Below are 230,686 nucleotides of genomic sequence, written 5' to 3'. Positions count from 1 at the left end.
ACAACGGCTCAGAAGAAGAGTCGGTTGAATTTACATCGAGTGGATTCTATTACGTGAGAAACGGCAAAACGTATCTTTCCTATCACGAAGAGCATGATTTGGGCAAGATTAAAACGGTCGTCAAGATCACAGAAAAAGAGATTCTCGTGATGAGATCGGGCGCCATCCAAATGAAACAGCGGTTCATTCCGGGGGCATCGACACTCACTCAATATAAACTGCCGTTCGGACAAATGGAGCTCCGTACGGAAACGAAAAACATACAAGCTGATGTCGGCGGTTCGGAAGGCTCCGTCAAAATGACATATAACATGACTGTAGGCGAAAACCAAGAACATGTACATAACATGACGATCCAATATAAGGAGGAAACAAAGGCATGAATATTGCGGAACAGATGAAGGACGTGCTGAAGGAAGAAATCAAAGCGGCCGTTCTGAAAGCGGGCCTGGCGGACGAAAGCCAGATTCCAAGCGTACTGTTAGAAACGCCGAAAGAAAAAACACACGGTGATTATTCCACAAATATGGCGATGCAGCTGGCGAGAATCGCAAAAAAAGCGCCGCGCCAAATCGCTGAGGAGATCGTGGCGTCATTCGATAAAGGCAAAGCTTCCATTGAAAAGATGGATATTGCGGGACCCGGCTTTATCAACTTTTACATGAACAACAGCTACTTAACAAAACTGATTCCGTCCGTGCTTGAAGCGGGTGAACATTACGGAGAGACAAACATCGGACAAGGCGAAAAGATTCAGGTCGAATTCGTATCGGCCAACCCGACGGGAGATCTTCACTTAGGCCATGCGCGCGGCGCGGCGGTAGGTGACGCGCTGTGCAGCGTGCTTTCTAAAGCGGGCTATGATGTGAGCCGCGAATACTATATTAATGATGCGGGCAATCAGATTAACAACCTGGCGCTTTCCGTTGAAGTCCGTTATTTTGAAGCGCTCGGTCTCGAGAAACCGATGCCGGAAGACGGCTACCGTGGCGAGGATATTATCGCCATCGGGAAAAAGCTTGCCGAAGATTTCGGCGACCGTTTCGTACATGAAGAGGAGAGCGAACGTCAGGCGTTTTTCCGTGAATACGGCTTAAAGTACGAGCTTGATAAACTTCGCTCCGATCTGGAAAATTTCCGCGTGCCTTTTGACGTATGGTATTCTGAAACGTCACTGTACGAAAACGGAAAAATTGATCAGGCGCTCGAGGCGCTTCGCGAAAAGGGCCATGTATACGAAGAGGACGGCGCGACATGGTTCCGCTCCACAACGTTCGGCGACGATAAAGACCGTGTGCTGATCAAAAAAGACGGCTCATACACTTATTTGCTGCCGGATATCGCATACCATAAAGACAAACTTGACCGCGGATTCGACAAGCTCATCAATGTATGGGGCGCGGATCACCACGGGTATATTCCGCGTATGAAAGCGGCAATTGAAGCGCTCGGTTACAAGAAAGGCACATTGGAAGTTGAGATCATTCAGCTCGTTCATTTATACAAAAACGGCGAAAAAATGAAGATGAGCAAACGTACGGGGAAAGCCGTAACGATGCGCGACCTGATTGAAGAGGTCGGCCTTGACGCGGTTCGTTATTTCTTCGCGATGCGCAGTGCTGATACGCACATGGATTTTGACTTGGATCTTGCCGTATCTACATCTAACGAAAACCCTGTGTATTATGCGCAATACGCACATGCACGTATTTGCAGCATGCTTCGCCAAGGGGAGGAGCAGGGACTTAAACCGGCGGCAGATCTTGATTTCAGCCATATTCAATCAGAAAAAGAATATGACCTGCTGAAAACGATCGGCGGCTTCCCTGAGGCAGTGGCAGAAGCGGCGGAAAAACGCATTCCTCACCGTGTCACAAACTATATTTATGATCTGGCTTCCGCTCTGCACAGCTTCTACAATGCGGAGAAAGTCATCGATCCGGAAAATAAAGAGAAGAGCCGCGCGCGTCTCGCTTTAATGAAGGCGACGCAAATTACGCTGAACAATGCGCTTCAGCTGATCGGAGTATCCGCTCCGGAAAAAATGTAATGATGATCAAAGGACAAAGTCTTCGGGCTTTGTTCTTTTTTTGTATATAAAGCGTGTGATGTAATTCACAATCCCGCACACTGAGTTTTTGTATGATAAGACTGATATTGAATCAGTGAAAGGGGCAAGCCGAATGATCAATCGTCAACATATTCAATTATCGTTGCAGTCATTAAGCTTAGTGGCAGGGTTTATGGTGTGGGTGCTGATTTCATCGCTCATTTCTCAAATGACATCAGATATTCATTTAAGCAAAGGCGAAATTTCATTGGTGACGGCGATTCCCGTTATTCTCGGATCGCTTCTCCGTATTCCTTTAGGATATTTAACGAACAGGTATGGCGCGCGGCTGATGTTTATGATCAGCTTCATCCTGCTTTTGTTTCCTGTATTTTGGATCAGTATCGCGGATTCTTTATTTGATTTAATCGCGGGCGGCTTTTTCTTAGGGATCGGGGGAGCGGTATTCTCCATCGGAGTGACGTCCCTCCCGAAATATTATCCGAAAGAAAAGCACGGTGTCGTCAATGGGATTTACGGTGCCGGAAACATCGGGACCGCCGTTACTACCTTTGCGGCGCCGGTTATCGCTCAAGCCGCGGGATGGAAAGCAACCGTGCAGATGTATCTTGTTTTGCTGGCTGTTTTCGCATTACTGCACGTTTTGTTCGGCGACCGGCATGAGAAGAAAGTCAAAGTTTCCATAAAGACACAAATGAAAGCCGTTTACCGAAATCATGTGCTGTGGATGTTGAGCCTGTTTTATTTTATTACGTTCGGCGCCTTTGTCGCCTTTACCATCTATCTTCCGAATTTTTTGGTTGAGCATTTTGGGCTGAGCCCTGCGGACGCCGGTCTGCGGACGGCCGGCTTTATTGCGGTCTCTACGCTGCTCAGGCCTGTGGGAGGGTTTCTTGCAGATAAACTGAGCCCGCTCCGCATTCTGATGTTCGTTTTCGCAGGGCTTACGCTGTCAGGGGTCATGCTGTCATTCTCTCCGACGATCGGCCTTTATGCGTTTGGATCGCTGACGGTGGCAGTCTGCTCAGGGATTGGAAACGGGACGGTATTTAAACTGGTGCCTTTCTATTTTTCGAAGCAAGCGGGGATTGCCAACGGTATTGTTTCAGCTATGGGCGGACTGGGCGGTTTTTTCCCTCCGCTGATTCTGGCAAGTGTATTTCAGGCAACAGGCCAATACGCGATCGGGTTTATGGCGCTTTCAGAGGTCGCGTTAGCCAGCTTTGTTCTTGTGATCTGGATGTATTGGCAGGAAAGAATGAAAACACATACGGAGAGAAACAGTCAGAGCCTCAATTCATAATGATCCATTCACAAGATTGTTAGTTTTTTCTGGGTGAGTGCAAATCAAGTCACGTTACAATATACATACGCAACGTGACTTTCTTCGAGGTGAGCTCATGAATATTCTCTCTGTCCGAAAATCTGATAAAGAACTTCTTTCCCGCGAACTGCATGAATTGCTGGAATCGATCAGTACGAAAAGGAAAATGAAAAAACACACTTATTTGTTTCAAGAAGGAATGGATGCAAAAGAGCTTTATCTGATTCAATCAGGACTCATTGAAATCGGCAAGCTGACGTCTGACGGAAAAGACCTGACGCTTAGAATCTGCCAAAAAAACGATATTGTCGGGGAATTGACGCTATTCACAGATGAGCCGAGATATATGCTCAGTGCGAAAGTGTTAGAGGATGGCGAGGTGCTCGTCATTAATAAAAACAAGCTGGAAAAGGAATTGATCCAAAACGGTGTTTTGACGTTTGAATTTATGAAATGGATGAGCACCCATCTTCGAAAAATCCAGTCCAAGATCAGGGACCTGCTTCTTCACGGCAAAAAGGGGGCGCTCTATTCCACCCTTATCCGCTTATCAAACAGCTACGGGGTGGAACGAAGTGACGGGATTCTGATTAACATTGTGCTGACAAATCAGGATTTGGCTAAGTTTTGCGCGGCGGCAAGGGAGAGCGTCAACCGCATGCTGGGAGACCTCCGCAAACAAGGGGTTATTTCGATAGACGAAACCGGAAAAATTATTTTGCACAAGCGGGACTATTTACGATGCGAGATCGAGTGTGAAAATTGCCCGCTGGAGATTTGCAATATTGACTGAAAAAACAAGGGCAGCCGGTGTCCTTGTTTTTCAGCTTGTGATACATATACACATGACGGCGAAAAAGAAGCCGGCATTTACGATTTCCAGAATGCCGATCGTTTTCACCGGCCAGTCTCTTCCATGAAAAAACCAGGCCCGCAGACTGCTTGGGATAAAAGCGAGAAACGCCCAGCCTGCCCCGAGAAGAGCCGATAAAAAGGGGAGCAAGAGGTGATATCCCCATGACCAGTATGCAAAGGTTCTGTTTTTTCTCTCCCGTATGACCGACTTCACATAAAAAGAACTCCCGACAAAAAATAAAGCGGATTGCAAGAAAATAAACCAAGCCCAGCCGTCAAGGGTTCCCGTTCCCAACCAGCAGCTCACAAGCCCGCCTGAACAAAAGAACAGAACACCCGCAATATCATTCGTGAGCGCCCGTTCGTTTTTTCGGCGGGCATAATGCGTATGTATGAGAAACAGCGGCAATAAAAAAACGCCGATCCAGACGAGCTGCGGCTTATGAAAGACAGAAATGATCAAAAAGCAGCAGGCCGGAAAACCGTAATACCATATCCACTTTTGATAAGGCTGAAGCTGTTTCTTTTTCAAAGCGAGCGAAACGGGATAAACCGCTAAGTATAGGAAAAGCCAGCCCAGAAAGAGCGGAATATGCCAGAAAACCGGGCCTCCCTTGACCATGCCGAGTAAAAATGGAATCAGCAGCATCGCCCATGCGCCGTGCTGCTTCGGAATCATCGCCTTCATCGAAACCCTCCTTTTTATTTCATTATAAGTGCAAATACTTTCCTGATAAGTGACTTTTATCATACAAGCTGTGAAATACATCACTGCCGCGCGGGCTCAATCGGGCTACACTAAAGCTATCCTTAGCACAGGAGGCTTCCCTATGAATCAGTGTGACTATTTATTGTTTCTGAAACAACTTCCTATGTTTAATGAAGTGCCTCTGTCCATTGTCGAAACCTTGCTGAAAAACGGGACGTTTATCCGCGGCTCATCTGACCGGTCTCCATCCTTTCTTCATTCACAATCCGTTTATATTGTATTAAAAGGCAATATCCGTTTTACGGACAGCAGGCTCCCTGAAGGGTCGCAAACCGTTGCGCTGTGGGAAAAAGGCGATGTGTTTCCGATTGATGAAAAAGGCGGGCTCTATTTATCGCCTTTTATCTCAGTCAATGCCTCACCGGATATTCTGGTACTTCATATTCCATATTCCATATTTAAGCAAATGATGTCTTACCATCCGCGGCTGCAAATGAACTTTTTGGCGATGCTTCAGCAAAATGTCTTCTGTTCCTATCAGTTGTTTTTGCGGTATCTGCATACATCACGGGATGAAAACGCCGAACCCGGTTCTTAAACAGAACCGGTTTTTTTGATGACGCGGGCGTCCCCATATCGTTTGAAAATCCTTCCTGCTGCTCTGTGTGAACGTTTTGTGAAAAAAGCAGAGTGTGTGACATAGTTCACAAGTTGATGCGCCGTCTCTGTTTATAGTGTACATAGCATCACCTGACTCGGAAGGAGTGAACGATCATGAAGAAAAAGAAAATGAGTCCGTTGCTCAGGAGATTAAACTATTTTTCTCCTATCGAACATCATTCAAATCATCATAGCCAAACGACAAGCGAAGATCGTGATTGGGAGAATGTATACAGAAACAGATGGCAGTACGACAAAGTCGTTCGCTCCACCCACGGCGTCAACTGCACGGGTTCTTGCAGCTGGAATATTTATGTGAAAAACGGAATTGTCACGTGGGAAGGACAAAACTTGAATTATCCATCAACAGGCCCTGATATGCCTGATTTCGAACCGAGAGGCTGTCCGCGGGGGGCCAGTTTTTCTTGGTACATCTACAGCCCGCTCCGTGTGAAATATCCATATGTGCGCGGTGTGCTGATCAATTTGTGGCGGGAAGCATTGCAGGCGCATCAAAATCCGCTGGATGCCTGGAAATCGATCGTTGAAAACCCTGAAAAAGCGAAGTCCTATAAACAGGCAAGAGGGAAAGGCGGTTTTGTCCGCGCGGAATGGCCGGAGGTGCTGAAGCTGATTTCAGCCTCTCTGCTGTATACGGTGATGAAATACGGGCCTGACCGGAATGTCGGTTTTTCCCCGATCCCGGCGATGTCCATGATCAGCCATGCGTCAGGCTCGCGATTCATGTCGTTAATCGGCGGCCCAATGCTCAGTTTTTATGACTGGTATGCGGATCTTCCGCCGGCGTCCCCGCAAATTTGGGGCGACCAGACGGACGTTCCGGAAAGCAGTGATTGGTACAATTCCGGCTATATTATCACATGGGGCTCCAACGTTCCGTTAACGAGAACGCCTGACGCGCATTTTTTGGCGGAGGCCCGCTATAAAGGCGCTAAGGTCATTTCGATCAGTCCCGATTTTGCGGAATCCTCAAAGTTTGCGGATGACTGGCTGAGCATCCGGCAGGGGACTGACGGGGCGCTTGCGATGGCGATGGGGCACGTCATTTTGCAGGAATTTTACGTGAACCAAGAAACTGAACGTTTTATTGAGTACGCGAAGCAATACACCGATTTTCCATTCTTCGTCACTCTGTCAAAAGAGAACGGCGTGTATACAGCCGGGCGGTTTCTGCATGCGAAAGACATCGGGCGGCAGACAAAAAATGATCAGTGGAAGCCGGCGGTCTGGAATGAACAGACAGGTGCGTTTGCCATACCGCAAGGCACAATGGGCTCCCGCTGGGACGGGCAGCAGAAATGGAATCTGCATATGATCGACGAAGACACCGGGGAACCGATTGAGCCGCGTCTCTCCGTGCTCGGAATAGAGGACGAAATCGGCTCAGTGCGCATTCCATATTTTTCAAATGACGGAAACAAAGTGCTCGAGCGGAATCTTCCTATTAAAAAAATGAACCTGAACGGTGAAGAGACGTACGTCACGACCGTGTTTGACTTGATACTGGCTAACTACGGCGTAAATCGGGGCATCGGCGAACAACAAGCTGTCTCCTATGATGATCCTGAGCCGTTTACGCCTGCCTGGCAGGAACAAATGACAGGAATCAAAAAAGAAGCTGTCGTTAAGATTGCCAGGGAGTTTGCCCAAAATGCGATCGATACAGACGGCAGATCCATGATTATCGTAGGGGCGGGGATCAACCACTGGTTCAACTCCGACACGATTTACCGTGCGGTGTTAAATCTTGTTTTACTCGTAGGCGCCCAAGGCGTAAACGGCGGAGGCTGGGCCCATTACGTGGGGCAGGAAAAGCTCCGTCCGGCTGAAGGGTGGCAGACGATTGCAACCGCAAAGGACTGGGAAGGCGTGCCTAAACTGCAAAACGGCACCTCATTTTTCTACTTTGCGACAGATCAGTGGCGTTATGAGGACCAGCCGATCAGTGACTTGGCTTCACCGATCGCCGCGTCATCCCGCTACAAGCATCACGCCGATTACAATGTGCTGGCGGCGCGATTAGGGTGGCTTCCGTCTTACCCGACATTCAATCAAAACGGCATTGATCTGTACAAAGAAGCTGAGAAAGCGGGGGCGGCGACACCTGAAGACGTAGGTGCGTACGTGGCCTCACGGCTTCAAGAGAAAAAACTGAAATTCGCGATTGAAGACCCAGACAATGAAGTGAATTTCCCAAGGAATCTCTTCGTATGGCGGGCAAATCTGATCTCAAGCTCAGGGAAAGGGCATGAATATTTTCTCAAGCATCTGCTGGGGACGACAAACGGTTTGATGAATGACGACAGCGACAGCATCCGCCCTGAAGAAATCAAATGGCGGGAGCAGGCGCCGGAAGGCAAGCTCGACTTGTTAATCAATCTCGACTTTCGAATGGCGGGTACGGCGCTGTATTCCGATATCGTGCTGCCGGCGGCGACATGGTATGAAAAACACGATCTCAGCAGCACGGATATGCACCCGTTCATTCATCCTTTCGCTCCGGCCATCTCGGCGCCGTGGGAATCGAGGTCAGACTGGGATATTTTTAAGGCACTGTCAAAAGCCGTTTCCGATCTGGCGGAAGAAGTCGAGATGGAGCCGGTGAAAGAAGTGGTTGCGACGCCGCTCCTCCATGACACCATGCAGGAATTGGCCCAGCCATTCGGCAAAATCAATGACTGGAGCAAGGGCGAATGTGAAGCCATTCCGGGAAAAACGATGCCGAACATCCAAGTCGTTGAACGGGATTACAAACACATTTTTCATAAAATGACCGCACTCGGTCCTAACGCTGCTTTAAAGCCGAGCGGAACAAAAGGGATGAGCTGGTCAATAGCCGATGAATATGAATCACTCAAAAAGAGACTGGGAGAAATCACCTCAGACAGCGTGGCAAAGGGATGCCCGAATATAAGTGAAGCGAAGCAGGCGGCGGAAGCGATTTTAACCCTGTCGTCCACCTCAAATGGAAAAGTCGCCGTGAAAGCATGGGAATCGCTTGAACACATCACAAACCTGAAGCTGAAAGACCTGGCGGAAGAGCGCGAGGAAGAATGCTTTACGTTCGAGCAAATTACAGCCCAGCCGAAAACGGTCATCACCTCTCCGGCCTTTACCGGTTCAGAAAAAGGAGGGCGCAGGTATTCGCCGTTTACGACGAATGTGGAAAAATTAATTCCGTGGCGGACGCTGACCGGCAGACAATCCTATTATGTCGATCATGAACTGATGATGGAATTCGGTGAAACGATGGCGACATTTAAACCGATCCTTCAGCATCGTCCGTTCCTAAGCAAACGGCCTGATCAAGAGGGCAAAGAAATCGTCCTTAATTATTTGACGCCGCATAATAAATGGTCCGTCCACAGCATGTATTTTGATTCTCTGCCGATGCTGACGCTGTTCCGCGGCGGGCCGACCGTGTGGATGAATAAAGATGACGCAGAGGACACGGATATCAAAGACAACGATTGGATTGAATGCTTCAACCGAAACGGCGTTGTCGTCGCGAGAGCGGTTTTGTCTCATCGGATTCCTAAAGGAATGGCGTTTATGCACCATGCCCAGGACCGCCACATCAACGTGCCCGGCACAAAGCTGACGAATAACCGCGGAGGCACCCATAACAGCCCGACAAGGATTCACGTCAAGCCGACACAGATGATCGGGGGCTACGCCCAGCTCAGCTACGGCTTTAACTATTACGGCCCAACGGGGAATCAGCGCGACCTGAATGTCGTCATCCGCAAGCTGAAGGAGGTCGATTGGCTTGAAGATTAAAGCGCAAATCGGTATGGTCATGAACTTGGATAAATGCATCGGCTGCCACACGTGCAGCGTCACCTGTAAAAACACGTGGACAAACCGTACCGGTGCGGAATATATGTACTTCAATAATGTAGAAACAAAGCCGGGCATCGGCTACCCGAAGCAATGGGAGGACCAGGACAAATATAAAGGCGGCTGGACATTGAAAAAAGGAAAGCTCGAGCTGAAATCCGGCCCGAAAACAAACCGGCTTGCAGGCCTTTTCTATAACCCGAACCAGCCGTCGATTGATGATTACTATGAACCTTGGAACTATGATTATGAAACATTAACAAACAGCCCGCAGAAAAAACACCAGCCGGTGGCGCGCCCGAAATCGTCCTTAACGGGGGATTTCATGAATATCGAATGGGGCCCGAACTGGGAGGATGATCTCGCGGGCGGGCATATTACGGGTCTTGAAGATCCAAACGTGCAAAAGATGGAGGAATCGATCAAAACAGAATTCGATGAGGTCTTTATGATGTATCTGCCGCGTATTTGCGAGCACTGCATCAACCCGGCGTGCGTGTCATCCTGTCCGTCCGGCGCCATGTACAAACGCGAGGAGGACGGCATTGTGCTTGTGGATCAAAACGCATGCCGTTCATGGAGATATTGCGTCTCATCCTGTCCTTATAAAAAAGTCTATTTTAACTGGCAAACGAATAAAGCGGAAAAATGCACACTCTGCTTTCCACGCTTGGAGGCGGGGCTGCCGACTATTTGCTCTGAAACGTGTGTCGGCAGAATCCGCTATCTCGGCGTCATGCTGTATGACGCGGACAAAGTGGAGGAAGCGGCCTCTGTTGAAAATGAAAAGGATCTCTACCATTCCCAACTGGACGTTTTTCTTGATCCGAATGATCCTGAGATTGCCAAATTGGCAAAAGAACAAGGCATCCCGGCTGAATGGATAGAGGCCGCGCAGCAATCGCCGATCTATAAAATGATCATTGACTGGAAGATTGCGCTGCCGCTTCATCCTGAGTACCGCACACTGCCAATGGTGTGGTACATTCCGCCGCTCAGCCCGATTATGAATCTCTTTGAAGGAAAAGGCAGTCGGCAAACGGCGGAAGATATTTTTCCGGCTATCGACCAAATGAGAATTCCGATTGACTATTTGGCGCAGCTATTAACGGCGGGGGATACGGATCATATTCGGTCCACGTTAAAGAAAATGTCTGTCATGCGCCAGTATATGAGGGCGGTGCAGACGAATAAATCCATCGACCCGGCATTGATCTCCAGTGTCGGTTTAACAGAACAGCAAATTGAAGACATGTATCGGCTGCTGGCGATCGCCAAATATGATGACCGCTTTGTGATCCCGAGCAGCCATCGAGAAGAAGTGTCAGATTTATATGCTGAACAAGGGAGCTGCGGCTTATCATTTTCAGGCGGCCCCGGCTCCTGTTTCTAACTTTTGATAAATGAGGTGTAACAAGATGAACACCACAGACCGGCAAATGACGTTCTCCGCTCTTTCCACTCTTCTCTCTTATCCGGATGAAGAGTGGAGAGCCGAGATTCCCGATTGGAAGGCTCTTATCCATGACATCACCAATCAGCAAATCCGTGAGAAATTGCTGCACTTTTTAGAGGCGGCAGCCGGCTTTTCTCCGCAAGCGCTGATTGAACACTATGTGTATACGTTCGATTTCGGGAAAAAAACGAATATGTACGTCACCTACTTTAACTCAGGCGAGCAGAGAGAGCGCGGCATCGAATTGCTGCATTTAAAAAACACATACGAGCAATCCGGTTTCCTGCCGACAGAGAAAGAGCTGCCTGATTATCTGCCGCTGATGCTGGAATTTGCTGCGGCTGCAGAAATTGAAGCAGCGAGAAGCGTGTTTGAGAAATATCTGTCCAATGTGAGGGAGCTGGCATCCCGTCTCGAAAAAAATGACAGTATATACGCTGAACTGCTGCACGTGCTGCTGGCCGCGCTTGAAAACATCGGTGTACGTGAAAGCATTGAAGAAGGGGCTGTTCAGGCATGAGCGGGCAGATCCTCTGGGGTATTATGCCATACATTGTATTGACAATCTTTATCGGCGGCCATATTTACCGCTATCAGCATGACCAATTTGGCTGGACGGCGAAATCAAGCGAGCTGTTAGAAAAGAAAAAACTCGCCGCGGGCAGCACACTTTTTCACTGGGGACTGCTGTGCGTTGTCGGCGGGCATGTCATGGGGATTCTGATCCCGGAAGGCGTGTATGCTTCCCTTGGCATTTCAGAGCATATGTATCACAAAATGGCGATTGGCGCTGGCTTGCCGGCGGGCATTGCGGCATGTACCGGACTTGTCATCCTGACGTACAGAAGGCTGTTTGACAAAAGGATCCGCAAAACCAGCTCGCCATCCGATATCCTTACGCTTCTCCTGCTGCTGTTTATGATGCTGTCAGGCGTTGCGGCCACGTTTCTCAACATTGATTCGAAAGGATTTGATTACCGGACCACAGTCGGGCCGTGGTTCAGGGAAATCGTTTTGTTCAGGCCTGACGCCTCTTTGATGGAGAGTGTCCCGCTATGGTTTAAGTGTCATATCATCATAGGGTACGTCGTTTTTATCCTCTGGCCGTTTACAAGATTGGTTCACGTGTTCAGCCTGCCCCTCAAGTATTTAACCCGCAGCTATGTTGTCTATCGGAAACGCACGTAAAAATCCCCCCTGGAAGAGGGGGATTTTTTATGGTGAAAAAATAAAAACATAAGATATTTTCTGCCAAGGTAATGGCTGGGCGGCGGGGATTCCTGTTATGTTTTATTTGGAAATAACATCAACAAAAGGAGAGTGAAGAATGAAGCGGATTTTCCTCATTTTAGCCGCCTGTCTGATGACAAGCGCCGGCGTCCTGACACTCAGACATTCTCATGTATTAACCGGCGGTACAGCGGGACTGTCACTAAGCCTGTCATACGTGTTTCATTCCTCGTTTGCGATGATCTTCTTTCTGATCAATATCCCGTTTTATATATTTTCTCTCATCAGAATGGGAATCAAATTCACTCTATCCACCGTTTTTGCAGTCACAGCGCTGACTCTGTTTACCGGCGCGGATCACTGGCTGCCGCCGGTTTCTGTTTCACCGCTTGCCGGGGCGATTTGCGGCGGGGCGCTGATCGGGTTCGGCCTGTCGCTCATGTTTTATCATCAGGCATCGCTCGGCGGCGCCAATATCCTCGCTTTATTTCTGCAAAAGCGCTGCGGATGGAATCCGGGTGCCGTTAATTTTCTCTTCGATTTTGGCGTCGTGCTGGCCGGCATTTTTTCCGTCGGGTTGCTGAAAGGGCTCTTCTCCTTAGTGTCGATAGCGGTCACCGGTCTGATCATCGGCATCTTCAAAAATAAAATCAAAGGCAGCTGCTCGCTCAATCCGGCATTGCTTCAAAACATCACACCCGGCCAATCACAGGAAGCGTCATCATAAGCCTTTCCGCTCGTGCGGAGAGGCTTTTTCATATGTTTACAAGCCGGAAAACAGAGGGTATACAGAGATATCGGATCAGATGGGAGAGAGTCGGGATGCTGAAAAGGAGACTGGAATTTTGCTTTTTATATATGATGCTTATCGGAGCATATGTCATATGGTTTTTTCCGGTTTCCAGGCTTGAGTTTTACGGAGGGGTGCTTTGCTATGCAAGCATTATTTTGTTCAGCATCTATTCGTTAATTCTTGAAAACCGCACCTCGCAGCACACGCTGTTATGGATTCATATTCTTGTGTTTTTTCCGATCGCCGGGTACTTATTTTACCTTTTTTCCGGCCAGCTTTATGAAAAAGGCAAGCTGTTCAGGTCGAAACGGACATACAACCGGGAAAAGCTGAGAACGATATTTGATATGGAACAAACTCCCGATCTGACCGGGCTGAAAGGAAATCAGAAGCGTTTCTTTCAATATTCAATCAAAGCGTCCCATATGAATATCAATACAAAAAGCAGGCTGAAGGTGCTCAAAAACGGGGAAGAAACATTTCCGGAGCTGTTTGAGGCGCTCCGGGAGGCTGCGTCATTTATACATATTGAGTATTACATGTTCAAATCAGACATGCTCGGGCACAAGATGATGGACATTATGATGGAAAAAGCGCGTCAAGGCGTGGAAGTGCGGTTTTTGTTCGACGCGGCCGGCAGCCTGAAGCTGGCCGGAAAAGATATTAAAAAACTGAAACGCGCGGGCGTGAACATCGTCCCGTTTCTGCCGCTGAAATACGGTTTTTTCAACCAAAAATTCAATTTCAGGAATCACCGCAAGATCGTCATCGTTGACGGGAAAGTCGGTTTTGTCGGCGGGCTGAATGTCGGCAAGGAGTATATCGGCAAAGACCAAGATGTCGGCTTTTGGCGGGACACCCATATGAAAGTCGAAGGAGAAATCGTTCAGACGCTCCACAGCATTTTTATGCTTGATTGGGAATACGTTTCAGATGAGGTGCTGATTGATCAGAAAGCATATACCCGCCCGGTTGCGGCAGAAAGCGGCGGCGTCTATCAAGTCGTTCCGACAGGCCCCGATATGAAGGAGCGGATGAGCGATCTGTATTATGCCATGATAGCGGCGGCCGAATCGTCTGTATGGATCGCGACGCCTTATTTCGTGCCGAATGAGCCGATCCGCACAGCGCTAAAGGAGGCTGCTGCCAGGGGCGTCCGGGTGCGTGTCATGGTGCCGGAAACCAATGACGGATTTTTAACCCAGTACGCGACGAGATCGTATTTCCCCGAGCTTCTTCGCGAAGGAATCGAAGTCTATTCCTATCAAAAAGGCTTTATGCATCAAAAGGTGCTCATCACTGACGGAAACCTCGCCTCTGTCGGGACGGCGAACATGGACATGAGAAGCTTTCAGCTGAACTTTGAAGTCAATGTCTTTTTTACAGATCAAGAGGCGGTCAAAGATCTTGAAGCGCATTATCTGGAGGATATGAAGGAGTCTGAAAAAATCAGCCCCGTCCGGTTCTATAAGCGCACATTATGGGAAAGAACGAAGGAATCCTTCGCTCGGTTATTTTCCGGCGTTTTATAAAAAACGCTTTTAAAACTCCTTGTGTATAGTATAATTGAGAAATATTATCATTAGGAACGAGGCACAAGGAGGACGGAATCGTGCTGCGACAATTTTTTTCTTATTATAAACCGTACAAGAAGCTGTTTTTTCTCGACTTCTTTTCTGCCATCGCCGGCGGATTGATGGAGCTGAGTTTTCCTCTGATTGTCAATTACTTTATCGATACATTGCTCCCGGGGCGGGATTGGAGTCTGATTATTTTGACTTCTGCGGCTTTATTCGGGGTCTACGCCCTCAGCTCGGCGCTTCAGTATGTTGTGACGTATTGGGGCCATATGCTCGGCATTAACATTGAAACCGATATGCGGAAAAAGCTTTTTGACCATCTGCAAAAGCTTTCGTTCAAATTTTACGATAACAACAAAACGGGCAGTTTAATGTCCAAGCTCACCAATGATTTGATGTATATCGGAGAAACCGCCCACCACGGGCCTGAAGACCTGTTTATCGCGATCATGACGATTTTGGGCGCGTTCGGTGTGATGCTGTTCATTAACTGGCAGCTCGCGCTGTTGACCTTTATCATTATGCCGGTCGTCATTTGGCTTGCTTTGTATTTTAATAAAAAAATGACCTCTGCGTTTACAAAACTGAACAAAGACGTCGGAGACTTCAGCGCGAGGGTTGAAAACAATATCGGCGGCATCCGTCTTGTTCAGGCTTTCAGCAATGAAGCGTTTGAAACGCAGCGGTTTGATGTGAACAATAAGCGTTTCCGCAAAACAAAGCTGACGTCTTATAAAATCATGGCGAAAAACGGCTCGATCAGTTACATGCTGACAAGATTCGTCACGCTGTTCGTCCTGTTGTGCGGGACATGGTTCGTGATCCGCGGATCGCTATCTTACGGGGAATTTGTCGCTTTTGTGCTGCTGACGAACGTTCTGTTCCGTCCGATTGATAAAATCAACGCGATTATTGAGATGTATCCGAGAGGCATTGCCGGTTTTAAAAGCTTTATGGAGATACTGGAAACGGAGCCTGATATCAAGGACGCCCCGAACGCGAGACATGTGTCCGGTTTAAAAGGGAATATCCGCTATGATCGTGTGTCATTCGGTTACGAAGAAAACAGTCCGGTTCTGTCGGGAATCAATTTGTCCATTCATGCCGGGGAGACAGTCGCATTCGTCGGGCCTTCGGGAGCGGGAAAATCAACGCTGACAAGTCTGCTGCCGCGCTTTTATGAGCCATCTGAAGGCGTGATTTCCATCGACGGCATCGATATTAAGGACATGACGCTGTCATCATTGCGCGGACAAATCGGCGTCGTCCAGCAGGATGTCTTTCTGTTTTCCGGCACATTGCGGGAAAACATTGCTTACGGGCGGCTCGATGCGTCTGAGGAAGAAATCTGGCAGGCCGTCCGCCAGGCGCATTTAGAGGATTTGGTAAACGGGTATCCCGACGGTTTAAACACGGTAATCGGCGAGCGCGGCGTGAAACTGTCAGGCGGGCAGAAGCAGCGGCTTTCCATCGCCAGAATGTTTTTGAAAAACCCGTCGATCTTAATTTTAGACGAGGCTACATCAGCCCTCGATACAGAAACGGAAGCCGCCATTCAAAAATCGCTGCAAGAGCTGTCTGAAGGACGCACAACGCTTGTGATCGCCCATCGGCTGGCTACGATTAAGGATGCGGACCGGATCGTCGTCGTCACGAAAGAAGGCATTGCTGAACAAGGTCATCATAAGGAACTGCTGGAATCCGGCGGCATGTATCAGAGACTCCATCAGGCGCAATTCGGCGAGCTGATACATCAATAAAAGAAAAAGGATAGACAAAAGGGGCCGGGCAGCCTCCTGTCTATCCTTTTTTTATGTAGTCCGTATTTAATGGGCTTCTTTTTGCGCAGGTTCGATGATATGTTTGAAACGGTCAACAAGCTGCACCGCTTTCTTTCCTTCCACTACAATTAAGTATTCTTGTTCTTTATGGGCCATTCTGAACGTTTCCAGCTCAATGATATCTTTGATTTTGCACATCGTTTTTTTAGAGTAGATATACAGCTCGTGGCCTCCCGTGTGGCAAAGCTGATAAAGCTGAAGCATGTTTCGTAAAGTGAACTTCTTAGCGGCTATTTTCAAAGATGTAATGTTTTTCATATGTTTTCTCCTCCGTCTGATGGTCTGTTATTTCGGAAATTCCCCATATAAACGGGTGATAAACCTGGTTATGCCTTCCACTTCAGCACTCCGCCCGCCAGGCGTTTGACTCCGCGGATGGCGCTTAATTCTTCGACGAGCCGGAGCAGCGCCCGGTCTTTCTCTTTCGCCTCAATCATAAAGTCGATGTCCGTATCCCATTGTCTGAACCGCTCCAGCACCGGCAGAATAAAATTCGCATCCACATAGTCCGCATGACTGCGTACGGCTGATTCCGATTTTGGCGAGGAGAGATGGACCTTCGGCTTTAAGCCGATCCGCTGCCATGTTTTGATCATCCGCGGAAGAATGTCATCTAAATCAGCGTCATCGGTCGGATTGGCGTAAAAATGGTGATAATCAAACACAAACGGAATGCCTTCTTGCTCACAAACACTGAGTGTTTCCTCGGACGTATACGTTTTATCATCGTTTTCCAAAGTCATCCGCTGTTTGATGACATCGGGAAGTTCTTTCAGATTCACTCGGAAACGGCCAAGCGCGCTTTGTTTGTCACCGTAAGCGCCTCCGACATGGATGTTGATGACGGAACGGTCCGCGATGCCCATTGCGTCCAGCATGTCATAGTGATAGGCCATATCCTTGACCGCATTTGCGGTAATCTCCTGTTTCGGGCTTGTAAAAAGCGTGAATTGGTTCGGATGAAAGCTCGTTCTGAGATCATATTTTCTGACCAGCCCGCCGATCTCACGGAACTCCTGGCGAAACGGCGTAACAAAATCCCACAGCACATCCGGATGGGTGGCGAGCGGCACAATCGAGCTTGAGAACCTGTACAGCGGAATGCCGTGGCTGATCACATAGTGGATGGTGCGCAGTGTATTGGTGAGATTTGCTTTCGTCACAGAAAGCAGGGCGTCTTTCCGCTCACTGCGGGAAAGCTTGGTATAGCGCGCATATGTTAACGTTTTGGCGGGGGACGCGTTCCAAAGGCACATGGCGTTTGCGACGAATCCGAATCTGAACAGCATATGGTTTCTCCTTTATAAAAAGTAAGATATGGCCTTTCCCAGCCATTCTGCAGGAAGCTGTCTGACGGAGCGCTGTTTCACTTTTTCTAATGTGAGAAGCTCGGATTTTTCGATGTCCTGCTTTATGGTTGAAAGCACTTCCTTTGTAAAGGCTTCATCATGAATGATGACATTCACCTCTTCATTCCAGAACAGGCTCCGTTTATCAAAATTCGGCGTGCCGATAATGCTGATGCGGTCATCTATAATGAAGGCTTTGACATGATAAAAGCCTTGATAATACCGATAGATGAGGCAGCCGGCCTTCAGAAGCTCGGGATAATAAGTAAAAGCTGTTTCCCGAACGAGCGGGTGGTCTGACTTCATCGGCACGATCAAGATGACTTTGACGCCTTTTCGGCAGGCTGAAATAAGCGCTTCCTGAAGCTTTTTGCTCGGTACATAATAAGGCGTGCCGATAATGATTTTTTTCTCCGCCTTACGGATGCAGTTTTCATAATGCGATTCAAGCGAAAACCCGTCAGATGCATATGTCCTATGTGAGATATTCCCTTCGGATAATGCCGGATAAACCCCGGGTGATCCGGGTGTTTTTCCGGTGTTTCGTTTCAGGTCGCTTACAAAAAGAGTCTGAAGATCCGCCGTGCCTTCGCCGGTCATCCGCAGGTGATAATCCTCCCAGTTTCCGAACTTCGCTTTTTTGCCGAGGTACTCTTCAGCGATATTAAAACCGCCGACATAGCCGATTTTGCCGTCAATGACGGTCACTTTCCGGTGATTCCGTTTTTGCAGCCTGAAAAATAGAAACGGAAATGCCGGTTTATTTAGAAAATGAACGTGAACGCCGGCTTTTTTCATCGTTTGAATAGAAGGCTTTTTCACTGGGCGGCTGCCCGCCCAATCGAGCAGCAGATATACGGAGACGCCGGCCTGGGCCTTTTCTTTCAATAAATGAAACATCTCATGGCTGACTTGGTCGTTCTTCATAATAAAAAACATCATATGAATAGAGGAGACGGCTTGGCGGATATCAGCCGTCATCTGCCGCACAAGCTCGCTGCCGCAGTGAATGAGTGTGATATCACTCTTTTTCGGGTCAAAAACGGGCTCATACGCCTGTTTTTTGTACGCCGCCCGGCCAAGCAGCATATCAAGCAGCATAAGTGCGATCAATATGATAAAAATGACAAGCAACACAAAAATGACCTTCATACCGACGCTCCTTTCCGAAGTATTCGTAGTGTGCCCTGAGAATGTGAATTTAATTATTGACTGAACACTCATTCATTATTTATGATAAAGTAAAGATATGACAATGAAGAGGGGTATCAGAACAAAGGGGGAGACAAGATGAACGCATTTCTCATGGTAAACGCGCTGCTGTTTTCAGCTGTAACCGCTTACGCCGTTTATTTATTCGTTTACCTGATCAGAACGAGGATCGCTTATATTAAGCTCGGCCAAAGGGAAGAATTTGATAAACGCCTGAAAGAACGTCTTCAGAAGATATGGGTGAATGTGTTCGGACAGAAAAAACTGCTGAAAGATAAAAAGAGCGGAATCATCCACGTTCTGTTTTTTTACGGTTTTATACTCGTTCAGTTCGGCGCAATTGATTTTATTCTGAAAGGGCTGCTTCCTGACCGGCATCTGCCGTTCGGTCCGCTTTATCCGGCGTTTACCTTTTTTCAGGAAATCGTCACGTTTCTGATTTTAATCGCCGTAGTCTGGGCGTTTTACCGGCGCTACATTGAAAAACTCGTCAGACTGAAACGCGGGTTTAAAGCGGGGCTTGTCCTGCTGTTTATCGGCGGACTGATGGTGACGGTGCTTCTCGGGAACGCCATGAACCTTTTATGGCACGATCATTCTCTGTCTTGGACGGAACCGATCGCTTCCTCCATTGCGTTTGTGCTCGGCGGTCTTTCAGCGCCGGCGGCCGCCGCCGTGTTTTATGTTTCATGGTGGCTTCATCTGTTGTTTTTGCTCAGCTTTTTAGTGTACGTGCCGCAATCAAAGCATGCGCACTTAATTGCGGGTCCGGCGAATGTGTTCCTCAGCAGGATGGATTCAAAAGGAAAGCTGGAAAAAATCGATTTCACCGATGAGACGAAAGAAAGCTACGGCGTCGGAAAGATTGAAGACTTCCGCCGCTCTCAGCTTGTCGATCTTTACGCCTGCGTCGAATGCGGCCGCTGTACAAATATGTGTCCGGCCTCCGGTACGGGCAAGATGCTCTCGCCGATGGACCTCATTTTAAAGCTCAGAGACCATTTGACGGAAAAAGGCGCTGCCGTGACGTCAAAATCTCCGTGGGTGCCCGCGCCCGTTTTTCAGCACACGAAAGCGAATCAGCTCGCCGCGGCTTCCTCAGGGGGAGGATCGCGTGAAGCGGCCGCAGCCATTGATTACAACCCGAGCTTAATCGGCGAGGTCATCACGGAAGAGGAGATTTGGGCGTGCACCACTTGCCGCAACTGTGAAGATCAATGTCCGGTCATGAATGAACACGTTGATAAAATTATCGATCTGCGCCGCTATCTTGTGCTTACGGAAGGGAAGATGGACAGCGACGCGCAGCGGGCCATGACAAGCATTGAAAGACAGGGAAACCCGTGGGGCTTAAACCGGAAAGAGCGGGAGAACTGGCGGGAGCAGGCCGATACAGAGATTCCGACAGTGAAAGAAATGAAAAAGCAAGACAAAGAGTTCGACTATTTGTTTTGGGTCGGCTCAATGGGTTCCTACGACAACAGGAGCCAAAAGATTGCCGTCTCATTTGCAAAGCTGCTTAATGAAGCGGGTGTATCCTTTGCGATTCTCGGCAATAAGGAAAAAAACTCAGGCGATACGCCGCGCCGTTTGGGCAACGAGTTTCTGTTCCAAGAGCTGGCGGAACACAACATCGGCGAATTTGAAAAACACGGAATCAAAAAAATCGTCACGATTGATCCGCACGCCTATAATATGTTCAAAAATGAATATCCTGATTTCGGATTCCGGGCCGAAGTCTATCATCATACTGAATTATTAGCCGAGCTTGTGTCACAGGGGAAACTAAAACCGCTTCACCCGGTGAATGAAACGATTACCTTCCATGACTCGTGCTATTTAGGAAGGTACAATGAAGTGTATGAGCCGCCGAGAGCGATCTTAAAAGCCATTCCGGGCGTTCAATTGAAGGAAATGGAGCGCAGCCGCGAAAACGGGATGTGCTGCGGCGCCGGGGGAGGGCTCATGTGGATGGAAGAAGAAACGGGAGCGAGAATCAACACGGCCCGGACTGAGCAGGCGCTTTCTGTCAGTCCGACGGTCATCAGCTCCGGATGTCCTTACTGTCTGACTATGCTCGGTGATGGTACGAAAGCGAAAGAAGCCGAAGACGCGATCGGCACTTATGATGTCAGTGAATTGCTCGCCATGTCTGTATTCGGCGCTGAAAAACAAGAGTCTTTATAGAAAGAAGCGGGCCGCCGGCGCATATGCCGGCGGCTTTGTTTTCGCACATCAGCCGATTTATGAAGGGACGGCTCTAAAATTTCTTAAATTACGCTGTTAAGGGTAGCATATTCTGTTTTAATTTGTTTATAATGAGAGGTATGGTTTATGAACAAAACAATACAAATTCGTTCTTATTATAGGATAGAAACAGATACATATAAGTAATAGAAAGGGAGTGTCCGACCTTGAGTATCAAACAATATTCTCAGGAACAGCTGAAGCAGATGGCTTTAGTTGAAATCGCTCACGAAATTTTCTCAGAACATAAAAAACCGGTTCCGTTCCAGGAGCTGCTGAATGAAATGATCTCCTTGCTCGGTGTTACGAAAGAGGAACTGGGCGACCGTATCGCCCAATTTTATACAGACCTGAACATTGACGGCCGCTTTATTGCGCTGTCAGACCAGACATGGGGGCTTCGCAGCTGGTATCCGTACGATCAGCTGGACGAAGAAACACAGCCGACTGTAAAAGCGAAAAAGAAAAAAGCGAAAAAAGTCGTTGAGGAAGATCTCGACCTTGATGAATTCGAGGAAGTTGACGAAGATGACATCGATCTCGATGAAATGGAAGAAGATATTGACCTTGAAGCAGACAGCTTTGACGACGAAGATGTCGATGAAGAAGATGACGACGAGCTTGAGATCGAAGACGAGATGATTGAAGAAGATGAGGAAGATTATGATGATGAGGAAGAGGATCGCAAAGACTGATTTTATATCAGCAAAACGATCTTGACTTTCATTGTCGAACTATGTAGTATGTATTTTGGGCTCTTCAAAAAGAAGAGAATTCATAAGAGTGCTACGCTCCCTTTCAAGAAATTGAAAGGGAGCTTTCTTATTTTCATCTCCCAAATTCTTTTACACATCATTTGTTTTTAGTGAAATGATTTTCTATAAAACGGCACATTTTAAGGAATGTAGCGCAGACCGAAGAGAGGAGCAAACGAAATGACGAAATATATTTTTGTGACCGGGGGAGTTGTATCATCACTCGGAAAAGGAATTGTGGCTGCATCACTTGGCCGCCTTTTGAAAAACAGAGGCATGAGCGTCACTATCCAAAAATTTGACCCTTATATCAACGTTGACCCGGGAACGATGAGCCCGTACCAGCACGGTGAGGTATTCGTTACCGATGACGGCGCTGAGACTGACCTTGACTTAGGGCATTATGAGCGTTTCATTGACATTAATCTGAACAGATTCAGCAACGTGACGACCGGTAAAATCTATTCTGCCGTATTGAAAAAAGAGCGCCGCGGGGACTACCTCGGCGGAACGGTTCAGGTCATTCCGCACATCACAAATGAACTGAAAGACCGCGTGTACCGTGCAGGCAAAGAAACAAACGCAGATGTAGTCATTACTGAGATCGGCGGAACAGTGGGAGACATCGAATCCCTTCCGTTCCTTGAAGCCATCCGTCAAATGAAAAGCGACATCGGCCATGAAAACGTGATGTACATTCACTGTACGCTTGTTCCGTACATCAAAGCGGCGGGCGAGCTGAAAACAAAACCGACGCAGCACAGCGTAAAAGAGCTGAGAAGCCTCGGTATTCAGCCTAATATCATCGTCGTGCGCACGGAAATGCCGATTTCTCAAGATATGAAAGATAAAATCGCGCTCTTCTGCGATATTGACACGAAAGCGGTCATCGAGTGCGAAGATGCGGACAACCTTTACTCCATCCCGCTTAACCTTCAGGAGCAGGGACTCGATAAGCTTGTCTGCGATCATATGAAATTAGAATGCAAAGACCCGGATATGACGGAATGGAAAGACCTTGTCACGAAAGTGAAAAACTTGTCTAAAACCATTACAATCAGCCTCGTCGGTAAATACGTCGAGCTTCAGGACGCTTACATTTCAGTCGTTGAATCACTGCGCCACGCCGGCTATGCGTTTGACGCTGATGTGAAGATCAAATGGATTAACGCCGAAGAAGTGACAGAAAGCAATATTCAAGAGCTGACTAGCGGCACAGACGGAATCATCGTGCCCGGCGGTTTCGGAGACCGCGGCGTAGAAGGGAAAATCATCGCCGCCAAGTATGCGCGTGAGAATAAAATTCCGTTCTTCGGCATCTGCCTCGGTATGCAGATTGCATCCATTGAATATGCGCGAAACGTATTAGGTCTGGAAGGGGCTCATTCTGCGGAGATCGATCCGTCCACTCCTTATCCGATCATCGACCTTCTGCCAGAACAAAAAGATGTCGAGGATCTTGGAGGAACGCTTCGTCTCGGACTGTACCCTTGTAAGCTTCAGGAAGACACGAAAGCCTTCGAAGCGTATGCGGATGAAGTGGTATACGAACGCCACCGCCACCGTTATGAATTCAACAACGAATACAGACAGCAAATGGAAGAGAACGGTTTTGTGTTCTCAGGCACAAGCCCTGACGGCCGTCTTGTGGAAATCATCGAGCTGAAAGACCATCCTTGGTATGTCGCTTGCCAGTTCCACCCTGAGTTCAAATCAAGACCGACAAGACCTCAGCCTTTATTCAAAGACTTTATCGGCGCTTCCGTACAAGCTGCAGAACAGAAGTAATAAAAAAAGACTTGCCTCCTTTAAAAGCGGCAAGTCTTTTTTCTGCATCAGGTATATTCCTGCATCATTTCCTTTAATGTAAAGGACAGTGCGTGATAGACATACAGGCCTGTCATTAATGAAGGAAAGCCGTATCTTGTCCCGTCTTCATCAGGCAGAAGCGGCATTTTTAATTTGCTGTCAATATGAACATCACAAAATTCCTCAATCCCGGTTTGATCTTTGATGACAGGAGATACGCCAACGAGGCCGATCCCTTTTTCATAAAGCTTTTGAGCCAGCGCCTGTTCTTCAGCCGTGCCCGGACCTGAACAAAACATCAGCACCCTGTCGCTTTCTGTAATCGAATCAGCTGTATCCGGAAACGCTTTGACGGAAGGCATCGGTTCTGAGCCGAGTTCCGCCTCGCACAAAATGCCCTGCATCTCATTTGCGCCGTATAAATAAATGGTATGACCGCTGACGGCTGCCTGCGCCAGCAGGCGCGCGCCGTCTTCTATTGCTTCGGATTCCTTATCCTGAATGCGGGAAAAAATGCCTGCAAGCTGCGTCGTAAATATCTTTAACATGAGTGAAACCTCCTTTACACATACAAGAACAGTATACAACAAAAGAGAAAATGCTCAGAAAATGTCGGAAAGTAGACTATTATAATTAAAGGAAATGTGAAAATCAAACAGAATACATAAACAACTGCTTCCTTTTGACGAAAATGATAATATTGGGGTGTAAAATGATGAATGAAAAGATTTTAATCGTAGATGACCAATACGGTATACGCATATTGCTCAATGAAGTGTTTCATAAAGAAGGGTACCAGACGTTTCAGGCCGCCAACGGCATACAGGCGCTGGACATCGTAACGAAAGAACGGCCCGATCTCGTGCTTTTAGATATGAAAATCCCCGGCATGGACGGAATCGAAATTCTCAAGCGCATGAAGATGATTGACGAATCCATCCGCGTCATTATCATGACCGCTTACGGAGAACTCGATATGATTAAGGAATCAAAAGAGCTCGGAGCGCTGACCCATTTTGCGAAACCTTTTGACATTGATGAGATCAGAGACGCGGTGAAAAAATATTTACCTCTAAAATCGAATTAATAAAATTAGAAACAATTATGTCATTGTGTTGCCGATTTGTCGAAAAGTTGGTATCCTAGAGATGGAGAAAAAGCGATCTGTTGTTTTACATATGACAGGTTTTTATGGTCATGCTATAGGTGGAAAGCTTTTTTCGAGAAGAAGCAAATCAGGCTACATAAGGAGGACTTTCGACATGCCTTTAGTTTCAATGACGGAAATGTTGAATACAGCTAAAGAAAAAGGATATGCTGTTGGACAATTTAACTTAAATAACCTTGAGTTCACTCAAGCTATTTTACAAGCAGCAGAAGAGGAAAAATCCCCGGTTATTCTTGGTGTTTCAGAAGGCGCGGGACGCTACATGGGCGGCTTCAAAACAGTGGTTGCCATGGTTAAAGCTCTTATGGAAGAATACAAAGTGACAGTTCCTGTCGCCATTCATTTAGACCACGGTTCAAGCTTTGAATCTTGTGCGAAAGCGATTCATGCAGGTTTCACTTCTGTAATGATCGACGCATCTCACCACCCGTTTGAGGAAAACGTAGCAACTACAGCTAAAGTGGTTGAGCTTGCTCATTTCCACGGCGTTTCAGTTGAAGCTGAGCTTGGAACTGTAGGCGGACAGGAAGATGACGTGATCGCTGAAGGCGTAATCTATGCTGACCCTAAAGAGTGTCAAGAACTTGTAGAGCGCACTGGCATCGACTGCCTTGCACCTGCACTGGGTTCTGTTCACGGCCCTTACAAAGGCGAACCGAACCTCGGTTTCAAAGAAATGGAAGATATCGGCAAATCAACCGGCCTTCCGTTAGTACTTCACGGCGGTACAGGAATTCCGACTGCCGACATTAAAAAATCAATCTCACTTGGTACGGCTAAAATCAACGTAAACACTGAAAACCAAATTTCTTCTGCAAAAGCTGTCCGCGAAACATTGGCAGCTAAGCCGAACGAATACGATCCTCGTAAATATCTTGGACCTGCTCGTGAAGCGATCAAAGAAACGGTTATCGGCAAAATGCGTGAGTTCGGTTCTTCAAACCAAGCTTAATCCAATGTAACATCCATAAACCGCCTGACAGCATTGACAGGCGGTTTTATGTCTTACCTTTAGAAAGCGCAATCATGTTTTACAGTTCTGAAAATTTATTACTGGGGAGGCTTTCCTTATGTTATTTTTCATTGATACAGCAAACATTGACGAGATTAAAGAAGCTTATGAACTTGGCGTTCTTGCCGGAGTTACGACAAACCCTAGTTTAGTGGCGAAAGAAGCTGACGTGTCTTTCCATGACAGACTTCGTGAGATTACGGAAGTCGTGAGCGGATCAGTAAGCGCGGAAGTCATTTCCCTGAATGCTGAAGAAATGATTGAAGAAGGTAAAGAACTTGCGAAAATCGCACCGAATATCACGGTGAAAATCCCGATGACGTCTGAAGGGTTAAAAGCCGTAAAAGCGCTGAGCGACCTGAACATTAAAACAAACGTAACGCTCATTTTCAGCGCCAACCAAGCGCTTTTGGCGGCAAGAGCCGGGGCGACTTATGTATCTCCGTTCTTAGGCCGTCTGGATGACATCGGCCATAACGGTCTTGAACTGATTTCAGAAATCAGACAGATTTTTGACATTCATGACATTGATACACAAATCATCGCAGCTTCCATCCGTCATGCACAGCACGTGACTGAAGCCGCTTTACGCGGTGCGCATATCGGTACGATGCCGCTGAAAGTCATTCACCAGCTGACGAAACATCCGTTAACGGATAAAGGCATCGAGCAATTCTTGGCAGACTGGAATAAATAAGGGTGAAAGGGCGGCAAACCGGTTGCATCCGTTTGCCGCACCCTTATGTTTTCCTGTTTGGCAGCGGGCCTTCAGTATCAAAGTGAAGAGTGTGTTTCCCCCGGAATGTGAACCCGGCGGGCCTCTGTGCATCCTGTGTTAAAAATGCCCCGCAAAGCTTCGCTATTTTCTTCCTGTTATTTTATAATGTCCTTGTATTCTTTCTCTTCGAATTGGCTACATTTTGGACAAGAGCTTTATTTGCAGAGACAGAATAAAATGCCATTTTATTTACGCTCCGCAGCTATCTTCTTATGGAAGGAGACTATCATGGAAAAGTTGAATATTGCCGGCGGCGATCCGTTAAACGGAACCGTACATATCAGCGGTGCGAAAAACAGCGCCGTCGCATTGATACCCGCAACCATTCTGGCAAATTCCGAAGTAACGATCGAAGGGCTTCCGGAGATCTCAGATATTGAAACGCTGCGTGACCTGCTGAAAGAAATCGGCGGAAACGTCCATTTTGAAAAAGGAGAAATGGTCGTCGACCCTTCCCCGATGATCAGCATGCCGCTTCCCAACGGCAAAGTGAAAAAACTCCGCGCTTCCTATTACTTAATGGGCGCGATGCTGGGCCGCTTCAAACAGGCGGTCATCGGACTGCCGGGCGGATGCCATCTCGGGCCGCGGCCGATTGACCAGCACATCAAAGGATTTGAAGCGCTTGGGGCGGAAGTCACCAATGAACAAGGCGCGATTTATCTGCGCGCCGAAAGGCTGAGAGGCGCACGGATTTATTTAGATGTCGTCAGCGTCGGAGCGACGATCAATATCATGCTTGCCGCTGTACTGGCTGAAGGTAAAACCGTGATAGAAAACGCCGCCAAGGAACCTGAGATTATTGATGTGGCCACATTGCTCACCAGCATGGGCGCAAAGATCAAAGGCGCGGGAACCAATGTAATCAGAATCGACGGCGTAAAAGAGCTGCACGGATGCAGGCATACGATCATTCCGGACAGAATTGAGGCGGGCACCTTTATGATCGCCGGCGCCGCGATGGGGAAAGAAGTCATTATTGATAATGTCATACCGACTCACCTGGAGTCTTTAACGGCGAAGCTCAGGGAAATGGGTTTTCACATTGAGACGAGTGACGATCAGCTTCTTATGCTCGGCGGGCAGAAGCAGATAAAACCGGTCGACGTAAAAACGCTTGTTTACCCGGGATTCCCGACTGATCTTCAGCAGCCGATGACATCTCTGTTAACGAGAGCCAGCGGCACAAGCGTCGTAACCGACACCATCTACTCGGCCCGATTTAAACATATAGATGAGCTGAGACGGATGGGGGCCAACATGAAAGTGGAAGGCAGGTCGGCCATTATCACCGGTCCGGCCGAGCTTCAGGGCGCAAAAGTAAAGGCGAGCGATCTGCGTGCAGGCGCTTGTCTGGTCGTCGCCGGGCTCATGGCTGACGGCGTAACCGAAATCACCGGTCTTGAGCATTTAGACCGCGGCTACAGCAATCTTGAGAAAAAACTCGAAGGCCTGGGCGCCACAATCTGGCGGCAAAGGCTGACGGACGAAGAGATAGAACAGCTCCAAAATTCATAGAAATGCGGACTTTTGAGAGGAGATCGTGTTGAAATGGAAAGAAGCTTATCGATGGAATTGGTTCGAGTCACTGAAGCGGCGGCTTTAGCATCTGCCAGATGGATGGGCCGCGGGAAAAAAGATGAAGCTGATGATGCGGCGACAAGCGCAATGCGTGACGTGTTTGACACGGTGCCGATGAAAGGCACGGTCGTGATCGGGGAAGGCGAGATGGATGAAGCGCCGATGCTTTACATCGGCGAAAAGCTCGGAAACGGATACGGCCCGCGCGTCGATGTCGCCGTCGATCCTCTTGAAGGCACAAACATCGTAGCGAGCGGCGGCTGGAATGCGCTGACGGTGATCGCGGTCGCCGACCATGGAACACTGCTGAACGCCCCGGATATGTATATGGAAAAAATCGCGGTCGGTCCCGAAGCGGTAGGCTGCATCGATATCGAAGCGCCTGTCATTGATAACTTAAAAGCCGTTGCGAAAGCGAAAAACAAAGACATTGAAGATGTCGTGGCAACCATTTTAAATCGTGACAGACATGAAAAAATCATCTCTGAATTGCGTGAGGCGGGCGCCAGAATCAAACTGATCAACGACGGTGATGTCGCGGGCGCCATCAATACGGCCTTTGACCATACGGGAGTAGACATTCTCTTCGGTTCAGGCGGGGCTCCTGAAGGCGTGCTGTCTGCCGTTGCGTTAAAAGCGCTCGGCGGCGAAATCATAGGCAGGCTTCTGCCGCAAAGTGCGGAAGAGCAGGCCCGCTGTGAGCGAATGGGCCTTGATGTATCCAAAGTGCTCCGGATGGAGGACCTTGTGAGAGGGGATGACGCCATTTTTGCCGCAACGGGCGTCACGGACGGAGAGCTGCTGAAAGGCGTTCAGTTCAAAGGCTCCGTCGGCACGACTGAAAGTCTGGTCATCCGGGCGAAATCAGGAACGGTCCGATTCGTTGACGGAAGACACAGTCTGAAGAAAAAACCAAATCTTGTGATCCGGCCATAAATAGAGAAAAGCGGGACGGAAAGTCCCGCTTTTCTTTTGCAATAAAGAGTCAACCCTATCATTTATATGTCAAAGCATTATTTAAGTTGAATAATTTTTTGAAATGAGGTAAAAATAAAGAGTGCTGCGATTTTTCTGTGTCATTCCTTCTTTTGAGTACTGGGAAATTTTCAAATTCTACCGCATACAGACGATATAAATATTGATCTTCTCAAGTTTTTGTCCTCGCTTCCTTCAAAACTCATTAAGACATTCCTTTTTTAAAAAAGCGCCGATCATGGGTGGAAGTGTTACCGATAGAAGTTCCTGAACGTTTTATAAAAGAATGTGCTTTGGCGGAATCATGCGAAGCAGCCGATTTGAATGAAAACAGCAATACATTGACTATGAAAAGCGTGGTGTTTTTATGAAAGACGTATCTATTTCCTCTTTGGAAAATATGAAATTAAAAGAACTATATGAACTGGCCAGACATTATAAAATCTCCTACTACAGCAAACTGACTAAAAAAGAATTAATCTTTGCCATTCTGAAAGCCAACGCCGAGCAGGAGGATCTTCTGTTTATGGAAGGCGTGCTCGAAATCATCCAATCGGAAGGATTCGGCTTCCTCAGACCGATTAATTACTCGCCGAGCTCAGAAGACATCTACATTTCTGCTTCCCAGATCCGCCGCTTTGATTTAAGAAACGGTGACAAAGTATCCGGCAAGGTGCGGCCGCCGAAAGAAAACGAACGCTATTACGGACTTTTGCACGTTGAAGCGGTAAATGGAGATGATCCGGAATCTGCGAAAGAGCGCGTTCATTTTCCCGCGCTGACTCCGCTTTATCCGGACCGCCAAATGGTGCTTGAGACGAAACCGAATTATCTCTCAACAAGAATTCTCGATATGATGGCTCCCGTCGGTTTCGGCCAGCGCGGTCTGATCGTGGCGCCGCCGAAAGCCGGTAAAACCATGCTGTTGAAAGAAATCGCTAACAGCATTACGACAAATCAGCCTGACGCTGAATTGATCGTTCTCTTAATTGATGAAAGACCGGAAGAAGTAACGGATATTGAACGTTCCGTAGCGGGCGATGTCGTCAGCTCGACGTTCGATGAAGTGCCGGAAAATCACATTAAGGTAGCGGAGCTTGTGCTTGAACGGGCGATGCGTCTCGTTGAACACAAAAAAGACGTTATCATTCTGATGGACAGCATTACCCGCCTGGCACGGGCCTACAACCTCGTTATCCCGCCAAGCGGACGTACGCTTTCCGGCGGGATTGACCCGGCTGCGTTCCATCGTCCGAAGCGCTTTTTCGGTGCCGCGCGAAACATTGAAGAGGGCGGCAGCCTGACCATTTTGGCGACGGCGCTCGTAGACACGGGCTCCCGGATGGATGACGTCATCTATGAAGAGTTTAAAGGAACGGGCAACATGGAGCTTCACCTTGACCGTTCTCTTGCGGAAAGACGGATTTTCCCGGCGATCGATATCCGCCGCTCCGGCACACGGAAGGAAGAGCTGCTCGTGCCGAAAGAGCATCTTGACCGTCTATGGGCGATCCGCAAATCGATGTCTGATTCTCCGGACTTCGCAGAGAAGTTTATGAGAAAAATGAAAAAAACAAAAACGAATCAAGAATTCTTCGATCTGATCAACCAAGAATGGAAGCAGGCAAACCTTTCATCATCAGCCCGCCGCTGATAAAAAATGTATTTGCAAATGCAGTAAATGACTGATATAATTCTCTCATATGCGTTCCGGATTACTCCGGAATAATAACTCTGTTTCCACACGGGATTCAGGGCGGAAGGAGATGGATACAATGAAAGCAGGAATTCATCCTAATTTCAAAAAAGCAACAGTTAAATGCGCTTGCGGAAATGAATTTGAAACAGGCTCAGTAAAAGAAGAGGTACGCGTTGAGATTTGCTCTGAATGCCACCCATTCTACACTGGACGTCAAAAATTCGCTTCTGCTGATGGTCGTGTTGATCGCTTTAACAAAAAATACGGTCTTAAGTAATAATAGATTTTACAGGCAGGCAAGAATTGCTTCTTGCCTGTTTTTTATGTCCATAAACAGGAAAAAAAGGGGAGCGGATAGCCTATGTACATAATGAAGCAAAGCGGATGGCTTGAGCTGATATGCGGCAGCATGTTCTCTGGGAAATCAGAAGAGCTGATCCGCAGAGTGAAAAGAGCGACATATGCGAAGCAGGAGGTTAAGGTATTCAAACCTGCCATTGATAATCGCTACAGCGAGGAGGCCGTCGTTTCTCACAACGGCACATCCATGACAAGCCACGTCATCTCGTCTTCGGCTGAAATATGGGATCATATCAGTGAAAGCACGGACGTCATCGCGGTAGATGAAGTGCAGTTTTTCGGCGAATCGATCATCGGCGACTTATCCTCGCTTGCGGATAAAGGCTATCGTGTCATCGCGGCCGGACTTGATATGGATTTCCGGGGAGAGCCGTTCGGCGTGGTGCCGAATCTGATGGCGGTTGCCGAATCGGTGACGAAGCTGCAGGCGGTCTGCTCCGTTTGCGGGTCGCCGGCAAGCCGTACGCAGCGTTTGATTGACGGGAAGCCCGCTTCCTATGATGATCCGGTCATTTTAGTCGGCGCATCGGAGTCATACGAAGCGAGATGCAGACATCATCACGAAGTGCCGAAAAAACAGTCTGATAAATAACCCTTTTCATGAAAACATCGGTAAAAAATCCGGTGTTTTTTTGACGTTTTTTCAAAAATTGTAGTTAAATAACTTAAAAAAGAGTATGAAAAAATTAAGTAATTTTCATCTCTTGAATTTTCATTTTTACAGGCATAAAATGACTAAGTAATGTAAATAGTTATGAGACATTGTTCGAATAATTGTCAAAAAAAGATATAGCAGATCGCGATCACACTAGCCAAAACGGGTAATTACTTAACTTTGTTAACTATTTGAAGAAAGAAGGAGATTTTCTTGAATAATATTAAAGTAACGAAGGAAGGCAACTTAGAAACTACTTTAAGAGGAAAAGAAGTTCTATCTATCCCTACTTTAAATAAAGGTGTTGCGTTTTCAGCAGAAGAAAGAAAAAGCCTTGGATTAGACGGGCTGCTTCCTCCGACAATTCTGTCTCTTGATGAGCAGGCAAAACGCGCATACGAGCAGTTTCAAGCTCAGCCGGACCGCCTTCGCCAAAACGTATATTTGAATGATTTGCAAAACCGTAACGAAGTTCTTTTCTTTAAATTGCTTCAAAACCATCTTCGTGAAATGCTGCCGGTTGTTTACACACCGACTGTCGGTGAAGCGATTCAAGAATACAGTCATGAGTACAGAAGACCTCAAGGAATTTACCTTTCTATCGACAACGTGGAAGGAATTGAAGAGGCATTTGAAAACCTTCATGCCACTGCCGGAGATATTGATCTGATCGTTGCGACAGACTCAGAAAGCATCCTCGGAATCGGTGACTGGGGTGTAGGCGGTATCAACATCGCCATCGGTAAATTAGCGGTATACACAGCTGCTGCCGGTATTGACCCAAGCCGCGTCATTCCTGTCGTTCTTGACGTCGGTACGAACAATGAAAAACTTCTGAACGATCCTTTATACATCGGTAACCGCCATGAACGTATCCAAGGCGAACGTTACGAAGCTTTCGTTGACGCTTATGTAAAAGCTGCGCTTAAATATTTCCCTAAAGCTCTTCTTCACTGGGAAGACCTTGGAAACAAAAACGCGCGCAATATCATGAAGAAATACAACCATGAAATTCTTACATTCAACGATGACATTCAAGGAACAGGTGCGATTACGCTTGCAGGTGTGCTTGCGGCTATGAAGAAAACAGGCGCGTCTATTAAAGACCAGCGTGTGGTTGTCTTCGGTGCGGGATCTGCCGGAATCGGAATCGCTGACCAAATCCGCGACACTATGGTGCTTGCCGGTCTTTCTGAAGAAGAAGCCAACAAAGCGTTCTACACAATGGACTACAGAGGCTTGTTAATTGAAGGTATGGAAAACATTCTTGATTTCCAAGAGCCGTACCTGCGCACAGCTGAAGAAATTAAAGATTGGAAACGCGATGAAAATGGACAAATTCCTTTCATTGAAGTGATCCGTCAAGCGAAACCGACAATCTTAATCGGTACATCAGGCCAAAGCGGCGCGTTCAGTGAAGAAATCGTCAAAGAAATGGCAAAACACGTTGAGCGTCCGGTCATCATGCCGATGTCTAACCCGACACCGCTTGCTGAAGCCGTTCCTAGCGATCTTTTCAAATGGACTGACGGCAAAGTACTTGTGGCGACAGGAAGCCCGTTTGACAATGTAGAGTACAATGGCGTTTCACATGAAATCGGACAATCTAACAACGCATTCGCGTTCCCTGGACTTGGTCTCGGTTCAATCGTTGTAGAAGCGAAAGTGATTACTCCTGCAATGTTTGCGGCAACTGCTGACGCAATCGCAGAAAGCGTTGATTTTGAAACACCGGGTGCAGGCCTTCTGCCGAGCATGAGCGACTTACAAGAAGTTTCAATTAAAGTTGCGATCGCCGTAGCGGAAACTGCCATTAAAGAAGGCGTGGCAAACCGCATTCCTGAGAATGTAGAACAAGCCGTTCTTGATGCAATGTGGAAACCGCAATATAAGCAAGTTGTCGCTAAATAATTTTTACGATTAATTTTACAGTCCGAGGGAAAGCTTTTATGTAAAGGCTAAAGTATACGGACATTAAGGATTTGGAGGAGAACATTTTGAGCTTCTTAGATATTTTAATCCTCCTGGCGCCGATCTTTTTCGTGATCGTGCTGGGATGGTTCGCAGGTCGCTTCGGAAGTTATGACGCGAAGTCAGCAAAAGGGGTAAGCACCTTAGTTACGAAGTACGCGCTTCCGGCGCATTTTATCGCAAGTATTTTAACCACTTCAAGAAGTGCGTTTTTATCACAGGTTCCTTTGATGGTCGCTTTGATCATTGGGATTGTCGGATTCTTTATCGTCATTCTGTTGGTTTGCAAATTTATCTTCAAGTATGATTTAACGAATTCATCTGTATTTTCTTTAAACTCTGCACAGCCGACATTTGCTTTTATGGGTATTCCCGTACTAGGAAGCTTATTCGGAGCAAGCGAAGTAGCGATTCCTATCGCCGTTACGGGTATCGTGGTTAACGCCATCCTTGACCCGCTTGCGATCATTATCGCTACTGTCGGTGAGTCATCTAAGAAAAAAGACACTGAAAACGAGAACTTCTGGAAAATGACTGGTAAGTCTATTCTTCACGGTCTTTCCGAACCGCTTGCGGCTGCACCGCTTATCAGTATCATTCTGGTACTCTGCGGTGTAACACTCCCTGGCTTGGGAGAAAAAATGCTTGATCAGCTCGGAAGCACAACATCAGGTGTTGCGCTCTTCGCCGTCGGTGTAACTGTCGGTATCCGCAACATTAAGCTCAGTCTGCCGGCTTTCGGTATCGCTTTGTTAAAAGTTGCCGTTCAGCCTGCGCTGATGTACTTGATCGCTCTTGCAGTCGGACTTCCGGCTGACCAGATCACTAAAGCGGTATTGCTCGTTGCATTCCCTGGATCTGCGGTAGCGGCGATGATTGCCACACGTTTCGAAAAACAAGAGGAAGAAACTGCGTCCGCGTTCGTGATCAGTGCGATTTTATCTCTAATCTCACTGCCGATCATCATTGCGCTGACTGCATAATGAAAAGCTCCCTGTTTCAGGGAGCTTTTTTAGTTAGAATTGAAATTTAAAAGGCGAAAATCTCGTTTTTTTTCTGGGTTTCTTATGTTCTGAAGAAGCGGCTGTTTCTGAGAGGGGAGCTGTCTGGGCAAGTTCCTGGATGCGGGAGGCCAATGTCTGCAATTCGGAATTGAGGTCGTCAATTTCCCGTCTGTGCTGAAGAAGCTGATAAGACACCCCTTCATCCGCCTTTTGTTTCAGCTGGCGTTCAAGCTCCTCTATCCTTGAAAGCATATGGTTCTCACCTTGTTTCTCTTTCGTGAGAATGTCCAGTTTGCGCTCCAGCTCTGCCAATCTTTGTTCAGCGCCGCCATTGATTTTCGGACGCTGCAAAATGAAGCCCGTCCGTTTTTTCGGCTGCCGGGGCACTTGAACATCCAGAAGGGCAGTGCCTTCAGAAATTTGCCGTTTGACCGATTTCAGCACATCAAGATCCTCAGGTGTAAAGGAATAATGTCCGAGCTCATTCCGTTCAGCCGGAAGATTCAGCTGCTTGACCCACCTTTGCACCGTTTTTGCGGAGACGCCGAGCTCTTTCGCGGCCATGTTTGTATTCATGATCCCATACCTCCTTTTTGCTAGGTATTCGACCATGAGGCGGCGTTCCCTTCATGTTAGACAAAACAAGAAGGAATTCGCCAAAGAAAGCGGCATTTCTTCAAAAAACGTTACGCTTCATACAATTCAAGCGGAAGCTTGTCGGGATCGAAGAAGAAGGTAAACCGTTTCCCCGTCAGCGGATCGGTTCTGATCGGTTCTGTGCCGACGCCCTTTTCCTTTAACTCCCTGACGGCTGCTTCAAGATCGTTTACGGTGAAGGCGAGATGCCGGAGACCCGCGGCTTCCGGTCTGGTCGGCCGTTCGGGCGCATCGGGAAAGGAAAACAATTCAATCGCGTACGCGCCGTCCAGCGCAAGATCAAGTTTATAAGATCCGCGATCCTTTCGGTATGTTTCTTTTATAATGCCGAAACCGAGAATCTCGGTGTAAAAAGCTTTCGACTTTTCATAATCAGAGCATATGATTGCTATATGGTGGATGGATTTCAGCATATCCGCCCCTCCTTTTTTGCTTCAGTATAACAGAGGCGAATTGCTTTTGACTGGCGATAAGCCCTATACTATAATGAGAATGTTACGCACAGGAAAACAGAGGTGAAGACCGTGTTAGACCGTTTACAGTCAATTGAACAACGATACGAAAAATTAAATGAGCTTTTAAGTGATCCGGAAGTGGTCAACGATCCGAAAAAGCTTAGAGAATATTCGAAAGAGCAATCTGATATACAAGAAACCGTTGAAGTCTATAGACAATACAGAGACGCATCAGAACAGCTTGCCGATGCGAAAGCGATGCTTGAGGAAAAGCTTGATGCCGATATGAGAGAAATGGTGAAGGAAGAAATCTCCGAACTGCAGGGAGAGACGGAAACCTTATCAGAGCGTTTGAAAGTGCTCCTCATCCCGAAAGACCCGAACGATGACAAAAACGTAATCATGGAGATCCGCGGAGCAGCGGGAGGAGAAGAAGCCGCGCTGTTTGCGGGAAATCTCTACAGAATGTACTCCCGTTACGCCGAAATCCAAGGTTGGAAGACTGAAGTCATGGAAGCAAACGTGACCGGAACGGGCGGTTACAAAGAAATCATCTTTATGATTACGGGAAAAGGCGCATACTCCAAGCTGAAGTATGAAAATGGCGCGCACCGCGTACAGCGTGTTCCGGAAACGGAATCAGGCGGCCGTATTCATACATCCACGGCGACGGTGGCGTGTCTTCCTGAAGCGGAAGAAGTAGAAGTGGACATCCACGAAAAAGACATCCGCGTCGATACATTTGCATCAAGCGGACCGGGCGGACAAAGCGTAAACACGACGATGTCGGCCGTACGCCTGACGCATTTACCGACCGGTGTCGTCGTATCCTGTCAGGATGAAAAATCTCAGATTAAAAACAAAGAAAAAGCGATGAAGGTGCTCCGCGCCAGAATCTATGACAAATTCCAGCAGGAAGCTCAGGTTGAATATGATCAGACCCGCAAATCAGCCGTCGGTTCAGGCGACCGTTCCGAGCGTATCCGCACATACAATTTCCCGCAAAACCGTGTGACGGATCACCGCATCGGCCTGACGATTCAAAAGCTGGATCAAATCCTGGAAGGCAAGCTTGATGAAGTGGTTGAAGCGTTAATCGTAGAAGACCAGTCAAGCAAGCTCCAGCAGGCGGAAAATTAAGATGAAGACCGTTTTTGAAGCCCTAAGCTGGGCTTCTTCTTATTTAACCGAAGCGGGAAGAGAAAAAAACGCGGCCGAGCTGCTGCTGTTAAATGATACCGGAATGGATCGGAGCAAACTTCTCGCAAGTCTGCAGGAGACCGTCGGCGAGGACGAGCTTTATCGATTCAGACGGCACGTGGAGATGCATAAAGAAGGTATTCCGATTCAATATATTATCGGGAAAGAACAGTTTTACGGCAGGGAATTTTTTGTGAATGACGATGTTCTCATTCCGCGTCCGGAAACGGAAGAAGTCGTCTTTCATCTGCTGGACAGACAGAAGCGGGCATTTTCCGAGGCAGAACGCCTGAACGTCATTGATATCGGTACGGGGAGCGGAGCCATTGCGGTGACGCTCGCCCTTGAATGCGGACATTTTTCAGTATCGGCTTCGGATATTTCAAAAGAAGCGCTGCAGGTGGCGGAAAGAAATGCGCAAAACCTCGGAGCGGACGTGTGCTTTTTGCAGGGAGATCTGTTAACTCCTTTTATTTCATCAGGAAAAAAAGCGGATATTATTGTTTCCAATCCGCCGTATATTTCTGAAGAAGAAATGGCGGATTTGTCGGATATCGTCCGTTTCCATGAGCCGCTTCATGCTCTTACGGACGGCGGTGACGGTTTGAAATTCTACAAGCGGTTTATGGAGGAGCTGCCTCTTGTCATGAAAGATAAAGCGCTTGTCGTCTTTGAAATCGGATATAATCAGGGAAAAGCCGTGAAAGACCTGTTCCGTCATTCCTTTCCGAATGCGGAAGTGGAAGTCGTACAGGACATCAACGGAAAAGACAGAACAGTATCCGCAGTCATCACATCATGAAAAAAGCCCGCCGGTGACGCACACGGCGGGCTTTTGTTACAATGGAAAGAAAATGAAAGGGGCATCCGCCTTGAAAAAAGCGTTCGCCTTCGGATGTGTACTCGCCGCCGCAGCTTATGCGGCGGGGTTTGTTCTGCCGTTTGGCGTTGACATCATTTTCGGCGCCGTTACGGCTGTTCTTATCGTCACAGCGATCATCGTTTCCGGGTTGGCCGTAAGCGGAGCGGAGCAGCGGGCCAATTATCATTCTGAAACAGAAGAAGGACGGCACGCCCGTTTAAAGATGGCCGCCGTTTTCTTTTGCGCCGCTCTCCCTTCAGCCGGCTGTCTGCTGATTACGCTTCTGTAGCCGGATTTTGTCTTTGCAGCAATACGGAATCCCATACCCAATAGACGACGGCTGTTAAAACCGCAAAGATATAAAAGGCTGAATTAGAAAACAGAGATTGGCCTGACGGCTGCAAAAGACCGAAGATGATCCCGTTTGCAATGAATGACACCCCTAAATAATAAAGAAAATACAGCGGATGAAATCTCTTCGGCTTTTTATTCAGAAAGTATTGAAGCGGCAGCGCAAAAATCAAATAAGGAAACAAAAAATAAAACGCCATCGAAATGAAAGCCGCGATAATGAATTGATGAACATACAAAATAGAATAAATGACAGACATACATGCCGCCGACAGCAGCACGGTGTAATTATATTTCATCTGAAAACCTCCTATCAAAATAATATCGTACCATATTTTGAATCTGTCAATGCAGATTATCAGCTTGCTAGATTTTTTTCTTCCCGCCGGTTTAAACCTTTTCCGTCATGTCCATAATGGGACTAGATAAAAAAAGCACGGAGAGGAACGGTGGGGACCGATGAAACAGACAATGATGATCTGCATATATATTTTTCTTTTATTATCAGGAGCGCTTGCGGGTTTGACAAAAGAAGAAACGGCGCGGGCATCAGCCGATGAGCCCGTCGTCATACCGGATGAAGCGATCCGGCTCAGAATTTTGGCCAACAGTGATAACGATGAGGATCAAAAGCTCAAGCGCCAGATCAGAGATGCTGTAAACAAGCAAATCACGGACTGGGTGAAAGATATCACTTCCATTGAAGAAGCGCGGCGGCTCATTCGTTCGAAGCTTCCTGAAATTAAAGAAATCGCCAAACAAACGATGAAAGAAAAGGGTGCGCATCAATCCGTTTCAGTTCAATTCAATAAAATCTCGTTTCCGACAAAGCTGTACGGCAATATGGTCTATCCGGCCGGAAAATATGAAGCGATTTTAATTACACTCGGCAATGGCGAGGGCGCCAACTGGTGGTGCGTCTTGTTTCCGCCGCTGTGCTTCCTTGATTTCTCAAACGGCGAAGCGGTGAAAGATCAGGAAGACGGCGGACAGAAGCAGGAAGAAACGCAGAAACAGACTAAAAAAGTGCTGGATGACGTAAAAGCAAAGGCCGATAAAGCGAAGAAAGAAAAGAAAGATGACGATGATACGGAAGTGAAGTTTTTCCTCGTCGATTGGATTTCAGATCTATTTTCCTGAAGCAAAAGGCATAAATCCGGATTCGATTCATAGATTGGAAGAAAGAGTTGATCGAAACGGAGGGAAATATATGTTTTATCAGCTGAGAGTGGCAAGAGATCAAGATACGGAGGCGCTGGAGGCCTTTTTGAAAAAGGCTGATACGGCACATGCGGAAATCGATCAGCAGATCAGCCGTTTTATCGTGCTGGAAGACAGTGAAAAAAAGATTGCCGCCTGTCTCGGGATCGAAAAATTCAGCGGCGGAAAAGGGCTTCTCCGTTCACTCGTCATGTCGGACAGGCTGAATCAAAGCCATATCGTTACACTGTTTCAAAGTATGGATGTGCTGTGCAAAAAACATGAGATTCAAGATGTCTACTTAGTCGCCAATCAGCCCTCATCTGCTGAGTTTCTGAATCTGATGGGATTTGAAGCGTGCGCCGATGCGCCTGATGAACTGTATACGTCCGAACATTTCCGCAACTCGTTATGCACAGAAGGTTCGTTTTTAATGGTGAAAACCTCTGCCTGATCTAACTTATACACAAGGTTATCCACTTATTAAAAAGTGTTGTCCACAGTTTGTGGATAACACTTGTTTTATTAAAGGACATCTTTTATACTTTCAAAAGGAATACACGAGAGAAAATAAAGTTTTACCGCTTTAAAATAAGGAGTTTGGTTATACATGAAAACAAGAAGATGGTTTGTGGATTGTTCCGCAGAATTATCCACAACCGATCCCCAGATTACACAAGCCGCGGAATTGCTCCGGCAGAATGAGGTTGTGGCTTTTCCGACAGAAACCGTTTACGGACTGGGCGCTAACGCTGAAAATACGGAAGCCGTAACGAAAATATATGAGGCGAAAGGAAGGCCGAGCGATAATCCGCTGATTGTGCATATATCCCACATCAGCCAGCTTGATCGTTTTATCAGCCATATTCCTGAGACGGCGAAAAAGCTTATGGAGCTATTCTGGCCGGGGGCGCTGACCCTTGTCCTGCCGTGTAAGCCCGGTGTGCTGTCACCCCGTGTCACCGCGGGACTTGAGACGGTAGCTGTCAGAATGCCTGATCATCCGGTAGCATTAGCCCTCATCAGCTCGGCCGGACTGCCGATCGCAGCGCCGAGCGCCAATTTATCAGGAAAACCGAGCCCGACGAAGGCCGAGCATGTAGCTCATGATTTAAACGGCCGCATTGCCGGTATTGTGGACGGCGGCGCGACGGGAATCGGAGTGGAATCAACCGTTCTGTCCTGTACGGGGAAACAGCCCGTGCTGCTTCGTCCGGGCGGCGTGACAAAAGAGCAGATTGAATCCGCCGCCGGTCCGGTTCTTGTGGATAAAGGGCTGACCGAAGAAGATGAGGTTCCTATTTCTCCGGGTATGAAATATACACATTACGCGCCTTCTGCGCCGATGGCTATTGCCGACGGCGGCGCCCGGAGAATTCAAGAACTGGCAGACACATATAAAAGCCGGGGGAAACGAATCGGCATTCTGACAACAGAAGAGAACGCCGATAGTTACCAGGCTGATTATATCAAGGTCTGCGGCAGACGCGCCGACCTTGAAACAGTGGCGTCCGCCTTATACGATGCGCTCCGCAGCTTTGATGAAGCGGAAGTGGACATGATTATTTCTGAGTCCTTTCCGGATACCGGAGTGGGGCTCGCCATTATGAACAGGCTGATGAAAGCCGCAGGCGGCACCGTTATCCATTAACTTGTTCTACCCCTTATCGGACATGCATAAGCTAAACAAGCGGGCACGTCCAAGGGGGTTTTTATTTCATGTCGAATCTATTCATCGGGGAACTTGTCTCCTTAAGCATCATGGCATTTGCTTTGGGGACGGATGCCTTTTCCGTCGGGCTCGGGATGGGAATGATTCAGCTGAAGAAAAAACAGATTTTTCATATAGGGGTTGTCATCGGGCTGTTTCATGTCATGATGCCGCTTACGGGAATGGCGGCCGGGCATCTGCTGTCCGGTTTTCTGGGGATGCTCGCCGTTTACATCGGCGGATCTCTTCTTTTCATTTTAGGGGTGCAGATGATCATTGCCGCGTTTAAACAATCAGACGGGCCGCTCATATCTCCGGCAGGCTCGGGACTGTTGCTGTTTGCGATCGGTGTCAGTCTGGACAGCTTTTCTGTCGGGCTCAGTCTCGGGATGAACGGCTCCAATCCGTTTCTGGCCGTTACGCTGTTCGGGGTTTTCAGCACCGTTTTAACATGGGCGGGCCTTTTGGCTGGAAGAAAGGTGCAGTCGTGGCTCGGCTCCTACAGCGAAGCGCTCGGCGGAGCCATTTTGATCGGATTCGGACTGAAACTGCTTTTACCGATATAAGATATGTAAAAAAAGAAACGAAGATGCCGTTTCTTTTTTCTTCATTTATAATAGGCAGTAAGAGGTGACGGACATGAAAATAATCTTTGTATGTACAGGCAATACGTGCCGCAGTCCTATGGCTGAGGCTCTTTTTAAATCCATTGCAGAAACGAAAGGGCTGGACGTCAGCGTAAGCTCGGCCGGCGTATTCGCGTCTCCGCACGGAAAAGCGTCGGCCCATGCCGTAGAAGCGCTGTTTGAAAAACGGATCGCTCTCAATCACAGTTCATCTCCCTTATCGGAAGAACATATCGAGACGGCTGATCTGGTGCTGGCGATGACTGAACAGCACAAACAGCTGATTGAAGGCCGATATCAAAACAGTCAGGGCAAAGTCTTTACCATTAAAGAATACGTAACGGGGGAAAGCGGCGATATCTCTGATCCGTTCGGCGGTCCGCTTGATGTTTATAAACAGACGCGGGACGAACTGGAGGAGCTGCTGACCCTTTTGGCTGATCAATTGCTTGACGGAAAAAGCAAGTAATCTGTCAGAAAATCTGCAAACAGGTCATTTGCAAAACGAATGTGAAAGAGTAGAATGAAATCAACGGATTTCGTAATAAAAAGGACAAGCACACTGGGCTGTCTTCGCCCAGCCATACCTAGGAGGTAAATGAATGAAAGTAGCTATTGCGTCAGATCACGGCGGCGTCCATATCCGCGAAGAAATAAAAAGTCTTTTGGATGAATTGCAGATTGAATACATTGATATGGGCTGTGAATGCGGCGCCGGCTCTGTCGATTATTCAGACTACGCTTTTCCGGTAGCGGAAAAAGTGGTGAACGGCGAAGCTGACAGGGGAATTTTAATTTGCGGCACAGGCATCGGCATGAGCATCTCCGCAAATAAGGTAAAGGGCATACGCTGTGCGCTTGCCCATGACACCTTCAGCGCAAAAGCGACGCGTGAACACAATGACACGAATGTTCTTGCGATGGGCGAACGCGTCATCGGCCCGGGGCTGGCGCGCGAAATCGCAAAAGTCTGGCTGACGACTGAATTTACGGGCGGCCGCCACGAACGGCGGATCGGCAAAATCGCAGATTACGAAGAAAAAAATCTGTAAGAGGTGCTGGACAATGGAAGAGATGAAGCAAAAATGGACGGACATGCTGACTGAGTTTCAAGAGCAGGCAGGACTGACGGACGGCAGTCTGCTGGTGATCGGGTGCAGTACAAGTGAAGCCGCCGGAAGCCGGATCGGCACCGCCGGAAGCGGGGATTGGGCTGAATTGATATACGGCGGACTTAACCGGTTTAAGGAAAAAACGGGTGTGCATCTTGCTTTTCAATGCTGCGAGCATTTAAACAGGGCGCTTGTCATTGAAGCGGAAACGGCCGAGCGGTTCAGGCTCCCCATTGTTTCAGCCGTCCCCGTCCCGAAAGCGGGCGGAGCGATGGCCTCTTATGCATACCGGCAGATGCGTTCTCCCGTGCTCGCCGAATCGATTCAGGCTGACGCCGGGATTGACATCGGCGATACGTTCATCGGTATGCATCTGAAACCCGTTGCCGTCCCTGTCCGGATATCAAGCCGTGAGCTTGGAGAAGCACATGTGACGATGGCCCGGACAAGACCGAAGCTGATAGGCGGAATTCGCGCCGTTTATGAATGCGAATGATGAAAACACTTTTCCTATATAATGTTCGTGTTTTCTAATTAAATTTTGTGATTTTTTTAAATAAGCTGTTACATTCACCTGAAAAACCATGTACAATAAGGGTGGTAAAAATAAAGAACAGGAAACGGATAGGAGAGGATCTCGCTGATGAAACATTTACCTGTACAAGACAAACAAGTGTTTAACGCCATCAAAGATGAGCGTAAGCGTCAACAGACTAAGATCGAATTAATTGCTTCTGAAAACTTCGTGACGGAAGCGGTAATGGAAGCACAAGGCTCTGTTTTAACAAACAAATATGCTGAAGGCTACCCCGGCAAACGCTACTACGGCGGCTGTGAGCATGTTGATGTCGTCGAGGACATCGCCCGCGACCGCGCGAAAGAGATTTTCGGAGCTGAGCATGTAAACGTTCAGCCGCACTCAGGCGCCCAGGCGAACATGGCTGTTTACTTCACGATTTTAGAGCACGGCGACACGGTGCTCGGGATGAACCTCTCCCACGGCGGCCACTTAACACACGGAAGCCCGGTTAATTTCAGCGGCGTTCAATACAACTTTGTAGAATACGGTGTCGATAAAGACACGCAATATATAGATTATGAAGATGTGCGTGAAAAAGCGCTGGCGCATAAGCCGAAACTCATCGTTGCCGGAGCGAGCGCGTACCCCCGCACGATCGACTTTAAAAAATTCCGTGAAATCGCTGATGAAGTCGGCGCTTACTTCATGGTCGACATGGCGCATATCGCGGGTCTTGTCGCAGCCGGTCTTCATCCGAATCCGGTTCCTTACGCTGACTTTGTAACGACCACGACTCACAAAACACTTCGCGGACCCCGCGGAGGAATGATCCTTTGCCGTGAAGAGTTCGGCAAAAAGATTGATAAATCCATTTTCCCGGGAATCCAAGGCGGACCGCTTATGCATGTCATCGCGGCCAAAGCCGTTTCTTTCGGAGAAGTGCTTGAAGATGAGTTCAAAACATATGCGCAAAACGTCATCTCGAACGCGAAGCGCCTGGCTGAGTCTCTGAACAAAGAGGGCATTCAGCTCGTATCAGGCGGAACGGATAACCACCTTGTGCTTGTTGACCTCCGTTCTCTCGGTCTGACCGGAAAAGTCGCTGAACACGTTCTTGATGAAATCGGCATTACATCTAATAAAAACGCGATCCCTTACGATCCGGAAAAACCGTTCGTCACAAGCGGAATCCGTCTCGGTACGGCAGCTGTGACAAGCCGCGGCTTTGACGGTGACGCGCTTGAAGAAGTCGGCGCCATCATCGGCCTCGCGCTGAAAAATCATGAAGACGAAGCAAAACTTGAAGAAGCGAGACAGCGCGTATCTGCCTTGACTGAAAAGTTTCCTTTATATAAAGAACTGGACTATTAATAAGGAAGAAACCCGCCGGAACCTTAATCCGGCGGGTTTTTTTATGATTTTCTTGAAACTGTTTGTCTTTTTCTGTAGAATCAATAGAAGTGTGAAAAAGTCACTCGGACAACAAAAAAGGAGCTGAACACAGTATGGGAAAGGTTTACGTATTTGATCATCCTTTAATCCAGCATAAGCTGACATATATTCGGAATGAAAATACAGGCACAAAGGATTTCAGAGACCTTGTGGACGAAGTCGCATCACTGATGGCGTTTGAAATTACACGTGATCTTCCTCTTAAAGAAGTGGAAGTGAAAACACCTGTTCAAACAGCGACATCCAAAGTGATTTCAGGGAAGAAACTCGGTATCGTGCCGATCCTGAGAGCGGGTCTCGGAATGGTTGACGGCATGCTGAAATTAATCCCGGCCGCTAAAGTGGGACATGTCGGATTATACCGTGATCCGGAAACCTTAAAACCGGTGGAATACTATGTCAAGCTTCCTTCTGATGTAGAAGAACGCGAATTTATTGTCGTGGATCCGATGCTTGCTACGGGAGGCTCTGCGGTGGAAGCGATAAACAGCCTGAAAAAGCGCGGCGCGAGAAACATTCGTTTTATGTGTCTTGTAGCGGCTCCGGAAGGCGTGGAAGAGCTGATGAAACATCATTCTGACGTTGATATTTATATCGCCGCCCTTGATGAAAAACTGAATGAAAAAGGCTATATCGTTCCGGGCCTCGGTGACGCGGGTGACAGACTTTACGGAACCAAATAAATCGGAAAACCTCATTCAGGGGTTTTCTTTTTTTTATCCAGATATTTGCTGAATGGGCAGAGTTCATACATTTATAGGTGAATTTGTGAACATTCTGTGTATGCTTCCGGTATAAAAAGTTTTTTAACTTTAAACAGATTGACACATGTTAGGGGCTATTGTATGCTAAACGAGGGTATTATGAGAAGGTTTTCATTCCTTTCATTTCTAGTATCCATCCTCATTTTAAATCCTCCAAAAAACCCGTTATATGAGGATTTATCTAAGCGAATGAAACAGCATCCCGTGGCATCAGGAGGATGAGTGGTTTTTTCGAACAGGCCGTTTTGCGGACAAAAAAGGCCTTCTGCAAAGGGTTAACCGCATGTTTTGCCGTATCCAGGAATTATATTACATTTTCATCAGGAGACAGATAGTTGATGGACGATCCCAATCTTACATTCAGCAGACAACGAAGATATGTATTTGTGATCTTAGCAATCTATTTGCTGGGATATGGTCTTACGGCGTATAAAACTGTTTTTTTAGGCCTCTTTTTGGGAACTGTTTTCAGTTTGTTTAATTTGTGGCTCTTGACCAGAAGAATGAATGCTTTTGACAAGGCCGTGGCGAAAGGAAAGTCCATACGATCACTCGGGAGCGCAGCGCGTTGGTGCAATGCGATACTTGCGATGGCTGTCGCCTTTAAATATCCCGATAAAGTCAGTGTGGCAAGTGTGATTATTGGATTAATGACAATTTATCCCGTCATTATGATAGATTCCATTATTCAGCTCAAACGTTCATCAATGGAAGAGAGGTGAAAACCCATTGAATCACGATTACAGAACTATTGATTTGTTTGGTCTTACTTTTAATCTGACAAACATTCTGATGATTACTGTGGCAAGTGTGATTGTGCTGCTGATTGCGATTCTCACTACGAGAACGCTGTCTATCCGTCCGGGAAAAGCCCAGAACTTCATGGAATGGATTGTTGATTTTGTCCGCAATATTATAGGCAGTACAATGGATTTAAAAACAGGGGCTAACTTCTTGGCGCTTGGTGTAACCTTGCTGATGTACATATTTGTATCAAATATGCTGGGGCTGCCGTTTTCTGTAACGGTCGGACACGAGCTTTGGTGGAAATCACCGACGGCCGATCCGGCTATTACTCTGACTCTAGCCGTTATGGTTGTGTCGTTAACGCACTATTACGGCGTGAAGATGAAAGGTTTGAAGGAATACTCTAAGGATTACCTCAGACCGGTTCCGCTTATGTTCCCGATGAAGATCATTGAGGAGTTTGCGAATACGCTGACACTCGGACTTCGTCTTTACGGTAACATTTTCGCCGGGGAAATTCTTCTTGGCCTGCTTGCGAATCTGGCGACGAATTTCTACTCAAACAGCTTCTTTCTCGGTTTGGTCGGCACAGTCGGAGCCATTCTTCCGATGCTTGCATGGCAGGCATTCAGCTTGTTCATCGGTACCATCCAGGCATTTATCTTTACGATGCTGACGATGGTGTACATGTCACACAAAATCAGTCATGATCATTAAAATCATATATCCATTCGGATAACATTTTAAAGGAGGAACTTTTTCATGAATTTAATAGCAGCTGCAATTGCAATCGGTTTAGGTGCACTTGGTGCAGGTATTGGTAACGGTCTGATCGTTTCACGTACGGTAGAGGGAATCGCCCGTCAGCCGGAAGCAGGAAAAGAACTTAGAACTCTTATGTTCATGGGTATCGCATTGGTTGAGGCCCTTCCGATTATCGCTGTCGTTATCGCGTTCTTAGCGTTCTTTGGCTAAGCAAAAAAGCCTTATATGAACTAAAAATGGCGAAGATCACTCTAAGAGAACCTTCGCCATTGCTTTATGTCTGATAAGCAGGCCGTCCCGAAACGGCTTTTTATCAGCAGAGAAAACCTGCAGAAGGGAGTTGCCGTAGTAGATGTCTCAATTACCTCTTGAATTAGGACTGTCGTTTAACGGCGGAGATATCCTATTCCAATTGTTAGCTATGTTAGTTTTATTAGCGCTTCTCAAGAAATTCGCTCTTGGACCGCTATTAAATATAATGAAACAGCGTGAAGATCATATCGCCGGCGAAATTACGTCCGCTGAAGAAAGAAATAAAGAAGCGCAGAAGCTGATTGAAGAGCAGCGCGTTCTTTTAAAAGAAGCGAAACAGGAATCACAATCACTCATTGAAAATGCGAAAAAACTGGGTGAAAAGCAGAAGGAAGACATTATCCAGGCTGCACGCGCCGAGTCTGAAAGATTGAAAGAAGCGGCGAGAACCGAAATTGTCAAAGAAAAAGAACAAGCGGTTTCCGCACTTCGCGAGCAAGTCGCATCACTTTCTGTCTTAATCGCATCGAAAGTGATTGAAAAAGAGCTTGATGAACAAGCCCAGGAACAACTGATTCAGGACTATCTTAAAGAGGTAGGAGAAAGCCGATGAGTGGATCTGCTGTCTCTAAACGATACGCGTCAGCGCTTTTCGACATTGCCGTTGAGACTTCTCAAATCAATGAAATCGAAGAAGAGCTTACCGTACTAAAAGAAGTGTTCCGGAACGAAGCCGGATTACAGGAAGTGTTAAGCCATCCGAAGGTATCGGCCGCTAAGAAAAAAGAGCTGATTCAGCAATCGTTCGGCGCACTGTCTGAGTCTGTGCTGCATACGATTTTTCTTCTGATTGACCGCCGCCGGTCTTCGATTGTGCCTGATCTCACAGACGAGTTTATCAAACTTGCCAATCAGGCCCGTCAGACAGAGGACGCGGTTGTTTATTCAGTAAAACCGCTGTCAGAAGCGGAAATGTTATCATTGTCTCAAGTGTTTGCAAAAAAAGCCGGAATCGCTTCGCTCAGAATCAGAAATGAAGTGCAGACGGATTTAATAGGCGGCATTAAAGTCCGCATTGGAAACCGGATTTATGACGGAAGCGTGAGCGGAAAGCTTGAGCGCATGGAACGTCAACTTGCCGGAGGAAATCGATAGAAGGGGTGAAACCTAAGTGAGCATCAAAGCTGAAGAGATTAGCACGCTGATAAAGCAGCAAATTCAAAATTACCAATCTGAAATTGAAGTTCATGACGTAGGTACAGTCATCCAAGTCGGAGACGGTATTGCGCGTGTGCACGGCCTTGACAATTGTATGGCCGGTGAACTTGTTGAGTTTTCAAACGGCGTTTTGGGTATGGCTCAAAACCTTGAAGAATCCAACGTAGGTATCGTTATCTTAGGACCTTACAGAGATATCCGTGAAGGTGATGAGGTCAAAAGAACAGGCCGTATCATGGAAGTTCCTGTAGGTGAAGAATTAATCGGACGTATCGTCAACCCGCTCGGACAGCCGGTAGACGGACTGGGTCCGATTCTGACAAGCAAAACACGTCCGATCGAAAGCCCGGCTCCGGGCGTAATGGACCGTAAATCAGTACATGAGCCGCTGCAAACGGGTATCAAAGCGATCGACGCGTTAATTCCGATCGGCCGCGGACAGCGTGAGCTGATTATCGGGGACCGTCAGACAGGTAAAACATCTGTTGCGATTGATACAATCTTAAACCAAAAAGATCAAGACATGATCTGTGTGTACGTAGCGATCGGTCAAAAAGAATCTACAGTGCGCGGCGTAGTGGAAACACTTCGTAAGCATGGCGCGCTTGATTACACGATTGTCGTGACAGCGTCCGCTTCACAGCCGGCTCCGCTTCTGTACCTTGCACCGTATGCAGGGGTGACAATGGGTGAAGAATTCATGTACAACGGCAAGCACGTTCTCGTCGTATATGATGATTTATCTAAACAAGCGGCCGCTTACCGTGAGCTGTCATTGCTTCTTCGCCGTCCGCCGGGCCGTGAAGCATTCCCTGGGGATGTATTCTATCTTCACTCCCGTCTGCTTGAGCGCGCAGCCAAACTGAGTGACGCAAAAGGCGCAGGATCAATTACGGCGCTGCCGTTCGTCGAAACACAAGCAGGAGATATCTCCGCTTATATCCCGACAAACGTCATTTCCATTACTGACGGACAGATTTTCCTTCAATCCGACCTATTCTTCTCAGGCGTGCGTCCTGCGATCAATGCCGGATTATCCGTATCCCGTGTCGGCGGATCAGCCCAAATCAAAGCGATGAAAAAGGTAGCGGGAACATTGCGTCTTGACCTGGCTTCATACCGTGAACTTGAAGCGTTCGCCCAATTCGGATCTGATCTTGACCAGGCGACTCAGGCGAAACTGAACCGCGGTGCGCGTACAGTTGAAGTGCTGAAGCAAGACTTGAATAAACCGCTTCCGGTTGAAAAACAGGTAGCCATTCTTTATGCGCTGACAAAAGGATATCTTGATGATATTCCGGTTGCGGATATCAGACGTTTTGAAGAAGAGTACTACATGTACCTTGATCAAAACCATAAAGATCTGCTTGACGGCATTGCGAAAACAGGAAACCTTCCTGCTGATGAAGACTTCAAAGCTGCAATCGAAGGCTTCAAACGCACATTTGCACCAAGCAACTAACCCTTAGAAGATGAGAGAAAAAGGTTCTCTTTTTCTCTCTTTTTACGCAAATGAAGAATAAAGGTGGTGAAATCTTTGGCCTCATTACGCGATATTAAGTCAAGGATCACGTCAACGAAAAAAACAAGCCAGATTACAAAAGCCATGCAGATGGTATCCGCTGCGAAGCTGAACCGTGCGGAAACCAACGCGAAGTCATTTGCTCCGTATATGGATAAGATCCAGGAGGTTGTGTTTAACGTCGGAAAAGGCGCGAAAAACGCGAAACACCCGATGCTTGTCTCAAGAGAAGTGAAAAAGACGGCGTATCTCGTCATTACGTCTGACCGCGGGCTTGCGGGTGCGTTTAACAGTTCGGTTTTGCGAAACGCTTACCGCACCATTCAAGAACGCCATCAGTCTAAAGATGAATACACGGTGATTGCAATCGGCAGAGTCGGCCGCGATTTCTTCAAAAAACGGGAAATGCCGATTTTGTCTGAGTTAGTGGGGCTTGGCGACGAGGTCACTTTTGCTCAGATTAAAGATTTGACCCGTCAGACGGTTCAAATGTTTATCGACGGCGCTTTTGATGAACTGCATTTGGTGTATAACCATTTCGTCAGTGCGATTTCACAGGAAGTGACGGAGAAAAAAGTGTTGCCTTTAACGGATTTCGGAACGAGCGGCGGGAAGCGCACGGCTTCTTACGAGTTCGAACCGGATGAAGAAGAGGTGCTCGAAGTGCTGCTTCCTCAATATGCGGAAAGCTTAATTTACGGCGCGCTTCTTGACAGTAAAGCAAGTGAACACGCTGCGAGAATGACAGCAATGAAAAATGCGACGGATAATGCGAAAGAACTCATTGATTCACTTTCGCTTTCATATAACCGCGCGCGTCAAGCGGCGATTACACAAGAAATTACCGAAATTGTCGGCGGTGCAGCCGCTTTAGAATAGAAAGATTTTGTCAGGAGGGATAGCGATGAAGAAAGGACGCGTAAGTCAGGTGCTTGGACCGGTTGTCGACGTACGTTTCGAGGACGGCCACTTGCCTGCGATTTATAATGCGATTAAAGTTTCACAGCCAGCTACAGGCGAAAATGAAGTAGGCATCGACCTAACGCTAGAGGTTGCTCTTCATTTAGGCGATGATACAGTCCGTACAATTGCCATGGCATCTACGGACGGAATTCAGCGCGGAATGGAAGCTGTTGATACAGGTGCGCCGATTTCCGTTCCTGTCGGTGATGTGACTCTCGGACGCGTATTTAACGTACTGGGAGATAAAATTGATTTAAATGAACCGCTGCCTGCGGATGCTCAAAAGGACCCGATCCACAGATCAGCTCCTTCATTCGATGAGCTTTCAACTGAGGTTGAAATTCTTGAAACGGGAATTAAGGTTGTTGACCTGCTCGCTCCTTACATCAAGGGCGGTAAAATCGGATTGTTCGGCGGCGCCGGCGTAGGTAAAACCGTATTAATCCAGGAATTAATCAACAATATCGCGCAAGAGCACGGCGGTATTTCCGTATTCGCCGGTGTAGGAGAGCGTACTCGTGAAGGGAACGACCTTTTCTACGAAATGAGCGATTCAGGCGTTATTAAGAAAACAGCCATGGTCTTCGGACAAATGAACGAGCCGCCGGGCGCACGTATGCGTGTAGCACTGACGGGTCTTACAATGGCTGAGCATTTCCGTGATAAACAAGGACAGGACGTACTGTTCTTTATCGATAACATTTTCCGTTTCACACAAGCGGGTTCAGAGGTTTCTGCGCTTCTCGGCCGTATGCCTTCTGCGGTTGGTTATCAGCCGACGCTTGCGACAGAAATGGGTCAGCTTCAAGAGCGTATTACGTCTACAAACGTTGGTTCAGTTACATCTATCCAGGCGATCTACGTGCCTGCCGATGACTACACTGACCCGGCTCCGGCGACAACGTTCGCTCACTTGGATGCGACGACTAACCTTGAGCGTAAATTAACTGAAATGGGTATCTACCCTGCGGTTGATCCGCTGGCTTCCACTTCCCGCGCGCTTGCTCCGGAAATTGTCGGAGAAGAGCATTATGCGGTGGCGCGTGAAGTCCAGTCAACGCTTCAGCGTTACAAAGAACTTCAGGATATTATCGCGATTCTCGGTATGGACGAATTAGGTGAAGAAGACAAGCTTGTCGTTCACCGCGCACGCCGTATCCAGTTCTTCCTTTCTCAAAACTTCCACGTAGCTGAGCAGTTTACGGGACAAAAGGGTTCTTACGTGCCTGTTAAAGAAACGGTACGAGGCTTTAAAGAAATCCTTTCCGGTAAATATGACCATCTTCCGGAAGATGCATTCCGTCTTGTGGGACGCATTGAAGAAGTCATTGAGAATGCAAAAGAGATGGGTGTAGAAGTTTAATCTGGTCCTAGGAGGGTAAAAGCATGAAGACCGTTAAAGTCAATATCGTTACTCCCGACGGCCCAGTATATGATGCTGATATTGAAATGGTAAGTGTAAGAGCCGAGAGCGGTGATCTCGGTATCTTGCCTGGCCATATTCCGACCGTGGCTCCGCTTAAAATCGGCGCTGTCCGCCTTAAAAAAGACGGGCAGACCGAATTGGCGGCTGTCAGCGGCGGATTTTTAGAAGTCCGTCCTGATCAGGTCACTATCCTTGCACAAGCCGCTGAAACAGCGGAAAGCATTGATAAAGAGCGCGCCCTTGCTGCGAAAAAGCGGGCGGAAGACCGTTTGAACAAACGATCAGATGATACTGACATTCGTCGGGCTGAGCTTGCGTTACAGCGGGCTGTAAACAGATTGGATGTTGCAGGAAACTAAAAAAGAATCCTTCTCGGCTGTCTGAGAAGGATTCTTTTTCTATATTAACGCATAAGAGATTCATAGACGCCGATAAGCGGATGATCCTCTTCTTTTTGCAGATATAAATGTTCGCAGCAGTTGTCGGTGTGCCACGTTTTGTTTCCTCTCCGTACACCCGTCGTATAGGCGCCGTCCGTATACGGATAAGGTTTGACGACCCATTCGGCATCGTCATGGTGTCGGATGGCGCAATCGATGACATACACGCTGAGCATTTTCTCAAATTCGTCAATCGGCAGGTTCCAATCCGCCAAAAGCAGCTCTTTTATGCTGCGGAAGTAAAGAGCTTCCACTTCCAGCAGGCTGCCGCGTGAATAATCAAGAGAAATGTTGAAAAACTGACATAATTCTTTCAGTTCCTCTGTTTGAGACTGTCTATAATCATAGTAGAATGCTATCGCTTCCCACTCGTGGTCAAATACGGGAAGTGTTTCTCCATACTGCTTTTCCGGATGAAAAAAGGAATGATTCATATTCCCATCTCCTTTCCAAAAAAGTATATCATGCCGGAGAACGGACATTTAAGCGGGGATTGCCCCTAATTTTGGATAAAAATTCTGATGTAAAAATGATCATCTTTCTCTCTTCTTCTTATATAATAAGAGAGGATATGAGGGGCGGAAAAAATGAAAGGAGATGGGATTTGTGAATGTATTGGGGCAGCAGGCCGCAATCAGCATCCTGGTTCACCTGGTATGCATTGCGGTGACATGGTGGGCGCTTCAGGCCGTCAACTTTGATCCGCTGATCCGAAAAGGAAAAATAGTGCAGGCGAGGCTGCTGATCATTCTTCTTACCATTGCGATCGGTACGGCAGTCGCTGACTTCTTTTTAGATTATCTTACCTATTCGAAACAGCTTCCATACTTATTTTAAGATGTTTCGTCTGTTGAAATGAAGGGAATCGCTGGGTGAGCAACCAATTTTTCTTCACCCGCTTGGCGAGTTTTGACGAAGTTTTCCATGTATCGCTTTCCCCGGCTCCGGCAAAAATGGGAGTAAGGGGGAGAGATCGGTATGAAGAAAAAAAGAGCAGGCCGCATCATCTTATTTTTTGTTTTTTTAAGCGCCTTAATAGCGGTATTTCATTCCATTCATGCAAGTGAGCTGTCTCCGCTTGCCCAGATTGCCGAAGGAATGGAGCGGCAGCATGTCACTGTAGATGAATGGACGCTTCATGCGAAAGAAAATCTGAACCTGTCACTGAGTGAATTTGATGACAAGGTAAAAGAACTGAAGACGCAGTATCCGCAATATCACTGGAAAACCGCGCGGGAAGATAAAATCGTAAAGGCCGTCGGCACGTATTCTGACAAAAAAAATCACACAACTTTTAAACTGCAGCTCGTCACTACCCTCAAAAACCAGAACCCAACTTCGTATTTATTATATGAGCAAATGAGCCCGGAGCAACCGGAAAACTGGAATGATACATATGAACAGTTTGAACGGCAGGCACATGACATATTTCAAAATAAAGTATTTATTTTTACTTGTCTAAAGGGTCATTTAAATGATAATATGAGTATTGTTTTGCAAAAAAAAGCAGAACAGCTCATGAAAGAATTTGAAGCAAGTCCAGTTGAACATGTAGTTGAGCCTCATTTCGTTTCTGTTTCTGCATTTACATATAAGTGGACAGATTACATCATGACATCGAAACATAAGATGAATGTGCAAGTTGCGCTTAGAAGTGCGGGAATGGGCGAAAAACATACCGTTACGGTTGGCACACCAATCGTGACGACTGAATATTAATATAGAGAATATAGGGACGCGGAGGGGAATACCTTGGAAAAAATCATCGTCCGCGGCGGTCAGAAGTTAAACGGCACAGTGAAAGTTGAAGGAGCAAAAAATGCCGTTTTACCAGTTATCGCTGCATCTTTATTAGCAAGTGAAGAAAAAAGCGTAATATGTGATGTACCTACGCTCTCCGATGTATATACAATCAACGAAGTGTTGCGTCATTTAGGAGCAGATGTGCATTTTGAGAATAATGAAGTTACCGTAAACGCTTCTTACGCTTTAGAAACAGAAGCACCTTTTGAATATGTGCGTAAAATGCGCGCGTCAGTGCTTGTTATGGGCCCTCTGTTAGCCCGTACCGGTCATTCAAGAGTAGCGCTTCCGGGCGGCTGCGCAATCGGCTCAAGACCGATTGATCAGCATTTAAAAGGCTTTGAAGCAATGGGTGCAAAAATCAAAGTAGGCAACGGCTTTATTGAAGCAGAAGTGGAAGGCCGTCTGCAGGGCGCAAAAATCTATTTAGATTTCCCAAGTGTGGGTGCGACAGAAAACTTGATTATGGCAGCTGCTTTAGCTGAAGGAACAACAACGCTTGAAAACGTGGCAAAAGAGCCTGAAATCGTTGACTTAGCGAACTATATCAATGCGATGGGCGGAAAAATCCGTGGAGCCGGCACAGGCACCATTAAAATTGAAGGTGTCGAGAAGCTTCACGGCGTAAGACACAACATCATTCCTGACCGTATTGAAGCGGGTACTTTCATGGTGGCTGCGGCTATCACGGAAGGAAATGTATTAGTCAAAGGTGCGGTTCCAGAGCATCTTACGTCTTTAATTGCGAAGATGGAAGAAATGGGAGTCAAAATTACGGATGAAGGAGAAGGCCTTCGTGTCATCGGTCCTGCCCAGCTGAAGCCGATCGACATTAAAACGATGCCTCACCCAGGATTCCCGACTGATATGCAGTCGCAAATGATGGCGCTGCTTCTCCGTGCGAGCGGAACAAGCATGATTACTGAAACTGTGTTTGAAAACCGTTTTATGCATGCTGAAGAATTCCGCCGGATGAATGGCGACATTAAAATTGAAGGACGTTCTGTGATCATTAACGGTCCTGTACAGCTGCAAGGCGCAGAAGTTGCCGCTACGGACCTGCGTGCGGGCGCGGCGCTGATTCTTGCGGGATTAGTGGCTGAAGGTCATACACGCGTCACGGAACTGAAGCACTTGGATCGCGGTTATGTGAATTTCCATCAAAAACTTGCGGCTCTCGGAGCTGACATCGAGCGTGTCGTTGATGAAACGGCCGCTGAACAAGAAAGCAAAGAAGTCGTAACTGACCTAAACGCATAATGGCTGTAAAAACAGTATGTCAATCTGGCATACTGTTTTTTTATGGTTTATCATCATTATTATGCTCTGATTTCCAAAAAAGAATACGTTTTTCGCGTGAAAAATGGAATAAAGATTCTGTCCAAAAGGAAGTCATATTAGCTTGTCCCTGCCCATAAGATGAAGTAGAGTCGAATCCCAAGCAGGAGGCAGCTGATATATGAAACCGATTGTATTTCTACTATCCGGGCTGTGTATACTTATTCTTCTAGTCCCCACCATTCTCGTCCTTCCGTTTCAGGCAGAAAAAGGCGCAGCCGTAAACAGAGAGCCCGGACACAAAACAGCACACACCACACGAGAAACAAAAGGAGCAGAAACATTGAAAGAATCACCTGTATCCATTCCGGTTTATCGGACATCCAATCATTCTGTAGAAAACATTCCGCTTGAAGAGTACGTGGTCGGTGTCGTGGCTTCCGAAATGCCCGCAAACTTTAAACCGGAGGCCTTAAAAGCCCAGGCGCTCGCCGCCCGGACATTCATCGTCAGACTGATGGTCGCTGACTCAGCCGTTCAGGCGCCGAAAGGATCACTGGTGGATGATACGCAAATGTTCCAAGTCTATCAAAGCAAAAGCCAGCTGAAAAAAGAATGGGGTTCTAAGTACGCACACAACCTCAAGAAAATCACAAACGCGGTCGCCGGCACGCAAGGAAAGATTTTAACGTACGACAACAAGCCGATTGAGGCATCTTTCTTCTCTACGAGCAACGGGTATACGGAGAATGCGGAAGCCTATTGGACAAGCGCCATTCCTTATTTAAAAAGCGTGAAAAGTCCGTGGGATAAGCAATCGCCGAAATATCTCGCCACCCAGACCTTCAGTGTGCCGGAGTTTCAGCAAAAGCTCGGCGTACAGCTCTCGGGACAAAACACAGTGGGACAGATTACAGCCAGAACGCCGGGCCATCAAGTGGCGACGGCCGTCATAAACGGCAAAAAGCTGAAGGGAAGAGACATCCGGGAAAAACTCGGACTCCGTTCTGCCGACTTTGAATGGAAACGAAACGGCGGCAGCATCACCATTACGACAAAAGGATTCGGCCACGGCGTCGGCATGAGCCAGTACGGGGCCAATTACATGGCGCAGCAGGGAAAATCAGTGGCGGACATCGTCAAGCATTATTATCAGGGAGTGGACATTTCCGAAGCAGATTCATTTTTAAACAAATATATGGCGAAAAAATAGACGCTTTCATGAGCGTCTGTTTTTTTGAAAACTATTCCATAAACGGTAAAGCAACCAACAGACTCATATAACGAAAGCCTAAAGGCTGACAAATGTCGATTGAAGGCTGAGCGCCGGGTGTAAATCACTGATAAAAATGCCGCTTCTATGTGAATATACGCAAAAATAATGAGGAACGCCGTCCTATTTATTTCCCTTTTCATCTCATTTACGATAAATATTGTTCGGCGTTGAACGTAAATCTATTGAAAAGGGGAAAAAGCAATGAAAAAAACATTTTCACTCATACTCATGCTCGGATTGATGCTGACTGCTGCATCTCCTGCTTTTGCTGCCGAGAATGCAAACGAGAAGACTCTTTCATTTAAAAACAATACCGCCATTTTACTTGATGCGAGCGGCAGTATGGCAAAACGGATTGACGGTGTTTCTAAATACAACATGGCAAAAGAAGAAATTGTCCGTTTTGCGGATCAAATTAAATCTAAATCACAGGTCAGAATGACGGTTTTCGGTTCGGAAGGCAATAATAAAAACTCCGGAAAGGTTCAATCTTGTGAATCCATTCGCGGTGTGTACGGATTCCAAAGGTTTGACAGACAGAGCTTCCTTAACTCTCTTAACGGAATCGGGCCTACGGGCTGGACACCGATTGCAAAAGCATTAGAGGATGCGAAGGCTTCCTTTACCGGTTTGCACAAACTTGGCAGTAAATCCGTTTTCCTGTTGACGGACGGCGAGGAGACATGCGGAGGAGATCCTGTTAAGACAGCGAAAGAACTCCGCAAACAGCATATTAAAGTCAACGTGATCGGCTTTGACTTTAAGGAAGGCTTCAACGGCCAGCTTCACGAGATTGCCAAAGCGGGCGGAGGAAAATATTACGAAGCTCACAGCCAAAAGGATATGAACCGCATCTTTACAATGGCAGCGAGTTCATTAGCGGAATAAGAAAAGGTGCCGTTTATCGGCCCTTTTTTTTATTTTTATTTAACAAAAATTTCAAGAAAAGATGAAGAGAAAACTGTAAAAAGAATCAGATTCCGGACTTATATTACAAAAAGGGCGAAAAAGGCATTAAATCTGTCATCATTTATCCAATCTTTTTAGGATGATGCGCATAATTCTGCTCATTTTTAACGGCGTACCGCCGCTTATACAAAAGGAATCCCGCCCTATATCTTTTTGCATACTCGTCATCTAGCATAGAGAAGAGCCGGGGGCCCATCGGCCAAAAACAAACGGAGAGGAATGAAGGAAATGAAAAAAATGTTCACTGCGGGGATTGTCGGACTTTTGACGCTTTCACTCGGATCACCTGTTTTTGCAGCTGAGAAAAAGCACGAAGAAACAAACGTTGCCGTGCTGTTTGATGCAAGCGGAAGCATGATACAAAAAACAGGGGGAGAGCGTAAAATAGATGTTGCGAAAGAGTCTGTCACTTCTTTTGCGGAAGTTCTTCCTGAAGACACGAATCTGATGCTTCGGGTATTCGGACATAAGGGGAATAATAAAAACTCAGGCAAAGCCGTATCATGTAATGCGACAGAAACGTTATACGGCCTTCAGCCGTACGCCGTGACTCCATTTGAGCAATCACTCAGCAAGATTAAACCGACCGGCTGGACACCGATTGCGAAAGCGCTTTCTGATACGCGTGAAGAATTTGAGCGGGCCGGCGCCGCGGGGAAAAACGTCTTATATCTGATCACAGACGGTGAAGAAACATGCGGCGGTAATCCTCAGGCCGAAATTCAAAAGCTCCGTAAAGCGAACGTCAACACGATCGTCAATATCATCGGCTTCAACTTCGGCATGAAAGGAAGCGAAAGCCTTGAAAAAGCGGCGGAAGCGGGAGGCGGCACATATGTCTCAGCTGACAGCGCGGACGAGTTCAAACAGGCTTGGGAAGACGCTGCAAAGGATTTAGCAAAAGAATAGGTTAAAAAAGGACGCCCGCGCGGCGTCTTTTTTGTTTAGAAAACAAAAACCGCGGGAATGATACGGATAAAAGGAGATGAACGCTGTTGTTAAAAGGAGCAGGCATTATATTAGTGCTGGCGGCAGTCGTTTTTGTTCTGATGGGAATTTTTCTGAAGCTTGCCGCCTTCATATTCGTCAGTATATTGGCCATTATAGCCGCAGTTATTTTATTCACCATTCTGAGCAGACATCATCGCAATGAAACATAGAGTCCTAAAAGGGCTCTTTTTTTAAACCGCAAATTCGACAAAATACAGGGATTGTGGAAGAATAAAAGAGAAGGATACTGCGGAGGGGAAAACAGTGGATGAAAAAACAACAGCGGTAAGAGACATATACCGCTATGAAAAAGGGGTATTAACAAAGACGGCAGATCGGATGGTTTCAGAGTATCCGCTGACTGTCATGGTGAACGGGCAGGAATTTGTTACGCTCGTCTGCACGCCTGACCATTTAGAGGAACTCGTCATCGGATTTCTCGCATCAGAAGGCGTCATTCGTTTTGAAAAAGAGATCAAAAGCTTTACTATAGATGAAAGTCTCGGATTTGCATATGTGGAACTGACGAATCCCGGAGTGCTTGAGCAAAAAGACTATACGAAGAGGGTCATCGGTTCATGCTGCGGGAAAGGCCGCCATTTTTACTTTCAGCAGGATGTGAAAACGGCCAAAACCGCCGTCAGCCGTATCACCATAACTCCTGAGACGTGCCTTCGCCTGATGAAGGAGATGCAAAGCGGGAGCGGCACCTTCCGGGAAACGGGCGGCGTCCATAATGCAGCGCTGTGCGATACGGAAAAGCTGCTCTTCATGAGGACGGACATCGGGCGCCACAACGCGCTGGATAAGCTGTACGGCTGCTGTTTGAAAAACGGAATGCCGGTCCGTGACAAGCTGATCGTCTTCAGCGGCCGGATTTCCTCAGAGGTTTTATTAAAAGCCGCAAAAATCGGCGTGTCGATTGTCATTTCAAAATCGGCCCCGACGGAGCTCGCGCTGCAAATGGCGGAAGAGCTGAACATAACCGCGATAGGTTTTGTCAGAAACGGATCATTTAACGTATACACACATCCTGAACGGGTTGAACAATAGAAAGGGGTCTTGGGCTTATGAATACAGAAACGCGCCGGGTGACAGACAAAAGGGAAAGGCCGCTCAGGGATCTTCGTATCTCTGTAACCGACCGCTGCAACTTCAGATGCACGTACTGTATGCCAGCCGAATTATTCGGACCGGATTATCCATTTTTACAAAAGACGGAATTGCTCTCCTTCGAGGAGCTTGAGCGGCTTGCGAAGCTGTTTGTCGGCCGCTTCGGCGTTGAAAAAATCAGGCTGACGGGCGGAGAGCCGCTCATGAGAAAAGATATGCCTGAATTGATCAAAAAACTTGCGCGCATCCCCGGACTTAAAGATATCGCGATGACGACAAACGGCTCTCTGCTTCCCGTGTATGCGGAAAAACTGAAGCAGGCGGGGCTGCATCGCGTGACAGTCAGCCTCGATTCTTTAGAGGATGAGCGGTTTAAGGCCATTAACGGCCGCGGGGTTTCGGTGAACAAGGTGCTTGAGGGCATTGAGGCGGCAAAATCGGCCGGACTCGGTGTGAAAATCAACATGGTTGTTCAAAAGGGCGTCAATGAAAAAGATATCCTGCCGATGGCCCGCTATTTTAAAGAAAAGGGTCATATTCTCCGGTTTATTGAATTTATGGATGTCGGCAATACGAATCAATGGAATAAAAAAGACGTGATCACGAAGGCCGAGATTATTGATCTGATCAACCAGCACATGCCGACGGAGCCGATAGAAGCAAATTATAAAGGAGAGGTCGCTTCCAGGTTCCGCTATCTTGACGGTTCCGGCGAAATCGGCGTAATTTCCTCCGTATCGGATGCATTCTGCGCCTCCTGCAACAGAGCGCGCCTGTCGGCGAGAGGCGAGCTGTTTACGTGCCTGTTTGCGTCAAGCGGCTATGATGTTCGGAAACTCGTGCGCGGCGGTCTGACCGATGACGAATTGACGGAATCCATCGCTTCTGTCTGGAGAAATCGCACGGATCAGTATTCAATTGACCGCGCGCTTTCTAAAACGGATGGGAAAAAGAAAGTGGAAATGTCTTATATAGGCGGATGAAGAAAAGCTTGCCCGGACCAGGGCAGGCTTTTTTATTCACATTATGAGAGCGGTCTGTTCAAAAAATACCGGTGACAGCCGAAATATATGATAGGAATTTTGATGCAGGACAATCAAGTTATGCAATTCCAAAGCCATACAATATGTTAAAATATAACCAATAGAAATTAGAAAAGGTTGTGAAAGGGGCATGACCGCATACGAGATTCCGTCATCTCAAGTTGGAGTTAAGATCAACAAATGGTACAAGCACATTTTAGCGTTTCAAGCGGCTGATGCCATAAAGCTGAAAGAGGAAATTGATGAGGATATACAACGTATGGAGGAAGACCAGCTGCTGCTGTTATATTATCAGCTGATCAGCTACCGCCATCATATTATGCTTGATTACGTCAAGCCGGAATGCACCGAACAATCACAGATTCAGTACAGCGAGCTGCAAAAGACGATCGAAAGCACGGACAGCATATCGGGACTGTCTGAGTATTATTTCCATTTGTTCAGAGGGATGTATGAATTCGATCACAATAACTATGTTGCGGCTATTTCTTTTTACCGGAAAGCGGAAAAACTCCTTTCATTTGTCGAGGATGATATAGAGAGGGCGGAATTCCATTTCAAGATGTCTGAAGTGTTTTATGTCATGAAGCAGACTCATTTTTCCATGAATCACGGGATTCAGGCGCTGGATACGTATATGAAACACGATTTCTACAGAGTGCGGAGAATTCAATGCCATTTCGTCATCTCAGGAAACTACATCGACTGCAAAAACTACGACAAAGCGCTTGAGCATTTAGACGAAGCCCTCCGCCTTTCTTTGCTTGAAGGACAGCCCCGCCTGATCGGGTCTTCGCTTTACAATCTGGGGAATTGTTATTCTGAAAAGCGCGATCTGGATGAAGCGGCCCGGTACTTTAGAAAAGCGGTTCCCGTTTTTGAAGAGCATCAGCTTGAACAGCTTCCGAAGGCGCTGTTCAGCTTAACGCACACCCTTTTCAGGCTGCATGATGACCAAGCGGCCTTTACCTATTATGAAAGAGGGGTCATGATCGCGAAAGATCGGGGCGACCGATTCAGTTTAGAGAAGTATAAGTTTTTACAAGCGCTTTATTTGGAGTCACTCAATATGGATTTAATCCATGAAGTGTTTGACTATATGAATGAAAAATCGCTGTATGTGTATATTGAAGATTTCGCCTTGGAGGCCGCCGTTTACACAAGCGGACATGGGCAATATAAAGAAGCGGCGTATTTTTATGAAAAAGCGATTCGCATGAGAGAAAACATTCAAAAAGAACAGTGTTTATACGATATATAATTTTCTTAACCATCTGATCAGCAGATGGTTATTTTTTTATGCACATCATAACGTTTGACCATAGAAAAAAACGGAAAAATCGCAAAAGAGAGAAAAAAGTACAAGGGGAAGGAGGGATTTGTTGTTCGGATTCAATGATATGATAAAGTTTTTCGTATCATTTCTCATCATTCTGCCGATGGTGTCTGTCATCCATGTGTCGGGACACAGCTTTATGGCCATGCTGTTCGGGGGCAAGGCATCATTGGATATCGGAATGGGGAAACGTCTTTTAAAAGTAGGGCCGATTCAGGTTCGGCGTATCTACTTCATAGATTCTTTCTGCAAGTTCGGCGAATTGCGGATAGATAACCGCCTGACGAGCGCGCTCGTCTATTCCGGAGGCTGTCTGTTTAATCTCGCTTCTATCTTTTTAATAAATCTGCTGATCATAAAAGATGTCCTTGAGCCAAACTTATTTTTTTACCAATTTGTCTATTTTTCAACTTATTATGTTTTCTTTGCCCTTCTGCCGGTGCAATACGGGGATAATAAGCTGTCAGACGGATTGGCTGTTTACAAAGTGCTCCGCTACGGGGAACGCTGTGAAATCAATAATTGAGAGTTGAAATGTTTGCGTTCAGGCTGAAAGGGAAGAAAACAAGTACACAGAACAAAAAAGGAGCTGAAGAGATCATGAGTGAAGATAACGGTTTAAAAGACAAAGTAAAAGGCGGCATGAACAAAATGAAAGGGGAAGCAAAGGACAAAGCAGGCGACATGGCAGACAAGTCCGACTTAAAAGCGGAAGGTAAAAAAGACAAAGCGAAAGGCAGCCTGCAAAAGGGTGTCGGTAAAACGAAAGATAAACTCAGTGATGATTAATTTGATAGTGAAACACAGCAAAAGCCCAAAATATTTTGGGCTTTTTGTTATGAGAAATGACAAAAATTCCAGTTCATTTGGTTAATATTCACTAAATTTTTAAATATTCTATAAATTCACCGGTAATTTCTTTATAATATTCACATAGAATGTAACCTTTCTTCACATTTAATTAAACGTTTGTTGAAGAAAAAAATCAGAAATCGGTAATTTCTGCAAAAGGAATCGGGCCGTTCACCGTCGAATAACTTTTATCACTTAACATTTCATGAGGTGAAGGGGGTGACGGCCGCCTGCATCGTTTCGGTATGACCATCGGATTGTGTTTGACTATCACTAAGGGGGAATACAGATGAAACTGACACCGGTTGAACAAGAAAAATTGCTTATTTTTACGGCGGGAGAGCTCGCTAAGCAGCGGAAGGCGCGCGGCGTTCTGCTGAATTATCCCGAAGCCGCCGCATATTTGACCTGTTATCTGATGGAAGGCGCGAGAGACGGAAAAAGCGTTGCTGAGCTGATGGAATCCGGCCGCAATGTATTGACGGAAAAAGACGTTATGGAAGGCGTTGCGGAAATGCTGGACAGCATTCAGGTGGAAGCGACGTTCCCGGACGGGGTTAAGCTTGTCACCGTTCATCAGCCGATCAAAGCGGAGGTGAAGTCATGAAGCCGGGAGCGATTCAAGTCGCAAAGGGGACCATCACCATTAACGAAGGCCGGAAGACGCTGGAGGTGTCAGTCACCAATAACGGAACGCGGTCAGTGCAGGTAGGATCGCATTTTCATTTTGCCGAAGCCAACGGCGCCCTTTCCTTCAATCGGGACAAAGCAATCGGCATGCGCCTTGATATCCCGTCAGGCACATCTGTCCGTTTTGAACCGGGAGAAGAGAAAACCGTCACGCTCGTGGAAATCGGAGGGCGAAAAACGGTCAGAGGTCTCAACGGCATGGCCGATACGTATATGGATGAGCGGGGAAAAGAGAAGACTCTGTCAAATCTTAAAAAAGCCGGATGGATGGAGGAGGCGATCCGATGAAAATGTCACGTGAGCAATACGCAGAACTGTTCGGACCGACAACGGGAGACAAAGTCAGACTCGGAGATACGGATTTATGGATTGAAGTCGAAAAAGATTTCACGAATTACGGTGAAGAAATGATTTTCGGCGGAGGGAAAACAATCCGGGACGGCATGGGGCAGAACGGGCGTATCACCGGGAAAGACGGAGCGCTTGATCTGGTTATTACAAACGCCGTCATCCTGGATTATACCGGAATCGTCAAGGCGGATATCGGGGTGAAGGACGGCCGGATTGTCGGCGTCGGGAAAAGCGGCAACCCGGATATTATGGATGGGGTGGACCCGCACATGATTATCGGTGCCGGAACAGAAGTCATTTCCGGCGAAGGGAAAATCATAACGGCCGGCGGGGTGGATACGCATATCCACTTTATCTGCCCGCAGCAGATGGAAGTCGCGCTTTCTTCAGGCGTGACCACGCTTCTCGGCGGCGGAACGGGTCCTGCGACGGGAAGTAAAGCGACGACTTGTACATCCGGTGCATGGTACATGTCGAGAATGCTGGAAGCGGCCGAGGAGTTTCCGATCAACGTCGGTTTCTTAGGAAAAGGGAATGCATCCGATAAAGCGCCGCTGATCGAGCAGGTGGAAGCAGGCGCGATCGGCCTGAAGCTGCATGAAGATTGGGGAACAACGCCAAGCGCCATTAAAGCTTGCATGGAAGTCGCGGATGAGGCGGACATTCAGGTGGCGATCCACACAGACACGATTAATGAAGCGGGCTTTTTAGAAAATACGCTTGATGCGATCGGCGATCGGGTTATCCATACATATCACATAGAGGGAGCCGGCGGAGGCCACGCACCGGATATTATGAAACTCGCATCTTACGCCAATATCCTGCCGTCCTCTACGACGCCGACGATTCCGTATACCGTCAACACGATGGATGAGCATCTTGATATGATGATGGTCTGCCATCATTTAGATTCAAAAGTGCCTGAAGACGTGGCATTCAGTCATTCACGCATCAGAGCGGCCACCATTGCGGCGGAGGATATTCTGCACGATATCGGCGCGATCAGCATGACGTCATCTGACTCGCAGGCGATGGGCAGGGTGGGAGAAGTGATTATCCGGACATGGCAGGTTGCCGATAAAATGAAAAAGCAGCGCGGCGCTCTATCAGGAGAAAACGGCAATGACAATGTGCGCGCCAAACGCTATATCGCCAAATACACGATCAACCCGGCCGTCACTCACGGCCTGAGCCATGAAGTCGGTTCCGTTGAAAAAGGAAAGCTCGCCGACCTCGTACTATGGGACCCGGTTTTCTTCGGCGTCAAACCTGAACTTGTGCTCAAAGGCGGCATGATCGCCCGCGCCCAAATGGGAGATCCGAATGCTTCCATTCCGACGCCTGAGCCCGTGTTTATGCGGCAGATGTACGCATCATACGGTAAAGCAAACCGAAATACCTCTATTACATTTATGTCCCAGGCCGGTATCGCAAACGGTGTGCCGGAAAAGCTCGGCCTTGAAAAAATGATTTCTCCCGTACGGAATATCCGTAAGCTGAGTAAGCTCGACATGAAGCTGAATGACGCGATGCCGAATATACAAGTCGATCCGAAAACCTATCAGGTGTTCGCCGACGGAGAAGAGCTGGCATGCCAGCCCGTCAGCTATGTTCCGCTCGGACAGCGTTATTTTTTATTTTAATCCCTCTCCGGCCGGTTTCCCGCCGGCCTGTTTACACCTCTATTGCCAACTTGATTTCATCCTGCCGCCCGTTTTAGTGTATATTAGTAGTTGACAAACAAATGAAATGTAACCATTGTGGTTACAACGGTGGTGAAAAACATGATTAACAGCCGTCTTGCTGTGGCCATTCACATTCTATCGCTGATCTCAACGGATGAACGGGCGTCATCGGACATGATTGCGGGCAGCGTAAACACCAATCCCGTCGTGGTGCGGAGAACGATCAGCCAGCTGAAAAAAGCGGGTATTCTGACATCCCGGGCGGGTGTTCCGGGAGCCAGCCTGAAAAAAGATCCGTCGGAGATCACCCTCTTAGAGGTTTACAGGGCTGTGCAGAATAAGGAAGAGCTTTTTGCGGTTCACGACAATCCGAACCCCGACTGTCCGGTCGGCAAAAATATGCAGCGCGCGCTTGATGAGACGTTCGGAAGCGTACAGCGGGCAATGGAGAATGAACTTGCGAGCAAGTCCCTTTATGATGTAATGAATCATCTCTTTTGTTAAAAAGAGATGGTTCATCCCGCTATCGGTGTAACAAAAATGGTTACAAGGGGGAGGCGGTTACCGGGATATTTTTATTTTGCTTAAGGCTTATGTGAAGGTGTCAGCTGTGAGCAAGTTAAACAAAAAATGATATCCTGCCTCCAGCAATGCTAAAACCGTTCGCCTCTTAATAATCATTATAAAATGTCTCAAGGAACGATCAGCAGCCCGTTAGCTGCCCCTAATTAAAGATGAGCTGTTACCACACTGTTACATTAGAACTTCCGCTGCTTTTATATCCTTCTGTCGCTAAGACTTGGTAAGCCCAATTACTGCCCAGATTCATTCCATGGCTCTTCCATGCGTTAACATGATTGCTGAAAGTGATTGCAGCGTTGCTTCCGGTTGGTCTCTTCGACTGGCGAACACTCCAGTACTGCGTAAACGTAGTGTTATCGCCATCAATGGAAGGTGCGTTATAACGTGTCGTTGTATATATGTCATATGTACCTCCATCACTCTTTACAGTACCTTTATACGTTCCGGTAGGTCTGTAAGTACCCCATGAATCCACCACATAATATTCGATGAGAGGTGCTCTCGTCCAGCCATATAAAGTCAAATATCCATTGCCATTCGGCGCCCAGACTCCGGCATTATAGTTTATTGTTCTAAATGGCGAGCCTGTAGTCCAGCCTTTACCAACAACGAAATTTCCGGTATTAGACCAATTAACACTGTAATTCCCGCCAGATCCATTGACTGCGTTGACTGTTCCGCCCCCATCAGTCCAATTTTGCCAGTAATCTGTGCCAGCTGCAGAGGCGGTTGCCGAAAACATGCTGATACTTATGAAAGCTGCCGTTAATCCAACTAAGAATTTCTTTTTAAACTTAAACATATGTTACCTCCTATACTATTTTTTCTGACTTTGACATGAGGCAGCACTCGTAAATATTTAACGAACGCCAACGCTTTTGATCGTTCCTTTCAATATAATAGCATGAATACATGAGTGAATATTAAGAACAATTGTAATTTAATTACAAAGACCCAAAAAATGTATTATAAGCGGTCTTGTTCCGCCATGGCTTTTATCCTTATTTTGCAGAATCACAATTCTTGCTTCTAAACCTGATCAGGAACAGTCGAACAATTGAGTGATTTCAGTTGAAACTCTGAGGAAAAGTTTTATTTGAAAAAACTTTTTTGAGCTGAAGCCGGAATGTCCGAAAAAATATCTGCAGACAGCGTTATTGGAAAATCCAAAGCAGAAAAACTTTACCGTTACCGAAGAAGCGGAATAAGAAAAAATCCCGGGCGGATGCGCCGGGATTTTCTTTTTAATATGTATTGGCATCAATATTATTAAACGCGTCGTCCACGATGCCGAGCGTCATGAGGATAACGAAAAGAACGATGCCGAGAACGGACAAGCCGACCGTCACAATCAGGTAGATCCCCTGCATTTTCACGAACTTTGCATAATTCTCCAGCATATGTTCCTCTGTCAGTTCATTGAACTGCTCCGCCATCTGTCCCGCTTCATTTGCCGAGCGCATCAGAAAAATGCCGGCAATGATCTGCAAAACGCCGGGAATGGCTCCGATTAAAAAGAAAAACGCGCCCGAAAGCGCCGCAAACGCGCCTATAATAATAAATAAAATACCTGTCGCTTTTCCCCACTTCGAAATAGAAATAAGCGAACGATTCACTGATTCAGGTTTCAAACTATGGCACTCCTTTACAAAAAAATACTCACTTTTCATTTATACACTATTCGGTCATTCTTTTGAATATAAAATGTGTTTTTTCGTGCCGTGTCCGTTTTTATATCAGAAAATTCCCGAGAAACACCCCGGGAATTACAAAATCGGCGACAGAAGTCTTGAAATCGATTCTTTAATGCGGATCCGCAGCGAACGCTCCTGATATTCTTCATACGTATATTTTCTGGAGACGAGCAGATCTTCTTTAAATGAAGAAATGAGTTTTTTCGCGATGGTGACGTCATAAATAAAGGCGTTGACTTCAAAATTAAGTCTGAAGCTTCTGACGTCGATATTCGCCGTACCGACGGAAGCCGTCTCATCATCGACGACAATCGTTTTTGCATGAATAAAGCCGTTATCGTAAATGTAGACTGAGGCTCCGGCTTTTAAAAGATCGCCGATGTAAGATAAAGTCGCCCAGTAAACGAAAGCGTGATCCGGCTTGTTCGGAATCATGATTTTGACGTCGATGCCTGACAGACAGGCGATCCTGAGGGCATCTAAAAGACTTGAGTCAGGAATAAAGTAAGGCGTCTGAATCAGGATCGACCGTTTGGCCGTTGAGATCATCTTGATATAGCCGTTTTTAATTTGTTCCCATTCTGAGTCCGGTCCGCTCGTGACAATTTGCATCCCGACATTGCCCTTCGGCTCGCATTCCGGAAAATGATTCGGAACGTATGTGAGCGTATGATGATGGGAGGCTTGGTTCCAATCGAGGATAAACCGTGTCTGAATGGCGTGTACCGCCGTGCCTTGAAGCCTGAGGTGCGTATCGCGCCAGTAGCCGAATTTCGGATTCAGGCCGAGATATTCATCTCCGACGTTAAAGCCGCCGACATAGCCGGTTTCGCCGTCAATGATGACGAGCTTGCGGTGATTCCGATAATTGAGCCGCAAATTAATCGGACGAAGCCTGGAAGGAAAAAAGACTTCCACATGGCCGCCGGCGTCCCGCAGCGGTTTGAAGAATTTTTTTCTGAGTGATCTTGAACCGAGTTCATCATATAACACTCTGACTTTTACGCCTTCCCGTGCTTTTTTCACTAAGGCATCGCGCAATTTTTTTCCCAGTTCATCACCTTTATAAATATAGTATTGAAGGTGAATGTGATCTTTTGCGTTGGAAATGTCCTTCATTAAGCGTTTGAACTTATCGCGCCCGTCCGTCAAAATCTCCACCGAATTATCCTCTGTAAAGACTGCGTGGTTGTTCATGACAAGCATATAGATGAGGTCTTTATTATCCACAGTCGCTCTGTTGTTAAATTGGAATTGCCTCGACTTCAGATCTTTCAGCTGAGACTTCAGCAGCTTTTCAATCCCGATTTTTTTACGGTCCTCCCATTGGAACAGATGCTTGCGTCTCAGGTTATGGCCGAATAACAGGTATAAAATAAACCCTAAAATGGGAATAAAAAAAAGAACCAAAAGCCAAGCCCATGAAGCGCTGGCATCGCGTCTTTCTTTGAAAATCATGATGACGGCCAAAAGTATATTTAAAACGAAAAAAAATCCGAATAAAATAAATGAAATGCTCACTTTGCAACCCCGCTATATCATATTTATCAAGACTGTGCCCATTAGTATTCCGACAAGTGCAGCAATCTGATTCCCATTTCAAATTATAACATTGACATTTTGAAAGAATAAAGAGCCGGAATCAAAGATGAATGCAGTTTTCTTTCAAAGAAAGTTCCGGGTGCGGTAAAATATGCATATATGAAAAAGAAGACAAAAATGACAGCAAAGGGGAGAGGGCATGAAGCTGGAGCATGCGGAACAATTGCCGGGATTCATAAAAAAAGAAATTCAGAAAATACAAATCGCCATTGCGCCGCTGATGAAAAAAAGCATCATTTACCGTTTTCTTGCTTTCCCGCTCGCCGCTTTTAGTCTGTTTCATCTGGCATCGCTTTTGATTCAGGCCCCTTCCGGGAGAGGAGCTCTCGTGTCGGCCGGCATTTTTGCCCTCCTGGCGGCCTTGGGTCTTGCATTGTTTAAGGAAGCCGGCTATCAGCGGAAACAGGTGCAAAAAACGATCCGCCTTTATATGCTGAACAGAATCAGAAAAAGCGATATTCTGTCCGAAGAACGGAAAAGCGCCTATACCCGGCTGATTGCCGAGGAGCCGTCTGCGATGAAGAGCTTTATTGAATTTTTAACGGAAGAAGACCGGAAAAAAGAAATGCTTTATTAAAAAAGAGCTGACGCGCGATCAGCTCTTTTTGTCATTCAAACACCGGGTCGTTCTCATAGTAATATGAATCAGGCGTGTCATACGTATCAGTGCTGTGATAAGCGATAATTCCGATGACAGCGAAGATGACGACTAAAATAAAAGCGAGAATGCCCAATACCACACTGGAAGCCGCGTAAAAAAACTGCATTTTGATAAATGACGCGTAATGTGCAAGCATATTTTCTTCTAGTCCTTCCTGAAGGGCGGCCGCCGCTTTTGCCGAGCGCATCAGCATGACGCCGGAAATGATGAGCAGAACCCCCGGAATGGCTCCGAGCAGCGTCACAATGGCTGACAGAGCGGAAAGAGAGCCCGTGATGATCAGAAACACGGCAGTGATCTTTCCCCATTTGGCGATGTCGGCAAGGGAACGGGCTTTTTTATTGAGCGGCTGGTTTTCGTCTTTGTCTTTATCTATGGTGATCATGACAGTTCTCTCCCTAAAATGTTCAAGTCATATCGTTTTCCGTCCATTTCGGCGATACCCGGGAATACGCCCCATTCGGTAAAACCGAATTTTTCAAACAGCTTAATGCTCGGCACATTATGTCCGAAGATAAAAGCCATCAGGCTGCGGATGCCGATTGCCGGAGCGAGTGCCAGGGCTTCTTTCAGCAGAAAGCTTCCTGCTCCTTTGCCGCGGCAATCCTGATGCAGATAGATGCTGATCTCCGCCGTTTTGTCATAGGCCGGACGGCCGTAAAACGTTTCAAAGCTGATCCAGGCCGCCACTTTGCCGGTTTCATCTTCCGCGACCATCAGCGGGCGCCGGTCCGTGTGCCGCAGAAACCAATCCATCCGGTCTGCGGGCGTTACTTCTTCCGTATCAGCCGTTACCATTCGTGAGGCAATCGTCGAGTTGTAAATGGCCACCACCGCATCTAAATCCTCCAATACGGCTTTGCGCAGGGTCAAATTCATATTCCGGGATCTCCCTTCACATTTCATTACATAAATAAGTGCAATCTGCACATACTATTTCCAAAAAAGTTTTTTATGGATGTGTATATATTTTCAGAAAAGTGTTCAGAATGTTGCTGAGGTGATGAACAAATGAGAGAGGAAGAAAAGAAAACTTCTCAAGTCAAAAAACTTCAGCGGTTTTTTCGCAAACGCTGGATATTCCCTGCAATCTACTTAGTCAGTGCGGCCGTCATTTTAACAGCTGTCCTTTGGTATCAATCCGTTTCGAATGATGTGAAGGACAATCTGACGAACAACGGCGGAAACTCCGCGTATGACAGCGGCAAAGACGATGCCGTCGAAGTAGGCAAGTCAATGGAAAACGTCGCAATGCCGGCTGCTCATTCTGAAAATGTTTCTGTTGTGAAAAAGTTTTATGAAACTGATGCCGCAAAAAAAGAGAAAGAAGCAGCACTTGTTAACTATAATAACACGTACAGCCTCAGTAAAGGAATTGACTTAGCTGAGAAAGACGGAAAATCATTTGATGTTTCTGCTTCTCTGAGCGGTACGGTTGTTAAAGCTGCTAAAGACCCGGTACTGGGGTATGTGGTTGAAATTGAACACTCAGACGGCCTGTCTACTGTCTATCAGTCTTTATCTGAAGTCAGCGTGGATCAGGGCGACAAAGTAAAGCAGAACCAGGTCATCGGTAAATCCGGAAAAAACCTTTACAGTGAAGAAAGCGGAAATCACGTGCACTTTGAAATCCGCAAGGACGGCGTAGCGATGAACCCGCTCAATTTTATGGACAAGCCGGTAACATCTATTGAAAAAGCGGCGGCTGAAGAGAAAAACGCTTTGACAGAAGAAACGGAAGGGTCAATTCAGCAGTCTTCCGAGAAAAAAGATGTGACGCCTAAAAAAGAAACCGAAGAAAAACCGGGTGACAAAGAGGACGGCACAAAAGACAAGACAGATGGTAAAGATGACGGCTCAATGAAAGATTCGGGCAAGTAATCTTGATCCCAAAGCGCCTATCAGCTCTGATAGGCGCTTTTCATATTGCCGCATGTGCCTTTATACTAGTAGAAAACGAAGGAGATGCTGAATGAATAAATGTCTGGCGGCCGGGTGGCTCGTCTTTGTTTTCGTTTCTGCTTTGACTGAAAGCTTTCACGATATGGTTGTGTCGCAGACGGTGTCCTTCCGTTTCACGCCCCATCCGGATGTGTCCGGTTTCTTAGTGTTCGATATGGCGGAGCTCGCAATACCGGAAGCGGCGATTCAAAAGCTCGGGCACGCGTTTTCATTTTTTGTGCTCGCCTATTTGTTTTTCAGAGAGAGCAGGCGCATGAAGAGGGCGGTGCTGTATGCATTGGCCGCCGCTTTCCTGACAGAAATCGTCCAGCTCTTTTTCGGCAGAAACGGATGCCTCCGCGATGTGCTGATTGACAGTCTCGGCATTGCCGCATTCTGTGCTTTACAAAGGAAAAAGCATACAGCCAAACATACAAAAACCGGCAGTCTGTGACAGACGCCGGCTTTTTTTATATATTATGGTTTGTCGATTTGTTTTTATGAACGATACTTTCATAGATTCGCACGATCAGATCGACAATCGGACGAAGCACATTTGAAAATCTGAACAGCAGGAATCCGACAATGAGGGAAACGATAATGCTTCCGAGCACATCGATCGGATAGTGGTGGCCGACCCAAATTCTTGAGAAGCCGGTCAAAAGGCCGAAAATCACAAGCGGCCAGCCGAGTTTTTTGTTGCGGAACAGAATCGCAATTGAAATCGCCAAAGCGCCTGTCGTATGGTCACTCGGAAATGAAGCATCCGCGGCATGAGGGATCAGCGTATGAACCGTATGCTCGACAAAGGGGCGCGGCTCGATATAGACCTTCGTGATGAGGTAGTTGACGATAAGCGCCGCAACACCCGTGAAGCCCGCGTACAGGGCGTTTTGTCTGCCTTTTGTGCTTCCGAACAGCCACATGGCAAGCAGGAAAAGGGCGTAGGCGTAAATGGCGTATTCCGTAATAAATACCATGATAGAGTCGAGAATGGCACTATGGTGCGACAAACCATTGATCGCTTTAAATAGTTCGTAATTCACAAATATCACCTTTTATCTTTATTTTATATGAACAGTGTAATGCTTTTTTCTATGAGACACAATTGGTATTAAAAATAATCATAAAAAAGTAAACAGAATGAAACGTGACTGTATTACTGTGCGTCAAGTATGCGGGAAAAGAATAGCCGAAGGAGTTTTGTCCGTTGCTGAAACGTTTGAAAAACGCCGATCTGCCGCTTGTGTTTGTCATTATGCTGCTTTGCGGATTCGGCTTGTTAATGGTGTACAGCGCCAGTGATGTGATGGGGTCTCAGCGGTACGGAGATCCATCCTATTTCTTCCATAAACAAAGTACCTCTTTACTGATCGGATTATGCTTATTTCTATTTGCCGCCTGTCTGCCGTATAAGCGGTATGCGCGGCTTGTACCGCTGTTTGTGGTCGGTTCGCTGGTATTGCTGCTGCTCGTATTGATACCGGGAATCGGGCTGGAGCGGAATTTTTCCCGCAGGTGGCTGGGAGCGGGCCCGCTTGTTGTACAGCCGTCTGAATTGGCGAAGATCGCCATGATTTTGTATTTCGCTTCGATTTATACGAAAAAGCAGCCGTACATTCATCAATTTGTGAAAGGGGTTCTGCCGCCTTTAGTGATTTTGGGGACCGCTTTTCTGCTGACATTGGCGGAGCCTGATTTAGGGACGGCTTCCTTAATCCTGGCGGCGTGCGGGTCGATTTTATTATGTGCCGGCTTGAAAAAGCGCCATCTGTTCGTGCTCGGCGCGACGGCGGTGTCCGGGGTTGTTTATCTCGCATTTTCCGCTTCCTATCGTGTGAAGCGCCTCGTTTCCTTTACCAATCCGTTTGGTGACGCGAACGGGGACGGCTATCAGCTGATTCAATCCTATTTTGCTATTTCCGGAGGCGGGTTTTTCGGAAGAGGGCTTGGAAACAGTGTTGAAAAAATGAACTATCTGCCTGAGGCGCATACCGATTTCATTATGGCCGTAATCAGCGAAGAGCTGGGGATATTCGGTGTTCTGATCGTTTTGGGATTATATTTTGCGTTAATGCTTCTCGGCGTAAAAACGGCCGTGCGGGCTGATGACCCGTTCGGGAAGCTTCTTGCCATCGGAATTACGTTTCAATTAATGTTTCAGGTTGTATTGAATTTGGGAGCGATGAGCGGACTCCTCCCGGTTACCGGTGTGCCGCTTCCGTTTATCAGCTACGGCGGTTCTTCATTGATTATGACGCTGTTTTTGTGCGGCATACTGGTCAATATCAGTACATATGCGAAAAAACAACCCGTACGGCATAAGCGGCCTGTCCCGCATGAAAAAAAGGTTTCTTCTTTTTAATGGAGTCCGAAAAAAAAAACGCCCGGGATATGCTGTCTCCGGGCGTTCTGTCTGTTTATAAAGCTTCTGGTCCTTCTTCTCCGGTGCGGATATTAATCGTGTTTCCGATTTCATAGACGAATATTTTTCCGTCTCCGGGCTCTCCCGTTTTCAGCACTTTTTTCGCCGTTTCCACCACTTGATCAACGGGGACCTTGCTGACAACGATTTCCACTTTCAGCCGTTCATATACATTGCTTTCAATTTTGACTCCGCGGTATAGTTCGGTGTGGGCTTTTTGAAGGCCGCAGCCGTGTACGTTGGAGAAGGTCAGCGATGTGACTCCGATTTTACCGAGTTCCTGTTTCAATGTTTCAAACTTAGCGGGACGCGTAACGATTTCTACCTTGAACATTTGACCGCTCATCTAAGCCACTCCTCACTTTATAAGTCCTGATATGCTTTTTCCCCGTGCATCGTTAAATCAAGCCCGAGTGACTCTTCTTCTTCACTGGCGCGCAGGGGAATGAACAGACCTACAATTTTAATGATAACGAAAGTGACAATAAATACAAATACATAGGTCGCCGCAATGGCCGCAATCTGCTTCCAGAGCAGTCCCGGATCGCCGTAAAACAGCCCGTTTGCCCCGCCGTCATTGACGGAAGTGGTGGCGAATAAACCGGTCGCGATGCCGCCCCATGTCCCCCCGATTCCATGCAGGCCGAAAGCGTCAAGCGCATCATCATAACCGAAAGTCTTTTTGAGCCAATAAACGCCCCAAAAGCAGACAAGCCCGCCGATGAAACCGATTACGATGGAAGAGAACGGCGTAACGAACCCGGCAGCCGGCGTAATGGCGACAAGCCCGGCGATAGCGCCTGATACAGCACCCAGCATGGTCGGTTTTTTGTTCAGCATCCATTCGATTAAAATCCAGCCGATAATTCCGGCTGCAGCCGCGGTGTTTGTGTTAATGAAAGCAAACATCGCGATACTGTCAAGCGTCAGGGCGCTGCCGACATTGAAGCCGAACCATCCGAACCAGATGAGCGCTCCGCCCAAGAACGTGTAAATTAAGTTGTGAGGGGAAGCCGCCGTGCCGTCTTTGCGTTTCCCGAGCACAATCGCCAGCACAAGCCCGGCGACCCCGGAAGAAATGTGGACGACGTTTCCGCCTGCGAAGTCAAGAGCGCCCATTTGGCCGATCCAGCCGCCGCCCCATACCCAGTGCGCAACGGGGGTATATACGAGGGAAGCCCACAAAAAGGAAAATACAAGAAAAGCACTGAATCTCATGCGTTCAGCAAATGCTCCGGAAATAATGGCCGTCGTCAGTACGGCAAACGTCATTTGGAACATCATGAACAAGGAATGCGGGATCGTATCACTGTAACTTCCGGGTTCAAAGCCGACCCCCTTCAGCCCCGCCCATTCAATCCCGCCAAGCCATGTATTGCCGGGGGCAAAAGCGAGTGAATATCCGTACAAAACCCAAACGACGGATACGATGGCGAGAGAAGAAAAACTATGCATCGCCGTGCTGAGCACGTTTTTGCTTTTTACCATTCCGCCGTAAAACAAAGCCAGCCCGGGGGTCATCAGCCACACGAGTAAAGCGCAAAAGAACATAAATACTGTATCGCCCATCTGCATGTTGTATTCCTCCGTCTCATTCAGAATGTAATTGTGATTAATTCATTATTATAGAGAAAAAAGAACGATAAAACATTTTCATGTAAGGTTATCTAACATGGTTTTTTGCGTTCATAATGTTGCTTTTTCAAATGGGTGTCGTGCGACTTTATATCCATAAAAATAGCGCCGGAGCACGGCGGAAGAAATCCTGTCCGGGAAAGAGTAAAATAAACGGGGTGAGAAACACTAACTGCATCAGGAGGAATCATTATGACAACATCATTAAATCTGCAATTTGAAAAAACGGCTTTGGTTCTTATTGATTTACAAAAAGGCATTGTGCCGATTGATAAAAGCGGTACCGTTGTGCCGAACGCGAAAAAATTAATTGATGTGTTCCGGGAAAAAGGCGGATTTATCAGCTTTGTGAACGTGGATTTTCATGACGGAGCGGATGCGCTGAAGCCGCTGACGGATGAAGAGGCGGCGGGCCATTCGGCTCCGCCGGCGGATTGGGCTGAATTTGTGCCTGACATCGGAGTGAAAGAAAACGATTATACGGTAACAAAACGGCAGTGGGGCGCGTTTTTCGGCACGGACCTGGATCTTCAGCTCAGAAGACGGGGAATCGACACGATCGTGTTATGCGGGATTGCGACAAACATCGGTGTGGAAAGCACGGCGCGGGAAGCTTTTCAGCTCGGGTATCAGCAAGTTTTCGTAACTGACGCGATGGCGACATTCAGCGATGAACAGCACGAAGCGACACTCAAGTTTATCTTCCCGAAAATCGGCAGAAGCCGGACGACGGAAGAATTTATCGCACAGACAAAATGACAATCTCCAAAAAAAGCCGCGTCCTGTTCTTGACGGCCGTGGCTTCGGGGACGATGCTGAACCCATTGAACTCGTCGATGATTTCTCTTGCGCTTCACAGTATTCAGCATGAATTTCACCTGTCGTTTACAACGGTGTCCTGGCTGATATCGTCCTTTTATCTTGCCAGCGCGGTGGCGCAGCCTGTTACCGGGAAGCTCGGTGATATGCTCGGCAGGAAGAAGCTGTTTTTGATCGGGCTTCTGCTTGTTGCCGTCTCGGCGGTCGGCGCGCCGTTTGCGCCGACTTTTATGACTTTGCTGATCATGCGGCTTTTTCAATCGATTGGAAGCAGCGCGATATATCCGTCCGGCGTCGGATTGATCCGTTCAAATATACAGGAGAAGCAGGCTTCGGCGCTGGCCGTCCTGTCAATCTTTGCATCAGCCATGACGGCGCTCGGTCCGACTCTCGGCGGTTTTCTGATCGTTTGGGGAGGGTGGCCGGCAATCTTTTTCGTCAATCTGCCGTTTATCATTCTCAGCTTTTTTCTCGGAATGTATATGTTTCCGAAAGATGAAAAACGCGAGATCGGCGGCTTGAAAGGCGTGCTTCGCCAGCTTGATACGATCGGGATACTTCTGTTTGCCGGGGCGATTATCCTTCTCCTGTCGTTTTTATTGTCCTTCAGTACGAAGCCTCACTATACAGAAGGCGTATTCGGGCTTTTGTTTGTCGGGCTGTTTATCTGGCGCGAGCTGAAAACAGAGAAGCCGTTTATTGATGTCAGGCTGTTTAAAACGCATCGGAAACTATCGTCGGTGTATATTCAATTTATTTTGCTGAATATATTCTTTTACTGCATCTTTTTCGGGCTTCCGAGCTATTTTCAGGATGAAATGCATTTGTCCGTTCAGACAAGCGGATTGATTATGCTGTTTATGTCGGGCATGAGTATTCTGGTGTCGCCTCTGACCGGAAAATGGATAGATAAGAAAGGGCTTCTTCAGCCGATTGTTGCCGGAACCTGCCTGACCGCGATCGGTGCGGTGCTGTTAACGTTTTTCTTTCTTCAGGCGCCTATGATAGGAAAAGGGCTGATCCTGTCCGTGCTGGGTGTCGGCTACGGCTTCGGAAATGTCACGTTTCAGGCGGCCATGCTGAAAACGAGCCCCGCCGACATGGTCGGAACAACGTCCGGCCTGTTTCAGACCTGCCGGTATCTCGGTTCGATTTTGTCTTCTGTCATTTTGGGCATTCTTTTCGGAAAAGAAATTACCGCCGGCCATTTTCATATGCTCGGCACGATTCTTATCGTTGTCGGCGCCGTAAGCCTTTTGATGGTATTCCGGTTTTCGGTTCTCCTCAAAAAAGCCTCTTAACAGGCAGGCGCAACAAAAAGAGACGGGCTCTCCCCGTCTCTTTTTTTGTGTAATGTGCTCAAAAATCAAAACGATTATTGTCGACAGCGACCAATGTTATTTACGGAATTTTCAGTTATATTTTTTCACATGTGATGTAAGGAAAACGTACATGCGGGAGGGAGAAAATGACAAAAACAACGAGTGATCGGCTGAGCAACAAAGATTTACTGCCTTTAGAAGACGGCGAACGGACATGGAAAGCGGTGAATTTTGCATCCATCTGGATGGGCTGTATTCATAATATCCCGACCTATGCGACTGTGGGCGGGCTCATTGCGATCGGTCTTTCTCCGTGGCAGGTGCTCGCCATTATCGTGACGGCGTCACTCATTTTGTTCGCCGCTTTGGCCTTGAACGGCCATGCCGGAACGAAATACGGACTGCCTTTTCCGGTCATTATCAGGGCTTCTTACGGAATATACGGCGCTAACATTCCGGCGCTTCTCAGGGCGTTTACAGCCATTATGTGGCTCGGAATTCAAACATTTGCCGGGAGCACGGCTTTGCACATTCTGCTTTTGAATATATGGCCGGGCTGGGGGAGTCTCGGCGGAGATTGGAATATATTTGGGCTTCATCTGCCGGGCTTTCTGTCGTTCATTTTCTTTTGGGGCATTCATCTGCTTGTGCTGCGGCACGGCATGGAATCAATCAAAAAATTTGAAGTGTGGGCGGGCCCGCTTGTTTATCTCGTCTTCGGCGGCATGGTCTGGTGGGCGATAGATATTGCCGGCGGGCTCGGACCGATTTACTCACAGCCGGGAAAGTTCCATACATTTTCTGAAACGTTTTGGCCGTTTGCCGCCGGAGTGACGGGCATTATCGGGATATGGGCGACATTGATTTTGAATATTCCTGACTTCACCCGGTTCGCTGCGTCGCAAAAAGAACAGATTCGCGGCCAGTTTTACGGCCTGCCGGGAACGTTTGCGCTGTTCGCGTTTGCGAGCATTACAGTGACATCCGGATCACAGGTAGCATTCGGAGAACCGATTTGGGATGTGGTGGAGATTTTGGCCCGGTTTGATAATCCTTTCGTTATCGCTCTTTCGGTCATCACACTTTGCATCGCCGCCGTCTCGGTTAACGTGGCGGCAAACATCGTGTCACCGGCCTATGACTTGGCGAATGTCCTGCCGAAGTATATTACATTCAGGAGGGGAGGGTATTTGACCGCCGTTTTGGCTCTGTTCACAATACCGTGGAAGCTGATGGAGAGCGCCACGAATGTTTATGCGTTTCTCGGACTCATCGGCGGGATGCTCGGACCGGTGGCCGGGGTGATGATGGCTGATTATTTTATCATCAGAAAAAGGCAGCTCTCAGTTGAAGACCTTTATTCGGAAACCGGACAGTACACTTATTACAAAGGCTATAATTACCGGGCCTTTGCCGCGACTTTTCTCGGCGCGTTTATTTCTTTAATCGGGATGTACGTCCCGGCGTTCGCCGGCATCTATGATATTTCCTGGTTTGCGGGTGTCATTTTGTCGTGTCTCGGTTATTCGGCGCTTATGTATATTCATCCTCCTTATGCAAAAGCGGAGGGACGAATCGTGCGGGAAAGAGCGGCCGAATAAAAAAAGCCGGGGGCTGCCCCCGGCTTTTTGTCATATCAGTCTGCGATTGAAACGTTTCCGTCCGCTTCAAGCGGCGTTCTTTTTTTCTGGCTCCAGCCATACAGGAGCAATGCAATCAGGACGAACAGCCCCGCTGCCAGATAAATCGAATGGAATCCGGCGGAAGCGACGAAGAGGCCGAATACATATGACCCGCCGGCAATCCCGCTGTCAAAGAAAGTGAAGAAGGTAGCCGTCGCAAAGCCTGAACGGTGTCCGGGCGAGTTCTGAATCGCCAGCGTCTGCATACACGGTACGATCGAGCCGTATCCGAGACCGATTACGGCTCCGGACAAGAGAAGCATGAGGGCGCTGTTTGTCATCGCCAGCATGCAAAGCCCCGCGGAGAACACGATAATCGACGGATAGATGACGATTCCCGGCCCCACTCTGTCAAACAGCTTTCCTGTGAAAGGACGGGCGGCCATCATCGTCACTGCGAAACAGACGAAGAAATAGCCGCTGACATCCAACAGGTGGATCGTCTTTGCATAAACGGATAAATATGAAGTCACACTTGAATAACAGAAAGAAATGGACAACCCGACAATCGCGATTTTAAGCGCGCCTTTTTCAAACATGTCGGAGAAAGAAAAACGGAAGACTGTCGTTCCGCTGTTGTTTTGATCCGGCACACGAATCATAAAAGCAATCAGCAAGCCTAAAGAAACAAATACGGCAAAAATCGTAAAGAAAACCGGGAACGAAATGACTTTCACAAGGCTCAGCCCGAGAAAAGGACCGATCGCCATGGCAAGGTTCATAGACATCGCGAAATAACCGAGCCCCTCGCCGCGCCGCTTGGCGGGAATAATGTCAGCGGCAATTGCGCCCGTGACCGTCGTTAAAATGCTGAACCAGATGCCTTGGAAAAAACGCAGTCCGAGCAGCAGATAGAAATTGTGTATCGGCAAATACAGATAAGAAGACAGGGCGAACAGCGCCAGAGATACAATCGTCATTCTTTTCTTGCCGAACCGTTCAATAATCGCCCCTGAAAAAGGACGGGTGATAATAGCAGATAACAGGAACAGGCTGATCAAAAGCCCTCCTTGCGATTCACTGCCGCCAAGCTCCTGAATCATATAGATAGGCAGCACGGCCAAAAATGTATAAAAGAACACAAAGACAAATAAATTCACGAGTACGACCATAATAAAATCTTTGGTCCAGATCGAGTCAGATTTACTCAAAAGTACAGCACTTCCCTTTCTTTATTATTTCGTTAAAAACACATTCAGAAACTCAGAAAAAGCTTCCTTATCTCCATCCTGGAAATCCGCAAGCATGTCTTCCTCGAACTTCAGCATCTCTTGATTGATGCTGTCGTATTTCAATTCAGCTTCCTTCGTCAGGACGACGAGCTTTTCCCGCTTGTCTTCTCCCTGTTCCCGCTGAATCCAGCCGTTTTCTTCAAGGCGTTTGATCGTTCTGGTAACGGTCGGCGCCTCTACGTTCAGATAGGACCAGATTTCTTTTTGGGTCATCGGTCCGATCGTTTTTAAGCAATATAGGATTGACCATTGAGAGGAGTACAGGCCGAATGGTTCCAGCCGTTCATTGGCTTTCTTCGTAATCAGGCGGGCGCATTGATTGATTTGATGAATGAGGCGTCTGTTGACGTGGATCATTTCCGTTCTCCTTTTCAAAAAACTTACCTAAGTAACTAATTGTGCTGTTTCATTCTACAGCAGGATCGCGCGGATGTAAACCCCCCGTTCAAAAAGCAGAAAATTATGACCCGCCCCTTGTCCTTATTGAGTTTTTAGCATATTCCCAATTCATTGCTAATACACTGTTACAAACCTATCAAAGAGAGTGTTTGAGGTGAGGGATCGTGGGCATATTTCTAAAACCTTCTTATATAATCGGACAACGAAGAAGCTGCATCATCAGTGAATCTGTTACAGAATACGGATCTCATTTCACACTTCTCACATCCAACTGGGGAGGTCGAGTGGTGTGCACGATTACATCAAAGAGCGAACAATCAAGATTGGTAAGTATATCGTGGAGACGAAAAAAACCGTTCGTGTCATTGCGAAAGAGTTTGGTGTTTCCAAAAGTACCGTACACAAAGATCTGACGGAGCGCCTGCCTGAAATTAATCCTGACTTGGCGAATGAAGTAAAAGAAATACTCGATTATCATAAATCCATCAGACATTTAAGAGGGGGAGAGGCGACGAAATTAAAGTACAAGAAGGATGAAATTCTTGAAGGGGAGCCCGTTCAGCAGCCGTAGCGCCTGACGTCTGCCGGGCCCTTTTTTCTCCTCCCGGGCGGTTTCGCGAATATCCGCAAAATTTTGTCAAGAACTTATATCGTTCAGCAGCTTTTTTTTGATAAATTATGATAATATATATAATTAGGGCACAATGTGGATATTTTACTGTGAAACAGATATCAAGGAGGATATAAATAGATGTTTGCAAGGGATATTGGAATTGACCTCGGTACTGCAAATGTACTGATCCATGTAAAAGGAAAAGGAATTGTTCTGAATGAGCCTTCCGTTGTGGCACTTGATAAAAACAGCGGCAAAGTGCTGGCTGTCGGTGAAGAAGCCAGACGAATGGTTGGACGTACACCTGGGAATATTGTTGCGATCCGTCCGCTGAAAGACGGCGTAATCGCAGACTTCGAAGTAACAGAAGCCATGCTGAAACATTTCATTAATAAGCTGAATGTAAAAGGACTTTTCTCAAAACCGCGCATGCTGATCTGCTGCCCGACGAATATTACATCCGTTGAGCAAAAAGCGATTAAAGAAGCAGCTGAAAAAAGCGGCGGAAAGCATGTGTACCTTGAAGAAGAACCGAAAGTTGCCGCTATCGGCGCGGGTATGGAAATCTTCCAGCCGAGCGGTAACATGGTTGTTGACATCGGAGGCGGTACGACAGATATCGCAGTTATTTCTATGGGCGATATTGTCACCTCCTCTTCTATTAAGATGGCTGGGGACAAGTTTGACATGGAAATCTTAAATTATATCAAACGCGAGTATAAGCTGCTGATCGGTGAACGTACCGCTGAAGATATTAAGGTGAAGGTCGCAACGGTTTTCCCAGACGCACGTCATGAAGAAATCACCATCCGCGGCCGTGACATGGTTTCCGGTCTGCCGAGAACGATTACAGTAAACAGCAAAGAAGTAGAAGAAGCCCTTCGTGAATCAGTTGCCGTCATTGTGCAGGCCGCCAAGCAGGTTCTTGAAAGAACACCGCCTGAATTGTCCGCTGACATCATCGACCGCGGCGTTATCATTACCGGCGGGGGAGCGCTGTTAAACGGGCTTGACCAGCTTCTTGCCGAAGAGCTGAGGGTGCCTGTTCTTGTCGCTGAGAACCCGATGGATTGTGTTGCGGTCGGAACCGGCGTCATGCTGGATAACATGGACAAGCTTCCAAAACGCAAACTGAGCTGATGATAAAACCTCATTCTGAAAAAGAATGGGGTTTTTTTCTGCCAAACCCTTCACGAACGGGAATGTAAATCCGATAATAAGAAAAAATGCTGATTTTCATTATAGAACAAATGTTCCGGTGGTGCAACTGGAAATAATGCTATTTCAGAGGTGGAAGACTTGTTAAAAGGATTATATACCGCAACGTCCGCAATGATTACACAGCAGAGAAGAACGGAAATGCTGTCAAATAACATCGCAAACGCGAATACATCAGGGTACAAAGAGGATCAAGGTTCAATCCGCGCCTTTCCCGAGATGCTTCTGAGCCGAATAGAAGGCGACAAAAAAACGAAAATCGGCTCCGTCAACACAGGCGTATACATGCAGGAGCTGAAACCGTTGTTTACGCAGGGAAGCCTGAAAACGACCGATCAGCCGACGGATATCGCGCTGATGGAGAATCAGGTTCCCAAGAATGCCGAAACGAATGAAAACGCCGAGCTGTTTTATCCCGTGCAGACCGCGGGCGGCGTCCGCTATTCAAAAAGCAGCACTTTCTCATTAAATGAAAACAATCAGCTTACGATAAACGGAAACCTTGTGTTATCAACAAACGGACAGCCGATTACAGTCGACAATGAAAAATTCACCGTATCAGAAAACGGAACGGTCACGACAAACGGCCGGCCGGCGGGGCAGATTGACATCAGAATGGAAGAAGACGTGCGCAATCTGAAACGGGACGGCAATGACCTATACAGCACGGCCGACGGCTCTGAACTGCCGAGCGCGGCGGCGAATCCCCAAGTCTCGTATTCATTAAAGCAAGGCGTCTCGGAGCTTTCGAACGTGGACGTGACGAGCACGTATACAGAAATGACGGAAGCATACAGATCATTTGAAGCCAATCAGAAAGTCATTCAGGCTTACGATAAAAGCATGGATAAAGCCGCAAATGAAATCGGCAAAGTGTAACAAAATGGGGGACGTTCAATTATGATGCTCAGATCAATGCTGACGGCTTCAACAGCCTTAAATCAGCTTCAGCAGCAGATGGATACAGTCAGCAGCAACCTTTCAAACAGTGATACGACAGGCTATAAAGCGAGGGACTCCCGCTTTTCCGAGCTGATCAGACAGCAGTATGACCATATAGATGACAAAAAGGAAAATTCGCCGGACATGCGGAAAACGCCGCCCGGCCTGCGTCTCGGCGCCGGAACGGTCATGACCCCGCAGCTGGACTCAGGGCAGGGAAGCATCAAAAAAACCGACCGTGACCTTGATATCGCGTTCACATCACCTTATCAATATCTTCAGGCAGAAGCGGACGGACGGCGGGTGTATACAAGGGACGGCTCACTTTCCCTCAAGCCGGCCGGCGGAAATGACCGGCTGCTTCAGCTGATGACAGCGGGAGGCAATCCCATTCTCGATGAGAACGGTCAGCCCATACAAATTGACAGTTCGCTGACTCAGCTGAAAATCAGCAAAACCGGAACGCTGACTGCTTCAGACCAGGCGGGAACCCGTTCGCAGACGTTTAATCTCGGCATCGTCAATGTCAATAATCCTCAGGCGCTTCATGCGGAAGGGGATAATCTGTTTTCCGTAAACGGCGCGGGGGCTTCAGCGATTGAAGAGCTTACCGGCGCAAACCGGCAGGCAATCGGCATGGAGCAGGGCGCGCTTGAAAGTTCAAATGTCGATATGTCAAAAGAAATGACCGACTTAATCGTGTCTCAGCGTTCCTATCAGCTGAACAGCCGCACGATTACATTGGGAGACCAAATGCTGGGCTTAATCAACTCAGTCAGATAAAAGAAGGGGCGTTTTGATCAGCCGCGCATGATAAAAAATGCGGCTTTCTCAAAATCGCCCTTTTTTTTGTAGTAATCAGTAATATCCTGAAGCAGCACTTCCAAATCCACCCACGCTTCAATTTTCTGCAGCTCCAGCACAAGCTTCTGCAATCGGTCGTACGGGTCCTCCTGAGCGGTGTACAGTATGTTGAGCGCGGTCAGCTTCAATTTCATAATCTTGTTCTGCACTTTTTCAGATATGTATAAACCTTTCTGCAGCACGGTTTGTCCTTCGGCGGCAGAACCGGTTTTAAAAAGTGCTCTGACCGCTTCGTATACACAATGAAGGTAGGAAACGGGAGACTCTTTCTCGAAACGCTGATTGCCCAATACCTTTTTGTAAAAAGGGAGGGCCTCTTTATCTTTTTTCTGGGCGGTCTTTAAAAAACCAAAATTATAATAGGCGTGGCACAGCAGGTTATTGTCATTGATCCGGTCCGTTATCTTTATGGATTCATTAAAGAGCTGTTCTGCGTCTTCATAGCGTGCCTCGTCTATATAATTCACGGCGAGAAGCAGCCGGCAGCTGAGCGTTTTTTTGATGTAGCCGGCTTCATCTTGATAGATTTCCAGCGCTTTATTGACATATTGAATGGAGAGCGCAGGCGACTTCATCATGTAATATGCACCCGCTGTTTTATAATAAAATTCAGCGGCTTCGAAACGGTCCTGTATGGCCGGCAGGTACTGTTCAGCTTCTTTAAAGCGGCAGACAGCACGGTTCGGAGCGCCATTCACCATATGGAATAACCCTTTGAAAAAATAGAAATAATAAGTTAATTCATGATCCATCTCATCTTTGCGCCGCTTCAGCTCGCAGAACAGTTTATTCAGACCGTCTTTTTTCTCAAACAGCAGCTGAAACCGTGCGAAAAACAGCTGATATCTGAGTTTGAGCTTTGCATTCTTTTGTAATTTGGGGAGATGCTGATTGATTTGTTCGTGAAGGGAACGGGCTAGATCGAATTGGCGTTTTCCCATGGCGTCATACCACTCATTCAGCATCACCCGCGTACGTTTTTCAGTAAACTTAGCAATCATCTTCCAACCTCTTTGCATAGGGTAAAAATCTTTATTTATCATAACACATTAATGGACGAGGCTCATTGCCAGCTGGTTACAGTTTACAGCGCGGTTGAAAAAGAAATTGATTCATAATATACTTCCAAATGTACAGATTGGTTGCCACATATACCTTCTATACATACTATTGTCGATGAAGGAGATGTCAAGAGAATGCTTGATACTCAGCAAATTAAAGAAATTATTCCCCATCGCTATCCGTTTCTTCTGGTAGACAGAATTACGGAAGTCGAAGAAGGAAAACGGGCGGCGGGATATAAAAATGTGACGGCGAATGAAGATTTTTTCAACGGCCATTTTCCTGAATACCCTGTTATGCCGGGCGTATTAATCGTAGAGGCTTTGGCGCAGGTCGGAGCGGTTGCGATGCTGATTAAAGAAGAAAACCGGGGCAGACTTGCATTTTTTGCGGGGATTGATAACTGCCGTTTCAAAAAGCAGGTAAAACCGGGTGACAAGCTGGAGCTTGAGGTTGATATTACCCGCGCGCGCGGTACGATCGGACGCGGCAAAGGCGTTGCCAAAGTTGACGGCGAGCTCGTGTGTGAAGCTGAATTAACTTTTGCGCTCGGAGAATAAAAACAAACAAATGGGCTTATAAAAAAGCCCATTTTGTATAGAAAGGGGTGAATCTAATGTGGTCAGAATTTAAAAGCTTTGCGATGCGGGGCAATATCATGGATCTGGCAATCGGTGTCGTCATCGGCGGCGCTTTCGGCAAAATCGTGACGTCGCTCGTTGAAGATATCATCATGCCGCTTGTCGGCCTGCTTCTCGGCGGTCTTGACTTTTCAGGGCTGGCCGTGACATTCGGCGAGGCTCATATCAAGTACGGAAGCTTCATTCAAACGATTGTGAACTTCTTCATTATTTCATTTTCTATTTTTATCGTGATCCGCACAATAGGCAAGCTGAGACGTAAAAAAGAAGCAGAAGAAGAGGCTGAAGAAGCCGAGGAAACAGATCAGCAGACAGAACTGCTGACTGAAATCAGAGATCTGCTGAAACAGCGGGCTCCTCACAATGACTAAGGCACAAAAAAAGGCTGGATGATTAACGTCCGGCCTTTTTCATGATTATAATTTTTGTTTAAACGCTTCAATCAGCCGGCTGCCCGAGTAGCCTTCTTTCACGAGCGACTCCAGAATGCTTTCTGATCCGGGGTGATTTCTTGACACCATTTGACCGTAAATTAAAACTTGTATACTTCTTTCCAGCTCGACGATATTTTTGATGCTTCCCGTCAGCTGGGCGGGACGGTTGCTTTTTTTCGTAATCGTTACAAACACCTTCGCTTCTTTCTGGCTTTTCATCAGCATGTCAAAAAAAGAAAAGTGTTCGGCCGGGACCAGTGCTTCAATTAACCAGTGATTTTCTCCGTCCTCTTTGTTAATAATCAATCCGTCTAAAAGGGGAAACTGCTCAATCGGCTGATCGTCTTTATCTAAACGTTCCACATTCAGATCAACCAGTTTAAAGGTTTTCATCTCTTATTTTCACCCCTGTTGTCCATGTTTTTCGTTCATTTATTATAACACATATCATTTTTCCCGGGAAAATGCTGTAAGACATGCTTCATCATTTTTGTAGGCGGTCAACATTTAATCATTTCTATTTTTTCATTATAATGTAAAAGAATATGGTCATGGAGAGATGCTTATGAATCAATTGCGCCTGAAGGAAATCTATATAGAAGACGGTTCAAGGCGAAAAGACGATCATTCCTACTTGGTATGCAAAAAGGAAGATTGTGAGGTGCATCTTAACAGAAGGGGAAATGTCGTCTTTTTATATGAAACAAAAGACCGCATGGAACAGTATAAAATTCAGCTTTCACTGACTGATAAAAAGCTGAGTTTTTACTGGTTCGCATGGGACGGCGGAAAGTTTGTCCGCATGTTTGAGAAAGACTGGCTCAAAACGAAACTTTTCTCGCGGCTGCTCAAAAATACATATTACATAAGCGGTCAAAAACAAAAGTTTTTTTTATCAGAAAGAAAAACGAAAACATAAGAGCAGCCTGAACGAATAACGGCTTTATCCGCTTTTTGCTTTCACGAGCCCTTGTACTACAATGAAGCCAGCCTCGAAAAAGAGAGGAGGATACGGCTTGTTTAACCACGTTATGCTTGTCGGCCGGCTGACGAAAGACCCGGAGCTCCGTTTTACATCAGCGGGCATTCCCGTCGCGCATATTACGTTGGCGGTAAACCGCAATTTTAAAAGCGCGTCGGGTGAAACCGGAACCGACTTCGTCAACTGCACCATCTGGAGAAAAAACGCTGAAAACACGGCATTGTACTGCCAAAAAGGGTCAATGGTCGGTGTGAGCGGCAGAATCCAGACGAGAAGCTATGAAAAGACAGACGGCGTAAAAGTTTATGTGACCGAGGTCATGGCTGATACCGTTCGGTTTATGGATCAAAAACGGAAAGAGCCGCTGGCTGAATAGCATGCTTTTTTCCTCGATTTCCCGCCATTCAGCGGACCCCGCAATACCTCCTTCCCACTCGCCAGTCGAAAGACTGGTTTTTTTGTGCGGGAGCTAAAAAATGGTTAAAAAGAAGTGATTTCGCTTATGAATACTTAAAAACATTGAATATATCGGGATAAAAACTTATAATTACTTACAGATAAGTGACGAAAAAGGGAATGAGGACGTGTATCAAGAAGAAAGACTGATTGCGATAATGGAATATTTGAAACAGCATCGGCGGATCACCGCTGAACAGATATGTTCGCTGCTTCATATTTCAAGAGATACCGCAAGAAGGGACCTTGTAAAGCTGAAAGAGCGCGGGGCCATTATCAGAACACGGGGCGGCGCGATTCTGCCGTCGGTGAATCAGGAAGTTCCGGGCTATTCGGGCCGGCTGAAAACCGTTTCTGAAGAGAAAAACAAAATCGGCAGGCTGGCCGCATCCCTGATCCATAAAGGAGACCGGATCATCCTGGACACTTCGACAACCGTGCAGGCCTGCGCGGAGCATTTAAATGTCACCGGCTGCACTGTTATTACAAATTCGATCAATCAGGCCGATATCCTTTCCGCAAAAGAGGGAATTGATATTCACCTGCTCGGCGGAAAGCTCCAGAAGGAACACCGGTTTTTATACGGGGCTTCCGTCGTAGAAAAACTGGGGGATTATCACGCCGATAAGGTGCTGATCGGCGTTGTCGGCATCTCGGAAAACGGCCTGACGATACCTCATGAAGAAGACGGCATGGTAAAGCGTAAAATGATCCGACAGGCGGAACAGGTGATTGCGCTGAGCGATCACTCCAAGCTTGGCCGTACGAGTTTTTATCAGTATGCAGACCTGCACGAGGTTGACCTGCTGATTACCGATCGGCTGCCTGATCAGGATTTTTGCGATCTGCTCGACCGGCACGGCGTAGAATTGCTTGTAACTGAATCTGAAGAAGAGGATGAGGACATGTGAAACTGATTGCCATAGATCTGGACGGCACACTGCTGAACAGCAGTCATCAAGTAAGCGATGAAAATGAGCGGGCTTTAAGGGAAGCCCGGCAAGCGGGAATTGAAATCGTGGTTTCCACGGGACGCGCGCATTTTGACGTGCACTCCATATTCGAACCGCTCGGCATAAAAACGTGGGTCATCAGCGCAAACGGAGCCGCCATTCATGCTCCTGACGGCAGCCTGTACCACTGTGATGCGATTGAAGAAACAAGAGCCCGAGGGATTTTGTCCTGGCTTGAAGAGAATCAATATTACTATGAGGTGTTTACAAACAAAGCCATCTATACGCCTGAAACCGGCAGGCAGCTGCTCGATATCGAAATGGACCGGGTGAAAAGCGCCAATCCGGAAACCGATCTTTCCGTTTTGGAACAGGCGGCTTCAGTGCAATACAGCCAGTCCGGCTTTGCTTACATTCATTCATACCGTGAGCTCTTTGAGAAAGAAGAGCATCTGGATTTTTATAATATTCTCGGATTTTCGTTTGATGAGCGGAAGCTGAAAGCGGGCTGGGACCGATTCAGCGGTCAGAAAGATCTCACCCTTGTCAGCTCTGCCGACCACAACTTCGAACTGGCGTCTCGAAACGCCTCTAAAGGGCAGGCGCTCAAACGGCTGGCGCAAAAGCTCGGCATTCCGATGGCTGAAACCGCCGCGGTCGGTGACAGCTTAAATGACTATTCAATGCTTCAGGCGGCCGGAAAAGGCATAGCGATGGGGAATGCGAGAGAAGATATTAAGGAGATCGCTGATGCCGTTACATTGACAAATGATCAAAACGGCGTTGCGCATATGATCAGGAATTTACTGTGAAAGGTATGGCGATACTGTTCATGACTGGCGTGACGCATTCATGGCAAATGCGGCGTAACAGTAAGGACGACATAAAAGACCGGCTCTTCTGAGAGAGCCGGCCTTTTTGCGTTTAATGTGATTGCGCCGATGCGCTGAGGGTGAATAATTCTTCAAGCTCAGCGGATGACAGCTCGGTAATCCAATTTTCACTTTGGATAATCTGATCGTTCAGCGTTTGTTTCGTTTCTAGCATCGCATCAATTTTTTCTTCAATCGTTCCCGTCGTAATGAGTTTGTGAACATGGACGAACCGTTCCTGGCCGATTCGGTAGGCGCGGTCGGTCGCCTGGTTTTCCACCGCCGGATTCCACCATCTGTCATAGTGAATGACATGGTTGGCAGCCGTCAGGTTCAGGCCGGTTCCGCCCGCTTTCAGTGACAAAATCAGCGTCGGGTATTCTTTCTTCTGGAACCGTTCGACGAGAGAATCGCGTTCCTGCTTGGACAGGCTTCCGTTTAAAAACTGAACCGGTTCTCCGAATGCTTTTTCCAGGAGGCGCTTCATCATGTTGCCCATCTGAATGTATTGGGTGAAAATGAGGCAGCTTTCCCCTTGTCCGCGGATCGCCGCCATTAAATCAAGCAGCTTTTCCAGTTTGACGGATCTCCCGTTTAACAGCTCTGTCTGTTCTTCCTTCAAATAGAGCGCAGGATGGTCGCATACTTGTTTCAAGCGGCCGAGCATGCTCAAAATCAGCGCTTTCCGCTGCATCCCGGTCAGAGAAGCCATATGTTCAAATGTATCTTTGACAAGCTGTTCATAAAGGGATGCCTGTTCGGCTGAGAGCGGGATAAACTCTTTTTGTTCCAGCTTGTCAGGAAGATTAAGCGCCACTTCTTCATCCCGTTTTGTCCGGCGCAGTAAAAACGGCCGGATTAACTGCTGAAGCTGGTTGATTCTTTTTTCGTCACGGTCTTTCTCAATCGGCAGCACATAGCGTTTATGAAAGCCGGTCAGACTGCCGAGATAGCCTTTGTTCATAAAATCAAAGATCGACCAAAGCTCTGTCAGGCGGTTTTCCATCGGTGTTCCGCTCAGCGCGATATGATGGACGCCTTTCAGCTTTCTGATCGCGCGGGACTGCTTCGTATGCGCGTTTTTAATATTTTGCGCTTCATCAAGGCAGATGGTGCTCCATGTCACGGAAGAAAGCTCTTCCTGATCGGCGTGCGACAGGCCGTAAGAAGTAAGAACGACGTCCGCGTCCTGATAGGCCGGGACAAATGCTTCCCCCTTCGGCCGGCGGGGGCCGTAATGAAGCACGGCCTTCAGCTGCGGCGCGAAGGTCTGGAGCTCACGCTGCCAGTTGCCGAGCACCGATGTCGGCGCAATGATTAAGGCAGGCGCTTTTTGCCGGCCGCTTTCCTTCACATGGAGAAAATAAGCGATCATCTGAATCGTCTTTCCAAGTCCCATGTCATCTGCGAGACAGGCGCCGAAGCCGTTTTCCCGTAAAAACAGAAGCCAGTTCATGCCGTACATCTGATAAGGGCGGAGCTGGCCCTGAAACGCGGCGCTGACTTCATGTTCCGGCAGATCCCGGGCTTCCGTCAGTTTGCGGATCAGGCTTCTGAGATGCTTTGATAATTCGATCTTGATCCCGGCAAATGCCGATGAGTCAATGATGTCCGTGTCCTCGGCTCCGTTTTCCCCGTGATCCATCAGTTCGCGCGCCAGCACGTCGGACATGTGGAGGCCCTCAGATTCCGCTTTTTCCATCAGTTTTTTCATCTGTTTAATAAATTGCGGATCAATTTTCACCCATTGGCCGCGGATGTTGACGAGACGTCTGTTGTTTGCGACAAGCTCATTGAATTCATCCTCTGTCAGCTCAATTCCGTTAGTGGCGAATCTCCAGTTGAAATCAAGCAGAGCGTTCATGCCGACGAAGGACTCGCCCCGCGGGGAGGATGACACTTTCGCCTTGAGCATCATATTGCTGTCCCGGACAATCTGCCACCATGATGGGAGAAGAATCTCCACACCCATATCGACAAGCGTCTCACTCGCTTCCGATAAGAAGATCCATGCCTCTTCTTCAGAAATCAGCGTCGTTCCTGAATCAAACGAAAGCCAGGGAACCGTTCTGCGGAAGCGGTCCTGTTCGCGCGCGATTTTTCCGCTGTATGCCTGCCACGCTTTTTTCAGTCCCTTCAGTCCGTCGAAAAAGGTGATGGAGCCGGTTTTTTTCTCACGTAAAAACATTTCGATTTTCCAGTCGTCACCGTCAAAATCAGGCTCGTTTAATCGGAGCCCGACGGTAAACGGCGTCACATCGTCATGCCAGCCGATTCCCTCGAGAAAATCATCTTCATCCAAAAAGGAGCCTTTAAACGTATGAACGGCCGGTGAGCGGGTTTCGATCTGCCGCCATTTTTCCAGCAGGTCATCATTGTACTGAATGTAGTCCTGGACCGCGGCTGAGAACCAGTCTGCCGTAAAGCCTTCCAGCAAAAGCTCACGGTCTTTGAAGCGCAGGACGCCATTTTGCCAAGCCTCATAGTCCGGAAGAAAATCGCCGTCGGCAATAAATTCGTATATCGTCGAAGCCGCTTCGATTAATGGTTCCGTTTCCTTTGTCAGCTGCACGGTGCTGAATGAATTGAACGAGTTTTTTCCGAGCAGCTCGACGGTCATCCACGGGCTGAGCAGAACGGCCGGAGTGCCTATGAAGCTGACGTCTTCAAGAAACGTTCCGTAAAAGGTGGACTCATGCCATTGGAACAAATGAGTCTTCATCTGACTGAGAGTAAGCGGCTGCTCCTTCTCATCATGGCTTGACAGCGTAAATGTCCAATCTTCCATTTGTTCTACATGAATGAAAATTTCCTTAAGACTCGCCATCAATCAACTTTCCTTTCTGCAATTCTTCTTGAAGGGCGCGCAGCCTCTTGTAACTTGCGCTCAGCCGGCTGATATACCGCTCCCATACCTGCTGTTTTTTTGCCTTTTTATAAAGCGTCCGCAGTTTTTTCAGATGGCGTGCAGCCTCTTTATAGGCGCTGCGGTTTTTTTGGTCGATAAAAAAGGCCGCCGCCCGGTGATAGGAGGGGATGAGCGCTTCCGGATCACTGGCGGCAATTTCCTTCAGGATGTCCTTTTCGATTTCCCAGACGGAAAAACCGACGAGGCTGTGAATCTCCACCCACTCCGCGTACCGCCGTTTTTCGTACAGGTACTGGCTGTATTCGGTAAAGGTATAGGGAAGGCAGCCGGAAGCAAACCGTTCAAACAGCTGATCATCCCGTGAGTGCCGCGCATAATCCGCCAATAGCGCAAACAGCTCTCCGATGATGTCGCGCATTTCTTTAAACGGCTTATCAAGCTTCGTATAGTTCACGGCAAGCGGTTCGATCCGGCCATACCATGTTTTCAGCCGTTTCCAGTCTTTTTTCGCGGTGAGTTCACCGAGCCATTGAAAGGTATACGGCAGCGCTTCAGGAGGGAAGCGGGACATATCTTGGAAGACCGCTTCATCATCTTTTTGCAAAAAGGCCAGATGAAGCCGTCCGAACCGCACTTCCGGTGAAAAACGGCGCCCGCTTTCCTGTGCGAGAATCTCCTGTTCACGCGCGACCCATTTCGGCCGGTTCAAAAGCGCGCTCCACATCTCACCGAATACCCGGAGGCGTTCGTATTGAAAAAGCTCTTCTTTCACAAGCAGTCTGCGCAGCACCGGGGGCGTCCGGTCTAAAAAAGGATCGAGTGAAAAAGACAAGGCGTACGTTTTCAGTCTGTCAATGGAGGAATAAATCGTATCCATCAGCTGTTCCACGTATGGATTGATGCTGTAATAATCTTTTTCGGCATCCAATCTGCCTGACTCAATCAAAGTGAACATGTGAAGCCAGACGGCAAGCGCCGAATGAATCTGATATAAGCTTTTAAGCTCGGGTTTTTTCGGGGCGTGTTTTTTGAGCGCTGACAGATAGCCGTAATAAAGGCCCTGCATCGTCTGGCTTCCGGCCGGCGTCCGCGCCTCCCACAGCGAGAATTCCGAATCAAAAAAAGCGAGCCAGCTTGACAGCGACTCTTCATTCGGCAGCACTTTTTCCTGAAACTGCCGGCGGACAAGCTCCCTGCTTTCCTCAAGCTTTTCTCTTTCCAGCCAATGTTCGGTAAAGGTACCGACCCGCTCGAATTGGGCATATACGTAAAGAAAAACGGCCAGTACGTGGCGGCAGATCGCCTCAGACGGGCATGCGCAGCCGCTTTTCACCATGAAAAATAAGTTCAGCGTGACCCTTACAGGCACAACATCCTGCACATATGCGGAAATCTCTGTCGGGGTTTGAACCTGTATACGATAGACGGAATCCTGCCGATATAAAATGAGTGCTTTCTTCATCAGCTGAACATTGTCTTCATTGTAAGGAAGAAGTTCTTTAAGCTGTTCAGCCGCTGCGAGCACATCTTCTTTAGCAATCATATCCTGAAGCATGATTATCGCTCCTAACGAGTCACAAAATAAAAAGATTCCAATTCCTCTATTATATCGCAACACATGGCCCGGAAAAAGTTTTTCCTAAAAAAGGACATAAAAACCCGAATGTGTCGAATGATGTATTAGAGATTGCAAAACAGCACCCGACAGCATATAATAATCTTGTTTTCAATTTAATGGAAGCCGAAAGGAAACGAATGATGAAGAAAACGAAGTTAGATCAAGAGGAGTTTCTGAAGATTTTAATGCATGCGCACGACATCGGTGAGCAGTCCTCTGAGATGACCACAAAAGAAATGCTTGAGAATTTGATTTCTTATATTAAAAATGGATATGCAACATAAAATCCCGCAGGCTCTTGGCCGCGGGATTTTTTAATCTTCCTGTGGCACCAGTATTTAAAGCGCTTACAAAAATAAAACAGATTGAAGTGATTGTCTATTTTTGTCGAATTTTGTCATTTGAAAAGGTTAGAAATGACAGTTTAAAGCTGTATAATCGTAATTGGAAAAGATCATTGGAGGGAATGGGAATACGCGGAAAGTGATATGGAGGTTATATGGGAGAATCTACAAGCATAAAGGAAATATTCGCAATACTGAGAAAGCGTCTGCTGTTTATACTTATTATTACCGCGGCGGCATCTGCCGCAGGCGGACTCATCAGTTTCTTCGCTCTTACGCCGGTCTATGAAAACTCAACTCAAATTTTGGTCAGCCAATCCAAAAACAATCAAAAAGAAGTCCAATTCAATGACGTTCAAACCAACCTCCAATTAATCAACACGTATAATGTCATCATCAAAAGCCCGGTCATTCTCGACGAAGTGATTAAACAGCTGCATCTGTCCATGACTTCGAAAGAGCTGGAATCGAAAATCACGGTGTCCAGCGAGCAGGATTCACAAGTCGTGACGATTGCCGTGCGGGATACGGATGCTAAGCGGGCGGCCGTTATGGCAAATGCGGTTGCAGCCGTTTTTCAGGACAAGATCACCGCCATCATGAACGTGGATAATGTCAGCATCCTTTCAAAGGCCGAAGCGGCGGACAGCCAGTCACCGGCAGAGCCTAACCGTAAGCTGAACATCGCGATTGCGTTTGCCGCCGGACTTTTGGGCGGAATCGGTCTCGCCTTTTTGCTGGAACATCTGGATAATACGATCAAATCGGAAGAACAGCTGGAATCGCTGCTCGGCATCCCGATCCTGGGAACGGTTACTTCAATCAGTACTAAAGACAGCGTTGCCAAAAACTTGAGGATGGCGGAAACCAAACAAGCGGGGGGCGGACATGTTGACGCGTAAAAAAGACAAACCCGGAAAACGAAGCGTGATTGCGATGTCTGAGCCGAAATCCATCAACTCAGAACAATATCGCACGATCCGCACAAACATTGAATTTTCTTCCGTTGATACGGAGGTGAAGTCCATTTTGATCACATCCGCCGGCCCGGAAGAAGGAAAATCGACAACCGCGGCCAACCTTGCCGTCGTATTTGCACAGCAGGGGAAAAAAGTGCTTTTAATTGATGCGGATCTGCGCAAACCGACGGTTCATTTCACCTTCAAATTGGACAACGGAACCGGATTAACGTCACTGCTGTTAAAACAGATGCCGTTTCAGAAAGCCGTCCTGCCGGCTGATGAAGCAAACCTGGATATTTTAACGAGCGGGCCGATCCCGCCCAATCCGGCGGAGCTTTTATCGACGGGTGCCATGAAAGATCTTCTGTCAGAAGCCGGCGCAGTTTATGATAAGGTGATTTTGGATACGCCTCCCGTTTTGGCTGTAGCCGATACGAAAATATTAGGCAGCTACACTGACGGGGCCATTATGGTGATCTCAAGCGGGAAAACGGACAAGGAAAAAGCGGCCAAGGCGAAAGAAGCGCTCGATTACTGCCCGTGCAAGCTCCTTGGGGCCGTGATGAACGGGAAGAAACAAACGAAACACTCGGACTACGCCTATTACGGACAATAATGTCATAATGGGCGCGGTCCATTCTTTTTAAGGAGGGATTGAAATATGATAGATATCCATTGTCACATCCTTCCTTCCATAGACGACGGCGCGGCGGATGATACAGAAAGCCTGAAGATGGCGAGAGAAGCGGTCAGACAGGGGATTGATACGATCATCGCGACGCCGCATCATGTGAAATACCGCTATGACACGGACCGGCATACGGTCAACGAAGCGGTCAGCCTGTTAAACAAACGTTTGAATAAGGAAGGCATTCCGCTGACTGTTCTGCCCGGCCAGGAAATCAGAACAGACGGAGATCTGCTGACAGGTCTTCAAAGCGGCTCGCTTGTCCCGCTCCATAATACAAAGTATGTGCTGGCGGAATTTCCGGCGGATCATGTCCCGGCCTACGCTGAAAGGCTGTTTTATGAACTGCAGCTGAACGGATATGTCCCCGTCATCGCCCATCCGGAGCGGAACAGGGAAATTCGCGAAAACCCTTCCGTTCTATACAATCTTGTGAAGAAAGGGGCGGCCGCCCAAGTGACGGCCGGCTGCATTGCCGGAGCATTCGGGCGGAAAGCGAAATCCTTTTCGCTGCAGCTGATTGAAGCGAATTTGATCCACTTTCTCGCATCCGACGCCCATAATCTCGGACCGAGAAATTTTTATTATCAGGAGGCGCTCGGCGTTCTGAAAAAAGAAGCAGGGGCTGAGCTGATTTACATGCTCACGGAAAATGCGGCGCTTCTCGCTGAAAACAAAGCCGTTTATAAGGAACCTCCGCTGCCTGTGGCCCGCCGTAAGCGCTGGGGTCTTTTTTAATCGTCGTCTCCATCCCGTTTAAATGAAGCGTAAGCGGCTGTTTTGCAAGATGATTCTTTTATGCTTATGCTATTATCAGCGGCCGGCGCCGTTTTTTCCTATCATGCCCTCAGGCTTCCGGCATTCCGCCGGCGCCGGGATCATATGATAATAACGGTAAGCTGCCCAGCAGCAATTTCTAAACGGTTGGGGGAACACGATGAAAATAACAGTGATCGGAACAGGCTACGTCGGTCTTGTGACAGGAGTGTCTCTTTCAGAAATCGGCCATGACGTAACATGCATAGATATTGATGAACATAAGGTTGAGCAGATGAGAAAGGGGTTGTCCCCTATCTTTGAACCGGGCCTTGAAGATATGATGAAACGAAATATCGGCCGGCATCGGCTGGCATTTGAAACGAGCTACGAAAAAGGGCTTGCGGAAGCGGACGTTATTTTTATAGCGGTCGGAACGCCGCAAAAAGAAGACGGGCACGCAAACCTTACTTATATTGAAAATGTCGCCGAACGGATTGCCGAACATATTTCTAAAGATGCGATCGTTGTGACAAAAAGCACGGTTCCCGTGGGAACGAATGACAGGATCAGAGAAGTTATTCATTCAAGGCTGAAAGCGGACGTGAACATTTCAATCGCCTCGAATCCGGAATTTCTCCGTGAAGGTTCGGCGATTCACGATACCTTTCACGGCGACCGCATCGTGATCGGGGCTGAAGACCGGCAGACGCGGGAAACGCTTGACCGGGTTTTCGCGCCGCTTGCGATTCCGGTATATCATACGGACATCAGAAGCGCTGAGATGATCAAATATGCGTCAAACGCATTTTTAGCGGCAAAAATCAGTTTTATTAATGAAATTTCTCATATATGTGAAAAAGTCGGTGCGGATGTGGAATCAGTCGCACACGGAATGGGATTGGATAAACGGATAGGCAATCAATTCTTAAGAGCCGGCATCGGTTACGGCGGTTCCTGCTTTCCGAAGGATACAAACGCCCTCGTGCAGATCGCGGGACATGTGGAGCATGATTTTGAATTGCTGAAGTCCGTCATTAAAGTCAACAATAACCAGCAGTCCATGCTGGTTGATAAAGTGCTGAACAGGCTCGGCGGTGTGACGGGGAAGACCATCGCGTTATTAGGGCTGTCTTTTAAGCCGAATACAGATGATATGCGGGATGCGCCGTCCATTGTCATTGCGGATCGTCTGGCGGCTCTTGACGCCCGGATGACAGCGTACGATCCGATCGCTTCATTCCGGGCTTCCGGGCTGCTTCCGGCTGAAGTTTCCTATCGGGAGTCCATAGAAGAAGCCGTCAGGGGAGCGGATGCCGTACTGATTCTGACAGATTGGGAACAAATTAAACACTTCCCGCTTGAAGCGTACAAAGAGCTGATGGAAACCCCGGTTATTTTCGACGGGAGAAACTGCCACTCGCTTGAGGAAGCGGAACAGGCGGGCGTGGAATATATCTCAATCGGAAGAAGAGCCGTCGTGCCTCAGACTGATTCTGTCACTTGAAAGGCCGGCGGACTGCGCCGGCCTTTTATCATACAATCATTAGAGACGAAGGGGATATTTATCGTGGAAAAAACATGGAAATTGCCGAAGCAAATGGAATCATCCCGCGGTCTGCTGGAAACGTCAGCACGGCCCTTTATCAAACTGCACGTCAAAAAAGCTGAAACGGGTCGGTATGACAGTAAAATGGCCGGAGACCCCTATTTTCCGAAACATGAACCATATCCTGAAGATGAAAGCGGCAGGCCGATGAAGCTTCTCGCTCAAATCAATTTTGCGGATATGCCCGGACTTCCTGATTTTCCGGACACCGGCATTCTTCAGTTTTACATATCGGTCAGTGATGACGTATACGGTTTGAATTTTGACGACGGGTGCGCGCAAACGGGTTTCTGCGTCAAATATTTTGAACATGTGACAGCAGAAGAAGCGGAGCTCATGGATGATTTTTCTTTCGTTCAGGTTGAAGAGGAGTACGATTTTCCGATTCAATCCGAAGCGCTGATCACCCCTGAGCTGTCTGCTGAATGGGTGCTCCCGTCTGATTTTCAATTCGGGCGGTATGCCGGGATGGATGCCTTTGACTATTTCGAGCAGTTTGACGATGAGGTGTATGACGAATATACGGCGAACGCATTCGGCCATAAAATCGGCGGCTATGCGTCCTTTACCCAGGAAGATCCGCGGTCTTACTCCCATCAAAACCATACGATTCTGCTTTTGCAAATTGATTCAGATGATGACATTGATTCGATGTGGGGAGATGTGGGAATCGCCAATTTCTTTATCAGACCGGAAGATTTGAAGAAAAAAGATTTCTCAAACGTTTTGTACAACTGGGACTGCAGTTAACGACAGTATGATGATCATGATACAAGGCAAAGGAGACGGTTCATCACTGTCTCCTTTTTTTTAGGGAATTTATCATGGATACATAGAGGAGATCAATGAATGGATATGCCGTTTATGTGAGTCTTTTGGCGTTAATGATGAGCATCTCGGCTGCTGAAAATAAGTCATTTAACCTATTTAAGCTGCTTTCTGTCTATTTTAAAATATAATATATGGAAATATAGTATGGAAAAGTCTGTGCTTTTTGTACGACTTTTTGCGTAAGACGAGGTGAAAACAGATGAGCCATTCAAGCACATTAAGCCATATTAACAGCACGATCAGCCATAAACTGGGCGAGGTTGAACACCAAATTGATAAATTAAAAGAAGCGAAAAGAGAGATAGAATCTCTGCAGGAAGAGGGCGTATCTGAAATCAGAGACATCCTCAAGCCGCACCTGGACCATCATTGGACCGGCACTTTTGCTGAAGAATTTGATGACCGGCGCGACCAGGCCCATACAGAAGCATACAGAATCGTCACAGACAAATACGACGGTTATATTTACCGAATCGGCTTAAAGATGACACAGCTTGAAATTGAAAAAGGAGGGCTCCTTGCCGCCAGAAGCATCGCGAGAGAGGCAGAGCACCTGCTGACGCTGGGAGAAGAAGCCCTTGACACGGTCGGAGAAAAAATACAATCAATCAAAAGAAGCTGGAGTTGGTTTTAATGGCAGAAATAAAACTCAAATACGGAGCCGTCATGAAGCAGCTTGAATCCGTCAGCAGCGCTTTGGAGGCCGTTTCGATCGGGAACGCCGGTTCAAACGGAAAAAACAAGCTCGACTATACCTCCAAGTACCAATCCCGCGAGGCAAAGCTTGTATCGATGATCAGCGAATACAAGCAGGCCGTTCATAAGAATATCGCGGACGTTAAAGACAACGTAGATTCTTTGAAAGAACAGGACGAGGCGATCGCCGTAAAATAACGAAAGAAAGGACTTGCCGATGAGCAAAGTGTTTGAATCACAATCGTTAACGGACGAAGCAGATAAGAGAAAGAAACAATACGAAGCCCTTGAAGAGCAGCTGCGGGCGCTCAAACAAGCCTTTCAAGGCGTGGCCGATCTGGGTGATGCTTTGAAAGGGAAAGGCGCAGACAATATAAAAGATTTTTTTCAGGGACAAGCGGAAATCGCCGACAGCTGGCTGACGCTTGTCTCTGCTCAAATTGCGTTTTTAAATGGCATTTCAGGTGACATTAAAGATCAAGAACTCAGCGATACATATGTGGAGACTTCATTTTTGGAGCATGAGCTGCCCAATGCGGATTTGAAAGCTTCAGAGATTGTCTCCGCTCATAAAGCAGAAATCGATTCAATTTTGTCAGGCATCAGCGATATTATTCATCTCGACACATATACGCTGGATGATTACGCTGATAAAATGGGCGATGCCCAGAAAACCAGACGCGACACGATCACGGCAGTCGATACGCTTGATGAATCCCTGACCGCTGAATATCAAAACTTAGAATCTCTGGACAACGCAGTGCTCAGCAAATATTCCGTTCTCATGCAGGCCACCAGCAACGGGAAAAGCGCATCCCCTATGTACTATGACAAAAAAGCCTTCCACAGCAATGAAATCTACAAAAGCGTCATGGCGGCAGAAAAACAGGGAACGGGCTATATTGACGCAAAAGCCCAGCAGGCCGAAGCAAGACGGCTTCAGGAAAAGGCTGAAGAAGAAGCCAATAAACCATGGTACGAAAAAACATGGGACGGCATCTGCAACTTTACCGGCGAAGTCACCGGCTATTATGATTATAAAAGAGCAGCCGAAGGCGTTGATCCGGTGACCGGAGAAAAACTCTCCACCGCAGAACGCGTCACAGCAGGAGCGATGGCCGCCGCCGGATTCATACCGGTCGTCGGCTGGGCGGGCCGCGCTTTCAAAGGCGGAAAAGCCATTTATAAAACCGGGAAAACCGTCATTGCCGCAGAACATGCTTTAGATGCCTATAAAACCGGAAAATCCTTAGACATTCTCAAAATGACAGAAATGGGCGCATACGGCCTTGTTGCCTCAAACGGATTCACAGAAGCCGTCACAGGCAGAGATATGTTCGGAAACAAAGTGTCTGAGGAGAAGCGGAAGCAAGGGGCGCTGGAAGCTGCGCTGAGTATGGTTGGAGCCGGTGCATTGGCGAAGCATGTAAACAAAGGCATACCGCTTGCAAAATCGCCACAAGCATCAAAAGTTGAAAAAGGGAAAAAGATTCTAGACCAAGTAAAAGAATTCAAAGTACCGACGAATGTAAAAATTCGTGTCCACAAGACTGTCACACCGGATGGCGCAACTTTCCCGATCATTCATGCTGATGTGAAAACGACGGCTGTGAAAGATCTTGGGATTGTGAAGATGGCGGGTAGCGGCAGCAGTGGAAGCACTCCCACAAGATTAATTCCAGGAACTCCAGGAAAGGTTACAGGAGGGAGTTCAACTAAATTGGGTAAAAATATGTTTGAGCAAATGGGACTTCCACGTTCAACAAAACGTACTCCATATCAGGCTCAACATATTATACCGAAGGAGTTTCGAAGTCATCCTGTTTTGAAGAAGTTAGGAATGGATATGGATGATGCTTCAAATGGTTTTTTCTTAAGGATACCGGATGATGATATAAGTGCTACTTCACGGCATAAAGGATATCATTCAGTATATAGTAGTTTTGTGAGAAAAAAATTAGATGAGATCGATGTTAACCAAAGTGTAGACGTCATTGAAAAACAGGTATATGGTTTACAACAAAAATTAAGAGAATTACAAGAAAAAGGGTTGCCTCTTTATATGAGGGACGATTATTTACAAACAGAATTAAAGAAAATAAAGGAGAAAGGATTCGAAGCATATAAATTAGAAAGGAAAGAAGATAGCGCCTCAAGAAAACCTGTTTGGAAAAGAGGCGGTGGAGCGACAGTAGATCTTTGGGAAAGGTGGTATAACAAGTAATGAATTTTGGGAAGTATCATAATCTAGTGGAAGAGGTAATTGAATTTTCGAAAACCTTTAAACCTATAAAATCAGTTAATGTATCTAATTTTACTAAAATAATTAATGATCAAAAACAGGCTGAATACTTGGCTTATGAAGAAGTATATGGAGAAGACGAATATACATGGAAAGATATAAGGGAAATTGAGATGAGTGAAGTATGGGGGCGATTTTACGAATTAGAAGATAATCAAAAGCCGGAAAATATAGACTCGTTATTAGATATTTTTTCTGAAAACATCAGAAGTGCCTCTACTGGATATAATGCCTTTTTTGAGGATATCGTAGCTGACATAAACAATTGTGCTATTAATAGAGCAATTAATGGTAATACAAATAATTTTTTTGAAAAAGTTTTTGAAATTTATAAAGCTGGTTATTTTCCGTGTGGTTGGAATGGCGATTATCCTAACGGGACTTTTATTGTCTTGAAAAAAGCTTAAGAGAGGTTTTAAACGAAACGTCAGTCTATGGACTAAACCAAGGGCTGGCGTTTTTGTTTCTCATTAGGAGTTGCCTTGTTTTACTGATATATTAAGGAGAAGCAGGATGGACAGAAATCAAATTTCTCAATTGCAGCCATTAAAAATCTGTAATGGCTGGTCTGTAGTACAGAACAACTTAAATTCAGAAAAAAGAATGGAAGAAAAATATGAACTGCTAAAACTACAAAATGAAAAACGTAATGCTGTTATTAAGGCAATATTTGAAAATGATCAATATCATGTCAAAGTAGCGGGCTTAAAAGCAGATAAGATTTATAAAGAAGACTCTTTTAATGAAATGGAACAATTATTGGAAGAGCTAGAATATCAAATCTGGACTGTGGGAAGCGGGGTTTTAGAGGGTTTGCAACAGCTAAGCCAACATGTTCCCAATTTCTTAAGGCTTAAGATACCGGCGGGCTGGACTGTTGATTATATTACATTAAAAGATACTGACCCTAAAACTCTAGAGGAAAATGATGATGCTTGGTTATTTGACTTTAATCAAGACCTCCTGCAGATTTCTCATAAAACTAAAAATTTGCTGCTTGATGCAGGGTGGTACCCAGAAGGCGATCCAACCGGCAGTTATGGCATTGAACTGATAAAAAACGAAGATTGGGAAAATCCTTTAGAAGATATTATGTGTACTGAACTTAAAGAATTACTTAAACAATTGGACCTTATTTTTATGAAAGAAATGAAAAATGAATTTTAATAAAAGATATAATTTGTTGAAGGAGTCTTCGTTAGATCGAAACGCAGGACGATTGAGCACGAAGACTATTTTTAGAGAGGAAAACAAGTGAAATGAAAATACATCAAATTCACGATTTTGATCTAAAAGATGAATCGGATTTTGTTCGAACACAACAATCCCTAATACATAAAATCAACCTATCCCCCGTCATCCATCCAGACTCCGTCAACACCTGCGCAGGCGTCGACCTCGCTTATTGGGAGCAGGACGGGGAACCGTACGGCGTATGCAGTATCATCGTGATTGACGCTGATACAAAAGAAGTGATTGAAAAAGTGCACAGCGTGGGGAAAATCAGCGTGCCGTATGTTTCCGGTTTTCTTGCGTTTCGCGAGCTGCCGCTGATCATTGAAGCGGCAGAAAAGCTGGAGGCGGAGCCGGATGTGTTTTTGTTTGATGGCAACGGGTATCTGCATTACAATCATATGGGCGTTGCCACCCATGCGGCTTTTTTTCTGGGTAAGCCGACGATAGGGATTGCGAAAACCTATCTCAAAATCAAAGGCTGCGATTTCGTGACGCCTGAAAATGAAGTCGGCGCATACACCGATATTATCATTGACGGCGAGGTATATGGACGGGCGCTGCGAACGCGGCGGGACGTGAAGCCTATCTTTTTGTCTTGCGGACATGACATTGATTTAGAAAGCAGCTATCAGATCACGATGAGCTTGATCAATCAAGAAAGCAGGCTGCCGATCCCTGTCCGTCTGGCTGACCTTGAAACGCATGTTTTGCGAACGTTTTATCGGAAAAATCACGTGTAACACTTGGGGCTCTAAGCCACCAAGTGTTTTTTTGTATGCCTGGTGTCTGCTTTATTAAAAACTTTGTCGTCCTTGCAGATAGGTTTTTATTTGAATGTTTTTCGCGTCAAATCGATAAAAGCCTTTAATGGCGCAGACATCCACTTGTCCTTATGCCATGCTAATTGAGTAAAAACAGGGCATTCATTCTGCCAGCTGAGTTCTTTCATCCGTCCTTCGGCAATATCGTCTTTTACTGTCATTTCAGGCAATAGTCCAATTCCAAGTCCGGCCATCACGCATTGTTTGATGGCTTCTATGCTGACGAATTCTAATTTGTTAGGGTAGACTCCGGCGTCATGTAAAGTGTTCTCAAAGAGCGTGCGGTATGAACAGCCGTCCTCTGTCAGCAGAAGGGTTTCGTTTTGAAGGTCTTTCAATGTTGCTGGTGAGTCTGCTGGAAAAGGATGGTCATTGGCGGCTACCATTTTGATTTCATCCTGAATCAAAGATTCAACGTGCAGTGCGTCTTCCGTCCGGTTCACATCCAAAATGAAAGTGATATCAAGCTGGCCCTGTAAGAGCTGTTCTTTCGCTTGTTCGTTGGACACATACGGTTTGAATATGAGCTTTACTTGAGGAAAAGCCTGTTTGAATTCTTTTATGATAGGCGGAAGGCGGTATGTGCACTGGCTTTCCGTCGCGCCGATTTTCAAGGTTCCGGTTGTTTCTCTTACTTGATTTGCGGCCATTTTTGCTTCTTCTGTTAACGCAATGATCTTCTCCGCATAGGATTTGAATGTTTTGCCGGCTTCTGTCAGGATGAGCCGCTTGCCGAGCCGTTCAAATAAAGGAGTCCCGATTTCTTCTTCAAGTGATTTGATCTGAGAGGTAACGCTTGATTGTGCATAGTTAAGCATCTTGGCGGTTAGGGTGAAGTTTACATGTTCTGCTGCGGTAATAAAGGTGATCAGCTGCTTCAATTCCATATGTTCTCGCCCTTTCTAAATCGGTTTTACCGATTGGAATAATCGAAATAATCATCTGTATTGATTGATGAATCCATTATATGATGAAGAAAATCATTCGTAAACAAAGGAGCAGATGCATCATGAAAATTGCGGTTATTCATGGCGGAACGAGGTCTGGCGGAAATACGGATATTCTTGCGGAGAAGGCTGTTCAAGGATTCGATGCGGAGCACATTCATTTGCGGAAATATCGGCTCCAGCCAATTGAAGATCTGCGTCACGCCCAAGGCGGCTTTCGTCCTGTTCAAGATGACTGCGATTCTATCATTGAGCGGATATTGCCGTGCGATATTCTTGTATTCGCCACCCCAATTTATTGGTTTGGCATGTCAGGGACATTAAAGCTGTTTATTGATCGCTGGTCACAGACGCTGAGAGATCCGAGATTTCCTGATTTTAAACAGCAAATGTCAGCGAAGCAGGTATATGTAACAGCAGTGGGAGGAGACAATCCTAAACTAAAAGGGCTGCCGCTGATTCAGCAATTTGAACATATTTTTCATTTTATGGGGATGTCCTTTAAAGGCTATGTGCTGGGAGAAGGCAATCGTCCCGGTGATATTCTTCATGATCATCAGGCGCTGAGCGCGGCGAGCAGCTTATTGAAAAGAAGTGATGCTCTATGAAACTGCTGCTGGTTATCTCTGGTATGTTGATTCTCGCACTCTTTTTAGCTTGGAAAGCGCCGACTTCTGTTTGGATACAGGCTGAAACCAATTCGCCTCAGGTTCAGCAATTTGTGAGAATGGCAGGCGCAACGCTGCAAGTCAAGCAAATCATCAAGAGTGATGCAGGCGAAGAAACAGTTGTCATATCAAATGGTATTTCTGGGCCAAAATAAAAAAGCACCTGTCCAGGTGCTTTTCTTTATAAATGAGGAACCACAAGACCTCCATACAAAAACGCCGCGATAATCAGGAAGGCCGGATGCATCTTGAATTTTGTCAAGGCAAGGAGGGAAATCCCCGCAATCACTATCGCTTGAACCCAGCCGATCGCTTTGATGCCGTCTGCGCCGATTTGCCAGGTAAGAATGAGCATCATGACGGCGATGACAGGCTGGACGGACAGCGTCATACCTTTGATGACGGGGGATTGGCGGAAGCGCTGAATGATGCGCAAGAGGACGATCAATGCGAGCGCCGACGGTACGACAGTGGCGATCAGCGCAATCAGGAACCCGGGCCACCCGCCTGCGCTGTAGCCGACATACGCAGCGATTTTCGTGGCGATCGGGCCCGGCAATGCGTTCGCAAGTGCGAGCATATTTGAGAATTGATCGTTTGAGAGCCAGCTGTATCTGTTGACGACTTCTTCAAACATCAGCGGGATCGACGCCGGTCCGCCTCCATATCCGAGTACGTTTGCGACAAAAAACGCCATAAATATATAAATCATGATCATGAGGCCGACATTCCTTTATCTTTTGAACGTTTATTTGTGATTTTGTCCTTTAATTTAAAATGAAACGCGCCGTACGCCAAGAAAATGATAATGACAAAGCCGGGATTGATCTGTAACGTTTGCAGGCCGATAAAAGCGATGATAAAAAACAGGATGCCCGTGACCCAGCCGAATCCTTTAAGCGCTTTTTGGCCAAACTCGTACGCCATGATGCCGAGCATTACCGCAATCACCGGTGTTACGGCGCCAATCATGCCGGCAACAATTGCTGAGTGGCTTAAGACATTGACAGCCGCAAACAAGCCCGCCATAGCGAGACATGTAGGCAGAATATGTGCGAGGGTTGCCGCGATTGCGCCTAACGTGCCTTTCAGCTTAAAGCCCAGATACGCAGCCATTTTTGTGGCAATCGGTCCGGGAAGCGCATTAGCGATCGCTAATATTTCTCCGAATTCATCATCATCTATCCATTTGTATTTATTGACGGCTTCATGGCGGATGAGCGGGATCACCGACGGGCCGCCCCCGAATCCGAGAATGCCCGTTCGGACCATCGCCGCCGTAATGTCCCAATAGGGATGTTTCATGGCTATGTCCTCCTTACAGCTTCATGCCCGTTCTGCTTTTATACCGTTTAATCAGCATTTGGCAGTCGACGCTGACGACGCCTTTTTGCGTATAGAGCCGTTTTGTCAAAAACTCTTCCATTTCCTGATCATTTGCGAAAATGCCGTGCATATGCAGCTTGCTCGGTCCGGTCATGTGATAAAGGCTTGTCACGGCCGGCTCCTTTTCAAGCTTTAATGCGGTTTCCTCCAAATACTGCGGCTCCACCTCCACATTAAAAAACACGGACACATGACGGCCGATTTTCGTCGGGTTGATGACAGCGGTGAATTTTTCAATCACACCGGCATCCAGTAAATGCTGAATGCGGTGCTGAACCGCCACTCGCGACAGGTTAACCCGCTTTCCTACGTCTGTATAGGAAATCCTCCCTTCCTCGTGCAAAATCGAAAGAATCTGTTTATCCGTTTCATCAAGAACAAGATTCGGAATGCTGTATTCATGTTCCAACCCGCTTCACCTTCCTTCATTTGGTAGACATTATTGTATCATGAAACATTACGGTATGAAGGGAGAATTTTTTTATTGTTTTCGATGCGTAATAACTTAGAATTATTTCTTATCGAAAAGTAAATAGTGTGTGAGATTTTCTTTCAGGAATGTGGATGGCCGCGAAGCCGCTTTTTATACTTGAGAAAATTTGTAAAGGGGCTTGCCATGAATACTTCAACCATCGGAACGAAACAAATGGTCGTCAGTCCGCATTATCTCGCTTCTCAGGCGGGGGCCGGCATTCTGGAAAAGGGCGGAAACGCGTTTGACGCGGCAGTGGCGGTCAGCGCCTGTCTGGCAGTTGTGTATCCGCATATGACGGGTCTTGGCGGGGATTCATTTTGGCTCACTTACCATAAAGAAACGGGACGAATCAAAGCTTATAACGGGAGCGGCCGTTCAGGGAAGCATGTGACGAGAGACTTGTATCGGGGAAGAGAAGCGATCCCTCTGCGCGGGACAGAAAGCGCCATTACCGTTCCGGGAATGGCGGACAGCTGGGATGCCGTGCTTTCGGCGTACGGGCGTCTTTCGCTCGCTGAGGTGCTGAAGCCTGCTCTTGATTATGCGGCAAACGGATTTCCGGTGTCCGCCGACCAGTGCGCCCACACAGAACGCAATCTCGCTCTTTTAGCCTCAATGCCTTACACCTCGGCCATTTTTACGAGAAACAAAAAAGCGCCCATGCCCGGTGAACGGTTTGTCCAGAAGGATCTGGCGGCCAGCTTGGAGCAGCTTGCCGAGAAAGGCAGAAGCGCTTTTTATGAAGGAGACCTCGCTCAACGCATCACATCCTTTCTGCAAAACAACGGCGGCCGTCTGACACTTGATGACTTTAAAGCCCACCGCGGCGAGTGGACGAACCCGGTATCCTCCGATTACCGCGGGTGCAAAATCTATCAGGCTCCGCCGAATTCACAGGGCTTTACAGGCTTAATGACGCTCAATATATTGGAAAACTATGATTTTTCTCAGATCGAACACGGTTCCTTTGACTATTATCATCTGCTGATCGAGGCGCTGAAGAAGAGTTTTCAGCACCGGAATGAAGTGCTGACTGATCCGGCATTTTCTCATATTCCGCTGGATCGGCTGCTTGATAAACGGTATGCAAAGCAGCTTGCGGAAGAAATTGGTAACGCGGCTGCGCCGGCGGTAAGCCGGCCGATCGGAAGCGACACAGCTTATGCCGCCGTCGCCGATGCGGAAGGAAATGCCGTTTCCTTTATTCAGAGCCTCTATTTCGAGTTCGGATCTGCCGTTACAGCGGGGGAGACGGGCATTCTGCTGCAAAACCGCGGGTCATTTTTTTCGCTGGACGAATCTCATGTCAATACACTTGAACCCGGCAAGCGGACGTTCCACACCCTCATGCCGGCGATGGCCTGTAAAGAAGGAAGACCGCACATCCTGTACGGAACCCAGGGAGGAGAAGGCCAGCCGCAAACTCAGACAGCGATGATTACGCGCATCATTGATTACAAAATGAACCCCCAGCAGGCGATCAATGAGCCGCGCTGGGTCTGGGGACGGACATGGGGAGAGGAGTATGAAGGGCTGAGGGTTGAAAGCAGAATCAGCCCTGAAACGAGAGAAGCCCTAAGGCAGAGCGGCCACCGCGTCGAGACCGTTGGTGATTTTGACGGGCTTATGGGCCATGCGGCAGCGATCGTCATTGATGAAGAAGGCTTTCTCCAAGGCGGGGCCGACCCGCGCGGCGACGGAGCGGCCGCAGGAGTATAGAGCTGCGCTAACTGATGAAAAAAATAAGCACGCCAAGCGCGGCAGAAAGACCTGCGTAAAACGAATCGTACACATATTGCTTTTCCTCCCGCCGGTGCCGCCATTCCATTAAGCCGCTGCAGCAAAATAGCATGAAAACAACTCCCGCAAATACGTACATTTCATTGAAAAAATTCACCGCTGCGATGCCCGTAATAAGCAGTGTGATTTCGATTAATCGATGTGTGCCGTTTATCGGCTTCTGCTTTTTAACAGGCTTTGGCAAATTGAGAACTTTGACGGCAAATACTTGAAACATAAGGCTGAGCAAAATAAATACGGCTGAAAAAATCAGTAACTGAGTGAAATCCATCGTCTGCCTCCTAAAAATGTGCCACTCGTTTCATACGGGTGAGGACCTTGTAAGTTTCGGCATTCTACAAGACATTAGGCTGAGTTAAATGGTAAAAGACTCAAAAAGACCCCTTTCGAAAGGGGTCTTTTTGACTAGTTTCTTCTATTATAATGGTTCCTGCTTCAGGTCGGGCGGACAAGCGTATATGTCTTCCCGAGTCTGGCGTATTCATTCCCCGCGAGCCTTGCCGCAGGCTTCAGCTCATCTGTCCGTATGTAGCCTTTATCGGCGTCATATACTTGGTCATTCAAATGAAAACAAACGACTCTGCCGATGATGAGGTCTGTCGTCGTTTCTCCGCTGTCATTTTGGAACGGAAGATGGCGTTCGAGTATACATTCAAACCTGACCTTTGCTTCTTTTATACCGGGAACGCTGATGCAAGCGCTGTCTGTCACAGAAAGGTCTGTCATGCCAAGCTCACTGACATCAGGATCAAGCCTTGCCGCCGTTTTGTTAATGTCTTCAATAATGGACTCATCACTGACGTGCACCACGAATTCCCGATGAGCGATTGCGTTTCTCGCGGTGTCTTTCTGCCGACCGTCCGCGCGGCTGACTGAGATGGCCAGAAGCGGCGGTTCTGCGGAGACAACGTTATAGAAACTGAAGGGCGCCGCGTTTACGGCGCCGTTGATGGATGACCGCGTAGTGATAAATGCGATCGGCCGGGGAACGACTGTGCCCGAAAGCAATTTGTAAGTGTCTTTTGCGTTCAGTTCGTCTGCTCGTAAGATATGCATGATTTCGGCCGCCTTTCTTTATCGTATGACCTGATTATACAGAAAGAAAATTCGGAAACACAACAAAAGAAAACCGGCTGCATATCTTATCACGTGGCATATATCTGATTGAGGAAAAAGGCTTCCGTTTAGCCGGCAGCCTATTTACGAATGGTGTTACTTGTAGTTTTTCTTTACAACCCAGATGTTCCCGTCTTTCCAGTACTCTGTTTTGCTGCAGTAATCGTCTTTTTTGCAAGGGTCTTTTTTATGAGGACGATAAGGTTTTTTCTGCGTGCGTTTTTTCTTGCGGCGGCATGATTTTTTGTGGCTGCGAGATTTTTTGTGAGACCGGCATGATTTTTTACGGCTGCGGGATTTTTTGTGAGAGCGGGATTTTTTATGGCTGCGAGATTTTTTGTGAGACCGGCATGATTTTTTACGGCTGCGGGATTTTTTGTGAGAACGGGACTTTTTATGGCTGCGAGATTTTTTGTGAGAACGGGATTTTTTATGGCTGCGAGATCTTTTGTGAGAGCGGCACGATTTTTTATGACTGCGAGATTTTTTGTGAGAACGGGACTTTTTATGACTGCGAGATTTTTTGTGAGAACGAGATTTTTTATGGCTGCGAGATTTTCTCTTCTTACTGCTTTTTGGTTCTTGGTACAAATAATCTTCCAATCCCTCGGTGCTTGCGGACTTTACTGCTTCTTCGATATCAGAATGGGAATAGTGGCCCATTTTGAAACCTCCTCATGATATATGTTTTAAGGATGCGATCCTTACTACCACATAGTACGCATGGATGAAAAAAGTGTATGTGTGATTCGCTGAGTTTTATATAAAAAGCACAGCCTAAATTAATACAGGGAGGGTTACTGATGAAAGACCAATCAACATTGCCTCTATACCAGCTGTTTATTCACCCGAAAGACTTAATGGAGCTGAAAAAAGACATTTGGGATGATGATCCGGTGCCCGCGGTGCTGAGAGTGAATCAAAAACGGCTTGACATTGATCTGGCGTACCGCGGCTCGCATATAAGAGATTTCAAGAAAAAGTCGTATCATATCGCTTTTTATTCGCCGAAAACATTTCGCAGGGCGAAAGAGATACATTTAAACGCTGAATACAAAGATCCGTCGATGATGCGGAATAAGCTGTCTCTCGATTTCTTTGCGGAGCTTGGGACGCTGTCACCAAAGGCGAATTTCGTAACCTTGCAAATCAATGGCAGACATGAGGGGGTGTATCTTGAGCTGGAGTCAGTGGATGAATATTTTCTGGCGAAACGGAATTTGGCGGACGGCGCTGTTTTTTACGCGGTTGATGACGACGCCAATTTCTCCCTCGTCAGTGATCTGGAGCGGGATACGAAAACATCGCTCGAACTTGGTTATGAAAAGAAAACGGGAACGAAAGAAGACGATTTATACTTGCAGGATATGATCTATAAAATTAATACCGTGCCGAAGTCAGAGTTCAAGGAGGAGATCGTCAAACACTTGGACGCCGATAAGTATTTGCGGTGGCTTGCGGGCATCGTGTTTACCTCAAACTACGATGGATTTGTTCATAATTACGCTTTGTACCGGAATCATGAAACGGGACTTTTTGAAGTCATTCCGTGGGATTACGATGCGACGTGGGGAAGAGACATTCACGGTGATCGGATGGAGGCCGATTATGTCAGAATACAAGGGTTTAATACCTTGACTGCAAGGCTTCTGGATGAACCGTATTTCCGCAAAGCGTACAAACGGCTTTTGGAAGAGACGCTTCAGACCCGGTTTACCATTGAATATATGAAGCCGAAGGTCATGTCACTGTATGAGCAGATCAGGCCGCATGTCGCGAAGGATCCATATAAGAAAGAAGAGATTGATTGCTTTGACCGGGAGCCTGAAGTGATTTGCGAGTACATTAAGGAGCGGTCCGCCTTCATCAGCAGTGAGTTAGAGCGGTGGAATATCTGATTTGGAAATGAAGAAAGATTTTTTACAAATAGGCTGGTGAATCAGTTCCCGAAAATAATCGTGATACGTATATATGCATTATGCTTTTTACATTATGAGAAAAATGACTAGGAGGACAATAGATGAAACGCAATACGAAGCGGCAGCGGTCTGATGACAACTTTTTGCATGCGATGGAAGGAAAAGTGATTACTGTCTACCGGGGAGGCCCGGAGTCCAAGACAGGGAGATTAGCAGACATTCAATCGGATTATATCGCTCTTCAGGTTGATAATAAAATCGTTTATTATCAATGGAAACACGTGAAAAGTGTGACGGAAAATACGAGTGAAACCGTATCGCCGGCCGAAGCGGCAGAATGTGAAAAAGCTGATGATTTTCAAGACCTGATCAGCCGGATGACCAATCGCACGGTGCAATTGAATCAGGGAGGTCCGGAATCGAAAAGAGGAAAGCTTCACGAAACAGGGGATGATTTTCTCGTGCTGGAAACGGAAGATGACGGAATTGTATATTTTAACGCCGACCATGTCAAAAGCATCAGCGCGGAACAAGAAGAGGACGGCCAAGAGGAGGAGCGCCCGGAATTTGAAATGGCTGATGATTTTCACGGCATATTTAAACGCCTGATCCACAAATGGGTATCCATCAACCGCGGAGGTCCTGAAGCCGTTGAAGGTATACTTGTGGATAATTCCGACGGCCACTACACTCTTGTGAAAGATAAAGAAGTGCTGCGGATCTATCCTTTTCATATCAAGAGCATCAGCGAAGGGGCAAAAGGCGCAGCTAAAAAAGAGGAGAATAAAGACGACGAGAATAAAGGTGAGAAAGAGAGCGCCGAAGAAGAAAAGCCGCATGAAGAAGAATCACGCGAAGAGAAGCGTACTTCCTCTAAAAAGTCGAAAAGATCATCAAGATCCGTTCGATCCTCAAAACGGGAGAAAGAGGTCTCTTATAGCTACGCCACTGTATTAAGGACAATAGATTATCGGTGGAAACGCGGCCGTAAATGATTGGAAAGATTGTCCGTAAACGCGGGAGAGGGGGGAATGAAATGGCTGGATTAAGCAGATTTCTGGATAAACAAGTCGATATTGAGATATCGGGGAATACGACATTTTCAGGAACTCTTTTGGATATCGGTCAGGATATCATTGTGATTCATGACGGCCGGACGTTTCTTTATATTCCGCTGCTGCATCTTCAGCGGATGACATTGACGCTCCCGGACGAAGAGAATAAAGAACCGTACGCAAGAAAAAAAAGTCCGCATCCCGAAAAACAGGAACATTCATTTTCTTACCGGAATACCCTCCAGCATATAAAAGGCAGATTCACAGAAATATTTGTTACGGGAGACCGTTCTATTCATGGGTATGTGACAAGTGTTTTAAATGATTATTTTGTTTTCTTCTCTCCGGTTTATAAGACTCTTTTCATCTCGATGCATCATTTGAAATGGCTGACACCCTATTCCGATGAGCAGACGCCGTATACATTAAACAGTTCAGAGCTGCCGGTTGTTCCCGCTAATGTGCCCCTGGTCCGGAATTTTGAGGAGCAATTAAAAAGATATATCGGGAAGCTGATTATTCTGGATTTAGGAGATATACCGAATAAAGTGGGGCTGTTGCAGGATGTCTCAGATAATATTCTTGAATTGACCAATGCAGACGGCGATACTGTTTTTTGGAAATTGAATCATTTAAAGACCATGCATCTGCCATAAATGATAAAACTGCCTCTCTTATACAGCAGGCAGTTTTTTTATGGGAGCTAAAGGTAAATCCAACTGATCCAAACATATAAAACGGTAATGGTAAACACGACGGTGAGAGGGACAACGATAATGGTCGTTTTGATATATTCTGACCAAGAAACTTTTTCGCCGTGCTGTCTGATGATATGCATCCAGATCAGCGTGGCTAATGTCCCGATCGGCAGAAGCAATGATCCGATATCACTGCCGATAATATTAGCCAGATAAATGATTTTTACGGTTAATGGGTCGATGGACATTTCAGTTAATGTCAAAGTGCTGATCATTAAGGCGGGATGGTTATTGAACAAATTAGAGAGGACGGATGTAGCAATGCCCATAATAGATGCAGCGTGGGCAATGCTTTGTGAGACATAAGGTTCAATAGACTGAACAAGCAGCGCCGTCAGTCCGATATTATGCAGTCCGTAGATGATAATGTACATCGTGAAGGCAAAAATAAAGATATGCCAAGGCGCTTTCCTTAATAAGTCTGCCGGTCCGATTTTTAAATAAAACCATCTCCAGCCAAGCAGGATGACTGAACTGATGACAGCCACGAGCGAAACGGATATGCCGTTGTAAGAAGCTGCAAACAGACTGATCCGGACGAACAATACAAATGCCAAAACACAAAACATGATGTTCGTACGGCTGTTTTGGGTCGGGTCTGGCGGAGGCTGAAGCGGGTGATATCGTTTGTGTTCCAGCGAATCAAAATGAACCGGAATATCGGGGAGCTGTTTCGGCAAACGGCGGTAAAAAACGGCAAACAGCAGCAATGCCATAAACACCAGTCCCAGCGTGCCGGGGATAAACATCATATTGGTGTACAAATAAAGGTCCATGCCTATCATTTTGAGAGAAATTAAATTGACGATATTACTGACGCCGATCGGGGTGCTTGCCGCCGTCGCAATTAATACGCCGCTTATTAAATACGGTGTTTTCTGATGTCTTTTAAGTCCGAGATATTGTAAGACCAATAGTAAAATAGGAGTGGTGATTAAGACGCTGCCGTCATTATTCAGAAAGAGCGTCATTGAAAAACAGAGCAGGTTGGTCAGCCAAAAAAGCCGGATGCCCGATCCCTTGGCGCGGTGAAGCAGTTTGGCCGCCGCCCAGTTAAAAAAACCGAAGCTTTCCAGCGCGATTGCCATAATCATTGTGGAGATAATGGTGATTGATGCTCCGGTGACTTTTGACCCTATATCCCCCAAATCATGAAAGGAAACGGTTCCGCATAACAAAACGAGAATGGCGCCCAGCGACGCCGGAACGGCTTCATTTAATCCCCCGGGTCTCCAAAATATAAAAATAATGGTCACAAAGAAAGAAATCAGGGTCAAAATGACGGTAATATGTGTAATGTGTTCTGCCTCCTTTTAGATGGGTCATTGCCGCCCCGTTATTTTTATCCCTCCTGATCAGTTGTACTGTATGTATACGGGTACAGGTCGTAAGGTGTACTGAGCGTTTCTACCAATTTAGTAAAATTCCATAAAAGCACAAAAAAAAGAGGCTGCTTTCGGCGGCCCTCTTTTTTATGCATTTTCCTTATCCGCCTGCAATAAAGCCTGGCGCTTATTCATAATATCCAGAAAATGTTTCAGAATCGGGTTTTGATTATCCTTGCGGTAGGCAATGACCCATTCGGCCGTGAGCTGCACCTGATTAATGCCGCGGTAGGCGACTTCGAGATTAAACAGCTTTTTAGCAGAAGAAGGCACGAAGGTTACGCCGATACCGGCACTAACCAATCCGATCACCATTTGATACTCCGTCGCTTCCTGAACGATTTTCGGTTTGAAGCCCGCCTGCTCGCAGTAGTTCACAAACTCCAGGTATAAAGTCGGCCATGTTTCTTTCGACAGTGTGATAATCGGTTCATTTTTTAAATCCTGAATGTCGATTGTCTGTTTAGCGGTAAGCGGGTGCTGCTTCGGCAAAGCCAGAATGCACGGACTGCTCTGCACCTTTTCCATATGTAACGCGGAATGCTGTAAAGGCGGATGAAGGATGCCGATATCAATGTTCCCCTTCAGAAGTTCTTCCTGCTGTCTGAAAGAAGAAATTTCACGCAGATCAAGCTTGACGGAGGGGTATTTTTCGCGGAATTCCCGAATGATCGGCGGCAGAAATTCATATGTGGCCGAGCCGACAAAACCGACGACAAGGCGGCCGAGCTCTCCCCGCGCCGTTCTCTGCGCCATTTCAATCGCTTTGTCTATTTCTTCGATCGCGTTTCTGCTGTGTTTTAAAAAACTTTCTCCGGCAGCTGAAAGCTCTACAACCCGTTTCGTGCGCTTTAATAAGGTCACGCCGACTTCCTTCTCAAGCTGTTTGATCTGCTGGCTGAGAGGCGGCTGTGTCATATTTAACCGAAGCGCAGCTTTGCCGAAATGAAGTTCTTCGGCAACGGCAATAAAGTATTGAAGATGGCGAAGCTCCATCCTTATCCATTCCTTTCTCTTTGTTAATTATTCGTGAAACATATTAATCATACGGCGAATTGATATTGGAGGTCAATTTCCAAAGAGTGTATAGTGAATAATATCACAAATTACTTAAAATTTTATATTTAATATGCATAATAAGGAGTGAGGGTGTTGGCAAAAGCAACAAATGAACTAAAAACCTCTGAAAAAAATCGGGGGGCGGAGCTTGTTGTTGATTGCTTAGTGGAGCAAGGTGTCACACATGTTTTTGGCATTCCGGGTGCAAAAATTGATGCAGTATTTGATGCGTTAAAAGATAAAGGACCTGAACTGGTTTTATGCCGTCACGAACAGAACGCTGCATTTATGGCTGCGGCTGTCGGAAGACTGACTGGAAAACCAGGCGTTTGTCTCGTTACTTCAGGCCCGGGGGCATCCAACTTGGCGACCGGCTTGTTAACGGCTAATACAGAAGGTGATCCGGTAGTGGCGCTGGCGGGTAACGTAATTCGCGCAGACCGGTTAAAACGGACACACCAATCATTGGACAATGCGGCGCTATTTCAGCCGATTACAAAATACAGTGTAGAAGTACAGGAAACAGGGAATATACCAGAAGCGGTAACAAACGCCTTCAGGGCAGCGTCAGCAGGTCAGGCAGGCGCGGCTTTTGTGAGCTTTCCGCAGGATGTTGTGAATGAAATCACAAACGTGAAAAACGTACGCAGCGTGCCGGCGCCGAAACAAGGCCCTGCACCGGAAGAAGCGGTCAGCGCGGCTATCGCGAAAATCCAGACGGCGAAACTTCCCGTTCTGTTAGTCGGCATGAAAGGCGGAAGACCGGAAGCGGTAAAACAAATCCGCAAACTGCTTGCCAAAACAAAACTGCCTTTCGTAGAAACGTACCAAGGGGCCGGCACATTGTCCAGAGAGCTGGAAGACCAATATTTCGGCCGGATCGGACTGTTCCGCAACCAGCCGGGCGATCTTCTGCTTGAACAGGCGGATGTCGTATTAACGATCGGTTATGATCCGATTGAATACGATCCGAAGTTCTGGAACGTAAACGGCGACCGTGCTATTATCCATCTTGACGAAATCCAGGCCGATATCGATCATGCCTATCAGCCGGAATTAGAATTATTAGGCGATATCGCCGCTACGGTTAAACAAATTGAACACGACGCTGTGACATTTGATATGGGCAGCCGTGAACAAGAAGTGCTGAGCGAATTAAAACAGATGCTCACAGACAGCGAGAAGGCGCCAAGCGACCATAAATCCGACAGAGTGCACCCTCTGCAAATCGTCCAAGAACTGCGCAATGCAATTGATGACGACGTAACCGTCACTTGCGATATCGGTTCTCACGCGATCTGGATGTCCCGCTACTTCCGCGCTTATGAGCCGCTGAAACTGTTGATCAGCAACGGCATGCAGACATTGGGCGTAGCGCTTCCTTGGGCGATTGCCGCCACATTGGTGAATCCGGGTGAAAAAGTCGTATCCGTTTCAGGAGACGGAGGATTCCTGTTCTCTGCAATGGAATTGGAAACGGCAGTCCGCTTAAAAGCGCCGATCGTTCACCTTGTATGGAATGACAGCACATATGATATGGTCGCATTCCAGCAAATGAAAAAATATAACCGTACATCATGCGTAGATTTCGGAAACATTGACATCGTAAAATATGCAGAAAGCTTCGGCGCCACCGGCTTGCGCGTTGAGTCACCGGAACAGCTGGCAGACGTGCTGCAAAAAGGCTTGAACACAGAAGGCCCTGTCATCATTGACATTCCTGTCGATTACAGTGACAATGTTCATTTATCAAGCGACATGCTTCCGAAGCAATTCAAAGAAAAAATGAAAGCAAAAGCTCTCTAGCACTCTGCGCACCATGACCTGTTTTCTAAAACAGCCCAATTTAAAAGGAGTGAAGGGAATATGAAAAACGCAAGCGACATCCATATGATGAGCCGCGGAGAAAAAGGCTCACCTGAGGATCAGATCTATCAAGTATCCACAATGACATCTCTGCTGGACGGAGTATATGACGGAGATTTTGATATGGCTGACATTCCGAAGTTCGGTGATTTCGGAATCGGGACGTTCAACAAATTGGACGGCGAATTAATCGGATTTGACGGAGAATTTTACCGTCTGCGTGGCGACGGAACGGCTACGCCTGTTAAAGGCGGAGACCTGTCACCATTCTGCTCATTCACATTTTTCACGCCGGATATGACGCATACGATCGACGGCGAAATGACCCGTGAAGAATTCGAGCAGGAAATCGCCAGCCTTCTGCCTAGTAAAAACTTATTTTATGCGATCCGTTTAGACGGCGTATTTAAAAAGGTGCAGACAAGAACGGTAGAACGCCAGGAGAAACCGTACGTTCCGATGATCGAAGCGGTAAAAACACAGCCTGTGTTCAACTTTGACGACATTCAAGGTACAATCGCCGGCTTCTGGACGCCGGGTTACGCAAACGGCATTGCTGTTTCCGGATATCACCTGCACTTCATTGATGAAGGACGCAATTCCGGCGGACACGTGTTTGACTATGTCATTAAAGATTGTAAAGTGACCATTTCTCAAAAAATGAATATGAACCTCAAGCTTCCGAATACGGCGGACTTTTTCAACGCAAATTTAGATAATCCGAATTTTGCGAAGGATATCGAAACAACCGAAGGAAGCCCGGAATAAAATAAAAAGAAAGCCCCATTTTTCTCGGGGGCTTTCTTTTTATTTGGCTGAACCGGCAAAGATTAGGTAAAATACAGTCAAAAGGGAAAGGTGTGGTAGCTGTGAAAGTATTGGTATTAGCGGTTCATCCTGACATGGACAACTCAGCGGTCAATAAGGCGTGGACAGAAGAATTAAAAAATCATGATGAAATCACGGTCCGTGAGCTTTATAAAGAATATCCGGACGGGAAAATAGATGCGGAAAAGGAACGGCAGCTGTGTGAACAGTATGACCGGATCGTATTTCAATTCCCGCTGTACTGGTACAGTGCGCCTCCGCTTTTAAAAACATGGATGGATCATGTGCTGGCGTATGGATGGGCTTACGGCTCCAAAGGAAAGGCGCTGCACGGCAAAGAATTGCTGCTGGCTGTTTCCGTAGGTGCCGGAGAGGATGCATATCAGGCAGGCGGGTCTAACCATTTTTCACTGAGCGAGCTCTTAAGGCCGTTTCAGGCAATGGCTAATTTTACGGGTATGACCTATTTGCCGGCTTTTGCGATGTACGGGGTAAGCAGCGCCGATGCTGCGGCTATCCGTGACAATGCCAAACGCCTGGCGGATTACATAAAGAAGCCATTTTAGAGTCGTATGCATTCATCTTCATCCGACAATATTTCCTGAGAAATATTTCGAACCTTAGACGTTTCTGACTGCTCAAGAAAGAAAAAACGGATTTCGCGCTGAATTTGCGAAATCCGTTTTGATATTATGTCAGTTTTTGCAGATCTTTTGTGCTGATATATCCCGTTGCGCCCCCGTAATCGACAAGCGCCCAGCCGAAGTCAATGCCGCCGCCGGCTGTCTTTTTCCATCCGAGGAAAGAAACGCTCGTGTTTTTAGCAAGGGAAGCTTTGACCGCTTGTTTGTCTGTATATACTTTTGTTTTTGTCGTCGTTTTTACGGTTGTTGCTTCTTTAACAATATAATGAGTAGATACAAATCCTGTTTTTCCGTTTTTATAATGTACTTTTGCCCAGTCAGCGTTCTGGAATGAAACGATCTTTAAGCTGTCGCCTAAATGAAGGGTATCAGCTCTCGGACTGGCTGCTGATGCTTTTGTTCTGACGTTCAATGCTTCCGCGGAAACGAGATAAGAGTCAAGCGGGTAGCTGTACAGATCGTCAATTTTGACCGCTTCTTGCGCGTGTGTCTCCGGAAGAGGCGTTATTCCGGCAGCTGAAGCCGCTGTTATTCCCGCTGCAAGGGTCAGAATGGATGCCGCTTTGGCTGTTTTCTTCATCTGTATCTCTCCTTTTACTTCATCCTTTCACGTTTTACCGGAAGTCTAAACATCGGCCGGTTATTTTTGTGTTTGAAGTTTCAATGGAGCGGAAATGGTTTTTTTGACTTTTTCTCCTTTGAGCACCTGCTCCGCCGCTTCGGCCGCCAGTTTTCCGATCAGCTCCGGCTGCTGGGCGACCGTGGCTGTCAGCTTCCCGTTTTTAATGGAAGAAATCGCATCTTTATTTCCGTCGAAACCGACGACCAAAATGTGTTTGCCCGAGCTGTTAATCGCTTCGAGCGCGCCGAGTGCCATTTCATCATTATGGGCGAACACGGCTTTGATATCCGGATGTCCCTGCAGAAGGTTTTCCATAACGGTCAATCCTTTTGTACGGTCAAAATCCGCCGCTTGCTTTGTTGCGACATCCAGCTTTTTGTCGGCAATATGATGAAAGCCCGTTCCGCGTTCCCGTGTCGCGGATGCGCCCGGCACCCCTTGCAGTTCAGCCACTTTGGCGCCTTTTCCGAGCTGATCGGCGAGGTAGTCAGCCGCCATTTCTCCTCCTTTGACATTGTCAGAGGCGACAAGCGTTTCGACTTTGCCGTGTTCGGCTGAACGATCAAGCGCAATGACGGGAATGCCGAGGGAATTTGCCGATTCGACGGCTGTTGAAATCGCTGATGAATCGGTCGGATTGACCAGCAGCGCATCGACTCCCTGCTGGATCAAATCTTCTACGTCATTTGACTGTTTAGATGAATCATTTTGGGCATCGACAATAATGACCTTCATCCCCCGTTTTTTGGCTTCCTTTACAACGCCTTCTTTTAATGAAACGAAGAACGGATTGTTCAATGTAGAGACGGAGAGCCCGATAGTGAATTCTTTTTTATGTTTTGTGTTTGACGGTTTTGCCCATTGAGGCGGTTCAAGTGAACAGGCGGACAGCAAAAACAGTGATAATGCCGCGATCGTGATGATGGCTTTCTTCATAATGGTCCTCCTACTATGCCGATTTTTTGCGGTCCAGCAGCACCGCGATTAAAATGACGATTCCTTTGACGACGAGCTGATAAAAAGATGATACGCCGAGAAGGTTCAAGCCGTTGTTCAGCGTTCCGATAATCAAAACCCCGATCAGCGTACCGATGATGCGCCCTCGGCCGCCGGACAGGCTCGTTCCGCCGAGAACGACCGCTGCGATGGCGTCCAGCTCGTATGATTCCCCGGCCGTCGGCTGTGCGGAATTTAAGCGTGATGTCAGAATCGCTCCTGCCAGCGCCGATAATAAACCTGTCAGAGAATAGATCATGATCTTGATACGGGGCACTTTGATTCCCGATATCAGCGCCGCTTTCTCATTGCCGCCGATGGCGTATGTCCGGCGGCCGAACGGTGTTTTGTGCAGAAGAACCCACAGGGCCGCAAATGCAATCAGCATCGTAATGGCAGGTACGGGAATGCCGAGAAAATAACCGCGCCCGAATAATTGAAATGCGTAATTTGAACCGAGCCCCGTAATCGGATTTCCGTCCGTATAGACGAGGGTCAGTCCGCGAAAGACGGTCATTGTCGCCAAAGTGGCGATGAACGGCGCCATTTTTCCTTTTGTGATTAAAAATCCGTTTATCATGCCGAGTACGGCGCCGATCACGCAGCCGATGATGACGGCTAAGATCGGATCGATGCCTGAGACCATCATACCTGCGACCAATGCGCTCGATAAGGCGAGGATGGCTCCGACAGAGAGATCAATGCCTCCCGTTAAAATGACAAACGTCATTCCGAATGCAATCAGAGCGTTAATCGCAACCTGCCGAAGAAGGTTGAGAATATTGAGGGGTTCAAGAAAACTCGGGTTTAAAACGGAAACGATCAGCACAAGAATCAGTAAGCCGAGAAACGGACCGAGTTTTTGCGTGAAGGTATGAATGGAAAATCGCTTTTGTTCAGTTGATGTCATTGGTTCAGTTTTCATTCTGCTGCCCTCCCGTGGCAAGTGTCATGATGCGTTCTTGTGTTGCGCCGGCCGCATTGATTTCTCCGCTGATGCGCCCTTCGTGGACGACGATGATTCTGTCACTCATGCCGAGAATTTCCGGCAGCTCGGAAGACACCATGATGATGGCGACTCCGCGATCGGTCAGTTCATTCATTAATGAATAGATTTCCCTTTTCGCGCCTACGTCGACGCCTCTTGTCGGTTCATCAAGGATGAGAACTTTCGGGCCGATTCCGATCCATTTGGCGATGACGACTTTTTGCTGATTTCCTCCTGATAAATGCCGGGCGGCGGTTTCCGGAGATGCGGTCTTAATGGTCAGACGCTTGATGAGCAGCTCAACGAACTCCGCCTCGCGTTTTCGGTCAATGATGCCTTTCGGAGAGAAGCTGGTCAGGTTCGGCAATGAAATATTTTCACGAATGGACGTATCCAGCAGCAGCCCTTCATCTTTGCGGTTCTCCGTAATCAGGCCGAGTCCCTTGCGAATGGCATCGTACGGACCCCGAATGCCGGTTTTTCGGCCGGAAATCCAGATCTCTCCGGAATCGAGCCGGTCAATTCCGAACAGCGCCCTCATGATTTCTGTCCGTCCGGCACCCATTAAGCCGGAAACGCCGAGGATTTCTCCGGCGCTCACATGGAAACTGATCTGTGAAAAGCTTCCTTTTTTTGAGGCGTTTTTCACTTCGAGCACCTTATCGCCGAGTGACGGCGTGCGAGTCGGATACCGATCGGTCAGCTCCCGCCCGACCATTTGTTTGACCACTTCATCAAAATTAGTATCTTTAATATGCGCCGTATCCACAGTGAGGCCGTCCCGCATAATGGTGATCCGGTCGCAAATCGAAAATATCTCTTCCATTCGGTGCGAAATATAGACGATGGATACGCCGTCCCGCTTTAACGCCGTCATCACGTCAAACAGTTTGCTGATTTCCCGTTCGGTCAGCGCCGCGGTCGGTTCGTCCATAATAATGACTTCGGCGTTTGTCATCAGCGCTTTGGCAATCTCAATCATCTGCTGCTGTCCGACGGAACATTGTCCGGCTTCCCGGTCAAGAGGAAGAGAGACTCCCAGTTTTTCAAGCTGTGATTTTGCTAGCGCTTTCATTTTCTTTGTTTCTAAAACGCCGAACGCCGTCGTCAGCTCTTTGCCGATAAAAAGGTTTTCAAGCACCGTCATGTCCGGCCATATATTCAGTTCCTGATGGATAAAGGCGATTCCGTGCTTTTCGGCTTCCTTTGGATTGGAGAAGCTCATATTTGTTCCGTTTATCGTAATGTTTCCCTTGTCGAGCCGGTGGAGCCCGGTGAGCAGATTCATTAACGTCGATTTTCCCGCTCCGTTTTCTCCCATTAAAGCGTGGATTTCTCCCGGCAGAAGCTCAAATGAGACGCCGGAGAGCACTTGGTTTTTGCCGAATGCTTTATGAATGTCTGTCATGCCGATGTGCATGCTGGATCCCTTCTTTCTAGAAAATCACACCCGCCTGCAGGATGCAGTTGGCGTATGGTGTCATTTCACCCGTTCGGATGACGGCTTTTGCTTTCTGTGTGAGCCGTTTGAATTCCTCGTGGGACATGTACTCGATCGTCTGCGCTGAGAAATGGCTTTCTATGAAACTTGCATTCTCAGGATTTGCGTCTTTGATCTCGGAAGCGGCTATCACCTTTTCGACTGCCATCTCCCCGGCTACCAGGCTGGTCACGTCCCGAAAGGCGGGAACGCCCGCCGTTAAGGACAAATCAATTTTAGGGACGCCGTCAGGGACGGGGAGACCTGCATCGGCGATCGCGATGAGGTCTGTATGCCCGAGATCGGCTAATACTTTGGCAATGTGGCTGTTTAACATTCCGTGTTTTTTCATGACAGCAGCTCCTCAACTTCTTTTCTGGCCGGCATCCCGCCTTGGGCGCCGAAGTGCTGCACGGACAGGGAGGCGGCGCGGTTGGCAAACAGGAGCGCTTGCTCGATGTCCCGTCCTTCCGCAAGTGCGACGGCAAGTGCCGCATTAAAGGTATCGCCGGCTCCCGTCGTGTCGACCGCTTCTGCAGGGAAGGCGGGAACAAGCCGTTCCTTGGTGCCGTCTGAGTAGCGCACGCCTTGTTTTCCTTCGGTAATGAACAATTTGCCGGGATAGCCGGCGAGCGCTTCTTCTTTCGTCCGGTCAGGAAATAAAATGGATGCTTCATGTTCGTTCGGCGTAAGATATGCGGCATCCTCAATCGTCGATTGTTTCAGCGGCCGGGCCGGCGCGGGATTCAGGATAACCGGAATTTGCTGCGCGCGGCAGTAGCTGCACACTTCTTCAACGGTTTCTTCAGGAATCTCCTGCTGGATCAGCACGATATCAATGCCGGGAAGTTTTGCCAGCGCACTTTTGGCATAATCGGGGGAGATGTCATCGTTTGCGCCTTTTACGACGACGATGCTGTTGTCTCCTTCTGCGAGCACAATATGAGCCGTTCCGCTTTTTTTATGTGTAACCGTTTCCATATAGTCCGTATTGACACCGTTTGCCTTCAGGTTTTCAATAATCGCTTTTCCGTAGCCGTCATTGCCTGCTTTTCCTACCATATATACGTTTGCGCCCAGGCGGGAAGCGGCTACGGCCTGATTTGCGCCTTTTCCTCCGGGCACGGTTTGAAAGTCTGTGCCCAGTACGGTTTCTCCGGCTTTCGGACGCCGATCGGATGTGACGACCAGGTCCATAGAACAGCTTCCGATAACACAAATTTCACTCATGGTGATCATCCTTTCTCGTCGTTTGTCTTCTTATGTAAGTCACGGGCAGTTGAATGGCCGTCTCTTTCGGCGGCTCTTTCTTTATCAATTGCAGCAGCAGGTTTGCCGCTTTTTTTCCCATCTCATATGCAGGCTGGCGGATGGTTGAAAGAGGCGGAAACAAAAGCCTGCTCTGCGGAATATCGTCGTATCCGATGATCTGAATCTCCTCCGGAACTTTTTTGCCGAGCCGCAGCGCCTCATGGAGGACGGCAGCCGCCGCAATGTCGTTGCTGGCAATGACTCCGTCGGTTTCAGGGTATGCTGCAAACAATTCTTCTGCTAAAATGGCGGCATCCTTGATGGAAAATGAAGCGGCGGAGATGACATTGAACTGCGCGCCCGCTTTTTGCAGCACATCAAGTGCGCCGTTAAAACGTTCCTGAGCGGTCGGAAGGTGGGCTGGGCCTTTGACAAGCGTGATGCTTGTGCTTTTGCCGCGAAGCATTTCCTCAGCCGCCCGTTTTCCGCCTGCCCGTCCGTCACTGAATACGGATGGGGCGCCTTCTTTTGTCCGGTCCAGAAATACGACCGGGTAAAGGCTGCCGCTGTATTCGGGAAGATCGGGGTAATGGGTGGCCGCCAAAATACCGGCAACTTGATTTTGTTTAAATGTTTGCAGGTAGTCGAGTTCTTTTTCCAATTCTTCATCGCTGTTGCCGATGATCAGCCGGTATCCTTCCCGCTGCAACTCGTCTTCAGCCCCGCGGGCAAGCTGAGGGAAAAAGGGATTCGTAATATCCGGAAGCAAAAGCCCGACAAGTCTGGATTCTCTTTTATAAAGAGAGCGGGCAACTTCATTCGGATAATAATTCAGCTTCTCCATGGCAAGCATGACCTTCGTTCGTGTATCTTCATGCACGTAGCCGTTGTCATTGAGGACACGCGAAACCGTGGCAACAGAGACGCCGGCAGCGCCTGCGACATCTTTAATCGTTGCCAACAAACACTCCTCCTTCATTTATGTAACCGTTTACATAAAAAGAGTAACACGAATAATTTCGGTTGGCAACAAAAAAAGAGACCGGGGTCTCTTTTAGTTCACGATGCCGATTTGCGAGATATTCACTTTGATATCAGGGACGATCTCGATGGAAGGATAGACCTCACGCCAATTGAGCCGCTTGCCCCGCTCATAATAATGGGTTTGATAGTTCCGGCCGATGCCGAGGATATCCGAGTTGTGCTCCTGAATATGGCTGATCACCGATCTGGCCTGCCCGTTCAGATTTGCTGAGGCTTGTTTGTTCATTTGGTCGATTGCCGTATAAGAATTCAGCTTGTCCTTCGGATATTCCAAGACGCGTGCATTCAGTTTCAAACGGATTTTCACTTTTATATGCTGCGGATCTGTATCTATAAATACAATCTTTCGCGTGGCATCCGTGATGCCGAGAGAAAGATAATTTTCAATATCCATTTTGTATTTGTCCCACAGCTTCAGATTAATATTAGCCGATTTATTAAATTGCCCGCTTAAAAGGGTCAGGAGGGTCGAATCCTGACCGAGCACCTCAGTCACTTTCCGCTGGCCGCTGAACAGGGCAGAACCCTCTACCTTTATCGTCTGTCCGTTAATCGATAAATAAGGAAGGGCGAAATCCTTATCAGCCGTCAGCATGCTTGAACGGATGGATTGCAAATTTTCCATGCTGATATTTGATTCCGCATTAGCGCTTGTTAATAAATTCGTTAAATACTTGCTGACGATCAATTTCTGCCGGACGATCAGCTTCAGCACTTCAATCGCCTCGCCGTCTTTTACAACCGCCGGATGAGCGAGAAGCGGGCTTTTCGGATCTCTGTAAAAGACATCGAGATAAGGAAAAAGCGGTTTTTCCGCCATTTTCTCACCGATTAATAAGACTCTTTGCTTGGACGTGTCAATGCGCTGATCGACAAGCTTATCCAATTGAAACCGCGCTTCACGGATGGTGTGCCCGGAAGCGCTGAGCACCGTCGTAATGAATGAGCCGCCCGTTTCCTGTTCCGCCTGGGACGACTGAACCTTCCGATAGGTGATGCCGATTTTATTTTTACCGTCATGATCAACATCAAGGCTTGCGGTCAGCACGAGAGAAATATCTTTCAGCAAATTTTGATCCCAGCAGCCCGCAAGTGTCAGGCTTGCGCACATGAGACTGATAAGAACCGCTTTTTTAATGCGCATGGCGGACACCCTTTTTGCGTACAAGGACAATCAATACCATAAATAACGGAAACAAATACACAAACACAATATCAGAAATGCGGAAAAACTGATCCAGCTGCTGTATCGTTTTATCCGTGCTTGTGGCCCAAATAGACAGAAGGAAGACGAGCAGGGCCAGCGGATAAACAAACCGGCTGTGGTCTTTTTGATTGAACAGCTTGGCGATGCCGGTGCTTGCCAAGTAAAACACGTTGGCCAGCGTTGAAAAGACGGTCACGAACCAAAACGTCAAAAAGAGCAGATCCGTCCGTTCGATAATTCTGAATGAAACGGTTTTTAACAGGTACAGCACAGGCTCCGGGATCATTTTTATTTCTTCGGGGCTGATTGTGACAAAGCAAGTAAGGGTGATATACAGGTAATAAAGGATAATCAAGATGTTTGAAATCGTCAGTATTTTGTAGCGCTGGCTGACGGTGCAGTTGATTAGGGGCCCGATCACGAGCGCCGCCTGAAAGCCGGTAATGCTGACAAGTGTTTGCTGCACCCCGGTAAGCATGTCTTTTGCGGTTCCGTGAAAAATCGGCATAATGTATGTGATATCGGCTTTTCCCAGCGTGTATAAAATCGGCAGAGAGATCAGCAGCAAAAACGGTGTTAAGATAAAGCTGAACCTGGCGATCGCATTCAGCGGGGCCTGGGCGATATAGACAGAACCGAGGATCAGCATTAAGCTGACCACCCAATTCGGAGTCTGCGGGAGCACCCAGATATCCAATATCCGTGTAAATACAGAAAGAATGAGCGTGCAGAGAAACGCGAAATATAAAATATACAGCACCTGCACCCCTTTGCCGGCAAGTGTTCCGAACACCTCCTCCAGCATTTCGTACAGGTTCAGCTTCGGAAACCGGTGAAATAATATCATATACAGGCTGAATGTAAGCTGGACGAGCAATCCGGTAAGCAGAATGGAAATCCATCCGCTGCTTCCCGATTTCATCATCAGTAAATGGGGCAGCGCCAAAATGCCGATGCTGATCTGCGTCTGATTGATGAAAAACACGCCTTGAAGCGGGCTGATTTTTTTAGGCTTCATCTTTTCTCCACCCCCGAACATGTTTTATCTGCTTTGAGTCTTGCGGTCTCAAATAAAAAGGCCTTCTTTTAATAAACCAAGCCGGCAGCCGGATAAATGCATCCTTCAAGTCGCTGAAATGAAACGGCGTCAGAGATGATAAGTAAGGGACGCCGAGTGATTCAAGCTTGCACAGGTTCATCAGAATAAGCCCGAAGCCGAGTGCGATGCCGATAAAACCGAACGAAGATGCCAGAAACATAAGCGGAAATCTGAGCGTTCGGATGGACGTGCTCATTTCATATGAAGGAAGCACAAAAGAAGAAACGGCCGTAACGGCTACGACGATGATCATCATATTAGAAATGAGTCCCGCCTGAACGACTGCGTCACCGATCACGAGACCGCCGACAATGCCGATCGTCTGACTGATCGGTTTCGGCAGCCTGATACCGGCTTCGCGGATCAGTTCAATCGTAATCTCCATAATCATGGCTTCTATCAGCGGAGGGAAGGGAATATCAACAATCGAATTTTTCATGGTGATAATCAGATCGTTGGGAATGACTTCAAAATGAAATGCAATCAGCGCGATATAAAAAGCGGGCAGCGTAATCGCGATCATAAAGGCGAAAAATCTCAGCACTCTTAAAAAACTGGCGGAAATCCATCTCGTGCTGTAGTCATCCGGCGATTGAAAAAAAGAAAAGAATGTGATCGGCGCAATCAAAGCCGACGGGCTCCCATCCATCATGATCAGCACACAGCCTTCCATCACGCATGCTTTTGCTTTATCCGGCCGTTCCGTATGAATGATCTGCGGAAAAATGGAAAACGAATTATCTTCTATTGATTCCTCGATAATCCCGGGCGCAAGCACGCTGTCTATACGCAGGTATGACAGGCGCCGCTTCACTTCTTCCACAATCTCCGGATTGGCGATATTCTCAACAAAGATAACCGCAACCTTTGATTTGGCTCTTTCCCCGATATCCATATAATGAACGGAGAGATGGCGGTCCTGTATGTGAAACCGCAGCTGATGAATGTTCGTTTCCAAACTTTCCACAAACCCGTCATGGGCGCCGCGGACGATACTTTCAGATTCGGGTTCCATAATGGAACGCAGCGGATTCTGGCCGACGGAAAACAGCTTCGCTTTCTTCGATGCATCGCTGAGAAAAACAACCTGGCCTGCCAAAATCCCGTCAATGAGTTTTCTGGTTTCATCCGTTTCCGCACTGCTGACAGCATTCATCGTTTCCTCAAGCGGGCCGTTTTGCAGGGTGTCGCTTAACAGAAACTCATTCAGCTTCTGTTCTTCTATCATTTGTTCAATATAAAAGAAAGCGGTATGACGGTCCTGCAGTTTGATCCTTCGTATTTTAAAATCACCGCAAACACACATCAGCTCCTGCATTTCCCGTACAGCCGATTCAAAATCGCCGGGAATCCGTTTGTTTTGTTTATCCGCAGACATCAGACCGCCTCCTTTCCTGGTTATCTGTAGTTTTCAGCGGGTATTCCTTTTTTATGCATTTTATAAAATAGAGGAGTTCCCTGATGTTTTACCAAGAACTTCACAATTATGGATGAATATTTCTTGAACGAATATAAAGATTTATTAAAATTATTTCAAAAGAGTGATAAACGTCCTGTAAATGGTTTAAAAGGAGAAAGGCTTTCCGCATATAAAATGTGTATTTCTTGTAAACACTCCGGACCCGTCTTTTTCTGTCATGTACCAGTCATTCCGCTAGTTATTTTGGAATGGGACTGAAAGCAGGATACGGGGGAAAAATGAATGACTTTAAGACCTTATCCTTAACAAAACAGGCAGTCTGCATACAGCGGACAGAGAGTCCCGAAACGTATGCGCAGTGCGAAAAACGCTGATACAAACGGGCTGGAAAAGATGGATTATCATTACATCTTTTTCTTCCGGAACGCGAATAGTTCCATTGGTCCAAATGAATTTCTGCGCGAAAATGTAAACGCATTCATTTTTCTTTTGAAAAATTGAAGTAAGGTTGAAGTCCTGCCTATTCCCAAAAAAAGCAATTCGATAATAGGAAGAATAGCGTCACTAATAGAGAAGTTTGGCTCAGTGAAAGCGGGAAGATTATGTTACATAATGCCGATTGAGAATTCATAGTGAAGCTATATACTGATGAATGAATTTATCAATACAGAAGGAGATGTCAAAAATCAATGTGGTTACTCATTATAGCCTGTGCTGCCGTACTAATCATCGGAATCATTGAAAAAAGGCGGCATCAGAAGAATATCGATGCTCTGCCAGTACGCGTCAATATTAATGGTATCCGCGGAAAGTCAACCGTAACGAGGCTGACGACCGGAATACTGATGGAGGCGGGCTACAAAACAGTCGGAAAAACGACGGGAACAGATGCAAGGATGATCTATTGGGATACACCTGAGGAGAAACCGATCAAACGGAAACCGCAGGGCCCGAATATCGGCGAGCAAAAAGAAGTAATGAAGGAAACCGTAGAACGGGGCGCCAATGCCATTGTCAGTGAATGTATGGCGGTAAACCCGGATTATCAGATTATCTTTCAGGAAGAACTCCTTCAAGCCAACATCGGCGTCATCGTGAATGTGCTTGAAGACCATATGGACGTCATGGGGCCGACGCTTGATGAAATCGCTGAAGCTTTTACCGCGACGATACCGTATAACGGTCACCTTGTCATTACAGACAGTGAATACACAGACTTCTTTAAAGAAAAAGCCGCAGAGCGGAATACCGAGGTCATTATTGCGGATAACTCTAAAATTACAGATGAATACCTTCGTAAATTTGAATATATGGTCTTTCCTGATAACGCTTCCCTTGCGCTCGGCGTTGCCCAGGCTCTTGGGATAGATGAAGAAACGGCGTTTAAAGGAATGCTGAATGCGCCGCCTGATCCTGGCGCCATGAGAATCCTGCCGCTGCTCAGCACGAAGGAGCCCGGTCATTTCGTAAACGGCTTTGCCGCAAATGATGCATCTTCTACTTTGAATATATGGAAACGTGTAAAGGAAATCGGCTACCCGACAGATGAACCGATCGTCATCATGAACTGCCGTGCCGACCGTGTGGACAGAACGATTCAGTTCGCAAACGACGTGCTTCCGTACATTAAAACGAAGGAACTCATACTCATCGGCGAGACGACAGAACCGATCGTCAGAGCTTATGAAGAAGGCAAGATTCCTGCCGATACACTGCACGATCTGGAATATAAATCAACAGACGAAATCATGGACGTGCTGAAAACAAGAATGCAAAACCGTGTCATATATGGCGTCGGCAATATCCACGGTTCAGCGGAACCATTAATTGAAAAAATTCAAGAGTATAAGGTGAAACAGCTCGTTAGCTAGGAGGAAAAGGATAAATGTTCGGATCAGATTTATACATCTCACTTATTTTAGGCGTGTTAATCAGTTTAATTTTCGCGGAAAAAACAGGTATCGTACCTGCCGGTTTAGTCGTGCCGGGTTATTTAGGGCTCGTTTTTAACCAGCCGGTCTTTATTTTACTCGTATTGTTAGTGAGTCTTCTTACATACGTGATCGTCAAATACGGTTTATCCAGATTTATGATTTTGTACGGACGCAGAAAATTCGCAGCTATGCTGATAACGGGAATCTGCTTAAAAATCGCCCTTGATTTCCTTTATCCGATCGTACCGTTTGAGATATCAGAATTCCGCGGAATCGGTATCATCGTACCGGGTCTGATCGCCAATACCATTCAGAAACAGGGATTAACGATTACATTTGCCAGCACGCTATTCTTAAGCGGCGCAACTTTTGCCATTATGTTTGCTTACTACTTAATCTAATGTAAGGTGTGTCAAACGATGAAAAAACAATTAAGCTTTCAAGAAAAACTGCTGAAGCTGACCAAACAGCAGAAAAAGAAGACCAATCTTCACGTTTTTATCGCGCTGCCGATCGTCTTTTGCCTGATGTTCGTCTGCATCCTGACAGGGAAGGCGGAAACGCCGAGTGTGAAAAGAAATGCAGATGACCTTGTATCAGCCTCATTCGTCGGAGATATTATGATGGGCCGGAATGTCGAGAAAGTGACAAAGCATAAAGGCACGGAGAGTGTCTTCCGTTACGCAAAGCCATTCTTCGAAGCATCCGACTATGTGTCGGGGAACTTTGAAAACCCGGTTACATATAAAAAGAACTACAAAGAAGCAGAAAAAAATATTCACCTTCAGTCAAACAAAGATGCCGTAAAAGTATTGAAGGACATGAATTTCACCGTTCTCACGGCAGCCAACAACCATGCGATGGATTACGGCCCTCAAGGAATGCGGGATACGGTTGAAGAGTTTTCAAAGCAAAATCTTGAACTTGTCGGCGCGGGCCTCACGCTGAAGGAAGCCGAACAGAACATTTCGTATCAAGATGTAAACGGAATCAAAATCGCAACACTGGGTTTCACTGATGTTTCAGGAAAAGGCTTTGCAGCTAAACGAAATGCGCCGGGTGTGCTTCCGGCCGATCCAGAGCTGTTTATTCCGATGATTTCTAAAGCCAAAAAGAAAGCCGATCTTGTCATTGTTCAAACACACTGGGGACAGGAATACGATAATGATCCGAATGACAGACAGCGCCAATTGGCAAGAGCAATGTCAGATGCCGGAGCGGATATTATCGTCGGACACCATCCGCACGTGCTGGAACCGATCGAAATGTACCACGGCACCGTTATTTTCTACAGCCTGGGCAACTTCGTATTCGACCAGGGGTGGACAAGAACGAGAGACACGGCGCTTGTTCAATATCATCTGCAGAAAAACGGCACGGGACGCTTTGAAGTCACGCCGATGAATATTCATGAAGCAACGCCTGCACCGGTTAAAAAAGGCAGCATCAATCATAAAACGATCGTACGTGAACTCACGAAAGAATCGAATTTCGATTGGAGCGTCAAGGATGGAAAATTAACGTTTGATGTGGATCACAGCGATATCTTAAAAAAGAAAGCGGAGTGAAAAACAAATGAAAATCATTAAAGCGGGATGGCCGTTTGCCGCGATCATTATGGTCTTTATGTTTATGTCAGCGTTTAAATACAATGATCAGCTCACAGATCAGGAAAAACAAAAAATTGACACGGAAATGCAAAAAATTCAGCAAGAGGACACAGCGGGCGCAAAATAAGCGCATGATTCCGCTTGCCGGCATATTGTTTGTTCCGAATCCAGTAAAGAATGCCCATATCGGGCATTCTTTTTTTGTGTACTCTCCTAAACATTTGTTAAAAGTTACCGATGTAAAAACTACCAAAAATAAGGAGAGTGAATAGAAAACATGCTCACAAGCTGGAGGAAGTACATCCTTGCCGGCCTTATGATTTGTCTTGTGGCACCTGCAGTGACGAGAACGGAAATTGCTGAAGCGGATTCTCAAGTTTCTGTCCTGATCGTTTCAGACGCGCAAAAACTTGTCGGAAATAAATATGTTTACGGAGGCGAAGAGCCTGAGGACGGTTTTGATCCGTCCGGATTGATCCATTATCTTTTCAGCAGGCAGAACATCCATCTGCCGAGAACGGTCAGTGATCAATGGGAAGTCGGAGCCGCCGTCAAAGAAAATGACCTTTTACCGGGAGATCTTGTGTTTTTCAAAAAGTCGGATTCAACACAAAACGCGCCCGTCCATGACGGTCTTTATATCGGAAACGGAGAGATGATACACAGTTCTCCGTCTGAAGGCGTAACCGTCACACGCTTTCAAAAAAGCAGTTATTGGATGAATTTATATCTTGGCGCAAAGCGGATTACAAAAGATCCGGAACTGGCTGATGATCCGATCGTTCAGGAGGCAGCCCTTTACCTCGACATTCCGTATGTATTCGGCGGAAGCACGCCCGAGGAGGGATTCGACTGTTCGGGGCTGGTTCAATATGTTTTTGAAAACAAGCTTCACATTTACCTGCCGAGATCTGCGGAACAGCAGTGGCTGGTCGGTGAGAAAATCAAACTGAGCGGCATAAAGCCCGGGGACGTGATTTATTTCAGCGACACGTATAAAAAAGGAATTTCCCATGCGGGCATTTATGCGGGAGAGGGAAGGTTCATCCAAGCAAGCCGCTCCGCAAAAGTCACCATTTCTTACTTGTCGGAAGATTATTGGAAAAAACATTTTACGGGGGTGCGCCGATTCAGCAATTTAGCCATTTCTAAAGAAAATCCCGTTGTGTCCACAGCGGCCGATCATATCGGAATTTCTTATCTGAAAGGCGGCGTTTCACCGGAAACCGGCTTTGATACGGCGGGATTTGTTCAATACATCTATCAAAAAGTGAAAGGAATCAGCCTGCCGCGTTATGCGGACAAGCAGATGCAGGCGGGCGTTCCGGTCGATAAACAAGATCTGAAGCCCGGCGATCTGGTCTTCTTTAAAGCGGAAAGCCTGAATCCGGCCATTTATATCGGGAACGGACAAGTGATTCATGTCACCGTGTCCGCAGGCGTTACCATAACAAATATGAACACAAGCGCTTATTGGAAGGACAAATATGCGGGCAGCATCCGGCTCCCGTAGAAAAAGACGTCAGAGAGTGTCTCTGACGTCTTTTTCTTTTACCGTTTCGGCGCTCTGTATCCGGCCGCTACCGCATCCTCTACGGAACAGAACATTTCCGCGGGATCTGTCGTCCGGTCGTAGTATGTACTTCCCGGCGTGTGATAAATGCCGTTCCGGCTGCCTTTAATGTCGCATCCCTGTGAGGTGCCGGCTGCTTTCGTCTCGGCATGTCCGCCGGAGGAAGGGGCGTTGTTTTGCGCCGTTTCCGCGTTTTCGGATGTTTTTGTTTCTGCTTTCTGCCGCTTTAAAGATTTATTTTCTGACTGAAGCGTTTCAGCGGTCTTTTCGAGCTTCTTTTGTGAATTTTTTAATTTCTCATTGTCTTGTTTGAGTGATTTGTTTGTTTTTTTCAGCTCGCTTATCTCTTGGCTGAGTTTGCTGAGTTTTTCTTCATTGCCGGCTTCGGCTTCGGATTTCTCCTTTTCGGCCGCGGCACTGATGTTTTCATATTTTTTCTCAAGCGCCTGGTGTTCCTTCGTCAATTTTTGATAAGCGGTATCAAGGGTGCTGTATTTCTCCTCTGCCTTCACGGCCGAGGCGTCCGGCTCTGCGAGGGAGGCGCCGGTCAGAAGCAGGATAAATCCGCCGATGAGAAGGGGCCAAAACAGCTTTTTTGAAAAATGTTTGTCTTTTTTTGCCGCTTTGCATATGAGATGGAATATTCCGTATCCGACTGCGCAGAGAAAAGCTAAACATCCTATAATAGCGATTGCATTCGACATCATGAAACTCCTTTTTTCTTTATCTTACAATTTATTTTCATTTTTGGGAATTCCTTTTTTGGGAAACATGAAAAACCAGGCCGTGAAAGACCTGGCTTTTGCCTTTTATTGCTCGTTGTCGAGAAGCCGGTTGATGAAATATGCGACGCCGTTTTCATCGTTGCTTTTTGTAATATACGTGCTTTTTTCCTTCAGTTCATCAATCGCATTGCCCATTGCGATGCGGTTTCCCGCCGCTTCAAACATGGAGAAATCATTCGGGCTGTCGCCGATGGCGTAAATATCCTGTTTTTCAATTCCGTACAGTGAGGCAAGCTCCGTCAGAGCACGTCCCTTTCCGGAACCGGCAGGGAGGATTTCGATAATGTGTTTCCCGGAAGATGTCTGGGATAATTTCGGATGATGTGTAATTTCTTCTTTGGCGTTTCTCAGTTTTTCCATATCAAAAGAGAAACAAAGAAGCTTGTAAACATGTTCGTCTCCGTTAAAAATCGCCTGTATATCCTGCACGGGTTTAATGCCGAATTGTTTGAACTGCGTCTTTGCGCCCTCCCATAATGTCCGAATATCTTCCTTGGGATTGGCGCTTTTCAGAATGTCCAGTTCTGCCTGCAGTTTGGACTCGCCGTCAAACGGGGACAGCAGATGATCATCTGTATAGACCTCAAAGTAAATGTTGTTGTCCGTTAAATAAGCGGCGATATCCTTCCCGGCCTGCTGATCCATTAAGAGCCGGCTGACGAGGCGGTATCCTTTGTCATGGACTGTCCCGCCGTTTGCCGCAATGATCGGAATATCCAAATCCTTTAAGAGCGCTTTTACATCAAATGTGGCTCTGCCCGTGCAGATGGCCACGAGAATGCCCGCTTCATCCGCTCTTTGTAAAGCCGCTCTGTTTTCCGGAGAAATCACACTGTCCGAGTTCAGTAATGTGCCGTCTAAGTCAATGGCTATCAATTTCATATGTATGGATGCCCTCCTTAAAAATAAAGCTGCTTCATGTAGTATGTTCAGCTTTGTGCGAAATCAGCAGAAAGCCGTCAGTTAAAAGGCTATACCTTCATGTCCTTTTTTTCAACAGAAAAACGGCGGGATTTGCTAACCCCGCCGTGACATCTTACGCGTTTAAATCATTTTTTAATTTCGTTTTCACTTCTTGAAGGTTTTCCTCATTCAGCTTGAAGTAATAAATATTTTTGCCGTACTGAGGAGTGTAAATATAGCTGTCTGAACCTGTCAGCTGCAAAGAATCCACCGATTTCAGCGATGTGATAAACGGGAACAGACCGATGGCGTCATTAAGAGATAAGTTCATTTTTAAGTTTTTCCCTAAGCTGTCGACGATATCGTCATAAGATGGGATCGAGCTTAACGATTTAGATTTTTTAATAATGGCGCTCAGCACTTCCATCTGTCTTTGTCCGCGCATCAGATCGGTGTCCGCTTTGCGTGTTCTTACATAAGCCAGTGCCTGCTCACCGTCAAGCGTCTGAACGCCCGGCTTCAGCACGACTTTTCCTTTTGTATCGACCTTAATACGATCGGCAATTTTCTGGCTTTTCACATTTACCGTAACGCCGTTCAACTCATTGACGACATCGCGGAACGCGTCGAAGTTGCTCTCAACCACATAATCTACCGGAATATCAAGCATGTTTTCTACTGTTTTATAAGTTAAATTATAACCGCCGTAAGCATGTGCGTGCGCGAATTTGTCATAGCCGTGTCCCGGGATGTTGACATAGGAATCCCGCGGAATGCTGAGCATCGTCGCTGTTTTCTTTTTCCGGTTGAAGGTGACGAGCACGTTGGCGTCACTTCTTGCGTCATCTACTGATTCACCCTTACTGTCACGGGCGTCTATTCCTAAAAGCAATACGGTGAAAGAATCCTTCTTCGGGTCAAATTCTTTGATCCGTTTTACGGACTGGTCGCCGCGGTCAAGGCTGACGTGCGCTTCTTTGGTCGCATTATTCAATTTCACAAATGCGTAGGTGCCGACGGAACCGGCGATCACCAATAAGAAAGCGGCGAATACCAGTACAAATTTCACCCATTTTCTGAGGCGTCTTTTCTTTTTTCTGCGTTGAGATCGTTCTTCCATATCATTACCTCTCGTTTCTATTCTTTGTGAAGCGTACCATAATTGTTGACTTGGAGCAACTCTTCAAATGAGAAAATTCCAAATCTTTCTCTCTATTTCGACAACATCTACTGTTATTTTTGCATCAGGTTCACATTATATTGGACGGCAGGAAGCGGGAAATGTTTCGTCGCTTTGTAAAAAATAATTAGTAAAATAATGGATATTAACGGTGCGGAAGGTTTGAAACGGACGGAAACAGGCAAAAGAAGCAGTAGAACAATTCCGCGCGGATACAGCGTTGGATGAAGGGAGTCTAAATAACATGAAAAGCATACACTCGAATAAATGGCTCTATTTTTTCGGCGCACTCGGCGGCGCGTTATACGGATATGATACCGGAGTCATTTCCGGAGCTATTTTATTTATGAAAAAAGAACTGGGACTGAACGCCTTTACAGAAGGCCTCGTCGTCAGTTCGTTATTGGCGGGGGCGATTCTCGGGTCGGGATTCGCCGGCAAACTGACCGACCGGTTCGGCAGGCGGAAGGCCATCATGGGAGCGGCGCTGCTGTTTTGTATAGGCGGTTTAGGAGTCGCTTTTGCCCCGAATACAGAGGTGATGGTTCTTTTCCGGATCATTCTCGGACTGGCTGTCGGAACATCTACAACGATCGTTCCGCTCTATTTATCGGAGCTGGCTCCGAAGCATAAACGGGGGGCGCTTTCTTCGCTGAATCAGCTGATGATTACGGTCGGAATCCTCGTTTCTTATATCGTGAACTATATATTTGCCGATGCAGGCGCTTGGCGCTGGATGCTTGGACTTGCGGTTGTGCCGTCAGTCATTCTGCTGATCGGAATCTTATTTATGCCGGAAAGCCCGCGCTGGCTGTTTACGATCGGCAAAGAAGAGAAAGCAAGAGAAATCCTTTCATCATTGCGGGGAACGAAGAATATTGATGATGAGATTGATCAGATGAAAGAAGCGGAAAAGGAAAACGAAGGCGGCTTGAAAGAATTGTTTGAGCCGTGGGTGAGACCCGCGCTGATTGCCGGCCTCGGACTTGCCTTTTTGCAGCAATTCATCGGGACAAATACAATTATTTATTACGCCCCGAAAACATTTACCAGTGTCGGGTTCGGCAATTCCGCGTCTATATTGGGAACGGTCGGAATCGGCGCCGTCAATGTCATCATGACGCTTGCGGCTATTAAAGTCATTGATAAGATCGGCCGGAAGCCGCTGCTGCTGGCCGGAAATGCGGGCATGGTCATCAGTCTGCTCGTATTGGCCGCGGTCAATCTTTTCTTTGAACATTCAGCAGCCGCATCATGGACAACGGTGATTTGTTTAGGCCTGTTTATCATTGTGTTTGCGGTCAGCTGGGGGCCTGCCGTATGGGTCATGCTTCCTGAATTATTCCCGCTGCATGTCCGGGGTATCGGGACGGGTGTCTCCACTTTGATGCTGCATGCCGGAACATTGATTGTCTCATTAACCTATCCGATGTTAATGGAAGCAGTCGGCATCAGCTATTTATTTCTCATTTATGCCGCGATCGGGATACTGGCATTCCTGTTCGTCCGGTTTAAAGTGACCGAGACGAAGGGGAAAAGCCTTGAAGAAATTGAGCAGGATCTGAAAAGCCGTAACGGAGGCTCGGGATCAGAATCAAATCGGCGGACAGTTCATCCGTAATATTCAGTTTTAGGGGGGCGGGTTATTCACCGGCCCCTCAAAACGGATGCCGAGCGGGCGCCCGGTCACATAAATGACGGGGATATGTCATACGTTGTATAAAGTCACGATAAAGGCGGGGATGCCGGTGAAAACGAGTATTATTATCCTTACATATAATGAACTTGAGCTGACGAAAAAATGTCTGGCCAGCATTGAACGATACACCGACAAAGATAAGATTGAACTGATTATAGTTGACAACGGTTCCTCAGACGGAACGAGAGAATACATATCAAATCTGCCTGACGTCAAAGTCATCCTAAATGAAAAAAACCTCGGGTTCGCCAAAGGGTGCAACCAGGGTATCGAAGCGGCAGGGGGAGAAAATCTGCTGTTTCTGAACAACGATACGATGGTCACGAAAAATTGGCTCACCTCCATGCTGAGGGTGCTGTATCATTCTGAAAAAGCCGGTATGGTCGGGCCCGTCAGCAATTATGTCAGCGGCGCGCAAATGATCCATGACGCGTATCAATCGCTTGATGAGCTGGAGTCATTCGCGGAGGCGTATTGCGCACGGGAAAAGCATCATACAAAGCGGGTGCTGCGCCTTGTCGGCTTCTGTCTTCTGGTGAAAAAAAGCGTCATTGAAGACATCGGCCCGTTCGATGAGCAATTCGGATACGGTTCTTTTGAAGATGATGACCTATGTCTGCGAGCCCTGCAAAAAGGCTACAGCCTGCACATCGCCCTCGATGCCTTTGTGCATCACCACGGGCACGCGACGTTTACGGCTAATCAGGATATCAATATCAATCAGTTATATTCGGAGAACCGCCAGCGTTTTACGAAAAAATGGGGCACTGATTTTACGTACTTTACTCATCCGAGACCGGAAATTGCGGAGCTCGTTCCCCGGGAGGCGAAACGGATACTTGATGTCGGCTGCGGCGCGGGGGCTACGGGGCTGGAACTACAAAACAGACAGCCTTGCGAACTGTACGGAATAGAACTGCACCCGCTGGCGGCGCAAGCGGCAAAAGGACACTATGAAGCGGTGCTGCAGGAAGATGTCGAAGAAGTGAAGCTGCCTTATCCGGAAGGCTTTTTTGATTGCATCATTTTCGCGGACATCCTTGAGCACTTAAAAGACCCGTGGCGCGTCATTGAAACGTACTCATCCTATTTGTCGCCTGCCGGATCAATCGTTTGCAGCATTCCGAATATTTCCCACGCCGAAGCGCTGTTCCCGCTTCTGCTCGGTGACTGGACATACAGAGACGCCGGCATTCTCGACCGCACCCACTTGCGGTTTTTTACGCCGCAGACGGTGCGCACGCTCTTTCCGGAAAAGACATTTGCTGTGAAAAAGCAGTCCTATACGTATGTTCACGTGGATGAGCGGGTGCAGCTGTTTTTACAGGAAATCACACGAATGGCGCAATCGATGCAATTTCCGGTGACACAGCTGCCCGAACAAAGCCGGATTTATCAAATTCTCCTCCGTGTCGAAAAAACAGGCTGAAGGCTACCGTCCCATCGTTCCGAAGTTGGTAATCTGAATGGAAACATCATAGTCAAAGGCCGCTTCGGAGAAGGTCTCATCCCAATGATGCTTTACTTTCTTCCAATAGTCGGGATATTGAATGCGGACTCTGTCAGAAAAGAATACAGGGTCCGTTTCATATTGATTCTGCAGCTTATCGATGACTTCTTTCACATCGCTTTTCAGTTTTTTTTCGAAAATCTTTTCCAGCCCGTTTAAATAGTGCTGATCGAATGAATCTTCTCCGGCATATTGATCCTCTGACAAAAGTCCTTTTGTTTTTACCGCTACATGAAATGACAGCTTCCCGTTTTTCAGTCTGGGAGTGATGGCGGATGTTGATTTTTTGATCTCGAAGGTAATCGGGTGCCCCCCTTTATCCAAAGCGGGCAGCACGCCGCCCCGTATCGTCCCCATGAGCCAATTCAGGCTCTGTATTTCGTATGGTGACAGAAAGCCCGCCAATCTGTTTTGTTTTGCGTTTTTGATAATGGCCGCTCCGTCATACACCGTTTTTCCTTTTTGATTGCTGACGGCCTGAATGAGAAAACTGCGTTTATTATGGCAGTAAATTGAAGCCCTCCCGATTCGGAGCGGTTGTAAAATCTTCCCGTTGTAGTTTCCGTTGTTCGTAAGGTCGATCAGCTTTTCCGCGGCCATGGGCTGCTGCTGATTCGGCGTCGGCTCCGTCAGAATATCGGACGCTTTGCCTCTTACCGCGAAGAGATAGCTGCTCCGCCTTAATTCATCATCGCGGATAAAATGATTCATCATCTGCAGTATATTTTGGTCGGCCAGCAATTTGTCGCTGAATATCAGCACTTTTAAGTGATCGCTGTAAACAGGCGGATCTTTTAAAGCGACTTCACTGACGGCTTCAAGAATGGTATCCCCCCGCGTCGTCACATTGACAAACACGGGCCGGCCGGAAGCCTGGCTGTTTTCACTTTGGGGCAGCAGGTTTTGATAGGTTAATTTATATCGGCGGTCACTCGTCTCGTCTATCGCCAGTCCCCGGGCGAAAGATAGCTTTTCGACTTCCTTCGCGTCCCAGCATCCTGAAAGCGTCATCAGTATGAAAAGCGCCGCCGCCCATTTTATGAAAAGTGTCATGACGTCTGTTTCCTCCCGGCTATTTTTTTCATCCAGCTGACAAACCAGATGAGAAAAGGAATCATAATGACGGCAAAAAACGTATACCCGAGAATATTCGCGAATGCAAACACGCTGTTGATATCATCGGGGTACATCGAAAGGCCGAATGTCACTGCCAATAAGCTCCCCATCAGCCAGGCATTGTTTTTATTTTTCAGTCTGAAAATGGTGTTTAATCCGATATGCGCCCCTTTAAAAGAGCCGAGCATACAGGTAAACTGCTGGCATGTCCACGTGATTAAAAGAAAGATATCAAACCGCTCAATGAAAATACCCCGGATTTCTAAGGCGTGAATCAGGGAAATGGTCGGATACGTCACCGTTTTGGCTTCAGCGACCGACATACAGCCGATGACGACAAGCAGCGTAACGCTGTAAAATAAGCCTGCGCTGGCGATGCCGAAGACAGCAGCCTTTTTCGCCTGCTTCGGATTTTTCATAAACGGCACCAGATACAGAATCACCTCAAGTCCTGAAAAATACAAAAGGGTCCGCGGAAACATCTCAAAAAAGCTTTTGTAGCCTCCTTCCATGACCGGGCGGACGAAATCCAGCTTAAACAGTCTCAGGCTGAATATAAGCAGCATAATCAGAATGACGATCGTAACCGGGAACAGATAGGCATAAAGCTTTGAAATGGGATAGACCCCGCCGGTCACATGGTAGATGCCGACCGCCAGAAAGATGAATATGACGACACCCATCGGCGTATTTTTCAGTAAAAAGTAATTGATGACTTCACCGAGAAAACGGGCTTGAAAACAGACGGTGACGACAAAATAACAGCTGATGAATAAATTCAGAAGAGAACCGATGGCGCGTCCCATGATGCTTTGATTCAGCTCATATATGGTTTCCCCGCTGTTTTTCTGCAAAAACGGCATAAAGAGCAGGACGATGCCGATAAACACGACACCCTGCACAAGAATAATGATCCATCCGCTCGGACTGTCCGCTGTTGCGGCGGAGCGCGGCAGTGTTAACACGCCCGCTCCGATCATTGTTCCGCTTACCATGAGAAGTGTCTGCATAAACGACAGCTTGTCTTCCGGTTTTTTCATGGGGATCACCTTTGCTTGATTTTATCTTTCGTCTCTTTTCTGGTCGGCCGTTTTTTCAAAAGAGGCGTCGGCAGTCTGACGATCGTATCTTTTAAGTCTTGGCCAGGCTGCGCCATAATCGGAATAAGATAGTCCTGACCGAAGCTTTTCAGACGCATCAGATGGCCGACGACAAGCAGATAGCACATGATCAGTCCGTATAAACCTAATATCGCCGACAAAATCATCGAAAAAATACGGATGAGCCTCAGCGGAAAATTGAACGCATAGGAGGGCGCCGTAAAAGAAGCCAATGCCGTAACGGATACGACAATGACCATCATCGCGCTGACAATATTCGCCTGAACGGCGGCCTGCCCGATCACCACGCCCCCGATCAGGCCGATCGTCTGTCCGATCGGCTTCGGCAGCCTGAGTCCGGCTTCTCTGATCATCTCGATCGTAAAAATCATGATGAACGCTTCAACAAAAGGAGGGAACGGGACATTCAATCTGCTTCCGGCAATCGTAACCGCCATTCTCGTCGGCAAAAGCCCCGTGTGAAACGTAACGAGCGATATGTAAAGGCCGGGTAAATAAATCGTGATTAAAATGCATGTATACCGAAGCAGCCTGAGAAAGGTAACCGGAACCCACCGCTGATTATAATCGTCAGGTGAGTGGATAAATTCATCAATGGTAGCCGGCACCAAAAGGGTAAAAGGCGTTCCGTCTACAAGAATGGAAACCCTTCCTTCCAAAAGAGCGCCCATAACCCGGTCTGGCCGTTCGGTCGTCAAGACGGTCGGGAAAATGGAATACGTGTTATCTTCAATAAGCTGTTCGATTGCTCCTGATTCCGGAATGTCATCAATGGTGATCGAATCCAGCCTTTTCATCACTTCTTTTACAACATCATCAGGGGCAATATCCCGAATGTAGGCAACGGCGATCCGCTTTTTTGTCCGTTCGCCGAGTGTGATCTCTTTGATCTGGAGGTTGGGATCACCGGACTGCTCGCGCAACAGCGCCGTGTTCGTTCGGAGCTTTTCGACAAAACCTATCCTCGGCCCCCGTTCAAGCACTTCTGAAGCCGGTTCTTCAATATCACGCATTTTAAATGTTTCCGTCTCAAACGAAAGGGCTTCCTCCCATCCCTCCGCCAGCAAAACCGATTTGCCGGAGAAAATGTCTGCCTCCGCGTCCTTAAGTGAAGAAAGCCGGGTGTGACGATAGCCGAAAGAGATGGATGACGGCGTTGTTTCAGCCGGTTCCTCTTGATGCCGGGCGGCCTCCTGCACGGGCGAAATAATATATTCCGCAAGCAATTGATTGTCGGTCAGTCCGTCTATATAGATAAGACAGGCGTCACATTTGCCGTTTCCGTACGTAAACGAATAAAACATCATGTCATCGCTTTGGCCGAACCGTTTTTTCAGCGCTTCAAGGTTTTTGCCGAGCTCCGCATGTATCGTCATAATGTTCCCCCCTTTCCATCAGTTATTTTAATTTGCGACAAACAAGGCATTTTATTCTGGAATAGGAAATGACTGAGCATTCCGCCCCATCCGAATGGTATAATGAGCAGGTCAGCCATTTTATACATATTGTTTTTAACCGCGGCTCCCTCCGTGTTTTAAAAAAGACACAGGGGGAATGGGATATGAGCCGCTTTTTAAGGGGAGGGGAACGAACATGACGCAAGAGCCGATTTTTTTACAGCCTGTATGTAAAGAAAAACTATGGGGCGGCACGTTATTACGCGAACGATTCGGATACGACATACCTTCAGAAACAACCGGCGAATGCTGGGCGATATCAGCCCATCCGCACGGAATGAGCACGGTCAAAAGCGGTCCGTATCAAGGGAAAACCTTGATGGAACTGTGGGATCAGCATAGAGAATTATTCGGCGGAACGGAAGGGGACCGGTTTCCGCTGCTGACGAAAATACTGGACGTCAAACATCATCAGTCTGTTAAAGTCCATCCTGACGATTATGACGCCGAGGAGCATGGACAGGGTGAAACGGGGAAGTCTGAGTGCTGGTACATTATCGACTGTAAAGAAAATGCGGAAATCATATACGGTCACACGGCCCGTTCGAAAGCGGAACTTGTCACCATGATTAACAGCGGTGACTGGGAAGGCCTGCTGCGCCGCGTGAAGATCAAACCCGGCGATTTTTATTATGTGCCGAGCGGAACCATCCATGCCATTTGCGCGGGGGCGCTCGTGCTTGAAACACAGCAGAATTCAGAGGCCGCCTACCGGATATATGATTACGGGCGTACAGATCAGAACGGCGAGACGCGTGATCTGCATATCCGCGATGCCGTCAACGCCGCGACCGTTCCTCATGTAGACGGATTTTTAGATGAATCAACTGAAACGAGAAAAGGCGTCACCATCAAAACCTTTGTGCAGGGAGAATATTTTTCTGTATACAAATGGGATATCAGCGGGACGGCGGAAATGACCCAGGACGCTCCGTTTATGCTGTGCAGCGTCACAGAAGGAAGCGGCTCCATCATCTGTGAAGGCAAGTCCGCCGAGCTTAAAAAAGGCGCGCATTTCATACTGCCGGATCAGATGCCTGACTTTACGATAAACGGAGATTGCACGCTCATCGTTTCTCATATATAAAACCAAACTTAATCCCAGCTCTGGGATTAAGTTTTTTTATATATATATTTCACTTTAAAAATTAAAGCACTTTCCGATAAAAATAATAGTGTGATAGATAAATATAGAGAAGGAGGAGAAGTAATGAAAAAAAGTTTGGCTGCCGCAATGTTATTGTCAGCGGTTACTCTTGAATTTTTCACGATAACAGACTCAGTAAAGGCAGCTTATATTGACAATTCCATTTATCAGTTAGAAACAACACAAAAGTTTGCTTCTGAAAGTGAGGCTTCTCAGGCAGTTACAAAATTGAAAAAAGATACCGGATGGAAAGCAGACTATCAAAAGAGCGGAACGTCTAAGAACTATCAAATATCTGCTTCAGGTCTGACAAGCGAAACGAATGCTAAAAGCGTACTAAGCGATTTTACGAAGCAGACAGGCATTAAAGGAACATCAAGTCCGACGGGCAGTAAGCAGCCCTATTATACTGCAGTTTCCGGAACTATTTCAGGTGAACAGCAGGCTAATAACTTGCTTGATAAAATGAAAAAGGAAACAGGATTAACCGGTACTGTTAAACCGAATGGTGTGAAGCAGCCTTATATAAGCATTGTTACATCTGAGCTGACAAGTGAGGCCGGTGCAAAGTCTGCTATTCAAGAGTTAAAGAAGCAGACTGGAGTCAATGCTAATTATCAAAAACTTGAACAGGAACCGGAGATCATTCAAATTCAATCCGGAAAAATTCAAGGAGAGAAAACAGCATCCCAAGTGAAAAGCAGTTTTCAAAAAGATTCTGGGCTGAATGCCACGTTAAACATGACTGATAAAGGCCAGTCTTACTACATTGTTACAACGAATTCTTTGATCAATAAAGCAGATGAGGCGAAAAGTCTTATCAAACAGCTTGAACAAAGCACAGGCGTCAAAAGCAGTTACAAAACCATCAATAATAAAAAAACTATCACATCGTATAATATAGAAACGGGTTATTTTAACGGGCTGAGCATGGTTAAAAATTCGATCAGCCAAATAATAAATAACACAGGAGTTAAAGGGTCCTACCAAAAAGTTGGTGCTACAAGTAATTATGTTGTGAAAATGAAGGATGTCAGCCCGGAAAAACTAAAAAGTCTTCAAGCTTTTTTTAAGAAGAAAAGATGGCATATGACTTATACAGCTGTAAAGAAAACTTCAACCCAAACAACTTATCAAGTGATAACAAATGCTGTAACAAACGCACAGGCGGATAAAGCAGTAAATTTTCTTAGCAGAAAAAAATTAAAATCATCAAAATCAAATTCAGGAAAAACAGCTGCTAATCAATATCAACTGTTATCACAACAGACTGCTGACAAAACAAAAGTAACAAAAGGTTTAAACTCTTTAAAGAAAATCGGTATTAATGCAACTGCCAAATCTATAAAACAACCAAAAGGAATAACTTATAAAATTAAGACAGAAGCCTTGCTGGACACAGCTAAGATTAATCAAGTCAAATCTTTCTTCAAGACAAAAAAATTAACGGCAGTAAGTGAAAAAACCGGTAAATCCGCTTATACGCAATATCAAGTCACTGTTAGTGACTTATTAAATCAAAAAGATATAGATCGTGTGTTAACTTTTTTTAAAACAAATAATGCGAAAGGCAATGCCAAACAAAATGGCAAAAGCACATACACGCAATATAAATTAGTTACAGATCAAATCAGCACATCGTCGGCTTTAAACAAAGGACTGAGTTTCTTTAAGGCAAAGAACTTATCAGCAAGCTACACTACTAAAAACAATCCAATATACAGTATAGTGATTACTGAACAATTTACAGGAAAAAGCAATGCTGATAAGGCTGCAAGCAAAGTGAAGCAGCTTTATGGGTGGGCAGTTTCAAGTGTTGAGGTGAAAAGCGGTCCTCAAATAATGGAAACAAATTATAATATTACGATGAGTGAAATGGTCGCGAAGCAGTTAAAAGCGAACCCGCAGACGGATTCAAGTGCCTACGTATCTCTATCTTATATTAATAGTGCAAATTCTACCGTAACCGCAGATTTTCTTAATGTCAGGTCTACTCCAGAGGTAAAGAGCAATAATATTATAGGAACAGTGACAAAAGGTTATAAGGTTAATATCATTAGTGTAGAGAATAACTGGGCAAAAATTAAAATGGGTTGGCGGAAAGCAAGCGAGGAAGAAGTTTCCTACTATGTAAACCCCGCAAACTTTTCTGTGTCAGATAAAAGTTATTTTCAGTTTTTGAAGTTATCGAAATATGCAGGACTGACAGCATCAGAAGTCAATACAAAGATTTTAAAAGGGAAAGGAATTCTTGAAGGAAAAGGTGAAGCTTTTATTAAGGCAGCTGAATCTAACAGTATTAATGAGCTCTACCTGATTTCTCACGCTTTATTAGAGACCGGAAACGGTACCTCAGAGCTGGCAAACGGTGTGACCTATAATGGGAAAAAGGTATATAACATGTATGGCATAGGTGCATATGACGGAGACGCTGTGAACAAGGGTGCCCAATATGCATATAACCAAGGATGGTTCAGTCCTGAAGCAGCGATTACTGGAGGGGCCAAATTTATCGGACAGAGTTATATACACAATGCCGTATACAACCAAGATACCTTGTATAAAATGAGATGGGAGCCTTCTGTAAGCCACCAATATGCATCTGATATTGGTTGGGCGTATAAGCAGGTAAATAGAATGTACAGTCTCTATAGTCTGTTAGATAACTATCAGCTTTACTATGATATTCCTGTCTATAAATAAACGTGTTAAAGAGCTCGGAGTCATACTTCCGAGCTTTTTTCAATATTAAATTGGACAGATGTCTTTTTGTTTGTACGATTATTTTTAAGCACTATGGAGGCAATATAAATATATAAAACACCTGTTCAATTGTGTGAACAGGTGTTTTTGTATGTTATTTGTTCTTCTGCAAATTGGAGCAGTTTGCTGCTCGAATTCCCATCTGAATACATATTCCATTTGTCCGAGAACCGCTTCATTTCTTCTGCACGAAATGGCTTTTTCGTCATTTCCTCCAGAAGGGCTTCGCTGTCATGACAAGCCTTTCCGGGAATGACGGACGTATAATTGTCGATTAAACCGCGTTTTTGATCATATTCCTCCAGATCATACGTGAAAAAGAAAATCGGTTTATTTAAGAGCGCGAATTCAAAAGGCACGGAAGAGTAATCCGTAATTAAAATATCAGCCGCTTTCAAGAGATCATGAAGACGCATGTCAGACACGTTCTTGATCAGTTCGCTTTCAAACGAAGCCGAAATATGATGCAAAACGGCAGGATGAAGCTTTACAAGCAGCATATACTCTCCGTTTAACGCGTTTGTGAGCTGTTCTTCGGTGAATGGCAGCCGAAAGGACTGCATATCATAATCCCTGAATGTCGGTGCGTACAGGATGATTTTTTTCGGCCATTTGTGCTTCAGTTCGGGCTTGTGTTCTTCATAATAGACGTCAGTCAGGGGGACACCCGTTTTTAACAGCTGGCCGTCCCGTATGCCGAACGACTTTTTAAAAACGTCAGCCATCGCGTCTGAACCGACGGTAACAAAGTCAAACGAGCGGTACACTTTTTTAAAACGGCTGATATCTGATGCCGGACGATTTTGATTCGTCACATCCTCAAGGCCGAACTTTTTCAAAGAGCCGTTCGCATGCCACACCTGAATGCATGTCGTTTGCGGCCGGCAGTTTAAGACGCTTGTCATGAGGAAATAGTTATCCGTTATCACCACTTTGCTTTTAAAAAGGATCAAAACAGCCTTCAAAAGATGCAGCGGATGTTTTTCGTTCAGATAAAAAGAGCCGACACCTTCCAGCTCTTTTTTCAGATTGACGGCGTGTCTCGTATACAAAACCGTCACTTCATAAGAGAGCGATTCAGCGTGCGCTTTGTAAGAACGGATGAGAGCCTGCGCATTCTCTTCAAAAGATACCAGCAGGGTCAGATGGTTCTTGGGCTTTACAGGCTTGAACAAAACGCCGAGAACAGACAGATATATAGAATAGAAAGCGGCGAATAAAGATCGCAAGTTCATAGATTACCAATCTCTTTTGCTGTTTTATTTGTTTAAAGCTGTTTCGTTTGATCTTCTGCCTGCTTGGAATACAGGCTTTTATTTGATTTATTATTTCTCAAAACGGTAAAAGCATACTTCGGAATGTTCAGCATCCTTTTCCATCTCCACGGATTCGTCACCAGTCTGTACAGCCATTCCAGATTCGTTTTGATCATCCATTCAGGGGCGCGTTTCACCGTTCCGCTGAACACATCAAAGCTTCCTCCCAAACCGATCGATACAGCCTGAGGGAAAAGATGTTTGTGTTCATAAATAAATTGTTCCTGATGGGGATATCCTAAGGCGACAAATACGAGATCGGGTTTCGCCCGGGAAATCTGTTTGGCGACGAAGCGTTTATCCGCTTCATAACCGTTGCTGGCTCCGACAACCTCAATATTCGGATACTCTTTGCTGATCCGGTTCAAAACGGCGTCAAGCACGTCTTGTTTAGCTCCGTATAAAAATATTTTTTTAGACTGCCGGTTTGCGAGGCCGAGCAGCGCAAGAAACACATCGAATCCCGCAATTCTTGATTTCAGCGGGTGCTGCATCAAACGTGACATTAACACGACGCCGATACCATCCGGCAGGACGAAATCCGCGGAAGAAATGACTTGATGATAACCTTTGTCTTTCGCCGCAGCGTATCCGATCTCAGGATTGACCGTCGCAATAACGGCTCCTTGCTTCTGTGCGATATAATAAGTGTCTAAATATGAAATAAACTCCTGTAAATTTCCATTAACGTAAGAAAGGTTGTGCACCATTTCAGTCTGCATCTGCCGTCCTCCTTTTTGTACGGGATTTTCTTTCACTTTTTCGTGACTTAGGCTAAGCTTTATTTTAACATAATACCTTCAGATAAACTTAACAATAGTTTTACAAAAATATAAATAAGATAACAATTTCTTTAATCATACGCGCAAAAACCCTGCTAAACTCCTATTGTAATAACATTTGTTAATAAGTGGAATTTAACTTCGTTTTACATTGGCTTAACCTTTTCAGGGCTATGTGATATAATGAGGTTCCATGAGTACGAAATTGGCACTTTAGTGATTAAGGATACAGCTGCGCAGCATTTCAGAGCAGTTGCTTGTTATACGTATGATGATAGAAAGGAGCTTTTGTTTCATGAAGAAGGTCATTACTTACGGAACGTTTGATTTACTGCATTGGGGTCATATTAAACTGCTTGAGCGCGCAAAGCAGCTTGGAGATTACCTTGTTGTTGCCATCTCAACAGACGAGTTCAACCTGCAAAAACAAAAAAAGGCCTACCACAGCTATGAACACAGAAAGCTGATTCTGGAAACGATCCGTTATGTCGACGAAGTCATTCCGGAAAACAGCTGGGATCAAAAAGTACGTGACGTAGCGGATCATAACATCGACGTGTTCGTAATGGGAGACGATTGGGAAGGCAAATTCGATTTCCTTAAAGATCAATGCGAAGTCATCTACCTCCCTAGAACCGAAGGCATTTCCACCACACAGATTAAAAAAGAAATTGCCGGGGTGTAATACGGAATTATTGAATGCATGAACTGTTCAAAGTACTTCTTATTTGCTGATAAGGAGTACTTTTTGATGCTTAAATAGGTTTGTTATAATAATCTGAGGGAATAGTATTATTTTGCAGTGTTTTACTAAATTCCATATGGTGAAAGGGAGAAAAAATTTGTCCAATCAGCCTATTAACGATAATAATGAGCTTCCCGATATGATGTATTATTTTATCTCAGGAGGCCTCCCGGATGATTACGGAGGTCTGACCAAATCACTATTATTGCGTTCTAAACTATTCGGAGAAGAGAGTCAAAAGAATACCGCCTTTCTTACTTTTAAATTTGATTTGGAATTTCGGAGAAAAAAAAACGAACTCTTTGAAAGAAAGAAAACCGACCCTCAATATACACAAGTTATCAACATGTATGATGACTTTTTAAGTAAAAGAACAAAAGGCAAGCGGATTTATTCGGAGAAAATTGAGCTGAATCAAATAAAAAAACATGTCAGCAAGGGGAAAGTAAGCAAAACTATCTCAAAAATGTTCGGAAAATCATCAAACGATTATAATCTTTCCTATTATTCAGGCAGTGATGACGTGCGTTACGTAGATTACCTGAATGATGAAAAACAAGTAATCAAAAGGGAAGAATACAATAAAGAAGGAAAACCCGTCATTGTCTCTCATTTTGATACAAAGACGAATCAAATCTTCCTTCAGGAGTTTATCAACAGCGAAAATGTCGTTTATCTGGAAAAGCACTTCATGTGGGATGACCAAAATGAAGCAGTCAAATTCACACATTTTACTTGGTACTCAGAAGAAAACCCTTTAACATTTAAAGATGAATTTGAGTTGCGCAGGCATTGGATTGATATTCTCCAAAAAGAAAACGATCGGCCTAAACTATTTCTGGTCGACAGCAGACTACAGGATAAACATGTCTTCAGAGTGAAAAAAGCGCCGTCATCTTATTATGCGGCGATTATTCACAATAAACATTATGGTGATAATAAGTTCCAGATCAAAGGACGCTATAAAGAACTTTTCGGCCAAATAAATAACCTTGATGCCGTATTTTTTATCACTGAGGAGCAGATTGCAGATTTCAGTTTGATTTCAGGGGAAAAAGAGACATTCTTTTTTACACCGCATACGATTAATAAACCGCTCGATGAAGAGGTTTTGAAAGTTCCGAGCGAACGAAATAAAGCGGTTATTATCTCTCGGATTGTACCAATGAAAAACCTGACGCATGCCGTTAAAGCGTTCAAACTTGTTGTAAATGAAATCCCGGATGCGAAACTGGAAATATTCGGTTCTGGAGGAGAAACAGAGAAAATCAAAAAGGAAATAAAAGCTCAAAACCTCAAGAATAATGTATTGCTGAAAGGCTACACGAACAACCCTGATTACGAGTTTCAAAAAGCGTGGCTGACAATTTCAACTTCTCACTTTGAAGGCTTCGGTCTGTCCAATATGGAAGCATTGAGCAATGGATGCCCGGTCGTAACTTACGATTACGATTACGGTGCCAGAAGCTTGGTAGAAGATGGAGTAAACGGCTATGTAATTGAACAATATAATATAGAAAAGCTGGCTGAGGCCATTATCTCTTTAATGAGAGATGACAGCACTCACAAACAATTTTCACGTCTAGCCTTTAAAATGGCGGAGAAATACTCTAAACCAAACTATATTAAAAATTGGTCATATGCTCTTTTCAAAATGGTTGAAGTGAGAAAAGAAAAGGAACGGCTTGCTGAAAAAGTCGGTTCTAAAGAACACCCGATCACATCTTTTGAAAAAAATGCCAACGGATTAGCGATCAGCGTTTCAGTGTCTGACCAGAATGATGCATTTGAAAAAGTCCGAATGGTTGGGATTGATCGGAAAAACAAATCTGAAATCATATCCGTATCCGCTGATCAACCGGCTCAGCCATTTTATATAGATCTTGAAAAGGACATCCAAAAAGAAAAAATTGACGCAAATCATACTTCGGTTCTTGACTTTTACATTCAATATATAACAGCTGACCATATCCGTATTCTAAGAAGGGTATCCAGCCGTGAAGTCAATTTCGGCGAAAAAGATCGGTTTATGAATAACGGATATACTTTCGAACCTTATACGACTGTGAAAGGGAATTTCTCTATTAAATTAAACAAAAAGGATCACATCGATTAAGTGAAATCGGTTAAGTGAAGAGCTTTAATTCAGAGGAGCAGAAAATAAGTATGGATGAAAATACCGTGAGCAAATGTATTTTGAAAAGCTTAAAAAATAATGTGGGAGACCTGGCACTCTCTATTTCACTTGAAAGCGAAGAACCGTTAGCTGAGGAAGTGAAATGTTATTTAAAATTAAAAGAACGGCGTTCCGGAGCCGAGGATGTTGTTATTTTAGAGAAAGAGAGCCCGGCTCAATACAGTGCATCAATTAATATTCACTCGTTTCCTGAACCTTTAGAAATGGGACAGACTTATGATTTTTATGTGGTACTGGGGGAACCGGCAGCGGAAGAAGAACAGCCGAAGCAGGTGCGTTTAACCGTGGAAGCTGAAGCGATTGAGCGTGCCTACCACCTTGATCATACGACTGAGCTGTTAATTTTACCTTATACAACCGATAAGGGCAATTTCTCTTTAAAGGTAAAAAGAGAAGCGAAAATTGTGAAGTTTGATGAGATTCAGCTGAAGGCAGAAGAGATTATGATTTCAGGGTATGCAGGATATCTAAGTTCGGAGAATCAGCTTTCAGTTAAAAACCTGCAATTTGTCATTAAAAAAGGGGGAGAAGATCCCGTAGAGAAACATTTCCCTATTAAAATGACGAAAAAAACGGAGAATATTGAACAGCTTCGGGAAGATGCATTCACCCCTGAAATTTTTGATTTCCAAATAAAAATTCCATTAAAAGATATTCCTTATTCTCTGGAAAAACGATTTGTCTACCGTATGTTTATGGAGTTTCATTGTGAAAACGACGAAGCTGAACCTATTGTTCTCAGCAGCACTCCGCTTGTGCTCGGAGACAGAAAAAATAAACTGAAAGGCCTCATAAGCGTTGTGAATAAAGACAGCGGACCGGTCAGGTATGAGGTATATAAAAAGAAGAAAAAGCAGACTGTCTGTATCCGTGTGAACGACTACAGCCTGAAAACAAGGATGAGATACTTCATAAAAGGGAAGAAAAAACGTTTCATTTCCAAAATGAAAAAACTGAAAAAACGCAGAAATTCCCTTATTACGAAAGGTTATAAAGTTGTTTTCAGAATGGCGAGCAAAATGCCTGTTAAAAGCAAGACCATTATTTTTGAAAGCTTTAACGGCAAACAATACAGCTGTAATCCGAGAGCCATTTATGAATACATGCAAATCAATCATCCGGAATATAAAATGTATTGGAGCGTAAATAAACAGTATGCAGCGCCTTTTAAAGAGAAGGGCATTCAATACATTAACAGGCTTTCTATCAAGTGGCTGTTTGCTATGGCGCGGGCAGAATATTGGGTCGTCAACAGCCGTCTGCCTTTATGGATTCCAAAGCCGGAACATACAACCTATCTTCAAACATGGCACGGCACGCCTTTAAAAAGACTTGCAATGGATATGGAAGAAGTTCATATGCCGGGTACTAATACGAAAAAATATAAAAAGAATTTTATTAAAGAGGCATCCAATTGGGATTATTTAATTTCTCCTAATGCCTACTCGTCTGAGATATTTGCGCGCGCCTTCCAATTCGATAAAACTATGATTGAATCAGGTTATCCGAGAAATGATTTTCTTCATAATGATAATAATAATGAGACAATCACAGCGATAAAAAGAAGGTTAAACCTGCCTGAGGATAAGAAAATCATTCTTTATGCGCCGACATGGAGAGATGACCAGTTTTATGCTAAAGGCCGTTATAAATTTGACCTTGATTTAGACCTGCATAAATTAAGGGAAGAGCTCGGAGATGAATATCTCGTTATTCTGAGAATGCATTATCTTGTGGCCGAAAATTTTGACCTCGGTCCGTTTGAAGGGTTTGCTTACGACTTTTCTGCACACGAAGATATTCGGGAATTGTATATGATTTCAGATCTGTTAATTACCGATTACTCTTCTGTATTTTTCGATTTTGCAAATCTGAAACGCCCGATGCTGTTTTTTGTTCCCGATATTGAAACATACCGGGATAAACTCAGAGGGTTTTATTTCGATTTTGAGAAAGATGCTCCTGGTCCGTTAGTGAAAACGACAGAGGAAACGATCGAGGCAATCAAACATATTTCATCACCGGATTATCAGCACCCGGTTTCATTCAAACCTTTTTATGACAAATTCTGTTATCTTGAGTCAGGACATTCTTCTGAGAAAGTCGTGAAAATTGTGTTTGAATCTGAATAATAGAAAAACCCCTTTGTATCAAGGGGTTTTTCTATTATGCTTTACAAACCTTTTAGCAGCATTTGCATGCGGCTTGAAAGTGAAAAAAAATTTGATTTCTGGTACAATTATCAGCGATGCTTTATAAAATCAAATCAACCTAAGGAAGATTAAAATGAATGCTGTAGTGAAAATACTAAAAGAGCAAGTAACATCATTTCCTTTAATCATGCGTTTAGCAGCCTACGAAACAAAGTCTAAATATCAAATGAATTATTTAGGCGTTTTATGGCAGTTTTTAAATCCTCTTATTCAAATGCTTGCTTATTGGTTTGTTTTTGGATTGGGGATCAGAAAAGGGGGGCCGATGGCTACAGGTGCCGGAGAAGTGCCTTTTATTTTGTGGATGCTTGCAGGTCTGATACCGTGGTTTTTTATAAGTCCGACAATATTAGACGGATCAAATAGTGTATTTAAAAGAATTAAAATGGTGGCTAAAATGAATTTTCCAATCAGTTCTTTGCCGTCTGTCGCCATCGCTTCTAATTTGTTCAGTTATGCAATTATGATGGTGATCTATATCATTGCATTGCTCGCCAGCGGAATCTATCCGAGCCTTCATTGGCTTCAATATATTTATTATTTTGTTTGTCTGATGGCTTTCTTATTTTCGTTCAGCTTGTTTAATTCGACAATCAGCGTGCTGATCCGAGACTATCAGTTTCTTCTGCAGGCAGTGACAAGACTTTTGTTTTTCCTCCTGCCGGTTTTTTGGGATATTAACTCAAAGCTGGGGGCAGCTCACCCGGAATTGGTTCCTGTCTTGAAGCTGAATCCGCTTTTTTATATAATTGACGGTTTCAGGAACAGCTTATTAGATGGTCAGTGGTTCTTTCAAGATGTGAAATATACACTGTATTTCTGGCTGTTCACCTTATTTTTGTTAACAGTCGGTTCTGTTTTACACATGAAATTCAGAGATAAGTTTATTGACTTTCTTTAATACGTAAGGAGATTGTACGATGAAACTAAAGGTTTCGTTTCGAAATGTTTCAAAGCAGTATCATCTTTATGAAAAACAGTCGGATAAAATAAAAGGTTTGTTTTTCCCTGCTAAAGATAACGGTTTTTTCGCTGTGCGAAATGTCTCCTTTGATGTATATGAAGGGGAGACAATCGGCTTTGTGGGAATTAACGGATCGGGTAAATCGACGATGTCCAATCTGCTTGCAAAAGTGATACCGCCGACAAGCGGTGAAATTGAAATGAACGGCCAGCCGTCGCTGATTGCGATTGCAGCCGGTTTAAATAATGCTTTGACGGGCCGGGATAACATAAGACTTAAATGTTTAATGATGGGGCTGACAAATAAAGAAATCGATGAGATGTATGAAAGCATAGTTGAGTTTGCTGAGATCGGTGATTTTATTAATCAGCCGGTGAAAAACTATTCAAGCGGTATGAAGTCCCGCCTTGGTTTTGCTATTTCCGTGCATATAGATCCGGATATTTTAATCATTGATGAAGCCCTCTCCGTAGGAGACCAGACATTTTATCAGAAGTGTGTTGACCGGATCCAGGAATTTAAAGAACAAGGAAAAACCATTTTCTTTGTGAGTCATTCCATTGGTCAGATTGAAAAAATGTGTGACCGTGTGGCTTGGATGCACTATGGTGAATTAAGAATGTTCGACGACACTGAAACCGTCGTCAAAGAGTACAAAGCATTTATCGATTGGTTTAATAAACTCTCCAAAAAAGACAAAGAGAAATATAAGAAAGATCAGGTTGCTGAACGTAAAAAAGAATCGCCTGAGCAGCAGGCAATTGTGAAGGAACAAAAGAAAAATAGTAAATCCGGATCAGCAGTCAATGCTATTCAAATTGCTATTTTATCAATACTGCTTGTGTTTATGGCAGGAACCATGTTTTTCAGCGCCCCGCTTCGTACTATCGCTTCCTTCGGTAAGATCGGATATCAAGATGATGTTAACAAGGGGAAAGACCAGATATTGGTGAACAAAAAAGGTTTCGTATTAAAAGACCAGACGCAGGCCTATAAAGATACAGAGCTGAAAAAAAAGGCGGACTTCCTTATTCCGTTCGGTGCTCAGGTGAAAGTGGTATCTGAAGACAGGCAATCAGCAAAGATTGAGGTCAATAATAAAACGTACTATATCCCGGAAAATGCAGCGGTCTATAACGAAAAAAGTTCAAATGTGAAAGCATCCGCTTTTTCTCCGTATGTAAAGCAGGGTGATACTGATCAACTTGTGTCACATCTCGGTGAGCGCGTTAATGATATTCAGCAAGAAATGAAAGAGCTGCAGAAAGAAGTAGTGAACGGCCGGGAGATGCTATATCTTAAAAATGGCGAGGTCAGTTATGTAGTGAATAATGGCAAGGCCGAGCAGCTTGTTTTCAGAGGAATATCAGCTATTACTCCGGCAGATCTATCCCTGAATAATAAAGATGTTATAAAGGGCAGCAGTGATCGGCAATTTATTGCGGCAAATGATAAATACGCTTTTATTATCAATAACGATAATCAAACTTTAACCTGCATTATAAAATAAAAAGCTGTTGGAATAAATCCAACAGCTTTTTTTCTTATAATTCATCTTTTCTTAACAGGTCTTCCATGAAAGGAATAAGGTGATCACGCAGTTCACGATCCTGCATCGCAAATTCTAATGTAGTGGTAATAAAACCTAGTTTTTCACCAACATCATATCTTTTGCCCTCAAAATCGTAAGCAAAAACCCGCTGGATTTCATTCAGCTTTTGAATAGCGTCTGTAAGCTGAATTTCCCCTCCGGCACCAATTTGCTGTTCTTCAAGATACATGAAGATTTCAGGAGTGAAGACATAACGTCCCAGTATTGCCAGATTGGACGGAGCAGTCCCTTGAGCCGGCTTCTCAACAAAGTTCTTCACCTGATATCTGCGGCCTTCACTTGTCAGCGGATCAATAATTCCGTAACGATGGGTTTCTTCTTCAGGCACTTGCTGAACCCCTATAATAGAAGAAAGTGTTTTTTCATATTCATCCATCAGCTGGCGAAGCCCTGGTTTTTCAGCTTGAACGATATCATCTCCGAGAAGGACGGCAAATGGCTCGTCACCGATAAAATTACGTGCGCACCAAACGGCATGTCCAAGACCTTTTGGCTCCTTTTGCCGGATATAATGAATGTCAGCAAGATTAGAGGCTTTTCGGACTTTTTCTAAGAGTTCGACTTTCCCTTTTTCTTCTAGGTTTCTTTCCAGCTCTGGTGAGTAATCAAAATGGTCTTCAATGGCTCTCTTGCTTTTTCCCGTAACAATAATAATGTCTTCAATACCCGCTTCAACCGCTTCTTCAATTATGTATTGAATCGTTGGTTTGTCTACAATCGGAAGCATCTCTTTCGGCATGGCTTTTGTTGCCGGCAGAAAGCGTGTCCCTAAACCTGCAGCGGGAATTATGGCTTTGCGTACTTTTTTCACTTTAAAGCACCTTCCTTAGCGTCACTTAAATATAAGTTAAGATATCTATACAGACTCAGGCTTGCTGATATTTTCTGTATACCCGATATTTCATTTTTAACACTTTTAATGATATAAGATAAACCATTATTAAACAAGTTTTATCCGTAAAGCCTTAATGATATATCCTTTTTCATTTATGGGAAAAATAATACAAGATATTTAACTGGCGGATCATATCGTGTAAAATGGGTTGATAATGAAAAATGATCACAAACTTGATACAGGAGAAAGAGATATGAAAAAACTTAAAGTCATGACGGTATTCGGTACAAGGCCTGAAGCGATAAAAATGGCGCCCCTTGTGCTCGAATTAAAAAAACGCCCTGAAATAGAATCATATGTCACTGTGACTGCCCAGCATAGACAAATGCTGGATCAAGTTCTTCACGCATTTCAAATTAAGCCTGACTTTGATTTGAATATTATGAAAGAACGGCAGACGCTGGCTGAAATTACTTCAAACGCCCTGGTAAAACTGGACGGCCTGTTTAAGGAAATCAAACCTGATATTGTTCTTGTTCATGGTGACACGACAACAACCTTTGCCGGAAGCCTTGCAGCTTTCTATCACCAGATTGCAGTCGGACATGTGGAGGCCGGATTGCGCACGGGCAACAAATATTCACCTTTTCCGGAAGAATTGAATCGCCAAATGACTGGCTCGCTTGCTGATATCCACTTTGCTCCGACTCAGCAAGCGAAGCAAAATTTGTTGAATGAGAATAAAAAAGAAAGCTCCATTTTTGTTACCGGAAATACAGCGATTGATGCTTTGCATACAACGGTTCACTCTGAATACTCCCATAATATTATTGAAAAAATCGGCAATGACAGAATGATTTTACTGACGGCGCATCGCCGGGAAAATTTAGGTCAGCCGATGGAACTTATGTTTAAAGCCATCCGCCGGATCGCAGATGAATTCAGCGATGTGCAAGTCGTTTATCCGGTACACCTGAATCCCGCTGTACGTGAAGCTGCTGATAAGCACTTTGGTGATTCGGAGCGCGTCCATTTAATTGAACCTCTTGAAGTGATTGATTTCCACAATTTTGCGTCAAGGTCGTATTTTATTTTAACTGATTCAGGAGGCGTTCAGGAGGAAGCTCCTTCCTTAGGAAAGCCGGTTCTCGTATTGCGCGATACGACTGAACGGCCCGAAGGAGTGGAGGCGGGCACTCTGAAATTAGCCGGTACTGATGAAGAAACGATTTATCAGATGGCAAAACAGCTGCTGACAGACAAGCAGGAATATGAAAAAATGTCGCGGGCATCTAATCCCTATGGAGATGGCATGGCGTCAAGAAGGATTGCTGAGGGGCTGCTCTATCAATTCGGACTGCGTTCAGAGCGTCCTGATTCTTTCGAGGTGTAACAAAAAAGCAGCTCCGCATAATGTATGCGAAGCTGCTTTTTCTGCATTAGTTTAAAGGTTGAGGCTACTTCTCAATTCTTTAGTAATGGAAGCAAGACCGTTTTCATCTGCTTTATAATAGTAAATTCCGTTGATTTTAGTGCCGTCACCCTTCAGCTCATGCTGAATCACTTTCTTGCGGGCATCTTTATAGCCGGATTGAATATCCCACATATCATCAAAGGTTAAATTCGTTTTTACATTGTTCTCTACTACTTTAAACATATCTCCGAATTTCGTGACAGAAGAGATACTTGCCCCTTTATTGATAATACCCTCTATAATCTGCCGCTGTCTGTCTTGGCGCCCGAAATCCCCTTTAGGATCTTCTTTTCTCATTCGTGAGTAAGCGAGGGCTTCATCACCGTTTAATGAAATATTGCCTTTGCTGAAGTAATAACCGTCATAGTTGAAAGCGAATGTACTGTTGACAGTGATGCCTCCTAAAGTGTCAACGACATCTTTAAAGCTTTCCATATTTACTTTAATGAAATAATCTACAGGAAGGTTCAAGAAATTCTCCACAGTATCTACTGCCATTTGCGTACCGCCAAATGCATATGAATGATTGATTTTATCCATCGTGCCTTTGCCGATAATTTTTGTATAAGTGTCACGCGGAATACTGACCATTTCCGTTGTTTTTGTCTTTGGATTGACAGTAAGGTAAATGAGCGAGTCGGCTCTTCCTTTATCATTTTTACGTTCGTCCACTCCCATGATCAAGACAGAGAACGGTTCTTGTTTATTTATTTTCACCTCAGTGCTGCGTTTATTCGATTTGTTAATGTCTTCGTGAATACTGGCGACGGTTGATGCCGCTTTATGCCATAGATAGTATGTAAAGCCGCCGGAAACTAAAATAAAAATGCCGATGATTGTCAGAAAGACCAGTAACAAAGTCTTTTTCTTTTTTCTTCGTTTACTTCTCATCTCAATACACCCCATCTGTTTTAAATTGGAAATCGAACTCCCAGTAAATTCAATATTTTATAATAGAATACAATAAATCCTAATATAGTCGAATGTTATCGAAAAAAGTTTCAATGTTTCTTAATTTTTCTTTAAAATAGATAATATATTGTCGATAATCCATAATGAGGTGAAAAAAATGAAAAAAATTTTTGGATGTTTGTTCTTTATACTGCTTCTCGCCGGGTGCGGAGTTAATAATGAAAAATCTCAGGGCGAGGATGCGGGTGAAAAGCTGGTAACGAAAGAGGGCACTTATGTAGGACTGGCGGATACTCATACAATAGAAGTCACTGTGGATCATGAACCGGTAAGTTTTGATATCACTGAAGAATCAGCCGACGATGTTAAGAATTTGGATAATGGCGACAAAGTGACAGTAAAATATCAAAAAAATAGCAAGGGACAGCTTATGCTGAAGGATATCGAACCGGCAAATTAATGAATAGGGGGACGCTGTAATCTTGAAAACTTGCAAACATTTAATAGGACTGACTCTAGCTGTTGTTATATTGCTTATACCGGCGGTTTCCTTTGCGGCAGATTCAAATATATCTGTTAAGCTGACAAATTACATAGGAAATCAATCAAGCATTTCTTTATCTCCAACCGGTTTTTATCAGGTTACCGGTGATCATGTGTCTGTAACCAACCGCTTTTCGGGGGCATCCCGATATGAGACGGCGGCTCTTGCATCTGACTCCCAATGGACGAATCCTAAAACCGTTATTCTCGTCAATCGTGATGTTTTTATCGATGCATTACCAGTAATTCCTCTGGCAAAAAAATTGGATGCGCCGGTGTTATTTACACAGCCGGACACTTTAACAAAAACAACAGAAAAACAGATTGCTAAGTTCAATCCCGATAATATTCTGGTCATCGGCGGGGCTAAAAGTATTTCAAAGGACGTTGAAAATAAGCTTAAGTCTTATGGAGCTGTGAAAAGAATCAGCGGGAAAAACCGTTATGTTCTGTCTGAAAACATTGCAAAACAAATGGGAAATTACGATAAAGCAATTGTTGTAACAGGTAATGTTTTTCAAGACGCTTTAGCCATTGCTCCGTATGCCGCTGCAAACGGCTATCCCATTCTACTGACTGAAAAGGATAAATTGCCGGATTATGATCTTCCGAAGCAAGTCTTAATTATCGGGAGTTCGTTCAGCGTGAGTGATGCTGTAGAAAATCAAATTAAAAAAACTTCAACTGTGCAGCGAATACCCGGATCAACACGGTATGAATTGACTGCTAATATCATTAATCAGCTAAAGTTGAAGGCTGATAAAGTCGTCATGACTAATGGAACGAAATATGCTGATGTCCTGGTTGGCGCTTCTTTAGCCGCCAAAAAAAACAGCCAAATATTATATATCAAACAAGATGATGTTCCTTCAGCAGCTAAATCAGTGACAAAAGAGAAGGCGTCGTATGCATACGACTTTATCGGAAGTACAAGCTCCATTTCCGCCGGGGTTGAAAATGAGCTTTCAAACCATTTTTACTTAGCCGGCGGAAGCACATACAACTTACAAATCAATAATGGAAAGTTAAATCTTAATCATATTAAAACATATGGGAATTCATTGAGAATAAAACCGGAAACGTACAATGAATCCAACCGGATCAGTTTGAATGGAAAAGAATACTTGGGGACGGTTAATTTTTCAATAGAGTCAGGCAAATATATCAGACCTGTAAATGAAAACATTCCTTTTGAAGATTATTTAAAAGGTGTCGTACCGAATGAAATGCCTGCAAGCTGGTCTCTTGAAGCGCTGAAGGCGCAAACGGTTGCGGCAAGAACATACTCAATTACGAAGACCGGGAGCACTGTTGCTGATACTACTGCTTTTCAAGTATATGGCGGGTACAGCTGGAATGCCAATACAACGAAAGCGGTGCAGCAGACAAAAAATAAGGTGCTGACTTACAAAGGGAATTTAATTACGGCGGCTTATTCATCGAGTAATGGCGGTTATACAGAATCAAGCGACGAAGTATGGGGTTCAAGCGTTCCTTATTTAACTGCGAAAAAAGACACAAAAGATCCTCAAACTGCCTGGAGTCTGACGCTTTCTAAGCAGCAAATCAATCCGGATTCAATTGATGTAAATAAGCCGGCCTCTTGGTTTGCTTCAAAGAATGAGACAAATGCAGCTCAACTGAGCGGTATTAAAAATTGGATTCTGAAAAATAAGGAAACAGGCGCTTCCGCCATTAAAATTTTAAAAATAGAAGATCTTACATTCAGCGGAACAACTAAAGGACAGCGGGCTAAAACAGCAACTTTGAAAGTGAATTACGCTGTCAAACAAAACAATGGAAATTACGAGGCAAATAAAACATCTGCAATGACTGTGCCGGTGACTGAATTGAGAACGATGATCGGAGCCTCCGTGTTTAAAAGCACTTATGTGACCGTCAGTCAAAACAGTTCTGCTTTTACAATCAGCGGAAAGGGATATGGACACGGCATCGGCATGAGCCAGTACGGCGCTAAGGCAAGAGCGGATTCAGGAGATTCATATAGTTCAATTTTAAAATTTTATTATCCGGGCACTACATTGACTGACTATTAAATAAACGAGAGCAGGAGGAAGGCAATTGCGTTCTTATCTTAAAGTCCTGATCATTTCTATGCTGGGACTCATCTTATTTATCCCGTCAGCCTTAGCTGACAACGCGGTTAAAAGAGTAGGGGGAAGCAACAGGTACGGTACGGCTGCTGCGCTTTCCAAGCAGGTGTATTCAACAGCGAGTACAGCTGTTGTCGTCGGCGGAGGTTCGTATGCAGATGCTATATCCGCTGCCCCGATGGCATATCAGAAAAATGCGCCGCTGCTTTACACAAACAAAGATAATTTGTCATCAGAGACGAAAACCCGTCTGAAAGAATTAAAAACAAAAACGGTCATTATCGTCGGCGGAACGCCTGCTGTGTCAGCAAATACAGCAAATCAAATCAAAGCGCTCGGCATCAGTGTTAAGAGAATTTCAGGAAGCAACCGATATGATACGGCAGCTAAAGTAGCAAAGGAAATGCCTGCCGCCTCAAAAGCCGTTATTGCAAACGGATTTTTATATGCTGACGCAATAGCTGCAATTCCATATGCCGCAAAGAACGGATATCCAATTTTGTTTACGAATAAAACAGCTATCAACAGTGCCACAGCAGGAGCTATAAAAAGCAAGGGGATCAAAAGCTCTATTGTAGCAGGGGGAACCGGGAGCATAAATGCCTCTGTCTTTAAGAAACTCCCTTCTCCAAAAAGAATCAGCGGAAGCAATCGATACGAACTTGCGGCCAATCTAGTTCAGCAATTAAATCTTCCGACAGGCAATGTATTCGTCAGCAATGGTTTCGGGTATGCAGACTCCATAGCGGGTGCTGCTCTTGCTGCAAAGAAAAAACAATCTATCATTCTGACAAACGGCAGCAATCTTTCAAAAGAAACAAGAGTCTTTATCGGGAGAAAAAAATTAAGCAGCTTTACCATTATTGGGAATACCCCGGCTGTCAGCTCAAATGTTGCAAACCAGCTGAAAAATCCGGCAGCGGGAAAAACAATTTTAATTGATCCGGGTCATGGAGGGAAAGATTCCGGTTCTATAGGTAACGGCATTTTAGAAAAAGACGTCAATCTTGATATCGCTAAAAGGCTGAATACAAAATTAAATGCTTCAGGTGCTCTGCCGGTCATGACGAGGTCTAATGATACATTTTATTCCTTGCAGGAAAGGGTAAATAAAGGTGCAACCGCAGGAGCGGATTTATTCATCAGCGTTCACGGCAATGCAAATGATGCAACTTCTGCAAACGGAACTGAGACCTACTATGATGAGACATATCAAGCCGCTGCAAGCAAACGCCTGGCAGGACAAATTCAGCCTAAGGTTGTTAATGCATTAAAAACAAGAGACAGAGCGGTTAAAACAGCGCCATTCTATGTCATTAAGTATTCCAAAATGCCTAGTGTATTAGTAGAGACGGCTTTTATTACGAATCCGTCTGATGCAAGTAAATTAAAGCAAGCATCCTATAAGGAAAAGGCAGCTGCAGCCATCAATGATGGAATCGTGTCTTATTATAAGTAAAACTTTTATATATTTGTGTACGAGCCTGCTGGTCAAAATTGATCGGCAGGCTTTTTCGTTGTTTTCCGCTCATAATGATCCTTTTCAATTATAGTAGCGGCCGTTTATGGATATGAATAGATTTACAATAAAAAAACAATAATCAAAACATTCTAATAAACATTAACGCTTCCTTTACTTCCAATTAACATCCATCTGCTAAACTCACGGCATAGGTCATCAAACATCCCAACAAATCGTGAGGTGTGTGTCAGTGGGAGCAGAGAAAAGCATGAATGTAAATAATAACTATGCAGTGCGGCAGGGGACTTCCGCTGCCGTTACGGAAAGAACGGCCCGTTATTTGGCTTTTAAGCGATTCATGGACATTGTGTTTGCGCTTGCGGGGCTTTTGGCGGCGCTCCCGGTGGTGGGCCTGTTCTCCATACTGATTCGTCTGGAGTCGCCCGGCCCGGCTTTTTATAAGCAGGAGCGGGTAGGCAAAGACGGGAAGCCGTTTTATTTGTATAAGCTCCGCTCTATGAAAATAGATGCTGAAAAATCGGGGGCGGTCTGGGCGCTGAAAAAGGATCCCCGCGTGACAAAGGTCGGCGCTTTTATCAGAAGGACCCGTATTGATGAGCTGCCGCAGCTGGTAAATGTGCTTCGGGGAGAAATGAGCCTGATCGGCCCGCGTCCCGAGCGGCCCGTGTTTACGGAACAGTTTCAGGCTGAGATTCCGGGGTTTACGGAGCGGCTGGCCGTTAAGCCGGGATTAAGCGGGTGGGCGCAGGTCAACGGGGGATATGACATGACACCGAGGGAAAAACTGATGTTTGACTTATACTATATCCGCAACCTGACCTTTTCATTGGAACTGAAGATTATGCTCAAAACGTGCAAAGTGATCTGGACCGGTGACGGGGCGCGATAAAAATTCTGGTCAGCAGACAAAAAAGTAGGGAAAACGATGCCTAGTATTACAAATCAAATCTTGAGCGGCGCCAAATGGACAAGTATTTCGACAGCGTGTATTACGGTCATTCAAATCATCCAATTCGCCCTGCTCGGGCGGGTCATGTCACTGGCTGAATTCGGTCTTGTCGGCATGATCACAACGGTAGTGGTGTTTGCCCAAATTGCGCTTGATATGGGTTTTGGCGCCGCGCTCATTCAAAAAGATCATGTGACTGATAAACAGATGTCTTCCTTGTACTGGCTGAATATCATAACGGGGCTTGCGCTGTTTGCGCTGCTGTTTTTCAGCAGTCCGCTCATCGCCGATTTTTATCGGCGGGAGGAGCTTGTCTATTTAATCCGCGTGCTGGCCGTCATGTTTTTAATCGCGCCGATCGGTCAGCAATACCAGTATATGCTGCAAAAAGCGCTGGCATTTAACACGTTAAGCAAGATTGAAATCTTTTCAAATGTGCTGTCCTTCGTGTATTTGGCGGCCGCGGTTTTTTATACGGACCCGATTCTCGCCTATGTGATTTCTCAGGTGCTGCTGCAATCGTCAAAAGGCATTCTGTACTGGATGTCCTGCAGAAAAACATGGAGACCGGCGTTGGTTTTTGATCTGAAAGGAATGAAAGGCTTCTTTTCTTTCGGGGCCTTTCAGCTGTCTTCCCGGCTTGTGAACCGGCTCGGAGCGAATATTGATATGATTCTGATCGGCAGTTTTATCGGCGCCGAGGCGCTCGGCATTTACAATCTGGCCTACCAGATTGTCACGCTTCCGGTATTAAAAATTAATCCGATCATTACGAGAGTTGCGTTTCCCGTCTTTGCGAAAAACAAGCATGAAAACAGCGTTATCAGAGAAGGATTTCTTAATATGACCAAAATACTGGCGCTGATATCCTTTCCGCTTTTGCTCGGTTTGGTTTCAGTGTCGGATGCATTCGTGGCTTCGGTATTCGGAGAAAAATGGCTGGCGGCTGTCCCGGTTTTAAACGTTCTCGCCATCGTCGGGATTTTAAGGGTCCTGATGAATCCGAACGGATCTGTGCTGCTCGCAAAAGGGCGGGCCGATCTGGCGTTTTATTGGGACGCCGGGGTGATGCTGCTGTATGGTGCATCTTTGTACGCCGCCGTGCTGTCCGGAAATCTCTTGACGGTAGCCTGGACGTACGCTTTCATCAGCATCCTGAATTTCCTGATCGGGCGCTGGCTGTTGGCATATGTCATTAAGCTGCGTCTGTCGGCTTACTTCAAAGCCGTGGCCAAACCGTTTCTCCTTACGGCGGCAATGGGTGTCATCGCCTTTACAGCCAGCTTCGGCACGGAGCGGATCAGCCTTGATGTCAAGCTGCGTCTGGCAATCTCCGTAGTCTGCGGCGCGTTGTGTTATTTATTCCTGTTAGGAAAAGCTTATCCGCATATGAAAAGTAAATTAAGAAAAGGACGTTTGCTATGAAGGTATTGTGGATGACAAGTGTATATCCGAGCAGTGAGAAGCCGGGAGAAGGGGTTTTTCATGAGACGCAGGCCCAAGAACTGAGAAAGCTTGGCGCGGAGATGACCGTCATTTGTCCGCGGCCGAAACTTGCCGCGCCATTCCGGGTGCTGAAAAAGACATATCGGAAAAAGGATATCAGGCCGGCACATGAATGGCGGAAAGGCGTGTCCGTCCACCGGCCTTTTTATCAGGCGGTTCCCGGGCAGCTGAAATGGGCGCAGCCGCATAAAAGAATGGCGTCATCGGTTCTTTCCGCGATTAAAAATCAAGGCCTGAAGCCCGATCTGATTCACGCGCATTTCGCCATGCCGTCAGGCGGAGCGGCCGCCATTGTGTCAAAGGCTTTAGGCATTCCGTATGTGCTGACCTTGCATGGCAGTGATGTCAATGTCTATCCGCATTACAGCAAAAGCGCTCATCGCGCATTTACATTTGCGGTGCGGGAAGCAGCCGATATTTACGCTGTGAGCGGCAGTCTGCGGGAACAAATGAAAAAGCTCATCGAAGCGGAGTGCAGCGTGCTTCCGATCGGCATCACGCTTGACGCCTTCCGAAAAAGGAACGAGACGAAAGAAGCCGTCAGAAAACGGCTCGGCCTTCCTCCGGATAAAAAACTGATCGTGTTCATCGGCAGGCTTGTCAAAGAGAAAGGTGTTTTCGACTTATCAAAAGCCGTTCAGTCATTGGATGAAAATTATGAAGCTGTCTTTGTCGGTGACGGTCCCGCCGCATCTTCATTGCGTGAAGCCGCTCATATCGTCACGGGGCAAGTGCCGAACGACAAGGTACAGGACTATCTGCTGGCCTCGGATGTAATGGCGCTGCCGTCCTACAGCGAAGGCATGCCGACTGTGGTCATTGAGGCGCTCGCTCTGAAGGTGCCGGTAATCTGCACCGATGTCGGAGGATTGGCTTCTTTATTCGGGAAACACCGGGGGTTGCTGATCAAGCCGGGTTCACCTGAGACGCTGGCAGAATCGATTCTGCGATATGACGGAGGAGAGGCTTGGACGCCGCAAACAGCCGAGGAACTTTATCAAACCGTCCGCACGTATTTTGACGCAAGCCAAAACGCGAAAGCGCTGAAAGAGAAATACCGATCCGTAATGAACCGGGCCGGGCAAGAGGAGAACCTTTCGAAAGAGGGATGAAGCTGTGAAAAAAATCGCTGTATTAGGAACAGGGTATGTAGGTCTTGTATCTGGAACTTGTTTTGCGGAAATCGGCCATCATGTGACTTGCTGTGACATCAATGAAGCGAAAATCAGAAGCTTGCAAAACGGAGTCATCCCGATATATGAACCGGGGCTTGAGGAATTAGCCGAAAAAAATGTCAGTGCCGGGCGGTTATCCTTTACGGCCGATATTGAGCCGGCTGTGAAAGCCGCTGATATCATCTATATCGCCGTCGGTACGCCGATGTCAAAGACGGGTGAAGCCGATCTGACCTACATTAAGGCAGCGGCGCAAACAATCGGAGAACAGCTGAACGGATACAAAATCATTGTCACCAAAAGCACTGTTCCGGTCGGGACGGGAAAGCTCGTTTACCAAATCGTCAGCGAAGCGTCAAAGGGAAAATATCCGTTTGATGTCGCGTCAAATCCTGAATTCCTCCGCGAAGGTTCGGCGGTGCGGGATACGATGCAGATGGAGCGGGCGGTTATCGGCGCCACAAGCGAACATGCCGCTTCGGTCATTGAAGAGCTTCATAAGCCGTTCCGTACGAAGATCGTAAAGACCAATCTTGAAAGCGCGGAAATGATTAAGTATGCCGCAAATGCTTTTTTAGCCGCCAAAATATCTTTTATTAACGATATCGCCAATATTTGCGAACGTGTCGGGGCGGACATTTCCCACGTGTCAGAAGGCGTCGGTCTTGACAGCCGGATCGGGAATAAATTTCTGCAGGCGGGCATCGGATTCGGCGGATCCTGCTTTCCGAAGGATACAACGGCTTTATTGCATATCGCAAACACCGCCGGCTATCCGTTTCAAATGATGGAAGCCGTCATTGAAACCAATCAGAAGCAGCGGGTCCGTATTACGGAAAAATTGAAGCGCGCCATCGGGCCCTTAAAAGGGAAAACCGTGGCCGTACTGGGGCTGGCCTTTAAACCGCACACAAATGACGTCCGCTCCGCCCCGGCTCTTGATATCATCACAAGTCTTACAGAGCAGGGCGCTCACGTGAAAGCGTATGATCCGATCGCGATTCCCGAAGCGTCAGCGATATTAGGAGACGGCGGCATTGAGTATCACACAGAGCTGTACAGTGCCATCAAAAACGCGGACGCATGCCTGATTACAACAGATTGGCCGGAAGTCAAGGAGATGGATCTTCAGAGAGTGAAGCAGCTGCTCAAACAGCCGGTCATCATTGACGGCAGAAATATGTTTCCGCTGGAGTATATGAGGGTTTCAGGATTCACTTATCATTCCGTCGGACGTCCGGCGGTTCATGCCGATCGGCAAATAAAAGAACTGGCAAGATAGAAAAAGATTTGTCTTCAGGCTCTCGGCAGCCCGGCTCGGCTGCCGGTTTTGGAAAGGGGTTTGCCATGTGAGTATCAAATGTTCAGCGGCACATGTTCTTGTGCTGCTTGCCGCTCTCATTACAGGAGGATTCATCATGCTGGAGGCGGTCAGGGCGGATGCCGGCTTCGGAAAAATCACCGTGCTGCTGCTTGCCGCCATGATCGGCATTGCCGGACTTGCTTTGCTATCCGCCTTTACAACAAACGGTCAGATGTTTATGGGGCTCATTTATGTACTGATCGCGTGTACATTTTTAAACCAGGCCTTCTTTGCGGTCCATCTCGGATTTTTCAGCTTATTTATATACCGGCTGTTATTAATCGGAGCGGGCGCCCTTCACATCGCCGGCATCCTGACAAACCGTTATCATATTGACAGATGGAATCGGGTGAATGTAAAAGGGATTCTGATGTTTTTCGCCTTATGGTTTACATACGGTCTCCTATCGTTATTGTGGGCAAAATCCGTGACGTACGGGATTAAATATTTAGCTTTAATGGGAATGGGCATGTTTCTGATTTATCTTATTGTCATGTTCATTCAGCGCTTTGATCAGCTGATGGTTTTTTACGGCATATGGCTTGTGATGACCATTTTTGTGATGGCGATCGGCTTTTACAACCATTTTACACACCACCATCTGCCGAGCTCCACGCTTTATAACGGCCCGCAGTACAAACAGCATTATCCGACGTCCGTTTTCTTTAATCAAAATGATTTCGCGACGTTTTTGTGCATCAGTTTCTTTCTGTATGCGGCGGCGGTGAAAAATATGAAAAACGGCTATGTGAAGGCCGTCAGCCTGCTCTTTGCGATCTGCGCTTTGTATTTAATCATTTTGACCGGTTCGCGCGCGAGCCTGCTGGGCATATGCGCGGGGGCGGCTGTATACGTCTTCATCCTGCTGCCTTCCCTGTTGAAAAAACTCGCGCTGTACGCTGCGGGAGCGGGTGCGGCGCTGTTTGCGGTTTTATTTGCGGGCCGTATCACCAATGCCGTCTTGAATCTGTTTTCAGCTCCGCAGGCGATGCCGGGACAGCAACCGCTTCCTTCCAACCTCGCGAGGGCGAATCTTTTAAAGAACGCCTTTCACTATGTGATTGATTCCTGGGGGTTCGGAGTGGGTGCCGGAAACGTCTCTTACTATTTAAAAGCGGAGCCCGTTTATGATACGGGCGGCGTAGTTGAGGTGCACAACTGGCTCGTCGAGATTATGGCGAACTTCGGCGTGCTTACGATGCTCGGTTACCTGACAGTCTATTTGTTCCTTTTTTGGACACTTTATAAATGTCATGAAAGAAAATCGGAAAATCAGTCAAGACTGGTCACAGAAGGACTTATCACGGCGATGGCCGGTTTTTTGGTAAGCAGCATCAGCCCAAGCTCCGTATCAAATTTATTTTTCCACTGGGTATTTCTCTCGCTCGTGATCGCGGCGGTCAATATATTGAGGCGTTTACAAAAGGAGCCTGCCGTCACGGCGTACTATGAAAAACAGGGAGATGCGAGATGAAGGATATGTTGACAAGAATAACCCGGCGTATCAAAAAGAATATCATTTGGATCATTGCGCTGCCCGTTGTGTTAGGGGCGGCGGGATATGTATTGCCGTCAAAAATCAGCGGAAACAGCAGTTTTACATCAGAAGCCGCGATCGCCGCGGGAAATTATGATCATCCGCTTTATAACAATACAAAAGAAATCCCGCTCCTTTTGACGAGCGATGCCTTTTTAAAGCAGGCTTTGCCTGATAAAACAGACGAAGAAAGAGCGGCCGTGAAAAGTAAACTGACTGTCGAAACACAATCAGATTCATTGATCACGGTCAGCTACAGCGGCCAAAACAAACAGGAGACCGAATCGGTGTTTCAAGCCGTCATAAAAACTTTTCTGAAGAATGACCAGGACCTGTTTGAAAAACGGGCAAAAGTAGTGCGGCAGAGTATTGCTGCGCTTGAAGGAGAAACCGTCAGCGCGGACGCCAAAGTGGATAAGGAACGATTTTTATACGAATTGAAAAATACGCAGCTGAACCTGAAAGCGGCCGGCGTCATCAATTCAGAGCCGATGAATGAAACGGCGGGACAAGGCATGCCGCCGAAAAAGAAAGCGGTTCTGGGCGTTTTAATCGGCATTGCAGTTGCATTTATGTTCATTGTCATTCCTGAGTTTTTTAGAGAGTCCTTGTAAAAATCTGCGATGGAGATGTGACCATGACAAACTGGAAACCTTTCGTATCTGTCATTACACCGTCTTATAACGCAAGTGAATATATCGAAGACACGATTCAGTCCGTTTTACATCAAAGCCACCCGCATTGGGAAATGATTATCGCGGATGATTGTTCAACGGACGGAACGAGAGATATTTTACGGCAATATGAACAAAAGGATGAGCGGATCCGCGTCGTTTATTTAGAGAAAAACGGGGGAGCCGCGGCTGCCAGAAATACAGCCCTTAAACATGCCAAGGGCCGTTATGTCGCATTTCTGGACAGCGATGACAGATGGAAAAAGGAAAAGCTTCAAAAACAGCTTGCGTTTATGGCAGAGCGGTGCTGCGCTTTTTCATTTACGGGCTACAGCGTCATGGAGCAGGACGGAACGCCGACGGACAAAACGATTCAAGCCCCTGAAAGCCTGTCATATGATGATGCTTTAAAAAACACGATTATCGGATGTTTAACGGTCATGATTGACAGAGAGCAGACGGGGCAGATTCAAATGCCTGATATCAGAACGCGGCAGGATTTAGCGACATGGCTTTCCCTGCTGAAAAGGGGATTTACGGCTTACGGCCTGAATGAGTGCCTTTCAGAATACAGGCTTGTGCAGAATTCGATTTCAAGCAACAAGTGGAAAGCCGCAAAAAAAACGTGGTTTGTTTATAGAGAAATTGAGCGCCTGCATTTTATCAAGGCTTCGTGGTGTTTTATGCAATATGCGAAAAACGCGGTCTTGAAAAGACTGTAGGCGTCAGAGGAGCTGGGTGATGAAGGTGGAACCGATTATTCACGTAATCGTCGGAGCGGCGGAATGGGGGCATGACCGGCTGAGATACAGACGGCACCGGCTGGCTGAATTTCTCGCCCGGCAAAAAGAAACGAAAAGCGTCATTTGGGTATGCCCGTCTCCGCGAGCCAATGATGGTCAGATGGCCGGGATCGCCGAGGGAATCCGGCAGTTCAGTGTAAAGGATCTCATGCAGCAAAAAGCTTTCCGCTTCGGCAGGTATACAGACATGTGCTACAGGCATAAGCTTTCACCATTGTTGAACATGCTGAAGGAAGAAGGAGAAGGGGCCCGCTGCTGCTTATGGTACACCTTCCCCGGTTTTCCGCTGCTGGCAGATCTGTTTCCTTGGGATGAAGTGATTTACGATTGCAGTGATCTGTGGGCCGCTCCGATCAGCGGCCGGTCCGGAGTTCTGTCAAATGTTAGAAGAAACATCATTAAACAAGCGGAAATGAGAATCATACAGCGTGCCGATTCCATTACGTGTACATCTGACTGTCTGCACCAAGAGGTCGGAAAAAAGCTGGAGAATCCGCACCAGAAAGTGTTCACCATTGAAAACGGAGTGGAATATGACCTGTTTTCACGGGAAAATAAACAGCCGGATGAAGACATTTTACGGGGACGGAACGGAACGGTTCTCGGTTTTATCGGCGGAATCAAACCGAAGCTCGATTTTGCGCTTATGGCGGAAACGGCAAATTTGAGGCCTGACTGGACGATTTTATTGGTAGGCCCTAACACGGCTCAGGACGATCCGGATTTCAAGTCGCTTCTGGAGCGTCCGAATGTCATCTGGACGGGACCTGCCGCGCCGAATGAAGTGCCGTCCTATATGCAGCTTGTCGACATCGGCATCATGCCGTATAAAAATTCACCTTATAATGATGCGGTATTTCCGCTCAAGCTTTTTGAATTTTTAGCCGCCGGGAAACCGGTTGTCGGCTGCAACCTTTCTTCTACGTCAAAAATCAAAAGGCCTTTCGTCTATGAATACGTTGAAGGCAGTGACCCCGCAGATTTCATCGCGGCCTGCGACGCGCTTCTGGCAGCGGACCGCAGCGGATCATATGAGGCTTTGCGCCGTGAATTGGCCCGGAGACGGGATTGGAATGTTTTATTCGGCCGAATGCTCGAATGCACGGGTATATTGAAAAATGCGCAATCCCATTAAAAGGGAAAGCGCATTTTTTGATTTGCGTGTTTCTTTTTGATGATGCTTGTTATAATAACTAGTAAGAATTATAATGGAAGGAACGGTTCAATATCAGAAAAGACTTCATATAATTCCAAAGGAGACTTCTTTATGCTTGACGAACGCATGTTTCGCATAGTTGTTGCGTTTTTTGTCTCTCTGCTAACGGTTTTAATCCTAACTCCTATCGTAAAAAAAATTGCGATCAAAATAGGTGCAGTTGACCAGCCCAGCAACCGAAAAGTACATGATAAAATAATGCCCCGTATGGGCGGCTTGGCCATCTTTATCGGCGTAGCGGCGGGTGTGCTCGCGGCCGGCATATATAATGAAACGAAAATGACCGCCATCACAGTGGGTGCGTTTATTATTGTTATTTTAGGAATCCTTGATGATAAATACCAATTAAGCGCAAAGGTAAAGTTTTTCGTCCAGCTGGCCGTGGCCATTATGATTGTGAGCACGGGACTGAAAATGGACTTTTTCTCCGTACCGTTTTTAACGGAACGTTTAGAATTGGGATGGGTCGCTTACCCGCTGACTGTGTTATGGATCGTCGGTATTACGAACGCGATGAACCTGATTGACGGTTTGGACGGACTCGCTGCCGGCCTGTCGGTCATCGGACTCTCCACTATCGCCGTTATGGCGTTGTCCGGAGGGAAAATCCTTATTCTGTCACTTTCACTTGTCGTGATAGGAAGCACACTCGGATTTTTATTTTATAATTTTCACCCGGCAAAGATATTTATGGGAGATACCGGATCGCTCTTTCTCGGATACGTCATCTCAGTACTCTCATTATTAGGTCTTTATAAAAGTGTTACTTTATTCAGTATCATCATTCCGATCATCATTTTGGGCGTGCCGATTTTTGATACGACATTCGCCGTCATCAGGCGGATTTTAAACAAACAGCCGATCTCAGCGCCTGATAAGTCACATATACACCACCGGCTGATGGCCTTCGGGCTGTCACACCGCACGGCTGTCATTATCATTTATTTAATCGGCTTTATTTTCAGCGTCAGTGCCATCCTGCTGAAAAGCGCGACCATTTGGCTTTCGCTGTTTATTATTTTTGTATTGATTGTATTTATGCAAATCATAGCAGAGGTCACAGGGTTAGTAAATGAACAATTCAAACCATTTACCAAATTTTACAAAAGATTGGTAAAGAAAAATTAAAAAGAGCAGATCATGCGAATGGTCTGCTTTTTTACTATTCTCTTATTATATAAAAAAACCCGATCCTGCTCAAAGGATCGGGTTTACTCTTAATAGCCTGTTGTGCCGCCGGACTGTGTGCTGTCCGTACCGTTTGCACCAGCAGTACCGTTGGTTGAGTCGGTTGTGCCGCCTGTTCCTGTGCCGCCGGAAGTTGAATCGGTTGTGCCGTCTGTTCCCGTGCTGTCGGAAGTCGAATCAGTCGTACTGTCCGTTCCGGTGCTGTCAGAAGCAGGATCGGACGCCGTGCTGCTTCCGGATGGGTAATCCAAATGTTTCTGCAATTCCTGCCGTATTTTTTCGAGATTGGTCGGATCTGGTTGGAAATAATATGTTCCGCGCGTAGTTGCAGTTCCGCCTAAATATAAATCTGATCCTGTTATGGTCAGTGTATCAATCTTCTTACTGGTAAAGCCGCTGTAAATCTGCTGAAGAGCGAGTCCTTCAGTGATTCGGATATTCGTTTGGACGTTGTTGCTCGCTGTTTCAGCGATTTTATCGATTTTAGCAATATTTCCAGCTCTGGACATTTGGTCGATCAGTGCATTTAGGATTTGCTTTTGGCGGTCATTCCGGCCGAAGTCTCCGCGCTTATCCTGTTTTCTCATCCGCGCATAAGCCAAAGCCTGCTCACCGTTCAAATGCATGTTTCCTTTCTTGAAATAGATCCGTTTCTTTTTACTGACGTCACTCATCTCGTCGAAGTCAAAAGGCACTTTTACATCGACCCCGCCTACCTCATCAATAACATCCTTAAAGCCATTGAAGTCGACAGTGACATATTTATCAATCGGTATGTCTAATAAATCTTCTACGGTTGACACGGTTTCATCCGCTCCGCCCTTAGCAAAAGCCGCATTGATTTTTGATTTTTTACCGGTTGTGTCGCCGGCAAGCGTCACCCGCGTATCACGCGGAATACTCAGCATTTTCATTGTTTTATTTCTCGGATCAAGGGTAACGACAATAAGGGAATCTGATCGTCCGCCTTTTCCGCTGGTGGCATAATTTTCGATCCCCATAAACAAAATGGAGAACGGTTTTTTCTTCATATTGATGACTTTATCCCGCAATTTTGATTTGTCTCCGCGGGAAAGGGCATCATATGCATTATCTGCCGCATTGATCGTTTTGTATACTTTGTATCCGCCAAACCCGGCAGCGACTAACAAAACGAGGGTAAGCAGCAGCAAAATCCGTTTGAATATGATCTTTCGTTTGCTTTTCTTTTTCTTTCGAACACGCACTCTTACACGTTCAGCCATTACATTAGTCTCCTTTAGGGCTGACGTCTGTTTCTAAATACGTCAGTTCTCCCTCTGTATTCTTACTCTTGCCGTTCGTCAGTTCTGTCATCCATTTGATAAACTCGTCTTTGTCTTTTTCTTCAACGTACGTTTCAAATTCGACATGATCCGCATAATGGATATCTTTCAGTAAAAAAACTGATTCTCTCAGTTCGTTCTCTATCTTGCCGAGCCACGTATAATCCGCTGATGTATGCATAATCCGCATCAGCTTCCGCTCCGTAACTCCTATATGATTTAAGCCTTCAGACACTGACTTCCCATATGCACGAATCAATCCGCCTGCACCGAGCTTTATTCCGCCGAAATACCGGGTAACCACCGCGCAGGTATCTTTCAGACCGCGTTTTTTCAGCACTTCCAGCATGGGGACGCCGGCTGTGCCGCTTGGTTCTCCGTCATCATTCGCCTTTTGTATATGGTCGGTTTCGCCGATCAGATAAGCTGAGCAGTTATGAGTCGCATTCCAGTGCTGTTTTTTTATCTTTTGTATAAATTCCTGCGCTTCCTCTTCAGAAGCAGCACGGCTCAGGTGACAGATAAAACGCGATTTTTCAATCACAATCTCATGTTCACCCGTTTCTTTAACTGTTAAATAGCTGTGCAGCATGATTGCTGGACCCTCCTGACAAGCATTAAAAGACTTGTTTCTACAAATTCGAACAGACTTTAGAATTTTTGCGCATATTTTGGTATCATGAAAGAGTAAGATACTATATAAAAATGTTTTTTTCTAGAATATACGCATTCTTTCATTATAATTCGACATAAATTGCAGTTCAATTACATTTATAATAAAAATACATAACAACACCGTTACGGAGGGAGACAGATGAATAAATCGAAGATGGACTCCAAAGTTTTGGATTCTATACTTATGAAAATGCTGAAAACCGTGGACGGGAGTAAGGACGAGGTTTTTCAAATCGGAGAGCAGTCGCGCCAGCAATATGAGCAGCTGGTCGAAGAACTCAAACAGATCAAACAGCAGGTCTACGAAGTCATTGAGCTGGGCGACAAACTTGAAGTTCATACGCGGCACGCACGAAACCGCTTGTCTGAAGTAAGCAGAAATTTCCATAAGTTCAGCGAAGAAGAAATTCGCAACGCCTATGAAAAGGCGCACAAACTTCAAGTGGAACTGACGATGATCCAACAGCGTGAAAAGCAGCTGCGGGAGCGCAGAGATGATTTAGAACGCCGGCTTTTAGGGCTTCAGGAAATCATTGAACGGTCAGAATCGTTGGTCAGCCAAATAACCGTCGTTCTGAATTACCTGAATCAAGACCTTCGCCAAGTGGGGCTTCTTCTTGCCGATGCGCAGGCTAAACAAGATTTCGGTTTAAGAATCATTGAAGCCCAAGAGGAAGAAAGAAAAAGAGTTTCCAGAGAAATTCATGACGGTCCCGCGCAAATGCTGGCAAATGTCATGATGAGATCGGAATTAATTGAACGGATCTTCCGCGACCGCGGCACGGAGGACGGATTTCAGGAAATCAGAAATCTGCGGCAGAATGTGCGGAATGCCCTTTACGAAGTCAGAAGGATTATATATGATTTAAGACCGATGGCATTGGACGATCTCGGGCTGATTCCGACACTGAGAAAATATCTTTATACAACTGAAGAATACAACGGAAAGGTGAAAATACATTTTCAGTGCATCGGAGACACGGAGAACCAAAGGCTTGCCCCGCAATTTGAAGTGGCGCTTTTCCGTCTCGCTCAGGAAGCCGTCACAAATGCACTCAAGCATTCAGAATCAGAGGAAATTACAGTAAAAGTGGAAGTAACCGCTGATTTTGTCGTTCTTATCATTAAGGACAACGGAAAAGGTTTTGATATTAAGGATGCTAAACAAAAGAAAAACAAGTCATTCGGCTTGCTGGGAATGAAAGAAAGAGTAGATCTGCTTGAAGGAACGATAACGATAGACTCTAAAATAGGTCTTGGGACATTTATCATGATTAAGGTTCCGTTATCTCTCGGCCTATAATTTGTTAAATAGAGCCAAAAGACATATTGACCGAACAGCGGCGTATATAGAACAATAGGATAAGGAGGCGTAGCGTGTGACTAAAGTAAATATTGTTATTATCGACGACCATCAACTATTCCGTGAGGGTGTAAAAAGAATATTGGATTTTGAACCTACCTTTGAAGTGGTAGCAGAAGGTGACGATGGAGATGAGGCGGCTCGAATCGTCGAGCATTATCATCCCGATGTTGTCATAATGGACATCAATATGCCGAATGTAAATGGAGTAGAGGCTACTAAACAGCTTGTTGAGCTGTACCCTGAATCTAAGGTGATTATCCTCTCCATCCATGATGATGAAAACTATGTGACTCATGCTTTAAAAACAGGTGCAAGAGGCTATCTCCTGAAAGAGATGGACGCAGATACTTTAATCGAAGCAGTGAAAGTGGTAGCCGAGGGAGGTTCTTACCTTCACCCGAAAGTAACCCACAATCTTGTCAACGAATTCCGCCGTCTTGCGACAAGCGGAGTTTCTGCTCATCCTCAGCATGAGGTTTACCCGGAAATCCGGAGACCATTACATATATTAACGAGACGGGAATGTGAAGTGCTGCAAATGCTTGCAGACGGAAAAAGCAACCGCGGAATCGGTGAATCATTGTTTATCAGTGAGAAAACAGTGAAAAATCACGTGAGTAATATTTTGCAGAAAATGAACGTTAATGACCGGACACAAGCCGTTGTCGTAGCCATTAAAAACGGCTGGGTAGAGATGCGTTAGTCATGTGTGAGAAGACTTGCCTGTTAAGGCAAGTCTTTTTTTACAGCTGCATATCTATTAAAATACTTATTAAGTACTTAATAAGGCAGGTAAAGTGATGAAGATTGCAGTTGTAACAGACAGTACAGCATATATTCCGAAAGAGATGAGAGAAGAACATCATATTCATATGATCCCTCTCCAAGTGGTTTTCGGTGAAAAAACATTCCGCGAAGAAACAGAACTCGACTGGAGAAGTTTTTATAAAGAAGTAAAAAATCATGATGAGCTGCCGACTACGTCCCAGCCTTCTTTCGGTGAATTAATCGCATTGTACGAAGAACTGGGCAAAACATATGACGCAGTCATAAGCATACATTTGTCCAGCGGAATCAGCGGAACTTATAACAGCGCCGCCTCGGCAAACACTATGGTTGATCATATTAAAGTTTATCCCTTTGATTCAGAGATCAGCTGTTTGGCACAAGGTTTTTATGCATTAAAGGCAGCACAGCTCATTAAAGACGGTGTTGACTCACCGGAAGAGATTATAAAAGAGCTGGAAGAAATGAAAAAAACAGTCCGTGCGTATTTTATGGTGGACGATTTATCACACCTCCAGCGGGGCGGGCGTCTAAGCAGCGCTCAGGCTTTTATCGGCGGTCTGTTAAAGGTAAAGCCTATTCTTCATTTTGACAATAAGGTAATTGTTCCTTTTGAGAAGATTCGGACACGCAAAAAAGCGATTTCGAGAATTTTTGAGCTGTTTGGGGAGGATGCAAGTAAAGGAATCCCGATGCGGGCAGCTGTCATCCATGCAAACAGGGAAGAAGAAGCGGCGGATATTATACAGGAGTTAAGCGGTAAATATCCTCATGTCGAATTCTATAACAGCTATTTCGGTGCCGTGATCGGAACCCATTTGGGGGAAGGCGCCATCGGAATCGGCTGGTGCTTTAAAAACTAAGTGAAAATCTCCGTTTTCAAGGGCGGAGATTTTTTTATTATTAAGTTTTCGTGATTCGACAAAAAAATTCCCGGCAGGCATACTTTGAGCAGAAAGGAGGCAGGGAGATGTCCGAAGGTGATTCAGAATTTTCAGAGGTGCGGGATTTCTTTTACGGCCGGCGTTTATTGAGATCTGAGATACCGTTTTCAGACCAGCGCATCAAGCGTTTAACAGAAAAAGAATATATAACGGCCGAGCCGTCAATCATCCGCCGGAAAAACCGTTACGTCTGCCAACGATGCGGTCAGTCTGATCAAGCCAGCTTTGCGGCATTTTGGGCGCCCTCTGCCAAAAGGCAGATTACCTATTGCCGTGCCTGTGTCATGATGGGAAGGGCTGATGAACTGACATCATTATATTCTTGGAATCAAGCCCCTGAAAACAGCTGGGAGCCTGTAAAGCTTTCTTGGGAAGGAACACTGACAGACGGACAGAAGCGGGCGGCCGCCGCGCTTACAGATGCGATAAAAGAGAGACAAGAGCTTTTAGTATGGGCGGTTTGCGGATCGGGGAAAACAGAGATGCTGTTTCCGGGTATCGAGTTTGCGCTGAATCACGGTTTGCGCGTTTGTGTCGCAACTCCGCGTACAGATGTCGTACTTGAACTGCTGCCGAGACTGAATAAAGCATTTGAGAAAGTCGAAGTTTCTGCTTTGTACGGCGGCAGCGAGGACAAAGGCCGCTTGACTCCGCTGATGATTTCAACCGCTCACCAGCTGATGCGCTACCGAGACATTTTTGATGTCATGATAATAGATGAAGTAGATGCGTTTCCTTTTTCAGCCGATGAGACATTAAGATTCGCTGTTGATAAAGCGAGGAAGAAAAACAGCGCCCTTGTTTATGTAACGGCGACTCCTTCAGACACATTAAAAAAGAAGGCTGAAGCCGGTTTGCTGAAAAGCGTCCGCATACCGGCCAGATATCATCGGAAACCCCTCCCGGAGCCGCGTTTTTTGTGGTGCGGCAATTGGAAGAAGAAGCTTCAGAAAGGAAAACTGCCGCGCTCTGTAACGGATTGGGTCCGCCAAAAACTTCAATTACAGCTGCCGGTTTTCTTATTCGTCCCGTCTGTACACGTATTGAAAAAGACAACGGATTATTTTCGGAAATTAAACATACGGGCAGAAGGCGTACATGCGGAAGACACATTCAGAAAGGATAAAGTGAAACGATTCAGAGACGGCCGGCTTGACCTGCTGGTAACGACTACGATTTTAGAAAGAGGGGTTACCGTGCCCAAAGTTCAGACATGTGTCCTCGGCGCAGAAGCACCTATCTTTACTGAGAGCGCGCTCGTACAGATCGCGGGCAGAACGGGAAGGCATTATAAACATTTCAGCGGTGATGTCGTCATGTTTCATTTCGGAATTACAAACGGAATGAAAAAAGCAAAAAAACATATAGAACATATGAACAAATTGGCACAAAAAAGTAAATTGTTGGACTAGTTAATTTCAGAAAACGTGATACAGTATACTCATACTTTCCTATGAGGAGCTGTCAGCATGCTTGTCAATTCTAAAGAAATCATATTAAAGGAACTTCTCGACCGCCATATGCCTAAGCTTCATATGAAATGCACATGCCGGGTATGCAAAAATGATGTACTGGCACTTTCACTAAACCGGGCTGAACCGGCATATGTTACAGATAAAAAGAAAGTTGCTTATGCAAAAGCAGAGATAGTTGATAAACAGAAAAATACGGCGCTGCTTGTCATTCTGGCTGAATCAGCGGCGATTGTTTCGGTTAATCCAAGCGAGTTCTGTGAAACTCGGGAAGGAGCGTAATATCTCTGAATTGTTTATTGTGTGACTCACCAATTTCAAGTTCATTGACTTGGAGATCTCTGTTTTCTCTGGCGCCCGAGCAAGAGGTATGCAGCGCATGCAGCAGCCAATTCGAAAAAATTGAAGGCCCCGTATGCAGTATATGCGGGAGGCCTCGGGAGTCAAATGAAAAATGCGCTGATTGTGCGGCCCGGGAATCAAAAACGGAAAAGCGCTTTTTGCTGCGGCAAAACCGTTCGGTATATTTGTATAATGATGCGATGAAGGACTCATTGGCCCGGTTTAAATTCAGGGGTGATGCGAAAATCATTCAAGCATTTGAACGTGACTTTGCTGCCGGCTTTAAAGCGGCATATCCATCAAATACACATACTCTCATCCCTATTCCGCTGAGCGGCGAACGGCTGGCGGAACGCGGATTCAATCAATCCGAGCTGCTGGCCTCTCTGCTCGGAATGCCCGTCATTTTCCCCCTCATCCGACTGAACAATGAAAAACAATCCAAAAAGAGCAAAACAGAAAGGCTGTCCGCAGAAAAAAAGTTTTCAGCAGCCGAAAACTCCGCCGAAGGTATGAACGTCATCTTAATAGATGATATTTATACGACGGGCGCCACACTTCACCAAGCCGCCGAAGTCCTGCTGACAGCGGGTAAAGCGTCATCGGTCTCCTCTTTTACTTTAATCAGAAGCTAAATCATTCTTTTTTTCTGCCGATATAATTGATAGAAATATAAGGCAGATTAAAGAAGGAATAGGAGTTAATACGATGGGTGAATTGGCGAATTGTCCAAAATGCAATGCTTTATTTTTTAAAACGAACCTGCAGACCGTGTGCCAGGCATGTATTAAAGAAGAAGAAAAAGCATTTGAAACCGTCTATAAATTTTTGAGAAAGCAGATCAACAGACAGTCGACGATGCAGCAGATCACTGAGGAAACAGGTGTGGATGAAGAGCTGATCCTCAAGTTTATCAAACAAAAAAGGATTCAGATCAGCCAGCTTCCGAATTTGGCATATCCTTGCGAAAGGTGCGGAAATCCAATCAGGACGGGGAAATTTTGCAAGTCCTGTCAGACAGATATTGAGTCGCAATTAGACCATATGAACCAAAAAACAGCCGCTGAATTCGATGAAAAAAACAGTACAAAAGACACATACTATGCCTATAATACCAAAAACACCTGATTCCCTAAACTAACTGATAACGCAGTCGATAAAAGAATTAGACTGCGAACAGAAAGCGAGAGGAATCCTATGAAAATCAATCAGTACGGAACACAATCCGTTAATCCATACCAAAAAAATTACGAAAAGCAAGCCGTACAAAAAGAGGCTGCAAAGCCGAAGGACAAAGTGGAAATTTCTTCTCATGCAAAAGAGCTTCAAAATGCGTCAGATGCGGTCACTAAAACACGTCAGGAAAAAATCGCTCAGCTTAAAGCGGATATAGAGAGCGGAACATATAAAATAGATTCAAACAGCATCGCTGAAAACATAGTGAATTTCTATAAAAAGCAATAAAAAGGAGAAAGCCAATGTCAGCAAAGCCAATTATTGATCAACTGAAGCGACTTTGCGCACTGCATGAACATCTGCTCACGCTGTCTGAGGAGAAAACGGAAGCGCTGAAAGCAGGTAAAACAAAAGAGCTCTCCAACATATTGACCAAAGAGCAAAAGTATATTCAGGCAATCGGACAGACTGAGGAAGAACGAATCAGGTTAACTTCTCAGTTTCTCAGCCGCGGTGAGGACAATACAATTGCTGCATGCATCTCCAGAACTTCAGGCAGTGAAAAACAGGAGCTTGAAGGGTTATTTCACTCTTTGTCTGCGCTTCTTGACCGTCTGAAAGAAGTGAATGAGATGAACAAACAGCTCACGATTCAGGCTTTACAATTCATCTCCGGGGCATTCGATATGATCATGCCGGGTGAAAAAGAGAATATGAATTATAAAGAGCCGCAAGCGGCGCGCAAGCCTGTCAGCCGTTTGACATTATTCGATTCAAAAGCTTAGAACGGAGGATTTTCAATGCCATCGACTTTTATGGGGCTCGAAACAGCAAGGCGTGCATTGAGTGCGCAGCAGACTGCATTAAGCACAGTTTCAAATAACGTTGCAAATGCAAATACAGAAGGATATACGAGGCAGCGCGTCACATTACAATCGACGAGCCCTTATCCCGCAGTATCAAAAAACAGTGATCTGACGGCCGGCCAAATCGGAACAGGAGTAAAAGCCGGTTCAGTTGAGCGCGTCAGAGACAGTTTTTTAGACTATCAGTACAGAACTGAAAATACAAAATTAGGGTACTATACTGCCCGTTCCAATTCATTGTCGCAAATGGAAGGCGTCATGAAAGAGCTTGACGATAACGGATTAAACGGATCGCTCAGTTCGTTTTGGAATGCCCTTCAGGATCTGGCGACGAATCCGGAAAATACGGGAGCGCGCTCAGTTTTGCAGGAGCAGGGGAAATCTCTTGCCGAAAGTTTTAACTATATATCTACCTCTTTGACTAACATTCAGGGTGATATTAAAAAGAACCTGGATAACACAGCGGATCAGGTCAATTCCATTCTCAATCAGCTGAATGACCTTAACAATCAAATAGCGGCAGTTGAGCCGAGCGGTATGCTCCCTAATGATTTGTATGACCAAAGAGACAGATTAATTGATCAATTATCTTCTATGGCAAATATAAAAGTTTCATATAATAAGTCGGGCGGACATGCCTTGGCGACTGCTGAGGGCACGGTTAACGTCGAATTGCTGAACGGAAACAACAATTCTCTCGGTACGCTGCTCGACGGTAACACAAAAACAGTTTCAGAAATGAAAATCAACTACGACAAGGACAGCGGCCTCGTGTCGAGTGTGTCAGTCGGCAGCAGTACGGTCAATGCGGATGCATTTACCGGTAAAGGCTCACTTTTAGGTCTTATTGAATCATACGGCTATATGTCAAATGGAGAAGAAAAAGGTCTTTATCCTGAAATGCTGACGGCTCTTGACAATATGGCGCTATCCTTTGCTGACGCGTTTAATGCAGTTCATGAAAAAGGGAAGACCTATACAGGCGAACAGGGTGCAGCATTTTTTGATTTCAGCGGTGATGAAGCGGTGCCGGCAAAAGGTGCGGCAGCGAAAATAAAAGTCAGTGACAAAATTCTTGCGTCTACTGATAATATCGCAGCGTCGTTAAACGGAGAAAAAAGTGACGGCACCAACGCGACAAATCTTGCAGCCGTACAGAACAGCAAGCTGACTATTAACGGTGAAACCACTACAATTAATGACTTTTATGAATCCCTTATCGGAAAGCTGGGCGTTAATTCACAAAAAGCGGCCAATCTTATGAACAACTCTGAAAGCAACACCCTTTCAGCCGATGAACGGAGACAATCAGTCAGTGCAGTGTCTTTAGATGAAGAAATGACAAATATGATTCAGTTTCAGCACGCTTATAATGCGGCTGCGCGGATTATAACGATGCAGGATGAAATATTCGATAAAATTATTAACGGTATGGGCACCGGAGGAAGATAGGAGATAAGTAAATGAGAGTAACTCAAGGGATGATCGCAAAAAATTCTCTTCGATTTATCGGCTCAAGTTATGACAAGCTCGATCGGCTTCAGCAGCAAGTATCTACAGGGAAAAAAATCACGAAAGCTTCTGATGATCCGGTCGTTGCAATGAAGGGAATGCAGTACCGTACTCAGCTTGCGCAGGTAAACCAGTATCAGCGGAATGTTTCGCAAGGTTTTACATGGCTGGAAAACTCGGAATCAAGCGTAAACTCGGAAACGGATATTATGGGGAAAATCCGGGACTTGATGGTTCAGGCGAAAAGTGATTCGAACGGTGAAACAGAATTGAAAGCAATCGGTACAGAAATCGGCCAGCTGAAAAAGCAGCTCGTTTCTGTCGCGAATACTCAGGTAAACGGACGTTATCTGTTTAACGGAACAAATTCAGACGTCCCGCCGATCACTGAAAATGCCGACGGCACATATACGTACAACTATGAGAATTATACCGGTGCTTCGGATGTTAACATCAACATCTCAAACGGAGCAGTGCTTAAAGTGAATTCTGATCCAAACTCAGCTTTCGGAGGCGTCGCACAAAATGGAGATAATGTATTTGAATTTCTCAACTCCTTAGAAGCTTCTTTAAGCAAAGGCACGCTGTCCGAAGCAGATTCAGATCAAATTCTGTCAGATATTGACGGTTTTACCGATAAAATGAATGCTGAAAAATCCAATATCGGTGCACGCACAAACCGATTGGAACTCATTCAGACAAGATTGGAATCACAAGCGGCAACCGCTGAAAAAGTATTGTCCGATAATGAAGATGTAGAAATGGAAGATGTAATTGTTGATTATTTATCTCAACAGACGGTTCATAGAGCAGCGCTGTCAGTGAATGCGAATATCATTCAGCCGTCACTGATTGACTTTCTGAAATAATAGAACTGACCGTCTTCAATATATAAAAAAGCGACTCACACTAGGGAGATCGCTTTTTTTACTAAAATACTATAAACAGGAGGGGTCTCTGTGCAGATGCCGAGATTGATTATTGACAGTGTGCCTGCTAAAATCGGTATAACCTTTCAAAAGGAAGAAATCGAGATGGAACAGCCGCCCGCTGACCTGGAAATTGAGCAGCCGCCGGCAGAGCTGAACATTGAAAGCACGCCGGCCAAACTGACGATTGACCAGACGAGGGCGTGGGAGAACTTGAATCTCAAATCATTTGAAAAGCTGAACGCTGAAGCCGCCCAGAAAGGTGCGGAAGCCTGCAGCGAGTTTATTGCCAAAACAGTCAGGGAAGGGAAGGAAATGGCGGCTATCGAAAAGAAAACGGGCAATGTGATGGCCCGGCAGGCAGCAGATGTCAGTCCGCCCGATCCATTCGGCGAATTCAGCGACTTTCTGCCTGCGCAGTTTCTCGTCGACATTGACTGCATTCCTTCAAAGCTTACGATTGATATTGAAGCCCGCAAACCTTCAATTGAAGCAGCCGTCAATAAACCTGTATGGAATTATACGCCGGGGAAAGTTCAGATTGATATGATGCAAGACCCTAAGGTGACGATTTCGGTTGACGATGGCAACGCAGAATAAAAGATGAAAGTGGTAAAGGATTGTGAAGCATGATAATTAAAACAAAATATCACGGAGAAATCAGAATAGACGAAGGGCAGATTATCTCATTTGAAAACGGCCTGCCGGGATTTAATGACGAGACTCAATTTGTTGTTCTTCCTTTGTCGGAAGATTCACCGTTTTTGGCGCTGCAGTCTGTGAAACAGGATCATATCGCCTTTATAGTCGCCAGTCCGTTTATTTTCTTTAAAGGGTACGAATTTGACATTGACCAAGCGACGCTTGAGCTTTTGCATATTGAAGATATAGAGGACGTCGAAGTGATGGCGATTTTAACGTTGGAAGAGCCTTTTGAAAACACGACCGCCAATTTAAAAGCGCCGATTATCGTCAATAAAAAGGAAATGAAGGCGAAACAAATCATTTTACATGATGCTTCCTATGAAACAAAACATCTGATAGGAGGAGGATCATGCTAGTTCTCTCAAGAAAAGTGAATGAGTCCATTCAGATCGGGCCGGATATTGAAATAAAGGTGATCGCCATCGAAGGAGAACAAGTGAAGCTGGGAATTGAAGCGCCTCAGCACGTAGATATTCACCGGAAAGAAATCTACTTGTCGATCCTGGAAGAGAACAACAGAGCCGTATCTTTTAATACCGATTTATTACTTAACTTATCCTCACAAAAAAAGTGAGGATTTTTTTATTTTCAATATAAACAATAGAAGCGGCCATCCGATATATATAGTGTAGCCAATGAGAGGAAAAATTTTCTTCAGAATGACGCTGCGCAAATGCACAAGGACGTGCGAAAAACAATTCAGGGAGGAAATACAAAATGAGAATCAACCACAATATCGCGGCTCTTAACACAAGCCGTCAGCTGAATGCAGGTTCAAACTCTGCTGCAAAAAACATGGAAAAATTATCTTCAGGTCTTCGGATCAACCGCGCTGGTGATGACGCTGCGGGTCTTGCGATCTCTGAAAAAATGCGTTCTCAAATCCGCGGTTTAGACATGGCGTCTAAAAACGCTCAAGACGGAATCTCTCTTATCCAAACATCTGAGGGTGCATTGAACGAAACTCACAGCATTCTTCAGCGTATGAGCGAGCTTGCTACACAAGCGGCAAACGATACAAACACAGATTCTGACCGTTCTGAGCTTCAAAAAGAGATGGACCAATTATCATCTGAAGTAACAAGAATCTCTACTGACACTGAGTTCAACACGAAGAAACTTCTTGACGGAACTGCAAAAGATCTTACGTTCCAAATCGGAGCTAACGAAGGTCAAACCATGACTTTGTCTATCAATAAAATGGACTCTGAAAGCCTGAATGTTGGTACGACTTATACAGCTCAAGCTGATGGAACACTTAAATCAGGTGATACAACTATTGCTTGGGCAGACGCAGAAGAAACAGACGGTAAAGTTACAAAAGAAGCCGGTTATTATGATGATAAAGGTGCTCTAGTAGGAAGTGAAAAACTAGAAGAAGGCGAAAAGTTATCTAAAGGTATCGACATCTCTTCTTCAGCTAAAGCTGCGTCTTCAGCTCTTACAACAATCAAAACAGCTATCGACACAGTATCTAGCGAGCGCGCTAAACTTGGTGCGGTTCAAAACCGTTTAGAGCACACAATCAACAACCTTGGTACTTCTTCTGAGAACCTGACTTCTGCTGAATCACGTATCCGTGACGTAGACATGGCTTCTGAGATGATGGAGTACACGAAAAACAACATCCTTACTCAGGCTTCTCAAGCTATGCTTGCGCAAGCTAACCAACAGCCTCAGCAAGTTCTTCAATTGCTGAAAGGTTAATGACGGAAAGATCCTGGTTCTCCAGGGTCTTTTTTTTATTTCTTCAGCTATCTCCCCCTTCAGCAAGCCAAAGAACCCTATTGACAAAATGAAACATTATATTTTGCAGTTACATTATTGAAAACCTTTTAATATGACCGATATAAGAATAAGATCATACATTTATGGAGCTGTGATATGATAAACAGTCGGAAACTCACTGTTGTCATAGAGCCGTCTGCGACTAAACGCCGAAAAGGAGAGGGTACATATGGTCACAAGAATCACAGGCCTTAATTCCGGTCTTGATGTAGATTCTCTGGTGAAAAAAATGATGGATGCCGAAAAGCAGCCGCTTAATAAATTAAATCAGCAAAAACAGACGCTTGAATGGAAGCGCGATGCTTATCGGGAAATGAATACCCAGATTGCCGACATGTATTCTACTACATTTAATAATATGCTGATGTCCACAAACTGGAATAAAAAAACAGTAACAAGTTCGGATTCCAGTGTCAGCGCGGCGGCCGTCAGTGCTGAGCAGAATATTTCAACGAGTATGTCTGTACAGCAGCTGGCCACGCCGACGACATATAAATCATCGGGCGCCATCAATTTCACTTCAGGTCAGAGCCAAACATTGAAATTCAATGTCACAAATCCGGGTGAAACGAAGCCGACTGAGGTAAACGTCACGATCGCCGCAACCGATACGATTGACGATGTCATTTCTAAACTGAACAGCTCAGGCCTTGGGGTGACGGCTTTAAAAGAGAAAATTTCCAACGGCACGGATTACGTGGATACGATCGCGTTCACTTCCAATAAAACGGGGGAAGGGTTTACCCTTTCAGCAGGTGATGACGCAACCAAAAGCTTTCTGAAAGATCAGCTCGGTTTTGCCGTTGATGATGCGACAAATGAACTGACGGCCAATGCCGAAGGGAAAAACGCGAAGTTTACGTTCAACGGGCTTGAAATGACAAAAACGTCCAATAACTTTACGATCAACGGCATCAAATACACGCTGAACAGCGTGACGGACAGCAATAAAACGGTTACGATTAACAGCACGACTGATACGGACGGGATTTTTGACAACATTAAAGATTTCGTTGATAAATACAATACGTTAATTAAAAGCGCAAACGCGAAGGTGACAGAATCAAAATACCGCGATTATAAGCCGCTAACCGATGAACAAAGAGAAGCGATGACCGATAAGCAGATTGAGCAGTGGGAGGCAAAAGCCAAAAGCGGTTTATTACGGAGCGACAGCACGCTGCAGAACGGTTTGGCGGAGATGCGGCTTGATCTGTACTCAACGGTTACGATTGACGGGAAAAAATATCAGCTTGCCGATTTCGGAATTGAGACGTCTGATAGTTATACGGATCAAGGAAAACTTGTCATTAAAGACGAAGCGAAACTGAAACAGAAAATTACCGAGAATCCTGTTCTCGTGGCTAAACTGTTTAATGCAGACAGCCCTGATACAGCGAAAACCAAAAACCCGGAGGAACAGGGGATTGCCCGGAGATTAAAAGACACATTAAACAAAATGCAGACTCAAATTTCAAAACAGGCGGGTACGGAAAGCTCGGTATCAACCAGCTTTGCCATCGGAAAAAGCCTGAATGAAATAGAAACAAATATTTCCAATATGAAAACGAAGCTGGATGATATCGAAACGAGATATTATAAAAAGTTCAGCGCACTGGATACGGCATTGGAGAAATTGAACAGCCAATCTTCATATCTCACGTCAATGTTAGGATCTTCAACATCATAACCTTGGAGGTTTTATAAAAATGGCAATAAATAATCCTTTTGCTGCTTATCAGCAGACATCCGTCTTTACAGCCGCTCCGGAAGAGCTGACCCTTATGCTTTATAACGGCTGCCTGCGATTCATTAAGCTGGCAAGGCAGGCGATGAAGCAAAACAACCTTGAAGCCAAAAATGAAAATATCGTAAAGGCGCAAAACATCATTCAAGAGCTCAGCATCACGTTAAACCGGGAGATTGAGATTTCTGAACAGATGTCATCCATTTATGATTACATCCGCCGCCGGCTGATCGACGCGAACGTGCAGAATAACGGAGAGTTTTTAGATGAAGCGGAAAAACTCGTTACTGAATTTCGCGACACGTGGAAGCAGGCCATGCAGAGTGAACGGAAAAACAGCCATGGCGCGGGCGGCCTTGCCTGATGAACAGCAATGTCTTTGCTTTGTATAACGAAACGAAGAACATGTACGCCGCGCTGAAGGACGCCCCGGAAAGCGACAGTCTTATCAGCAGCGTTACGGCATTTACGGAGAAAAGGGAGGAGATGCTTGCGGGCATAAAGCCGCCTTTTTCCGAAGAAGAAAAAACGCTGCTTCAGCAGGTGGCCGCGATGGACCGCCTGATTACCGGCGAAGTGAAGCGGATTCAGGATGGTATCCGAAATGAAATAAAAACGCTTAAGAAAAAACGAATCTACCATAATACGTATTTCAATCCGTATCATCAAACGACAAGTGACGGCCGTTATTACGACAAACGCAAATAGGTGAGTGTTTTGAGAAGTTTGAACGATTACCATTTGGTGTCAGCCTATTACCAGCTTCTTTTTACGATTGATGAGGGGCTTTGCTACCTGTTGGACACGCAGGATGATTTTTTTAAGACGGAGGGCGAGCGGATTTACAACGATTTGATTCAGGCTTTTTTTCATCTCGATTCCTCTCATGCGCTTCTGCTGTCTATCATTGAGTGCCGATGCGTGGAGACGGCGATCCGCTCTTTTGACGAGATCTTTCAGGATTTCAGCATGTTAAATGATTATGATTTCCCGTCCGCCCCTTTTCAGGAGTTTTTAAAAACCATCTTTCTGCCGCATTATAAGCTATGGATGGAGCAGACGCACGCCTGCATCAAACCGTATGTTCTTCACTAGACCTGCTGCAAGCGGCAGGTCTTTTGCCTGCGTCTTCTGCATATACTTATAATCCTGCCGGAAGCTGCCGGATAATACCGACACCATTCGTCATCGTTCACCGAATTTACACATTATTTTAACGTTTCAGCAGGGATCAGAAGGGGTAAAAGAGAAATAGTTACATATCCTTAGATAAAGGGAGGCGTTCTTTGATGAACTACAATATCAGAGGAGAAAACATTGAGGTTACACCTGCGTTAAAGGATCATGTGGAGAGAAAAATCGGCAAGCTGGAGCGATATTTCGAGCAGAGCGTCAATGCCGATGTGAACGTCAACTTAAAATTCTATAATGATAAGGAATCCAAAGTTGAAGTCACCATTCCGATGACTGATCTGGCGCTTCGTTCCGAAGTGCATAACGAGGATATGTACAATGCAATTGATCTCGCAACAAACAAGCTGGAACGTCAAATCCGAAAGCACAAAACAAAAGTCAACCGAAAATTCCGCGAGCAGGGTCTTCCGAAACATTATTTCGAAAACGGCAGCGCTGCTGATACGGGCGTAGCGGTTCAGGACGAAATTGAAGATGACAGCCCGGAAATTGTCCGTCAAAAGCGTTTTAATTTAAAACCGATGGATAATGAAGAAGCGATTCTCCAAATGAATATGCTCGGACATAATTTCTTCGTATTCACCAACGCGGAGACGAATCTCACAAATGTCGTTTACCGCAGAAATGACGGCAAATACGGATTAATTGAACCGACTGAATAAACCCACCCAGCCTTCCGTGAACGCGCGGAAGGTTTTTCTCTATCTTTATCTGCAAATTCTTTGGAAATAGCAAAAGGTATGTTATGATAATGAGAGGTATACATGGACAGAAAATTATCATTTATTCCATGCAAAATCTGCATGTGAACATAGAGGAGCGTTATAGATGCTTGGGATTTTAAATAAAATGTTTGATCCGACCAAACGTGCGCTGAACAAATACGAAAAAATAGCAAATGACATTGATGCCGTAAGAGGAGATTATGAAAATCTCTCTGACGAGGCGCTTAAACATAAAACGGCAGAATTTAAAGAGCGGCTTGAAAAAGGAGAAACAACGGATGATCTTCTTGTCGAAGCGTTTGCCGTCGTTCGTGAAGCTTCCCGCCGCGTAACCGGCATGTTTCCGTTTAAAGTGCAGCTGATGGGGGGCATCGCCCTTCATGAGGGGAACATCTCCGAAATGAAAACAGGGGAAGGGAAAACGCTGACGTCCACGCTTCCCGTGTATTTAAATGCCTTGACGGGAAAAGGCGTTCACGTCGTTACGGTCAACGAATATCTGGCGAGCCGTGATGCCCAGCAAATGGGAGAAATTTTTGCGTTTCTCGGGCTTACAGTCGGCCTGAACCTGAATTCGATGTCAAAAGACGAAAAACGCGAAGCTTACGCAGCCGATATCACGTATTCAACGAACAATGAACTCGGCTTTGATTATTTGCGTGACAACATGGTGCTCTATAAAGAACAAATGGTGCAGCGCCCGCTTCATTTTGCCGTTATTGATGAAGTCGATTCAATTTTAGTCGATGAAGCGAGAACGCCATTGATTATTTCCGGACAAGCTCAGAAGTCCACAAAACTGTACGTGCAGGCAAATGCGTTTGTCCGCACACTCAAGAAAGATCAGGATTATACGTATGACGTCAAAACGAAGGGCGTTCAGCTGACGGAAGAAGGAATGACAAAGGCTGAAAAAACGTTCGGCATCGACAACCTGTTTGATGTCAAAAACGTGGCCTTGAACCACCATATCAACCAGGCTTTAAAAGCCCATGCGGCGATGCAGAAAGACGTGGATTATGTTGTTGAGGACGGCCAGGTCGTCATCGTTGATTCCTTCACCGGCCGTCTGATGAAAGGACGCCGCTACAGCGAAGGTCTTCACCAGGCGATTGAGGCGAAAGAAGGCCTGGAGATTCAAAATGAAAGCATGACATTGGCGACGATTACGTTCCAAAACTATTTCCGTATGTACGAAAAGCTGGCCGGTATGACCGGTACCGCAAAAACGGAAGAGGAAGAATTCCGCAATATTTATAACATGCAGGTTGTATCCATCCCGACCAACCAGCCGGTCATCCGTGACGACCGTCCGGACTTGATCTACCGCTCAATGGAAGGGAAATTCAAGGCGGTGGCGGAGGATGTCGCCCAGCGCTACATGACCGGACAGCCGGTTCTTGTCGGTACGGTTGCCGTTGAAACGTCTGAATTGATTTCTAAACTTCTGAAAAACAAAGGGATTCCGCATCAGGTGCTGAATGCCAAAAACCATGAGCGTGAAGCTCAGATTATTGAAGAAGCGGGACAAAAAGGCGCTGTCACGATTGCGACCAACATGGCGGGACGCGGAACCGACATTAAACTCGGCGAAGGCGTAAAAGAGCTTGGCGGCCTCGCAGTCGTCGGTACGGAACGCCACGAATCCCGCCGGATTGACAATCAGCTCCGCGGACGTTCAGGACGTCAGGGAGACCCGGGCATCACACAATTTTATCTTTCAATGGAAGATGAATTGATGCGCCGTTTCGGAGCTGAACGGACGATGGCGATGCTTGACCGGTTCGGTATGGATGACTCCACGCCGATTCAGAGCAAAATGGTGTCACGCGCCGTGGAATCATCTCAAAAACGTGTCGAAGGAAACAACTTTGATTCACGTAAACAGCTTCTTCAATATGACGACGTGCTCCGTCAGCAGCGCGAAGTCATTTACAAGCAGCGTTTTGAAGTCATTGACTCTGAAAACCTGCGTGACATTGTGGAAGGCATGATCAAGTCTTCTCTGGAGCGTGCGATTGCCGCTTATACGCCAAAAGAGGAGCTTCCGGAAGAATGGAATCTTGACGGACTCGTGGAGCTGGTGAATTCAACGTATCTTGATGAAGGCGCACTTGAAAAGAGCGATATCTTCGGAAAAGAACCGGATGAAATGCATGAGATGATCATGGACCGCATCATGACAAAATATAATGAAAAAGAAGAGAATTTCGGCACAGAGCAGATGCGTGAATTTGAAAAAGTCATCGTATTGCGTGCCGTTGATTCAAAATGGATGGATCATATTGATGCGATGGATCAGCTGCGTCAAGGGATTCACCTCCGCGCTTATGCGCAGACAAATCCGCTGCGTGAATATCAAATGGAAGGCTTCGCAATGTTTGAGCACATGATTGAGTCCATTGAGGACGAAGTTGCGAAATTCGTCATGAAGGCCGAGATTGAAAGCAATCTGGAACGCGAAGAAGTTGTTCAGGGCCAAACGACGGCTCATCAGCCGCAGGACGGCGATGAGGCCAAACAAGCGAAAAAAGCGCCGGTGCGCAAAGTTGTGGATATCGGACGCAACGCGCCTTGCCATTGCGGCAGCGGAAAAAAATATAAAAATTGCTGCGGCCGGACAGAATAGTCTCGACTGTATGAAGCGAACATGACCGGGTCTGCGTCTTATGGCGCCCCGGATCTTTTAATGAGGTGAATGGAATGGAATTATCAGAAATCAGGGCAGAGCTCGAAAATATGGCTTCTCGTTTAGCGGACTTCAGGGGGTCTCTTTGACCTCGAATCAAAGGAAGCCCGCATTGCAGAATTAGATGAAAAGATGGCGGAACCGGAATTCTGGAATGACCAGCAGAAGGCCCAAACCGTCATTAACGAAGCGAACGGTCTGAAGGAATACGTGAACTCCTATCATCAGCTGAGCGAGTCTCACGAAGAGCTGCAAATGACACATGATCTTTTAAAAGAAGAACCTGACCAGGACCTTCAGCAAGAGCTCGAGAAAGAGCTGAAGTCATTAACGAAGGAATTGAATGAATTTGAGCTTCAGCTGCTGCTCAGTGAACCATATGATAAAAATAACGCGATTTTAGAACTTCACCCGGGCGCCGGCGGTACGGAATCTCAGGATTGGGGTTCCATGCTGCTCAGAATGTATACCCGCTGGGCGGAAAGACGCGGTTTCAAAGTTGAAACGCTAGATTATCTCCCGGGAGATGAAGCAGGAATTAAGTCAGTCACACTGCTTATTAAAGGCCACAATGCATACGGCTATTTAAAAGCGGAAAAAGGCGTACACCGCCTCGTGCGGATTTCTCCATTTGATTCATCAGGCCGCCGCCACACGTCATTCGTGTCATGTGAAGTCATGCCTGAATTCAATGAAGAAATCGACATTGATATTCGGACCGAAGATATTAAAGTTGATACGTACCGTGCGAGCGGTGCCGGGGGACAGCACGTCAATACGACTGATTCAGCCGTTCGGATCACCCACCTGCCGACAAATGTAGTCGTCACGTGCCAGACGGAACGTTCACAAATCAAAAACCGCGACCGGGCGATGAAAATGCTCAAAGCGAAGCTGTATCAGCGCAGAATTGAAGAACAGCAGGCGGAGCTTGACGAAATCCGCGGTGAACAGAAAGAAATCGGCTGGGGCAGCCAAATCCGCTCGTACGTCTTCCATCCGTACTCCATGGTGAAAGACCACCGCACCAATACGGAAATGGGGAACGTGCAGGCGGTTATGGACGGAGATATCGATATCTTCATTGACGCCTATTTACGTTCTAAACTGTCGTAATCCGGGAACACACCTGCCTGTGGCAAGGTGTGTTTTTTTATCCGTTCTCTTTTTCCATTTTTCACAACAGCGCTTTAGCAAATTAATACGGTATTTGGCTGTTATTTACTTCTAAGCCGGGAAGACTTAAAATGCTATCGAGAGAAAATCGGAGAACGGAGGATTTTGCATGGATGTGAATCACAATAAGCCGCTCCGTCTGATCAAAGATTATATATACATCATGATCGGCGCGGCGATTACGGGGGTCGTGTTTAACGTATTTTTGCTGCCGAACCGTATAGCAGCGGGGGGAGTAAGCGGGATCAGCACCATTTTAGAAACGTTTGGTTTTGAACCGGCTTACGTGCAGTGGATTATTAACATACCTTTGTTTATCGCCGGAGTGATTATTCTCGGCGGGAAGTTCGGAATGAAGACACTGGTCGGTTCCATCGTTCTGCCGCTCGCTGTCTATTTAACAAGAGATCTGCCTGCCGCGACGACCCATGAACTGCTGGCGGCGATTTTCGGAGGCGTCGGGATCGGAACGGGAATCGGTATCGTGTATCTTGGTAAAGGCTCCACGGGGGGAACGGCTCTGGCGGGGCAGATCATTCACAAATACACGGGTCTGTCGCTGGGAACGTGCCTTGCCATCATGGACGGATTAATTGTGCTGAGCGCGATGCTCGTTTTCGGAGTGGAGCAGGGACTGTATGCGATGCTCGGGGTATTTATTTCAAGCAAAACGATTGATGTCGTGCAGGTCGGGTTCAACCGCTCCAAAATGGCTTTAATCATTACGCAGCATGAAGAAGCCGTCAGGTCGGCTGTGTTTAAAGAAATCGACAGGGGTGTGACGAAGATTTCCGCAGTCGGCGGGTATACGGAACATGACCGGCCGATTTTAATGTGTGTCGTCGGCCAGACCGAATTCACAAAACTGAAACAAATCGTCAAACAAATTGATGAGTCAGCCTTTGTCATTGTCGCAGACGCAAGCGAGGTGCTCGGCGAGGGTTTCAAACGCGCGTAAACGGGGTTATAATAGCGAAGGGGTGCATCTTACATATGAAATCAAAATGGGCGCTGCTGGCGCTGGTTCTGACCATGTCCGTCCTGCTGGCGGCATGCGGCGGTTCCAATGAATCGAAAAAAGAAAGCTCTGACAGCTCAGGCGGGTCAAAAGCATCTGCGTCAGCGGGAGAAGAGCTTTATCAGCAAAGCTGTATCGGCTGTCACGGTAAAGACTTAGAAGGCGGCGGAGGTCCGAATTTACAGGAAGTCGGCGGGAAGTATGATGAAGCTAAAATTGAAAGCATCATTAAAAACGGACGAGGCAATATGCCGAGCCATCTTGTAAATGATGAGGAAGCCGCGAAGATCGCAAAATGGCTGTCACAGAAAAAATAACAGAAAAACCTTGCCTGTTATAGGGGCAAGGTTTTTTCACGGCCTGGGAATGAAAAGAAACTGTAATAGTAATATGTCTAAATTTGACGTATAATGAAGTGTACTGAGGAAAAGGAACTTTCAGATTTTTCATCTGTTTCCTGGTAAATCGGCCATAAACCGCTGTACGTTTGCGAACTCTATGGCTGCAAGACATAATTAAAAGATTAGGTGATTTCATGATAGAGATGAAAGAAGTATATAAATCCTATCCGAACGGTGTAAAAGCGATTAACGGGCTGTCAGTCATGATTCATCCCGGAGAATTTGTATATGTCGTAGGGCCGAGCGGAGCCGGTAAATCTACTTTTATTAAAATGATTTACAGAGAAGAAAAACCGACAAAAGGGCAAATATTGATTAATCATAAAGATCTCGCGTCTGTAAAAGAAAAAGAGATTCCTTTCGTGCGGCGCAAAATAGGTGTTGTTTTCCAGGATTTCAAACTTCTTCCGAAACTGACGGTATTTGAAAACGTCGCGTTTGCGCTTGAGGTTATCGGAGAACAGCAGTCAGTCATTAAAAAACGCGTGCTCGAAGTGCTCGATCTTGTGCAGCTGAAGCATAAAGCGCGGCAGTTTCCCGACCAGCTTTCCGGAGGAGAACAGCAACGTGTTTCCATCGCAAGATCCATCGTCAACAATCCTGACGTCGTGATAGCTGACGAACCGACGGGCAACCTTGATCCGGTAACATCATGGGAAGTCATGAAGACGCTGGAAGAGATTAATAACCGCGGAACGACCGTCGTGATGGCGACACACAATAAAGAAATAGTAAACACCATGAAGAAACGGGTCATCGCGATCGAAGACGGAATTATTGTGCGTGATGAGTCAAGAGGGGAGTATGGTTCTTATGATTAAAATTCTCGGGCGCCATTTGCGTGAGAGTTTTAAATCTCTCGGAAGAAACACATGGATGACATTTGCATCCATCAGTGCCGTTACCGTTACATTGATTTTGGTCGGCGTGTTTTTAGTCATTATGCTGAATTTAAACAACATGGCTAAAAATGCTGAAAAAGAAGTGGAAATTAAAGTATTAATCGATCTGACGTCCAATAAGAAAACGCAGGATACGCTGCAGAATGAGATTAAAGACATCTCGGGAATTCAAAGCGTAGAGTTTTCATCTAAAGATAAAGAGCTTGATCAATTGGTCAAAAGCTTCGGCGACAGCGGAAAGGCCATGAAAATGCAAGATCAGGAAAACCCGCTGAACAACGCGTTTATCGTCAAAACGACAGATCCGCATGATACGCCGAAAGTCGCGAAAAAAATTGAGAAGCTGGATCATGTGTATAAAGTGACATACGGGAAAGAAGAAGTCAGCCGTCTGTTTAAGATCGTCGGGGTGTCACGCAACATCGGGATTGCGTTAATCATCGGCCTTCTGTTCACGGCAATGTTCTTAATTTCAAATACGATTAAAATCACGATTTTCGCCAGAAGAAAAGAGATTGAAATCATGAAGCTTGTCGGCGCGACAAACTGGTTTATCCGCTGGCCGTTCTTCCTGGAAGGGCTGCTGCTGGGGGTATTCGGTTCTATCATACCGATCGCTCTCGTGCTGAGTACGTACCAGTCGATGGTCGCTTGGGTGGCCCCGAAAGTTCAGGGCTCATTTGTTTCACTTCTGCCGTACAGCCCGTTTGTGTTCCAAGTATCACTTGTGCTCATTCTGATCGGCGCGGTTATCGGAGTATGGGGAAGTCTGACTTCCATCCGGAAATTCCTTCGTGTATAAATACAAAAGCCAGTCTGATATAGACTGGCTTTTTTTAATGGTTTCGTTACTGAATGACGGGCAGGGCCGGTGATCCGGGCTTTAATGTAAAGTCATAAGACGATTCGTCACGGTACATCGGGTCCGCATAAATGGAATCCGAATCGTTTGCCGTTCCTTTTTGGTACGCTGTGAATGAATCATATTCTCTGTTCTTCCAATTCCAAATGCCGTCTTTTCCCGCTTCTTTGTGATAGACGTTATGATTAACGGTATTGCCTTCGTTTTTCGTATAATCATTTGCGATAAAAATCCGTGAACCGCTTGCCGTCATGATGTTTTTTTCGATCGTGTTCCCTTTTGTGCCGTACTGCAGCAGCAGCTGACCGCCGTCAAGGTCCTTCGTGTCATTTCGATACATAATGTTATGAGCGATCACAGAATTGATGGTGCCGCCGCGTTTCGTGTCATAGCCTCCGATTGAAATACCGGTGTAAGCATTGCCGTACACCTTGTTATCCGTAATCCGGATATCTCGCGCGTATTTCCCTTTATGTTCGGAAGTGGCTTCAATGCCGAGGTCATTGTTGTAAACGGTGTTATTCTTAATGTCCACATGTTCTGCGCCGTCAACGTAAATACCGCCCGCTGAATATTCATCTCCGTAAGCGGGATTTCCGTAAGAAGAGTTATGGCTCACCGTATTGTTTTCAATGACGCCGTTTCGCGCATAGTCGTTTTGCTTGGACGTTCCTTCGTATCCGATCACGTCAATCCCGATATTGTTATTGTCCCGGATGGTATTGCCGGCAATCTTAAATCCGTCAACATTCCCGTTCAGCACGACCGCTTCGCTTGCGCCGAGCGTCAGTTTTTCAACCGTATTATTTGTGATGCTGACATCCTTCATGGCGCCTGTGCCGTAAAATGCGATGCCGTGTGCATTTCCCTCATCAGCCGTGGTTTTAATGTTTCGGATATGGTTGCCGTCAATGTTGATATGACTGCTTGATCCGGTGACGAAGATTCCCATGGCCGTTGCATCTTCTGATGATACGGAGAGATTCTCAAGCGTAACGCCGTGAATGGTAATGTACTGTTTATTGCGGATTTGAATTAACGGAGTTTCAGAATCGCTTTTTGGCGCAGATTTGCCGCTGATTGAGACATGCTCATTCTGATAGTTCCGAAATGTAATCGGCTTTTCGGCCGTGCCGCTGTGCTTTACTTCAAACGTTTCATCGTACGTCCCTTCCCGAATCAATACGGTTGTCCCGGCCTCTGCCTTTTCAGCCGCATGTTTTAATGTGCGGAACGGCTTTTCTTTCGTTCCTTCATTTTGGTCGCTGCCTGCCGGAGAAACATACAAGGCGTCCGTCTGCGTTTTTTCATTGGCCTCTGTTTTTGGCCAGACAAAGGCGGTAATTCCTGCGGCCAGAACCGCCGCGGATAAAATCGATAATTTTATTTTCATATCGCATTCTCCTGTATATTTAATGAATTGCATACAAAATATTATACGTTACCCATATATATGTAACAATCTCGCTTTTTCATTTTTTTGTTGCCGTTACATGAATTCTTTGCAATTTACACATACTATCTCCAGGTTTTCGTAAAAGGACTAAGAGGAGGTAAACGATGAAGCAGAAAATGATCGCAGTGATAGCTGCCGTCAGCATCATGTGCGGCGGAGCCCATATTGCCGGGGCGGCACAGCCGAATTCATCAGACGCAGAAAGAAGCCGGGCAATGGAAAAAATCGAAAAAGCATATGAGCTGATCTCGAACGAATACGTGGAAAATGTAGATAAAGAAAAGCTTCTTGAAGGAGCGATTCAGGGGATGCTGTCTACATTAAACGACCCTTATTCCGTTTATATGGACAAGCAGACCGCCAAGCAGTTTTCCGATTCTCTTGATTCTTCTTTCGAAGGGATCGGCGCTGAAGTCGGTATGAAAGACAATAAAATCATTATCGTATCACCGTTTAAGCAATCTCCGGCGGAAAAAGCGGGCCTCAAGCCGAATGATGAAATCATCAGCATAAACGGCGAGTCAATGAACGGGAAAGGTTTAAACGAAGCCGTGCTGAAAATCAGAGGAAAAAAAGGATCGAAGGTTTCTATTAAAATACAGCGTCCGGGTACTGATAAACAGCTGTCATTCCGGATTAAAAGAGCGGAAATTCCGCTTGAAACCGTATTTGCTTCCCGCAAAGAATCAGGCGGCCATCATGTCGGCTACATCGGAATATCGACATTTTCCGAGCATACCGCCCAGGACTTCGCCGCGGCGCTGAAAAAGCTTGAAAAACAAGGGATTGACGGTCTCGTCCTTGATGTAAGAGGGAATCCCGGCGGCTACCTTCAAAGCGTCGAACAAATTTTAAAGCATTTCATCACAAAAGACATGCCGTATATCCAAATTGCGGAGCGTAACGGCGATAAAAAACAATATTTCTCAACCTTAAAACATAAGAAGCCGTATCCCGTCAATGTCATTACGGATAAAGGAAGCGCCTCCGCTTCAGAAATTCTTGCGGGTGCGTTAAAAGAAGCGGGACATTATGACGTTGTCGGTGACACTTCTTTCGGTAAAGGAACGGTTCAGCAGGCCGTGCCTATGGGAGACGGGAGCAACATTAAATTGACGCTTTACAAATGGCTGACACCGAAAGGCAATTGGATTCACAAAAAAGGCATTGCTCCGACAATCGCTGTGAGCCAGCCGGATTATTTTGCGGCGGGACCGCTTCAGCTGAAACAGCCGCTTCAGCCTGATATGAACAGCGCGGATGTCAAGCACGCCCAAATCCTGCTGAAAGGCCTAGGCTTCGACCCGGGCAGAGCAGACGGCTATTTCAGCAAAACAATGAAAAAAGCCGTTCTGGCGTTTCAAGACCGGTACAAGCTTGATAAAACAGCGGTCATTGATAAAAAGACAGCGGAAAAAATGAATCAGCTGATGAATGAACAGAAATCTGACGAAAAAAATGATTTACAGCTGCAAATGGCGTTAAAATCATTATTTGTAAAATAAATGAAAAGGAGGCGTTTTTTACGTCTCCTGTTTCTTTTGTCACTCTCTAAAAATGAACGAAAAGACATATAATTATGTCGGTTTTGACAAGATATTAAAAAAATTTTCACATTTAAACATTTATAAAGGACAAACATTACCCGATATTTATAGAGAAGAGAGACTTTATGCCGAGTTAATATGTATTCAAAATGAAACTTTTGAAAGTTGCCTCAGTCAGTTTTAGTTCTTACAATAAAAGAAGGTTCTAATAGAGAACAGTTTTAGTTTGGCAGCTGCATTTCAGTATCGAAAGCAGAAGTGTTTGCGGCGCTTCAGCACGGCAGCTGTAATCACCCGTGCTTATCTGGATAAAAAAATGGGGGTTCACAATTGAAGAGGGCAAGTATTGTGCGTGAAAAAAAATATTATGAATTAGTGGAACAACTAAAAGACAGAACAAAAGACGTCACATTTTCATCAACAAAAGCACTAAGTCTTCTTATGCTGTTCAGCAGATACCTGGTCAATTACACAAATGTTGAATGCGTTCACGAAATCAATGAAGAGTGTGCAAAGCATTATTTCACTTACTTAATGAAAAACCATAAACGTTTAGGAATCAATCTGACGGATATTAAGCGGTCCATGCTTCTGATCAGCGGCGTGATCGAGGTGGAGGTTGACCACTATCTGAAAGATTTCTCTCTCTCAAATGTAACGCTGTGGATGACGGAAGAGAGATAGACGTTTGAGATATTCAAGCCAATGATTATTTGGTAGAATAGAATTAAAATGTTTGGCTTGAGGCGGTGAAAGCAGTGTCTGTTCAATGGGGAATTGAACTTCTGAAAAGTATCGGTCTGTTTTTTTTGCACCCGATGTTCTGGTTTTTTATCATCATAAGTCTCGCATGCGGATATTTGCGGATCAAACGTGAACGCCATACGTTTCATACAAAAATCGCGGATATGTATGACGAGCTTATCTTTACATACATAAAAGGACTTATACCGGGTATTCTTCTCTCCATATTATTTTTTGGACTGGGAATTTCGATTCCATTCGGTCTTCTCGGCATAATCGCGGCTGTGACGGCTTTGGCTTCGCTGACGTTCCGTATGAATTGGCTGTCCTCAGCTTATGTTGTCAGCGCCGGCATGTTCATTGCGTTTATCCTTCAGTATACCGACACAGTGCCGTTTGCGGATCGGTTTCCGCAGGCATTCGGCGTGAATTGGGCATCGGCGGCCGTGTTTATGGGCCTTTTGATTATCACGGAGGGAGCGGCTGCCTGCCGTTCAGCGCATCTGAAAACATCTCCGGCGCTTGTCGTCAGCAGCAGAGGCCTGCCCATCGGCCGACAATTGGCGAATCGCGCATGGCTGTTTCCGCTTTTCTTATTGGTGCCGGGCAGCGGGCTTGAGTCACACCTTTCCTGGTGGCCTGTCTTTACCGTGCCGGGCGGCTCTTTCCATTTGATCTGGATTCCTTATATCGCCGGCTTCGGACAGCGTGTGCAGGGGTCACTTCCGGAAGTCAGCATAAGGATAACGGCGAAACGTGTCATGATTCTCGGGATTATCGTGGCCGTATTCGGGGCAGCGGCCCTTTGGTGGACTCCGCTTGCCGGAGCTGCCGCTTGTATTGCGGTGCTCGGACGCCTGTTTTTATCATTGAGACAGCGGCTGAACGATAACGCGGCTCCGTTTTATTTCTCTAAGCGGGATCAGGGCTTAATGGTGCTCGGCATCATTCCGAACACACCCGCGGACGATCTTGAGCTGAAGATCGGTGAGATTATTACGAAAGTAAACGGCATCCCCGTGAAGCATGTATCGGATTTTTATGAAGCACTTCAAAAAAACCGCGCATTTGTAAAAATGGAGATCATCGGCCTGAACGGTGAGATCCGGTTTGATCAGCGCGCGTCCTATGAAGGCGAACATCATGAATTAGGTATTTTATTCGTGCAGGATGAACACGAGCACGAAGAAATGACAGCATTATAATGTGATTTTTCATAATTATTCGGAATAGTTTCAAGAACTCCTAAACTAGATTTCAAAATCAGCTAGAAAGTAAAACAGCTAAGAAAATTATATTTTCTTAGCTGTTTTATTTTGAAATAATAAAAAAATAAATGAAGGAGAGGTATGGCTTATTGGAAAGGTTATTGCTAACTCCAAAACCTTTAGAAGATGAATCTTTAGCAGGATATATATTAAGAATAACTGATTATAATGGTTATGAAAATTCTAGTTTGATATATACTATGGCAATATTTGAGGAATCCATGTTGCGAAAAATTCTAATGATTTAAAAAGCATTCTATGAGAAAAATTATACTGGAAAAATCCATTCTATTTCTGGTCCAAAGTTCAATGATGGAAATAAAATACTTTTCCCCATTAATGTATTAAAAGACATTCAAGTCCACAAATACCACTTTTAAAATTCAATTACAAACGTAAAACACCTACCTATTACATGTTTACCAAAATACGTAACTGGTAGGTTATAATATCACCATTACATCTTCACTTTTATAAAGATATCCTTCGCTCCCATCAATCTCAATACCTGAAATCGGCTTAATTCCCATCCCACTTTAATTTTTTCATCATATACACAGAGATGGTATTATGCTTTTCCGCAATTTCTTTTAGAGTAATATATTTTTTTGAAACATCTGTATATCTTCTAATGCAAACCTTTTCCCTCCTGAATCACCATTTCCTATTAAAAATCCTCTTTTTATCCAACTTGAAATTACTGATTGTCTTAACCCTATAATTTTGGCGTTAAGTTTGAGGTAGGAAAGATGTACTGTGAACAACAAGATTGGATATATTCAATTATGACTGAGGATGATATAAGAAAGGGATATAGCTTAAAAGGAACGACTTTTTCAAATCCTCTTGAACGGGGACAATATGATTCAGAAGGAAAAGCGTGTATTACTATGCAAGGGTTTATATATATGCTACATATAGAACTTTTAGATTTAATTGCAAATTCTTACGATTCTAGAAGAGGGACTGCGCCTAGAGAATTATGGGAAAGAGGAATGAAAGAAAATCCACAATTAAAATTTGGAACTATACAGTTAATGTTATTTGTCCCATACATAATTTGTATTTGGTTAATGAATGCCCAAGATGTAACAGTAAGATATCTCCGATAAGAAAAACATTAAAAAAATGTAACTGTGGATTTGAACTGAAATTGTTAGATCATGTAAAGGTAGAAGAGGGTTGTATTAGTTTTGTTCATTTTTTTATAATTTATATTATGAAATTAAAACCTTTGATACTCAAATAGATGCGATATGGAACCTTAAATTTGTAGAATTACTTAATTTAATGATTACAATTTGGTTAAGGATAGGAGGGTATAATAAAGAGAAGAGGCCAATTGTTGATTTTTCAATGCAAAATGAAGTAACTATTAAAAAAAATCTGGGAGGATTATGGTGGATATATTAATTACTGGGGCAAATAGGGGCTTAGGGCTTGGATTTGTCGAAGTTGGATTAGAAAAAGGGTACCGAGTTTTTGCTGGAGTCAGAGATCCGAATGAACAAAAAAGGACTCAATTAACCAAATTAAAAGAGAAAAATAGCAACCAGTTAGAAATTCTTCATTTAGATGTCACAGACGAGGAATCTGTTCGTGAAGCAGCTCGTAATGTAGGTGAAAGTCTTGATGTGATTATCAATAATGCTGCCATTCTTAATGGAAGGGGTACGTCTATTGAGGATCTTGATATAGAGGCTATCAAACTAGCATTTGATGTCAACACGTTAGGACCAGCCCGTGTGATTAAACATTTTCTACCTTTGCTGAAAAAGGGTGAGAATCAATCCATTATCAACATCTCGTCAGAAGGTGGTAGTCTAACAAATGCATATAGTGGTGATTATCCTTATGGATTGTCGAAAGCTGCCTTAAATATGTTGTCCGAGAAGCTCCATGTAGCATTAAAGAATGAAGGCATTCAAGTCCTTTCCGTCCATCCAGGGTGGGTAAGGACGGATATGGGAGGAATGATAGCCCCGACACATCCAAAAGAAACAGCAGAAGATATTTATAATCTCATTAATCGACAAGTTCGTATCGATAGTGAATTTGTTTTCGTTGACTATCAAGGGAAACCGATGAGCATTTGATGTAGCACCGTCTGGATGATCAAGAAAATGACTGCTGTATGATATAAGATATAAGTTGAAATTTAAGATTTATACACAAGCGTGCAGAGGCTGTTTGCCTTTCTGCACGCTATTAAATTGGAAAATGTAAAAAAATGATATATTGAGAACAGATCGCATCCTGAAATGCTACATGACATGATAAGAAGGACATAACTTTTTCCTCAAAAAATCGTGTCTTGACAACGGGGGCATTATTGAGTGTTTTTTTAAGTGATTCTGATTATTACTATCCAACCCGAAGGCTAAGGGCGGTGGGTTTAAACCACGACCTTTGAGCTGGAAAAATTTTAAGAATTTTGTTGATATAATCCTTAAATATAATATAATAGAATTATAGAAGCCAATATACATAAATAATTCTCAACATAAATTTTAATATTAAAGAGGCAAGATCAAGACGTTGCATCAATTGTAACAAAGATAATATCGCAGCATAAAAACAATAACTTTTTAAGAGGTGCAATATGAAACCCTATACAAAATCAGTATTAGAGGATGGAGTTAATATAACACTTGATCAATTACTTGGAATTTATGCTAACGAGAAATCAAGGGGAGTTTACTTTACTCAATCCGATGGCTCTGAATTGTTTGAGTCTTATGAAAGTCTTTATTTTAATGCCAAATCCATCTTAGGGGCACTACAAAAGCAGGGATTTCAGAAGGGCTCTTATATTATCTTTCAGACAAACAATAATTTATTCTTTATAAGGTTGTTTTGGGGTTGTATTTTAGGAGGCATGATCCCCGTTCCTCTGTCTGTACCGCTAATTGCATCGCCTGACACTGAAGCTTTCAAGAAGTTAGTGAAAGTAAGTAAGCAGTTGCCGAATGCGTGGATAATTACTGATGAAAGAAATTTAAATACGTTTAGAGAAAGTTATGAAGCCAATAATTTGAAATACTTAGAGTATGAAACCTTAGCATGTAATATGGAAGAGGGGCAATGCGTTACAGTAGATTGTCAGGACTTAGCGTATATACAATATTCGTCTGGCAGCACAGGTAACCCTAAAGGAGTAAAATTAACACATGAAAATCTAGTTTATAATTTGGCACAGATAGTAGATCGTTTGAAACTAGACACAAATGATGTCATGGCTAGTTGGTTACCATTGACACATGATATGGGCTTGATCGGTTATCATTTAACTCCGATATTTGCGGGTATATCTCATTCCCTTCTAAATTCGGGTACATTTTTAAAGAAATCTTGGCTATATCTTCAAAAATGTGCGCAATTAAAAGCAACGGTGCTTGTAAGTCCGAATTTTGGATTAGACTGGATGATAAAGACTGTAAAGGATTCACATTTAGAAAATATTGATTTATCTAGTGTGCGAAACATAATGTGTGGTGCAGAACCAATATCAATGGATACCATTAGACGATTTTATGAAAAATTCTCGTCTTCTGGCTTGCGTGAAAATACGATCCATCAAGTCTATGGTATGGCAGAAGCTAGTCTGGCTGTTACTATTCCTGAAGAAGGACATAATAGAAGTGTATGTATTAACCGTCATAAAGCTCGTATTGGTCAAGAAGTGGAGTATATAGAAACGAAGGAGCCAAATGCAGCAGAGTTTGCCATAGTAGGAGAACCATTATATGAATTAGAAATATTGATTGTAGATGATGAAGACCACATCTTAGGGGAAAATTACATAGGCAATATAGTGATCAAGGGGAAAAATGTATTTGAGGGATATATGAATCATGATAGTTCCCCTTTTAATGAACAGGGCTTCTTCTGTACAGGAGATTTAGGACTTTTACGCAATGGAGAACTCATTGTAATGGGCAGAAAGAAGGATATTCTGTTTGTAAATGGTCAGAATTATTATGCTAGCGATATAGAAAATATGTTAACATTGGCGATCCCAGAGTTGTCTCAAGTCGTTGTGTGTGGTGTTCGCAATCCGTCATCGATCAGGGATGAAATTATAGTATTTGTACATAATCGAAAAGATGCCAAGGCATTTTTGCCACTTGCCCATCAAGTGCAGGATATGGTATTAGAACGGGTTGGAATAGCTGCAGATTATGTAATTCCAATAAAAACGATACCGAAAACAACAAGTGGAAAGGTGCAACGTTTTCTTTTAATAGAGCGATTTGAGAATCATGAGTTTGATGATGTTATCGCAATAGCTCCATATTATTATGAGAGTAGCAAGGAATCTGCAAAGAAGCCAGCATGGAACAAAGCGGAGATTGAAAATCAAATCGTTGAAATTGCAAAAGAAGTATTCTCTATCCCTTCTTTGAAAGTAGACGATACGATTTCTCGGATGGGAGTTAGTTCGTTAACGTTGATTCGTTTCCAGGATGAAATCAATCAACGATTTCAAGTTGAAATCCCCATTGTAAGCCTTTTCAAAATGTCTACTCTAGAACAAATAATTACGATTGTAGGGGAACAACTACAGGTAGAGGATGTCCAAACATCTGAATTAACAGGGAATAAAGACATGTGGTATGAGCCATTTCCGGTAACAGAAATACAAGGAGCCTATTTAGTTGGAAGACAAAATATTATGGAAATGGGCAACATCTCCACACATGCCTATTATGAGTTTGAAACAGAATTAGATATTAAACGCTTAAACGATGCATTGAATCGAGTTTTAGAGCGTCAGCTTATGCTGCGTACTATTTTTGATGATACAGGAATGCAAAAAGTTCGGCGTTCTAATTCTTCTTATGATATTTGTATTGAAGATTTACAAGACTTGTCTTTAGAGGATCAACAAAAACGTATATTGGAAAAAAGAAATCACAGGTCACATTTTGTTTTTCAACAAGATCATTGGCCATTATTTGAGTTGTCTGCATTTATTCTTGGCGAGAAGAAAAATTATCTCTTCCTGGATATTGACTTATTAATTGCTGATGGAGGCAGTTTATTAATTTTAATACAAGAGATAATGGATTATTATGAGAAACCGAATATGGAGATTGAACCTTTAACCTTTCAATTTTCAGATTATGTAAGGGCATTGGAGAGCTTTCGTGAATCTTCCGCCTATCAAAAAGCTCAAGACTATTGGCAAGCCAAAATAGAGGATTTTCCCTATGCACCTCAGCTACCATTAGTTTGTGAGCCAGAATTCATAGAGAGACCAATATTTCAGCGCATGGAGAAGAGTCTGACAACTCATGAATGGAATGTTGTGAAAGGCTTAGCAGCTCAGTATGGTGTAACACCATCTGTATTCTTATGTACAATTTATGCGGAAGTTTTGGGCAAATGGAGCAATCAATCCAGAATGGCACTTAATTTAACTTTATTTAATCGGCAGTCCTTTCATCCAGACGTAATGAAGTTAATTGGAGATTTCACATCAGTTTTACTGTTAGATATTGATTTGTCTGTTCATAGTGCTTTTTGGGAGAGAGCATCTATGGTTCAAGATATATTATTTGAAGCAGTAGACCATCGTTTTTATAGTGGTGTTGATGTTATACGAAATATTGCAAGTAAGAGAGAAATGACTAGTAAAGCGATTATGCCAATTGTATTTACTAGTATGTTATTCGATAAATCGGAATTTACAGATGTTCTGCCAAAATTGGGAAAAATAAAATACGGAATAAGCCAGACCCCTCAAGTATTTTTAGATTTCCAAGTCACGGAAAGAGACGGACAATTAATGATGACTTGGGATTATGCGAAGGATCTGTTTGATGAAGATATGATCAGTGCCATGTTTGAAACGTATCAACTTCGATTGCAGCAAGTTATAGACAATAATCTTTCATCTATGCCGCTGCCTGTAACACAGTCTGAACTACTGCTTGATTACAATGATACACAAGGAGATTATGAAGGGGATTTACTGCAAAGATTAATAGACCAGCAATGCCAGAAGACGCCAGATGCTATTGCAGTCAAATTAGGACAAGATACATTGACCTATGGCGAGTTGGCGAGAAAATCCAATCAGGTCGCTCGCTATTTAGCAGAACAAAACTATGCGCACAATTCTTATATTGGAGTTTGGGCAGAGAGACGAATCGAGACCATTGTAAATACGGTGGGTATTTTAAAAGCCGGCCATGCTTATATTCCTGTGAATCCGGAACATCCTGAGGAAAGAATAAAATATATCGTGGAACATAGTGATATCAAGCTGATGATTCATCCGGATTTATATGAAAAAGAGAACCTGTCCACCTATAACGATGGCGCCTTAGAACTGTTAGAAGGCTGCCAGCAGGATAAAGCCTATGCTATCTATACGTCAGGAAGTACTGGACATCCTAAGGGTGTTGTGATCACCCATGAGGCAGTAGTGAATACACTATTAGATATTAATGAGAGATTCAAAGTAGGCAGCGAAGATAAAATCATTGCCCTATCATCGATGAGCTTTGATTTATCTGTCTATGATATTTTTGGAGCACTCATTAGTGGAGCCCAGTTAGTATTAATTCCAGATCTTTTAGATATGAGTAGCATTCACCAGATCATGATCGAAGAAGAAATCACGATATGGAATTCGGTTCCGGCCATTATGGATATGTATCTGGAAAGCACAAAACAAGACACAGTGCGGAGATCTGCAGCAGAGCGCTTACGTATGGTGATGCTAAGTGGAGACTGGATTTCTCTTGGTTTGCCGGAGAAAATCAAAACAAGAATGCCAAAAGCACAAGTGATCGGGTTAGGTGGAGCAACGGAAGGCTCTATATGGTCCATCTATTTCCCAATCACAGAAGTGAAGCCAGAGTGGAAAAGTATCCCTTATGGATATCCGTTGAAAAATCAACAAATTTACGTACTGGATGATTGTGGAGAAGAATGCCCGGTAGGCGTTCCAGGAGAACTGCATATTGGTGGAAAAGGAGTCGCCGCAGGTTATCTCAATGAAGAAGAGAAGACGAAGGCCGCCTTTATCAACCATAGATTAGGGTATCTGTACAAAACAGGTGATTATGGTGTCATGCGTCAGGAAGGATATGTAGACTTCCTTGGAAGAAAAGATAGTCAAGTAAAGATACGTGGACATCGTGTCGAACTGGGAGAAATAGAACACTGTATCAATCATTTGCCAAATATTCACCAGTCCGTAGTCGCTGATTATAGTGATTCACATGGAGAGAAGCAGCTGTGTGGGTATATTGTTGCAGATGAGACAGTAGAATTGGCAGAAATAAAAAGAGAGTTAGCAAAATATCTGCCTGATTATATGATCCCGGCACAATTCATACAGGTAGATGAGATTCCACTATCTGCAAATGGTAAGGTAGATCGTAAATTATTGCCGAACCCGGAAAAATATATTGAAGAAAGTAAGATGATAAGGGGTTATGAGGCACCAAAGACCCAGACGGAAAAATTGGTAGTAGAGGCATTTGAACATGTACTTGGTATGGAAAGAGTAAGTGTAAATGACAATTTCTTTGATTTGGGTGGAGATTCGATTAAGGCTATCCATATTCTAAACAAGATAAGAGAAGCTGGATACGATAGCTCCATGCGAAATCTTTTGATGGAGAGAACACCGAAGCTAATAGCCATGAATTTATCCACGAAAAAAGAAATTATACCTGCGGAGCAAGGAGAAATAAGTGGTGAGATTTCACTGACACCAATTCAAAACTACTTCTTCGCACAAAATATGATGAATCCTGAACATTTTAATGTATGCCAAGTGTTTAAGGTTCGTGAAAAACTAAATGTCCTGGCACTACAAAAAGCTTTGTCTGCGTTAGTACAGCATCATGATATGTTGAGAGCTACGTACAAAGATAAGAAACAGGTTATAGGGAAAGTAGAAGATAAGAAATGGTACGGCTTTACAACAATAGCATGTGAATCTGAAGAGATTCAGGAAAAAATTAAGACAACGAAAGTAAAGATGGATTTGGCGGAAGGACCATTATTGCAGGCTGTTTTATTTAGTACGCCGGAGCAAGATTATATGATGTTGCTAGCTCATCATATGATAATGGATGTGATTTCCTGGCGAATTTTAAGTGAGGATTTGGAGAAGGGCTACTCTCAAGCTTTGAATCAGAAAGAGATAACATTACCAGCTAAAACCGTTTCCTTTAAAGTATGGAGCGAAGGATTAGCTCGTTACAGCCAGAGTGAAAAGTTAAAGAGAAGGATAGCTTACTGGTCAGAGTTAGAAAATAAATTGGTTGATGGCAAGTTAAAAGAAGATAGCACTGATGATAAATTCGAACCAAAGACAGCCGTGGTATGTCTTAATTCCACGATCACAGAAAAGTTATTAAAAGAAAGTGCACATGCTTATAATACAGAGATTAATGACTTACTTGTAACAGCACTGGGACGTGCGGTAAACAAAGTAACAGGTCAGAGAACGCTTGCTATACAGATGGAAGGACATGGTCGTGAAGAAACAGTAGGGTCTTTTGATTTAGGTAGGACAATAGGATGGTTCACTAGTATATATCCCGTAGTTTTAGAAGAGTTAGGCACTAATATTGCTCAGGATATTCGAAATACGAAAGAGAACCTACGACGTGTGCCAGCACATGGAATTGATTATGGCCTCATAAAGTATGCAGACATGGTTAATTCAGAAGAAATGGATGTGGAAGTGGCACCAGATATATCATTTAATTATCTTGGAGAACTAGGAACAAAGAAAGAATCTGGCGATCCATATTTTGAGTTTTCACAACTGGGTTATGGACAGGATACGGATCCTCGCAATCAATTTGGACCATCCATTAACGTCATAGGTCATGTGCAAAATGGTAGTTTATCTATGACAGTAACCTGCAACAGCAGTCGTTATTTAGCTGAGAGAATTGAGCAAATAGGAAAAGCATATGAAGAAGAACTGATAGCGGTCGCAGAACATTGCTCCCATGCACAGAAGAGTGAGTCAACGGCAAGTGATTTTGGTGAGAGGGTATGGAAAGATAGCGAATTTTGTTATGTACAGGAAGCTGCCAAAAACCGCGGCGAAGAAGTTCAACGTATCTATCCTTTGGCTCCTGTGCAAGAGGGAATGCTCTATGAGAAGCTTTTGGATGAATCCTCTACGAAGTATGTTGTTCAGCAGACGTTGCGATTGACGGAAGTAGATGTAGAGAAGATGCACAAAGCTTTTGAATCTCTAGCAACACAGCATGATATTTTACGTACAAAGATCTGTTATCGGGGAGTAAGTGTGCCAAGACAAGTTGTATTGAAAGAAAGAAATCTGGAATTTAATTATATGGAAGTAGATAATGAATCCGATTATCTTGATTTAAAGGAACAAGATGTAAAACGTGGATTTGATTTAGAAGAAGATACACTAGTTCGTATGAATCTGATAAAAATAAACAATAGTGGATATCGATTGATCATGACGAACCATCATATTATTTTAGATGGTTGGTGTTTGCCAATTTTGCGTAGAGATTTGTTTAATGCGTATATGGCAACAGACGAAGAGTGTTTAAAAATACCTAATAAGACTGCTTCTAATAAAATGGGCAGCTATGAAAAATTTGTAGATTATATAAATGAAAAAGATAAAGAGCCGAGCCTTAAATATTGGGAAGACCTTCTTCAAGGATATGAGACAAGGGCTGATATTCTACCTATGGGTCGTCCAGAAGAAACAGAAGAAGAGAGTCAGAGTCAAGAGTTTAAGTTAAGCTTGGAGGTAACCGAACAAGCAGAAGCGGTATGTGCCAAGTACGATGTAACATTGAACACGCTAGTAGAAGCTTGTTGGGGCGTTTTATTGGAAAAATACAACTCAACCAATGATGTCGTTTTTGGAAAGGTTGTATCTGGTAGAAATGCAGAGATTGAAGGTATTGAAGAAATCGTTGGTTTATTTATCAATACAATACCTGTACGTATATCGACAACAAACGAAGACACATTTGCCGATTTGTTGAAATCATTACAGGACCAAGCAATTGCTGCAAATGATCACGATTTTCTTCCTTTAGCAGAAATACAGAATCGTACTTTATTAGGAAGGAATCTAATTGGAACCTTATTCTTCTTTGAAGGCTATCAAGGAACAAGTATCAATATTGATGGCAAATTAAATGTGGAATCTGAATATTACCGCGAACAAATCGGGTATGACTTGGGAATGACAGCATTTAAGAGTGATCGTCTTCATTTTAGAATTCTATTCAGTACAAAGCTATATAACAAGGAAGAAATAAACATTATCGGTTCCCATTTGCAAAGACTTATGGAACAAGCAATTGCAGCACCACACACGAAATTAACCGAATTAGGCATGACAAATGAAGCGGAAGAAATGAAAGAATTAGTACAGTTTAACGCAACGGATCGTGACTATCCAAGAGACAAGACCATTGTCCAATTATTTGAGGAACAAGTAGCAAGAACACCCCATAATACAGCAGTGGTATGCGGGAATGAGCAATTGAGTTACGCTGAATTAAATGCTCGTGCCAATAAACTTGCATTAAGGTTACGACGGGAATACCATGTCCAGCCTGATGATTTTGTTGCGATTATAGCAGAAAGAAGTATTGAGATGGTGGTCGGATTATATGCCATCCTGAAGTCGGGTGCAGCATATGTACCAATTGACCCGTTTTATCCAGAAGAACGCATCGAGTATATATTGGAAGATAGCCAGCCGAAAGCGGTTTTAATTGGTCATGGAAAGTATAATATTTCCCCTGAAAAGGTTGTCGACTTATATAGTGCAAGCAATTATGAAGAAGGTGCAGAGAATCCTGAACATGTAAATACTCCTCATGATCTTATTTATCTGGTTTATACATCGGGTACAACAGGAAAACCAAAAGGAGTTATGGTAGAGCATCGGAATATAGTCAATCAGCAGATGTGGACACAAAGAGAATATCCATTACACGAGGGAGAATCTCTTTTAATGAAGACCACTTGTGCCTTTGATGTTTTTGCCTGGGAAGTATTTTGGTGGATGTTAGCGGGTGGTAAACTTGTTATTTTGCAACAAGGAGAAGAAAGTCAAAGTGATAAGATCATCAAGGTAATTCAGGATTATAAAGTCAATGCAATCCAGTTCGTTCCTTCAATGTTCAATATGTTCTTAGAAGAATTAGATATGAGCAAAGAGAGAATAAATACGCTACGTTATATCATTAATATTGGTGAGAAACTGAATGCAGAAAGTGTGAGACATTATAATCAATTAAGGGAAAAAGGACAAGTAAGAGCAGAACTACTGAATCTCTATGGTCCAGCAGAAACTACAGTTAATTCCAGTGGATATCATTGTCCAACAGACTTAAATGTAGATAAAGTATGGATTGGTAAGCCTATTAGTAATACACAAATTTATATATTATCAAATGAAAAAATAGCCGGAATAGGTGTACCAGGGGAATTATGTATTGCAGGAGAAAGTGTGTCGCGTGGATACTTAAATCGTGAAGAATTGACAGCACAGAAATTTATTAAAAATCCTTTTGGTTCAGGAATGATGTATAAAACAGGTGATCTGGCACGGTGGATACCGGATGGAAATATTGAGTACCTTGGCCGTATAGATGATCAGGTTAAGATAAGAGGTTTCAGAATCGAACCAGGAGAAATTGAAAGTACTTTGATGGAACTCGAAGGAGTTAGTGGAGCAGCCGTTGTAGTACGGCAAGACAAGCAAGGAGAAAAATATCTGTGTGCTTATGTAGTCGTTCATACAGAAGTAGAAAAATTAGACGAAGATACAATCAAGAGTGAATTACGCAAGAAGTTACCAGACTATATGGTTCCTTTATATATTATTCGAATTGACCAAATTCCATTAAGTCATAATGGAAAGCTGGACAAAGCGGCACTACCAGAACCAGAATACAAGTCTAAGGAATATGCAGCACCAACAAATAGAGAAGAGAAGTTAGTAGTTGAAGCATTTGAGAAAATCCTAGGAGTAACAGAAATTAGTGTCCATGATAGCTTTTTTGACTTGGGTGGTCATTCACTGAAAGTTACATTATTGTGTAATGAATTAGAAAAGACAATCGGTATAAAACTGAAGCTTAGTGAAATATTTGCTTTATCTACACCCAAACGTATTGCAGAAAGAATTGGAAGTTTACAATATGATAGTTTTTCGGAAATACCGAAAATAGCTAAAGCAGAGTTCTATCCTATGAGTTCTGTTCAAAAGCGACTTTATCTTCTCAATGAGATAGTAGGTCCTAGTATTTCCTATAACATTTCGAATGTCATAAAATATGAAAACACTCTGGATAAAGAGCAGCTACAGGGAGCGTTAGATAAACTCTTAGAGAGAGAAGAAGTATTGAGAACCAGCTTCCATCTTATTAATGGAGAGCCAGTTCAAGTGATTCAACCAGATGCGAGAGTAGTATTAGAATACAAAGAAGCAGATACACTAGATATTCAAGATGAATATGATCGTTTTGTTTGCCCATTTGATTTATCCAAAGCACCTTTGATGCGGGTTAAGTTACTACAGACGCCACAAGCTTCATACTTGATGCTGGATATTCATCATATTGTTTCTGATGGAGAAAGTCTGCCTATTATGATGAACTGGATAAGCGAGTTATATGAAGGAAATACTTTATCAATGCCAAGGGTTCATTATAAAGATTTCTCTGCTTGGCAAATGACTCAGGATATTACGAAGCAGGCGGCATATTGGAAGAACGAGTTCTCAGGCGAAATTCCAATACTAAATTTGAATACAGATTTCCAACGTCCTAAGAAAAAGAGCTTCAATGGAGCCGACGTAAAAACTAAGATTGAAGAACCAGTTTTTATGGAAATAAAAGAATTAGCGAAGAAGCATGGTGCTACGGAATTCATGATTATGTTATCAACCTTTATGCTTCTATTGAGCAAGTACAGTCAACAGGAAGAAATTATAGTCGGAACTCCTGTATCAGGTAGAACCCACGTTGATACACAAGACATGCTGGGGATGTTTGTAAACTCCTTGGCTATCAAAGGAAATGTGAAACAAGAGGAGAGTTTTGAACAAGTATTGCTAGGAGTAAAAGAAAAATGTCTTCTTGCGTACGATAATCAGGACTTTCAATATGAAGACTTGGTTGAGGCAGTAGATGTAAAGAGAGATTTATCAAGAAATCCATTATTTGATGTAATGTTTATGATGCCAGAGAGTGAAATTATGTCTGGTTCAAAGAGCATTATGAGTGGAACATGGGTACCAATGGAAGGAAAAGTAGCTAAGTTTGATCTGAATTTAATGGTAATACACACATCAGAGGGTTATGTGGTCAATTTAGAGTATTCTACAGATTTATTTAAACAGGAAACGATAAAGCAAATGTTGGATGATTATGTTTCATTGCTTTCAGAAGTTGTCAAGAATCCAGAAGATCGTTTGCAAAAGCTACTTAAGAAAGAGGATGTTAAGAAAGAGGATGTTAAGAAAGAGGAGAAAGATTCGACCCAAGCAGAGCTTGATAATCATGCCAATCTTTTGGCACGGCAAGTTTCAGATTTGATGAAAGCATTGCATCAAAGAGATCAAGCCTACTGGAAGAAGAAAGTAGGTGATTTCCCGGATGCACCACAGTTACCGCTTCTTTCTAATGGGAGTGCTGTAAACAACGCAACAGTAAAACGTTTAGAAACGAAAATTTCTGCAAAAGACTGGGCGATTGTGAGAAACAAAGCTTTGGATAACAGAATTGCACCATCTGCGTTATTGTGCACAATATATGCGGAAGTTCTATTTAAATGGAGCAATCAATCCAATATGGCACTTAGCTTAAATCTGTTTAGTAATCAGCCTTTTCATCAAGATGGAATGTCGCTGATGGGGGATTTTGTATCAAAATTGTTGTTGGATATCGATTTATCATCTCACAGACCATTTTGGGAAAGAACTACTGAGATTCAGAATCGGTTATTTGAAGCGTTAAACCACAGATTTTACAGTGGGGTTGATTTCCTGCGTGATCTGGCTGAACATCGTGGTCAAGAAGCTCAAGCTATAATGCCAATTATATTTACAAGCATGCTTCGTGGCGAAGTGGATTCTTTCAATGCCAATATAGGTAGTAGGGGAGAATTGAAATACGGAATAAATCAGGCCCCTGAAGTATTTTTGGACTTCCAAGTTGCGGAAAGCGACGGACAATTAATGATGACTTGGGATTATGTGGAGGATTTGCTTGATGAAGATATGATCCGTGCCATGTTTGAAACGTATCAACTTCGATTGCAGCAAGTTATAGACAATAATCTTTCATCTATGCCGCTGCCTGTAACACAGTCTGAACTACTGCTTGATTACAATGATACACAAGGAGATTATGAAGGGGATTTACTGCAAAGATTAATAGACCGGCAATGTCAGAAGACGCCAGATGCTATTGCAGTCAAATTAGGACAGGATACATTGACCTATGGCGAGTTGGCGAGAAAATCCAATCAGGTCGCTCGTTATTTAGCAGAACAAAACTATGCGCACAATTCTTATATTGGCGTTTGGACAGAGAGACGAATCGAGACCATTGTAAATACGGTGGCTATTTTAAAAGCCGGCCATGCTTATATTCCTGTGAACCCGGAACATCCTGAGGAAAGAATAAAATATATCGTGGAACATAGTGATATCAAGCTCATGATTCATCCGGATTTATATGAAAAAGAGAACCTTTCCACCTATAACGATGGTGCCTTGGAATCGCTAGAAGGCTGCCAGCAGGATAGAGCCTATGCTATCTATACGTCAGGAAGTACTGGACAGCCTAAGGGTGTTGTGATCACCCATGAGGCAGTAGTGAATACACTATTAGATATTAATGAGAGATTCAAAGTAGGCAGCGAAGATAAAATCATTGCCCTATCATCGATGAGCTTTGATTTATCTGTCTATGATATTTTTGGAGCACTCATTAGTGGAGCCCAGTTAGTATTAATTCCCGATCTCTTAGATGTGGCCAGCATTCATCAGATCATGATCGAAGAAGAAATCACGATATGGAACTCGGTTCCGGCCATTATGGATATGTATCTAGAAAGCACAAAGCAAGACACAGTGCGGAGATCTGCAGCAGAGCGCTTACGTATGGTGATGCTTAGTGGAGACTGGATTGCTCTTGGTTTGCCGGAGAAAATCAAAACAAGAATGCCAAAAGCACAAGTCATCGGGTTAGGTGGAGCAACAGAAGGCACTATATGGTCCATCTATTTCCCAATCACAGAAGTGAAGCCGGAGTGGAAAAGTATCCCTTATGGCTATCCGTTGAAAAATCAACAAATTTATGTACTGGATGAATGGGGAGAGGAATGCCCGATAGGCGTTCCAGGAGAACTGCATATTGGTGGAAAAGGAGTCGCCGTAGGTTATCTCAATGAAGAAGAGAAGACGAAGGCCGCCTTTATCAACCATAGATTAGGTTATCTGTACAAAACAGGTGATTATGGTGTCATGCGTCCGGAAGGATATGTAGACTTCCTGGGAAGAAAAGATAGTCAAGTTAAGATACGTGGACATCGTGTCGAACTGGGAGAAATAGAACACTGTATCAATCATTTGCCCAATATTCACCAGTCCGTAGTCGCTGATTATAGTGATTCACATGGAGAGAAGCAGCTGTGTGGGTATATTGTTTCAGATGAGACAGTAGAATTGGCAGAAATAAAAAGAGAGTTAGCCAAATATCTGCCTGATTATATGGTCCCGGCACAATTCATACAGGTAGATGAGATTCCACTATCTGCAAATGGTAAGGTAGATCGTAAATTATTGCCGGACCCGGAAAAGAATATTGAAGAAAGTCAGATGATCAGGGGTTATGAGGCACCAAGGACCCAGACGGAGAAATTGGTAGTAGAGGCATTTGAATATGTACTTGGTGTGGATAGAGTAAGTGTAAACGACAATTTCTTTGATTTGGGTGGATACTCGCTTAATGTAATCCGGCTGTGTAATGAATTAGAGAAGAGTGCAGGGGTAAGGTTACCACTTAGAGAAATTTTTGATTTAGTTACACCAAAAAATATTGCAGAACAAATTAAAAACTCAAAGGTTGTAAATACGTTTGAAGAAATACCAGAAATAGCAGAAGCAGAAAGCTATTCTATAAGTTCAGCTCAAAAGAGACTTTATCTTTTAGACCAACTAACAGGTCCTGGTACAACTTATAATATTCCTTTAGTAATCAAGCTTAAAGTTAAACCAGACAATAAGCGACTTCAGAGAGCATTGGATCAATTAGTAGAGCAAGAGGAAATTTTGAGGACAAGCTTCCATATAGTGAATGGTGAGCCAATTCAAAAAATTTCCTCAGATGCAAGAATTGTGCTGGAGCACAGTGAAGTTAATACAGCAGATTCACAGTATATCCAGGATGAATATAATACTTTCGTCCAACCATTTGACCTGTCAAAATCACCACTAATGCGTGCAAAAATACTGGATACTCCAAATGATTCATACTTATTTTTGGATATTCACCATATTTTATGTGACGCAGAAAGCATGCCGATTATGCTCTACAAAATACAAGAGTTATATGAAGGAAGAGAATTGTTAACACCACGAGTACAGTATAAAGACTTTTGTGTTTGGCAAAATGCTAGAGATATAACAGAACAGGCAGCGTACTGGAAGAAAGAATTTTCTGGTGATATACCAGTCCTGGATTTAATCATGGATTATCCACGCCCTCATAAACAAAGTTTTAGAGGTGCTAATTTCCGAACACAGGTAGAAGAAAACACGAGTATTCAAGTAAAAGAGTTAGCGAAGAAGTATGGTGCAACTGAGTTTATGGTTTTGTTATCCATCTTTTTCTCCATGTTAGGAAAATACAGTCGACAGGAAGAAATTATAGTAGGAACTCCAATATCGGGACGAAACCATACGGATACCCGAAATATGTTGGGCATGTTTGTAAACACTCTGGCAATCAAAGGGAATGTCTGCTCCGATGATTCATTTGAGGATGTATTATTAGGTATAAAAGAGAAATGTTTACAGGCGTACGATAACAAGGATTATCAGTTCGAGGATTTAGTTGAAGCAGTGGGAGTAAAGAGAGATTACTCAAGAAACCCAGTATTCGATGTGATGTTTGTATTGCAGGACGATGAGAGAGAGAGTTATTCGGATCGAATTCAATTTGGAACGAGGAAATCCGTTGAAGGAAGTATTTCTAAATTTGATCTTACCTTAACCATGATAAGTGATTCAGAAGGCTATAAGATTGATTTTGAATATTCTACAGACTTATTCAAACCAGAAACGATCGAGTACATGGCAAAACACTTCTTAACACTAATTGAAGGAGTTTTAATGTCTCCGGAAAAGAAGCTGCAGGATATTGCCATGGTAGATATGAACGAAGAAGCAAAAATATTGGATGAGTTCAATATGACGGATGCAGAATACCCTGATAATAAGACGATTGTGCAGTTACTTGAAGAGCAGGCTGCCAGAATACCTAATAGTATAGCAATTACATTTAATGGACAACAGCTGACCTATGCACAATTAAATGAACGGGCGAATGCTCTGGCAAGAAAACTTCGAATGGACTATAACATTCAACCCAATGACTTTGTGGTGATCTCAACAGAGAAGTGTTTGGAGATGGTGGTGGGTATATACGCTATTTTAAAGGCTGGAGCAGCTTACGTACCGGTTGATCCATCTTATCCAGAGGAAAGAATTAATTATATCATTAATGACTGTAAACCAAAGGTCGTATTATGCGGTACAAAAGAACCTGAAGCTGACATTCCTATCATGAATCTTCATGATGAGGCAAATTATAAAATGGAATGCAGTAACCTTGTCCATGTAAATCAATCAAGTGATTTGATGTATGTAATTTATACCTCTGGTACGACTGGCAGGCCTAAGGGTGTTATGGTTCAGCATGTAAATGTAGTGCGATTACTTAAGAATGACAAGTTTAAGCTTGATTTCTATGAAAATGATATTTGGGTTCAATTCCATTCTTATTGTTTTGATGTTTCGGTTTGGGAAATATTCGGATGCCTATTAAATGGAGCAAAGCTTGTAATTCCTTCTGAAGATACGGTAAAAGATGGATATGCTTTTGGAGAGCTTTTGCAAAAAGAAGCGGTAACAATCTTATGCCAGGTACCTTCGCCATTTTATGCGTTGATCGATGCAACGACAGGACAAACAATAAATAGTTTACGATATGTTATTTTTGCAGGAGAGGCACTTTATCCAACACATTTGAAGAAATGGCATGAGAACAATAGGCATTGTCGTCTGGTTAATATGTACGGGCCTACAGAGACCACGGTATACGCTACTTATCGCGATATTGATGCTGAAGCCATCGAGAGAGGAATTAGCGACATAGGAAAGCCACTTCCAACATTGAAGATTTATATGTTAAATGGAAATGAACTTTGTGGAATTGGAGTTCCAGGTGAGTTATGTATAACAGGTGAGGGTGTATCTCAAGGATATTTAAATCGACAAGACCTGACAGACGAGAAGTTTGTACACAACCCATTTGGATCCGGAAAGATGTATCGGACAGGTGATTTGGCACGTTGGTTACCTAACGGAAACATTGAATATATTGGACGGATGGATGACCAAGCAAAAATCAGAGGATATCGTATTGAACCACGAGAAGTAGAAAGCCGTTTATTGGAGCTTGAAGGCATAAATGAAGCTGTAGTCATAGTGCGAGAAGACAAAAGGAATGAGAAATTCCTGTGTGCCTATGTAATAACTGAGACAGAAATAGAAGAAAAGGACGTTAAGATCAAGTTAAGTAAAGTATTACCAGATTACATGGTGCCTGCACATATTATTTCGGTTGATGCGATTCCGCTGACAAGTAACGGGAAACTTGACAAAGCCTCTTTACCACAGCCGCAGTATAAGTCAAAGGAATATATTGCACCACGAAATGAATATGAAACTCTGATCGTGCAGGCATTTGAGAACATTCTAGATATTGAAAAAGTCAGTGTAACTGATAGCTTCTTTGATCTAGGGGGATCGTCACTGAAAGCAGTGCTCTTGTGCAATGAATTGGAGAAGGCCATAGGAGTAAGATTGTCAATTAGAGATGTTTTTACTTTTGGTACGCCCGAGCAGATAGCGGGAAATATCGAGTCGATTGAGAACGAGATGTTTGTGGCAATAGAACAAGCTTCAGCAGCTGAATACTACCCTACAAGTTCAGCTCAGAAACGACTCTATCTTCTAGACGAGATGACCGGACCTAACATTAACTACAACGTATCGGATGTCTATGCCTACGAAGAACCGCTGGATAAAGAAAGGCTACAGAAGGCTTTGGATAAGCTGTTACAGCAAGAAGAGATACTGCGAACTAGTTTCCATGTTGTGGACGGTGAACCCATTCAAACGATTTCTCCAGACGCAAGGGTTTTAATAGACTACAGCGAAGTGGACGAAATAGATGTACAAACAGAATACGATAAATTTATACAACCGTTTAATTTATCCGAAGCACCGTTGATGCGTGTGAAATTAATGAAGACAACAACGGCCTCCTATCTATTTGTTGATATTCATCACATTATATGTGATGGAGAAAGCCTGCCAGTTATACTGCATCAGGTGAACGAATTTTATGAAAATGATGAAACTGATCATGAATAAGAGGAGAACTTATGAATAAAAATTCTAACCGAATCCAGTATAAAGATTTCAGCGTATGGCAGAATTTTTATGATATCTCAAAACAGGAAGAATATTGGAGGAGGGAATTCGCTGGTGAAATTGCCAGGGTGGATTTGAAGACGGATTTCCTCCGTCCTCAAATCCAGTCTTTCAGGGGAGCCAATGTTGTAGCAAAGGTAAAAGAGCCATTAAGCTCAGGGGTTAAAAATCTAGCCCTAAAGCATGGTGCTACTGAATTTATGGTTACCCTATCTGTGTTCATTTTATTATTAGCCAAATATAGTCGCCAAAAGGATATTATTGTAGGAACTACCGTGTCAGGCCGAGTTCATGCAGATACTAAGGGTATGTTGGGGATGTTTGTCAATACTCTGGTGATCAAGGGAGAAGTTAGTCCGGATGAGACCTTTGAGCATTTGATATTAGCTGTGAAGGAGAAGTGTCTGCAGGCTTATGATAACCAAGAATACCAATTTGAAGATTTAGTTGAAGCCGTAGAGAAGAAAAGAGATCTCTCAAGAAACCCGATATTTGATTTTATGTTCGGATTAAAAGAAAAGAAAAAACCGACGGAAATGCAAGGCCTATTGGGCGGAAAAAGTGCATTTATTAAAAGAAATGTTTCAAAGTTTGACTTATCCGTTCTGGTTGAATGTGTGTCAGAAGGGTATGAAATTGATTTTGAGTATTGCATAGATTTATTCAAACAAGAAACGATTGAATATATGGCAAGGCATTATGTAACGCTGCTTGAGGAAGCAGTAACACATCCAGAAAAAAAACTTAAAGATTTGCATATGCTTGATATCAGGGAACAAGAGAAGATATTGGTTGATTTCAATGCAACGAATGTAGAATACTCTCGAGAACAAACAGTTGTCAGCTTATTTGAGAATCAGGTAGAGAAAACAGCAGAACATATTGCACTTAAATTTGATGATAAACAGATGACATATGCCGAGCTGAATGAGAGAGCAAATCAGTTGGCGCGTACTCTTCGGGATTTAGGAGTAGTTCCAAACGATTTGGTGGCTCTAGTTACAGAGCGTAGCATGGAAATGATTGTAGGAATATTAGCAATCATCAAGGCAGGGGGAGCTTATGTACCCATCAATCCGGAATATCCAGATAATAGAATTCACTATATGCTGGAGGACAGTAGTCCAAAGATTGTATTGACGTATAAGAATAAGCTGCCAGGGAAGGTAGGGATTCCGGTATTAGATTTAGAAGATGAGAATAATTATGCTAATGAAACGGACAATCTTTTGCATGTTAACAGGTCTAATGATTTAGTGTATTGTATCTACACTTCTGGTACAACTGGAAACCCTAAAGGAGTTTTAATTGAACATCGAAATGTGGTCAATATGTGGGTCACATATAAGGAAACATTTGCACTGAACGACAAGGATACGGTGCTGCAATTTGCAAATGTATCTTTTGACCAAGCGGTGGGAGATATCTTCCCTGCACTATGCAATGGTGCGGCATTATGCATTGTACCAAAACATTTAACCTATGATATGGAGCAACTACAAAAATATATCGATCGAAATAATGTTACAACAGCTTCATTGACACCTAAGTTAATAGACGGGTTGTGTGTTGACGCATTACCGACGCTTCGTTTGCTGGAGTCAGGTGGAGAGGCAGGTCGTCTAGAAACTTTAAAAGAATGGGCGAAAAAGGTAGAAGTGCTAAACACATATGGTCCTACAGAATCTACTGTAAATGCAACTAGTTTTAGAGTGAATACAGACTCTACTTCCATTACCATTGGACGTCCGATTGCAAATACAAAGGTATATCTTCTAAATGAAATGGAGCTATGCGGTATTGGAATACCTGGCGAGTTGTGCATTGCAGGAGATGGTTTAGCAAGAGGTTATTTGAATCAGCCAGAATTGACAGATAAGAAGTTTATTCAAAATCCCTTCGGTGAGGGAAAACTGTACCGTACAGGAGATTTAGCACGTTGGCAGCCAGATGGAAATATAGAGTATTTAGGCCGTATAGATGAACAAGTGAAAGTCCGTGGTTACAGGATAGAGTTAGGTGAAATTGAAAGTGTATTAAGAAAACAGAGTAACATCACGGATGCTGTCGTTGTTGTAAAAGAAGTTGGAAACGATGAAATTCTCTGTGCATATCTCATTGCAGAGAAGGATCAAGAATTAATTATACCCGAAATTAAGGAAGCGATAAGAGAAGAAGTAACAGAGTATATGATTCCTACCTTTATGATACAGATCGATGAATTTCCACTAACCATAAATGGAAAGCTGGATAAAGCTAGGTTGCCAGAGCCAGATATGTTAGAAAGCTCGAAATACGTACCACCAAGTAATAAGACGGAGCAAGCAATCGTAGATGTATTTGAGGAAATTCTAGGAGTATCTCCAGTCGGCATAGAGGACAGTTTCTTTGAATTGGGTGGACATTCGTTAAAAGCGACGGCAGCCATTAATGCCATAGAGAAGAAAACCGGGATTCGTTTGCCAGTCAAAGAGATATTTAGTTCCCCAACTCCTGCCATGTTGGCGAAAAAGATTGAGGCCGCGGGAGAAGGCGAATATAGTCCAATACCAA

At 45.3% G+C, this 230,686-nt stretch carries 215 protein-coding genes and 1 pseudogene (1 of these 216 only partly in view); 161 read left to right on the top strand and 55 right to left on the bottom strand.

Annotated elements, in window-relative coordinates:
* The 4 genes from K3G25_RS12895 to K3G25_RS12880 all read left to right on the top strand — a co-directional run.
* Positions 1 to 383 carry the 3' portion of a YwiB family protein gene (locus K3G25_RS12895; protein ID WP_014419128.1) on the top strand. The gene continues 46 nt to the left of window position 1, outside the view, so only the last 383 of its 429 coding nucleotides appear in the window; the start codon falls outside the window, past its left edge; its stop codon occupies positions 381 to 383.
* On the top strand, positions 380 to 2,050 hold the full coding sequence (gene argS / locus K3G25_RS12890) for an arginine--tRNA ligase (RefSeq protein WP_007407633.1): 1,671 nt from the start codon (positions 380 to 382) through the stop codon (positions 2,048 to 2,050). Before K3G25_RS12895 ends, argS begins: the two co-directional genes overlap by 4 nt.
* A 133-nt stretch (positions 2,051 to 2,183) precedes the next feature.
* Positions 2,184 to 3,374: a nitrate transporter NarK gene (gene narK, locus K3G25_RS12885; RefSeq protein ID WP_007407632.1), complete on the top strand. Its 1,191-nt coding sequence runs from the start codon at positions 2,184 to 2,186 to the stop codon at positions 3,372 to 3,374.
* Positions 3,375 to 3,471: 97 nt separating this feature from the next.
* Positions 3,472 to 4,188 carry a fumarate/nitrate reduction transcriptional regulator Fnr gene (locus tag K3G25_RS12880; RefSeq protein ID WP_007407631.1) on the top strand — a complete coding sequence of 239 codons (717 nt, stop codon included), beginning with the start codon at positions 3,472 to 3,474 and terminating at the stop codon, positions 4,186 to 4,188.
* 30 nt (positions 4,189 to 4,218) lie between these two features.
* On the opposite strand, the gene K3G25_RS12875 is transcribed toward K3G25_RS12880, so the two are convergent.
* Positions 4,219 to 4,938, bottom strand: coding sequence for a YwiC-like family protein (locus K3G25_RS12875; RefSeq protein WP_029972875.1), 720 nt, complete (start codon positions 4,936 to 4,938; stop codon positions 4,219 to 4,221).
* A gap of 142 nt (positions 4,939 to 5,080) precedes the next feature.
* On the opposite strand from K3G25_RS12875, the gene K3G25_RS12870 reads away from it, so the two are divergent.
* The 8 genes from K3G25_RS12870 to K3G25_RS12835 all read left to right on the top strand — a co-directional run bounded on the left by K3G25_RS12870 (position 5,081) and on the right by K3G25_RS12835 (position 16,299).
* Positions 5,081 to 5,557: a cyclic nucleotide-binding domain-containing protein gene (locus K3G25_RS12870; protein ID WP_029972874.1), complete on the top strand. Its 477-nt coding sequence runs from the start codon at positions 5,081 to 5,083 to the stop codon at positions 5,555 to 5,557.
* A gap of 176 nt (positions 5,558 to 5,733) precedes the next feature.
* Positions 5,734 to 9,420 (top strand): nitrate reductase subunit alpha, encoded by a 3,687-nt coding sequence (locus K3G25_RS12865; protein ID WP_232489337.1) that lies wholly within the window; start codon positions 5,734 to 5,736, stop codon positions 9,418 to 9,420.
* Entirely contained in the window at positions 9,410 to 10,873 is a 1,464-nt protein-coding gene (gene narH, locus K3G25_RS12860; RefSeq protein ID WP_100262063.1) for a nitrate reductase subunit beta, read from the top strand. Before K3G25_RS12865 ends, narH begins: the two co-directional genes overlap by 11 nt.
* A 25-nt stretch (positions 10,874 to 10,898) precedes the next feature.
* Positions 10,899 to 11,456 (top strand): nitrate reductase molybdenum cofactor assembly chaperone, encoded by a 558-nt coding sequence (narJ, locus tag K3G25_RS12855; RefSeq protein ID WP_232489336.1) that lies wholly within the window; start codon positions 10,899 to 10,901, stop codon positions 11,454 to 11,456.
* On the top strand, positions 11,453 to 12,124 hold the full coding sequence (gene narI / locus K3G25_RS12850) for a respiratory nitrate reductase subunit gamma (protein WP_209387685.1): 672 nt from the start codon (positions 11,453 to 11,455) through the stop codon (positions 12,122 to 12,124). Before narJ ends, narI begins: the two co-directional genes overlap by 4 nt.
* Positions 12,125 to 12,263: 139 nt before the next feature.
* Positions 12,264 to 12,893: a YitT family protein gene (locus K3G25_RS12845; RefSeq protein ID WP_110124404.1), complete on the top strand. Its 630-nt coding sequence runs from the start codon at positions 12,264 to 12,266 to the stop codon at positions 12,891 to 12,893.
* Between the two features lie 95 nt (positions 12,894 to 12,988).
* The gene (gene cls / locus K3G25_RS12840) at positions 12,989 to 14,491 is read left to right on the top strand and encodes a cardiolipin synthase (RefSeq protein WP_232489335.1); all 1,503 of its coding nucleotides are present in this window, start codon (positions 12,989 to 12,991) and stop codon (positions 14,489 to 14,491) included.
* Between the two features lie 80 nt (positions 14,492 to 14,571).
* Positions 14,572 to 16,299 (top strand): ABC transporter ATP-binding protein, encoded by a 1,728-nt coding sequence (locus K3G25_RS12835; RefSeq protein ID WP_232489334.1) that lies wholly within the window; start codon positions 14,572 to 14,574, stop codon positions 16,297 to 16,299.
* Between the two features lie 66 nt (positions 16,300 to 16,365).
* On the opposite strand, the gene K3G25_RS12830 is transcribed toward K3G25_RS12835, so the two are convergent.
* The 3 genes from K3G25_RS12830 to cls (K3G25_RS12820) all read right to left on the bottom strand — a co-directional run bounded on the left by K3G25_RS12830 (position 16,366) and on the right by cls (K3G25_RS12820) (position 18,881).
* Positions 16,366 to 16,638 (bottom strand): hypothetical protein, encoded by a 273-nt coding sequence (locus K3G25_RS12830; RefSeq protein WP_003151087.1) that lies wholly within the window; start codon positions 16,636 to 16,638, stop codon positions 16,366 to 16,368.
* Between the two features lie 68 nt (positions 16,639 to 16,706).
* Positions 16,707 to 17,669 (bottom strand): UV DNA damage repair endonuclease UvsE, encoded by a 963-nt coding sequence (gene uvsE, locus K3G25_RS12825; RefSeq protein ID WP_232489333.1) that lies wholly within the window; start codon positions 17,667 to 17,669, stop codon positions 16,707 to 16,709.
* 12 nt (positions 17,670 to 17,681) lie between these two features.
* Positions 17,682 to 18,881: a cardiolipin synthase gene (cls, locus tag K3G25_RS12820; RefSeq protein ID WP_021494801.1), complete on the bottom strand. Its 1,200-nt coding sequence runs from the start codon at positions 18,879 to 18,881 to the stop codon at positions 17,682 to 17,684.
* A 138-nt stretch (positions 18,882 to 19,019) separates the two neighbouring features.
* On the opposite strand from cls (K3G25_RS12820), the gene K3G25_RS12815 reads away from it, so the two are divergent.
* The 3 genes from K3G25_RS12815 to pyrG all read left to right on the top strand — a co-directional run bounded on the left by K3G25_RS12815 (position 19,020) and on the right by pyrG (position 23,731).
* Positions 19,020 to 21,128 (top strand): (Fe-S)-binding protein, encoded by a 2,109-nt coding sequence (locus tag K3G25_RS12815; RefSeq protein WP_232489332.1) that lies wholly within the window; start codon positions 19,020 to 19,022, stop codon positions 21,126 to 21,128.
* Between the two features lie 227 nt (positions 21,129 to 21,355).
* A complete protein-coding gene (gene rpoE / locus K3G25_RS12810) occupies positions 21,356 to 21,883 on the top strand; it encodes a DNA-directed RNA polymerase subunit delta (protein WP_232489331.1) in 528 nt (175 codons plus the stop codon).
* 240 nt (positions 21,884 to 22,123) lie between these two features.
* Complete coding sequence (pyrG, locus tag K3G25_RS12805) at positions 22,124 to 23,731, top strand: glutamine hydrolyzing CTP synthase (protein WP_007407615.1); 1,608 nt, start codon at positions 22,124 to 22,126, stop codon at positions 23,729 to 23,731.
* A 47-nt stretch (positions 23,732 to 23,778) separates the two neighbouring features.
* Here pyrG and K3G25_RS12800 read toward each other — a convergent pair whose 3' ends face one another.
* Positions 23,779 to 24,300: a DUF2529 domain-containing protein gene (locus K3G25_RS12800; RefSeq protein ID WP_014419112.1), complete on the bottom strand. Its 522-nt coding sequence runs from the start codon at positions 24,298 to 24,300 to the stop codon at positions 23,779 to 23,781.
* A gap of 164 nt (positions 24,301 to 24,464) precedes the next feature.
* Between K3G25_RS12800 and spo0F the strand changes: the two genes are divergently transcribed.
* From spo0F to K3G25_RS12745, 11 genes and pseudogenes are all read left to right on the top strand, one after another.
* A complete protein-coding gene (gene spo0F, locus K3G25_RS12795; RefSeq protein WP_012118670.1) occupies positions 24,465 to 24,839 on the top strand; it encodes a sporulation initiation phosphotransferase Spo0F in 375 nt (124 codons plus the stop codon).
* A gap of 175 nt (positions 24,840 to 25,014) precedes the next feature.
* The gene (locus K3G25_RS12790; RefSeq protein WP_003151102.1) at positions 25,015 to 25,872 is read left to right on the top strand and encodes a class II fructose-bisphosphate aldolase; all 858 of its coding nucleotides are present in this window, start codon (positions 25,015 to 25,017) and stop codon (positions 25,870 to 25,872) included.
* Positions 25,873 to 25,990: 118 nt separating this feature from the next.
* Positions 25,991 to 26,629 carry a fructose-6-phosphate aldolase gene (gene fsa, locus K3G25_RS12785; protein ID WP_003151103.1) on the top strand — a complete coding sequence of 213 codons (639 nt, stop codon included), beginning with the start codon at positions 25,991 to 25,993 and terminating at the stop codon, positions 26,627 to 26,629.
* Positions 26,630 to 26,938: 309 nt separating this feature from the next.
* The gene (locus K3G25_RS12780; protein ID WP_007407612.1) at positions 26,939 to 28,228 is read left to right on the top strand and encodes a UDP-N-acetylglucosamine 1-carboxyvinyltransferase; all 1,290 of its coding nucleotides are present in this window, start codon (positions 26,939 to 26,941) and stop codon (positions 28,226 to 28,228) included.
* 33 nt (positions 28,229 to 28,261) lie between these two features.
* Complete coding sequence (gene glpX / locus K3G25_RS12775; protein ID WP_003151105.1) at positions 28,262 to 29,227, top strand: class II fructose-bisphosphatase; 966 nt, start codon at positions 28,262 to 28,264, stop codon at positions 29,225 to 29,227.
* 201 nt (positions 29,228 to 29,428) lie between these two features.
* A pseudogene (locus K3G25_RS20880) lies at positions 29,429 to 29,637 on the top strand (hypothetical protein).
* Positions 29,634 to 30,920 carry a transcription termination factor Rho gene (gene rho / locus K3G25_RS12765; protein WP_003151107.1) on the top strand — a complete coding sequence of 429 codons (1,287 nt, stop codon included), beginning with the start codon at positions 29,634 to 29,636 and terminating at the stop codon, positions 30,918 to 30,920. Before K3G25_RS20880 ends, rho begins: the two are co-directional and overlap by 4 nt.
* Before the next feature lie 121 nt (positions 30,921 to 31,041).
* On the top strand, positions 31,042 to 31,242 hold the full coding sequence (gene rpmE, locus K3G25_RS12760; RefSeq protein WP_003151132.1) for a 50S ribosomal protein L31: 201 nt from the start codon (positions 31,042 to 31,044) through the stop codon (positions 31,240 to 31,242).
* Between the two features lie 84 nt (positions 31,243 to 31,326).
* Positions 31,327 to 31,917 carry a thymidine kinase gene (locus K3G25_RS12755; protein WP_014419111.1) on the top strand — a complete coding sequence of 197 codons (591 nt, stop codon included), beginning with the start codon at positions 31,327 to 31,329 and terminating at the stop codon, positions 31,915 to 31,917.
* Positions 31,918 to 32,193: 276 nt separating this feature from the next.
* Positions 32,194 to 33,891 carry an oxaloacetate-decarboxylating malate dehydrogenase gene (gene malS, locus K3G25_RS12750; protein ID WP_007407609.1) on the top strand — a complete coding sequence of 566 codons (1,698 nt, stop codon included), beginning with the start codon at positions 32,194 to 32,196 and terminating at the stop codon, positions 33,889 to 33,891.
* Positions 33,892 to 33,977: 86 nt separating this feature from the next.
* Positions 33,978 to 34,934, top strand: a complete 957-nt coding sequence (locus K3G25_RS12745) for an AEC family transporter (protein ID WP_007407608.1) — start codon at positions 33,978 to 33,980, stop codon at positions 34,932 to 34,934.
* A gap of 33 nt (positions 34,935 to 34,967) precedes the next feature.
* Here K3G25_RS12745 and racA read toward each other — a convergent pair whose 3' ends face one another.
* A complete protein-coding gene (gene racA / locus K3G25_RS12740; protein ID WP_014721943.1) occupies positions 34,968 to 35,531 on the bottom strand; it encodes a chromosome-anchoring protein RacA in 564 nt (187 codons plus the stop codon).
* A 110-nt stretch (positions 35,532 to 35,641) separates the two neighbouring features.
* Positions 35,642 to 36,025, bottom strand: coding sequence for an SMU1112c/YaeR family gloxylase I-like metalloprotein (locus K3G25_RS12735; RefSeq protein WP_014419109.1), 384 nt, complete (start codon positions 36,023 to 36,025; stop codon positions 35,642 to 35,644).
* A 111-nt stretch (positions 36,026 to 36,136) separates the two neighbouring features.
* Here K3G25_RS12735 and prfA point away from each other — a divergent pair, with 111 nt between their 5' ends.
* The 3 genes from prfA to K3G25_RS12720 all read left to right on the top strand — a co-directional run bounded on the left by prfA (position 36,137) and on the right by K3G25_RS12720 (position 38,418).
* On the top strand, positions 36,137 to 37,207 hold the full coding sequence (prfA, locus tag K3G25_RS12730; RefSeq protein ID WP_232489330.1) for a peptide chain release factor 1: 1,071 nt from the start codon (positions 36,137 to 36,139) through the stop codon (positions 37,205 to 37,207).
* Position 37,208: 1 nt separating this feature from the next.
* Positions 37,209 to 38,069 carry a peptide chain release factor N(5)-glutamine methyltransferase gene (gene prmC, locus K3G25_RS12725; protein WP_021494807.1) on the top strand — a complete coding sequence of 287 codons (861 nt, stop codon included), beginning with the start codon at positions 37,209 to 37,211 and terminating at the stop codon, positions 38,067 to 38,069.
* A gap of 70 nt (positions 38,070 to 38,139) precedes the next feature.
* Positions 38,140 to 38,418 (top strand): DUF5316 family protein, encoded by a 279-nt coding sequence (locus tag K3G25_RS12720; RefSeq protein ID WP_021494808.1) that lies wholly within the window; start codon positions 38,140 to 38,142, stop codon positions 38,416 to 38,418.
* On the opposite strand, the gene K3G25_RS12715 is transcribed toward K3G25_RS12720, so the two are convergent.
* Positions 38,405 to 38,779 (bottom strand): UPF0715 family protein, encoded by a 375-nt coding sequence (locus K3G25_RS12715; RefSeq protein ID WP_003151143.1) that lies wholly within the window; start codon positions 38,777 to 38,779, stop codon positions 38,405 to 38,407. The genes K3G25_RS12720 and K3G25_RS12715 overlap by 14 nt on opposite strands.
* Before the next feature lie 160 nt (positions 38,780 to 38,939).
* On the opposite strand from K3G25_RS12715, the gene spoIIR reads away from it, so the two are divergent.
* From spoIIR to K3G25_RS12625, 18 genes are all read left to right on the top strand, one after another.
* On the top strand, positions 38,940 to 39,620 hold the full coding sequence (spoIIR, locus tag K3G25_RS12710) for a stage II sporulation protein R (RefSeq protein WP_014419106.1): 681 nt from the start codon (positions 38,940 to 38,942) through the stop codon (positions 39,618 to 39,620).
* 70 nt (positions 39,621 to 39,690) lie between these two features.
* Positions 39,691 to 40,134 (top strand): GNAT family N-acetyltransferase, encoded by a 444-nt coding sequence (locus K3G25_RS12705; RefSeq protein ID WP_064108064.1) that lies wholly within the window; start codon positions 39,691 to 39,693, stop codon positions 40,132 to 40,134.
* A 156-nt stretch (positions 40,135 to 40,290) separates the two neighbouring features.
* Positions 40,291 to 41,331: an L-threonylcarbamoyladenylate synthase gene (locus tag K3G25_RS12700; protein ID WP_022553920.1), complete on the top strand. Its 1,041-nt coding sequence runs from the start codon at positions 40,291 to 40,293 to the stop codon at positions 41,329 to 41,331.
* Positions 41,332 to 41,399: 68 nt separating this feature from the next.
* The gene (locus K3G25_RS12695) at positions 41,400 to 41,957 is read left to right on the top strand and encodes a manganese efflux pump MntP (protein ID WP_022553919.1); all 558 of its coding nucleotides are present in this window, start codon (positions 41,400 to 41,402) and stop codon (positions 41,955 to 41,957) included.
* A 73-nt stretch (positions 41,958 to 42,030) separates the two neighbouring features.
* The gene (locus K3G25_RS12690) at positions 42,031 to 42,486 is read left to right on the top strand and encodes a low molecular weight protein arginine phosphatase (protein ID WP_029325731.1); all 456 of its coding nucleotides are present in this window, start codon (positions 42,031 to 42,033) and stop codon (positions 42,484 to 42,486) included.
* Positions 42,487 to 42,619: 133 nt separating this feature from the next.
* Positions 42,620 to 43,069, top strand: coding sequence for a ribose 5-phosphate isomerase B (gene rpiB, locus K3G25_RS12685; protein WP_003151149.1), 450 nt, complete (start codon positions 42,620 to 42,622; stop codon positions 43,067 to 43,069).
* 13 nt (positions 43,070 to 43,082) lie between these two features.
* Complete coding sequence (locus K3G25_RS12680) at positions 43,083 to 43,625, top strand: TIGR01440 family protein (RefSeq protein ID WP_007407598.1); 543 nt, start codon at positions 43,083 to 43,085, stop codon at positions 43,623 to 43,625.
* Between the two features lie 147 nt (positions 43,626 to 43,772).
* Positions 43,773 to 45,020 carry a serine hydroxymethyltransferase gene (glyA, locus tag K3G25_RS12675; protein WP_014419101.1) on the top strand — a complete coding sequence of 416 codons (1,248 nt, stop codon included), beginning with the start codon at positions 43,773 to 43,775 and terminating at the stop codon, positions 45,018 to 45,020.
* Positions 45,021 to 45,154: 134 nt separating this feature from the next.
* Positions 45,155 to 45,784 (top strand): uracil phosphoribosyltransferase, encoded by a 630-nt coding sequence (gene upp / locus K3G25_RS12670; RefSeq protein WP_014419100.1) that lies wholly within the window; start codon positions 45,155 to 45,157, stop codon positions 45,782 to 45,784.
* A 419-nt stretch (positions 45,785 to 46,203) separates the two neighbouring features.
* Positions 46,204 to 46,587: an ATP synthase subunit I gene (gene atpI, locus K3G25_RS12665; protein WP_003151155.1), complete on the top strand. Its 384-nt coding sequence runs from the start codon at positions 46,204 to 46,206 to the stop codon at positions 46,585 to 46,587.
* A gap of 7 nt (positions 46,588 to 46,594) precedes the next feature.
* Positions 46,595 to 47,329: a F0F1 ATP synthase subunit A gene (gene atpB / locus K3G25_RS12660; RefSeq protein WP_014419099.1), complete on the top strand. Its 735-nt coding sequence runs from the start codon at positions 46,595 to 46,597 to the stop codon at positions 47,327 to 47,329.
* A 45-nt stretch (positions 47,330 to 47,374) separates the two neighbouring features.
* Positions 47,375 to 47,587: a F0F1 ATP synthase subunit C gene (gene atpE, locus K3G25_RS12655; protein WP_003151167.1), complete on the top strand. Its 213-nt coding sequence runs from the start codon at positions 47,375 to 47,377 to the stop codon at positions 47,585 to 47,587.
* A 142-nt stretch (positions 47,588 to 47,729) separates the two neighbouring features.
* Positions 47,730 to 48,242, top strand: a complete 513-nt coding sequence (gene atpF, locus K3G25_RS12650; RefSeq protein ID WP_003151168.1) for a F0F1 ATP synthase subunit B — start codon at positions 47,730 to 47,732, stop codon at positions 48,240 to 48,242.
* Positions 48,239 to 48,784, top strand: a complete 546-nt coding sequence (locus K3G25_RS12645; RefSeq protein ID WP_003151169.1) for a F0F1 ATP synthase subunit delta — start codon at positions 48,239 to 48,241, stop codon at positions 48,782 to 48,784. Before atpF ends, K3G25_RS12645 begins: the two co-directional genes overlap by 4 nt.
* Before the next feature lie 16 nt (positions 48,785 to 48,800).
* Complete coding sequence (gene atpA, locus K3G25_RS12640) at positions 48,801 to 50,309, top strand: F0F1 ATP synthase subunit alpha (RefSeq protein WP_017418736.1); 1,509 nt, start codon at positions 48,801 to 48,803, stop codon at positions 50,307 to 50,309.
* 75 nt (positions 50,310 to 50,384) lie between these two features.
* Positions 50,385 to 51,248: an ATP synthase F1 subunit gamma gene (gene atpG, locus K3G25_RS12635; RefSeq protein WP_003151172.1), complete on the top strand. Its 864-nt coding sequence runs from the start codon at positions 50,385 to 50,387 to the stop codon at positions 51,246 to 51,248.
* A gap of 25 nt (positions 51,249 to 51,273) precedes the next feature.
* The gene (atpD, locus tag K3G25_RS12630; protein WP_003151173.1) at positions 51,274 to 52,695 is read left to right on the top strand and encodes a F0F1 ATP synthase subunit beta; all 1,422 of its coding nucleotides are present in this window, start codon (positions 51,274 to 51,276) and stop codon (positions 52,693 to 52,695) included.
* Positions 52,696 to 52,718: 23 nt separating this feature from the next.
* Positions 52,719 to 53,117 (top strand): F0F1 ATP synthase subunit epsilon, encoded by a 399-nt coding sequence (locus K3G25_RS12625; protein ID WP_003151176.1) that lies wholly within the window; start codon positions 52,719 to 52,721, stop codon positions 53,115 to 53,117.
* A 44-nt stretch (positions 53,118 to 53,161) separates the two neighbouring features.
* Here the strand turns inward: K3G25_RS12625 and K3G25_RS12620 are convergent, their stop codons facing one another.
* Positions 53,162 to 53,632, bottom strand: coding sequence for a hypothetical protein (locus K3G25_RS12620; protein ID WP_014419098.1), 471 nt, complete (start codon positions 53,630 to 53,632; stop codon positions 53,162 to 53,164).
* Positions 53,633 to 53,804: 172 nt separating this feature from the next.
* Here K3G25_RS12620 and K3G25_RS12615 point away from each other — a divergent pair, with 172 nt between their 5' ends.
* The 16 genes from K3G25_RS12615 to K3G25_RS12540 all read left to right on the top strand — a co-directional run bounded on the left by K3G25_RS12615 (position 53,805) and on the right by K3G25_RS12540 (position 67,088).
* Positions 53,805 to 54,035, top strand: coding sequence for a DUF1146 family protein (locus K3G25_RS12615; protein WP_007614366.1), 231 nt, complete (start codon positions 53,805 to 53,807; stop codon positions 54,033 to 54,035).
* A gap of 141 nt (positions 54,036 to 54,176) precedes the next feature.
* On the top strand, positions 54,177 to 54,917 hold the full coding sequence (locus tag K3G25_RS12610) for a YwmB family TATA-box binding protein (RefSeq protein ID WP_029972867.1): 741 nt from the start codon (positions 54,177 to 54,179) through the stop codon (positions 54,915 to 54,917).
* 33 nt (positions 54,918 to 54,950) lie between these two features.
* Entirely contained in the window at positions 54,951 to 56,261 is a 1,311-nt protein-coding gene (gene murA / locus K3G25_RS12605; RefSeq protein WP_007614362.1) for a UDP-N-acetylglucosamine 1-carboxyvinyltransferase, read from the top strand.
* Between the two features lie 199 nt (positions 56,262 to 56,460).
* Complete coding sequence (gene spoIID / locus K3G25_RS12600; protein ID WP_017418739.1) at positions 56,461 to 57,492, top strand: stage II sporulation protein D; 1,032 nt, start codon at positions 56,461 to 56,463, stop codon at positions 57,490 to 57,492.
* Between the two features lie 264 nt (positions 57,493 to 57,756).
* On the top strand, positions 57,757 to 58,443 hold the full coding sequence (locus K3G25_RS12595; RefSeq protein ID WP_007407590.1) for a VWA domain-containing protein: 687 nt from the start codon (positions 57,757 to 57,759) through the stop codon (positions 58,441 to 58,443).
* Positions 58,444 to 58,752: 309 nt separating this feature from the next.
* Positions 58,753 to 59,433 carry a VWA domain-containing protein gene (locus K3G25_RS12590; protein ID WP_232489329.1) on the top strand — a complete coding sequence of 227 codons (681 nt, stop codon included), beginning with the start codon at positions 58,753 to 58,755 and terminating at the stop codon, positions 59,431 to 59,433.
* Positions 59,434 to 59,519: 86 nt separating this feature from the next.
* Complete coding sequence (locus tag K3G25_RS12585) at positions 59,520 to 59,684, top strand: hypothetical protein (RefSeq protein ID WP_007407587.1); 165 nt, start codon at positions 59,520 to 59,522, stop codon at positions 59,682 to 59,684.
* 94 nt (positions 59,685 to 59,778) lie between these two features.
* Positions 59,779 to 60,567, top strand: coding sequence for a formate dehydrogenase accessory sulfurtransferase FdhD (fdhD, locus tag K3G25_RS12580; protein WP_017418742.1), 789 nt, complete (start codon positions 59,779 to 59,781; stop codon positions 60,565 to 60,567).
* 17 nt (positions 60,568 to 60,584) lie between these two features.
* Positions 60,585 to 61,610, top strand: a complete 1,026-nt coding sequence (gene moaA, locus K3G25_RS12575) for a GTP 3',8-cyclase MoaA (protein ID WP_014419094.1) — start codon at positions 60,585 to 60,587, stop codon at positions 61,608 to 61,610.
* Positions 61,611 to 61,800: 190 nt separating this feature from the next.
* Entirely contained in the window at positions 61,801 to 62,931 is a 1,131-nt protein-coding gene (locus tag K3G25_RS12570; protein WP_064108061.1) for a response regulator aspartate phosphatase, read from the top strand.
* A gap of 121 nt (positions 62,932 to 63,052) precedes the next feature.
* Positions 63,053 to 63,532 carry a hypothetical protein gene (locus K3G25_RS12565; RefSeq protein ID WP_007407583.1) on the top strand — a complete coding sequence of 160 codons (480 nt, stop codon included), beginning with the start codon at positions 63,053 to 63,055 and terminating at the stop codon, positions 63,530 to 63,532.
* 74 nt (positions 63,533 to 63,606) lie between these two features.
* On the top strand, positions 63,607 to 63,795 hold the full coding sequence (locus tag K3G25_RS12560; protein WP_026092293.1) for a CsbD family protein: 189 nt from the start codon (positions 63,607 to 63,609) through the stop codon (positions 63,793 to 63,795).
* A 352-nt stretch (positions 63,796 to 64,147) separates the two neighbouring features.
* Positions 64,148 to 64,465: an urease subunit gamma gene (gene ureA / locus K3G25_RS12555; RefSeq protein WP_003151198.1), complete on the top strand. Its 318-nt coding sequence runs from the start codon at positions 64,148 to 64,150 to the stop codon at positions 64,463 to 64,465.
* Positions 64,462 to 64,836 (top strand): urease subunit beta, encoded by a 375-nt coding sequence (gene ureB / locus K3G25_RS12550; protein ID WP_003151199.1) that lies wholly within the window; start codon positions 64,462 to 64,464, stop codon positions 64,834 to 64,836. Before ureA ends, ureB begins: the two co-directional genes overlap by 4 nt.
* A complete protein-coding gene (ureC, locus tag K3G25_RS12545) occupies positions 64,833 to 66,542 on the top strand; it encodes an urease subunit alpha (RefSeq protein ID WP_232489328.1) in 1,710 nt (569 codons plus the stop codon). Before ureB ends, ureC begins: the two co-directional genes overlap by 4 nt.
* A 141-nt stretch (positions 66,543 to 66,683) precedes the next feature.
* A complete protein-coding gene (locus tag K3G25_RS12540) occupies positions 66,684 to 67,088 on the top strand; it encodes an Rrf2 family transcriptional regulator (RefSeq protein ID WP_014419089.1) in 405 nt (134 codons plus the stop codon).
* 238 nt (positions 67,089 to 67,326) lie between these two features.
* On the opposite strand, the gene xynA is transcribed toward K3G25_RS12540, so the two are convergent.
* From xynA to cls (K3G25_RS12525), 3 genes are all read right to left on the bottom strand, one after another.
* Entirely contained in the window at positions 67,327 to 67,968 is a 642-nt protein-coding gene (gene xynA, locus K3G25_RS12535; RefSeq protein WP_014419087.1) for an endo-1,4-beta-xylanase XynA, read from the bottom strand.
* A gap of 442 nt (positions 67,969 to 68,410) precedes the next feature.
* Positions 68,411 to 68,797, bottom strand: coding sequence for a DUF5362 family protein (locus K3G25_RS12530; protein WP_022553912.1), 387 nt, complete (start codon positions 68,795 to 68,797; stop codon positions 68,411 to 68,413).
* 135 nt (positions 68,798 to 68,932) lie between these two features.
* On the bottom strand, positions 68,933 to 70,381 hold the full coding sequence (cls, locus tag K3G25_RS12525; protein WP_007407575.1) for a cardiolipin synthase: 1,449 nt from the start codon (positions 70,379 to 70,381) through the stop codon (positions 68,933 to 68,935).
* Between the two features lie 220 nt (positions 70,382 to 70,601).
* On the opposite strand from cls (K3G25_RS12525), the gene K3G25_RS12520 reads away from it, so the two are divergent.
* Entirely contained in the window at positions 70,602 to 71,039 is a 438-nt protein-coding gene (locus K3G25_RS12520; protein WP_014419085.1) for a DUF5392 family protein, read from the top strand.
* A 31-nt stretch (positions 71,040 to 71,070) separates the two neighbouring features.
* On the opposite strand, the gene K3G25_RS12515 is transcribed toward K3G25_RS12520, so the two are convergent.
* Together K3G25_RS12515 and K3G25_RS12510 are read right to left on the bottom strand one after the other, a co-directional pair.
* Positions 71,071 to 71,508 carry a DUF5362 family protein gene (locus K3G25_RS12515; RefSeq protein ID WP_232489327.1) on the bottom strand — a complete coding sequence of 146 codons (438 nt, stop codon included), beginning with the start codon at positions 71,506 to 71,508 and terminating at the stop codon, positions 71,071 to 71,073.
* Positions 71,505 to 71,996: a GNAT family N-acetyltransferase gene (locus tag K3G25_RS12510; protein WP_087920810.1), complete on the bottom strand. Its 492-nt coding sequence runs from the start codon at positions 71,994 to 71,996 to the stop codon at positions 71,505 to 71,507. The genes K3G25_RS12515 and K3G25_RS12510 overlap by 4 nt, the downstream gene beginning before the upstream one ends.
* A 138-nt stretch (positions 71,997 to 72,134) precedes the next feature.
* Between K3G25_RS12510 and K3G25_RS12505 the strand changes: the two genes are divergently transcribed.
* Together K3G25_RS12505 and K3G25_RS12500 are read left to right on the top strand one after the other, a co-directional pair.
* Complete coding sequence (locus K3G25_RS12505) at positions 72,135 to 73,004, top strand: stage II sporulation protein SpoIIQ (RefSeq protein WP_014419084.1); 870 nt, start codon at positions 72,135 to 72,137, stop codon at positions 73,002 to 73,004.
* Positions 73,005 to 73,095: 91 nt separating this feature from the next.
* Positions 73,096 to 73,518, top strand: coding sequence for a VanZ family protein (locus K3G25_RS12500; RefSeq protein WP_232489326.1), 423 nt, complete (start codon positions 73,096 to 73,098; stop codon positions 73,516 to 73,518).
* A gap of 16 nt (positions 73,519 to 73,534) precedes the next feature.
* Here K3G25_RS12500 and K3G25_RS12495 read toward each other — a convergent pair whose 3' ends face one another.
* A complete protein-coding gene (locus K3G25_RS12495; RefSeq protein ID WP_061860945.1) occupies positions 73,535 to 74,110 on the bottom strand; it encodes an undecaprenyl-diphosphatase in 576 nt (191 codons plus the stop codon).
* Between the two features lie 164 nt (positions 74,111 to 74,274).
* Between K3G25_RS12495 and ftsW the strand changes: the two genes are divergently transcribed.
* A complete protein-coding gene (gene ftsW, locus K3G25_RS12490; RefSeq protein WP_015418402.1) occupies positions 74,275 to 75,429 on the top strand; it encodes a putative lipid II flippase FtsW in 1,155 nt (384 codons plus the stop codon).
* Positions 75,430 to 75,484: 55 nt separating this feature from the next.
* Here the strand turns inward: ftsW and K3G25_RS12485 are convergent, their stop codons facing one another.
* Positions 75,485 to 75,835, bottom strand: coding sequence for a P-II family nitrogen regulator (locus K3G25_RS12485; RefSeq protein ID WP_014419080.1), 351 nt, complete (start codon positions 75,833 to 75,835; stop codon positions 75,485 to 75,487).
* 17 nt (positions 75,836 to 75,852) lie between these two features.
* Entirely contained in the window at positions 75,853 to 77,064 is a 1,212-nt protein-coding gene (locus K3G25_RS12480; RefSeq protein WP_003151223.1) for an ammonium transporter, read from the bottom strand.
* A gap of 252 nt (positions 77,065 to 77,316) precedes the next feature.
* Between K3G25_RS12480 and K3G25_RS12475 the strand changes: the two genes are divergently transcribed.
* The 3 genes from K3G25_RS12475 to K3G25_RS12465 all read left to right on the top strand — a co-directional run bounded on the left by K3G25_RS12475 (position 77,317) and on the right by K3G25_RS12465 (position 80,866).
* The gene (locus tag K3G25_RS12475; protein WP_012118644.1) at positions 77,317 to 77,883 is read left to right on the top strand and encodes an isochorismatase family protein; all 567 of its coding nucleotides are present in this window, start codon (positions 77,317 to 77,319) and stop codon (positions 77,881 to 77,883) included.
* The gene (locus K3G25_RS12470; RefSeq protein ID WP_022553908.1) at positions 77,880 to 79,244 is read left to right on the top strand and encodes an MFS transporter; all 1,365 of its coding nucleotides are present in this window, start codon (positions 77,880 to 77,882) and stop codon (positions 79,242 to 79,244) included. Before K3G25_RS12475 ends, K3G25_RS12470 begins: the two co-directional genes overlap by 4 nt.
* Positions 79,245 to 79,411: 167 nt before the next feature.
* Positions 79,412 to 80,866: an NCS1 family nucleobase:cation symporter-1 gene (locus tag K3G25_RS12465; protein ID WP_022553907.1), complete on the top strand. Its 1,455-nt coding sequence runs from the start codon at positions 79,412 to 79,414 to the stop codon at positions 80,864 to 80,866.
* A gap of 35 nt (positions 80,867 to 80,901) precedes the next feature.
* Here the strand turns inward: K3G25_RS12465 and K3G25_RS12460 are convergent, their stop codons facing one another.
* Both K3G25_RS12460 and K3G25_RS12455 read right to left on the bottom strand, forming a co-directional pair.
* On the bottom strand, positions 80,902 to 82,098 hold the full coding sequence (locus tag K3G25_RS12460) for an MFS transporter (protein ID WP_014419077.1): 1,197 nt from the start codon (positions 82,096 to 82,098) through the stop codon (positions 80,902 to 80,904).
* A 24-nt stretch (positions 82,099 to 82,122) separates the two neighbouring features.
* Positions 82,123 to 82,536, bottom strand: a complete 414-nt coding sequence (locus tag K3G25_RS12455) for a MarR family winged helix-turn-helix transcriptional regulator (RefSeq protein ID WP_007407562.1) — start codon at positions 82,534 to 82,536, stop codon at positions 82,123 to 82,125.
* A gap of 331 nt (positions 82,537 to 82,867) precedes the next feature.
* On the opposite strand from K3G25_RS12455, the gene spoIIID reads away from it, so the two are divergent.
* The 4 genes from spoIIID to K3G25_RS12435 all read left to right on the top strand — a co-directional run bounded on the left by spoIIID (position 82,868) and on the right by K3G25_RS12435 (position 86,134).
* Positions 82,868 to 83,149 (top strand): sporulation transcriptional regulator SpoIIID, encoded by a 282-nt coding sequence (gene spoIIID / locus K3G25_RS12450; protein WP_003151236.1) that lies wholly within the window; start codon positions 82,868 to 82,870, stop codon positions 83,147 to 83,149.
* 180 nt (positions 83,150 to 83,329) lie between these two features.
* Positions 83,330 to 84,331 (top strand): cell shape-determining protein Mbl, encoded by a 1,002-nt coding sequence (mbl, locus tag K3G25_RS12445; protein ID WP_003151237.1) that lies wholly within the window; start codon positions 83,330 to 83,332, stop codon positions 84,329 to 84,331.
* A gap of 159 nt (positions 84,332 to 84,490) precedes the next feature.
* Positions 84,491 to 85,288: a flagellar hook-basal body complex protein FlhO gene (locus K3G25_RS12440; RefSeq protein WP_007614310.1), complete on the top strand. Its 798-nt coding sequence runs from the start codon at positions 84,491 to 84,493 to the stop codon at positions 85,286 to 85,288.
* A gap of 24 nt (positions 85,289 to 85,312) precedes the next feature.
* Positions 85,313 to 86,134 (top strand): flagellar hook-basal body protein, encoded by an 822-nt coding sequence (locus K3G25_RS12435; protein WP_014419076.1) that lies wholly within the window; start codon positions 85,313 to 85,315, stop codon positions 86,132 to 86,134.
* A gap of 17 nt (positions 86,135 to 86,151) precedes the next feature.
* Here K3G25_RS12435 and K3G25_RS12430 read toward each other — a convergent pair whose 3' ends face one another.
* Entirely contained in the window at positions 86,152 to 87,216 is a 1,065-nt protein-coding gene (locus tag K3G25_RS12430) for a tetratricopeptide repeat protein (RefSeq protein WP_017418759.1), read from the bottom strand.
* A 195-nt stretch (positions 87,217 to 87,411) separates the two neighbouring features.
* Between K3G25_RS12430 and fabZ the strand changes: the two genes are divergently transcribed.
* Both fabZ and mscL read left to right on the top strand, forming a co-directional pair.
* Complete coding sequence (fabZ, locus tag K3G25_RS12425) at positions 87,412 to 87,837, top strand: 3-hydroxyacyl-ACP dehydratase FabZ (RefSeq protein ID WP_003151242.1); 426 nt, start codon at positions 87,412 to 87,414, stop codon at positions 87,835 to 87,837.
* 56 nt (positions 87,838 to 87,893) lie between these two features.
* Positions 87,894 to 88,289: a large conductance mechanosensitive channel protein MscL gene (mscL, locus tag K3G25_RS12420; protein ID WP_014419073.1), complete on the top strand. Its 396-nt coding sequence runs from the start codon at positions 87,894 to 87,896 to the stop codon at positions 88,287 to 88,289.
* A gap of 45 nt (positions 88,290 to 88,334) precedes the next feature.
* Here the strand turns inward: mscL and K3G25_RS12415 are convergent, their stop codons facing one another.
* Positions 88,335 to 88,745: a YwpF-like family protein gene (locus K3G25_RS12415; RefSeq protein ID WP_007407558.1), complete on the bottom strand. Its 411-nt coding sequence runs from the start codon at positions 88,743 to 88,745 to the stop codon at positions 88,335 to 88,337.
* A gap of 172 nt (positions 88,746 to 88,917) precedes the next feature.
* On the opposite strand from K3G25_RS12415, the gene K3G25_RS12410 reads away from it, so the two are divergent.
* The 4 genes from K3G25_RS12410 (at position 88,918) to K3G25_RS12395 (ending at position 91,555) form a co-directional block, all read left to right on the top strand.
* Positions 88,918 to 89,271: a hypothetical protein gene (locus K3G25_RS12410; RefSeq protein WP_003151247.1), complete on the top strand. Its 354-nt coding sequence runs from the start codon at positions 88,918 to 88,920 to the stop codon at positions 89,269 to 89,271.
* Positions 89,272 to 89,368: 97 nt separating this feature from the next.
* Positions 89,369 to 89,710, top strand: coding sequence for a single-stranded DNA-binding protein (locus K3G25_RS12405; protein WP_003151249.1), 342 nt, complete (start codon positions 89,369 to 89,371; stop codon positions 89,708 to 89,710).
* Between the two features lie 208 nt (positions 89,711 to 89,918).
* Entirely contained in the window at positions 89,919 to 90,701 is a 783-nt protein-coding gene (locus tag K3G25_RS12400) for a transcriptional regulator GlcR (RefSeq protein ID WP_007614297.1), read from the top strand.
* Positions 90,698 to 91,555 (top strand): Cof-type HAD-IIB family hydrolase, encoded by an 858-nt coding sequence (locus K3G25_RS12395; RefSeq protein ID WP_014419072.1) that lies wholly within the window; start codon positions 90,698 to 90,700, stop codon positions 91,553 to 91,555. Before K3G25_RS12400 ends, K3G25_RS12395 begins: the two co-directional genes overlap by 4 nt.
* A gap of 112 nt (positions 91,556 to 91,667) precedes the next feature.
* On the opposite strand, the gene K3G25_RS12390 is transcribed toward K3G25_RS12395, so the two are convergent.
* Together K3G25_RS12390 and K3G25_RS12385 are read right to left on the bottom strand one after the other, a co-directional pair.
* The gene (locus K3G25_RS12390; protein ID WP_232489325.1) at positions 91,668 to 94,442 is read right to left on the bottom strand and encodes a DEAD/DEAH box helicase; all 2,775 of its coding nucleotides are present in this window, start codon (positions 94,440 to 94,442) and stop codon (positions 91,668 to 91,670) included.
* Positions 94,429 to 96,039: an SWIM zinc finger family protein gene (locus tag K3G25_RS12385; protein ID WP_014419070.1), complete on the bottom strand. Its 1,611-nt coding sequence runs from the start codon at positions 96,037 to 96,039 to the stop codon at positions 94,429 to 94,431. The genes K3G25_RS12390 and K3G25_RS12385 overlap by 14 nt, the downstream gene beginning before the upstream one ends.
* A gap of 203 nt (positions 96,040 to 96,242) precedes the next feature.
* On the opposite strand from K3G25_RS12385, the gene K3G25_RS12380 reads away from it, so the two are divergent.
* The 12 genes from K3G25_RS12380 to K3G25_RS12320 all read left to right on the top strand — a co-directional run bounded on the left by K3G25_RS12380 (position 96,243) and on the right by K3G25_RS12320 (position 106,266).
* Positions 96,243 to 96,386: a YwzD family small protein gene (locus K3G25_RS12380; RefSeq protein WP_003151259.1), complete on the top strand. Its 144-nt coding sequence runs from the start codon at positions 96,243 to 96,245 to the stop codon at positions 96,384 to 96,386.
* A 215-nt stretch (positions 96,387 to 96,601) separates the two neighbouring features.
* A complete protein-coding gene (locus tag K3G25_RS12375; RefSeq protein WP_007407552.1) occupies positions 96,602 to 97,348 on the top strand; it encodes a protein-tyrosine kinase activator TkmA in 747 nt (248 codons plus the stop codon).
* Positions 97,335 to 98,024, top strand: coding sequence for a CpsD/CapB family tyrosine-protein kinase (locus K3G25_RS12370; protein ID WP_061861610.1), 690 nt, complete (start codon positions 97,335 to 97,337; stop codon positions 98,022 to 98,024). The genes K3G25_RS12375 and K3G25_RS12370 overlap by 14 nt, the downstream gene beginning before the upstream one ends.
* Positions 98,025 to 98,069: 45 nt before the next feature.
* Positions 98,070 to 98,834 (top strand): tyrosine-protein phosphatase, encoded by a 765-nt coding sequence (locus tag K3G25_RS12365; RefSeq protein WP_061861609.1) that lies wholly within the window; start codon positions 98,070 to 98,072, stop codon positions 98,832 to 98,834.
* A 199-nt stretch (positions 98,835 to 99,033) separates the two neighbouring features.
* A complete protein-coding gene (locus K3G25_RS12360) occupies positions 99,034 to 100,359 on the top strand; it encodes a UDP-glucose dehydrogenase family protein (RefSeq protein WP_095270921.1) in 1,326 nt (441 codons plus the stop codon).
* 63 nt (positions 100,360 to 100,422) lie between these two features.
* On the top strand, positions 100,423 to 101,211 hold the full coding sequence (locus tag K3G25_RS12355; RefSeq protein ID WP_095270917.1) for a YwqG family protein: 789 nt from the start codon (positions 100,423 to 100,425) through the stop codon (positions 101,209 to 101,211).
* 280 nt (positions 101,212 to 101,491) lie between these two features.
* Positions 101,492 to 101,926, top strand: a complete 435-nt coding sequence (locus tag K3G25_RS12350; RefSeq protein ID WP_014419065.1) for a coiled-coil domain-containing protein — start codon at positions 101,492 to 101,494, stop codon at positions 101,924 to 101,926.
* Positions 101,926 to 102,186, top strand: a complete 261-nt coding sequence (locus tag K3G25_RS12345; protein ID WP_007614257.1) for a YwqI/YxiC family protein — start codon at positions 101,926 to 101,928, stop codon at positions 102,184 to 102,186. The genes K3G25_RS12350 and K3G25_RS12345 overlap by 1 nt, the downstream gene beginning before the upstream one ends.
* Positions 102,187 to 102,205: 19 nt before the next feature.
* Positions 102,206 to 104,212, top strand: coding sequence for a T7SS effector LXG polymorphic toxin (locus K3G25_RS20765; protein WP_269770601.1), 2,007 nt, complete (start codon positions 102,206 to 102,208; stop codon positions 104,210 to 104,212).
* Positions 104,212 to 104,697 carry a hypothetical protein gene (locus K3G25_RS12330; protein ID WP_100262050.1) on the top strand — a complete coding sequence of 162 codons (486 nt, stop codon included), beginning with the start codon at positions 104,212 to 104,214 and terminating at the stop codon, positions 104,695 to 104,697. Before K3G25_RS20765 ends, K3G25_RS12330 begins: the two co-directional genes overlap by 1 nt.
* Before the next feature lie 106 nt (positions 104,698 to 104,803).
* Positions 104,804 to 105,457 carry a hypothetical protein gene (locus K3G25_RS12325; protein WP_100262049.1) on the top strand — a complete coding sequence of 218 codons (654 nt, stop codon included), beginning with the start codon at positions 104,804 to 104,806 and terminating at the stop codon, positions 105,455 to 105,457.
* Between the two features lie 92 nt (positions 105,458 to 105,549).
* A complete protein-coding gene (locus K3G25_RS12320; RefSeq protein ID WP_053285349.1) occupies positions 105,550 to 106,266 on the top strand; it encodes an endonuclease V in 717 nt (238 codons plus the stop codon).
* 86 nt (positions 106,267 to 106,352) lie between these two features.
* Here K3G25_RS12320 and K3G25_RS12315 read toward each other — a convergent pair whose 3' ends face one another.
* Positions 106,353 to 107,234: a LysR family transcriptional regulator gene (locus tag K3G25_RS12315; RefSeq protein WP_017418769.1), complete on the bottom strand. Its 882-nt coding sequence runs from the start codon at positions 107,232 to 107,234 to the stop codon at positions 106,353 to 106,355.
* Between the two features lie 122 nt (positions 107,235 to 107,356).
* On the opposite strand from K3G25_RS12315, the gene K3G25_RS12310 reads away from it, so the two are divergent.
* Positions 107,357 to 107,902 carry a flavodoxin family protein gene (locus tag K3G25_RS12310; protein ID WP_072177772.1) on the top strand — a complete coding sequence of 182 codons (546 nt, stop codon included), beginning with the start codon at positions 107,357 to 107,359 and terminating at the stop codon, positions 107,900 to 107,902.
* Positions 107,899 to 108,117 carry a hypothetical protein gene (locus tag K3G25_RS12305; protein ID WP_017418770.1) on the top strand — a complete coding sequence of 73 codons (219 nt, stop codon included), beginning with the start codon at positions 107,899 to 107,901 and terminating at the stop codon, positions 108,115 to 108,117. The genes K3G25_RS12310 and K3G25_RS12305 overlap by 4 nt, the downstream gene beginning before the upstream one ends.
* Positions 108,118 to 108,143: 26 nt before the next feature.
* Here the strand turns inward: K3G25_RS12305 and chrA are convergent, their stop codons facing one another.
* From chrA to K3G25_RS12290, 3 genes are read right to left on the bottom strand one after another with little or no spacing between them, the layout of a single operon-like run.
* A complete protein-coding gene (gene chrA / locus K3G25_RS12300; protein WP_021494837.1) occupies positions 108,144 to 108,680 on the bottom strand; it encodes a chromate resistance efflux protein ChrA in 537 nt (178 codons plus the stop codon).
* Positions 108,677 to 109,267 (bottom strand): chromate efflux transporter subunit ChrB, encoded by a 591-nt coding sequence (gene chrB, locus K3G25_RS12295; protein ID WP_017418772.1) that lies wholly within the window; start codon positions 109,265 to 109,267, stop codon positions 108,677 to 108,679. The genes chrA and chrB overlap by 4 nt, the downstream gene beginning before the upstream one ends.
* 13 nt (positions 109,268 to 109,280) lie before the next feature.
* A complete protein-coding gene (locus tag K3G25_RS12290) occupies positions 109,281 to 109,757 on the bottom strand; it encodes a chromate efflux transcriptional regulator ChrS (RefSeq protein WP_021494839.1) in 477 nt (158 codons plus the stop codon).
* 207 nt (positions 109,758 to 109,964) lie between these two features.
* On the opposite strand from K3G25_RS12290, the gene ggt reads away from it, so the two are divergent.
* Positions 109,965 to 111,542: a gamma-glutamyltransferase gene (ggt, locus tag K3G25_RS12285; RefSeq protein WP_232489324.1), complete on the top strand. Its 1,578-nt coding sequence runs from the start codon at positions 109,965 to 109,967 to the stop codon at positions 111,540 to 111,542.
* A 7-nt stretch (positions 111,543 to 111,549) separates the two neighbouring features.
* On the opposite strand, the gene K3G25_RS12280 is transcribed toward ggt, so the two are convergent.
* The 3 genes from K3G25_RS12280 to cotG form a co-directional block, all read right to left on the bottom strand.
* Positions 111,550 to 111,894 (bottom strand): DUF4181 domain-containing protein, encoded by a 345-nt coding sequence (locus K3G25_RS12280; protein WP_014419052.1) that lies wholly within the window; start codon positions 111,892 to 111,894, stop codon positions 111,550 to 111,552.
* 164 nt (positions 111,895 to 112,058) lie between these two features.
* A complete protein-coding gene (locus K3G25_RS12275; RefSeq protein ID WP_029972850.1) occupies positions 112,059 to 112,679 on the bottom strand; it encodes a flavin reductase family protein in 621 nt (206 codons plus the stop codon).
* A gap of 156 nt (positions 112,680 to 112,835) precedes the next feature.
* Positions 112,836 to 113,402: a CotG/ExsB N-terminal domain-containing protein gene (gene cotG / locus K3G25_RS12270; protein ID WP_029972849.1), complete on the bottom strand. Its 567-nt coding sequence runs from the start codon at positions 113,400 to 113,402 to the stop codon at positions 112,836 to 112,838.
* Between the two features lie 140 nt (positions 113,403 to 113,542).
* On the opposite strand from cotG, the gene K3G25_RS12265 reads away from it, so the two are divergent.
* From K3G25_RS12265 to K3G25_RS12255, 3 genes are all read left to right on the top strand, one after another.
* A complete protein-coding gene (locus K3G25_RS12265; RefSeq protein WP_029972848.1) occupies positions 113,543 to 114,637 on the top strand; it encodes a CotH kinase family protein in 1,095 nt (364 codons plus the stop codon).
* Between the two features lie 122 nt (positions 114,638 to 114,759).
* Positions 114,760 to 115,653 carry a hypothetical protein gene (locus K3G25_RS12260; protein WP_014419049.1) on the top strand — a complete coding sequence of 298 codons (894 nt, stop codon included), beginning with the start codon at positions 114,760 to 114,762 and terminating at the stop codon, positions 115,651 to 115,653.
* A gap of 41 nt (positions 115,654 to 115,694) precedes the next feature.
* Complete coding sequence (locus K3G25_RS12255) at positions 115,695 to 116,369, top strand: hypothetical protein (RefSeq protein ID WP_007407530.1); 675 nt, start codon at positions 115,695 to 115,697, stop codon at positions 116,367 to 116,369.
* Between the two features lie 47 nt (positions 116,370 to 116,416).
* Here K3G25_RS12255 and K3G25_RS12250 read toward each other — a convergent pair whose 3' ends face one another.
* Both K3G25_RS12250 and alsR read right to left on the bottom strand, forming a co-directional pair.
* The gene (locus K3G25_RS12250) at positions 116,417 to 117,748 is read right to left on the bottom strand and encodes an arsenic transporter (protein ID WP_021494843.1); all 1,332 of its coding nucleotides are present in this window, start codon (positions 117,746 to 117,748) and stop codon (positions 116,417 to 116,419) included.
* A 195-nt stretch (positions 117,749 to 117,943) separates the two neighbouring features.
* Entirely contained in the window at positions 117,944 to 118,852 is a 909-nt protein-coding gene (alsR, locus tag K3G25_RS12245; RefSeq protein ID WP_021494844.1) for an acetoin biosynthesis transcriptional regulator AlsR, read from the bottom strand.
* A gap of 156 nt (positions 118,853 to 119,008) precedes the next feature.
* Between alsR and alsS the strand changes: the two genes are divergently transcribed.
* The 3 genes from alsS to K3G25_RS12230 all read left to right on the top strand — a co-directional run bounded on the left by alsS (position 119,009) and on the right by K3G25_RS12230 (position 122,175).
* Positions 119,009 to 120,721 carry an acetolactate synthase AlsS gene (gene alsS, locus K3G25_RS12240; protein WP_032860108.1) on the top strand — a complete coding sequence of 571 codons (1,713 nt, stop codon included), beginning with the start codon at positions 119,009 to 119,011 and terminating at the stop codon, positions 120,719 to 120,721.
* A gap of 60 nt (positions 120,722 to 120,781) precedes the next feature.
* Complete coding sequence (gene budA / locus K3G25_RS12235) at positions 120,782 to 121,549, top strand: acetolactate decarboxylase (protein WP_003151318.1); 768 nt, start codon at positions 120,782 to 120,784, stop codon at positions 121,547 to 121,549.
* Between the two features lie 101 nt (positions 121,550 to 121,650).
* The gene (locus tag K3G25_RS12230; protein ID WP_007407526.1) at positions 121,651 to 122,175 is read left to right on the top strand and encodes an NAD(P)H-dependent oxidoreductase; all 525 of its coding nucleotides are present in this window, start codon (positions 121,651 to 121,653) and stop codon (positions 122,173 to 122,175) included.
* Positions 122,176 to 122,299: 124 nt separating this feature from the next.
* On the opposite strand, the gene K3G25_RS12225 is transcribed toward K3G25_RS12230, so the two are convergent.
* The 10 genes from K3G25_RS12225 to K3G25_RS12180 all read right to left on the bottom strand — a co-directional run bounded on the left by K3G25_RS12225 (position 122,300) and on the right by K3G25_RS12180 (position 132,318).
* Entirely contained in the window at positions 122,300 to 122,833 is a 534-nt protein-coding gene (locus K3G25_RS12225) for an SH3 domain-containing protein (protein WP_072177022.1), read from the bottom strand.
* Positions 122,834 to 122,893: 60 nt separating this feature from the next.
* Positions 122,894 to 123,811, bottom strand: coding sequence for a ribose ABC transporter substrate-binding protein RbsB (gene rbsB / locus K3G25_RS12220; RefSeq protein ID WP_029972845.1), 918 nt, complete (start codon positions 123,809 to 123,811; stop codon positions 122,894 to 122,896).
* A 13-nt stretch (positions 123,812 to 123,824) separates the two neighbouring features.
* Positions 123,825 to 124,796 (bottom strand): ribose ABC transporter permease RbsC, encoded by a 972-nt coding sequence (rbsC, locus tag K3G25_RS12215; RefSeq protein WP_029972844.1) that lies wholly within the window; start codon positions 124,794 to 124,796, stop codon positions 123,825 to 123,827.
* Entirely contained in the window at positions 124,786 to 126,279 is a 1,494-nt protein-coding gene (locus K3G25_RS12210; RefSeq protein ID WP_021494849.1) for a sugar ABC transporter ATP-binding protein, read from the bottom strand. Before K3G25_RS12210 ends, rbsC begins: the two co-directional genes overlap by 11 nt.
* Before the next feature lie 16 nt (positions 126,280 to 126,295).
* Positions 126,296 to 126,691, bottom strand: coding sequence for a D-ribose pyranase (gene rbsD / locus K3G25_RS12205; RefSeq protein ID WP_007407521.1), 396 nt, complete (start codon positions 126,689 to 126,691; stop codon positions 126,296 to 126,298).
* Entirely contained in the window at positions 126,688 to 127,569 is an 882-nt protein-coding gene (gene rbsK / locus K3G25_RS12200; protein ID WP_022553886.1) for a ribokinase, read from the bottom strand. Before rbsK ends, rbsD begins: the two co-directional genes overlap by 4 nt.
* Positions 127,562 to 128,551: a LacI family DNA-binding transcriptional regulator gene (locus K3G25_RS12195; RefSeq protein ID WP_029972843.1), complete on the bottom strand. Its 990-nt coding sequence runs from the start codon at positions 128,549 to 128,551 to the stop codon at positions 127,562 to 127,564. The genes rbsK and K3G25_RS12195 overlap by 8 nt, the downstream gene beginning before the upstream one ends.
* Before the next feature lie 93 nt (positions 128,552 to 128,644).
* Complete coding sequence (locus K3G25_RS12190; protein ID WP_014419042.1) at positions 128,645 to 129,778, bottom strand: Ger(x)C family spore germination protein; 1,134 nt, start codon at positions 129,776 to 129,778, stop codon at positions 128,645 to 128,647.
* Entirely contained in the window at positions 129,768 to 130,859 is a 1,092-nt protein-coding gene (locus tag K3G25_RS12185) for a GerAB/ArcD/ProY family transporter (protein WP_012118599.1), read from the bottom strand. Before K3G25_RS12185 ends, K3G25_RS12190 begins: the two co-directional genes overlap by 11 nt.
* Entirely contained in the window at positions 130,849 to 132,318 is a 1,470-nt protein-coding gene (locus tag K3G25_RS12180) for a spore germination protein (protein WP_232489323.1), read from the bottom strand. The genes K3G25_RS12185 and K3G25_RS12180 overlap by 11 nt, the downstream gene beginning before the upstream one ends.
* Before the next feature lie 731 nt (positions 132,319 to 133,049).
* Here K3G25_RS12180 and pgsB point away from each other — a divergent pair.
* From pgsB to K3G25_RS12155, 5 genes are all read left to right on the top strand, one after another.
* A complete protein-coding gene (pgsB, locus tag K3G25_RS12175; protein WP_003151337.1) occupies positions 133,050 to 134,231 on the top strand; it encodes a poly-gamma-glutamate synthase PgsB in 1,182 nt (393 codons plus the stop codon).
* Between the two features lie 14 nt (positions 134,232 to 134,245).
* Positions 134,246 to 134,695, top strand: coding sequence for a poly-gamma-glutamate biosynthesis protein PgsC (gene pgsC / locus K3G25_RS12170; RefSeq protein ID WP_003151340.1), 450 nt, complete (start codon positions 134,246 to 134,248; stop codon positions 134,693 to 134,695).
* A gap of 18 nt (positions 134,696 to 134,713) precedes the next feature.
* The gene (locus tag K3G25_RS12165; protein ID WP_007614174.1) at positions 134,714 to 135,862 is read left to right on the top strand and encodes a CapA family protein; all 1,149 of its coding nucleotides are present in this window, start codon (positions 134,714 to 134,716) and stop codon (positions 135,860 to 135,862) included.
* 7 nt (positions 135,863 to 135,869) lie between these two features.
* A complete protein-coding gene (locus K3G25_RS12160; RefSeq protein WP_003151344.1) occupies positions 135,870 to 136,031 on the top strand; it encodes an extrachromosomal elements maintenance protein EdmS in 162 nt (53 codons plus the stop codon).
* Positions 136,032 to 136,181: 150 nt separating this feature from the next.
* Complete coding sequence (locus K3G25_RS12155; RefSeq protein ID WP_232489322.1) at positions 136,182 to 137,417, top strand: C40 family peptidase; 1,236 nt, start codon at positions 136,182 to 136,184, stop codon at positions 137,415 to 137,417.
* 38 nt (positions 137,418 to 137,455) lie between these two features.
* On the opposite strand, the gene K3G25_RS12150 is transcribed toward K3G25_RS12155, so the two are convergent.
* The 3 genes from K3G25_RS12150 to K3G25_RS12140 all read right to left on the bottom strand — a co-directional run bounded on the left by K3G25_RS12150 (position 137,456) and on the right by K3G25_RS12140 (position 140,285).
* Entirely contained in the window at positions 137,456 to 138,181 is a 726-nt protein-coding gene (locus K3G25_RS12150) for a sunset domain-containing protein (protein WP_038461639.1), read from the bottom strand.
* A gap of 105 nt (positions 138,182 to 138,286) precedes the next feature.
* The gene (locus K3G25_RS12145) at positions 138,287 to 139,144 is read right to left on the bottom strand and encodes a Cof-type HAD-IIB family hydrolase (protein ID WP_053285360.1); all 858 of its coding nucleotides are present in this window, start codon (positions 139,142 to 139,144) and stop codon (positions 138,287 to 138,289) included.
* 154 nt (positions 139,145 to 139,298) lie between these two features.
* Positions 139,299 to 140,285 carry an LCP family protein gene (locus K3G25_RS12140; protein WP_014419036.1) on the bottom strand — a complete coding sequence of 329 codons (987 nt, stop codon included), beginning with the start codon at positions 140,283 to 140,285 and terminating at the stop codon, positions 139,299 to 139,301.
* 304 nt (positions 140,286 to 140,589) lie between these two features.
* Here K3G25_RS12140 and K3G25_RS12135 point away from each other — a divergent pair, with 304 nt between their 5' ends.
* Together K3G25_RS12135 and K3G25_RS12130 are read left to right on the top strand one after the other, a co-directional pair.
* A complete protein-coding gene (locus K3G25_RS12135; protein ID WP_007407509.1) occupies positions 140,590 to 141,966 on the top strand; it encodes a sugar porter family MFS transporter in 1,377 nt (458 codons plus the stop codon).
* 94 nt (positions 141,967 to 142,060) lie between these two features.
* Positions 142,061 to 143,473, top strand: a complete 1,413-nt coding sequence (locus K3G25_RS12130; RefSeq protein ID WP_154817740.1) for a glycosyltransferase — start codon at positions 142,061 to 142,063, stop codon at positions 143,471 to 143,473.
* Positions 143,474 to 143,476: 3 nt separating this feature from the next.
* Here the strand turns inward: K3G25_RS12130 and K3G25_RS12125 are convergent, their stop codons facing one another.
* The 3 genes from K3G25_RS12125 to K3G25_RS12115 are packed head-to-tail and all read right to left on the bottom strand — an operon-like array spanning position 143,477 to position 147,167.
* Complete coding sequence (locus K3G25_RS12125; RefSeq protein ID WP_021494859.1) at positions 143,477 to 144,607, bottom strand: Ger(x)C family spore germination protein; 1,131 nt, start codon at positions 144,605 to 144,607, stop codon at positions 143,477 to 143,479.
* Positions 144,604 to 145,710, bottom strand: a complete 1,107-nt coding sequence (locus K3G25_RS12120; RefSeq protein ID WP_014419033.1) for a GerAB/ArcD/ProY family transporter — start codon at positions 145,708 to 145,710, stop codon at positions 144,604 to 144,606. The genes K3G25_RS12125 and K3G25_RS12120 overlap by 4 nt, the downstream gene beginning before the upstream one ends.
* Before the next feature lie 5 nt (positions 145,711 to 145,715).
* Positions 145,716 to 147,167 (bottom strand): spore germination protein GerBA, encoded by a 1,452-nt coding sequence (locus tag K3G25_RS12115; protein WP_029972839.1) that lies wholly within the window; start codon positions 147,165 to 147,167, stop codon positions 145,716 to 145,718.
* A 217-nt stretch (positions 147,168 to 147,384) separates the two neighbouring features.
* Here K3G25_RS12115 and manA point away from each other — a divergent pair, with 217 nt between their 5' ends.
* Complete coding sequence (manA, locus tag K3G25_RS12110) at positions 147,385 to 148,335, top strand: mannose-6-phosphate isomerase, class I (RefSeq protein ID WP_029972838.1); 951 nt, start codon at positions 147,385 to 147,387, stop codon at positions 148,333 to 148,335.
* A gap of 123 nt (positions 148,336 to 148,458) precedes the next feature.
* Positions 148,459 to 151,098, top strand: a complete 2,640-nt coding sequence (locus K3G25_RS12105; protein WP_017418794.1) for an N-acetylglucosaminidase — start codon at positions 148,459 to 148,461, stop codon at positions 151,096 to 151,098.
* 125 nt (positions 151,099 to 151,223) lie between these two features.
* Here the strand turns inward: K3G25_RS12105 and K3G25_RS12100 are convergent, their stop codons facing one another.
* Positions 151,224 to 152,393, bottom strand: coding sequence for a CDP-glycerol--glycerophosphate glycerophosphotransferase (locus K3G25_RS12100; RefSeq protein WP_029972836.1), 1,170 nt, complete (start codon positions 152,391 to 152,393; stop codon positions 151,224 to 151,226).
* A gap of 32 nt (positions 152,394 to 152,425) precedes the next feature.
* On the bottom strand, positions 152,426 to 153,196 hold the full coding sequence (locus tag K3G25_RS12095) for a WecB/TagA/CpsF family glycosyltransferase (RefSeq protein WP_014419028.1): 771 nt from the start codon (positions 153,194 to 153,196) through the stop codon (positions 152,426 to 152,428).
* Positions 153,197 to 153,551: 355 nt separating this feature from the next.
* Here K3G25_RS12095 and tagD point away from each other — a divergent pair, with 355 nt between their 5' ends.
* The 5 genes from tagD to tagH all read left to right on the top strand — a co-directional run bounded on the left by tagD (position 153,552) and on the right by tagH (position 160,885).
* Positions 153,552 to 153,941, top strand: coding sequence for a glycerol-3-phosphate cytidylyltransferase (gene tagD / locus K3G25_RS12090; RefSeq protein WP_003151361.1), 390 nt, complete (start codon positions 153,552 to 153,554; stop codon positions 153,939 to 153,941).
* A 157-nt stretch (positions 153,942 to 154,098) separates the two neighbouring features.
* Complete coding sequence (locus tag K3G25_RS12085) at positions 154,099 to 156,117, top strand: alpha-glucosyltransferase N-terminal domain-containing protein (RefSeq protein WP_029972835.1); 2,019 nt, start codon at positions 154,099 to 154,101, stop codon at positions 156,115 to 156,117.
* A 50-nt stretch (positions 156,118 to 156,167) separates the two neighbouring features.
* Positions 156,168 to 158,330, top strand: a complete 2,163-nt coding sequence (locus K3G25_RS12080) for a teichoic acid poly(glycerol phosphate) polymerase (protein ID WP_021494864.1) — start codon at positions 156,168 to 156,170, stop codon at positions 158,328 to 158,330.
* A gap of 154 nt (positions 158,331 to 158,484) precedes the next feature.
* On the top strand, positions 158,485 to 159,312 hold the full coding sequence (gene tagG, locus K3G25_RS12075) for a teichoic acids export ABC transporter permease subunit TagG (protein WP_017418800.1): 828 nt from the start codon (positions 158,485 to 158,487) through the stop codon (positions 159,310 to 159,312).
* Between the two features lie 19 nt (positions 159,313 to 159,331).
* The gene (tagH, locus tag K3G25_RS12070; RefSeq protein ID WP_029972833.1) at positions 159,332 to 160,885 is read left to right on the top strand and encodes a teichoic acids export ABC transporter ATP-binding subunit TagH; all 1,554 of its coding nucleotides are present in this window, start codon (positions 159,332 to 159,334) and stop codon (positions 160,883 to 160,885) included.
* Positions 160,886 to 160,919: 34 nt separating this feature from the next.
* Here the strand turns inward: tagH and galU are convergent, their stop codons facing one another.
* On the bottom strand, positions 160,920 to 161,798 hold the full coding sequence (galU, locus tag K3G25_RS12065) for a UTP--glucose-1-phosphate uridylyltransferase GalU (protein WP_015240700.1): 879 nt from the start codon (positions 161,796 to 161,798) through the stop codon (positions 160,920 to 160,922).
* Between the two features lie 277 nt (positions 161,799 to 162,075).
* On the opposite strand from galU, the gene wecB reads away from it, so the two are divergent.
* Positions 162,076 to 163,215, top strand: a complete 1,140-nt coding sequence (gene wecB / locus K3G25_RS12060) for a non-hydrolyzing UDP-N-acetylglucosamine 2-epimerase (RefSeq protein ID WP_021494107.1) — start codon at positions 162,076 to 162,078, stop codon at positions 163,213 to 163,215.
* Positions 163,216 to 163,266: 51 nt separating this feature from the next.
* Here wecB and K3G25_RS12055 read toward each other — a convergent pair whose 3' ends face one another.
* Entirely contained in the window at positions 163,267 to 164,187 is a 921-nt protein-coding gene (locus K3G25_RS12055; protein ID WP_021494106.1) for a polyisoprenyl-teichoic acid--peptidoglycan teichoic acid transferase TagU, read from the bottom strand.
* A gap of 178 nt (positions 164,188 to 164,365) precedes the next feature.
* Between K3G25_RS12055 and K3G25_RS12050 the strand changes: the two genes are divergently transcribed.
* The 12 genes from K3G25_RS12050 (at position 164,366) to K3G25_RS11995 (ending at position 178,699) form a co-directional block, all read left to right on the top strand.
* Positions 164,366 to 164,668: a membrane protein gene (locus K3G25_RS12050; protein WP_017418804.1), complete on the top strand. Its 303-nt coding sequence runs from the start codon at positions 164,366 to 164,368 to the stop codon at positions 164,666 to 164,668.
* A 22-nt stretch (positions 164,669 to 164,690) separates the two neighbouring features.
* Entirely contained in the window at positions 164,691 to 166,808 is a 2,118-nt protein-coding gene (locus K3G25_RS12045; protein ID WP_029972831.1) for a SpoIID/LytB domain-containing protein, read from the top strand.
* A 25-nt stretch (positions 166,809 to 166,833) separates the two neighbouring features.
* Positions 166,834 to 168,324, top strand: coding sequence for an N-acetylmuramoyl-L-alanine amidase LytC (locus K3G25_RS12040; RefSeq protein WP_021494104.1), 1,491 nt, complete (start codon positions 166,834 to 166,836; stop codon positions 168,322 to 168,324).
* Positions 168,325 to 168,577: 253 nt separating this feature from the next.
* Positions 168,578 to 169,237, top strand: a complete 660-nt coding sequence (locus K3G25_RS12035; protein WP_017418807.1) for an exopolysaccharide biosynthesis polyprenyl glycosylphosphotransferase — start codon at positions 168,578 to 168,580, stop codon at positions 169,235 to 169,237.
* 36 nt (positions 169,238 to 169,273) lie between these two features.
* Positions 169,274 to 170,722 (top strand): teichuronic acid biosynthesis protein TuaB, encoded by a 1,449-nt coding sequence (gene tuaB / locus K3G25_RS12030; protein ID WP_029972830.1) that lies wholly within the window; start codon positions 169,274 to 169,276, stop codon positions 170,720 to 170,722.
* Positions 170,719 to 171,915 (top strand): teichuronic acid biosynthesis protein TuaC, encoded by a 1,197-nt coding sequence (tuaC, locus tag K3G25_RS12025; protein ID WP_103526588.1) that lies wholly within the window; start codon positions 170,719 to 170,721, stop codon positions 171,913 to 171,915. Before tuaB ends, tuaC begins: the two co-directional genes overlap by 4 nt.
* A 4-nt stretch (positions 171,916 to 171,919) precedes the next feature.
* Positions 171,920 to 173,260: a UDP-glucose 6-dehydrogenase TuaD gene (tuaD, locus tag K3G25_RS12020; protein WP_154817739.1), complete on the top strand. Its 1,341-nt coding sequence runs from the start codon at positions 171,920 to 171,922 to the stop codon at positions 173,258 to 173,260.
* A 67-nt stretch (positions 173,261 to 173,327) separates the two neighbouring features.
* A complete protein-coding gene (tuaE, locus tag K3G25_RS12015) occupies positions 173,328 to 174,815 on the top strand; it encodes a teichuronic acid biosynthesis protein TuaE (RefSeq protein ID WP_061890856.1) in 1,488 nt (495 codons plus the stop codon).
* Complete coding sequence (tuaF, locus tag K3G25_RS12010) at positions 174,812 to 175,492, top strand: teichuronic acid biosynthesis protein TuaF (RefSeq protein WP_017418812.1); 681 nt, start codon at positions 174,812 to 174,814, stop codon at positions 175,490 to 175,492. Before tuaE ends, tuaF begins: the two co-directional genes overlap by 4 nt.
* A 23-nt stretch (positions 175,493 to 175,515) precedes the next feature.
* Positions 175,516 to 176,274, top strand: coding sequence for a teichuronic acid biosynthesis protein TuaG (gene tuaG, locus K3G25_RS12005; protein WP_232489321.1), 759 nt, complete (start codon positions 175,516 to 175,518; stop codon positions 176,272 to 176,274).
* A gap of 19 nt (positions 176,275 to 176,293) precedes the next feature.
* Complete coding sequence (gene tuaH / locus K3G25_RS12000) at positions 176,294 to 177,490, top strand: teichuronic acid biosynthesis protein TuaH (RefSeq protein WP_174532387.1); 1,197 nt, start codon at positions 176,294 to 176,296, stop codon at positions 177,488 to 177,490.
* Between the two features lie 132 nt (positions 177,491 to 177,622).
* Positions 177,623 to 178,699, top strand: coding sequence for a glycosyltransferase family 4 protein (locus K3G25_RS11995; protein WP_003151382.1), 1,077 nt, complete (start codon positions 177,623 to 177,625; stop codon positions 178,697 to 178,699).
* A gap of 89 nt (positions 178,700 to 178,788) precedes the next feature.
* On the opposite strand, the gene K3G25_RS11990 is transcribed toward K3G25_RS11995, so the two are convergent.
* Positions 178,789 to 180,003: an LCP family protein gene (locus tag K3G25_RS11990; protein WP_014419013.1), complete on the bottom strand. Its 1,215-nt coding sequence runs from the start codon at positions 180,001 to 180,003 to the stop codon at positions 178,789 to 178,791.
* A gap of 4 nt (positions 180,004 to 180,007) precedes the next feature.
* A complete protein-coding gene (locus tag K3G25_RS11985) occupies positions 180,008 to 180,655 on the bottom strand; it encodes a YigZ family protein (protein ID WP_007614107.1) in 648 nt (215 codons plus the stop codon).
* Positions 180,656 to 180,877: 222 nt separating this feature from the next.
* Between K3G25_RS11985 and degS the strand changes: the two genes are divergently transcribed.
* The 26 genes from degS (at position 180,878) to ftsX (ending at position 203,278) form a co-directional block, all read left to right on the top strand.
* Positions 180,878 to 182,041: a two-component sensor histidine kinase DegS gene (gene degS / locus K3G25_RS11980; protein WP_007407484.1), complete on the top strand. Its 1,164-nt coding sequence runs from the start codon at positions 180,878 to 180,880 to the stop codon at positions 182,039 to 182,041.
* A 76-nt stretch (positions 182,042 to 182,117) separates the two neighbouring features.
* Positions 182,118 to 182,807 carry a two-component system response regulator DegU gene (degU, locus tag K3G25_RS11975; protein ID WP_003219701.1) on the top strand — a complete coding sequence of 230 codons (690 nt, stop codon included), beginning with the start codon at positions 182,118 to 182,120 and terminating at the stop codon, positions 182,805 to 182,807.
* Between the two features lie 97 nt (positions 182,808 to 182,904).
* Positions 182,905 to 183,753, top strand: coding sequence for a DegV family protein (locus K3G25_RS11970; RefSeq protein WP_003151387.1), 849 nt, complete (start codon positions 182,905 to 182,907; stop codon positions 183,751 to 183,753).
* Between the two features lie 107 nt (positions 183,754 to 183,860).
* Positions 183,861 to 185,246 carry an ATP-dependent helicase ComFA gene (locus K3G25_RS11965; RefSeq protein WP_029972824.1) on the top strand — a complete coding sequence of 462 codons (1,386 nt, stop codon included), beginning with the start codon at positions 183,861 to 183,863 and terminating at the stop codon, positions 185,244 to 185,246.
* Between the two features lie 57 nt (positions 185,247 to 185,303).
* Positions 185,304 to 185,588, top strand: a complete 285-nt coding sequence (locus K3G25_RS11960) for a late competence protein ComFB (protein ID WP_003151389.1) — start codon at positions 185,304 to 185,306, stop codon at positions 185,586 to 185,588.
* 5 nt (positions 185,589 to 185,593) lie between these two features.
* Complete coding sequence (locus K3G25_RS11955) at positions 185,594 to 186,283, top strand: ComF family protein (protein ID WP_199449054.1); 690 nt, start codon at positions 185,594 to 185,596, stop codon at positions 186,281 to 186,283.
* A gap of 73 nt (positions 186,284 to 186,356) precedes the next feature.
* Positions 186,357 to 186,776: a TIGR03826 family flagellar region protein gene (locus K3G25_RS11950; protein ID WP_014419009.1), complete on the top strand. Its 420-nt coding sequence runs from the start codon at positions 186,357 to 186,359 to the stop codon at positions 186,774 to 186,776.
* A 69-nt stretch (positions 186,777 to 186,845) separates the two neighbouring features.
* Positions 186,846 to 187,112, top strand: a complete 267-nt coding sequence (flgM, locus tag K3G25_RS11945; protein WP_003151393.1) for a flagellar biosynthesis anti-sigma factor FlgM — start codon at positions 186,846 to 186,848, stop codon at positions 187,110 to 187,112.
* Between the two features lie 14 nt (positions 187,113 to 187,126).
* Entirely contained in the window at positions 187,127 to 187,609 is a 483-nt protein-coding gene (locus tag K3G25_RS11940; protein WP_003151394.1) for a flagellar protein FlgN, read from the top strand.
* Positions 187,610 to 187,624: 15 nt separating this feature from the next.
* Positions 187,625 to 189,142 (top strand): flagellar hook-associated protein FlgK, encoded by a 1,518-nt coding sequence (flgK, locus tag K3G25_RS11935; protein WP_014419008.1) that lies wholly within the window; start codon positions 187,625 to 187,627, stop codon positions 189,140 to 189,142.
* An 11-nt stretch (positions 189,143 to 189,153) separates the two neighbouring features.
* On the top strand, positions 189,154 to 190,071 hold the full coding sequence (flgL, locus tag K3G25_RS11930) for a flagellar hook-associated protein FlgL (RefSeq protein ID WP_007407477.1): 918 nt from the start codon (positions 189,154 to 189,156) through the stop codon (positions 190,069 to 190,071).
* Positions 190,072 to 190,161: 90 nt separating this feature from the next.
* Positions 190,162 to 190,731: a DUF6470 family protein gene (locus K3G25_RS11925; RefSeq protein ID WP_003151397.1), complete on the top strand. Its 570-nt coding sequence runs from the start codon at positions 190,162 to 190,164 to the stop codon at positions 190,729 to 190,731.
* A gap of 29 nt (positions 190,732 to 190,760) precedes the next feature.
* Positions 190,761 to 191,192, top strand: a complete 432-nt coding sequence (gene fliW, locus K3G25_RS11920) for a flagellar assembly protein FliW (protein WP_021494095.1) — start codon at positions 190,761 to 190,763, stop codon at positions 191,190 to 191,192.
* Positions 191,186 to 191,410, top strand: a complete 225-nt coding sequence (gene csrA, locus K3G25_RS11915) for a carbon storage regulator CsrA (RefSeq protein WP_003151402.1) — start codon at positions 191,186 to 191,188, stop codon at positions 191,408 to 191,410. Before fliW ends, csrA begins: the two co-directional genes overlap by 7 nt.
* A 143-nt stretch (positions 191,411 to 191,553) precedes the next feature.
* Positions 191,554 to 192,543 (top strand): flagellin N-terminal helical domain-containing protein, encoded by a 990-nt coding sequence (locus K3G25_RS11910; RefSeq protein ID WP_021494094.1) that lies wholly within the window; start codon positions 191,554 to 191,556, stop codon positions 192,541 to 192,543.
* Positions 192,544 to 192,793: 250 nt separating this feature from the next.
* A complete protein-coding gene (locus K3G25_RS11905) occupies positions 192,794 to 194,314 on the top strand; it encodes a flagellar hook-associated protein 2 (RefSeq protein WP_182072045.1) in 1,521 nt (506 codons plus the stop codon).
* A 19-nt stretch (positions 194,315 to 194,333) separates the two neighbouring features.
* Complete coding sequence (gene fliS, locus K3G25_RS11900; RefSeq protein ID WP_003151407.1) at positions 194,334 to 194,735, top strand: flagellar export chaperone FliS; 402 nt, start codon at positions 194,334 to 194,336, stop codon at positions 194,733 to 194,735.
* A complete protein-coding gene (gene fliT, locus K3G25_RS11895) occupies positions 194,735 to 195,079 on the top strand; it encodes a flagella biosynthesis regulatory protein FliT (protein ID WP_014419003.1) in 345 nt (114 codons plus the stop codon). The genes fliS and fliT overlap by 1 nt, the downstream gene beginning before the upstream one ends.
* A 9-nt stretch (positions 195,080 to 195,088) precedes the next feature.
* A complete protein-coding gene (locus tag K3G25_RS11890) occupies positions 195,089 to 195,466 on the top strand; it encodes a DUF8042 domain-containing protein (RefSeq protein WP_014419002.1) in 378 nt (125 codons plus the stop codon).
* Positions 195,467 to 195,660: 194 nt separating this feature from the next.
* Complete coding sequence (hpf, locus tag K3G25_RS11885; protein WP_003151413.1) at positions 195,661 to 196,227, top strand: ribosome hibernation-promoting factor, HPF/YfiA family; 567 nt, start codon at positions 195,661 to 195,663, stop codon at positions 196,225 to 196,227.
* 166 nt (positions 196,228 to 196,393) lie between these two features.
* Complete coding sequence (secA, locus tag K3G25_RS11880; RefSeq protein WP_007407469.1) at positions 196,394 to 198,919, top strand: preprotein translocase subunit SecA; 2,526 nt, start codon at positions 196,394 to 196,396, stop codon at positions 198,917 to 198,919.
* Between the two features lie 74 nt (positions 198,920 to 198,993).
* Positions 198,994 to 200,095 (top strand): peptide chain release factor 2 gene (gene prfB, locus K3G25_RS11875; protein WP_096034905.1). Its coding sequence is split into 2 segments (ribosomal slippage): positions 198,994 to 199,065 and positions 199,067 to 200,095, totalling 1,101 coding nucleotides; the frame shifts between segments, so codons are not numbered across the junction.
* Between the two features lie 169 nt (positions 200,096 to 200,264).
* The gene (locus K3G25_RS11870) at positions 200,265 to 201,113 is read left to right on the top strand and encodes a YitT family protein (protein WP_007614078.1); all 849 of its coding nucleotides are present in this window, start codon (positions 200,265 to 200,267) and stop codon (positions 201,111 to 201,113) included.
* A gap of 35 nt (positions 201,114 to 201,148) precedes the next feature.
* The gene (gene cccB, locus K3G25_RS11865; protein ID WP_003151417.1) at positions 201,149 to 201,490 is read left to right on the top strand and encodes a cytochrome c551; all 342 of its coding nucleotides are present in this window, start codon (positions 201,149 to 201,151) and stop codon (positions 201,488 to 201,490) included.
* A gap of 218 nt (positions 201,491 to 201,708) precedes the next feature.
* On the top strand, positions 201,709 to 202,395 hold the full coding sequence (ftsE, locus tag K3G25_RS11860; RefSeq protein WP_007407465.1) for a cell division ATP-binding protein FtsE: 687 nt from the start codon (positions 201,709 to 201,711) through the stop codon (positions 202,393 to 202,395).
* A complete protein-coding gene (gene ftsX / locus K3G25_RS11855) occupies positions 202,388 to 203,278 on the top strand; it encodes a permease-like cell division protein FtsX (protein ID WP_007407464.1) in 891 nt (296 codons plus the stop codon). The genes ftsE and ftsX overlap by 8 nt, the downstream gene beginning before the upstream one ends.
* 46 nt (positions 203,279 to 203,324) lie before the next feature.
* On the opposite strand, the gene K3G25_RS11850 is transcribed toward ftsX, so the two are convergent.
* The gene (locus K3G25_RS11850; RefSeq protein WP_128496912.1) at positions 203,325 to 204,731 is read right to left on the bottom strand and encodes a right-handed parallel beta-helix repeat-containing protein; all 1,407 of its coding nucleotides are present in this window, start codon (positions 204,729 to 204,731) and stop codon (positions 203,325 to 203,327) included.
* 209 nt (positions 204,732 to 204,940) lie between these two features.
* On the opposite strand from K3G25_RS11850, the gene K3G25_RS11845 reads away from it, so the two are divergent.
* The 7 genes from K3G25_RS11845 to K3G25_RS20760 all read left to right on the top strand — a co-directional run.
* Positions 204,941 to 206,299, top strand: coding sequence for a carboxy-terminal processing protease CtpB (locus K3G25_RS11845; RefSeq protein ID WP_376700814.1), 1,359 nt, complete (start codon positions 204,941 to 204,943; stop codon positions 206,297 to 206,299).
* A 372-nt stretch (positions 206,300 to 206,671) separates the two neighbouring features.
* On the top strand, positions 206,672 to 207,025 hold the full coding sequence (swrA, locus tag K3G25_RS11840; RefSeq protein WP_014305920.1) for a swarming motility protein SwrAA: 354 nt from the start codon (positions 206,672 to 206,674) through the stop codon (positions 207,023 to 207,025).
* 74 nt (positions 207,026 to 207,099) lie between these two features.
* Positions 207,100 to 208,290 carry a cell division topological determinant MinJ gene (locus tag K3G25_RS11835; RefSeq protein ID WP_202729312.1) on the top strand — a complete coding sequence of 397 codons (1,191 nt, stop codon included), beginning with the start codon at positions 207,100 to 207,102 and terminating at the stop codon, positions 208,288 to 208,290.
* An 812-nt stretch (positions 208,291 to 209,102) separates the two neighbouring features.
* Positions 209,103 to 209,465, top strand: coding sequence for a hypothetical protein (locus K3G25_RS11830; RefSeq protein ID WP_154817734.1), 363 nt, complete (start codon positions 209,103 to 209,105; stop codon positions 209,463 to 209,465).
* 288 nt (positions 209,466 to 209,753) lie between these two features.
* Complete coding sequence (locus K3G25_RS11825) at positions 209,754 to 210,449, top strand: SDR family oxidoreductase (RefSeq protein WP_021494086.1); 696 nt, start codon at positions 209,754 to 209,756, stop codon at positions 210,447 to 210,449.
* A 506-nt stretch (positions 210,450 to 210,955) separates the two neighbouring features.
* Positions 210,956 to 228,073, top strand: a complete 17,118-nt coding sequence (locus tag K3G25_RS11820) for a non-ribosomal peptide synthetase (RefSeq protein WP_154817733.1) — start codon at positions 210,956 to 210,958, stop codon at positions 228,071 to 228,073.
* 11 nt (positions 228,074 to 228,084) lie between these two features.
* The coding region (locus K3G25_RS20760; RefSeq protein WP_173613490.1) for a non-ribosomal peptide synthetase at positions 228,085 to 230,686 on the top strand (2,602 nt) is incomplete at its 3' end.

Origin of the sequence: Bacillus sp. FCW2 (genome assembly GCF_021228595.1) — a bacterium.
Lineage (GTDB): Bacteria > Bacillota > Bacilli > Bacillales > Bacillaceae > Bacillus > Bacillus velezensis.
The sequence above is the reverse complement of the archived record's forward strand: the minus strand, read 5'-3'. Positions and strand labels throughout refer to the sequence as shown.

What these genes read in the sequence shown, in the direction of transcription:
- degS (WP_007407484.1), top strand. Translation starts at nt 180,878, where the DNA reads ATGAATAAATCGAAGATGGACTCCAAAGTTTTGGATTCTATACTTATG.
- narJ (WP_232489336.1), top strand. Translation starts at nt 10,899, where the DNA reads ATGAACACCACAGACCGGCAAATGACGTTCTCCGCTCTTTCCACTCTT.
- K3G25_RS12715 (WP_003151143.1), bottom strand. Translation starts at nt 38,779, where the DNA reads ATGAAATATAATTACACCGTGCTGCTGTCGGCGGCATGTATGTCTGTC.
- atpD (WP_003151173.1), top strand. Translation starts at nt 51,274, where the DNA reads ATGAAGAAAGGACGCGTAAGTCAGGTGCTTGGACCGGTTGTCGACGTA.
- fliW (WP_021494095.1), top strand. Translation starts at nt 190,761, where the DNA reads ATGATAATTAAAACAAAATATCACGGAGAAATCAGAATAGACGAAGGG.
- rpiB (WP_003151149.1), top strand. Translation starts at nt 42,620, where the DNA reads ATGAAAGTAGCTATTGCGTCAGATCACGGCGGCGTCCATATCCGCGAA.
- K3G25_RS12115 (WP_029972839.1), bottom strand. Translation starts at nt 147,167, where the DNA reads ATGACGATACATGCGGAGCTCGGCAAAAACCTTGAAGCGCTGAAAAAA.
- K3G25_RS12735 (WP_014419109.1), bottom strand. Translation starts at nt 36,025, where the DNA reads ATGCTGAAATCCATCCACCATATAGCAATCATATGCTCTGATTATGAA.
- K3G25_RS11870 (WP_007614078.1), top strand. Translation starts at nt 200,265, where the DNA reads ATGGATGTGAATCACAATAAGCCGCTCCGTCTGATCAAAGATTATATA.
- K3G25_RS12375 (WP_007407552.1), top strand. Translation starts at nt 96,602, where the DNA reads ATGGGAGAATCTACAAGCATAAAGGAAATATTCGCAATACTGAGAAAG.
- mbl (WP_003151237.1), top strand. Translation starts at nt 83,330, where the DNA reads ATGTTTGCAAGGGATATTGGAATTGACCTCGGTACTGCAAATGTACTG.
- K3G25_RS12275 (WP_029972850.1), bottom strand. Translation starts at nt 112,679, where the DNA reads ATGCATATCTTACGAGCAGACGAACTGAACGCAAAAGACACTTACAAA.
- K3G25_RS12155 (WP_232489322.1), top strand. Translation starts at nt 136,182, where the DNA reads ATGCTCACAAGCTGGAGGAAGTACATCCTTGCCGGCCTTATGATTTGT.
- cls (WP_021494801.1), bottom strand. Translation starts at nt 18,881, where the DNA reads ATGAAGGTCATTTTTGTGTTGCTTGTCATTTTTATCATATTGATCGCA.
- K3G25_RS12315 (WP_017418769.1), bottom strand. Translation starts at nt 107,234, where the DNA reads ATGGAATTGAAGCAGCTGATCACCTTTATTACCGCAGCAGAACATGTA.
- K3G25_RS12365 (WP_061861609.1), top strand. Translation starts at nt 98,070, where the DNA reads ATGATAGATATCCATTGTCACATCCTTCCTTCCATAGACGACGGCGCG.
- K3G25_RS12560 (WP_026092293.1), top strand. Translation starts at nt 63,607, where the DNA reads ATGAGTGAAGATAACGGTTTAAAAGACAAAGTAAAAGGCGGCATGAAC.
- spo0F (WP_012118670.1), top strand. Translation starts at nt 24,465, where the DNA reads ATGATGAATGAAAAGATTTTAATCGTAGATGACCAATACGGTATACGC.
- K3G25_RS11940 (WP_003151394.1), top strand. Translation starts at nt 187,127, where the DNA reads ATGTCAGCAAAGCCAATTATTGATCAACTGAAGCGACTTTGCGCACTG.
- K3G25_RS12410 (WP_003151247.1), top strand. Translation starts at nt 88,918, where the DNA reads ATGAATCAATTGCGCCTGAAGGAAATCTATATAGAAGACGGTTCAAGG.
- chrB (WP_017418772.1), bottom strand. Translation starts at nt 109,267, where the DNA reads ATGAAACATCCCTATTGGGACATTACGGCGGCGATGGTCCGAACGGGC.
- secA (WP_007407469.1), top strand. Translation starts at nt 196,394, where the DNA reads ATGCTTGGGATTTTAAATAAAATGTTTGATCCGACCAAACGTGCGCTG.
- K3G25_RS11995 (WP_003151382.1), top strand. Translation starts at nt 177,623, where the DNA reads ATGCTTGACGAACGCATGTTTCGCATAGTTGTTGCGTTTTTTGTCTCT.
- K3G25_RS12095 (WP_014419028.1), bottom strand. Translation starts at nt 153,196, where the DNA reads ATGCAGACTGAAATGGTGCACAACCTTTCTTACGTTAATGGAAATTTA.
- ureC (WP_232489328.1), top strand. Translation starts at nt 64,833, where the DNA reads ATGAAAATGTCACGTGAGCAATACGCAGAACTGTTCGGACCGACAACG.
- K3G25_RS12320 (WP_053285349.1), top strand. Translation starts at nt 105,550, where the DNA reads ATGAAAATACATCAAATTCACGATTTTGATCTAAAAGATGAATCGGAT.
- K3G25_RS12465 (WP_022553907.1), top strand. Translation starts at nt 79,412, where the DNA reads ATGACAAAAACAACGAGTGATCGGCTGAGCAACAAAGATTTACTGCCT.
- K3G25_RS12645 (WP_003151169.1), top strand. Translation starts at nt 48,239, where the DNA reads ATGAGTGGATCTGCTGTCTCTAAACGATACGCGTCAGCGCTTTTCGAC.
- K3G25_RS12180 (WP_232489323.1), bottom strand. Translation starts at nt 132,318, where the DNA reads ATGTCTGCGGATAAACAAAACAAACGGATTCCCGGCGATTTTGAATCG.
- K3G25_RS12260 (WP_014419049.1), top strand. Translation starts at nt 114,760, where the DNA reads ATGAAACGCAATACGAAGCGGCAGCGGTCTGATGACAACTTTTTGCAT.
- K3G25_RS12800 (WP_014419112.1), bottom strand. Translation starts at nt 24,300, where the DNA reads ATGTTAAAGATATTTACGACGCAGCTTGCAGGCATTTTTTCCCGCATT.
- alsR (WP_021494844.1), bottom strand. Translation starts at nt 118,852, where the DNA reads ATGGAGCTTCGCCATCTTCAATACTTTATTGCCGTTGCCGAAGAACTT.
- K3G25_RS12280 (WP_014419052.1), bottom strand. Translation starts at nt 111,894, where the DNA reads ATGGATTTCACTCAGTTACTGATTTTTTCAGCCGTATTTATTTTGCTC.
- K3G25_RS12475 (WP_012118644.1), top strand. Translation starts at nt 77,317, where the DNA reads ATGACAACATCATTAAATCTGCAATTTGAAAAAACGGCTTTGGTTCTT.
- K3G25_RS12055 (WP_021494106.1), bottom strand. Translation starts at nt 164,187, where the DNA reads ATGAGAAGTAAACGAAGAAAAAAGAAAAAGACTTTGTTACTGGTCTTT.
- K3G25_RS12590 (WP_232489329.1), top strand. Translation starts at nt 58,753, where the DNA reads ATGAAAAAAATGTTCACTGCGGGGATTGTCGGACTTTTGACGCTTTCA.
- K3G25_RS12165 (WP_007614174.1), top strand. Translation starts at nt 134,714, where the DNA reads ATGAAAAAACAATTAAGCTTTCAAGAAAAACTGCTGAAGCTGACCAAA.
- ureA (WP_003151198.1), top strand. Translation starts at nt 64,148, where the DNA reads ATGAAACTGACACCGGTTGAACAAGAAAAATTGCTTATTTTTACGGCG.
- K3G25_RS12480 (WP_003151223.1), bottom strand. Translation starts at nt 77,064, where the DNA reads ATGCAGATGGGCGATACAGTATTTATGTTCTTTTGCGCTTTACTCGTG.
- K3G25_RS12225 (WP_072177022.1), bottom strand. Translation starts at nt 122,833, where the DNA reads ATGAAGAAAACAGCCAAAGCGGCATCCATTCTGACCCTTGCAGCGGGA.
- K3G25_RS12350 (WP_014419065.1), top strand. Translation starts at nt 101,492, where the DNA reads ATGAGCCATTCAAGCACATTAAGCCATATTAACAGCACGATCAGCCAT.
- cls (WP_232489335.1), top strand. Translation starts at nt 12,989, where the DNA reads ATGCTGAAAAGGAGACTGGAATTTTGCTTTTTATATATGATGCTTATC.
- glyA (WP_014419101.1), top strand. Translation starts at nt 43,773, where the DNA reads ATGAAACATTTACCTGTACAAGACAAACAAGTGTTTAACGCCATCAAA.
- K3G25_RS12435 (WP_014419076.1), top strand. Translation starts at nt 85,313, where the DNA reads ATGCTCAGATCAATGCTGACGGCTTCAACAGCCTTAAATCAGCTTCAG.
- K3G25_RS12430 (WP_017418759.1), bottom strand. Translation starts at nt 87,216, where the DNA reads ATGATTGCTAAGTTTACTGAAAAACGTACGCGGGTGATGCTGAATGAG.
- pyrG (WP_007407615.1), top strand. Translation starts at nt 22,124, where the DNA reads ATGACGAAATATATTTTTGTGACCGGGGGAGTTGTATCATCACTCGGA.
- rbsB (WP_029972845.1), bottom strand. Translation starts at nt 123,811, where the DNA reads ATGAAGAAAGCCATCATCACGATCGCGGCATTATCACTGTTTTTGCTG.
- K3G25_RS12780 (WP_007407612.1), top strand. Translation starts at nt 26,939, where the DNA reads ATGGAAAAGTTGAATATTGCCGGCGGCGATCCGTTAAACGGAACCGTA.
- cccB (WP_003151417.1), top strand. Translation starts at nt 201,149, where the DNA reads ATGAAATCAAAATGGGCGCTGCTGGCGCTGGTTCTGACCATGTCCGTC.
- K3G25_RS12705 (WP_064108064.1), top strand. Translation starts at nt 39,691, where the DNA reads ATGTTTTATCAGCTGAGAGTGGCAAGAGATCAAGATACGGAGGCGCTG.
- K3G25_RS12160 (WP_003151344.1), top strand. Translation starts at nt 135,870, where the DNA reads ATGAAAATCATTAAAGCGGGATGGCCGTTTGCCGCGATCATTATGGTC.
- K3G25_RS12125 (WP_021494859.1), bottom strand. Translation starts at nt 144,607, where the DNA reads ATGACACTTTTCATAAAATGGGCGGCGGCGCTTTTCATACTGATGACG.
- K3G25_RS12255 (WP_007407530.1), top strand. Translation starts at nt 115,695, where the DNA reads ATGGCTGGATTAAGCAGATTTCTGGATAAACAAGTCGATATTGAGATA.
- pgsB (WP_003151337.1), top strand. Translation starts at nt 133,050, where the DNA reads ATGTGGTTACTCATTATAGCCTGTGCTGCCGTACTAATCATCGGAATC.
- K3G25_RS12080 (WP_021494864.1), top strand. Translation starts at nt 156,168, where the DNA reads ATGGATGAAAATACCGTGAGCAAATGTATTTTGAAAAGCTTAAAAAAT.
- flgM (WP_003151393.1), top strand. Translation starts at nt 186,846, where the DNA reads ATGAAAATCAATCAGTACGGAACACAATCCGTTAATCCATACCAAAAA.
- K3G25_RS12325 (WP_100262049.1), top strand. Translation starts at nt 104,804, where the DNA reads ATGGACAGAAATCAAATTTCTCAATTGCAGCCATTAAAAATCTGTAAT.
- csrA (WP_003151402.1), top strand. Translation starts at nt 191,186, where the DNA reads ATGCTAGTTCTCTCAAGAAAAGTGAATGAGTCCATTCAGATCGGGCCG.
- budA (WP_003151318.1), top strand. Translation starts at nt 120,782, where the DNA reads ATGAAAAACGCAAGCGACATCCATATGATGAGCCGCGGAGAAAAAGGC.
- K3G25_RS12100 (WP_029972836.1), bottom strand. Translation starts at nt 152,393, where the DNA reads ATGAACTTGCGATCTTTATTCGCCGCTTTCTATTCTATATATCTGTCT.
- tuaC (WP_103526588.1), top strand. Translation starts at nt 170,719, where the DNA reads ATGAAGGTATTGTGGATGACAAGTGTATATCCGAGCAGTGAGAAGCCG.
- K3G25_RS12470 (WP_022553908.1), top strand. Translation starts at nt 77,880, where the DNA reads ATGACAATCTCCAAAAAAAGCCGCGTCCTGTTCTTGACGGCCGTGGCT.
- glpX (WP_003151105.1), top strand. Translation starts at nt 28,262, where the DNA reads ATGGAAAGAAGCTTATCGATGGAATTGGTTCGAGTCACTGAAGCGGCG.
- ureB (WP_003151199.1), top strand. Translation starts at nt 64,462, where the DNA reads ATGAAGCCGGGAGCGATTCAAGTCGCAAAGGGGACCATCACCATTAAC.
- flgL (WP_007407477.1), top strand. Translation starts at nt 189,154, where the DNA reads ATGAGAGTAACTCAAGGGATGATCGCAAAAAATTCTCTTCGATTTATC.
- tuaB (WP_029972830.1), top strand. Translation starts at nt 169,274, where the DNA reads ATGCCTAGTATTACAAATCAAATCTTGAGCGGCGCCAAATGGACAAGT.
- fliS (WP_003151407.1), top strand. Translation starts at nt 194,334, where the DNA reads ATGGCAATAAATAATCCTTTTGCTGCTTATCAGCAGACATCCGTCTTT.
- narI (WP_209387685.1), top strand. Translation starts at nt 11,453, where the DNA reads ATGAGCGGGCAGATCCTCTGGGGTATTATGCCATACATTGTATTGACA.
- K3G25_RS12830 (WP_003151087.1), bottom strand. Translation starts at nt 16,638, where the DNA reads ATGAAAAACATTACATCTTTGAAAATAGCCGCTAAGAAGTTCACTTTA.
- K3G25_RS11850 (WP_128496912.1), bottom strand. Translation starts at nt 204,731, where the DNA reads ATGAAAATAAAATTATCGATTTTATCCGCGGCGGTTCTGGCCGCAGGA.
- K3G25_RS12185 (WP_012118599.1), bottom strand. Translation starts at nt 130,859, where the DNA reads ATGAAGCCTAAAAAAATCAGCCCGCTTCAAGGCGTGTTTTTCATCAAT.
- tagG (WP_017418800.1), top strand. Translation starts at nt 158,485, where the DNA reads ATGAATGCTGTAGTGAAAATACTAAAAGAGCAAGTAACATCATTTCCT.
- mscL (WP_014419073.1), top strand. Translation starts at nt 87,894, where the DNA reads ATGTGGTCAGAATTTAAAAGCTTTGCGATGCGGGGCAATATCATGGAT.
- K3G25_RS11830 (WP_154817734.1), top strand. Translation starts at nt 209,103, where the DNA reads ATGTACTGTGAACAACAAGATTGGATATATTCAATTATGACTGAGGAT.
- narK (WP_007407632.1), top strand. Translation starts at nt 2,184, where the DNA reads ATGATCAATCGTCAACATATTCAATTATCGTTGCAGTCATTAAGCTTA.
- K3G25_RS12120 (WP_014419033.1), bottom strand. Translation starts at nt 145,710, where the DNA reads ATGAAAAAACCGGAAGACAAGCTGTCGTTTATGCAGACACTTCTCATG.
- flgK (WP_014419008.1), top strand. Translation starts at nt 187,625, where the DNA reads ATGCCATCGACTTTTATGGGGCTCGAAACAGCAAGGCGTGCATTGAGT.
- K3G25_RS12360 (WP_095270921.1), top strand. Translation starts at nt 99,034, where the DNA reads ATGAAAATAACAGTGATCGGAACAGGCTACGTCGGTCTTGTGACAGGA.
- fliT (WP_014419003.1), top strand. Translation starts at nt 194,735, where the DNA reads ATGAACAGCAATGTCTTTGCTTTGTATAACGAAACGAAGAACATGTAC.
- K3G25_RS12865 (WP_232489337.1), top strand. Translation starts at nt 5,734, where the DNA reads ATGAAGAAAAAGAAAATGAGTCCGTTGCTCAGGAGATTAAACTATTTT.
- tuaF (WP_017418812.1), top strand. Translation starts at nt 174,812, where the DNA reads ATGAAGGATATGTTGACAAGAATAACCCGGCGTATCAAAAAGAATATC.
- K3G25_RS12815 (WP_232489332.1), top strand. Translation starts at nt 19,020, where the DNA reads ATGAACGCATTTCTCATGGTAAACGCGCTGCTGTTTTCAGCTGTAACC.
- tuaG (WP_232489321.1), top strand. Translation starts at nt 175,516, where the DNA reads ATGACAAACTGGAAACCTTTCGTATCTGTCATTACACCGTCTTATAAC.
- K3G25_RS12695 (WP_022553919.1), top strand. Translation starts at nt 41,400, where the DNA reads ATGTCGAATCTATTCATCGGGGAACTTGTCTCCTTAAGCATCATGGCA.
- K3G25_RS12880 (WP_007407631.1), top strand. Translation starts at nt 3,472, where the DNA reads ATGAATATTCTCTCTGTCCGAAAATCTGATAAAGAACTTCTTTCCCGC.
- K3G25_RS12140 (WP_014419036.1), bottom strand. Translation starts at nt 140,285, where the DNA reads ATGGAAGAACGATCTCAACGCAGAAAAAAGAAAAGACGCCTCAGAAAA.
- upp (WP_014419100.1), top strand. Translation starts at nt 45,155, where the DNA reads ATGGGAAAGGTTTACGTATTTGATCATCCTTTAATCCAGCATAAGCTG.
- rho (WP_003151107.1), top strand. Translation starts at nt 29,634, where the DNA reads ATGAAAGACGTATCTATTTCCTCTTTGGAAAATATGAAATTAAAAGAA.
- K3G25_RS11960 (WP_003151389.1), top strand. Translation starts at nt 185,304, where the DNA reads ATGCTTGTCAATTCTAAAGAAATCATATTAAAGGAACTTCTCGACCGC.
- K3G25_RS12755 (WP_014419111.1), top strand. Translation starts at nt 31,327, where the DNA reads ATGTACATAATGAAGCAAAGCGGATGGCTTGAGCTGATATGCGGCAGC.
- K3G25_RS12515 (WP_232489327.1), bottom strand. Translation starts at nt 71,508, where the DNA reads ATGATCACCATAGATAAAGACAAAGACGAAAACCAGCCGCTCAATAAA.
- K3G25_RS12210 (WP_021494849.1), bottom strand. Translation starts at nt 126,279, where the DNA reads ATGCACATCGGCATGACAGACATTCATAAAGCATTCGGCAAAAACCAA.
- K3G25_RS12595 (WP_007407590.1), top strand. Translation starts at nt 57,757, where the DNA reads ATGAAAAAAACATTTTCACTCATACTCATGCTCGGATTGATGCTGACT.
- K3G25_RS20765 (WP_269770601.1), top strand. Translation starts at nt 102,206, where the DNA reads ATGAGCAAAGTGTTTGAATCACAATCGTTAACGGACGAAGCAGATAAG.
- rpmE (WP_003151132.1), top strand. Translation starts at nt 31,042, where the DNA reads ATGAAAGCAGGAATTCATCCTAATTTCAAAAAAGCAACAGTTAAATGC.
- ftsE (WP_007407465.1), top strand. Translation starts at nt 201,709, where the DNA reads ATGATAGAGATGAAAGAAGTATATAAATCCTATCCGAACGGTGTAAAA.
- K3G25_RS12415 (WP_007407558.1), bottom strand. Translation starts at nt 88,745, where the DNA reads ATGAAAACCTTTAAACTGGTTGATCTGAATGTGGAACGTTTAGATAAA.
- K3G25_RS11970 (WP_003151387.1), top strand. Translation starts at nt 182,905, where the DNA reads ATGAAGATTGCAGTTGTAACAGACAGTACAGCATATATTCCGAAAGAG.
- K3G25_RS12700 (WP_022553920.1), top strand. Translation starts at nt 40,291, where the DNA reads ATGAAAACAAGAAGATGGTTTGTGGATTGTTCCGCAGAATTATCCACA.
- fsa (WP_003151103.1), top strand. Translation starts at nt 25,991, where the DNA reads ATGTTATTTTTCATTGATACAGCAAACATTGACGAGATTAAAGAAGCT.
- xynA (WP_014419087.1), bottom strand. Translation starts at nt 67,968, where the DNA reads ATGTTTAAGTTTAAAAAGAAATTCTTAGTTGGATTAACGGCAGCTTTC.
- K3G25_RS12330 (WP_100262050.1), top strand. Translation starts at nt 104,212, where the DNA reads ATGAATTTTGGGAAGTATCATAATCTAGTGGAAGAGGTAATTGAATTT.
- K3G25_RS12190 (WP_014419042.1), bottom strand. Translation starts at nt 129,778, where the DNA reads ATGCGCATTAAAAAAGCGGTTCTTATCAGTCTCATGTGCGCAAGCCTG.
- tagH (WP_029972833.1), top strand. Translation starts at nt 159,332, where the DNA reads ATGAAACTAAAGGTTTCGTTTCGAAATGTTTCAAAGCAGTATCATCTT.
- atpF (WP_003151168.1), top strand. Translation starts at nt 47,730, where the DNA reads ATGTCTCAATTACCTCTTGAATTAGGACTGTCGTTTAACGGCGGAGAT.
- K3G25_RS12870 (WP_029972874.1), top strand. Translation starts at nt 5,081, where the DNA reads ATGAATCAGTGTGACTATTTATTGTTTCTGAAACAACTTCCTATGTTT.
- K3G25_RS12680 (WP_007407598.1), top strand. Translation starts at nt 43,083, where the DNA reads ATGGAAGAGATGAAGCAAAAATGGACGGACATGCTGACTGAGTTTCAA.
- K3G25_RS11905 (WP_182072045.1), top strand. Translation starts at nt 192,794, where the DNA reads ATGGTCACAAGAATCACAGGCCTTAATTCCGGTCTTGATGTAGATTCT.
- K3G25_RS11820 (WP_154817733.1), top strand. Translation starts at nt 210,956, where the DNA reads ATGAAACCCTATACAAAATCAGTATTAGAGGATGGAGTTAATATAACA.
- tuaH (WP_174532387.1), top strand. Translation starts at nt 176,294, where the DNA reads ATGAAGGTGGAACCGATTATTCACGTAATCGTCGGAGCGGCGGAATGG.
- K3G25_RS11965 (WP_029972824.1), top strand. Translation starts at nt 183,861, where the DNA reads ATGTCCGAAGGTGATTCAGAATTTTCAGAGGTGCGGGATTTCTTTTAC.
- moaA (WP_014419094.1), top strand. Translation starts at nt 60,585, where the DNA reads ATGAATACAGAAACGCGCCGGGTGACAGACAAAAGGGAAAGGCCGCTC.
- racA (WP_014721943.1), bottom strand. Translation starts at nt 35,531, where the DNA reads ATGAATACAAACATGGCCGCGAAAGAGCTCGGCGTCTCCGCAAAAACG.
- wecB (WP_021494107.1), top strand. Translation starts at nt 162,076, where the DNA reads ATGAAAAAACTTAAAGTCATGACGGTATTCGGTACAAGGCCTGAAGCG.
- K3G25_RS12875 (WP_029972875.1), bottom strand. Translation starts at nt 4,938, where the DNA reads ATGAAGGCGATGATTCCGAAGCAGCACGGCGCATGGGCGATGCTGCTG.
- chrA (WP_021494837.1), bottom strand. Translation starts at nt 108,680, where the DNA reads ATGATCATGATTTATATATTTATGGCGTTTTTTGTCGCAAACGTACTC.
- K3G25_RS12105 (WP_017418794.1), top strand. Translation starts at nt 148,459, where the DNA reads ATGAAAAAAAGTTTGGCTGCCGCAATGTTATTGTCAGCGGTTACTCTT.
- K3G25_RS11910 (WP_021494094.1), top strand. Translation starts at nt 191,554, where the DNA reads ATGAGAATCAACCACAATATCGCGGCTCTTAACACAAGCCGTCAGCTG.
- K3G25_RS12265 (WP_029972848.1), top strand. Translation starts at nt 113,543, where the DNA reads ATGAAAGACCAATCAACATTGCCTCTATACCAGCTGTTTATTCACCCG.
- cotG (WP_029972849.1), bottom strand. Translation starts at nt 113,402, where the DNA reads ATGGGCCACTATTCCCATTCTGATATCGAAGAAGCAGTAAAGTCCGCA.
- K3G25_RS12390 (WP_232489325.1), bottom strand. Translation starts at nt 94,442, where the DNA reads ATGGCGAGTCTTAAGGAAATTTTCATTCATGTAGAACAAATGGAAGAT.
- atpI (WP_003151155.1), top strand. Translation starts at nt 46,204, where the DNA reads ATGGACGATCCCAATCTTACATTCAGCAGACAACGAAGATATGTATTT.
- K3G25_RS12380 (WP_003151259.1), top strand. Translation starts at nt 96,243, where the DNA reads ATGAAGAAAACGAAGTTAGATCAAGAGGAGTTTCTGAAGATTTTAATG.
- prmC (WP_021494807.1), top strand. Translation starts at nt 37,209, where the DNA reads ATGAAGACCGTTTTTGAAGCCCTAAGCTGGGCTTCTTCTTATTTAACC.
- tagD (WP_003151361.1), top strand. Translation starts at nt 153,552, where the DNA reads ATGAAGAAGGTCATTACTTACGGAACGTTTGATTTACTGCATTGGGGT.
- K3G25_RS12610 (WP_029972867.1), top strand. Translation starts at nt 54,177, where the DNA reads ATGAAGAAAAAAAGAGCAGGCCGCATCATCTTATTTTTTGTTTTTTTA.
- K3G25_RS12345 (WP_007614257.1), top strand. Translation starts at nt 101,926, where the DNA reads ATGGCAGAAATAAAACTCAAATACGGAGCCGTCATGAAGCAGCTTGAA.
- K3G25_RS12505 (WP_014419084.1), top strand. Translation starts at nt 72,135, where the DNA reads ATGAGAGAGGAAGAAAAGAAAACTTCTCAAGTCAAAAAACTTCAGCGG.
- K3G25_RS12150 (WP_038461639.1), bottom strand. Translation starts at nt 138,181, where the DNA reads ATGTCGAATGCAATCGCTATTATAGGATGTTTAGCTTTTCTCTGCGCA.
- K3G25_RS12790 (WP_003151102.1), top strand. Translation starts at nt 25,015, where the DNA reads ATGCCTTTAGTTTCAATGACGGAAATGTTGAATACAGCTAAAGAAAAA.
- K3G25_RS12620 (WP_014419098.1), bottom strand. Translation starts at nt 53,632, where the DNA reads ATGAATCATTCCTTTTTTCATCCGGAAAAGCAGTATGGAGAAACACTT.
- K3G25_RS12570 (WP_064108061.1), top strand. Translation starts at nt 61,801, where the DNA reads ATGACCGCATACGAGATTCCGTCATCTCAAGTTGGAGTTAAGATCAAC.
- K3G25_RS12135 (WP_007407509.1), top strand. Translation starts at nt 140,590, where the DNA reads ATGAAAAGCATACACTCGAATAAATGGCTCTATTTTTTCGGCGCACTC.
- K3G25_RS12310 (WP_072177772.1), top strand. Translation starts at nt 107,357, where the DNA reads ATGAAAATTGCGGTTATTCATGGCGGAACGAGGTCTGGCGGAAATACG.
- K3G25_RS12145 (WP_053285360.1), bottom strand. Translation starts at nt 139,144, where the DNA reads ATGAAATTGATAGCCATTGACTTAGACGGCACATTACTGAACTCGGAC.
- rbsK (WP_022553886.1), bottom strand. Translation starts at nt 127,569, where the DNA reads ATGAGTGAAATTTGTGTTATCGGAAGCTGTTCTATGGACCTGGTCGTC.
- pgsC (WP_003151340.1), top strand. Translation starts at nt 134,246, where the DNA reads ATGTTCGGATCAGATTTATACATCTCACTTATTTTAGGCGTGTTAATC.
- K3G25_RS12540 (WP_014419089.1), top strand. Translation starts at nt 66,684, where the DNA reads ATGATTAACAGCCGTCTTGCTGTGGCCATTCACATTCTATCGCTGATC.
- K3G25_RS11985 (WP_007614107.1), bottom strand. Translation starts at nt 180,655, where the DNA reads ATGCTGCACAGCTATTTAACAGTTAAAGAAACGGGTGAACATGAGATT.
- K3G25_RS11950 (WP_014419009.1), top strand. Translation starts at nt 186,357, where the DNA reads ATGGGTGAATTGGCGAATTGTCCAAAATGCAATGCTTTATTTTTTAAA.
- uvsE (WP_232489333.1), bottom strand. Translation starts at nt 17,669, where the DNA reads ATGCTGTTCAGATTCGGATTCGTCGCAAACGCCATGTGCCTTTGGAAC.
- K3G25_RS12625 (WP_003151176.1), top strand. Translation starts at nt 52,719, where the DNA reads ATGAAGACCGTTAAAGTCAATATCGTTACTCCCGACGGCCCAGTATAT.
- hpf (WP_003151413.1), top strand. Translation starts at nt 195,661, where the DNA reads ATGAACTACAATATCAGAGGAGAAAACATTGAGGTTACACCTGCGTTA.
- K3G25_RS12385 (WP_014419070.1), bottom strand. Translation starts at nt 96,039, where the DNA reads ATGCTTCAGGATATGATTGCTAAAGAAGATGTGCTCGCAGCGGCTGAA.
- K3G25_RS12305 (WP_017418770.1), top strand. Translation starts at nt 107,899, where the DNA reads ATGAAACTGCTGCTGGTTATCTCTGGTATGTTGATTCTCGCACTCTTT.
- fabZ (WP_003151242.1), top strand. Translation starts at nt 87,412, where the DNA reads ATGCTTGATACTCAGCAAATTAAAGAAATTATTCCCCATCGCTATCCG.
- spoIID (WP_017418739.1), top strand. Translation starts at nt 56,461, where the DNA reads ATGAAACCGATTGTATTTCTACTATCCGGGCTGTGTATACTTATTCTT.
- K3G25_RS12050 (WP_017418804.1), top strand. Translation starts at nt 164,366, where the DNA reads ATGAAAAAAATTTTTGGATGTTTGTTCTTTATACTGCTTCTCGCCGGG.
- manA (WP_029972838.1), top strand. Translation starts at nt 147,385, where the DNA reads ATGACGCAAGAGCCGATTTTTTTACAGCCTGTATGTAAAGAAAAACTA.
- argS (WP_007407633.1), top strand. Translation starts at nt 380, where the DNA reads ATGAATATTGCGGAACAGATGAAGGACGTGCTGAAGGAAGAAATCAAA.
- ftsX (WP_007407464.1), top strand. Translation starts at nt 202,388, where the DNA reads ATGATTAAAATTCTCGGGCGCCATTTGCGTGAGAGTTTTAAATCTCTC.
- K3G25_RS11990 (WP_014419013.1), bottom strand. Translation starts at nt 180,003, where the DNA reads ATGGCTGAACGTGTAAGAGTGCGTGTTCGAAAGAAAAAGAAAAGCAAA.
- rbsD (WP_007407521.1), bottom strand. Translation starts at nt 126,691, where the DNA reads ATGAAAAAACACGGAATGTTAAACAGCCACATTGCCAAAGTATTAGCC.
- K3G25_RS12500 (WP_232489326.1), top strand. Translation starts at nt 73,096, where the DNA reads ATGAATAAATGTCTGGCGGCCGGGTGGCTCGTCTTTGTTTTCGTTTCT.
- K3G25_RS12845 (WP_110124404.1), top strand. Translation starts at nt 12,264, where the DNA reads ATGAAGCGGATTTTCCTCATTTTAGCCGCCTGTCTGATGACAAGCGCC.
- K3G25_RS12370 (WP_061861610.1), top strand. Translation starts at nt 97,335, where the DNA reads ATGTTGACGCGTAAAAAAGACAAACCCGGAAAACGAAGCGTGATTGCG.
- K3G25_RS12520 (WP_014419085.1), top strand. Translation starts at nt 70,602, where the DNA reads ATGAAGCTGGAGCATGCGGAACAATTGCCGGGATTCATAAAAAAAGAA.
- ggt (WP_232489324.1), top strand. Translation starts at nt 109,965, where the DNA reads ATGAATACTTCAACCATCGGAACGAAACAAATGGTCGTCAGTCCGCAT.
- K3G25_RS12485 (WP_014419080.1), bottom strand. Translation starts at nt 75,835, where the DNA reads ATGAGCGGTCAAATGTTCAAGGTAGAAATCGTTACGCGTCCCGCTAAG.
- spoIIR (WP_014419106.1), top strand. Translation starts at nt 38,940, where the DNA reads ATGAAACAGACAATGATGATCTGCATATATATTTTTCTTTTATTATCA.
- K3G25_RS12455 (WP_007407562.1), bottom strand. Translation starts at nt 82,536, where the DNA reads ATGATCCACGTCAACAGACGCCTCATTCATCAAATCAATCAATGCGCC.
- atpE (WP_003151167.1), top strand. Translation starts at nt 47,375, where the DNA reads ATGAATTTAATAGCAGCTGCAATTGCAATCGGTTTAGGTGCACTTGGT.
- K3G25_RS12690 (WP_029325731.1), top strand. Translation starts at nt 42,031, where the DNA reads ATGAAAATAATCTTTGTATGTACAGGCAATACGTGCCGCAGTCCTATG.
- K3G25_RS11845 (WP_376700814.1), top strand. Translation starts at nt 204,941, where the DNA reads ATGTGCGGCGGAGCCCATATTGCCGGGGCGGCACAGCCGAATTCATCA.
- rbsC (WP_029972844.1), bottom strand. Translation starts at nt 124,796, where the DNA reads ATGAAAACTGAACCAATGACATCAACTGAACAAAAGCGATTTTCCATT.